This is a genomic window from Micromonospora cathayae (genome assembly GCF_028993575.1).
In the GTDB taxonomy this organism is placed as follows: domain Bacteria; phylum Actinomycetota; class Actinomycetes; order Mycobacteriales; family Micromonosporaceae; genus Micromonospora; species Micromonospora cathayae.
Map to the genome: position 1 here is coordinate 4,222,721 of NZ_CP118615.1, position 230,686 is coordinate 4,453,406.

A 230,686-nucleotide genomic window follows, 5' to 3' on the forward strand; every position below is an offset into this window, starting at 1 on the left:
CGACCGTCGCGGCGAACTACCGCATCGAGCGGCTGACCACCACCAACCAGGCGGGACAGCTCGACCAGATCGGTGAGCCGCACGGCCTCACCATCGCCGCCGACGGCACCGTCTTCTACATCGGCAAGGCCGCCTGCCCGAGCGGCCCGGTCGTGAGCTGGGACGACCCGAAGGTCGGCCTGGGCTGCGGCACCATCCACCAGTGGAAGCCGGACACCCGGCAGGTCAAGCTGCTCACCACCCTGCCGGTGATGGGCAACCGGGGCAGCGGCAACGAACTGGTCAAGAATGAGGAGGGCCTGGTCGGCATCACCCTCGACCCGACGTTCGCCGAGAACGGCTGGCTGTACGTCTACTGGATGCCGCACGAGTCGATCGACCGGGTCAAGCGGATCGGCAAGCGGACCGTCTCGCGCTTCACCTACGACGCGGCGAAGCAGTCGATCGACCAGGCGACCCGCAAGGACCTGCTGGCCTGGGACACCCAGATCCACAGTTGCTGCCACGCCGGCGGTGGGATGACCTTCGACGAGAGCGGCAACCTGTACGTCGGCACCGGCGACAGCAACTCCTCCGGCGGCTCCAACGGCTACTCCGGCAACAACTGGACCCAGGACTTCCAGGGCGTGTCGTTCCAGGACGCCCGCCGTACCTCGGGCAACACCAACGACCTCAACGGCAAGATCCTGCGGATCCACCCGGAGCCCGACGGGACGTACACCGTCCCCGCGGGCAACCTGTTCACCGGCCGGGAGTCCGGCGGCGGCAAGACCCGTCCGGAGATCTACGTGATGGGGGTCCGCAACATCTCCCGGATCGCCTGGGATCCGGTGAACGACTGGCTGACCGCCGCCTGGGTCGGCCCGGACGCGGGCGCGCCGAGCCCGGAGCTGGGACCGGCCAAGTACGAGACGGCCACCATCATCACCTCGGCCGGAAACCAGGGCTGGCCGTACTGCATGGGTGACCGGCAGCCGTACCGGGACCGCAGCAACACCGACGCCACCGTGCTCACCGGCTGGTACGACTGCGACAACCTGAAGAACACCTCGCCGCACAATACCGGCCTGGTCGACATCCCGCCGGCCCGGGACAACATGATCTGGTACTCGCCGCAGGGTGGCGGCCCGGTCTACCCGGAGCGTGCCGACGGCAGCGGTCTGCCGACGTACCAGCTCGGCGAGGAGACGTTCACCCGGCCGTGGCTCAAGGGCGGCGGGCAGGCCGTGATGAACGGCCCGACGTACCAGCGCGAGACGGTCGACACCGACAGCGGGGTGGCCTGGCCGGCGTACTGGGACGACAAGTGGTTCATCGGGGACCAGTCCAACGCGAACAACCGGGTCGCGGTGACCGTCGACCCGGCGGCCGTCCCGACGCAGGGCCGGCCCGCGTTCGCCGAGGACCTGCGCAGCATCATCCGCTCCGGCAGCGGCGGCACCCAGCTCCAGTCCTGGATGGACGCCAAGTTCGGCCCGGACGGCGCTTTGTACCTGCTCGACTACGCCGGCGGGTTCTTCAGCCTGCACGCCAACCAGAAGCTGATCCGGGTCGCCTACACCGGCGGTCCGGCCACGCCCAGGCCGCAGGACGCCGGGGTGCGGGCGGTCGCGGCGGGCCAGCCGAAGACGATCGCGTTCTCCAGCGCCCGGGTCGGCGGGGTGGCCTGGGAGTGGGACTTCGGTGACGGCAGCGCGCCGTCCCGCGAGGCCGACCCCACCCACACGTACGTCGACTTCGGCACCTACCAGGCGAAACTGACGGTGACCTACGCCGACGGGGAGAAGGCCACCGCCACCCTCGAGGTCGTGGTCGGTTGTACCGCCTCCGACGACCGGCGGACGGTGTGGCTGCTGGACGCCGACACGGGCGTGGCGAACGCCCCGGTCGGTGGCGGGTGCACGGTCAACGACGTGATCGACGACGAGCGGACCTGGGCCAACCACGGCCAGTTCGTCAGCCACGTGAACGACGTGGTCAACGCGCTGCGCGCCGACGGGGTGCTGGACAACCGGGCGGCGGCCACCCTGAACCGGGCGGCGGCCCAGTCGCCGATCGGCAAGGTCGGCGGATACCAGCCGATCTTCGACGGTACGGCGGCGTCGCTGGCGGACTGGCGGCAGGCGCCGACCGGGTCGTTCGCGCTGCGGACCGACGGCTCGCTGCGCAGCTCCGGCGGGCTCGGCCTGCTCTGGTACGCCGGGCAGGAGTTCGGTGACTTCTCGCTGAAGGTGCGGTTCCGGGACGTGTCCGCCGAGGGGGCCAACGGCAACAGCGGGGTGTTCGTCCGGTTCCCCGACCCGCGTACCCCGCTCGACCAGCGCCCCGAGGGAAGCTGCGGGACGCAGGGTTCGGCCCGTACCTCCCCGGCCTGGGTGGCGATCTACTGCGGCCACGAGATCCAGATCTACGACGGCACCGGTGGCGAACCCCAGAAGACCGGCTCGGTCTACAACTTCGACCCGGTCGGGCTGGAGCAGGCCCGCCCGACCCCGAAGGGGGAGTGGAACGACTACGAGGTCCGGGTGGTCGGCCAGCGCTACACGATCATCCGCAACGGCGTGGTGATCAACGAGTTCGACAACACGCCGGGGAAGACGTCGTCGCGTCCCAGTGACCCGCCGACCGACCTGCGTCAGTTCCTCAGCGGCTTCGTCGGGTTGCAGAACCACGGCACCAGCGACCTGGTCGACTTCCGGGACGTCCGGGTCCGCGAGCTGTGACCTGATCCGACGGGGTCGGGCCCCGGGACGACGGCTGAGCCGTCGTCCCGGGGCCTCGCGGTCACGTCAGCGGCTCAGCAGGTAGCTGTACGCGAAACCGCTGGGGTGGCAGACGTTGAGGTTGTTGCTGGACTGGCTGTAGCTGAACCCGGCCGGCACCGAGCAGGCCCACAGCCCGACGACCGGTACCCGGATCCGGTAGGAGTACGCGAAGGAGCTGGGGTTGCAGACGTTGAGGTCGTTGGTCACCCGGTCGTAGGTGAAGCCGGCCGGCACCGAGCAGACGGTGATGCTGTCCGCCGGGGCCCGCAGCCGGTACGTGTACGCCCAGCCGCCGGGGTTGCACCGGTTCAGGTCGTTGGTCACCCGGTCGTACGTGTAGCCCGCCGGTACCGAGCAGGCCCAGGTGTTGTCCAGGTTCTCGGTCACGGCCCAGGAGAACGAGGTGCTGCCGGTCCGGCTGGCGGCGTCCCGGGCGGTGACCGTCACGGTGTAGGTGCTGGCCGTGGTCGGGGTGCCGGAGATCAGACCGGTCGAGGAGTTGATGGACAGCCCGGCGGGCAGCCCGGCCGCCGACCAGGTGTACGGGGCGGTGCCGCCGGACGCCGACATCTGGAGGCTGGTCGCCACGTTCCGCCGTGAGGTCTGGTTCCCGGGGTTGTTCACCTGCACGGTGTCCGGCGTGCCGCCGTTGACGAACAGCAGCCGGTTGGGGGAGCCGCTCCCCGGGTTCGTGATCTTGTTAGGGGTGGCGTTGGTGTACATGGTGCTGGCCACCTGGGCGGGGGTCAGCCCCGGGTTGTCGTTGAGGATCAGGGCTGCGGCACCGGCCACGTGCGGGGCCGCCATGGACGTTCCGCTGATCGTGTTGGCGGCGGTGTCGCCGCTGCTCCACGCGGACGTGATGCCCACGCCGGGGGCGAAGATGTCGGTGCAGGTGCCGTAGTTGGAGAACGAGGCGCGGTTGTCGGCGCTGTCCGAGGCGTTGACCGTGATCGCCTCGGCGACCCGGGCGGGGGTGAAGTTGCAGGCGTCGGAGCTGCTGTTGCCGGAGGCGATGGCGTACACCACGCCGTCGGCGATGGACCGGCGGACCGCGTTCTCGACGGTGGCGTCGCTGCCCGACCCGCCGAGGCTCATGTTCGCCACGGCCGGTCCGGAGACGTGGTGGCCGGTGACCCAGTCGACGCCGGCGGCGACCGCGGCGAAGGACCCGGAGCCGGCGCAGTCGAGCACCTTCACCGCGACCAGGCGGACGCCCTTGGCGACCCCGTAGGACGCGCCGCCGACGGTGCCGGCCACGTGCGTGCCGTGCCCGTTGCAGTCGGTGTTGTTGCCGTCCACGGTGTTGGTGCCCCACACCGCCCGGCCGCCGAAGTCGCTGTGCGTGGTGCGGATGCCGGTGTCGATGATGTACGCGGTCACTGAGGGCGCGGTACTGGGGTAGGTGTAGCTGCTGTCCAGCGGCAGGTTGCGCTGGTCGATCCGGTTCAGACCCCAGGACGGCGGGCTGGGTTGGGTGCCGGTGGCCCGGACGGTGGCGTTCTGCGCCACGTACGCCACTCCCGGCTCGGCGGCGAGCCGGCGGGCGGCCTGCTCGCTGAGCCGGGCGGCGAAGCCGCGCAGGGCGTGCCGGTAGGTGTGTTCGACCTTCGCCCGGTACCGGGCGGCCAGGTTCCTGGTCCGGGTCTGCGCGTCGTCGGCGGTGACCTCGGTGTCGGCGTAGACGACCAGGTAGCTGCCGGGGATGGCGTCGGGATGGTGGGCGTTGCGGATCTCCCCTTCGGCGTACGCCGGGGTGACGACGGTGGCGGTCACGGCCAGCGTCGCCGTCGCTACGGCGGCGACCGCCGCGAGCCAGCGGCCCGGGCGTGGACGAGCCTTGCGCATCGGAGTTCTCCCTCGTGGGGGCGGGTGCCGGCCGCCGGGGTGGCCGGGCGGGCCGGGGGACGGTGCGCCTTGCGCGTCGCCGAGCGGGAACGGTGCGCGAGCGCAGCTGCGACGCTAGGTACTACATAGACGTAAAGCAATGCTTGAAAGGTCGCGGTCTGTCGTCGACAATCGATCACTTGTGGGTCTTGGGGGGCTGATCGCCCCGCCGTCGTGGCCGATATTGATAAGTGCGGCCGACGTCGATACCTTCTCCGGTATGGCCCTCCCCACCGAACCGATCGGCAGCCTGCCCCGTACCCCCGAACTCCTCGCCGGCCTCGCCGACCACGCCGCCGGACGGCTGGACCGGGCCGGCCTCGACGCCCTCCAGGACCAGGCCGTCCGGGACACCATCGCCCGGCTGGAAGCCCTCGGCTCGCCCGTGGTCACCGACGGCGAGCAGCGCAAAGCCAGCTTCGCCACGTACCCGCTCGACGGCCTCGACCAGCTCGCGCCGGACGGCGCGGTCATCCCGTTCGCCGACGGGCACACCCGGCAGCTGCCCCGGCTGACCGGCGGACCGTTCCGGTACGCCCAGCGTGCCGCGGACCATCTCCGGGCGGCGCAGCGGCACGCCACCGTACCGGTCAAGCAGGCGGTGATCGCGCCGTCCGCGCTGAGCCTGCTCTACCCCGCCGACGGCATCCCCGGCTACGACCGGGACGCCTTCCTCGACGACCTGGTCGACGAGGCCGAGGCGGACATCCGGGCCGCCCTCGACGCCGGCGCGCACGTGGTGCAGCTCGACTTCACCGAGGGCCGCCTGGCGGTGAAACTCGACCCGTCCAAGGGGCTGCTGGAGTCGTTCGTGGCGCTCAACAACCGGGTCCTGGACCGGTTCGACCCGGCCGAGCGGGCCCGGATCGGCGTGCACACCTGCCCCGGCGGCGACCAGGACTCCACGCACAGCGCCGACGTCGACTACGCCGAGCTGCTGCCCAGCCTGTTCGCGCTGCACGCCGGAGTGTTCTACCTGCAACTCGCCAGCGAGCCCGACCCGGACCGGGTGCTGCGCACGGTCGCCGCGCACGCCCGCCCCGAGCAGCGGATCTTCGTCGGCGTGACCGACCCGATCGACCCGGTGGTGGAGACCCCGGAACAGGTCCGCGACCGGGTGCTGCGGGCCGCCGAACACCTCCCGCCGGAACGGCTCGGCACCTGCGACGACTGCGGTTTCGCGCCGTTCGGTGACGACCTGTCCACCTCCCGGGAGACCGCCTGGGCCAAGGTGCGGGCCCGCGTCGAGGGCACCGCGCTGGCCGCCGAACGTCTGGGGGTGTGACCGACCCGCCGATAGCGGGGCGGACGCGCGGCCGGTGACCGACCGCCGGTAGCGGGGCGGACGGGTGACCCTGCCGGACGTCCGCCCCGACGGCTCGTATCCTTTCCGTCGACACCACCCGCACGGAAAGGAGTCGGCGTGAGCAACGGGGCCGAGACGCGCGAGTTCCAGGCCGAGGCACGTCAGCTGCTCCAGCTGATGGTCCACTCGATCTATTCCAACAAGGACGTCTTCCTGCGGGAACTCGTCTCGAACGCGTCCGACGCGCTGGATAAGCTCCGGCTGGAGTCGATGGTCGACAAGGATCTCGACGTCGACACCTCCGACCTGCACGTCGAGATCGAGGTCGACCGGGAGAACCGCACCCTCACCGTCCGGGACAACGGCATCGGCATGTCCCGCGACGACGTGGTCGCCCTGATCGGCACGATCGCCAAGTCCGGTACCGCCGAGCTGCTGCGCAAGCTGAAGGAGTCCCAGGACGCCAACGCCTCCCAGGAACTCATCGGCCAGTTCGGCGTCGGGTTCTACGCCACGTTCATGGTCGCCGACCGGGTGGAGCTGCTGACCCGGCGGGCCGGGCAGACCGGCGGCACCCGGTGGGAGTCCACCGGCGAGGGCACGTACACCGTCGAGGCGGTCGACGACGCCCCGCAGGGCACCTCGGTCACCGTGCACCTCAAGCCGGAGGACAGCGAGGACAACCTCTTCGACTACACCGCCGAGTGGAAGATCCGGGAGATCGTCAAGCGGTACTCGGACTTCATCGCCTGGCCGATCCGGATGACGGTGCAGCGGCCCGGCGAGGAGGAGGGCACGACCACCACCGAGGTGCAGACCCTCAACTCGATGAAGGCCCTCTGGGCCCGCCCCCGCAACGAGGTCGACGAGGCCGAGTACAAGGAGTTCTACAAGCACCTCAGCCACGACTGGGTGGACCCGCTGGAGATCATCCACATGCGGGGCGAGGGCACCTTCGAGTACGAGGCCCTGCTGTTCGTGCCCAGCCACGCCCCGTACGACCTGTTCATGCGGGAGGGCAAGCGCGGGGTCCAGCTGTACGTCAAGCGCGTCTTCATCATGGACGACTGCGAGGCGCTCATGCCGGACTACCTGCGCTTCGTCAAGGGTGTGGTGGACGCGCACGACCTGTCGCTGAACATCTCCCGGGAGATCCTCCAGCAGGACCGGCAGATCCGGGTGGTGCGCCGCCGCCTGGTCAAGAAGGTGCTCGCCACCGTCCGGACCATGCAGACCGAGCAGCCCGAGCGGTACCGCACGTTCTGGACCGAGTTCGGCCGGGCCGTCAAGGAAGGACTCATCGACGACACCGAGAACCGGGACACCCTGCTCGAGATCACCTCGCTCGCCTCGACCCACCACGAGACCGAGCTGACCACCCTCGCCGGGTACGTCGAGCGGATGAAGGACGGCCAGTCCGACATCTACTACCTGACCGGCGAGTCCCGGGCGATGATCGAGAACTCGCCGCACATGGAGGCGTTCCGCGCCAAGGGGTACGAGGTGCTGATCCTCACCGACCCGGTGGACGAGGTGTGGGTGGAACGCGTCGGCGAGTTCGACGGCCGGCCGCTGCGCTCGATCGCCAAGGGCCAGGTCGACCTGGACACCGAGGAGGAACGCAAGAGCGCCGAACCGGAGCGGGAGCAGCAGCGCAAGGACTTCGCCCCGCTGCTGACCTGGCTCGGTGAGCAGTTGACGGACGAGGTGCGGGAGGTGCGGCTGTCCAGCCGGTTGACCACCTCGCCGGCCTGCATCGTGGGTGACGCGCACGACCTGACCCCCACCCTGGAGAAGATGTACCGGGCGATGGGGCAGGATCTCCCGCCGGTCAAGCGGATCCTCGAACTGAACCCGACGCACCCGCTGGTCACCGGCCTGCGCAAGGCCCACGAGCAGGGCACCGACACCGAGGCGCTGACCGAGACCGCCGAGCTGCTGCACGGCATGGCGCTGCTCGCCGAGGGCGGGGAACTGGCCGACCCGGCCCGGTTCACCCGGATCCTCGCCGACCGGCTCGCCCGGGCGCTCTGACCGGCCCGTCCGGGTGGGACCGCCCCGGTCCCACCCGGACCCGCCAGGTCAGCGGGGCGTGATCATGGCGGAGTAGTCGGCGACGGTCAGCGGGCCGGTGGACAGGGAACCGTCGGCCCGGGGCACCCCGAGCCGTTCCCCGGCCTGCACGAAGATGACCCGGTCCACGTCGGGTCGGCTGGTCAGCGTGCAGACGATCTGCCCGAAGGCGAGCACCTCGTCGTTGCGCCCGGTGCCGGCCAACCGCTCGCCCACCTCCACGGTGGCCTCCCCACCCGCCACCCGGACGCCGGTGACCACGTTCACCCCGGTCAGGGTGCTGGTCAGTCCCGCGCCGCGTTCCGCGCCGACCGGGCCGTCCAACAGCAGCCGGATCTGCTCGCGCGGCGTCTGCGGGATGCGGACCCGCCGGTCCACCAGGACCAGCCTGTCGTCGCGGACGTAGCACAACTGCTCGACCAGCGCGCCGGTCTCGGTCACCGCCGGGGCGGGGGAGCTGAGCGCCGGAAACGGACCCTGGGGCGGGGTAACCGTCCGGGGTTCGCGTTCCCCGGTGACCCCGCACCCGGCCAGCGCCAGCAGCCCGACCAGCACGAGCAGCCCGGCCGCCGTGCCGACTGCCCTGCCGCCAGCCATGCCGGCCGCCGTCCGCCGCCGGGCCGGAGGGCCGGTCAGCACCGGGGCTCCCGCAGCTCGACCCGGAACCGGGCGCCACCGCCGGGCCGGTCGTCCACCAGCGCCCGCCCGCCGTGGGCGGCGGCGTGCTGCGCCACCAGCGCCAACCCGAGTCCGGTGCCGTCGCTGCCGCCCCGGGCGTTGGCCCCCCGGCCCCGGACGAACCGGTCGAAGATCACGGTCCGGTCCTGCGGGTCGACGCCCGGCCCGTCGTCGTCCACCTCCACCCGGTACGTGCCGTCGCCGGCGCTGAGCCGTACCGCGCAGGGGCCGCCGCCGTAGCGGACCGCGTTGTCCAGCAGGTTGCCCAGGAGCTGCTCGACCCGCCGCCGGTCGACCAGCCAGGTGCCGGGGCCGGTGGCGGTGACCAGGTTCTCCGGTAGGCCCCGCCCCCGGCACACCTGCCGGGCCAGGTCGGCGACGGCCACCGGGGTCCGCTCGGCCGGCTGGTCGCTGCGGGCCAGTTCGAGCAGGTCGTTGACGAGCGCCTGGAACCGGGCGATCTCGTCGGTGATCAGGTCCGTCGCGGTACGGGTCCGGTCGTCGAGGTGCTCCCGCCGCCGGTCCAGCACACTCGCCGCGGCGGCCAGGGTCTGCAACGGCGACCGCAGCTCGTGGCTGACGTCGGCGGCGAACCGGCGGTCCCGCTCCAACCGCCGGGACAACTGGTCGACCATGCTGTTGAACGAGGTGGTCAGCCGGGCCAGGTCCGGCTCGGTGGCCGGGTCCAACCGGGCGGTCAGGTCACCGGCGGTGATCTCCTCGGCGGCGTCGCTGACCGACCGCAGCGGTCGCAGCACGTACCGGGTGACGTGCCAGCCGATCGCCGCGCCGGCCGCGGCGGTGGTGACCGCGACGGCGGTGAGCACCAGGGCCACCGTCCGCAGCGTGTCCTCCAGTTCCTGGAGGTAGTCCACCTCGTAGAACGCGGTGGTGGCCGAGAGCGGCACCCCGACCACCACGGCCGGTTGCCCGTCGACCCGGATCCGCTGCACCGCCGGGGTGCCGTCGGCCACCAGGTCCTGCAAACGGGCGGGAATGCCGGTGGTGACACCGGCGTCCACGTTGCGGGCGTACCAGATGCCGTCGCGGCGCAGCACCGCCCGGCGGTTGCCGCCGGTGTCCAGGGACCGCAGCACCTCGATGACGTCGGGCCGGTCACCGGTCAGCCCGGACTGCACGATGGCGGCGTCGAAGTAGGCCGCCCGGACCGCGGTGCGTTCCCGTTCGGCCAGCAGCGAACTGCGGGTCAACTGGTACGACGCGAGCGCGATCGAGGTGGACAGCGCCAACGCGCCGGCGGCGAAGCCGGCGCTGACCCGGGTACGCAGACCGGCCCGTCGCATCGTCAACGCTGCATCTTGTAGCCGAGCCCGCGCACGGTGACCAGGTGCCGGGGCGCGGCGGTGTCCGGCTCGATCTTCTGCCGCAGCCGGCCCACGTGCACGTCGACCAGCCGCTCGTCACCCACCGTGTAGCCCCAGACCCGTTCCAGCAGCTGCTGCCGGGACAGCACCCGCCCCGGATGTTGGGCCAGCTCGCAGAGCAGCCGGAACTCGGTACGGGTCACCGCGACCGGCGTACCCCCGAGCCGCACCTCACCCCCGTCGGGCCGGATCTCCAGGTCCCCGAAGACCAGCGTCGTCACCGTCGCCGGGTCGGTGCTGGCGGCGCGGGCGCGGCGCTTGAGGGCGCGCAGCCGGGCGGTCAGCTCCTTGATGGCGACCGGTTTGACCAGGTAGTCGTCGGCGCCGGCCTCCAACGCGGCGACGATGTCGTGCGTGTCGTCCCGGGCGCTGACCACGACGATGGGGACGTCGTCGCTGCGGCGGATCTCCCGGATGCACTCGAAGCCGTCGACACCGGGCAGCATCAGGTCCACCAGCACGGTGTCGGCCGGGTCGTCGCGCTGGGTGCGCAGCCCCTCCTCGGCGGTGGCGGCGCCCCGGGCCGCGTACCCCTCGTCCTCCAGCGCGAGCACCAGGGACAGCCGGATCCGGTCGTCGTCCTCGATCACCAGCACTCCCGTCATCCCGCCATCATTGCGCGCCGGACCCGTTCGGCCGCAACCGCCCACCGGCCGCCCCGGCGGCGCGCTGGCTTTGTCACTGATCCGTCACATGTTCGGGGAGAACCCGCCACACCCCTGCGGAAGGCTGGACGCCGGCTGACCCGCGACGACGATCGGGAGGTGCGGCGATGGACGGGAGTGGACGTGGCGACGGCGGTGAGCCGGTGACGGAGTTGGCCGAGATCGTCGTCACCGAACCCCTCGACCTGACCGGGGTACGGGAACTGGGCACGGTCATCGACAGCATCCTGGCGCTGGGCCCGGCCCGGCTGGTGATCGACGTCTCGGCGTGTCCGCACGTCGACGCGGCGGGCATCGGGCTGCTGCTCGACACCCATCGGCGGATGTGGCGGATCGGTGGTCGGCTCGCGCTGCGGAACCCGACCCCCCGGATCCGGCGGCTGCTCCAGGTCGCCCGGGTCGACCAGGTCTTCCACGTGCTCGACGCGCCGTCGTCCCCCGCGCCCGCCGACCCCGTATCGTCCGGCCCCGCGGCCCCGCCGACCGCGCCGCCCGGCCCGGCGTCCGCCGGCCCCGCGCCCGCCGCCCCGGTGACCGCCGGCCCTCCCGCCGGCCCGGCGCTCGCTGGTTCCGGTGGTCCGGCGCTCGGCGGGTCCGGCGGCCGGGCCGGCGACGTTCCGCGCGCGGTGGCGGCGACCCGGGCCGCACGGGGCCGGGCCCGGGTCGTCGTCCCCGTCCACGCGCGGTGAGGCCGCCCACGACGTCGGGCCGCCGGCACCGCGGCCCGACCCCCCAACCGGCGGGTCCGGCATGACCGTGGTACCCGGACTGCGCGCCGACACGGTCAACCTGATCTGCGACCACTGCGGGGACGCCGTGGAGGGGATCCCGGCCGTCCTGCCCGAGCCCGACGTGGTGTGGACCGTGATCGGCGAGCACGGCTGGGACGGCTCGCCCTTCGCGGTCGGACCGCACCGCTGTCCCGGCTGCATCGTGGCCACCCTGGTCACGCCGCCCGCCCCGGACGTCGACCCGGGTTCGCCCCCGCGTCCCGACCCGGACGGCTGGCGGGTGGACGTCGAGGAGATCGCGGGGGTACGCGTGCTCACCCCCGCCGGCGACATCGACGTGCTGGTCGCCGACGTGCTGCGGGAGGCGTTGACCACGGCGGTCACCGCCGACCGGGACGTGGTGCTGGACCTGTCCCGGGTCGGGATGATCGACTCCACCGGGCTGGGTCTGCTGGTCCGCGCCCACCGCGACGCCCGGCAGCGGAACCGTACGTTCTGCCTGGTGGCACCGTCCCGGTTCGTGCTCACCGTGCTCCACACGATGCGCCTGGACTCGGTCTTCCTGGTCTTCGACCACCGGACGCAGGCGCTGACCTGCCTGGCCGCCGAAACCACCCCGCGCGGGTGAGGCCGGGCGCCCTCCGCTAGAAAGGGGCGAGAGGCGGGGTGACACCCCGGCGTCGGCGGAGGAGGCACCGGTGGAGATCACCGCGCGGGAGGCGCTCGCCTGGCGGATGGCGGGCCTGCTGCTCCGCCCCGGGGACGGCCCCCGCCCCGGTGACGTCGCCGGGGTGGTCGAGTGGTTCGGCGCGATGCAGGCCCAGGACGTCGCCAGCGGCCTCTGGTCGCTGGGTGTACGGCTGCCCGGCGCGACGGCCGACGACGTGCGGGAGGCGCTGGAGCGGCGCGAGGCGCTGCGGACCTGGCCGATGCGCGGCACGGTGCACCTGGTGCCGTCGCGGGACGCGCACTGGATGCTGGCGACGCTGGGGGAGCGGGCGCTGGCCGGGGCGGCCCGCCGCCGGGCGGTGCTCGGTCTGGAGGAGGCGACCGCCGACCGGGCGGTGGACGTGCTCGGCGCGGCGCTGGCCGGGGGCGGCCGGTTCACCCGGGACCAGTGCCGGCAGGCGCTCACCGCGGCCGGCGTCGACTGCACCGGCCAGCGCCTGTACCACCTGCTCTGGTACGCCAGCCAGCGCGGCGTGCTGTGCATCGCCCCGCACGTCGGCACCGAGCAGACGTTCGTGCTGCTGGACGAGTGGGTGCCCGACCCGCACCGGCCCGACCGGGAGGAGGCCCTGGGCATCATCGCGCTGCGGTACTTCCGTAGCCACGGCCCCACCACCCGGCAGGACTTCGCCGGTTGGACCGGGCTGACCGCCGCCGACGCCCGCCGGGGCATCGCGGTGGCCGGCGACGCGCTCGGCACGGTACGCGTCGACGGGGTGGACATGATCGTGTCGACGGCTCGTCGGGAGGCCGGGCCGCTGCCGCCGGTCGACGACTGGTGGACCCTGCCCGGCTTCGACGAGTACCTGCTCGGCTTCAAGGACCGTGCGCTGATGGTCGACCCGGCGCACCTGTCGGCGATCATCCCCGGCGGGAACGGGGTGTTCCAGGCGACGGTGGTGCGGGGCGGGCGGGTGGTCGGCACCTGGAAGCGCACCGTCGGACGGAAGCAGACCACGGTCCGGGTCACCCCGCTGGTGGCTCTCGGGGCCGCCGAGCGGTCGCGGACCGAGCAGGCGTTCGGACCGTACGGGGCGTTCGTCGGGCAGCCGCTGCGCGTCGACTGGGCGTGACGTGGCATTCGCTCCGAAAGGGACAGAAGCCGGTAATCGGCTACAGCTTTGTTGTCCGTCAATAGCTTGGTGATGTTACGGGCGACGGCTCAGTCTCTTGAAATGCCTGGTAGAAGTGCAATAGGGGTGGCCGTGCCCGAAGATCTGGGATTCATCCGTTCAGCTATTCCCATCGAAGTCATGATCGGTGTACGGTCAGTGGCGTGTCCGCAACCACATTCACGTACAGTAATCTAAGCCCTGGCGGTTCCGTCGGCGTCCGCAGGTCCGTTCGCAACCGGATCCGGTGCTGAGAGCCGTAGGAAAAGGGTTTCCAGTCCTTCCTGGTAGCTGAGCTACCCCGCCGGTCGGCGCATTCCCCGCATCCGTCGACCGGGTCACCGCGCGTTGTCACCATCCGTCAGGGGCGGCTCGGCACCGGCCGCCACGTCGACATCGACGTCGGCGCTTTCCCCTGGGCGAACGATGGATGTTTCCTGCGCGTTTCCCGCAGATGTGGCCGACGATGCGGCAGCGTGCCTTGGGCTGCTGTCGACATCAATTGTCTGAACTGTTTCCAGGACCTATGAACAGGCAGTTTCATGACGCGTACCCTGTTACTGTTCGACGGTCTCGGTGGGCGGGTCGACACCCTGCTGCCCATGCTCGGCGAGCTGTACCGCAGGCCCGACAATCACCTCTACTTCCACCAGGTCTGCACCGTTCTGGACGCCGTGACGGCGTACGTCGGCGACGAGGCCCGCACCGTACTGCCACCCGGTGGGCTCGCGTTGCGGACCTGGCTGGAATCTCCGCTGGCACCGGAGACCCTGACCAACTCCGTCGTCGCCGGTGTCTGCGTACACGTGCTCCAGGTCTGTCACCTGCAACCCACCCGCGACCTGGTGGGTGACCAGGTGGTCGCGGCGCTGGGCCACAGCATCGGCCTGCAGGCGGCACTCGTCGCCGGCCTACGGCTGCGCCGGATGGACCGGTTCCTCGAGGTGGCGGCGGCTGCCCTGCGGCTGGTCGCGCTCAGCCTCGTCCGGGGCCACCAGGCGACCGACGGCACCACCGTCGGGCCCGAGCAGGCCGGCCGGTACCTGGCGCGGGACCGCCGGGGCGCGCCACCCGGGCCGATGGCCACCGTGACCGGCCTGCACCGGGACGACCTGACCGCCCTGCTGCGCCGCCACCAGGACACCGGCGGCCGGTCGCTGTCACTGTCGCTGGTCAACGCGCCCACCGCCCAGGTGCTCAGCGGCACCCCCGCCGAACTGCTCGACTTCTACTTCGCCCACCAGGACCACTTCGCCCGGTCCGGGGTGGACTGGGCGTTCCTGCCGAACACCATCCCCTTCCACAGCGACCACCTGCTCCCGGCCGTCCGGCGGGTACGGCAGGACCTCGGGTTCGTCGGTCCGCTGCCCGGACCGGAGCAGCTCGTCCTGCCGGTGTACGCCACCGACACCCCCCGCAACCTGCAACACGCCACCGACCTGACCGACGAGTACCTGCACCAGGTACTCGTCCGGCCGGTCGAGTGGGAACGCGCCACCGCGTACGCGATCCGGGACGCCCGGGTGCAGCGGGTCGTGGACTGCGGACCGGGACCGGGCGCCCGCCGGTACGTCCGCGAGTGCCTGACCACCGGCGCGCGCAACCTGCGCTTCGAACCGGTCCACCGGTCGGCGCGACGTCGAGAGGAGAACACCTGATGCACTGCCTACTCTTCCCCGGCCAGGGTGTGCAGCGCCGCGGCATGGGCGCGGAGCTGTTCGCCCGGTACCCGGAGCAGACCGCCCTCGCCGACGCGGTCCTCGGCTACTCGATCGAGGAACTGTGCGTCCGCGACCCGCACCGCCGCCTGCGCGACACCCGGTACGCCCAACCGGCGGTCTTCTTCGTCAACGCGCTGCTCGGGGCGGACCGGCTGGCCGAGTTCCCGGACCGCTACCGGTACCTGGCCGGGCACAGCCTGGGCGAGTACAACGCCCTGCACGCCGCCGGGGTGCTGGACCTGGCCGACGCGCTGCGACTGGTGCGCCGCCGGGCCGAACTGATGGCCGAGGTGACCGGCGGCGGCATGTCCGCGGTGCAGGGGGTGCCGGAGGCGTTCGTCCGGCGGGCGATCACCGAGACCGGCCTGGGCCGGGTGTACGTCGCCAACCTCAACGCCGACACCCAGACCACCATCGCCGGTGACCGTACCGAGGTCGCCGTCGCCGGCAAGGCCATCGCCGTCCTGCCCGGGGCCCGGGTGGTGCCGATCAACGTCAGCGGCCCGTTCCACACCCCGCTGATGGCCCCCGCCGAGCGGGAGTTCCGCGCCGTGCTCGCCGACCAGACGTTCGCCCCGGCCGGCACGCCGGTGGTCTCCAGCGTCACCGGGGAGCTGTTCGACGTCGACCGGGCGGCGGACCTGCTGGCCCGGCAACTGTCCGCGCCCGTCGAGTGGGTCCGCGCCGTCGGCACCCTGCGGGCCGCCGGCGTCACCGGCTTCGACGAGGTCAACGGGCAGACCCTGAGCGCCCTCGTGAACCGCATCGCACAGAGGTGAGGAACCCCATGAACACGGACATCGCCGTCGTCGGTCTCTCGGTGGAGGTTCCCGGCGCCCGGGACCTGGACGCCTTCTGGCAGATCGTCGCCTCCGGCACCAGCCTGACCCGGCCCTTCCCGACCGACCGCCGCAGCAAGCTCGCCGAGTACATCCGCTACCTGCGCGCGGTCAGCGTCGACCCGGTGGAGGACACCGACCTGGAGTACCACAACGGGTCCTTCCTGGACACCGTGGACACCTTTGACTACGCCGCCTTCGGGATGAACCCGCGCCAGGCCACCCTGACCGACCCGCACCACCGGATGGTGCTGCGGGCGATGTTCCTGGCCTTCGAGGACGCCGGCTACTCCCGGGACCGGCTGCGGGGGAGCCGTACCGGGGTGTTCGTCGGGTTCGCGGTCAACCCCGGCTCCACGTACCTGGACTACATCTCCCGAATCGATCCGAGCGTCGGCCAGCAGGCCCTCACCGGCAACATCCCGACCATGCTGGCGAACCGGCTGTCGCACTTCCTGGACCTGCGCGGGCCGAGCCTGGTCGTCGACACCGCCTGCTCGGCGACCCTGGTCGCGGTGCACCAGGCCAAGAACGCGCTGCTGGCCGGGGACTGCGAGATGGCGGTGGTCGGCGGGGCCCGGATCGTGTTCGCGCCGGTGAAGCACCCGCACAGCAACATCGGCATCGAGTCGTCCGACGGGGTCACCCGCACCTTCGACGAGGCCGCCGACGGCACCGGCTTCGGCGAGGGCTCCGGCGCGGTCGTGCTCAAGCGGCTGGACCGGGCGCAGGCCGACGGCGACCAGATCTACGCCGTCATCAAGGGCAGCGCGGTCAACCACGACGGCAACACCGAGGGCATCACCAACCCGGACTCCGACTCGCAGGCCGAACTGCTCCGTACCGCCTGGCGCAACGCCGGGGTGGACCCGCGCAGCATCGGCTACCTGGAGGCGCACGGCACCGCCACCCGGGTCGGCGACCCGATCGAGCACGAGGGCATGAAGCGGGCCTTCGCCACGTACACCGCCGACCGGGGGTTCTGCGCGGTCGGCACGGTCAAGGCCAACGTCGGGCACCTCTTCGAGGGCTCCGGGGTGATCGGGCTGATCAAGGCGATCGCCGTGCTGCGGCAGCGGGCCATCCCGCCGCAGGCCAACTTCCACACCCCCAACCCCAGCCTCGACTTCGCCTCCGGTCCGCTGTACGTGTCGACCAGCCTGCGGCCCTGGGAGTCGCCGGACGGCCCGCGCCGGGCCGGGGTGAGCGCGTTCGGCCTGGGCGGCACCAACGCCCACGTGGTGCTCCAGGAGTACGTCGAGCCGGCGGCCGACCGGCCCGCCGACGACGGTGGCCCGCACCTGTTCACGCTCAGCGCCGCCACCATCCGGTCGCTGACCGCGCTGGCCGACCGGTACGTGCGGTTCCTCGACGAACCCGCCGGCCGGGACCTGCCCATCGCCGACATCTGCCACACCAGCCGGATCTCCCGCAGCTCGCACCGGCACCGGCTCGCCCTGGTCGTCACCGACCACGACGACCTGCGGCACCAGCTCGTCGACGCGCTGGCCGACCGGCTGCCGGCGCTGCCGGACACCCCGCTCGCCGACCACGCCCGGGAGTACCTGCGCGGTGCCCCCGTCGACTGGCGGGCGTTGGCCGGCCCGGTCCCGCCCCGGGTGGTCCGGCTGCCCGGGTACGTCTTCGACGAGAGCCTGGCCTGGGTGGAGTTCCCCGACACCTGGCGGGACCAGCTCTCCCTCGGTGCCGCCGAGGAGCGCCACCCGGTGACCCACGACGTGGAGTTCCAGCCCGCCCCGGCCCCCGCCGAGCTGGCCGCCACCGCGACCGTGCTGGCCCTGGTCGACCCGGACACCGACGCGGAGGCCCTGCTCACCGCCGCCGGCCCGGGTGACCTACGGGTGCTGCGGCTGGGCGCGCCGGTCGAACCGGACGGTCCGGTGTTCACCGCCGGTGACCCGGCCGGGTACGAGCGGATCGCCCGGCTGGTCGCCGACGGCGGCGTCACCCACCTGGTGCACGCGCTGGCCTTCGAGGCGGAACCGGCCACCGACATCCACGAGATCGACCGCCGCGTCGACAAGAACCTGCACAGCCTGTTCCGGCTCTCCCAGGCGCTGATGGCGGCCGGCGTCAAGGTCGACCTGACCGTGCTGACCCGCACCGCGGTCCCCGCCGCCGAGGGCGACCACCCGGCGGTCACCGAGAACGCCGCCCTGGTCGGCTTCGGCAAGGTGATCGGCCGGGAGTACCCGTACATCCGGGTCCGGCACCTGGACGTGGACCCGACGGTGCCACCGGCGGCGGTCCGCGCGGAACTGCTCTCCGGCGAGTACGGCCTGTTCCTGCTGCGCGGTGGGCAGCGGCTGCGGGAGGTGTTCGTGGAGGTCCCGGAGGTCGCCGCCGACGGGCCGCAGACCTACCTGAAGCCCGGCGGCACCTACCTGGTCACCGGTGGTACCGGCGCGCTCGGCCTGGCGGTGGCCCGGTTCTTCGCCGAACGCGAACCGAAGATCAACCTGGTGCTGCTGAGCCGTTCCGGTCTGCCGGCCCGGGACGAGTGGGACGACCTGCTCGCCACCTCCGCCGACAGCGCGGTGGCCGGTCGGGTGCGGGCGGTCCGCGAGATCGAGGAGCTGGGCGCGACGGTGCAGGTCACCCCGGCCGACGCCGGTGACCCGGCGGCGCTGACCGCCGCGGTGACCGCGATCCAACGCGACCACGGCCGGATCGACGGCATCGTGCACGCCGCCGGCCTCCCCGGTGGCAGCACCCTGATGTTCCGGCAGCTCGACGACTTCGACGCGGTGGTACGGGTGAAGCTGCACGCGGCGTTCCTGCTCGACCAGCTCACCCGGGCCGACCGGCCCGACTTCGTCGTGCACTTCTCCTCGGTGGCGTCGGTCTTCCCGGCCCCCGGCCAGGCCGACTACGCGGCCGGCAACTACTACCTGGACGCGGTCGCCCGCGCCCAGGCCGGTCGGGACACCCACGTGGTCGCCCTGGACTGGGTGGCCTGGAAGGAGATCGGCATGGCCGTCGACCACGGCACCGCCGGCGACACCATGTTCAAGGCGCTGCCGACCCGTACCGGTCTGGAGGTGATGGACGCGGCGCTGCGGTCGCGGCGGTCCCGGCTGTTCGGCGGTGAACTGCACTACCGGGGTGAGCTGATCCACCTGCTGCGCTCGTACGACGTGCCGCTGTCGGCCGACATCGAGACCAAGGTGGAACGGGAGATGCGGGCGCTGGACGAGCGGCTGCGCAGGGCGTCGGAGAAGATCCGGGCCAACGTGGCGGCCGTCGACGTGGAGCTGGTCGGCCGGGCCGACGGCGGGTACACCGAGGTCGAACAGTCGGTGGGCCGGTGCCTGGCGCTCGCCTTCGGTTTCCCCGAACTCGACGTCGAGGCCGACTTCTTCGACCTCGGCGGCGACTCCATCATGGCCGCCTCGGTGGCCAGCACCATCGCGGTCTGCCACGACGTGCAGTACGACGTCGCGGACCTGCTCGCCGACCGGACCATCGCCGAGATCGCGTACCACATCGAGGACCTCGTCGAGTTCGCCGACCGCGAGTCGTGAGCCCCCGATGACGGACATGACCAGCGGGCCGGCGGTACGGCGCATCGTCGGCTTCGCGCTGCCGCTCACCGCGGCCAACCTGCTCCAGCAGGGCTACCTGCTGGTCGACAGCATCGTCGTCGGCCGGTACGTCGGGGTGGAGGGGCTGGCCGTGGTGGGTGCCACCGGCCCGCTGTTCTACCTGCTGAACGCGATGTTCATCGGGCTGGGCACCGCGTTCACCATCCGGCTGGCGCACCTGCGCGGCGCCGGACAGCATGAGGACCGGCGGGCCGTCGTCCGCGCGCTGGCCCTCACCACGGTGGTCTGGTCGGTCGGCTGTGTCGCCCTGGCGACCGTGCTGGCCGGCCCGGCCCTGGCGCTGATGGGCATCCACGGCGACCTGGCGGCCGACGCGCAACGGTTCTTCGCGATGCTCTCCCTCGGCTTCCCGGGCATCTTCGGCTCCGCGGCGGTCAGCGCCTACTTCCGGGGCCTCGGCGACTCCCGGGCGGCCATGTGGGTGCAGGGCTTCGGCAGCGTGGTCAACGTGGTGCTGGTCTGGATCCTGGTGGCGGTGCTCGACGCCGGGGTTTCCGGGGCGGCGCTGGCCACCGCGGCGGCGAGCACCCTGGCGCTGGTCGTCGGGCTCGCCCACGCGGCCCGCGTCCACCCGGTCACCGGCGGCCGGTCCACCCCGGCCGTCCGCCGGGAACTGACCGACGCGGTACGCCTCGGACTGCCGCTGGCCAGCCAGCACATCATCCTCGCGGTGGGCATCATGGCGCTGGTCTGGGTGATCCAGCGCTACGGCGAGACGGTGATGGCGGCGTTCACGGTGGTGTCCCGGATCGAACTGTTCACCGGCATGCTGTTCCTGGACCTCTCCGGCGCGGTGACCGCGTTCGTGGCGCAGAACCTCGGCCACGGCGACCGGTCGCGGGCCCGGTACGGGCTGGTCCGCACCCTCGGCCTGACCGTCGGGTTGTCCGTCCTGGTCGGGGCGGCGGTGATGCTGGCCCGGTCACCGATCGCCGCGCTGTTCACCGAGGACCCGGCCGCCCGCGCGCTCACCGAGCGGTACATCCTGATCATCTACCCGTTCCTGGCGCTGTACACGGTGATGGTGGTGGTGCACGGCTACCTCAACGGCGCGCGCCGGACCACCGCCCCGCTGATCTGCACGGTCATCGCGTTCGTGCTGGTGCAGATCCCGGTCGCCTACCTGTTCCACGGCCCGTTCGGCATCGACGCCGTGATGTGGGCCCAGGTGGCCGGCTGGTCGGCCGGACTGGCGTACTCCCTGTTCTGTCTGCGGGACGTGTTGTTCTCCCGCCCCGCGCCGGCACTCGCCCCGGCGCGCTGACCGTGCTCCCGAGAGGCGACCACGCATGATCACCGAGAGCAGTGCCGAGTTCGAGTTCCACGGTGGCCGGGCCCGCAGCGCCCCCCTCGCGTGGGGACAGCAGGGCACCTGGGACGTCATCCGGCACTGGTACCCGGAGACCAAGCCGTTCTTCGTGCTCACCCGCTGGCTGCCGGTGCCGCTGCTGCTCGAACTGGGTGACGTGCTGGAGGAGTTGGCCGAGCTGATGCGCCGGCACGAGGCGCTGCGCACCCTGTACCACGCCAGCGAGCGCGGCGAGGTCACCCAGGAGGTGCTGCCCGGCGGGGTGGTCACCGTGGACCTGTACGACCGCCCCGCCGACGACCCGGTGAGCTTCACCGACATCGTCACCACCTGCGTCGAACGGGGCACCGCCACCGGGTTCGACCACGAGCGGGAGGTGCCGATCCGGTTCGCCGTCGCGCTGCACGAGGGCATCCCGGTGCTGGTGGTGTTCGCGGTGTCCCACCTGTCGGCGGACTACCTCAGCGCCGACCTGCTCGCGGCGGAACTCAACGCCCTGCTGCGGGCCCGGGTGGACCGGGTCCCCGCCCCGCCGGCCCGGCCCGCCGCGCAGCCGGTGGACCTGGCCACCTTCGAACGGTCCCCGCAGGGCCAACTGCTCAACGTGGAGGCGATGCGCCACCTGCGGCAGCACCTCGACCGGATCACCCCCGGCCTGCTGCCGGCGCGGGCCACCCCGGTGACACCCCGGTTCCACCGGGGCGAACTGGAGTCCGACGCCATGCCGGTGGCGTTGCGGGCGGCGGCCCGCCGGCACCGCACCACCACGTCGGTCCTGCTGCTGGCGGTCAGTATGGCGCTGCTGGGCCGGTTCTGCCCCGGGCCGGTCCTGCCGCTGGACATCATGCAGAGCAACCGGTCCACGCCGGAGCTGTTCCACACCGTGTCCAGCCTGAACCAGGCCGTCCGGACCGCCGTGGACCTGCCCGCCGTGACCTTCGCCGACCTGGTGGAGCGGGCGGCGCGGGTGATGGCGCAGGCCCGCGCGTACGCCCGGTACGACGGTCGGGCCGCCCAGCAGGTGATCGCCACGGCGGCCCGGTCGAGGGGCACCGACTTCGAACCGGGCTGCCAGTTCAACGACATGTGGTCCACGCTGCCCCGGCCGGCGGGCCGACCGGTCACGGACCCGGCGGAACTGGACCGGCTCGCCGCCGCGACGACGTTCGGCTGGCCGCAGACGGCCGACGCCGAGGGGATGGTGGTCTTCCTGGACGTCCGGGGCACGGCGGAACGGCTCCAGTTGTCGCTGATGGCCGACACCGCGCTGCTGCCGCCCGACGACATCCGGGCGGTGCTGTTCGCCTTCGAGCGGGTCGCCATCGCCCTGGCGACCGGGGAGGTCACCCTCGCCGGGATGCACGCGATCCTCGACGGGTGCCGCACCGACCCTGCCGGACCGGGGGACCCGGCCCGCGCCGTCAGCGGGTCACCGACGACCCGCTGAATCCGGCAGGTGGCCGGCGTCGTCCGCTGACCTGGGCCCGGGTGGTCGTCGCCGGCTTCACCCGGTCAGTGCGACGAGCGGATCGACCGGGTGAAGGAAGCCCAGCTTCCGGAGATGAAGGTGAGGGCCGGACCAGCCGGGTCCTTGCTGTCGCGTACGGCGACGATGTCAGGGAGGTTGGTCGCGACCTCGACGCAGTCACCCCCGTTGCTGCCGCTGCGGGTGCTCTTGCGCCACTTGGCATCGCTGAGATCAACCACGGTGGACCTCCACATGGATCTTGCTGATCAGGTGCCTTGATTGTGTCTCATCGAGTGCCAGCTCATCGAGGCTCGTCCATGCCTTTTCATGGGCTGCGTACTCTTCCGGCCGGTCCAGGTAGAGGGCCCCCGTCCACGACTCGCAGTAGACCACCGATGGCTCCGGAGTGGTCCGCTTGTCGAGAGGGAAGTCGAGGATGACGAAGGTGCCCGCCTCCACACCCCGATGGAGGCCGGCTGGCAACGGGAGCACCCGCACGGAAACGTTGGGTAGCTCCCCGACATCCAGCAGGTGGCGAAGCTGATCAACCATGATGGCCGCGCTGCCTACCGTGCGGAGCAACGCTGCCTCGGCCAAGATCACTTCGAGCTTGGGCGGCGGCGGCAGCCTGCGGCGGAGAAGGGTCTGCCGTTGCAGGCGCACCTCGACCAGCCGCTCCCGCTCTCCCTCCGTCACCTCCTGCCGGTGCTGGTAGACCGCGAAGGCGTACGCGCGCGAGGTAGGAGTGCCACCAGCCGCTGGCCTTGGTCTGGGCGGCGAGGTTGGTCAGGGCGTCGGAGAGTTCGCGGGTGGCCCCGTACAACTCGCAGATGAAGCGGACGTCGACCGGGCGGACCGGACCGAGGCCGCTCTCGATGCGCCACATCTTCTGCCGGCTGCACCGCAGGGCTTCGGCCGCGGCGTCCAGGGTGATCTGGGCTTCGATGCGCAGGTCCTTGAGGGCGCGCCCGAGTTGTCGTCGGGGGACGGTGGATCCGGGGTCCTCGGCCATGGGGTTCCTCTCGTGTCGATTTTGTTACATCGCGCCGCCACTGGTGGAACGTGGAATCGTCGCCCGGACAGGAGAGGAGGAACGGGCAGTCATGGCGTCGCGGTCGCTGCTTCGGACCTTACTGGAAAGTGCTCGGAGTCGCTATTTCCGTGCAATTCCCATGAGGTGTTACAAAGACTCGGCGCGGTTAGTACAAAAAGCTCGGTGTGGCGGGCGGCTCGGGCCGTCGGGTGCCGGTCCAGCTCGGTACGGACGTCCTCGACCGGGCGGTCCAGCGGCTCGGCACCCCGGGCGTCCGCCGACTCCCGTACCTCGGGGGTGACCTGGCGGGCGGCCAGGCGCTGCGCCGAACCGGTCGGATCACAAGGGGTGACCCGCCGGCCGGCACCTCAGCCTGGCGTGCGCGAGCAGCATCATGTTGACGATGCCCTGAGCAGAATTGCTCGCTTCCCGGTCTGTGCTGCCGGCAGGCTGGCGCAATGGGCGCGGGTTTCAGCGGTGAGGTGGCGACGTACTACGCGAGGCACCGACGCGGTTACCCGCCCGAGGTGCTCGATGCCCTCGTCGGAGCGTTCGGCCTCGGCCCCGGAGACACGGTGGTCGACCTCGGCTGCGGCACCGGTCAGTTGAGCCTCCCGCTCGCCGCCCGGGTGGGGGCCGTCATCGGGGTGGACCCGGAGCCGGACATGCTGGCCCTGGCCCGCCAGGCCGCCCACAACACCGCAAGACCCGACGCTGCAAGACCCGACGCCACGTGGCTGCTCGGTGATGACAGCGACCTGCCCGCATTGGGCCGGCTACTCGGCGACCGGATGATCGGCGCGCTGACCGTTGCCGTCGCCATCCACTTCATGGACCGCGACGCGCTGTTCAGGGCCGTCCGACCGATGCTGCGTCCAGGCGGCGGCATCGCCGTGGTCACCAACGGCGCACCGCTGTGGCTACAGGACGCCGAGTGGTCCCGGGTACTGCGCGAATGCCTGGAACGGCTGATCGGGCACCCGGTCACCGGGACGTGCCAGACCGACGGGGCCGGCCGCCTGCGCAACCGGGACGCCCTCGTCCGCGCCGGCTACCGGTACGCGGAGTCGCTGGTGGAGTACGACGCTCCGCTCACCATCGACGACATGGTCGGCGGCGTCTTCTCCGCCATGTCGGCCGACCGGCTGCCCTCCACGCCGGACCGGGCCACCTTCACCGAAGAGGTCCGCGACGCCCTCGGCGGGCGCGACCGGGTCACCGAGCGGGTCCGCGTCTGGCTACAGTTCGGCACAACCGGGTCTGCCCGGTCAGGTCGGCCGTCTGCCTCAGGGCGGACGCGTCCGGCATGATCGTCGGCGACTCCGCGAAGGGAAGGGCCGTATGACCCCGACGACCGGCAACCCGCCCTCCGGCGACCGCCCCCATCCGGCCCCGGTGCGCCAGCCGCCCGGCCGGCGGTGGGCGGCCCGGCTGGCGGTGGCCGCCCTGGCCGTCTGGGCCACCGTCGACCTGCTCCGCGCCGTCCTCGCCGTCGGGCGGTACGAAGCGCGCATCCTCGTCGTCACCCACGGCGCGCCAGACCTGGGGCTGCCCGTGTTCGCGTACGAGCTGTTCGACTTCCTGCTGCCGATCGGCCTGGAGGTGCCGACGGTGGCCGACCGGGCGTGGCTGCTCGTCACCGCCGGCACGGCGGTGGCCGTCCTCGGCTGGCTGCGGCAGGCCCGGCCCGCCGTCGCCGCGCCGGACGTTCCGGCCCGGCGGTGGCTGGTGAGCCTGCTCGTCGCGGGCGGCCTCCACCTGCTCGTCCGGGTCTACGATGCGCTGATCGCCGTGGGCGGCCCGGCCCACGGCACCGCGCTGGACACCCGCCCGGTCGCCTACCCACTGTGGACGGCCGGCACGGTCTCCGTCGTGGTCGCGGCGGCCCTCGGTGTACGGGTGGTGCGTCGGGCCGGCGGGCTGCCGGCGGTGGACGACAGCCCCGGCGGGCGGCCACCCGTCCGAGCGTGAACGGCGACCGTCAGAGCGCGTCGCGGAGCGCGGCGAGCACACACGTCAGCCCGAACGCGCCCGCCACCAGACCGATCCGCCCCCACGGGACGTCGTCGGTGGGGCGTACTCCGATCGACACCGACACGCCCGTCGAGGCCGCTGCCAGCAGGCACGCGGCGAGGCTCAACGCCCGGTAGGCGACGGCGAACCCCGACTACTCGTACCGGTACCTCAGCGCGTCCGCCTCCGTCCGCTCGATGTCGGCGATGGTCAGCCCTGGGGTCCGCAGCTGGGCGAGTGTCACCTCGGCCGAGGTCGGTTGGGCGTCCGCCGGCAACCACTGCTCCGGCTTCCAGGCCCCGCCGCGCAGCAGCGACTTGGGGCAGTGCGGATAGACCTCGTCGATTCCCAGCACCAGCGCACTGACCGGCGGCTTGCCCACGGCGGTCAGCTGCGACAGCAGCTCGGGGCGGGTGGAGACGCACGCCCGGCCGTTCATTCTGAGCGTGGTGGTGCGCCCCGGGATGACGAACAGCAGCCCGGCCCGTCCGGTGGCGATGACGTTCTGCAGGGTGTCCAGACGCTTGTTGCCGGTGGCGTCCGGGATCGCCACCGTGCGGGCGTCCAGGACGGCGACGAAACCGGCGGGGCCGCCGCGGGGGGAGACGTCGCAGTTGCCCTCGGCGTCCACGCTGGCGACGAAGACCAGCGACGAGCAGGCGATCAACCGTCGGGTCTGCTCGGTCAGTTCGGTCATCTGCTTCCGTACGGCCGCGTCGTTGGGACGTTCGTACACCCGCCGCAGCGCCGCCTGGTCGGGCACGGCGTCGCGGCGCAGCGAGTCGAAGGCGCTGGTGGTGGGGGCCGGCTTCATGCAGCCGACCCTAGTGCTCCGACCGGGCCGACGACCGACCCGGATCGACATGCGTCGAGCGCGCCGGATGATCTCGAACGCTTCGGGCCCATGCCGGGTAGCTGCGCGCGGTGGCTCTGACCGGTCTCCTCCGCCCCCGCGTGGCGGACACCGTCCAGAGCCGGCGGGCCGCAGGTAGGGCCATACTTCGGGTGATGTCATTGTTCCCTTACGCAGTGAAGTCCGTCAATTGACTGGCGATTGGGGCGCGGATATCCTGGCGCGGCGATTCACGTTCTCCACGGTTTCCCACACCAGCATCGGCACGGAAGGGATCACCATGAAGAGAGTCGGCGTAACCCGGCGACGGCGGTTGGTCGGTGCGATCGCGACAGCCGGTATGGCCGCCCTGTTCCTGTCGGCGACCGCGTCCCCGGTGGCCGCGGCGGAGGGTCGGATCCTCGGTGCCGGCAACCCGGATGCCATCCCCAACAGCTACATCGTGGTCTTCAAGGAGAGCAGGGCGGCTGACACCCGGGCGGCGACCCGTCAGCTGGCGGCGAAGTTCGACGTGCGGGTGGAGCACACCTACTCGCACGCGGTGCGCGGGTTCGCCGGCACGATGAGCCCGGCCGACGCCCGCCGGCTCGCGGCCCAGCCCGAGGTGGCGTACGTCGAGCAGAACGCCGAGGTGCGGACCACCGCGACCCAGCCGAACCCGCCGTCCTGGGGGCTCGACCGGATCGACCAGCCGGACCTGCCGCTGAACAGCAGTTACACGTACCCGAACACGGCGGGCAACGTCCGGGCGTACGTGATCGACACCGGCATCCGGACCACGCACACCGACTTCGGCGGCCGGGCGTCCTGGGGTACCAACACCACCGGCGACGGCAACGACTCCGACTGCAACGGCCACGGCACGCACGTGGCGGGCACCATCGGCGGCGCGGCGTACGGGGTGGCCAAGGAGGTGTCGCTGATCGCGGTCAAGGTGCTCAACTGCGCGGGTTCGGGCAGCTGGGCAGGGGTGACCGCCGGGGTGGACTGGGTGACCGCCCACCACGGCCCCGGGGTGCCGGCGGTGGCGAACATGAGTCTCGGCGGCACCGGCAGCAACACCACGCTGGAGAACGCCGTCCGTAACTCGATCGCCGACGGTGTCGTCTACGCGCTCGCCTCGGGCAACAACAACAGCGACGCCTGCAACTTCACCCCGGCCCGGGTGCCCGAGGCGATCACGGTCAACGCCAGCACCCGCACCGACGCGCGCGCGTCGTTCTCCAACTGGGGCACCTGCACCGACATCTTCGCCCCGGGCGAGGGCATCACCTCGGCCTGGCACACCGGCGACACCGCGACCAACACCATCAGCGGCACCTCGATGGCCAGCCCGCACGTGGCCGGCGCCGCCGCCCTGGTGCTCGGTGCCAACCCGGGGCTGAGCCCGGACCAGGTCGCCGGCACCCTCTACGCGAACGCCACCCCGAACAAGATCACCAGCCCGGGTACCGGCTCGCCGAACCGGCTGCTGCACGTTCCCTCCGGCACCGTCACGCCCGGTACGGCCACCCTCTACCGGCACGTGAACGGTCCCGACCACGTCAGCAGCACCAGCGTCTCGATCGGCGGCTACACCCGTGAGGGTCCCCTCGGGAAGGTGCACAACCAGGCCGTCGCGGGCACGAAGCCGATCTACCAGTGCATCGTCGGTGGTTGGGACTACATGACCTCCCTTGACTCGAACTGCGAGGGCCAGGGCCGCGCCGGCCTCATCGGCTACGTGTACGACTCACCGCCGGCCCAGCCGCACCAGGCGTTCTACCGCTGCCTGGTGCGGGGCAACGCCGACCACTTCGACTCGAACGACGCCAACTGTGAGGGCCAGATCGCCGAGGGCCTGACGGGTTACCTGCTCCTCTGAGCCGAGCCTGACCGGTTCCGTTCCGACCCGTCCGACGGGGTCGCGGTGCGCGCGCACCGCGACCCCGTCCCGGGCAACGTCACCGGCGCCCGAAAGACGCCCGCGGGACATAGTCTCTGCACCGGGTGAGAACGGTCCGACAGCGAAACGGGGACGACATGGCGGCCGGTGCGGGCACGACGAGCCAGGACGGGCGGATCCTGCGGTCGCTCGTCGTGCGGACGGGAGTGGGGCTTCAACTCCTGCTCGGGCTCTGCTACTGCGCCGCGCTCGTGCTCTACGTCGTGGCGCGACTGACCATCGGCGGGCATGAGGCGGTCACGGGCGGGAACCACGATCCGAAGGACCTCGCCTCCGGGATCCTCGGTCTCGTCGTGCTGGTCCTGCACGCGTTCGCGGTGATCGGTGCGATCGTCGGCCCCGGGCCGGCGGTCGTGCTGGGGCCGCTGATCCTGGTGGGTGTGCTACTCCTGGCTCCGGCCGCGCGGAGGGACGCCCTGACCCGGCCTCCGGTGGTGCTGGCGCTGGGAGTGTTCGCGGTCGCCGTGATCCTCAGTGGCGTGGATGCCGTCCCGGACGTCCGGCACTGGCTGCTGGACTGAGCTGGGACCGGTCCAGGGGAGTTCCGGCGTGCGCCCCGCGTCGGCGTGCGCGCCGACTTGTCTGACTCCGGTCAGCTAACCTCGGCGGGTGGAGCCTGACCTGATCGAGCGGGTACGCGACTTCAACCGCTTCTACACCGAGCGCCTCGGCCTGCTCACCGATCACTACCTCGGTCTCGACCGCCCCCTCGGGCCGTCCCGGCTGCTCTGGGAGATCGGCGACCGGGCCGCCGTCCGTCACCTACGCGACCGCCTCGGCCTCGACTCCGGCTACCTGAGCCGGCTGCTGCGATCCCTCGAGGAGCAGGGCCTGGTCCGCGTCGCCCCGCACCCCACCGACGGGCGGGCCCGGATCGCCGAACTCACCGACGCCGGCCGACGGGAACGCGAGATCCTCGACGACCGGTCCCGGGCCGGCGCGACCGCCCTGCTCGGCGAACTCGATGCGGGCCAGCAGCAGGAACTGGTGGCCGCCCAGCAGCAGATCCGGCGGCTGCTCCGGTTGGCGACCGTCACGATCACCCCGGTCGCGGCGGACGACCCACGGGCCTGGTGGTGCCTGCGCCGTTACGCGGCCGAGCTGGCCGGACGCTTCCCGGAGGGCTACGACGAGGCGACCTTGACCCCGCCCGAGGAGCTGACCGGAAGCATCCTGCTCGCCTGCGAGGACGGCAGACCCGCCGGGTGCGGGGCGTGGGTCCACCTGGCGCCCGGGGTCGCGGAGATCCGTCACCTGTGGACCGACGTCACCTGTCGGGGCCTCGGCCTGGGCAGACGCCTCATGGAGCGGCTGGAGGCCGACGCCGCCGAGCACGGCGTGGGCACCGTCCGGCTGGGCACGCACCGTGCACTCGCCGAGGCGATCGCGCTGTACCGCAGCAGCGGTTACCACCAGATCGCCGCCTACAGCCCCTCGCCGTACAACCAGCTCTGCTTCGAGAAGTCCCTGTGATCGTGGGGATTCCACCCGGCGGGGTGGGACCTCACCGGTCGGGTTGTCGTCTGCTCGCGAAGGACCCGGAGCACCGGCCGACGACGGACGGGTTCAGCGGCTGCTGTCGTCCGTCGCCGGGCCGGTGCCGGACGGGTACGCGCCGACGTACCCGGACCGGTCTGCCTGCCGGCTAGTCGCAGCGGAACGGGACGACCGCGCTGGCGGTCTCCGCGCCACTGGTGACCGTCACCTGCACCTGGGTCTGGTCGGTCAACGAGCAGTACCCGGTGACCCACTGCCCCTCGGTCTCGTCCAGGTAGGTGAACGGCATCAGCGACTTCCAGGTGTAGAGGTAGTCGCCGGTGCCGCCGCTGGCCGAGGCGTTGCAGGTGAAGTTCTCCCACGGGGTGTTGAACCCGATATCGATTCTGCAGCTACCCTTGACGGTCAGTGTGGTGGCGGCTGCCGGAGCGGCGACCGTCGTGCTGCCCAGCACGGTCGCGGCCACGGCCACGGCGGCTTTGGTGAGCACGTGCATCGGATCTCCCTTCGTCGGTTCACGGTCGGATGGCTGTGCGTCGATCCGGCGGTCAGTCGTGCCGGAGCTCCCCGATGACCTGTTTGATCAGGTCGATGGAGTCGCTCTCGTTGAGGGCCAGCCGGTCCAGCCCCCGCCAGGTGTCCTCGTACGCCTGCACCTCGTCCGGCTTGTCCAGGTAGAGCGCTCCGGTGAGCGACTCGTGGTAGACCACCGACGGTTCGGCGGCGGCCCGACCGCCCCGGGGGGTGGGGAAGTCGAGGATCACGAAGGTGCCCGCCGCCGCGCCCGGTGGCGGCCCGGCGGCCAACGGCAGGACACGGACCGACACGTTGCCCGGTCCGCTCGCGTCGACGAGGTGCTGCAACTGCGCGGTCATCAGGGCGGGCCCGCCGACCGTGCGCCGCAGCACCGCCTCGGAGAGGATCTGCCGGACCCGGGGCGCGGTCGGCGTACGACGGGTCAGCAGGGCCTGCCGGCGCAGCGTGAAAGCGACCGCCCGGTCCCGTTCCGTCTCGCCGGCCCGGGGGTGGTCGAGCCGGTGCAACGCCTGGGCGTACTCCTGGGTCTGCAACAGGCCGGGGACCACCGACTCACCGTGGCCCCGCAGGTGCGCGGCGGCGGACTCCAGGCCGACGTACAGCTCGAACCAGGCCGGCAGCACGTCGGCGTACCCCTGCCACCAGCCCTTCGCCCGGGTCTGTACGGCCAGTGCGCGCATCGACTCGGTCAACTCCGGTGACACCCCGTACAACTCGCACATCGCCCTGACGTCGAGGACGCGGACCGATCCGGTGCCGGACTCGATGCGCCAGATCTTCTGCCGGCTGTACTCCAGCGCCTCGGCGGCGGCGTCGAGCGTGACACCTGCCTCGGTGCGGAACTGGCGCAGCAGCCGACCGAGCTGTCGGCGGGGCACCGTCGATCCGATGTCTTCCGGCATCCGGATACTCCTTGATTTCACGTGGCGACACTGCGTGACGTGCCCTGCAACGTGTATAGGTTCCGGATACGGAAGTCAAGCCGTACGGCCGTGTCCGGCGACGGATCGTCATCCTGGTGCGACGAAGCGTCACCGTGACCGGGCGATCACCTCCTCCGGGCTCAGCGGCGCGGACGGGTGGTGGCTCAGGCACATGGGCGTCCGTACCTTGACCAGTGGGCTGCCCTCCCCGGCGGCGTAGAACTCCCCGCTGCCCAGCAGACCGATGTCCGGCAGCCGGCCGCCCTTGGCCTGCGCCAGCCCCCGGGCCGCCTCGATCTGCGCGGGGGAGTTCAGCAACCCGAAGAACTGGCTGGTCGCGTTACCGGAGATCTGGTTGTGCAGCCCCTTGGGGGCCTGGGTGGCGAAGACCAGCCCCAACCCGTACTTGCGGGCCTGCGAGGCGAGCGCGATCGAGCTGGCCGTGCACGCCGTGTGACCGGTCGACGGGGCGAGCGTCTGCGCCTCGTCCATCACGAACAGACCGCCCAGCGGACGGTCCCCGGCCGGATGCCGCCGGATCCAGGCGAACAACGCCATCTGGAGCTGGTTGACGAAACTCTGCCGCTGCTGGTCGGAGGTCAGCCCGACGAAGCTCACCACCGACACCCGGGCCCGTCGGCCGGGCGTCGGAGTGAGCAGCATGCCCGGGTCGGCGGGAGCGCCGATGCCACCGAAGAGCGGGTCGGTGACCATCGCCGCCTTCAACGTCTCGGCCACCTCGTGGGCCAGCTTCTCCGCGCGGGCCATCCGGCTCACCCCGTCGGGCAGGTCGGCGAGGAACTCGGTGAAGCCGGGCAGGCCGAGCATGCCGCTGCGCGCGTACGCCTGCAACGCCTCGGTGAGCACCGCCCGGCCCTGCTGGGCGAGTTTCGTCGTACCGGCCACCCCGGCCCGGGGCGCGAGCGCCTCCACCGCCGACCGGATCGCCTGGTCGAACTCGTCGGGCGAGTCCCGGACCGGCGTGAAGTCGGGCAGCGGCTGGAAACTCAACGGCCGGCCGGCGGTGACCCGGGGCGTCCAGACCACCACCTCGGTGTGGTCCAGGTAGTCCCGGGCCCGGTCCTCGTCACCGGGCAGCCAACCGGCCGGCGGGCGCGGCCACGGGTCGCCCAACCGGGCCAGGTCGTTGTTCGGGTCCAGCACGATCGCCGAGACGCCCTGCCGGGCGCACTCCTCCACCAACCGCCGGATCAGCACGGTCTTGCCGGAACCCGAGCCGGCGAAGATCACGCTGTGCCGGCGCAGCGAGGCGAGGTCCACCTCGAACGGGCGACCGTCCGTGACGACGTGGCCCAGCCGGATCGTCGGCCGGTGCCCGCCCGGGACCGGCCCGACCACGGCCGGCGACGTGGCCGCGTCCCCGGCCGCCCCGGCCGGGTTCCCGCTGGTCGACGGCGCGACCGGGTGCGCTGCGGGCGGTGGCCCGGCCGAGTCCCGGGTGGTCGGCGAGGAGGCCGGCCGGGCGGCGGTCGGGGCCGACCGGCTGCCGGCCGGGTCACCCAGCACCGCCCGCAGCAGGGTGGTGCGGCTGGCCGGCCGTCGGGCGACCAGCCAGTCCGGGTACGCCGGGTCCGCCTCGGCGGCCAGCGCCCGCAGCGCGGCGAAGACCCGCAGGTCGTCGTCGGTGACGGCGTGCACAGTGCCCCCGGCCGCGTGGAACGCCGTCAGCACCTCGGTGGTCCGCCGACCGCTGGGCCACGGCCCGTTGCGCAGCAGCACCAGCCGCCGCTGCGGCACCTCCCGGTCCAGCCCGGCCATCGTGCAGGCGGCCCGGACCCGGCTCAACACGGCGATCGCGTTGTCGCTGGTGACCGCCCGGAAACACCAGTGCGCCTCGTTCTCGGTGGCCTCGTCGAGCACCTCGACCAGCCGGCCGTGCAGGGCCGGTTTCCGTCCGGGCGGTGGGTCGTGCCGGTACGTCGCACCGGTCGGTGCCTGCTCGCCGATCCACGCGGCCAGGCCCGCCCCGAGCAGTTCCGGCATCCGGACGTCCTCGGTGTCGGGCCGCATCGCGTCGGTGCCCCGGGCCGCCGTGACCAGCTCGGTGAACCGGGCATCGAGCCGGCCCAGCCGGTCCGGTCCGCCGGGTCCGGCCTTCCTGTCCGACCTGGTGGAATCAGCCGGGTCGGCAGCGGCCGGTGGTGGGTCCACGGTCGCCGGGCCCACCTCGATCAGCCGGGTCAGTTCGGTGACCTCGTTCCGCTCCCGGCACGCCGTGACGTGCCGGTCGACCCGGCGCAGCAGCGCCCGCGGCGTGAGGTCCGGGGCGTCGGCGAACGCCCCGGGCGCGATCGGCCAGGTCGGATGGGGTGGGGTGAACCGCAGGTCCCGGTACGCCGCGGTGAACCGCTTCTCCACGATCGCCCGCCCGATCTCCGGGGTGGGGATCCGGTCCGGCAGGACGGCGGTGCGGAACCGGTCGGCGACCGGGGTGGGTGCGCTGCGGGTGAGCAGCGTCCAGGTGTCGGGAAGACAGGAGAGGACGGTCAGTGTCCGGCGGGTGACGTCCCGCAACGTCAGCAGCCCGTCGGCGACCGGCCCGACCGCCCGGGCGGTCGCCTCCTCCAGCCCCTCGTGCCGGTCGAAGAACGCCGTGCTGGTCTGCGCGAAGAGGGTGTCGAGCTGGTCCACCGCGATGATGGTCGGCTCCAGGGTCAGCGCCGCCAGCCGGGAGATGTCCTGCACGATCTGCTGCGGGGACCGCACCGGCCCGGCCAGCCCCCAGAACGTACGGGCCGCCGGATCGCCCGGCTCCGAGATCAGGTGCGCGTACCCGACGTCCTGGGCCTCGTACTCGGCAGAGCCGTGCAGCACCAGCGCCCGCGCGGTGTCCTGCGCGTCCCGGCCGACCTCCCGGTCGTAGCCGCGCAGCGCCCGGACGAAGACGTCCAGGTCGGCCCGGGTGATCGGGGTACGGCCGGCGACCGCGTCCCGCACCGGCGCGGGAACGCCGAACTGGGCCGAGAGCCGGCGCAGCAGGGTGGTGAGCTGGGTGCCCCACCCGATCGCGTCCCGACCCAGGCCCTCCACCAGAGCGAGCGCCACGCTCTCCCAGAACGTCCTCCCGTTGATCAGGTTGACCAGGAAGAAGTAGCCGCCCTTGCGTTGGATCTGGTCGCGTACCGCGCCGAGCAGATGCGTCTTGCCCGAGCCGGCCCGCCCCTGCATCGCCACGCCGAGCGGCTGACCGACGTCGGCCCGACGTGCCCGCCCGACCCCGTGCAGGATGTCGCGGACCACCTGCTCGTGCAGTTCCGGCACGTCGTACGGGGACGGCCGCCAGACGTCGTCGGGGGTGGCCGCCGGGTTGAAGCTGAGCGCCTCCAGCGCGGCGCGTTCGTTCGGCCCGATCATGCCGCCCCGATCGACAGGGCGTGGTTCTCCTCGTCACCGATCCGGACCGCGGCCGCCCGGTCCCGGGCGGTCAGGGACTTGGTGTTGGCGACCGGGATGATCCGGACGTCGGGCTGGCGTACCAGGCCGCGCAGTGCCGCGTCGACCACGTCCCGGTCGACCTCGTCGAGGAGTTCGCGCAGGTCGGCCAGGCCCACCCAGTCCCCGGGGGTGACCGCCAGCTCGCGGTAGGCCGCCCGGACCAGCGCCTGCGGGTCACCGAACGGGTCACCCTCGGGGACCGCTGCGGGGTCGTCGGCCGGTGCCGCACTCCCGGCCCGGGTGGGATCACCGGTCCCCGCCACGCTGACGGCGTTGTCGATGGTGCCAGCGTTGTCGGCCGGCCCGAAGTCCGGTCCGGCGTCCGGCCCGGGGGAGCCCGGCCGGAAGAAGTCGGCGGGGCTGATCTGCCGCCCGGCCAGCGCGCGGTGCACGTTGCCGAGGACGGTCAGCAGCGAGCGGGTGGCCGAGCCGGCCTGGCGCGGCGGCCGCGCGGCGTGCAGGTGCCGCGCGACGTGCCAGCCGCGTTCGGTCAGCTCGTGCGAGAAGGGCCGCTGCGACCGGTCGGTGGTGACCAGGCCGAGCTTCACCAGTTTGGCGTTGTCCGCCCCGGTGAGCGCGAAACCGGCCAGCTCACGCAGCTCGGTGTTGGTCAGCTCGCGCGCCTCGACCATCAGCACGACCAGCGCGTTGATCTGGTTGGGCGTCAGGTTCGGCAGAGCCTCAACGGTCGACATGGTGCCTCGTCCCCTCGTATCGCACGCCGGCCGCGCGTCGTCCGGCCAGCAGGTCCCGGATGGTGCCCACCACCGCGTCCACGTCGGTGAGCACCTGGTCGTTGGTGAACCGGAGCACGTCGTGCCCGAGCAGTTGGAGCTGGGCGTCGCGGTGCCGGTCGTCGGCGTACCGCACCCGCTCCCGGTGCTCCGGGCCGTCCACCTCCACCACCAGGCCCTCGGCGGGCCAGAACAGGTCGAGCCGGTACGGCCGGGCCAGGGTGTGCCAGGTCAGGGTGTGGTTCCAGTGCCGGCCGCCGGCCCACCCGTGCCGGGCGAGCGCCCGTTCCAGGGTCTGCTCGGCGGCACTGTCGGCACGCGGCAGCCCGGAGCGCGGCGGCACCCGCAGGGACGGCGGCTCAGCGGGCCCGGAAGCACCGACCGGTGGCCGGACGGCACCACCGGACGCGTCGACCGCTCCGGGACCCGGCGGTGCCGGTGCCGCACCGACGGTGCCGGCGGCCGGCCGTGCCGGATCGACGCGGGCGGGGGCCGGGGTCGGCGGTGTCGTGTCGAGCGGGGCGGGACCGGGGGCCGGCGGTGCCGGTGTCACGTCGGGCGGGTCGGGCAGGGTGACCGTGTGGAGCCGGTCCACGGTACGCAGCGGTGCCCCGGTGAACCAGACCGCACACCGTCCATGCTGGACGAACCACTCGGCGGCGGCGCTCAGCGCGTACTCGTCGGCCGGGGTGAACCCGTCCGGTACCCGGACCAGCAGGACCACCGACCGGCGGTCGCAGGCTTCGGCGAGAACCCGGACCAGACCGGCGGCGCGTACCTCGGCGGGGAAGCGGGCCCGGTCCGTCCGGCCGGCCCGCCACCGGTCCGTGGTCGTCCCGGACCGGCCGAGGGGCTTCGTCGTCCCGGGCCGGCTCAGGTCGGTCGTCGGCCCAGTTCCGGCGTGGTCCGTCGTCGGCCCGGCTTCGGTGTGGCCGGTCGGCGGCGTGGGGTGGGCGTGGCCGGCTGCCGCGGTACGCAGGGCCCGCTCGGCCAGATCGGCCAGGAACGGGCCGAAGCCACGGGACCGGCTCGCCACCTCGGCGGCCAGCGCGCGTGCCGCCCCGACGCTCAGTGTCCCGGGGCCGTCGAGCCGGTCCGCGCCGGGCAGCCAGTGGGGAAACAGCGCGACGGCGGCCCGGTCCGTCGCGTCGAGGAGCGCGGCCACCTGGCCCGCCGGATGCGGCCCGGCCGGCGGCCGGTACCGCAGCACCGCCGGGGCGTCGGCGGGCAACGGGTCCAGGGCGAGTTCCAGGTGGTCCGGATCCACCCCGGCCAGTTGACAGACCCGGTACGCGGGCAGCGCCGTCCACCATGGAGCGGTTTCCGCGTACGTCACGTCGTGACGATACGTCCGCGCCCGGATGCGTGCGGTGGCACCCCGGTCGGTGGTGTGCGTCGTCGGTGGCGTGCCGGTCGGTGGCGTGCGCCCGGCGGTGGACTGCTCGTGACGTCCACCGCCGGGCGTCTCCCCACCACCAGGCGTGGCGGTCCAGCCAGCCTGGACGGATGAGTACGGTCGGCCCCGGGCCGGTCGGCGGTGCTCCGGTCGGGGTCCGGCCGCCGAAAGTGGCCGATCGGAGCCGGCTGCCGATGGTGCCGGTCGAGGTCGGCTGCCGATGGTTTACCGGTCGGGGTCGGGTCGGGTGGTGGGCTCAGGCCGCCCGGAACGACTGCCGGACCACACCGCCGACGATCGCGCACCAGGTACTGGTGGTGACCTTGCCGTTGGGGGCGAGGCCGTGCAGCCGCTGGATGTCCTTGACGGCGTGCTTGGTGGCCGGGTCGTACGCGCCGGTGACCGTGACGTCGGCGTAGCCCTTGGCGTTGAGGATCTCCTGTACCGCGCTGATCGGCAGGCCGGTGGCGTGCTTGTCCAGTTCGGGGGCGAGGGTTTCCCAGGTCGGGCCGGTGAGGGTGGCGTCGACGTCGACCGGGATGCCGTTGCGCGCCTGCCAGTCCTGGACGGCGGTCACGGTGGCGGCGTCGAAGGCACCGGTGACGGTGACCGGATAGCCGCGGTGGGCGAGCAGGTACTGGGCGACCCGCACCACCGGGCCGCCGACGAAGCGCCAGATGTCCGGCCAGCGCCGGGCCGGTACGTCGGCCAGGTCGGTGCCGAGGGCGGTGAAGACCTTCCGTCGCAGGGCGGGGAACTCCCGGTAGAACATCGCCCCCGGGCACAGGGTGGCGCGGAAGTCCCAGTGCCCGAAGATGTCGTGGGCGTGCAGACCGTACTGGCGGCAGATCGCCGTGCACAGCTTGACCAGGGAGTCGAGCAGCGCCTGCGGCGGCGTCTCGGTGACGTAGGTGCCCTCGTTCTCGATGCCGATGGCCCGCCCGTTCTCGCCCGGACAGTGCGCCGAGACCATCTGCCGTTCGCCGGCCGCGAGCGTGTCCAGGCTGCCGCGCCGGCCCTCGAGGACGTAGCCGCCCCGGCTGACCGTGAAGTGCTGCCCGGTGTCGGACCAGCCGTTGCCGTCCATGTGCAGGTCCTGGCAGCTCTTGGCGAGCCGGATCGCCTGCTCCTGGGAGTAGTCGATGGTGTTGGGGAAGGCCATGTGGTGCACGATGATCTTGTTGGTCGGGATGGTGCTGACCGCCAGCGGGTCCTTCGGCGGTCGGGCCCCCCACTCGTCGCAGCTCAGGATCCAGTCCAGGTCCGTGCCGGGCGCGGCGTGCGCGGCCCGCGGCAGCGCGAACCCGCTCCCGACCACCGCGACCGCCGCCGTGCCGAGACCCGCCCGCAGCAGGGTCCGGCGGTCCAGTTCCGGGTTGTCGAAGATCATGTTCTCTCCTTGGCCAGCCGACGACGGCACGGGACCTGTAAAGGAGCTACAAGTTCCGTACGCGCCATGGAGAATATTGCCGGCTGGGCGGCAGCGCTAGGGGGCAACCGGGACGAGAATCGACCGAACCGGATGAGTAACGTGCCGGTCAGCTCCGTGGGAGCGGTCCGCCGACCCGGTCGGTCGACGACGTCGCCCGCGTGACGAAGCCGCGCAACGCGTCCACGACCCGCCCGGCCGCCCCGGGTGTGAGGTCGAGGAAGAGGGCGGGTTCGATGAGCTCCAACTCGATCAGCAGCGGCCCGTCCGCGCTCTCGACGATGTCCACCCGGGCGTAGGCCGGTGCCGGCACCGGCAGCGCGGCCAGCACCCGCCGGGCGAAGTCGACCAGCGCCGGCTCCGGGGTCGTCGCCACCACCTCCTGGCTGTCCGCCAGCGAGTGGTCGGTGGCCGGCGCGGCGTCCGGGCGCAACAGCCCCCGCTTCCGAACGGCGTGCGTCACGACGCCACCGACCAGGTAGACCCCGGTCTCCCACCGGGTGTCCACGCTCGACAGGTACGGCTGCACCAGCACCGTCTGCCCGGCGTCGAGCAGCACCCGGGTGTGCGCAACGGCGGCGGCCGGATCACTGAACCGTCCCGCCCCCAAGGCGCCGGCGCTCCGGCTGGGCTTCACCACCACGTCCCCGGTCGCGGCGTACCCGGCCACCGCCGACTCGACGGCGGTGGCCGGATCGGCCGCCGTGACGAACCGGGTCGGCAGGATCGGCACGCCCGCCGCCGCCAGCTCGGCCAGATACCGCTTGTCGCAGTTCCACCGAACGATCCCGGCCGGGTTCAGCAGCGTCGTGTGCCGTTCGACCTCGTCGGCCCAACGCAGGAAGGCATCGACGTCCGCCAGGTAGTCCCAGGTCGACCGGATCAGCACCAGGTCGTACTCCGACCAGTCCACCGTCGGGTCGTTCCAGACCACGACGTCCGCGGCCGCGAACGGGGCCAGCGCCGGCACGAGTTCGGCGTCCGGCCCCAGATCCGGTACGGCCGCACAGGTGGCCAGCGCGATCCGGGGACGGGACGGGACACGGTCAGTCACGACGGCTCTCCTCGCTCGTGGGATTGCCCGGACACTCTGCCACCGATGACCAGGACCGGGCCACCGGCCAGGGGAGCAGGTATGGGCCCGGTGCTGTGCAAGGCCGCGCACCCCATGCGCCGGTGGCCCGCGATATACCGGTGGTACCCGACGGAAGGACCCGGTGATGCTCCCTGACCTGCTGCGACGTTCACCCGCCCGAGCGTGCGTAGCGGAGCGCCGCGCCGGGCGGTCGACGGCGGCGTGCGCGCCGACGGGTACCCCGACATGATCGACAGCCATGTCCGGTTCGGGGACGACCTCGGCGTCACCGACGTCGACGCCCTACTACGGCTACTGGACACGCACGGGGTGCGGCGGGCCGTCCTGGGGCCGGTCGGTCGGTGGGTGGCGGTGGACAACCGCGAGGGCAACGAGACGATCGCGGCGGCGGTCCGGCACCACCCCGACCGGCTCGCCGGCTGGGCGGCGGCCAACCCGTGGTACGGCGTCCGGGCGGTGGACGACCTGCGGCGGGCTCTCGACGACGGCCTGGTCGGCCTGAAGCTGGCCCCGGCGCAGCAGGGTTTCCCGCTGCTGTCCCCGCTGGTGGACGGGTTGCTGCACGAGGTGGCGCAGCGCGCGGTACCGGTCTACGTGGTCACCGGGATCCCGGTGGCGGCCGAACCGTTCCAGCTCACCGAGCTGGCCCGCCGCTGGCCGACGGTGCCGTTCGTGATGGGCCGGTCCGGCCGTACCGACTTCGCCCTGGACCTGGTCCCGGCCCTGTCCGGGGCGGCCAACCTGGTCGCGGAGACCGCGTACAACGGCCCGGGACACCTGCGTCGGGTGGCCGAAGCGATCGGCGTCGACCGGATGCTGTTCGCCAGCGACCTGCCCGCCAACGACCTCGGGCTGGAGTTGGCCCGGGTCGACGACGCCGGGTTCGACGAGCCGGCCCGGGCACAGGTGCTGGGCGCGGTGGCGGCCCGACTGTTCGCCGGGCCCGGCTTCGCCGTCGGTGCCACGGCGGGACGGAGGACACCGGCGTGAGCTTCTTCGACATGCACACCCACCTGCCCACGGCGGATTCGGCGGCGGGGCGCGGCTGGCGGCGCGACGACGTCCTCGCCGCGATGGACGAGATGGGCGTGGCCCGGTCGGTGGTGATGACCTTCGACGGCCTGGTCGGTGACCCGCGTCCGGCCAACGACGCGGTCGCGGCGGCCTGCGCGGACTCCGGCGGGCGGCTCGTCCCGTTGGGCAGTGTCCACCCGCGCCGGCCCGACGCCGCCGACGAGGTGCGCCGCTGTGCCGGCGAACTCGGCTGTCGGGCGATCAAGCTGCATCCGTGGTTGCAGGGATTCTCCCCGGTTGAGGAGTGTCTCGACCCGGTGGCCGAGGCCGCGACGGAGACCGGGCTGCCGCTGGTCGTCCACGACGGCACCCCGCCGTACTCGTCACCGTTGCAGATCGCGTACCTGGCCGAGCGGTTCCCCGACCTGACCGTGGTCCTGGCGCACGGCGGGCTGTTCGACCTGTGGCGCGACGCTGTCGCCGCGGTCCTCCGGCACCCCAACCTGCACGTCACGCTGTGCGGCACGGCGCCGCTGGGCATCTTCCGGCAGATCGTCGCGCTCGTCGGCCCGGAGAAGATCAGCCTCGGCACGGACAGCGGCTACGGAGACCCGCACCTGACCCGGCACCGGCTCGCGGTGCACCGGCTGCTCCTCGCCGACCAGGACCCGGCGGCGGCCGCCGCCATGGCACACGGCAACGCCGAGCGACTGTTGAGGACCCGGTGACGACCACATCAGCCTGGATCTTTCCCTGGGACATCGTCGACCACGGGGTGCCGCTGACCGCCGGACTGGTCCGCGCCACCGGCCTCGACGCGGTGAACGTGGCGGTCAGCTACCACAGCTTCTTCGCCACGGTGCCGGACAACCCCCGGCGGCGGATCGTCGAGCTGCCGCGCAGCGCCGTCTACCACCGGCCGGACCGGGCGTGCTGGGCGGACAGCGCCGTCCGGCCGGTCGTGTCGCCCTGGGTGGACGAGATCGGGGACGCGTTGACCGTCGGCCGGCGGTTGGCCACCGCCGCCGACTGCGAGTTGACCGCGTGGACGGTGTGCCTGCACAACGGGCTCGGTCGGCGGTACCCGGAGCTGGCGGTCCGTACCCTGTGGGACGAGCGGGTCGAGGCGGCGCTCTGTGTCGCCGACCCGCTGGTCCGGGCGTACGTCGCCACGCTGGTGCGGGACGTCGGCGCCCGCGCCGACCGGGTGCAACTGGAGTCCGCGTACTGGATGCCGTTGCCGCACCACGGGCACGCCAAACTCACCGGGGCCGACCCCGACACCCTGGCCCGGCTCCTGTCGATCTGCTTCTGCGCGCACTGCCGCCGGGCCGCAGCGGCGGGCGGGGTGGACGTCGACGAGCTGGTCCGCCGGCTACGCGAGCGGTGGGTGCAGGCGTACCGGACACCCGACGGCGAGCCGTTGTCGCAGGTGCCGGGGTTCGTCGCGTACCAGGAGGTGCGCTGCGCGGCCGTCACCTCGCTGGTGGCGGAACTGGTGCGGGTGTGCCCGGTGCCGGTCGAGTTCGTCTCGGTCGGCGACCGGGCCGTGACCGGCGTGCGGCTCGCTGACATCGAACGGACCGGAGCGGCGGTACGGGTGCTCGCATACGGCCCACCGGAGCGGGTGCGGGCGGTGCTTGCCGCCGAGTCGCTCGCCCCGGACCGGCCGGACCGGCTGCACCTCGGTCTCTCCCTGCTGCCCGAGCACGTGCCCGACGAGGCGGTGTTCCGTGCGATGGTCGCCGGGACCCGGACGGCGCCCTCGCTGGCGTTCTACCACCTGGGGCTGGTCGACCAGCGGCGGCGGCGGTGGACGGCGGTCAGCGATGACTGACCGGCCGGTGCGCGCCGTCGTCCTCGGCTGTGGTGACATCGCGGCCACCGGACATCTGCCGGCGGTGGCCCGCAGCGCGGACGTGACCCTGGTCGGGGTGCTCGACAGCTCGGCGGAGCGCCGGCGGGCGGCGTCGGCGGCGTACCGGGTGCCGGAACTGCCCGACCTGGCGGCCGCCGTCCGGGCCGGCGCGGACGTCGCGGTCGTGGCCACCCCGCCGGAGGTCTCCCCGCACCTGACCATGGCGGCGGTGGCCGCCGGACTGGACGTGCTGTGCGAGAAGCCGATGGCGGTGGACCTGGGCACGGCCGAACGGGTCCGGACGGCGGTGGCGGCGACCGACCGGATCGTGCAGATCGGCTTCAAGAACCGGTTCTCCCCGCTGGTCCGGGCGCTCCGCCGGTGGGTGCGGGCGGGCCGGCTCGGCGCGCCGGTCGTCTACACCCTCGGCGGGTTCGACGAGCGGTACGACCCGGCCGACACCGTGCACACCGGGCGGATCGCGCACTTCCTCGCGCACGGGCCGTCCTTCGTGCACGAGGGCGCGCACTTCGCCGACTACCTGGCGTACGTGACCGGGGCGCGGCCGGTCGACGTACGGGCGTCCGGGGTGCGGTCCCGTCCCGACCTGCCGGCGGAGAACTTCGTCTCGGCCCTGGTCCGGTACGACAACGGTGACCTGGCCCGGCTGGAGATCGGTTGGCAGTTCCCGGTGTCGCCGCGGGGGGAGTTCCGGGCCCTCGGCCCGGACGGGGTGGTGCTGCTGGACCGTCCCGGCGGGGTCGCCACGCTGCACACCGCCGACGGCACCGAGCAGGTTCGCCTGGACCGTCCCTGGAACGACCTGTGTTTCGACGCGCAGCTGGCGCACTTCGTCGACTGCGTCCGGCGGCGGGCCACGCCGGAGACCTCCGTGGAGGCGGGTCTGGCGTCGCTGCGGCTGGGGCTGGCGGTCGCCGAGGCGACGGCCACCGGCGCGGTGGTGCCCGGCTGAGGAGGTGCTGACCAGCGGGTTTCAGGACAAGACCGGGTCTCACAGCGCAAGCCGGGTTGTCCGTACGGTCGGTGCGTGGCTGAGGAGCATGACGACTACCGCAATCTGAACGAGCGCCTCTTCGAGTGGCGCCGCGAGATCCTGGGCCGGATGGCCCGGTGGGACGAACTGGCGACGTTGCCCACCTTCCCCCGCGTCGACCTGGCCCGGGAGCCGGGCACCCGGGTACGGGTGGACAGCTTCCTGGGCACGGTCAACACCGACCGGGTCGCCGACGTCTACTTCCCGGTCGTGGACGCGGCGAAGGGGAGGTGCGAGCCCGGGGCGATCCCGTTCGCCACCGAGGCGGTCGACCAGCCGACCCTGGTCGAGCTGCGGGAGCGGTTCCCGCTCGCCGAGGTGGCCGGCACGGGCGACGACGTGTCCCGGGCCGTCCGGCTGCGGGACTGGATCAAGTCTCTCTTCCCGCACCACACGCCGTACCGGATGCCGGAGTGGAACGCCCTGCTGATCCTGGACCGTGGTTCGCGCGGGGTGGAACGCTTCATCTGCGTGCACTACTCCGTCTCGCTGGTGCAGTGCTGCCTGGCGCTGGGCATGCAGGCCCGGATGATCAACCTGCACCGGAGCATCGCGGACAACTACGTGATCGGGGACGAGGCGACCGCCGACCCGCCGGTCGACGAGCACGTGGTGGCCGAGGTGTGGAGCGCCGAACTGGGCAAATGGTTCATGCTCGACGTCGACTTCGACTGCCACTACGAACGCGACGGCGTGCCGCTGTCGGCCTGGGAGCTGCACCAGGCGTACGTGGCCGGCGAACTGGCGTCGGTGCGCTGCCGGCGGGGCCCGTACTCGGCCTCGTTCAACGCGTACGGCGAGACGCTCGACGACGAGGAGGGTTTCTTCGAGCGGACCCTGCCGTCGTACTACGCGCACGTCTCGGTGCTGATGCGCAACGACTTCCTGGCCGATCCGGACGGCCCGGTGACGGTGGCGCACCTGGTCGACGCGGACACCGGGCCGGTCCGCTGGCACCGGGGCTCGGACCTGCGGCTGCAACCGCACCTGCTGGGGCCGGTGGTGGTGGCCGAACCCTACCGCGACGACGTCACGCTGCTCACCGACGGCAACCTGCGCACCGGGTGGGCGTCCGACGAGGACGACGTCGAGCACTGGGTCGAGGTGACCCTGGCCGGGCCGCGGCTGCTCGGCCGGGTCGTCCTGCACTGGCCGGAGTACCGGATGTACTACCGCACGTCGGCCTGCTACCGGATCGAGGCGTGCGTGGCCGGTGCGTGGACCACGCTGGTGTCGGCCGAGCAGCCGGTGGAGGCCCCGTACACGGTGCACGACGTCGACGCCGCCGTGGTGACCGCGGTACGGCTGGTACAGCCGGCCGGCGGCGGCTTCCGGGAGCATCCGCAGCGGCTCTGGCTCAACCAGATCGAGCTGTACGGCCCGCGCTGACGACCGGGCTCGATGGCCCCGTTCTTGCCCTGGACCGGGCGCGGCGTTGCGCTGGCCACGCCGACGCCCGGTTCCGGGAGCCGCCGTGGGGCTAACGTCCCGGTCACCCCGGGCAACCCCTGGCCCGGACGATGGGAGGCATCCCGGATGTCCCGAAGAGTCCTGACCCTGCTCACCGCCGTCGTGACGCTGCTGTTGGCCACGGCGTCCCCGGCCACCGCGTCCGCCACCACGGTGGCGGCCGTCTCGACCACGATCGGCACCACCAACGTGACCCCGATGTGGGGTCCGCAACTGCCCAAGGTCGTCCACGACGCCAACTCCGGCTGGTACTACACCGCGACGATGGACGGCTCCGGCAGCGCCTACCCCTGGCAGGCCCGGATCTGGAAGTCGCCGAACGGCACCTCGTGGACGCTGGCGGCGACCCTCAACCAGTACGTCTACCAGCCCCCGGCGTTGCTGCTCGACTCCGGCAACCGGCTGTGGCTGACCGTCCCCTGCTACACCGGCGGCCAGTGCTACCCGGGTGTCACCCCGCTCGCCGGCGGCGTCAACCAGTACGTCTACCTGGTCCGGTTGCAGTTCACCACCGTGCTCGGCGACGGCTCGCTCAGCCTCACCACCTGGAACGACCACTCGGTGCGGACCACCAGCGCCGAGCGGTACTACGGCGGGATCGCCATCGACGACGACCGCCGCTACGTCTACCACGCGTACAGCCGGTCCAACTGGGACCTGTACGTCGCCCGGTTCGACACCTGGACCAACACCGAGACCGTCACCTACGTCGCCAGTCCGGGCGTCAACGAGGCGTACCTCTATCCCCGGGTGCGGCCCGGGACGGCCAGCGGCGAGGTGTGGCTGTCGTTCAACCAGACCGAGCTGAACACCGGCAGCAGCGCCACCATCCACGGGGTACAGCTCTGGCGCAGCACCGACGGCGGGGCGACCTTCCCGTCCCGGTTCATGGTCGCGTCCTGCCCCTCTCCGGACGGGACGGCCAACTGGTGTGACGCGGTGGACCTGGTCATCGACGGTGCGAACGCCCCGCACGTGCTCTTCTACAAGAAGATCTCCGGCGTCTCGCACCTGTACTACTGGAAGGGCAACGCCGGCTCGGTGACCCTGCCGGGCAGCCCGGTCGACCTGGGCGGCTACGACAACCACGCGCAGATCGTGCTCGGGGCCGCCGGGGAACGGTTCGTCTTCGGCACGCTCGCCGGCGCGCCGGACAACGTGCTGCGGGTGCTGCGCAGCACCACCGGCACGTCCTGGAGCACCGAGACGCACGCGGTCTCCGGTGCCGACCGCACCTACTCGCCGAACCTGATGCGGCGCGAGTCCGGCTCGTTCCACACCAACGGCAGCGAGATCTTCCGGATGCTGCTCTCCAGCAGACCGTCGGGCGGGAGTGTGTACTCCCGCCTCGACTTCCTGACCTACACCGCGACCTGACCCCGCAGCGCCCGCAGGGCGTCCGCGACCACCTCGAGGGTGCGGTCCACATCGTCGTCGGTGTGGGCCGCCGAGAGGAACCACAGGCCGCGTGGCACGACGTTGACCCCCCGGGCGAGCAGCTCCCGGTGCAGCACGCCCATGCCGGCCCGGTCGGTGGCGGCGAAGTCGCGGTAGTCGCGCACCGCCGCCGCCGGGGTCAGGTACGTCTGGAAGACCGGCCCCGGGCCGTCCACCAGCATCGGCACCCCGGCCTGCGCCGCCGCCTCGCGGATGCCGGCCATCAGCCGCCCGCCGAGCCGGTACAGGTGCGGGTAGATCGTGTCCCGGTCCCGTTCGATGGCGGTGAGGTTGCCGACCGCGGCGGCCATGCCGAGCGGATTGCTGTTGAACGTGCCGGCGTGCCCGACCTCGCCCCGGGTGACCACGTCCATCACCTCGCGTCGACCGGCGATGGCCGCGACCGGCAGGCCACCGGCGATCGCCTTGCCGTAGACGGCCAGGTCGGGGGTGACGCCGAGGTACTCCTGCGCCCCACCGGCCGCCAGCCGGAACCCGGTGATCACCTCGTCGAAGATCAACAGGCAGCCGTACGACCGGCACAGCTCCCGTACCGTGTCGAGGAACCCGGGGACCGGGGCGATGCAGCCGGTGTTGCAGAGCACCGGCTCCATGACGATCGCCGCGATCTCCGTCCCGTGCGCGGCCATCAGCGCGGTCAGCGTCTCCGCGTCGTTCCAGGGCGCGATGACCAGGTCACCGGCCGAGCTGCGCTGCTGTCCGCCGGTGCCGGGGACCGGGACCGGACTGTCCACCGGGCCGGCGGCGTCGACGGCCGGGTGCAGACTCCACAGGGCGGCGTCCAACCAGCCGTGGTAGTGCCCCTCGAACTTGAGGATCTTCTGCCGTCCGGTGGCCCCCCGGGCGATCCGCCACGCGCCGATCACCGCCTCGGAGCCGACCGTGTTGAACCGGACCAGGTCCGCCCCGGGCACCAGCCGGCACACCAGCTCGGCCGCCTCGACCTCCAGCGGGTGCTGCGCGGCGTACGCCTGACCCCGGCCGAGCTGCGCGGCCACCGCGTCCACCACGGCCGGGGCGGAGTGCCCGAGCAGCATCGGGCCCTGGGCGAGCACGTAGTCGACGTACTCGGTGCCGTCGACGTCCCACAGGCGCGCGCCGGCCGCCCGGTCCACGTAGAGCGGCACCCCCGGGCCGCGTCGGGCGTCGCTGGACACCCCGCCGGCAAGGACCCGCCCGGCCCGCTCGTACAGCGCGGCACTGCGCTGGCGCACCGGCTTTCCGTTCATCATGGTTACTCTCCGTATCTGGCCGGGTGCGACTCAAAGCCGCCCGGAAGACCGTAGATCAGCCTGCACCGGGCCGGTCAAGAGCTCAGGACCAGCGCCGGAGCACCAGAACAACAACGGGACCGCCAGCACATGAACGGTGGTTGTCGCGCCCGGCACCCCCTGCGTACGGTCATCGCACTACACAGCGAGTGAGGGAGGCCGTACGTGGATCCGTTGATGGTCGGCATCGTCGGAACGGGCATCATGGCGCGGACGCACGCCGCGGTGCTCGCCGCGTACCACCGCAGCGCGATCGGCGGCTGGGCGACCCGGGACGCCTCCCGCGCCACCGACCTGTCGCAGTTCGGGCCCGCCCCGCTCTTCCCGGACGCCGCGACCCTCGCCCGGCACCCCGGGGTGGATGCCGTCCTCGTCGCCACCCCGGACCACCTGCACGCCGAGGCGGCCCTGGCGGCCATCGAGGCGGGCAAACACGTGCTGATCGAGAAGCCGCTGGCCACCACCGCCGCCGACGCCCGCCGGATCCGCGACGCGGCGGCCGCCCAGGACGTGACCGCGATGACCCTGTTCAACCACCGCTGGGTGCCGGCGTACTGGCAGGCCAAGGAGCACACCGCCGACCGGCGGCACGGCCGACCGGTGCTCGCGTACGCGCGCAAGAACGACACCCGGTACGTGCCCACCACGATGATCTCGTGGGCGGCCCGGACCACCCCGTCCTTCTTCCTGTCCAGCCACGACCTCGACCTGCTGCTGTGGTACTTCGACGACCGGGTGGTGGAGGTGTACGCCACCGCCGTGCACGGCGTGCTGCGCGGACTCGGCGTCGACACCCCCGACGCGGTCCAGGCGCAGATCCGGTTCGCCGGCGGCGCGGTCGCGACGCTGGAGGCCTGCTGGACCTATCCCGACACCTTCCCGACCATGACCGACTCGTTCGTCGAACTCGTCTTCGAGGGCGCGGTACTGCATCTCGATCGCAAGCGGGAGCAGTTGGAACTCGCGACCGAGGAGAGCTACAGCTTTCCCCGCAACCAGCTCGCCGGCCGGGTGGGCGGCAGGCCCTCCGGCTCCGTCGCCGCCGCCGTCGCGCACTTCGTCGACGCGGTGCTGGACGGGACTTCCCCCCTCGTGACGCTGGACAGCTCGGTCCACGTGACCGAGGTGCTGGTGGCCATCGACGAGTCGTGGCGCAGTGGTCGGCCGGTAACCGTTGATCAAGAAGGGTGAACACTTATGAAGATCCGCGGAGCGGCACGCCTCGGCGCCGCCCTCGTGGCCGGCGTCATGCTGCTGTCCGGCTGCATGTTCAGCGGTTCCGAACCCGCTGACGACTCCGCCGCAGCCGCCGACCCGGCCAAGCTGACCGGCGAGTTCGAGGTGGTCAGCTTCTATCCGGCCGGTTCGCCCGACTACCAGCGGCTGGAAGGGCTGGCCCGGGAGTTCGAGGGCCGCTACCCCGACGCGAAGGTGAAGCTGGTGTTCGGCGGCGGCCAGGACGTGCCGCAGATCCAGGCCCGCTGGCGGGCCGGCAACCCGCCCGAGGTCAACTTCGGCTTCTTCGGCCGGCTCGCCGGCAACCCGGACGGCATGACCTACGTCGACGCCGGTCAGGTCCAGCCGCTCACCGACGCGATGAACAAGCCGCTGGCCGGCTACGACCAGCCCTGGAAGGACGCCGTCCTGCCGGCCGTCCGTAGCCAGCTGACCGCGCCGGACGGCACCTACTACGCCGCCCCCGACGCCGTCACCACGATCCAGTTCTTCTACAACAAGAAGATCTTCTCCGACCTCGGCGTCCAGCCGCCGACGACCATCGACGAGCTCTTCACCGTCGCCGACAAGGTCAAGGCCGGTGGGGTCGCGCCGTTCGCGGTGACCGGCACCTTCGCCCCCTACCTCCAGCTCTACCTCGACTACCTGCTGCTGCGCCGGGCCGGTGGGCAGAACGTGCTCGACGCGATCGACGGCAAGAAGGACTTCGCGTCGCTGCCGGGCGTCCGGGAGGCCGCCGCCGACCTGGAACGGATGGTCGACAACGGGTACTTCCTGGAGAACTTCCGGTCCACCGACTTCACCGCCGCGCAGCTTGCCTTCTTCCAGGGCAAGTCGGCGATGATCCTGATGGGCTCCTGGCTGATCGGCGAGATGAAGCAGAGCATCCCCCCGGGCTTCGAGGTCGGCACCTTCCCGTTCCCGACGATCCCCGGCGCGGCCGGCGACCAGACCGGCGTCTTCGGCGGGGTCAACCTCCAGACCGTCGCCAAGCAGTCGAAGAACCCGGCGCTCGGCATCGCCTGGCTCCAGTTCCTCGCCGAGAAGGGCAACCAGCAGAAGTTCGTCGAGCAGACCGGCAACATCTCGGCCTACGCCGGGGTGCCCGCGCCCGCCGGCTTCGAGGCCCAGGCGGGACTGCTCAACCAGGAGAACGCCTTCTGGCCGTCGTACTTCGCGGCGCTGAGCCAACCGACGGCGGTCAAGGACGCCTACGGGGTACCGATCACCAGGGTGTTCTTCGGTGAACTGGACGGTGCCGGGCTGGTGACCGAGATCAACGACGGGCTCCGGAAGGCACGGGGCTGACGCGATGGCACGGGTGATGGCACGGCGGCGGGTCGGAATCGTGGAGCGTCAGAAACGGCGGCTCGTCGTCCCGTTCCTGCTGCCGGCCTTCGCCGCGTACGCGTTCTTCATGCTCTACCCGGCGTTCAGCACCTTCTACGTGGCGCTGACCGACTGGAACGGGGTCAGCGCGCCGGACTTCGTCGGGCTGGGCAACCTGACCGAACTCGCCGCCGACGAGACGTTCCGGTCGACCATCGGCAACACCGTGACGTTCGTGGTGATCGGGGCGATGATCCTCTTCCCCGGCGCGTTGTTCTTCGCGTACGTCACCCAGAAGCTCCGGTTCGGCAAGGTCTACCGGTTCTTCATCCTCGCCCCGGTCGTGCTCTCGGTGACCACCGCGGCGCTGCTGTGGAAGTTCCTGCTGAACCCGAACTTCGGCGTGGTCGGCGTGGAACTGCTCGGCCAGCCGTCCACCGCGATGCTGATGGTGGTGCTGGCCACGGTCTGGCACGGCATCGGCATCTGGATGCTGCTGTTCGCGGCGGCGTTCGAGCGGGTGCCGGTCGAACTGCGTGAGGCGGCCACCCTGGACGGCGCGTCGGCGTTCCAGGTCTTCCGGCACGTGGTGTGGCCGCTGATCTGGGACGTGACCCGGACCCTGCTCATCCTCTGGATGATCCAGGGCCTGCAGACCTTCGCCTTCATCATCGCGATGACCGGCGGTGGCCCGCTCCGGTCGACCGAGGTGATCGGCACGTACCTGTACGGCGTCGCCTTCACCGAGGGCCGGTTCGGCTACGCGGCGACCATCGCGGTGGTGCTCTTCGCCGCGATCCTCACCCTGACCCTGTCGGTCAACCGGCTGACCAAACGGGAAAGCGAGCAGTACTGATGAGGGTGCGTCCCGGACGTGTCGCGCTGCACCTGGCGCTCGCGTCGTACTGCCTCACCTCGGTCGGGGCCTTCGTCTGGTGCGTCATGGTGTCGCTGAAGACCAACCCGGAGTTCTTCTCCACCAGCCCCTGGTCACCCCCGGTGTCGCCGCAGTTCGACAACTACGCCCAGGCGTGGAACACCGCCCAGATCAGCCGGTTCTTCGCCAACAGCCTCTACACCACGGTGACCAGCGTGGTACTCGGGCTGCTGATCTCGGTGATGGCGGCGTACGTGCTGGCCCGGGTGGACTTCCCGGGACGCGGCCTGCTGCGGATGGTCTTCCTCAGCGGCCTGATGATGCCCGGCTTCCTGGTCATCGTGCCGCTCTACTTCCTGCTGCGGGACCTGGGGCTGCTCGGCACGCTCAACGGACTCGTCCTGGTCTACGTCGCCTCGCACGTGCCGTTCAGCGTGTTCATCCTGCACAGCTTCTTCGCCTCGCTGCCGAAGGAACTGGAGGAGGCGGCGTACGTCGACGGTGCCTCGCCGAGCCGTACCTTCTTCCGGATCATCCTGCCGCAGGCCATGCCGGCCGTCACCGGGGTGGCCCTGCTCAACACCCTGACGTCCTGGAACGAGTTCTTCTTCGCGCTGGTGTTCCTCACCGACGAGGCCGCGCAGACCATCCCGGTCGGGATCCTGGGCCTCCAGGTCAACGCGCAGTACGCGGCGAACTGGGTGCAGCTGTTCGCCGGCCTCGTCATCACGATGCTCCCGGTGCTCGTCCTGTTCGCGGTCGCCCAGGACCGCATCGCGCGGGGACTGAGCACCGGAGCGCTGAAGGGCTGACATGAGACTGCTGGTGCGCGAGGAGGTCGGCGTCGCCCGCGACGCCGAGGTGGTGGTCTGCGGGGTGCCCCGCCCCGACACACCCGCCGGCACCCCGCTGGTGGTGCGCACACCCGACGGCGGGACGCTGCCGGTCCAGGTGCTGGGCGCGGCCGGCGACTGGACGGCGGTGGCCTTCCCCGCCACCGTCGGCCCGCTCGGCACCGTCGAGTACACGCTGACGGCCGGCACGGCCCAGCCGACGGTCACCGTCCGGGCCGTCCCCGGACCGGACGGCGTCGACGTCGACACCGGCGCGGTGCGCTTCCAGGTCCGCCCCGGTGCCGTCGACCCCCTGGCCGGGCTGCCCGGCCTCCGTTCCGCCCGGATCCACCTGGTCGGGCCCGACGGGGTGCCGCACGTCGCCACCTGCGAGGCCGCCGACGTGACGGTCGTGCACGACGGGCCGTTGCAGGCCACGGTACGGCTGACCGGCCGGTACCGGGCCGCCGCCGTCGGGTCGTGGGCGTTCCAGGCGGACGTGACGGCCACCGCCGGCGCCGGCCACGTCGACCTTGACCTGCGCGTGGTCAACGACACCGACGAACCCGAGTCGGCGGTAGCCGAGTGGCGGGTCGACATCGGCACCGCCGCGGTGACGGCGGCCGAGTGCGGCGTCTTCGACGTGACGCACCGGACGACCGCGCCGTTCACCCTGCGGCACCGGGGCCAGGGGCACGCCCGGGGCATCTTCGCCACCGCCGAGGTCGCCGCCGCCGAGGAGGCCGACGCCGCGACCCGGTGGCAGGACGCCAGCGTGGCCGGCTACCACGACCGCTGGGAGTGGGCCGAGCTGCACGGCCGGCAGGCCACCAACTGGGTGCTCACCGAGACCCCGCAGGGCACCGTCACGGTCGCCGTGCACCGCTTCGGTGAGAACCATCCCGGCGACGTCGCGGTCGGCCCGGACGGGATCACCGTACGGTTCTGGCCCACCGACGCCGGCGAACTGCGGATGACCCAGGGCGCGGCCAAGACCCGCCGGCTCCGGGTCGGCGTCGGCGCCGACCGGCGGGCCGGCCTGCGGCTCGACCATCCCGTGGTGCCGTTCCCGGCCGACGCGCTCGACACCACGGCGGTGCCCCGCATCCTGCCCTACCGGCCCGACCGGTACCCGCACCTGGAGGCGCACATCAGGGAGGAACTGTTCGGCTGGTACCAGTACGGGCAGTCGCGTGGCTTCCACGACCTCGGGGACAGCGTGCAGGGCATCACCGTCGGACCGCGCACCGGATACTCGGCCAACAACGAACACGACGCCCTGTACGCGCTGACCCTGCACTACCTGCGCTCCGGTGAACGCGCCTACCACGACTCGGCCGAGGCGTACGCCGACCACCTGCGGGACATCGACCTGATCCACCACAGCACCCGTAACCCGTACGAGGTCGGCGGGGTGCGGGCGCACGGCCGGGCGCACCTGCACTACGTCCGGGCGCGTACCCCGCACGGCGAGATCTGGACCTCCGTCGACACCGGACACGTCTGGACCGAGGGGCTGGTGCTGTTCGGCCAGGTGTCCGGGGACGGCCGCTACCTCGACGCCGCCCGCCGCATCGGCGACTGCCTCGTCCGGTTGCACGAGATCGGCTGGACCCGGCCGGAACCCGGTCCCCGCAACAGCGGCTGGCCGCTGATCGCGCTCGCCTCCCTGGCCCGCGCCACCGGGGAGGCCCGCTACCTCGACGTGGTCGGGCGGATCGCCCGGCGGGCGGTCGCCGCCCAGCACCCGGACGGCCGCTGGCTGATGCGCCTCGGCCTGCACGACGATTACTGCGCGTGGCAGAACGCGGTCCTGCTCACCGGCCTGGCCCGCACCCTGGAGATCGCCGACGACCCGACCGTACGGGCGGCGTTCCTGGCCGGCTGCCGGGCGCTGGTCGACCTCGGCCGCAACCCGGACGGCACCTTCGTCTTCCTGGGCCGGTTCGACTACCGCTGGGCCAACCGGTCGGCGCTGATCCGGGAGGCGCTCGCCTGCGCGTACGACGCGACCGGCGACGACGGGTACCTGCGGGCCGGGTTGCACGGCGGCGACCGGTGGTACCGGGCGCACGGGGCACCACCGGCCCTGAGCAACGACATCGCCGAGTGGCGGGGACACCTGCCGTTCCTGGCCCGCGCCCACGACGCCGGGCTGCTCACCGACCTCGGGGGTGCCTGATGGCCGTGGACGTCAACGTGACCGTCGGCCCGTGGCCGACCGACGACCACGAGCAGTGGTCGACCGGCGACGTGTCCGCGCACTGCGACCGGTTCGGTCTGGCGGCTGTCGTGGTCCGGCACAGCGTCGCCGTCCGGTACGACCCGGCCGAGGGCAACCGGCGGTTGGCGGCGGAACTGGCCGCCGCCGCCGATCCCCGGCTGCTGCCCGGGTACGTGCTGGGACCGCTCGACAGCGGTGAGCACGGTGCGCCGGCGGACCTGCCGGAGCGGCTGCGCGCCGACGGGGTGCGCGCGGTGTGGCTGTTCCCCCGCAGCCACGGTTGGTCGCTCGCCGGCCCCGAGGCCCGGTCGCTGCTGGGCGCGTTGCGCCGGGCCGGGTTGCCGGTCCTGGTCGAGCTGGACGAGGTCGACTGGTCCGAGGTGGACGAACTGGCCGCCGCCGCACCGGAACTGAACGTGGTGGTCTGCGGGGTGGGCTACCGCAGCCTGCGCCAACTGGTATCCGTGCTCGACCGCCGGCCGTCGGTGCACGTCGACCTGTCGTTCCTGGCCAGTCAGGACGGCCTGGAACTGCTGGTCGGCCGGTACGGCCCCGGCCGCCTGCTGTGGGCCTCCGGTGCGCCGTCGCGGGATCCTGCCGGTGCGGCGTACCTGTGGCGGCACAGCGACCTGGACGGCGCGGCCCGGGCGGCGGTCGCCGGCGGGAACGCCCGCCGGCTGCTGGGGCTCCCGGCCGCCGGAGCACCGCCGTCCGTCGACCCGGGCTGGCCGGCCGGCCCCGGCGGGGACGTCGTCGACGCGCACGGACACATCGGCGCGTGGCCGTCCTGCTGGGTTCCCCGGGAGTCGGCCGACGACCTGGTCGCCGCGATGGACCGGGCCGGGACGACCCAGGCGGTGATCTCGGACCTGCTCGGCATCTGGGCCGATCCGGTCGCCGGCAACGCCCGGATGCTCGCCGCCACGGCCGGCCATCCCGGTCGGCTCTACGGCTACCTGGTGGCCAGCCCGCACCGGCCACAGGACGAGCCTCTGCTGGAGCGGCAACTGCGTGAGCCGGCGGTGCGCGGCTTCAAGGTGCACCCGCACACCCACGAGTGCGCGCTCGACGACCGTCGCTACGAATGGATCTGGGCGCTCGCCCGCCGGCACGGCGTGCCGGTGCTCGGGCACGGCTTCGCCGGTACCTGGCACAGCGACCCGTACCTGTTCGGGGCGGTGGCCGAGCGGCACCCCGACCTGGTGCTGTTGGTGGGACACAGCGGCGCCACCGTGGAGGGCTTCCGGCGCACCATCGAGGTGTGCCGGCGGCACCCGAACGTGTACGCGGAGACCTGCGGCTCCTGGCTCACCGGGCGGTGGCTGGGCCGGCTCGTCGACGCGCTCGGCCCGCAACGGGTGCTGCACGGCACCGACGCCTGCTTCATCGATCAGCGGTACGGCCTCGGACGGGTGCATGGGGCCGCGCTCACCGACCACCAACGCGCCCTCGTTCTCGCCGGCAACGCCCGCCGGTTGTTGCAGCTACCTCTGCCCCCGCAGAGGCTCTTGCCCCAGGGAGGCAACTGATGTTCCTTGCCCGCGTCCGGACCGACGACGACCAGGTGGTCCTCGCCGCCCAGGTCACCCCCGACACGCTGCTGCGCCTCGACGCGCTGGGCGTCGTGGGCGACGATCCGGTGGCCGTGCTCCGTGAGTGGGGTGCCGAACCGCTTGCCGAGAAGGTGCGGCAGGCGGTGGCCGGCGGCGGTGCCGAGGGCGCCGTACTGCCGGTCGGTGCGGTACGGTTCGAGTCACCGGTGCCCCGTCCGCAGAAGATCATCTGTGTCGCGCTGAACTATCTCGCGCACGCCGAGGAGGGCGACCAGGCCGTCCCCGAGGAACCGGTCATCTTCTTCAAGCCGCCGTCGTCCCTGGTCGGTCACGGTGCGACGGTGCACTGCCCGAGCCGGTCGCAGCGTCTCGACTACGAGGTCGAACTCGCGGTCGTCATCGGCTCCACCGCCCGGGACGTGCCGGCTGAGCAGTGGCAGCGGGTGGTGCTCGGCTACACCGTCCTCAACGACGTGACCGCGCGCGACCTGCAACTGGTGGCGATCGACAAGAACCAGCCCTGGGACCACAGCAAGGGCTTCGACACGTTCGCCCCCTGCGGGCCCTACCTGGTCACCGCCGACGAGGTCGCCGATCCGATGACCCTGGACCTGACCCTCACCGTCGGCGACGAGGTGCGCCAGCGGTCCAACACCCGGCACATGGTGTTCGGGATCCCCGAGCTGATCGAGGTCATCTCGCACGGCATCACGCTGGAACCCGGCGACATCATCGCCACCGGCACCCCGTCCGGGATCGGCCCGGTGCCGCACGGCGAGGTGATGACGGCCACCGTCGAGGGTGTCGGCACCCTCGCCAACCCCGTCGTCTACGACCGTCAGCTCGCCCCGGTGGCGGGCTGAACGTCCCTGTCGGACGGCCCCCGGGACCTCGGTCCCGGGGGCCGTCCTGTCGTGCGGGCTCAGCGGAACCGGACGTACAGCAGCGGCTGGAACGCCGACTGGCCGGCCGACTGGCCGGCCATCAGCATCCCGGTGGCGGGACGTCCCGGGGCGTGGTAGCCGGGCGGGGTGCGGCTGCCCGAACGGGCTTGCAGCAGGTTCGGCCACAGGACCGACGCCACTCCCTCGACCGGGTGCCGCGAGATCGTCCAGCGCACGCCGTCATGGCTGTGGGCCACCACCAGCGACGCGCCGGACGAGGTGAACACCATCCGGGTGCCGTCCGGTCGGACCAGCAGCTGGCTGTGGTTGTCCAGCGGACCGACCGCGACCGGGGTGCCGGCCAGGCCACGCTGGTAGTAGAGGGTGCCCACGCCGCGGTCGCGCCGGTAGAACACCGCGTGCACCTCGCCCGCGGCGTCGACGGTGATGTCGGCGGCGTCCACCCAGTTGCCGTCCCCGTCCGGCATGGGATTCTCGGTCAGGTAGGTACGGCTGCCGAAGGTCCGGCCGAAGTCGGTCGAGTGCCACAGTGTCGCCCCGTCGAGGTAGGCGGAGTTCGGTGTGCCGAGGACGTACTGGCTGAACGACAGGTACACCTCGCCCGGGGCGACTCCCGGCTGCACCCGGGGGTAGAGCCAGGCCCGGCCGGGTGGCGGCGAGCCCACCCGGGTGGTGTGCACGTCGGTGCCGGTCCGGGTGTCGAAGACGTTGACGTGCAGGTCCCAGTTGTCCACCGCGTACGCCGTGTAGAGGTAGCGCCCGTCCCGGGACATCGCCAGACCCTGGTAGTAGCGTTCCGGCCCGGCTCCGGCCGGGGTGGCGCTGCGGGCCGTGTGGTCGGTGAACCGGCCGGGGTCGACCGAACCGTCGGCGAGCCGGTCGGCGAAGGTGAGCCGGACGGCGTACACCCCGGCCAGGTCCGCACCCGGGGCCGGCGCGACGCCCGGATAGCAGGCCGCGCCGGTGAAGCAGGCGACCTGGAGGTGGAGGCGTCCGGCACCGTCGACGAGCAGCCCGACCGGCTGGTAGACGTGCCCGGGCAGGGCCACCACCTCGGTCCAGGTCCGCGAGTCCGGGGACTTCCAGACGCGGGCGCTCCACGGGTACTGTGTCCCGTCCCCGTCGAGGGTCGCGGCGTAGAACCAGCGGCCGTCGTACACGACCTTCGGGATCTGTGCCCCCCAGGTGGGCACGACGTTGGTGACGCGGAGGGAATCCGACACCACCGACACCTGTACGGCACCGGTCCGGCCGGTGGGCATCCCGGCGACGGGGTGCGGCGCGGCAGTGGTCGCCACGATCGCGGCCACGGCTGCGGCGGCGACACGGGCGGTAATACGGTTGGCTGACATGGGTCGACGCTAGGGACGGCAGGGCCTGGTCAGGGGGACCGCCCTTGTCATCCTGCGGTGGGAAACTTGCCCTGTCCGCCGTAGTGCCTCCGGTATTCGGTGGGGGTGACGTTGAAGGTGCGCTTGAACAGCACCCGCAGGCGCTTCGGCGAGCAGTAGCCGACCCGGTCGGCGATCGCCTCCACCGGCAGGGACGTCTGGGCCAGCAGCAGCCGGGCGTGGTGCATCCGCACCCCGGTCAGGTAGCGCAGGAAGGTGGTGCCCAGTTCCCGCTGGAACAGGTGACTGATGTAGAAGGGGCTGACGAAGACGGCCTGGGCCACCGTGGACAGCCGGAGGTCCTCGGCGTAGTGGTCCCGGATGTACTGCTCCACGAGGGCGAGCACATGCCGCCCGGGAGCCTGCGGCGTCTGCGTCTCGATGATCCGGTCGAACAGCTGGGACAGCCAGAGCAGCAGGTAGGACCGCTCGTGGATGTCGAACATCGCCAGCAGTTCGTCGAGCGCGAACCGGTCGAAGGCGTCGACCCAGTCGGCTGACCCGTCCGCCAACCGACGCTTGCCGGCGACGTCGAGCGCGTACATCAGCTCCGCGCCGATCCACCGCCGCAGCAGGTCGGGTGTGACCCCGTCGGTGCGGGCCACCCGATCGATCCACCGACCCAACGCCTGTACCGCGCCGGCGGCATCCCCCTCCCGGATCAGCCGGCCCAGGTCGTGCTCCACCCGTTCGGGGAGGGTGGCCGCCGCCGTACCGGACCGCCCCCGGCAGTGGTAGATCCGGTTGCCGCCGTCGACCAGCTTGCGTTCGACGGCGCGGACCGCCTCCCGGGTCGCGGTCTCCAACCGGGCCGGTCCGGCGTGCGGGTTGCTGACGCTGAGCGTCACCGACACCCCGGTCTCGTCGGTGACCCGCCGACGCAACCGGTCCGCGTAGCCGAGCGCGTCGGCCAGCAGGTGGTCGCCGGTCTCGCCGGAGAGGGTCACCACCCACGAGTCCGCCGGGACGAACGCCAGCCGCGGCTGACCGGGCAGCTCCCCGAGCAGCGCCTCGGCGATCTTGTGGGTCTGTGCGACCTGACCGGCCGCCCAGTCGTCACCCTGGGAGATCCGGCCGACCTCGAAGTCGTCGATGTCCGCCACGACGACGACGAGCAGGCCGGACCGGGCGTCGTCGGTCATCGCGACCGGTTGGCCCAGGACGGTGCTGGGACGGAGCATGGTGCCTCCCGACAGCCCCGGCCACCGGCCGGCTGCGCCGGCGTGGCGGCTCAGAAGCGGAAGCTAAGGGTCTTGCCGTTACCCTCGCACCGTCGCCAGCCCACGACCAGGTTCCGGACGCGACGAACTGCGGGACCGGCCGACACCGACCGGTTCGGTGGATCTTCCGCTGGCCGTCCGGACCAGGCGTGCTGAGCTTTTCGTGTGGGCCGCCCGGTCTGTTCACACGTGGGCCGTCGCGGTGAGGACCCGCCACCGGCCCCGTCGACGACCCGTCGGTGGTGTCAGGCGGCGCGCAGCACCGACCCCGGCAGCCGTCGGGGCAGGTGCTCCCCGGCGGTCCCGGCACCGGGCACGAGGTCGTCACCTGCGGCATCACCCGTACGGGCCAGGAGCATCGCCTGCTCCGCCTGGCGCAGGGCCGGGCACGGGCCGGGCTCGTCGGGGCAGGCGAGGTTGCCGCACCGGCCCGACTCGTCAGGCTGGTGGGCGCGGGCCACGTCGAACCCGAGCCGCCACAGCAGCGGATCGGTCACATCGGCGGGCAGGTCCACCTGCTCGCTCGGGCGGTTACGGGAGGCGCTCGGCACGGCTACCCCTTTCCTGGACAGGTACCCCTCAAGGGTTCACCAACTCCGGCCCACGCTAAACCGTCCGCGCACGTGTGCTTGATGACATTCCCGCCGGTCGGGAGCGGTACGATCGCGGGCATGACCTGGCGATGTTGATGCCGATCCGGTGACCACCGTTCCCGTGGGCCGCCGCGTACGCCGTACCTCCGGCGTCCGTGTCGTCCCCTGCGGGAAGGTCCCATGCTGCCCTCTGCGTCGTCTCCCGCCCCCGCCGTCCGTCGGCTGGCGGCCGCCCTCTACGGGTACGCGTTCCTCGGGGAACTCGTCCTGCTCTATCCGTTCTTCGCGCTGCTGTTCCGCGACACCGGGCTGACCGTCGCCCAGATCTCCACCCTGTTCATGATCTGGACGGTTGCCGGCGTCGTGCTGGAGGTGCCGTCCGGCGCGCTGGCCGACACCGTCTCCCGCCGGCTGCTGCTCGTCGTGGCGCCCCTGCTCGCCGCCGCCGGGTTCGTGCTGTGGACCGCCGTCCCCTCGTACCCGGCCTTCGCCGCCGGTTTCGTGCTCTGGGGCGCCGGCGGCGCGCTGGCCTCGGGCACCCTGGAGGCGCTGGTCTGGACGGAACTGGACCGGCTCGGCGCGACCGACCGGTACGCCCGGCTCACCGGCCGGGCCCGCACCGCCGAACTGCTCGGCGTGATGACCGCGGCGGCCCTGGCCGGGCCGGTGCTCACCGCCGGTGGACACCGGGCCGTGGGGGCGGCGAGTGTGCTCGCCTGTCTGCTCGCCGCCGTCGTGGCGACCCGGCTGCCCGAGCACCGCCCCACCCCGACCCCCGGCCCCACCTCGACTGCGGGCCCCACCTCGACCCCCGGCTTCATCCCGACCGGCGTCGTCGACACCAGCGTCACCGGCAGCACCCCGACCGGCTCCGCCCCGACCGGTGCCGCCCCGAGCAGCGCCGTGGCCGCCGGCATCGCCGCCGGTCCGTTGGCCGGGCCGGGCGGCGACCGTCCCGACCTGGGGTGGTGGGGGAGCCTGCGCGCCGGGGTGACCGAGACCCGCACCAACCCCCGGGTACGCGGTGCGGTCCTGCTCGTACCCGCCGTCGGTGCCGTGTGGGGCGCCCTCGACGAGTACACCCCACTGCTGGCGGTGGAGACCGGGGTGGCGGAGGCGACCGTGCCGCTGCTGCTCCTGCTGACCTGGGCCGGGCTGACCCTCGGTGGGCTGCTCGTGCCGGCGGCACACCGCCTCGGCGGGTACGCCCAGCCGGTGCTGCTGACCGTCGCCGCCCTGGCGCTGGCCGGCGGGGCGGCCTCCGGACACCCGGCCGGGATGGCGCTGGTCGGGGTGGCGTTCTGCGCGTTCCAGATCGCCACCGTCCTGGTCGACGAGCGCCTGCAGGCCCGGATCACCGGGCCCAGCCGGGCGACCGTCACCTCGCTGGCCGGGATGGCCGAGAACCTGGCCACCCTGGCCACCTACGCCGGGTACGCGTGGGCGGCCACGGCGTACGGCCACCGGTGGGCGTTCGTCCTGGCCGCCGCGCCGTACCTCGTCCTGGCGGCGGCGCTGCTGTTCCGGGGCCGACGGCGCGACCAGGACTGGCCCGGTACGCAGCGGGTATGCGCCGCCCCGGGAGGCGGACGCCTGCCGGAACCGGAGGGGACATGGGAGCCGTCGTCATCGCAGTGGTCGTCGTCGCGGTGATCCTGACGATCCTGGCGATGCTGAGCGTCCGGCTGGTCCAGCAGTACCAGCGCGGCATCGTGTTCCGGTTCGGCCGGGTACTCGACCGGATCCGGCAGCCCGGCCTGCGCCTGATCGTGCCGATCGCCGACCGGATGGTGCGGGTCAGCATGCAGACGGTCGTGATGGGCGTCCCCGCGCAGGGCGCGATCACCCGGGACAACGTCACGCTCACCGTCGACGCGGTGGTCTACTACCGGGTGGTCGACCCGGTGAAGGCGCTGGTCAACGTGCGGGACTACCCGTCAGCCGTGCTCCAGGTGGCGCAGACCGCGCTCCGGTCGGTGATCGGCCGGGCCGACCTGGACACCGTCCTCGGCGACCGGGAACGGATCAACGCCGAGCTGAAGGCGGTGATCGACGCGCCGACCGAGAAGCCGTGGGGGCTACTGATCGAACGGGTCGAGGTCAAGGACGTGGCGCTGCCCGAGTCGATGAAACGGTCGATGTCGCGGCAGGCCGAGGCGGAACGGGAACGCCGGGCCCGGGTGATCGCGGCGGACGGGGAGTTCCAGGCGTCCCGCCGACTCGCCGACGCGTCCCGGGCGATGGCGGCTACGCCCGGGGCGTACCAGTTGCGGCTGCTCCAGACGGTGGTGGACGTGGCGGCGGAGAAGAACAGCACCCTGGTCATGCCCTTCCCGGTGGAGCTGCTGCGCTTCCTCGACCGGTTCGGTGCGACCGGTGCCGCCGGGACCGCCGGAGCGGCCGGGCCCGGGAGTGCCGCCGGACCGGAGAGCGGCGAACCGGGTGCACCGCGTCCCGACGGCCACCGCCGGCCGCAGGAGCCGGCCCCGCGCGCACGGTGAACGCCCGGTCAGCGGGGCCGGCGGACGGTGCCCTCGTCCCGGACCGGTTCGTCGCTCCCGTGCACCTCTCCGTCCGCCCCGAGGTCGAAAGGGCGCATCAGCCCGACCACCTGGTCGGCGCCGGCTGCTCAGGTCGACGATCGTGGGTCCGAGGGTGGTGCCGCGCCGGGGTGGGTGCGTTCGGCGAGCAGCTCCGCGACGTGCTGTAGCCGGGGGTGGTGGCGCAGGGGGCGGGCGGCGGCGAGGAACTGGTGGGTGCGTTGGTGGACGGATTCGAAGCGGTGGTCGGCGGTGAGGGCGAGTGCTTGCAGCGCGAGTTCGGCCGCGTGGTCGGGGTCGTCGGCGTGCAGGTGGGCGGTGGCCAGGTCGAGGCGGCTGAGCGCTTGCGGGCCGCGTAGTTGTGCGGTGTCGAAGGCGGCGATGGCGGTGGTGAGGTGGCCGGCGACGTTGGTGGTGTGGCCGAGGGCCAGGTATGCGGTGGCCGCGTTGGCGGCGGTCCGGGTGGGGCAGTAGGGGCCGAGGGTGAGGCTGGCGCTGACCTGCCCGGCCGACGGGTACTCGGTCAGCAGGTGGAACGCGCGGTCGACGGCGCGGTCGACGCCGTGCCGGTCGCCGAGGCGGGCGAGCGCCCGCGCCTGGCCGTTGATCGTGAGGCGGATCCGGTGTGGGCCGGTGCCGGCGTGGCGTAGGCCGTCTTCGGCGTAGGCGAGAGCGTCGCGGTGGTTGCCGGTGTAGAAGGCGATCAGGCTCTGGGTGGCGCGGGCCCAGGCCCGGGTGTCGGGTTGCTGGGCGGCGTGGGCGAGGTCGAAGGCTTCGGCCGCGTAGGTGTGCGCGACGCGGAAGACGCGTAGGTCCAGGGTGAGCGCGGCGAGGAGCCCGGACAGGTGCGCGGCGGCGGTGTAGAGCCGGGCGCGTTGCGGTGGGTGTTGCCGGGCGGCCATCAGGTGGTCGACGTAGGCCCGCAGTGGACGCAGCCGGGCCACGAGGGTGGCCGGTGGGCAGCGTTCGTTGTCGGCGATCGCCTGCCGGACCTCGTGTTCCAGGTGGGCCAGCCGCGCGTCGTCGTCGGTGGTGCTGGTCAGCGCCGACCGGCGGGCGGTGATGGTGTCCTCAGGCTCCCACCACACCGGTGTGTTCCCGCCGGTGAGGTTGGTGCTGCGGGGCGCAGCCGCCGGGCGGTGGTGGCGACGGTGATGGTCCAGGTCGGCGATGCGGTCGTATTCGGCGGTCAGCACGCCACCGGTGCGTAGCACCTGGTCGCAGCGGGTCCAGAACGGCCGCTCGGGGTACTGGCGGCCGGTCTCGGTGTTCGCCACCGAGCTGCGCCCGTACTGCACCAGCCGGGCGAGCGCGTGTTGGGTGTGGCCGGCGTTCCTGCGTAGCTGGGCGAGGAGGCGGCCGAGCGCGCGGCGGGCGGTGGTTGTCTCGCCGTGGTCGCCCATCGCTGCCACCCCCGGTCGCTGCGGTCACGATGAGCGAACACCATAGCTGCTGCCGGTGACACTTTCGCCTGTCGGTGACCGCCTTCGCCTTGCCGTCGACAGCGGTCGCGCGGGTCACGGTTGCGGTGTCGGCAGGTCGGGGCGGCGGCGCTGCCGAAGCTGGCCTGGTGTCGGAGTTGGTGTCGGAATCTGCCGACAATGTCGGCGCACGGCGCTGCGGGCGTGTCGCCCCGACCCCGTCCTACGGTCCCTGCATGCCCTCCGAACGCCGCGACGTCACCGCCGAGCTGCCCGGTAAGCGGATGGCCGCCGGGCTGCTGATCACTGACGCGGACGAGCGGGTTCCGCTGGTCGAACCGGTCTGCAAGGCGGAGTGGGAGGTCGGCGGCACTCTCGACGCCGGCGCGACGAAGCGGATCGTGGTGCCGCGGGGAGAGTCGACGGGCTGGGCGTGGGCCGACCCGCTACCGACCGCCCGGCGGTTACCGCCGCTGCTGGCCCGCCGTGTCGCCGAAGCGCTGTGCGCCCGCGCTGACGGGTGCTGCCACCTCGAAGTCGGCGTCCGGGTCACCTGACCGCAGAGCACCCGGGGGCGTCTGCGCGCCCTCGCCGGCCTCCATCGACACACCACCATCCGCCGTAGTTCACCCTGCTCACCTTCGGGAGGTACCGCCATGCCCACAACCGACCCCGACCGTGCACCCGCCCGTCCCGGACCTTCGCAGCGGGATTCGGTGCTGCCGGAGCTGCGGGAGGTGTGGTGGGAGACCGGTGTGCGGGCGCGGGCGCAGGCCGGCCTGTTCGCCGTCTTCTCCGAACTGCCCCGGCTGGTCGGGGCCGCGCTCGTGGTGAGCTGGCGTGCCGACCGGGTCCGGACGTCGGTCGTGGCGGCGACGACGGTGGGCGCGGGGGTGATGTCGGCGTTCGGGCTCCTCGCGGCCCAGCGGGTGCTGGTGGAGTTGTTCGCCGGCGGGCCGACCGCCGACAAGGTGCTGGCCGCGCTGCCCGCCCTGGTCGCGTTGGCGGCGGTGACCGCGTTGCGCGCCGGCATGGCCACCGCGATGGGGTACGCGCAGAACGGCCTGACCCCGAAGGTGGACCGGGAGGTCGAACGGGGTCTGTTCGAGGTGACCACGGCGGTGCGGTTGGAGGCGTTCGACGCCGACGCGTTCGCCGACGACATGGAACGCGCCTCCCGCGGCGCGGACTCCACCACCGGGCTGGTGCAGGCGTCGATGAACCTGCTCGCCGGTCTCGCCGGGGTCCTCGCCGTCGCGGTCGCCGTCGTGGTGATCCACCCACTGCTGCTGCCCGCACTGCTGGTGGCGACCGTGCCGAACGGATGGGCGTCGCTGCGCGCCGGACACCTGCGCTACCAGACGTACGCCGCCGGGTCGGTACGCCGTCGACGGTTGTGGCTGCTGCACCGGTTGATGGCCGAACGTGACTCCGCCCCCGAACTGCGTTCCTACGGGCTGCGTGGGTTCCTGCTCGATCAGTACGACCGGGTCATGGCCGTCGAGACCGGTATCCAACTCGCGCTGGCCCGCAGGGTCACCACGACCACCACCGTGGGCGCGATGATCGGCGGCGTGGCGACCGCCGTGGTCTACGTCCTGCTCGGTCTGCTGCTCATCGACGGTCAGATTCCCCTCGCCGCCGCCGCGACCTGTGTCATCGCCGTGCAAACCGCGCAACGTTCCCTGTCCGTGGTCACCTTCCAGGTCGACCGGGTCTACACCGAGGGGCAGCACTTCCGCGACTACACCGGCTTCATGACCCGCGCCGCCGACTACCTGCCACCGCACACCGGCCCGGCTGCCCAGGCGCCGGCCACGGACCGGCTGGAGGAGATCACCGTCGACGCGGTGAGCCTGCGCTACCCCGACCGTGACACCGCCGCCGTCGACCAGGTCACCCTTACCATCGAGGCGGGACAGACGGTGGCGTTCGTCGGGGAGAACGGCTCCGGCAAGTCCACCCTCGCCACCATGATCGCCACTCTGCGTACCCCCACCGACGGCACCATCCACTACAACGGGCGGCCTTTGCAGGAGTGGGACACCGACGCGCTGCGGGCGCGGATCGGGGTCGTGACGCAGGAGTACCACAAGTGGCCGTTCACCGCCGCCACGAACATCGCCGTCGGCGACATCGCCACCACCGCCGAGCAGACCCGGATCGAGTCCGCCGCCGCCCGCGCCGTCGCCCACGACATGATCGCCGAGCTGCCCCACGGGTACGAGACGCTGCTCGACCGTACGTTCGCCGGCGGGCAGGACCTCTCCGGCGGTCAGTGGCAGCGCATCACCGCCGCCCGCGGTTTCCTCCGCGACGCCGATGTGCTGATCATGGACGAGCCGTCCTCCGCCCTCGACCCGCGCGCCGAGAACGCCCTGTTCCAGGCCATCCGGGACCGGCAGGGGCGTGGCATCACGATCCTGATCACCCACCGGCTGGCCAACGTCCGCCACGCCGACCGCATCTTCGTCCTGCACCACGGCCGTCTCGTCGAGTCCGGTACCCACGACCAGCTCATGAGCGCCGACGGACGGTACGCCGAGCTGTTCACCCTCCAGGCCGCCGGCTACGACACCACCGCGCCTGGCACGACGGTGCCCCGACAGATCGCCACCGCCTGATGGAGCAGGCCATGACGACGTCGAACCCCCCGAAGCCCGTACCTCCGACGCTGGTGGTCATCAGGGGGAACTCCGGCAGCGGAAAGACCACGGCCGCCCGCGAGGCCCGCCGTCGCTTCGGACGCGGTGCGGCTCTGCTGGAGCAGGACTACCTGCGCAGAATCGTGCTCCGGGAACACGACAGCGCCCACATCCAGCCGGTCGCCCCGACGTTCATCACCGCGACCGCGCGCACCGCCCTCGACCTCGGCTACCACGTCATCCTCGAAGGCATCCTGCACACCGGACGCTACGCCACCGTGCTGCACCAGCTCATCGACAACCATCCCGGACCGGCCGCCGTGTTCTACCTGGACGTGTCCTTCGACGAGACCGTCCGCCGCCACCTCGACCGCGACGAGCCGATCCCGGTCACCCCCGACGAGATGCGTACCTGGTACACCCACCGCGACCTGCTCGACATCCCCGGAGAAATCGTCATTGCCGAAACCAGCACCGTCGAGCAGACGGTCTCCACGATCCTGCACGCCAGCGGCCTCACCAACGCCGCAGCGCAGACGCCCTGCCCAGAACGGTGCTCGCAGTGCGCCCGCACAGCCCACCAGACGACCGCCGCAACGGTGGCTCCTTGACACCGCGCATGGGCCGGGACTCCAGCACCTCACAGCTGGCGAGTAGATCGACCATTCGACCGTGGTCAAGGCAGGGCCGTTCGGCTGACTGCGCGGATCCCCGGGCGCCACCCGCACCTCACTGCGCTGTGGTGTCCGCCCGTTCGGCCTGCCGGGGTGCGGTCGGCGACCTCGGTGGCGGCAGGGCGGGACGCGCGGGCCCGGCACATGCCGCCACGACCGGATCCGGTCGCTACCCCGGCAGCCAGGCCCGGAAGTACCAGCCGTTGTACGCGCTGTCAGGCAGGGTGCGGTATTCGCAGTTGCTGCTCACCTCGCCCCAGTAGCTGGCATCGATGCGGTAGAGCTCGCACTCGTCGTAGGTCACGAAGTAGCCGTGCCAATCGAACTGCACGGCGGCGGCCGGGGCCGGCTGGACGGTGAAGCTGACGGTTGCCGCGGTGGCGGCGACCACCGCGAGACGGGTAAGCCGTCGGCGGAGCGGCTGGGGCATGGCGAGTCCCTCCGGTGTGATGGATCTGCCCGAGCATCATAAATCCACGCTTGCCGATCGGTGATCCATCATCCGGGCAGCACGGACCCGCCAACATCGGCGGATGTCACCCGCCGCTGGCACTCTGACGCGCGGCCGTAGCCAGGCCGGTCCCCAGGTGAACGAGTCCGAGCGTCGGCGGCCCCACCGAGCGCTCGGATCCGTGACCGGTCCACAGAGGATCCGGGCACGGAGCGTGGCGGTGTAGGGTCGCCTGCACGAGGGGCGGCATTGTTGTACGGAGGCTTTGGTGGAACGTCGTGGCGAGGATCCTCGCGGAGTCGATCTGCGAACGGACCGGGCGCACGGCGCACGCATCTACGACTACATCCTGGGCGGCAAGGACAACTTCGCCGCTGACCGCGAGGCCGGCGAGGGCTCGTTGCGGATCTGGCCGGCGTTGCGGGTTCACATGCAGGCCAACCGGTCCTTCATGCACCGGGTGGCGCGTTTCCTGGCCGACGAGTGCGGGATCCGGCAGTTCCTCGACATCGGCACCGGGCTGCCGACGTCACCGAATCTCCACGAGATCGTGCAGTCGGTCGACCCGGCCGCACGGGTGGTCTACACCGACAACGATCCGCTCGTGCTCGCGCATGCGCGTGCGTTGATGGTCGGGACGGCGCAGGGACGTACGGCCTACGTGGCGGCGGACATGCGCGACCCGCAGACGATCGTCTCCGCTCCGGAGTTCCTGCGGACCCTCGACCTGAGTCAGCCGGTGGGGCTGTTGCTGATCGCGATCGTGCACTTCATCGAGGACGACGGGGAAGCGCTGCGGGTCGTACGGCAGGTTCTGGACGTGTTGCCGTCGGGCAGCTATCTGGCGATGTCCATCGCGACCGACGAGTTCGACCCGGTTCCGCTGGCCGAGGTCCAGCGGCAGTACAACAGGCTCGGTGAGACCCTCGTCTTCCGTGACCGTGCCACCGCGCTGGGGTTCTTCGACGGTCTGGAGTTGGTCGAGCCGGGGCTGGTCCAGGTCCACAAGTGGCGTCCGGACGGGTCCGAGGCTGCCGGGATCGCGGACAGGGACATCGCCATGTACGGGGCGGTCGCGCGTAAGGCCTGAACCTGGCGACCGGTCGGGATGACGGGCGCGACGGCGAGGAGACTGCCGGCCCGACTCCGCGTCCGGACCCCGCCGGCCGTCTGCTCCTTGCTCGTTCACGACCGACACGTGCCGAGCCGAACGGCGGCGGCGGACGCGGGACAACCGATCTGCCCCGATGGGCCCCTGGCTCCGTAACCGGAAAGGCGATCTACCAGCGGGTACGTGACGCGGCCGACCTCGGGACGATCCGCCGGCTTAACGAAGGCTTCTTAGCGTCCGGGTTGATCAACCCCACACCCGGAGGCCTGATGAGCCAGACCCGCAGGGACTTTCTCCGTCGCGTCGGTATCGCCGGTGGTGCCGGCGTCATGCTGCACAGCATGGGCGCGCTCGGTTTGACCAGCGCGCACGCCGCGGAGACACCACCGTTCACACCACCGAAGAGGAGCGACCTCGGCCGGCACGGCCGCAAGACGGTCATCGTGATGGGCGGTGGCATCGCCGGCCTCACCGCGGCCTACGAACTACTCAAGGGCGGGTACGACGTCACCGTCCTGGAGGGGCGCGGCCGGCCCGGCGGTCGTAACCGGACCGTCCGGGGCGGAGACACCATCACCGACCTCAAGGGGCAGACCCAGCGGGCGACCTTCTCCAAGGGCCAGTACATGAACGCCGGCCCCGGCCGCATCCCGCAGATGCACGTGACGATCGACTACTGCCGGGAACTCGGCGTCCCGATCGAGGTCTTCACCAACCAGAACGCCGACGCCTTCCTCTACCGCGAGAACGTGCCGGGTGCCCTCAACGGCGTCCCGGTCCGGCACCGGGCCGCCAAGGCGGACGCCTACGGGTACACGGCCGAGCTGCTCGCGAAGGCGACCGACCAGGGCTCGCTCGACCAGTACCTCACCGCCGAGGACAAGGAGCGCCTGCTGTCCTACCTGCGCAGCTTCGGTGCCATCGGGCCCCGGGTCGCCGGCGACCCGGCGGCCAGCTTCCGGTACACCGGCGGCGGGCGGCGCGGCTACGCCACGCAGCCGGGAGCCGGCCTGGAGTCGGGCACCACCATCGCGCCGTACGCGATGTCCGACCTTCTCGCCTCGACCGTGGGCAACTACTTCTCGTTCGAGATGGGCTTCGACCAGGCGATGATGATGTACCAGCCGGTCGGCGGGATGGACAGGATCGCCTACGCCTTCGCCGCGGCGATCGGCGCCCGCCGGATGCGCTACAACGCCGAGATCGTCGAGTACCGCAACACGACCTCGGGCGTCGAGGTCGTGTACACCACCCCGGACGGTCCGAAGAAGGCGGTCGCCGACTTCGCGATCAACACCATTCCGCCGCACATCGCCGCGAAGATCAGCTCCAACCTGCCCACGGCGGTCGTCACCGCCCTCGGGTCGGTGAGCGTCACCAACGCCGGCAAGATCGGCATCGAGTACGACCGCCGGTGGTGGGAGCAGGACTTCCGCATCTACGGCGGCATCACGAACGCCAACACCAACCTCGGGAACATGTGGCACCCGTCGTACGGCTACAACGGCGAGCGGGGCACCATGATCGGCTACTACAACACCGGCGGGAACGCGAACTTCTACGGCAACCTGACCCCGGCGGAGCGCCTGGCCGAGGCGGTACGGCAGGGCAAGAAGATCTTCGGCGACGTGTACGGCGAGGGGATCACCGCCTCCTACTCCCGGGACTGGGCCTCCACGCGGTTCTCCGAGGGGGCGTGGGTCGGCTGGCCCGGCGCCGTCGGTGGGCAGACCGGTGCCGCGTACCGCAGTCTCCTGGAGCCGACCGGCAACGTCTACTTCGCCGGCGACCACCTCAGCCACGCCATCGCCTGGCAGCACGGCGCGATGGTCTCCGCCCGCGTCGCCGTCGAGTCCCTGCACGCCCGCGTCACGGCCGCATGAGTACGCCTGCCACCCCCGGCCGCCCCCGCAGAAAGGTCCCCACCGTGCGCCGAAGCGCCATCCTCGTCCCCGTCGCCGCCGTCCTCCTCGCCATCCCCACCGGCGCGGTCGCCGGCGGGCTGTTCCCGCCCCGGCCCGGTACCACCGTCACCCTGCTCCCCGCCGGACAGGACAACCCCTCGATCGCCGACGGCGTGGCCATCGGCAAGGGCACGGCGCTCTACAAGACCAGCGGGCTCGGCCCGGCCGCCCTCAACCCGGCCGCACCGGCCGGGTCGGAGGCGCGTTACATCGACACCGAGGTGTTCCCCGGCGGTGTGCTTCCGCCCGGCGTGACCATCACCGAGGCGCAGGGCATCAACGTGCTGCGCCGGATCGGGGAGAACCTCGCCCGTGCGGGCCTGACCTACCAGGACGTCATCAGCATGCGGGTGTTCCTCCAGAACCCCGCCGGCCAGGAGCGGATGGACTTCAACGGCTGGAACCGGGCGTACCGCCAGTTCTTCGCCAACACCAGCCTGTCGACCGGTAAGCCGGTGCTCGTGCCGCTCGGGTCGGCCGCCCCGGCCCCGCCGATGGTGGTCAACCCCGCCCGGCCGTCGCGGTTCGCGCTGGAGATCGAGAACCTGCCGGTCAACGGCTGGCTGGTCGAGGTGGAGGTGGACGCCGCCTACCCCGCGAAGAACGAGTGACCCAACCCCCGTCACAGACGCGCCGTCGACCCGCCGCCCAGGGCCTCTTCCCGTGGCCCCCGGTGCCGGGTCGGCGGTGCGTCGGCGTCAGCGCCGCTGGACCGGAAGCACCGGCAGCCCGGTGTGCCGTGGCACGGCGTCGCGGTGCTGCTGCGCGGCGATGCTGGCGGTGATCTCGTGGGGCGGCACCGGACGGCCGAAGTGCCAACCCTGTCCGTTGTCGCAACCGGTCGCCGCCAGCCGGTGGGCCTGCTGGGCGGTTTCGATGCCCTCGGCGGTCACGACGAGGCCGAGCTTGTGCCCGAGCGACACGACGGTGCCGAGGAAGTCGTCATCCGTGTCGGGCCGGCGGGCCCCCGGCCACCTGGCCGGCTGCGCCGACGACCGGGTCAGGCTGGCGTCCAGTTTGAGGCCGTGCAGGGGGAGTGAGCGGAGATTGGCCAGGTTCGCATAGCCGATGCCGAAGTCGTCGATGACGATCCGGACGCCGAGTTCCATCAGCGCTGCCAGGGTCTCCGCCACCACACCGGTCAGATCGATCACGGCCTGCTCGGTGACTTCCAGCTGGAGCAGATGCGGCGGCAGGCCCGTCCGGTCGAGGATCTGCGCCACCGCGCCGGCCAGGCCGTTCTGGTGGAGCTGGCGCACCGACACGTTCACGCTCACGTACAGGCCGGGTTGGACCCGCTGCCAACGACTGGTCTGCCGGCACGCCTGCTCCAGCAGTTGGCTGCCGAGCGCCACCACGAGGCCGGTGCGTTCGGCGAGCTCGATGAACCGGGCGGCGGTCAGCAGGCCGAGCTGGGGATGCCGCCAGCGGGCCAGGGCTTCCACCCCGGTCAGCAGCCCGGACCGGAGAGCCACGATGGGCTGGTAGACGGCGGTGAACTCACCCCGCCGCAGCGCCGCCGGCATGGCCGCCGACAGCCGGTAACGCGCGGCGTCGGCGTTGCTGCGGTCCTGGTCGAACTGGCGCAGGGTGGCTTTCCCGTCCGCCTTGGCCCAGTGCAGCGCGATCTCGCTGGCGCGCATCAGGGTCGCGGCGGCACCGTCGGCGACGGTGCCCTCGGCCACTCCCGCGCTCGCCGTCAAGGGCACCTCGGTGCCGTTGACGGAGAACGGGGCGGCGAGCGCGGCGAGCGCCTGATCGGCGATCTTGATGGTGTCCTCGGTGCAGGTGGTGTCGCGGACCAGGATCGCGAACCGGTCGCTGTCCAGCCGCGCCACCAGGTCGATCCGCGGGTCGGTGAGCGCGCCGAGCCGGCCGGCGATCTCGCGGAGCAGCAGGTCACCCACCTGATGCCCGAGGACGTCGTTGACCGCGGCGAAGTCGTCGACGTCGAGGCAGCAGACGCCGACCCGGTCGGTCGGCACACCGGCGGTGGACAGCCGTCCCAACTGCTCGGTGAGCAGTGTCAGGTTGGGGAGCCCGGTCAACTGGTCGTGGGTGGCGAAGCGGCGGAACCTGGCCTCGCTGACCCGTAACGCCTCCTCGGCCTGGGCGCGGGCGGCCAGCGCGGCCAGCCGGACCGTGTCCTGGGCTCGCAGGCTGCGGTCGTGCGCGGCCGCCGCGAAGCCCGCCGCGAGTTCCGCCAGCAGGCCGTTCAGCCGGGCCGTACGGGTGGGGTCGGCGGCGAGACCCAGCTCGCCGAGGAACCGCGAACCGACGACCGCGATCGTCCCACCGAGCGCTTCCGGCGACCCGAAGCCGGCGGCCACCAGATCGGCGCCGATCCGGTGCCCGTCGCCGGGCTCGGCCGGTTCGGCGAGGACCGCGCTCACCAGGCGGTCCGCCAGCCCGGCAACGATGCGACGCCGCTGCCCGGCGCTGATCGGTACGTAGTGGGCCCGGTGCAGGGCAGTGGCCCACGCCGTGACGAACTCCTCGACGCCGGGGTGATGCCGGTCGTCGACTCCGTCGGCGTCGGACCGACCGCTCACCTGCAGCGTCCGACTCCGACGTAGAAACTCATCCGCTCCGGGTGCTCCCCGACATCGGCCGGTGACTCGGGTCGCCACAGCGGGGACCACACCACGCCGGGTTCCACCAGGTCCAGCCCGGCGAAGAGGTCCTCCACCTGAGCGCGGGTACGGGCGGTGACCGGCGTGTTCGTCCGGCCACTGAGCCGGGTGCCCTCGCCCATCTCGTCCGGCCGACTGTCGGTGGTGACATGGCTGATCGCCACGCAGCTGCCCGGAGCCAGCGCCGTCCACAGTCGCCTGATCAGCCCGTGCGGGTCGTCGTGGTCCGGTACCGCGTGCACGACCGAGACGAGCAGCAGGCCGACCGGCCGGTCGAGATCCAGCAGCCGGCGGGTCTCCGGGTGGGCCAGGATGGCCTCCGGATGGCGCAGGTCTTCGAGCAGCGCGACCGCGTTCGGCTGGCCGGCGAGGATGTGCGTGCTGTGCGTCACCGCCACCGGATCGATGTCCACATAGACCACCCGGCTGTCCGGATCCACCTGCTGGGCGATCTCGTGCACGTTGCCCACCGTCGGGATGCCGGACCCGATGTCCAGGAACTGCCGGATCCCCTGATCGAGCATGAACCGCACCGCGCGATGCAGGAACTCGCGGTTCGCCCGTGCGACCAGGCGAAGATCCGGCACCGCCGCCATTGCCTGGCGGGCGAACTCCCGGTCGACCTCGAAGTTGTGCGAGCCGCCGAGCCAGTAATCGTAGGCCCGCGCCACGCTCGGTCGACTGAGATCAACACCTGCTGGCGCCCATTCCGGCCGTTCCATTACCGCCCTTTCCCACCACAATGACGTGACCGCGCCACTATAGTCGGAGAACCTCCCACCGCCGTACCGCGTCGAGATCACGACGCCGGCCCGCAGGCCGACGGCTCAGGCGGGCCGTCGACCGTCCGTCCACCGCAGCCGAAGGAAGCCGAACCGGCAGATCATGGTGCCCTTCGGGCCCTCCCGCCAGGTGAGCGTCTCCGCGGGTGCATGGCCAGTCGATGCGTCCCGGCCACGACCTGGTCGAAACGTCCGATCGGTGCTGCCGGCAGGGGAACCAGCGCGAGTACACGGAGACCAACTGCGCCCAGTCGGCGGCGTGATCCAGGCCGACCCTCGACTGCACGGCCTCGCCGGGAACGCCATCAGCCCCAACAGCGGCCAGCGTCGGTCGCGAGAGCTAGTCAGGAGTGGGGCTTGTCGACGTATCCGATCTCCTCCAGCTTGTCGCCGATGAGCCGGTAGGTGGCCGTGCGTTCGATCACCAACTCGGCCATGGAGGCGTCGTCGGGGCGGGTCAGGTAGACCACCTGCGCCTGGCCGGCGCTGATGGTGATCTTCTGGATCGGGGTGCGGTCGCCGAGGTCGACCGTGCCGACGTAGGCCGGGGTGCCGTCGACGTTGCGCCAGAGCGTGATGGCCCAGAACTTGCCTGTCCCACCGCCGTCGAGCATGCTCGCGCGCAGCGCATCGGCAGCGCCGTCGCCGGTCAGGTCACCGATCGCGCACGGCGGTTGCAGGGTGACCACCACGCCGTCCTCTCCGGCCCAGCGTCCCTCGGTCAGCGGGATCGGGTCGGGGTAGTTGTTGTATCGCACCGTGGCGCTGCCCAGCTCCGATTCGGCCACCTGGTCGCAGGTCAGCGCGGGGACCTTCGCGGGCGGCGCGGCGGTGGGCGAGACGTTGTCGTTGGCGCTGCTGCCGTCGCCGAACGGCGGGTCGGTCACCGGTGAGTCCGACGGCACGGTGGTACCACCGGGGTCCGGCGTGGTGCCGTCGCTGATCTCGATGGTGCAACCGGCCGCCACGAGGACCAGGGAGAGCGCGGCCAGCGGCAGCAGCGTCCTGCGCATGGTTGTTCCTTTCGCTGAAGTCGGCCGCAGCGTAGTGCGCCCCCGCCAGCCCGGACCGGCTCGGCTCGGAGGTGCTCGGCCGCCTCTCGCCGCCGCGGCCCGTCGTCGACGTTTCTCCACGGGTACGTCCCCTGGCGGTGCCCGCCGGTGGGGAGGTGTTCCCGGCCGGGGCAGTGGGTAGAGGCGAAACCACTACTGTGCCCTGTCGACAGAAGGAACAACCGACATGACAGACAACCTCGGTGACGCGGTCGGTGACGCGCTGCGCGCCGTCCTGCTGTTCCTGCCGAAAGCCCTGGCCTTCGTGGCGATCCTGGTCGCCGGTTGGCTGGTCGCCAAGGCGGTGCGCCGGCTGGTCGACCGGGTGCTGGAGCGGGTGGGCTTCGACCGGATGGTGGAGCGCGGTGGCGTCCGCACCGCCCTGGCGCGTTCCCAGTACGACGCCAGCGACATCGTCGCCAAGCTCGCCTACTTCGGGGTCCTGCTGCTCACCCTGTACCTGGCCTTCGGCGTCTGGGGCCCGAACCCCATCTCCGACCTGATCGCCGGGATCATCGCCTGGTTGCCCCGCGCGTTCGTGGCGATCGTCATCGTGGTGGTCGCGGCGGCCATCGCCCGCGCGGTCAAGGACATCATCGGCAGCGCCCTCGGCGGTCTCTCCTACGGCCGGATCCTGGCCAACGTCGCCTCGGTCTTCATCATCGGGCTGGGCGTCATCGCCGCCCTCAACCAGGTCGGGATCGCCACCACCGTCACCACGCCGGTGTTGATCGCCGTCCTGGCGACCATCGGCGGCATCCTCGTGGTCGGGGTCGGTGGCGGCCTGGTGCGTCCGATGCAGAACCGGTGGGAGTCCTGGCTCAGCCGGGCCGAGCAGGAGTCCGGGACCATCGCCGCGCACACCCGCGCCTACCGGGCCGCCCGGTTGGACGTCGAGCGGCAGCTCGCCCGGCCGACGTCGCCCCCGCCGGCTGTCCCGGGCAGCACCGCCCCGGTTCCGTCGGCTGCGACCGGCGGCACCGATCCGCAGGCCCGGGACGCGGAGGCCCGGGACGCCGAGGAGACCTACGCCTTCCCCCGTCAGGACGCCGACGCCACCGCCTTCATCCCACGCCCGGACGCGGACGCGACGACCATGCCGCCCCGACCGGACCCGGACGCGACGACCGCGCTCCCGAGCCAGGACCCGGGTGCGGCGACGACTCTGTCCGGTCAGGATCCGGACGCGACGACGGCCTTCCCCCGCCAGGACGCGGACGCGACGACGGCTTTCCCCCGGCAGGACGCGGACGCGACGGTGCGGATCCCGCCGACGGACGGGAAGTTGCCGCAGCCCCGGCAGGACCCGGAAGCCACCATGGTGATCCGGCCACCGGCCGACGGCGGGACCGCCCGCTGACCCGGTCACCCGCGCACCGGCGCGAGCGGCCGGGCCGCTTCGGCAGGGCCGCAGTGGCCGGGCCGCTTCGGCCGGCTCAGGGGTTCGCCGGGCCACCGGCTCACGCCGGGTCGGTACGTCCGTCCAGGTAGAACCACCGGCCGTCGGTACGGCGGAACCGGCTGCGTTCGTGCAGGGTGCCCACCCGCCCCCGCTCGCGGTAGTGGGCCCGGAACTCCACCGTGCCGGTGGCGTCGAAGAGGCCGCCCCCGCTGGTCGACAGCACCTCCAGGCGGGTCCACCGCGTCCCGGGTTCCAGGTCGAGCGCGACCGGGCGGGTGGTGGCGTCCCAACTCCGCAGCAGGTAGGCGGTGTCCCTGACCGCGAAGGCGGCGAACCGGGCACGCATCAACGACTCGGCCGTGCCGGCGTCGGCCTCGCCCCGGTGCAGCCTCCCGCAGCAGGGCGCGTACCGCTGTCCCGAGCCACACGGGCAGGCCAGCTCGTCGGTCGTGCGCCGGGTCGCGCCACGTTTCGCCACCGGGCCATTCTGGCCGATCCGACCGGCCGGCTTCCGGGCCGGGGTCGCCCGGTGCCGGCGGGTCAGGGGGTGGGCAGCGGTGCGCCAGTCTCCAGCAGGGTCTTCATGCTGGCGAGTAGCTCGGGCCAGCCGCCGCTACCGTCGAGCTGGCCGCTGATCGCCTGGTGCATCCGGCTGCCCGGGTCGAAGTCGTCGTGTACGACGGTGAGCCGGACACCGGAGCCGTACGGTTCCAGCTCGAAGGTCACGCGGGACCGCCGCTCCCGGGCCGCCTCGGCGAACTCCTCGGCCGACCAGCCGAAGAACTCGGCGTGTCCCGGCTGCATGAGGTGCCAGCTGTAGGAGAGCCGGCGGTAGGGCTCGGCTTCGAGCACCCGCTGGCCGAGATCCCGGGGCTCCTCGTCGGGGGCGTCCTGCCAGCGGATCGGTGAGCCGACCCGCCAGTCGGACTCCAGCGCCGCACCGCCCCAGTACCGACGGGTGAAGGCCGGCTCGGTCAGGGCCCGCCAGAGTTGTTCCGGGGTGGTGTTGACGTACGTGGTGTAGACGAAGGTGGGTGCGGCCATGGGTGGTTGCTCCAATGCTCTCCGCAGGTCCGCGAGAGCGCGGGCCTGTTCCCGGTGATAGCGGCCGATCCAGCGGTCGGCGACGGCGTTGATCGGCGCGGCGTTGAGGTGGTGCAGCTTCGCGCGGCCCTGCCGCCGGGTGGTCACCAGGTCGGCGGCCTCCAGGACGGCCAGGTGTTTGCTCACCGCCTGGCGGGTCATCTCCAGCCCGGCGCAGAGTTCACGCAGCGTCTGTCCGTTGCGCTCGTGGAGGCTGTCGAGCAGTCGGCGTCGGCTCGGGTCGGCCAGTGCCCGGAACACCGCGTCCATCCCCACCTCGCACATGCAGCCGTACGGTTGCCTAAGGTTAGGGAACCGTACGGCTGCATGTCAACGCGTGGGCAGGTCACCGGGTCGTGGCACCAGGTCGTCCGTCGCCGGCGACCGCGTCCCGGATCATCACCCGGAGCTGCTCCATCGGGTCCCCGTCGCCGGCCGAGAGCCGGTTCTTCGTGGCGGCGACGGTCAGGCCCAGCTCCGGATAGGCGTACGCGAGACTGCCGCCGACCCCGCCGGTGCCGAACGAGCCGTCGGGATCCACGCCGTACCCGAGCCCCCAGGCGATCTCCAGGCCGAGCGTCCAGTCCACTCCCGCTATCTGGGTGGTGGACAGTTCCGTCAGCCGGCCGGGGGAGACCAGCCGTACCCCGTCGAGCGTGCCGATCAGGGCGGCGTACAGCCTGGCCATGCCCCGCGCGGTGACCGTCCCGACCGCCGGCAGCTCGGCCCGCAGCAGGTCGGCCCGGTTGCCGAACGCGGCGTCCGGGGCGACGGCCGGCGGCACCGCCAGGTCGAAGTGCGGCAGGTGGGCGCGCATCGTCGCCAGCATCGCCGACCAGTTCCCGTCGACCAGCCGGGCCAGCCGACCGAGTTCCGACCCGGGTACGGCGAGGAAGAGTTCCCCGGCCAGGCCGAGCGGCCCGGTCACCTCCTCGGCGAGCACCTGCGAGACGGTACGCCCGGTCACCCGGCGGACCACCTCGCCGACCAGCCACCCGTACGTCCAGACGTGGTAGCCGGTGGCGGTGCCGGGCGCCCACCGCAGCTCGCTGTCGGCGACGATCCGGCACATCCGCTCCCAGTCGGTGAAGTCCGTCGGGGTGACGTCGGCCGGCAGCGCCGGCACGCCCGCCGAGTGGGTCAGCGCGTGCCGCAGTGTCACCCCGTCCTTGCCGTGCCGGCCGAACTCCGGCCACACCCGGGCGATCGGCAGGTCGTGGTCCAGTGCGCCGCGCTCGGCGAGCACGTGCACCACCGTGGAGGTGAGGCCCTTACCCGTGGAGTAGGCGAAGAACGGGGTGTCAGCGGTGACCGGCCGTCCGGTGGCCGGGTCGGCGACACCGGCGCAGGCGTCGACGATCATCCTGCCGTCCAGGTAGGCCGCCACCTGGATCCCGGTCTCCTGCCCGGAGGCGACGAGATCGTCGATCGTCCGCTGCACCCGCGCCTGGAGGCTGTCCTGGCCGGTCACGCCTACCTGGCGGCTGTCCTGGCCGGTCACGCGTACCTGGAGGCTGTCCTGGCCGGTCACCCGGGCCTGGCGGCTGTCCTGGTCCGGTACCCGCGCGGGAAGGCTGTCGTGGTCCGTCATGGGCAACGACCCTGCCAGAACCGCGGTGGCGGCTCCCGACATTTACCGCCGGGCCGGTAGGTTGCCGGCATGGTGGACACGACGACCGGAGCCGGCACGGAGACCACGGGCCGGGTGGTGGAGATCTGGACCGACGGGGCGTGCAGCGGGAATCCCGGCCCCGGTGGCTGGGGCGTCGTCCTGCGTTACGGCGCGCACGAACGGGAACTCAGCGGCGGCGAGCCGACCGCGACCACCAACAACCGGATGGAGTTGATGGCCGCCATCCAGGCCCTGGAGAGCCTGACCCGGCCGGTCGTCGTCCGGCTGCACACCGACAGCACGTACGTGCGTAACGGCATCACCAGTTGGCTCGCCGGGTGGCAGCGCAACGGCTGGTTGACCGCGGCGAAACAGCCGGTCAAGAACGCCGACCTGTGGCAGCGGCTGGCCACTGCCTGCGCCCGGCACCAGGTGAGCTGGCACTGGGTGAAGGGCCACAACGGACACCCGGAGAACGAGCGGGCGGACGCGCTGGCGAACCGGGGCCTGACCGAGGCCCGTTCGGCGTCCCACGCCGGGGCACGCTGAGTCACCCCGTCCCGGTCGGGTCACTCACTCCTCGCGGGACGGGTCCGCGCTGCCCGCGACGTCGTTCACGTCGTACCCGGCGTGGCTGGTGGTGGTCGCCGGTCGTCCCTCGCCGGGAACCGGCCCGTCCTCGAGATCGTCACCGGTGTCCGTGGTGGTGTGCAGCGAGTCGCCGGGCGGACGCAGGGACGCCTCGTACGCGGTGCTGCCGTCCGGCTCGTCGGTGGCGGCGCGGTCCTTCTGCTGATCCATGTTCATGGCCCGGTGGTGCCCACGTCGGCGCGCCGCAAACGTCGCTCGTCGGCGCGCCGCAAACGTCGCTCGTCGGCGCGCCGCAAACGTCGCTCGTCGGCGCGCCACGAAGGTCGGGGCGGCCTCACCGCTCGGTCCGGTCCTCGATCTCCCCTCCGCTCTCGCCCGGGCGGGCGCCGATCGCCTCCTCGGCGGCCTGCCCGTCGGTGGCGGTGTCGCCCAGGTCGAGGTCGCTGCGGGGCAGGTCCTCGACGCCGGTGACCGTGCCGGTGCCGCGCCGGGGGCCGGCCTCGCGGGAGTTGCCGGTACGGCCCGGCCGCACGCCGGTCGCGTCGACCCGGCCTCCGGCGGTCTCACCCGGCAGGTGATCGGCCCGGGACCGGGCCACCCGTCGCACGTCGTCGTCGCTCATCGCCACCCCTCCGTCCGCGTCGGCCGGTACGCGTGCCGCGTCCGGCGGTCGGCGCTTTCCCGCCGGCGGGTGGGCAAAACCTCCGCCGGTACGAGGTGGTTGTCGGCTGGCGGACCTGATTGTCGACCGAACGGCTGACAACCGAATCGGCTCGTTATTGCACGGCGTCGACCGCGAGACCGAATCGTTAGCTATGCATGACAACCGATCTAACCGTTACCGGAACGATTCAATCCGACCGTTGGAACTGTTCTAGCGTCGACTTCGGGAACTCATTCCGTAGTTGACGAAGGGACCCGTCATGAGCGACATGTCCCACCCGCCTGCCCTTTCCGTGGCCGGTGATCCGGTGTCGGAGGGTGTGATGACCTCCGTCGATCCGCCGACCGACGGAAAGGGGCGGCAGGTGGTCGGTCGGTCGCCCGGCCAGCTCGCCTGGATGCGCCTGCGCCGGGACCGTACCGCCATGATCAGCGCCGGGACGCTGATCGCGGCGATGCTGCTCGCCCTCGCCGCGCCGCTGGTGGAGGCGCTGACCGGAATCGATCCCACCGACAAGTTCGCCGACCGGCTCAACAGCTTCGGCATGCCGATCGGTTACGCCGGGGGGATCACCGGCGAGCACTGGCTCGGCCTGGAGCCGGGGACCGGCCGGGACATCCTGATGCAGCTGGTGTACGGCCTGCGTACCTCGCTGTTCATCGCGTTCGCCTCGGCCGTGCTCGCCTCGGCGGTCGGGGTCGGCGTCGGTATCGTCGCCGGCTACGCCCGGGGCTGGCTGGACGGGTTGATCAACTGGTTCATCGACGTGACCCTGGCGTTTCCGTTTCTGATCTTCGCGTTGGCGGTCATCCCCATCCTGGAGGACCGCTTCTACTCCGCCCGGGAGGCCCCGCCGCCGAGCTTCCGGATCGCCCTGATCGTCGCCACGTTCGGCCTGTTCAGCTGGACGTACACCGCCCGACTCGTCCGTGGGCAGGTGATCTCGCTGCGGGAACGTGAATTCGTCGACGCGGCCCGCGCCGCCGGGGCCGGCACCGGTCACATCCTGCTACGGCAACTCCTGCCCAACATCTGGGCGCCCATTCTGGTCACGGTCTCGCTGAACGTTCCGCAGTTCATCGCGATCGAGGCCGCTCTCGCATTCGTCAACATCGGCGTCACCGAGCCCACTCCGGATCTCGGCCGAATGATCTACAACAGCATCGGATACGTCGCCACCGATCCGTACTACACATTGTTCCCCGGTTTGACGATCTTTCTGCTCGTCCTCGCGTTCAACCTCTTCGGTGACGCGTTGCGGGATTCGCTCGACCCCAGGTCGAACCGGTAGTTCCGGCACCCACCAGACGCCCGGCCGCCGGAAGACGGCCGGCGAGAAGGGAGCACACCGTGCGCGCACAATGGCGGACCCTGTCCATCGGCGTCCTGGCCGTGACGCTGGTCGCCACCGGCTGCAGCCCCACCCCCGACGACGGGGGCGGCGGCGAGCAGGAGACCCGCACCCAGACCGGCTCGGTGTCCTACGACCCGGCCGACAACACCGGCCCCGCGCCGGCCGTCGAAGGCGCCCGCCGGGGCGGCACCGTCACCGTGCTGCAGAACGCCGACTTCGAGCACCTCGACCCGGCCCGCACCTACGTCAACCGGGCGCAGATGACCAGCGGGCTCTTCCAACGGTCGCTCACCGGCTACCAGGAGGACGGCAGCGGGGAACTGAAGGTCGTCGGTGACCTCGCCACCGACCCGGGCAAGGACGTCGACGGCGACTGCAAGGTCTGGCAGTACACCCTCCGCGACGGCCTGAAGTACGAGGACGGCTCCCCGGTGACCAGCAAGGACGTCGCCTACGGGGTCGCCCGGTCGTTCGCCCCGAACCTCAACGAGGGCCCGAAGTACATCCAGCAGTGGCTGTACCCGGGCGGCGTCTACAACGCCACCTACCGGGGCCCGTACGACGGGGGGAAGGCGACCCCGGACGGCGTCGAGACGCCCGACGACCGGACCATCCGGTTCACCTTCGCCGAACCGCACTGCGACATGCCGTACGCGGCGGCCCTGGCGACCACCGTGCCGGTGCCCGCGGCGAAGGACACCCGGGAGAACTACGACCTGCGCCCGTTCTCCTCCGGGCCGTACAAGGTCAGGTCGTACCAGCGGGACGTGGCGCTGGAACTGGAGCGCAACCCGCACTGGGACCCGGCCACCGACCCGCTGCGCACCGCCTACCCGGACGCGTACCGGTTCAGCTTCGGTCTGGAGGCCGCCCAGGCCGCCGAGCGGCTGGTCGCCGACGCGCCGGCCGACCAGGCCTCGATCACCTGGGAGGACGTGCCACCGGCGGTGCTGTCCCGGACCACCAGCGGCCCGGTCGCCGAGCGGGTGATCAAGGGCCCCACCCAGTACACCTGGACGCTGACCATCAACACCCAGCGGGTCACCGACCTCAACGTGCGCAAGGCGCTGAACTACGCCGTCGACAAGGACGCCATGCTCAAGGCGATCGGCGGGCAGGCCGCCGGCAGCCCGGCCACCACCCTGATGTCACCGACCACCGCCGGTTGGCGGGCGTACGACGTGTTCGGCGCCCCGGTGACCGGTGACCCGCAGAAGGCGAAGGAACTGCTCGCCGGGAAGACCCCGTCCCTGGTGCTGGCGTACGCCAACACCGAACTGCGGACCCAGCAGGCCGAGGCGATCCGGAAGACCCTCACCGAACGCGGCTTCACCATCACCACCAAGGCGCTCGACTCCAGCAGCTACTACGACGAGATCGGCCGCAAGGACAACCCGTACGACCTGTACCTGAGCGGCTGGGGCGCGGACTGGCCGACCGGCTCGACGGTCATCCCGCCGGTCTACGACGGCCGGGAGATCGCCCCGGAGGGCAACAACAACCTGTCCTACGTCGACGACCCCGGCGTCAGCGCCGAGATCGACCGGATCCGTCGGCTTCCCGCCGCCGAGCAGGACGCGGCCTGGATGGCCCTGGACCAGAAGATCATGCGCGAGCTGGCACCGGTCGTGCCGTGCTACTACGACGCCACCTACGAACTGCGCGGTTCGAAGGTCGGCAACGCGTTCCTCAGCGACGCGTTCGGCGTGATCCAGGTGAACACCCTCTTCGTCAAGCAGTGACCACACCGGTGGGGAGCGGCCCGGCCGCCGCTCCCCACCCGCCGCGCCGGGGAGGTGCCCCATGCTCCGTTTCATCGTCCGGCGGCTGCTGGTAGCGGCCGTCACCCTCACCGTCATCAGCCTGGTCACGTTCGGGCTCTTCTTCGCCGTACCCAGCAGCCCGGCCAAGGTGATGTGCGGCAAGAACTGCACCGCCGCCGACATCGCCCAGGTGGAGGAGCGGCTCGGCCTGCGGGACCCGCTGCCGCAGCAGTACGGCGACTTCGTCCGGGGTGTCGTCGTCGGCCGTACGTACGGGCACGGCGACTTCGCCCGTGAGTGCCCGGCCCCCTGCCTGGGCTACTCGTTCCGGAACAACCAGCCGGTCACCGAGATCATCGTCCAGCGGGCCCCGGTCACCTTCAGCATCGTCGGCGGGGCCGCCGTGGTCTGGATCCTGCTCGGGGTCACCCTCGGCATGGTCTCGGCGTTGCGGCGGGGCACGGTCTTCGACCGGATCGCCATCGGCGTCACCCTCACCGGCGCGTCCATGCAGGTGTACTTCTTCGGGCTGATCCTGCTCTACCTGCTGGTGTATGCCACCGGCCTGCTGCCGTTCCCCAGCTACACGCCGCTGACCGAGAACCCGTTGGCATGGGCGCACGGGCTGCTGCTGCCGTGGATGACCCTCGGCTTCCTCAACTCCGCCCTGTACGCCCGGCTGTCCCGGGCCCAGATGCTGGAGACCCTCTCCGAGGACTTCGTCCGGACCGCCCGCGCCAAGGGTCTGCCCCGGCGGCAGGTCTACACCCGACACGCCCTGCGGGCCGCGATCACCCCCATCGTGACCATCGCCGGCCTGGACATCGGCGTCGCCCTCGGCGGCACCTTCATCACCGAGACGATCTTCGGTCTCCAGGGCCTCGGCAAAGCCACCGTCGAGGCGGTGCAGTTTCTCAACCTGCCGGTCGTGATGGCCACCGTGCTGCTCGCGGCCGTGTTCATCGTGGTCGCCAACATCGTGGTCGACCTGCTCTACGCCGTGATCGACCCCCGGGTCCGACTGAACTGACGGAGTGCGCTGATGACGACGACGAAGGACAGCAGCGGCCCCTACCTGCGGGTGAGCGATCTGCGGGTGCGGTTCGACACCGCTGATGGTGTGGTGCGGGCGGTGGACGGGGTGTCGTTCGCGGTGGAGCGGGGTCGGACGTTGGGGATCGTGGGGGAGTCGGGTTCGGGGAAGAGTGTGACGTCGTTGGCGGTGTTGGGTCTGCACGATCCGCGTCGGGCGACGGTCAGCGGTGAGATCACCCTCGGTGGCCGGCAGATCGTCGGTCTGCCCGAGGAGACGGTCCGCCGGCTGCGCGGACGGGACATGGCGATGGTGTTCCAGGACCCGTTGTCGGCGTTGCATCCGTACTACACCGTGGGGCGGCAGGTCGCGGAGGCGTACCGGGTGCACCACTCCGGGGCGGGGCGCCGGGAGGCCCACGCGCGGGCGGTGGACATGCTCGGCCGGGTCGGTATCCCGCAGCCGGGGCGGCGGTTCGACCAGTACCCGCATGAGTTCTCGGGTGGGATGCGGCAGCGGGTGATGATCGCGATGGCCCTGGTCAACGATCCGGATCTGCTGATCGCGGATGAGCCGACCACGGCTCTTGATGTGACGGTGCAGGCGCAGATTCTGGATCTGTTGGCGGATCTTCAGGCGGAGTTCGGGTCGGCGATCGTGTTGATCACGCATGACCTGGGTGTGGTGTCGCAGGTGGCTGATGAGGTGTTGGTGATGTACGGCGGCCGGGTGGTGGAGCACGGCACGGTGACTGAGGTGCTGCGCTCACCGGGGCATCCGTACACGTGGGGGTTGTTGGGGAGTGTGCCGTCGTTGCGGGGGGACGCGGGCGCGGAGTTGACGCCGATCGCGGGTAATCCGCCGAGTTTGATCGATCTGCCGGTGGGGTGTGCGTTCCATCCGCGGTGCCGGTGGGCGGACCGTACGGGTGATCGGTCCCGGACGGTGGTGCCGGAACTGTCGCCGGTGGGTGGAGGGTCGGCGCACCGGGTGGCCTGCCACCTGCCGGCGTCCGAGCGGGCCCGGATCCGGGCCGAGGAAATCAGCCACCTGGAGGTGACCCGATGAAAAGCCAACTCGACAACACCCCCGTCCCGGCCCGCACCGACTCCGACCCGCTGTTGACGGTCAGTGGTCTGACGAAGCATTTCCCGGTGCGGGACGGGTTCCGGCGTTCGGGTGTGGTGCGGGCGGTCGACGGTGTGGACTTCACGGTCGCGGCGGGGGAGACCCTGGGCCTGGTCGGGGAATCCGGGTGTGGGAAGTCCACCACCGGCCGGTTGCTGGTCCGGTTGCTGACCCCCACCGCCGGCACCGTCACCTTCGCCGGCCGGGACATCACCCGGGCGAGGGGTGGGGAACTGCGGCGGCTGCGGCAGGACCTGCAGATCATCTTCCAGGACCCGTACGCGTCGCTGAACCCCCGACACACGGTGGGACGGATCGTGGCGATGCCGTTGGAGGTCAACGGGATCCGGCCGACCGGTGGGGTGCGTAACCGGGTGCGGGAGTTGCTGGAGCTGGTGGGGTTGAACCCGGAGCACTACAACCGGTATCCGCACGAGTTCTCCGGTGGGCAGCGGCAGCGGATCGGGATCGCGCGGGCTCTGGCGTTGGAGCCGAAGTTGATCGTGGCGGACGAGCCGGTGTCGGCGTTGGACGTCTCGATCCAGGCGCAGGTGATCAACCTGTTGCGGCGGTTGCAGCGGGATCTGGGGTTGGCGTTCGTGTTCGTGGCGCACGATCTGGCGGTGGTGCGGCACGTGTCGCAGCGGGTGGCGGTGATGTACCTGGGACGGATCGTGGAGATCGGTGACCGGGCCGACATCTACCAGCGTCCGCAGCATCCGTACACGCGGGCGTTGTTGTCGGCGGTGCCGGACGTGACCGGGGTGGGTACGGGCGGGCGGATCCGGTTGACCGGGGACGTGCCGACACCCCTGGACCCGCCGTCGGGGTGCCGGTTCCGGACCCGCTGCTGGAAGGCCACCGACCGGTGCGCCACCGAAACCCCCGCCCTGGTGCCCCGCGACGGCGGCAACCAGTCCACCGCCTGCCACTACCCCGAGACCGGGCCACTGACCTCGGCCGGTGACGTGGTGGCCGTACCGAACGGGGTGTCCTGATGAGCCTGTCCCCGGTGGAGGGCGAGGTCCGCGCGGACCTCGACCCGGCCGGCGGCGGATGAGCCCATGCCGGTTGCGGGCCTACCCGCCGCCGGCCCGGCCGGTGCGGCCGCCGCCGACCTCGGTGGTCAGGTAACGGCAACCGAGGTCGGCGAGCCCGCCGATCGTGCTGTCGGCTCCGCCGGCCCACCACTCGGCCGACGACCGGCATCGTCGGAGAGATCGTGACCGAGCGGGACCGGCAGCCCGACACCCACCTGTGTTCCCACTCACGTTTGGCTGCTGCCGGGTCGGGTGGCATCCGTCGACCGTATAGCCTACTTAACCAATAGAGAATGCCGGCTATGGTCGGTGCGCTCCACTGCTGGTCGACGGCTGACACCGAAGATCGCGCGACCCATCCAACACACCGCCCGTACCCCACACGAATGCCGAGGCACAGATCCGTGATCCGCATCGAAGGCCTGCGGAAGACCTTCTACGGCCGGGGCCACCCGGTCACCGCCGTGGACGGCGTCGACCTCACCGTCGCCGAAGGTGAGGTGTTCGGTGTGGTGGGCCGTAGCGGTGCGGGCAAGAGCACCCTGCTGCGCTGCGTCAACATGCTGGAACGTCCGGACGAGGGACGGGTGACGGTCGACGACGTCGAGCTGACCGCACTCCGCGAGGACCGCCTACGACGTGCCCGGCAGGGCATCGGCATGGTCCACCAGCACTTCGCCCTGCTCGCCTCCCGTACCGCGGCCGACAACGTCAGCTTCGCCCTGGAGGTCATGGGCGTCCCGCGCCGGGAACGGGCCGCGCGGGTAGCGGAGCTGCTCGACCTCGTCGGACTCACCGACCGCGCCGGGGCGTACCCGGCGCAACTCTCCGGCGGCCAGAAGCAACGGGTGGGTATCGCCCGGGCGCTGGCCAGCCGTCCCCGGGTGCTGTTGTCCGACGAGGCGACATCGGCCCTCGACCCGGACACCACGAGCGCCATCCTGAACCTGCTGCGCGGACTCACCCAGCAACTCGGCCTGACGATCCTGCTGATCACACACGAGATGGAAGTGGTCAAGCGGCTCTGCGACGCGGTGGCGATCATGCGTGAGGGACGCTTCGTCGAGTCCGGCCGGGTCGACCAACTGCTCAGCCGTCCCGGCTCCCAGCTCGCCCGGGACATCTTTCCGCTGGGGCCGGTACCGACCGTACCCGGCCACCTGCTGTACGACATCACGCTCGCCGGGCCGGTCGGCGACGAGACCTTCCTGTCCGACCTGACCCGCCGGCACGACCTGGACGTGCGGATCGTCGCCGGTGCCGTCGAGCAGCTCGAGGCTGCCCGAGCAGGCCGGCTGCGGATCGCGCTACCCGGGTCCGCACCAGGGCTGGCGGACGGCCTCCGGGAACTGCGCGCGGCCGGGTTCGGCGTGGAGGAGGCCCGATGATCGCCCCGGACCTGGCCGATCTGCTCTGGCAGGGACTCGTCGAGACCGCCTACATGGTCGGCGTCGCTACCCTGCTCTCCGGAATCGGCGGGCTGCTGGTCGGCGTACTGCTGATCGTGACCGACCGCGGCGGGCTGCTGGCCGCGCCCCGGCTCAACCTGCTGCTCGGGCTGGCCGTCAACATCGGGCGGTCGTTGCCGTTCATCATCCTGCTGGTGGCGATCAGCCCGTTCACCCGGTCCGTGGTGGGCACCACGATCGGCACCACGGCCGCCATCGTGCCGCTGACCGTCAGCGCTGTCCCGTTCTACGCCCGGATCGTGGAGGCCGCCTTCCGTGAGGTGGGCCGGGACGTGGTGGACGCGGCCCGCGCGATGGGTGCCTCCCGCTGGCAGATCGTCGGCAAGGTCCTGCTCCGGGAGGCCCGCCCCGGCCTGGTGGCGGGGCTGACCATCACCGTCGTCGCGCTCATCGGCTACTCCGCGATGGCCGGTGTGATCGGTGGCGGTGGCCTCGGTGACCTCGCCCTGCGCTACGGCTACCAGCGGTTCGAGGACGACGTGATGATCGGCACCGTCGTGTTGTTGATCGTGGCCGTCCAGGCCGTCCAGATGCTCGGCGACCGGCTCGCCCGGCGCCTGTCCCACCGATGACGACCACGTGGACACACCCGTGGTGACAGAGAAAGAGAAGGGCAGACTCGTGCGACGTACCATCGCTGCGCTGATCGCCGCCACCGTCGTCCTGGGCCTGGCCGCGTGCGGCTCGGACACCGACGAGACCGGCACCTCGACCCCCGCCGACGCCGCACTGAAAGTCGGGGTCAGCCCCGTACCGCACGGCGAGATCCTCGCGTACGTCCGGGACAACCTTGCGGAGCAGGCCGGCCTGAAGCTGGAGATCGTCGAGTTCACCGACTACGTGCAGCCGAACAGCGCTCTCGCGGACGGGCAACTCGACGCGAACTACTTCCAGCACATCCCGTACCTGGACGAGGAGAAGGCCGCGAAAGGCTACAAGTTCACCGCGCTCGAGCCGGTGCACATCGAGCCGCTCGGTGTGTACTCCAAGAAGGTGACCAACCTCGCCGACCTGCCGGCGAAGGGCGTCGTGGCGATCCCGAACGACCCGTCGAACTCGGGCCGGGCACTCAACCTGCTCGCCCGCAACGGTGTGATCACGTTGCGGGACGGGGCCGGGGTCAAGGCCACCCAGCGGGACATCGTGGACAACCCGAAGCAGCTGGAGTTCCGCGAGCTGGAGGCGGCCCAGCTGCCCCGCAGCCTCGAGGACACGGCGGCATCGATCATCAACGGCAACTACGCCATCGAAACCGGGTTCACCCCCGCCACCGACGCGCTGGCCCTGGAGTCGGGCGAGGACAACCCGTACGCCAACCTCATCGTGGTCCGCGACGGTGGTGAGAGCGACCCTCGGGTGCAGAAGCTGGAAGAGCTGCTGCACTCGGCCGAGGTGAAGAAGTTCGTCGAGGACAAGTACAAGGGTTCCGTCCTGGCAGCCTTCTGACACGTCGGTGACCGGGCCGCGGCGGGCCGCCCTCGGCCGCTCGTGCCTGCTGCCCGGTCGCCGTCACCCGGCCGCGTGCGGTCAGTCGGCGGGCGGGGCGGTGCTCCCGCGGACGGTGAGCGTGGTGGCCAGCTCCAGGCCGATCTGCGGTGTGCGGTCCCCGCGTCCCAACGCCAGCGCCAGCTCGGTGGCGGTCTCGGCCATCTCGGTGAGTGGCTGCCGGATCGTCGTCAGCGGCGGGTCGACCAGGGCGGCCACCGGCAGATCGTCGAAGCCCACCACGCTCAGCTCCCTGGGAACGGTCAACCCGACGGCGCGGGCGGCCTGGTAGACCCCGAGCGCCTGGAGGTCGTTGCTGGCGACGATCGCGGTGGGGCGTCGGGGACGACGCAGCAGGTCCAGCGCGGCGGTGTGGCCGGCCTCCCGGGTGAGGTCGGCCCGCACCACGAGGTCGGACTCCACCGGCAGGCCGGCGGCCTCCAGGGCGGACCGGTAGCCGTCCTGCCGCGCCCGGCAGCAGAGCACGTGTTCCGGGCCGGCGATCATGCCGATGCGGCGGTGCCCCAGCCCGATGAGGTGGCGGGCCGCGGTCCGCCCGCCGGTCCAGTTGGTGGCCCCGACGAACGGCACGTCGTCGGGCAGCTCGACGGTCGGGTCGAAGACCACGAACGGGATACCCCGGGCCCGGAGTTGGTCGCGCTGTTCCGCGCCGAGCTGGGCGACCGTCACCACGCAGGCCGGGCGGCGGGTGAGCGTGTCGTCGATCCAGTACCGGATGGCGTTGCGCTGCGGACCGAACTCGGTCAGCACGACCCCGAGCTGGTGCTCCCGGGCGACCCGCTCCACGCCACGGATGATCTCGACTCCCCACATGTCGTGGAGTTCGTCGAAGACGAGTTCCAGCAGGTTGCTGCGCTGAGCCGGGGCCGGCTTGCGGTAGCCGTACCGCCGGATCAGTGCCTCGACCCGGGCCCGGGTGTCCGCGGCCACGCCGGACCGGCCGTTGATGACCTTGGAGACGGTGGGAACCGACACCCCGGCGGACTCGGCGATGAACGAGATCGTCACCGGCCGGCTGGCCTCATCCACCGGAGACCTCTGCACTGTCGTCCCGGTCCACCGGCCGGTAGTCGAACCAGTCGAACCGGACACTGCCGGTGGCGGCGTACATGCCGACGACCCGGCCGGTGAAGCCGCCGGCGACCTCGGTGGACAGGTACCGGCCGTCCAGTTCGGCGAGCACGTCGACCGTGCCGTCGGGGTGTTCGACGGCGAACCGGAGGACGTCGGGTTCCTTGCCGGGGTGCCAGCCGCCGGGGGCGGGGGCGATCACGTCGAGGCGGAGCCGGACCGGGCCGACCGGGACGGGCCGGGTCGCCACGGTCGCCCGTACCGAACCGATCCGGACCACGACGCGGACCTCGCCGTCACCCACCTCGATCTCGTGGTGGTGCTGCTCGTCGAGGCGTACCGCCAGTCCACCGCGCCCGTCCGCCGGGTCGACCAGGGTGCGGACCAGGCAGGACGGGTGCTGCTGGCGGCGGCCGACGAAGGTGACGTCCCGGTCGTCCAGCGAGGCGCCCCGGGCCCGCAGGGTGAGCCAGCCCGGCCGGTCGGTCAGCGACCAGCTCTCCACCGGGCGGGACCGGACCGAGATCCACTGCGGGTGCAGCGTGTCGGCGTCGAAGTCGTCCCGGGCCGGCGGGGTCGGCAGCGGCTGGGCGGGCCAGGCCGGTGCCGCCATCGCCGGGGCCACCTCGCCGACCACCGGCCAGCCGTCCACCCAGGTCACCGGGGCCAGGAAGGTCTCCCGGCCGAGCACGTGCCAGCCGGGGGTGCCGCCACCGGGGCGTACCCCGAGCAGCACCATCCACCATGTTCCGTCGACCGCCTCGACCAGGTCGGCGTGGCCGGTGTTCTGGATCGGACGGTTGGTACCCCGGTGGGTCAGGACCGGATTGTCGGGACACGGCTCGTACGGTCCGTCGGGCGCGGTCGCGCGGGCGACCGAGACGGCGTGTCCGCGTTCCGTGCCGCCCTCGGCGATCAGCAGGTACCAGTAGCCGTCGATCCGGTACAGGTGCGGTGCCTCGGGGGCCTGCGCGCCCGGTGGGCCGGACCACAGCCGGCGCGGCCGGCCCAGCGTCCGCCCGGTGTACGGGTCGAGACGGACCTGCTCGATCCCGGCGTAGGTGCACCAGCAGCGGCCCTCGTCGTCCCAGGCCAGGTCCGGGTCGATCCCCGGAACGTCGGGCAGCCGGACCGGGTCCGACCACGGGCCGGCCGGATCCTCGGCGGTGACCAGCAGGTTCCCGCCGCCGTCGGCGCAGTTCGTGACGATCAGCCAGAACCGTCCGTCGTGGTGCCGCAACGTCGGCGCGTACACGCCCCCGGACGATGCCGTCGTCGTCGGCAGCACCAGCTGGCTCGGCCGGTCCAGCACGTTGCCGATCTGAGCCCAGTGCACCAGATCACGACTGTGGAGGATCGGCACGCCGGGGAAGTATTCGAAACTGGAGCAGGCCAGGTAGTAGTCGTCGCCGACCCGGCACACGCTCGGGTCCGGATGGAAACCGGCGATGACCGGGTTGCGGAACGTGCCGTCGGCCCAGTCGTCCTCGTCGACCGTACCCGCCACGGTGTCGCGGGTCTGGTCCAGTGTCATCCCGCCGCCTTCCCGGGCTCCTCGGCTCGGAAACTTTCCCGATCGGATCTCGGGTTTTCGGTACCGGAGCGTAGTGAGGATCATCGAACCCGTCAACGGTGGGCGTACCGTCCACTCTGGTGCGGCCCGGTCCGGCCGGTTGGCGTCGCGGCGGCCGGACCGCCCTAGGGTGGGCGTTCGTTGGCCTGCTGCGCTGGAAAGCTCCGACGTCGGGATGGATGCTTTCGGGTTCGTAGCCCCGATAGTTTCCGGGCTGCGGGAGTCGCGCGGCACTCCTGGAGGCACCGGGCACGGTGACGCGGGTTCGTGGCGTGAGCCGACCGGACGGCCCCGGCGGTGGGTGTGCCGGCAGGCGATGGCCGGCCGCGCGGTCAGCTGGTGCCTCCCTCGGCGAGCGCGTTCCGGGGCTCGGTGTCCGCTTCGTGGGAGGCGGCCCAGGAGGCGAGCAGGCGCAGCGCGTCCTCGGAGGGGGAGCCGGGTTCGGCGGTGTAGATGGTGAGGGTGAGGCCGGGCTCGGCGGCCATCTCCAGTCCCTCGTAGGCGAGGGTGAGGTCACCGACGATGTGGTGGTGGTAGTTCTTGGCGCCGGTGCCGTGGTGGCGGACGTTGTGGGCGCCCCAGCGCCGGCGGAACTCGTCGCTGCGGGTGGAGAGTTCACCGACGAGGTCGTGGAGGTCCTTGTCGCGGGGGTCGCGGCCGGCTTCGGTGCGCAGGATGGCGACGCAGATGTCGGCGGCGAGGTCCCACTCCGGGTAGAAGCGGTGGGCGTGGTCGTCGAGGAAGGTGAACCGGGCGATGTTGGCGGGGCGTTGCGGCTGGGCGTACACCTCGGCGTAGAAGGCGCGGGCGAGCCGGTTCGCGGCGAGCAGGTCCATCCGGCCGTTGCGGACGAAGGCGGGCCCGGCGGTGACGGCGTCGAGGGCCCACTGCAGGCTGGGGCGTACCGACCACTGCCTGGTGCTGCGGCGGCGGGGACGCATCAGGGCGGCGGTGCCGTCGGCGGCCTGGGCGAGGTCGAACAGGTGGGCCCGTTCGGCGTCGTCGAGTTGCAGCGCACGGGCCACGGCGTTCAGGACCGACGGGGACACCCCGGCAAGCGCGCCGCGTTCGAGTTTCGAGTAGTACTCGATGCTCACGCCGGCCAGGGTGGCGACCTCGCTGCGGCGCAGGCCGGGGACCCGCCGGTTGCCGCCGGCGGGTAGGCCGGCCTGCGCCGGGCTGATCTTGGCGCGCCGCGAGACGAGGAACTCGCGGACCTCGGTGCGGTTGTCCATGCCCCGACCGTACGTGGCGGATCAGGCCCGAGGGGTGCCCTGTCGGTACACCCTTCCGCAGGAACTCCCTGACCGGGTCCAGCCGGAGTTAGCTGGGCGGCGACGAGCGGCCTGAGTGCCGGTGACGGACGCTGAACGAGGAGACACGAGAATCGTGCTGGGAGCTGTCATGTACGCGGCGGGCGACGTCCGCGTGGAGGAGCGCGAACGCCCCACCGTCGTCAACCCCACCGACGCGGTCATCCGACTCTCCGCGACCTGCGTCTGCGGATCCGACCTGTGGCCGTGGCGGGGGGCCGATCCGGTCACCCGCCCCACCCCGATGGGCCACGAGTACGTCGGCGTCGTCGAGGAGGTCGGCGACGCGGTGCGCAACGTCAAGGTCGGCGACTTCGTCATCGGATCGTTCTTCGCCTCCGACAACACCTGCGAGATCTGCCGCGCCGGTTACCAGACCTCCTGCGTCCACCGGGAGTTCGTCGCCGGCGGGGCCCAGGCGGAGTACCTGCGGGTACCGCTGGCGGACGGCACGCTGGTCGCCACGCCCGGCATGCCCGAGCCGGACCTGGTTCCGTCGTTGCTGGCCGCGTCCGACGTGCTGGGCACCGGCTGGTTCGGTGCGGTGGCCGCGCAGGTCGGGCCGGGCAGGACCGTCGCCGTCGTCGGCGACGGGGCGGTCGGCCTGCTCGGTGTGCTGGCGGCCCGGCAGCTCGGCGCGGCGCGGATCATCGCGATGAGCCGGTACGAGTCGCGGCAGAAGCTCGCCCTGGAGTTCGGCGCGACCGACCTCGTCACCGAGCGCGGCGACGAGGGGGTGGCCCGGATCAGGGAACTCACCGACGGGCTCGGCGCCCACTCGGTGATCGAGGCGGTCGGCACCCAGGAGTCGATGATGCAGGCCATCCGGGCCACCCGCGCCGGTGGTCACGTCGGATTCGTCGGCGTCTCGCACGGTGTGGAGCTGCCCGGGGAGGAGCTGTTCTTCTCGCACGTGCACCTGCACGGCGGCCCGGCCCCGGTGCGCCGGTTCCTGCCCGAGCTGATCCGGCTCGTCTGGGACCGCGAGATCGACCCGGGTCGGGTCTTCGACCTGGAACTGCCGCTCAGCGAGGCCGCCGAGGGGTACCGGGCCATGGACGAGCGTCGCGCGATCAAAGTGCTGCTGCGCCCCTGACGCCTACCGACCCCGTCGTCACCTGGCCGGCGCCCGACGCCCGCTGACCGCGCGCACCCGCACGCAAGGAGGATCATCTGTGACCAAGCCGTTCTCCGTCGTCGGACCCCTGCTGTCGGTGCTGGCCCTGGCAGCCTGCACGACGCCCGGTGGCGGCGGCGCGTCCGCCTCGTCGCCGCCGTCCGACGCGGCACGCAGCGGACCGGCCGGTGGCGCAGACCGGACCACCGGTACGGTCGTCCGGTTCGCCACGTCGACCGCGTCGGTCGACGTGACGATCGGTGCGGACAACCCCGCCGTGCGGGACTTCCTCGGCATGCTGCCGCTGACCGTCGAAGTGGAGGAGTTCGCGGGCAAGGAGAAGATCGTCCGTCTGCCGCGCGAACTGCGGCACGAGGGTGCACCGGGTTCGGATCCCGAGGACGGCGACCTGATCTACTTCGTCCCCTGGGGCAACCTCGGCTTCTACTACGACGCCTCCGGGATCGGCTACTCCGACCAGACGATCCACCTCGGCACCTATCAGGCGACCCGGGCGGAACTGGCCCGGCTCGAGGGACAGCGGGTCACCGTCGCGGTGGTGGACTGAAACCGTCCGCTGAGGGAGACGTAGCGGTCGTCGCCTCACGCCAGGAGGGCGCGCCAGCGTTCGGCCGACTCGACCCCGTCCAGGCTGACCCGCTCCAGGAACGCCCCGGCCCTGGTCAGCCGTTGCCCGACCGGGCTGTCGGGTCCGCACGCCCGGGCAGCCGCCAGCGCGGCCTGCGCCGCGTCGAGGGTCTGCCGTGCGCCGAGCACGACGGAGTGGTACCAGGCCCCGTCGTCGAGCACGTAGACGTCGTGTCGTCGACCCGGCTCGCGTTCACGGCGTACGTACCCGTGCTGGACCAGGTAGTTCACGGCCACGGAGACCGACGCCGGGCTGACCCGCAACCGGCGGGCCAACTCGGCCGCGGTGCGTCTGCCGTCCTCGGACAGCAGCAGGTCGACGTGTACGCGCGCGGTGGTCCTCGGTAGTCCGGTCCGGACCGCCAGCTCGATGATCTCCTCGCCCACGGTGTCCGGCGGGGGACCGGCCACGGCCGGGGCGGTCGGGGCGCCACGTCGGGCGCGCTGGGCGGTCGTCCGGTGTGCGCGCTGGGGCTGGTAGTGGCCGGGGCCGCCGTTGCGGCCGACCTCCCGGCTGATCGTGGAGGTGGGCCGGCCGAGTCGCCGCGCGATCTCGGCGTAGGAGAGCCCGCCGCTGAGTCCGACCGCGATGCGCAGCCGGTCCTGCTGGGTCAACCGTCCTCCTGGCATGCCGTCAGTATTGCCTTCGCTCTCAGTCATTGCAACGCCGTGTTGCATTCGCGGGCAGTGTCATTGCATCAATTAGTGCGCCTTGAGCTGGGCAGATGCCTTTCCCCGGATTGACACCTTTTCCCGAAGCTCCGTAGCGTTCGATGAACACGAAACGCCCTGGGAAGAGGAATGGTCATGGGTGAACCCCCGCACGTGGTGACGACGATGCCGACGACGCGCCGGCCCGGCTGCCCCTTCGACCCGCCGGCGGAGCTGGTCGACGCCCGCCGGCACGGCCCCATCAGCCGCTACCCCTTCCCCGGCGGCGTGCCCGGCTGGTTGATCACCGGATACGACCTGGTCAGGTCGGTACTGGCCGACCCCCGGTTCAGTTCCCGCCGAGAACTCATGCGCCACCCGACGATCGACTACGGAGACATCGAGATCCCGCCGGCACCACCCGGCGAGTTCCTCCTCATGGACGAGCCCCGGCACGGCCGCTACCGGAAACCGCTGATGGGGAAGTTCACCGTACGGCGGATGCGGCTGCTCACCGAACGCGTCGAGCAGATCACCGCCGAGCACCTGGACGCCATGGAGCAGGCCGGACCGCCGACGGACCTGGTGACCGCGTTCGCCAGACCCGTCCCGGCCATCATGATCTGTGAACTGCTCGGGGTGCCCTACCAGGACCGAGGGTCCTTCCAGGAACAGGTCGACTCGTTCATGAACGGCGAGACCAGTGACGAGGATCTGATCGCGGCCTACACCTCGACCCAGGACTATCTGGCGGAGCTGGTGGCCGCCAAGCGCGCGAACCCCACCGACGACGTGCTCAGTGACCTCACCGACAGCGATCTGACCGACGAGGAACTCCGGGGGATCGCCCTCATCCTGCTGGCCGCAGGGCTCGACACCACCGCGAACATGCTCGCCCTGGGCACCTTCGCGTTGCTGCGCCACCCGGAGCAGTTGGCGGCGCTGCGCACCAATCCCACCCTCGCCGACCGGGCCGTGGAGGAACTGCTGCGGTACCTCACCGTCGCCAAGACGTTCCTGCGGACGGCGCTGGAGGACGTCGAGGTGGGCGGCCACACCGTCAGGGCCGGCTCACCGGTGATCCTGTCGTACCACACCGCCAACCGCGACCCCGACCGCTTCGCCGATCCCCACACCCTCGACCTGCGCCGGCAGGACGGCGGACACCTGGCCTTCGGGCACGGCATCCACCAGTGCCTGGGCCAGCAGTTGGCCCGCGTCGAGCTGCGGGTCGCGCTCCCCGCCCTGGTCACCCGGTTCCCGACGCTCCGGCTGGCGGTACCGCCGGAGCAGGTCGCGCTGCGCCCGGAGACCGCGGACATCTACGGGGTGAAGTCCCTCCCGGTCACCTGGGACGGGTGAGCCGTGCGGGTCACCGTGGACGCCCGGCGCTGCATCGGTTCGGGAATGTGCGTGTTGACAGCCGACGAGGTGTTCGACCAGGACGCCGACGGCCGGGCGGTCGTGCTGCGGCCCGAGCCGCCCGCCGCGACCCGGGACGCGGTCCGGGCGGCCGTCGAGCTGTGCCCCGCCGCGGCGATCGGCCTGTCGACCGACCGGTGAACCCGGGACGAGCTGAGGGGAGCGCTCGTCCGTCCGGGTGGCCAGCCGGCGCGGGCGGGTGCGCCCGACGCAGGCGTCGGGCCTGCCGGTGCCGGTGGGCTGCCGGTAGGGACACCCGGCCGGCCGCCGGGAGGTGGTTCTTCGGCGAATCGGCCACCGGGCCGCCGCCCGGCTCACTACCGTGAACCGGGATCGGTGGTGGCCGGAAGGCGGGCGTTGACGCGCGAGGTGGTCGAACTTCGGGTACACGGGGTGTCCGGCACGTCCGCGGAGACGTTGCTCGACCACCCGGTGGTGATCCGGGTGGCCGGCGACGACAACGCCGGCTTCTACCGGCCCCGCCCCGGGTTCGGACCCGGCACCGGCCCGGGCGGGCTGCTGATCGAGGCGTACCGCTGGGGAGCGTTGACGGCGGGTAGCGCGGTGCGGACCCTGTCGCTGCTGTTCCTGCTGCCGTTCATGCTGGTCAACCTGGCCGTGTGGACCCGGCCGCCGACCGGCGGGACCGGTGGGATCATCGGTCCGGTCTGCCGCCTGTTGGCCGCCACCCTGACCGCCGCGTTCGTGCTGTCGATCGTCGGCGTGAGCGTCGACCTGGTCGGTTGGCAGTGCGTGCCCTATCACCCCTGCATCCGCGGCCGTGGCTATCTGAGCTGGCTGGCACACCTGCCGCTGGGGCCGCGGCTGGCGCTGCTCGCGCTCGTGCCGATCGCCGCGCTGCGCCTGCTCTGGTGGCTCGGTGCCCGCTCCTCGCGGGCGTTCGAGGCGTTCCCGGCCGACAGCGGACAGGAACGGACCGGGGGCGGGGAGGACCGGATCGACCGCCCCGGTTTCTGGAACGACGTCCTCGTGGTGCAGCGGCTGCGCGCCATCCACGTCGCGGTCGGCGTCGGTGTGCTCGACGTGATACTGCTCGGCGCGCAGATCCGTCTCCGTCCCACCACGGTCGCGTACGTGCTTCTCGTGTCCGCCTGCGGACTGCTCGCCGCCTGCGTCCTGCTGCTCTGTCTGCCCGCCCGACGGTCGGAGGCCGGGCCGGGCCGTGGACCGGTCGACCTGCGGGGCATCCGGACGCTACGGAGGTACTCGACCACGCTCACCGTGCTGGCTCTCGCCTACACCGTGGTGCCGCTGGAACCGCAACCGCCCCGCGCGCAACTGCCCGGCTACGAGGGCATGGTGGCCGGGCTGATCGCGATGCAGGCCGCGCTGCTGGTCGTGCTCACCGCCACCACCCTGCACCAGCGCAGACGTAGCGCCGACCCGGCCGCCATCTGGCTGGGCGGTCTCGCCTCCCCGGTGCTCGCCGCCGCCGCGGTGGCCGCCGCGTACGGGTTCTCGGCCGCGCTGGTCTACCGGGTCGCCGACTTCCTCGACCGGGCGGAGATCCCCAACCCGGCCCGGCCCAACGTGGCCGGCGCGCCGCCGTTGGAACCGCCGGTCTCCTACCGCTGGGCGGCGCTGACCGGCCTGGTGGCGGTCCTGCTGGTCGCGGTGACCGCGCTCTGGCGGATCGTGGTGACCCGACACCGCCGACGGCGGGCGGCCGAGGAGGTCGTCCGTCGGGACTTCCCCGATCCGCCACCCGAGGCGTTGCCCCGGCTGGCCGCCGTCCGGGAGGTGGTCGCCCGGGCCGCGGTCGCCGAGAAACTCGGCTCGGTTTTCGTGGTGTTCCTGGTGCTGTCGCTGCTCGGCGTGCTCGCGGTCGCCCTGGACCTCTTCGGCATCGGACCGTCGAAGTTGAGCACCATCCTGTCCGGCACCAACGGCTCGGCCAGCAGCGTCCTGGCCGTCGTCACGGATGTCGGAATGTACGTCATCGGGCTGGTCGCGGTCGGGGTGCTGGTGCTCGGACTGTTCTCCTACCGGTCGGAGGACACCCGCCGTACCGTGGCGGTGATCTGGGACCTGGGCACCTTCTGGCCGCGTACGGTGCACCCGTTCGCGCCACCCTGCTACGCCGAGCGCGCGGTGCCGGAACTCGCCAAGCGGGTCGCCGGGCTGACCGGCGGGGGTGGGGTGATCATGTCCGGGCACAGCCACGGCTCGGTTCTGGCTGCCGCGACCCTGCTCCAGTTGCCGGCGGAGGTGCTGTCCAGGGTGGCGCTGCTGACGCACGGCAGCCCGCTGCACCGGATCTACGCCCGGCTCTGCCCGGCCTTCCTCGGTGATTCGGTCCTGTACGAGCTGGGCGACCGGATCGGTTGGCGGTGGGTGAACCTGTGGCGGGACACCGACCCGGTCGGTGGCCCGCTCTTCTCCACCCACCGGCCGGACGAGCCGGCCGCGGTGCCGGGGCCGGCGGGCACCGTCGACCGGCGGCTGCGCGACCCACGGGCGATCGTCGTCGACCCGGAAGACACCGTCCCGCCGCCGATCCAGCAGCACTGGCCCTACCACACGGACGAGGCGTACGCGGCGGCCGTGCGCGAGCTGGCGGCCCGACTCGACCAGCCCGGCCCGGTACCCGGGCACCGGGCCGACGTCCGTGGCGGTTAGCGGTCAGACCCGGTGTCCGGCGACACCCGCGCGTCGTGGGCGCGGGGAGCGACCGCCGCCGCGCCGCCCGGTCCACCCCCACGCCCTACGAGGAGGCCCGCCACGCGTCGCTCCGCCAGTCGACCGACGAGCCTGCGGGCCGCCGGTGGTCGCCGGTCCGGTCGGCCATCCGCGCTGGGTACCATCCTCGTGCCGCCCGGGGCCGCCGGGTGGTCGGCGGTGACCTGGCGGCGCTGCGCGGCCCGCCGCGCGGGACCCGGCAGCTCGTCCGGTACGAGCCGCAGGACGACCGGGTGACCGGGCGACCCGGCGGGCCGCGGAGGAACGGATGGGTGGTGGATGATGCGCGTCGCGCTGTTCGTGACCTGCCTGGCCGACACCATGGTCCCGCAGGCGGCGGTGGCGACGGTGCGGCTGCTGGAGCGCCTCGGCCACGAGGTGGTGTTCCCGGAGGACCAGACGTGCTGCGGGCAGATGCACGTCAACACCGGCTACCCGGACGACGCGCTGCGGCTGGTCCGCCGGCACGTGCGGGTCTTCGCCCCGTACGACGTGGTGGTGGCCCCGTCCGGCTCGTGCGTCGGCTCGGTACGGCACCAGCACGCCATGGTGGCCCGGCGGGCGGGTGACGAACGGTTGGCCGTCCGGGCCGAGGACGTCGCCAGCAGAACGTACGAGCTGTCCGAGTTCCTCGTCGACGTCCTCGGGGTCACCGACGTGGGCGCGTACTACCCGCACCGGGTGACGTACCACCCGACCTGCCACTCGCTGCGCATGCTGCGGGTGGGGGACCGGCCGCTGCGGCTGCTGCGCGCGGTACGCGGCCTGGACCTGGTGGAGCTGCCGGAGGCGGAGCAGTGCTGCGGCTTCGGCGGCACCTTCGCGGTGAAGAACGCCGACACCTCCACGGCGATGCTCGCCGACAAGATGCGCAACGTGCTGACCACCCGGGCCGACGTGTGCACCGCCGGTGACGCGTCCTGCCTGATGCACATCGGCGGCGGGCTGTCCCGGCTGCGGGCCGGCGTGCGGACCGTGCACCTGGCCGAGATCCTGGCCAGCACCGAGGCGGAGCCGGCCGGCGGGGCGGTCGCCACCATGCCCGGCGTACCGTGCCGCCCGGACGCACCGAACCCCGGAGGTACCCGATGACCCGCACGTTCCTCGGCATGCCGGCCACCGCGCCGCCCGGCGTCGGGCACCTGCGCGGTGACGAGCCGTTCCCGGCCGCCGCCCGGCGGGCCCTCTCCGACGCCCAACTGCGCCGCAACCTCGGCCACGCCACCGCCACCATCCGCGCCAGGTCGGGGGCGGTGATCGACGAGGTGCCCGACTGGCCGCAGCTGCGCGCCGCGGCCCGGGCGGTCAAGACCGACACCATGGCCCGGCTGCCCGAGCTGCTGGAGCAGCTGGAGACGGCGGTGACCCGGGCCGGCGGGACGGTGCACTGGGCCGCCGACGCGGTCGAGGCGAACCGGATCGTCACCGACCTGGTCCGGGCCGCCGGCGCGGACCGGGTGATGAAGGTCAAGTCGATGGCCACCCAGGAGATCGGTCTCAACGAGGCCCTGGCCGCCGCCGGGATCGAACCGGTCGAGACCGACCTCGCCGAGCTGATCGTCCAGCTCGGCGACGACCGGCCGAGCCACATCCTGGTGCCGGCGATCCACCGCAACCGGGCCGAGATCCGGGAGATCTTCCTGCGGGCCATGCCGGGCGTCGACCCGACGATCAGTGACGAGCCGGCGGCGCTGGCCGCCGCCGCCCGTCGACACCTGCGGGAGACGTTCCTGAGTACCCGGGTGGCGGTGTCCGGGGCGAACTTCGCCGTCGCCGAGACCGGCGCCCTCGCCGTCGTCGAGTCCGAGGGCAACGGGCGGATGTGCCTCACCCTGCCGGAGACCCTGATCACCGTCATGGGTATCGAGAAGGTCGTCCCGACCTGGCGTGACCTGGAGATCTTCCTGCAACTGCTGCCCCGCGCGTCGACCGGGGAGCGGATGAACCCGTACACGTCGATGTGGACCGGGGTGACGCCGGGCGACGGCCCGCAGGCGTTCCACCTGGTGCTGCTGGACAACGGCCGCAGCGCGGTGCTCGCCGACCCGGTCGGCCGGCAGGCGCTGCACTGCATCCGCTGCTCGGCCTGCCTCAACGTCTGCCCGGTGTACGAGCGCACCGGCGGGCACGCGTACGGGTCCGTCTACCCGGGGCCGATCGGCGCGGTGCTCTCCCCGCAGCTGACCGGGGTGGACGACAACGCCTCCCTGCCGTACGCCTCCACGCTCTGCGGGGCCTGCTACGACGCCTGCCCGGTGATGATCGACATCCCGTCCATCCTGGTGCACCTGCGTGGCCAGGCCCCGCACCCGCGGGCCGAGGCGACGGCGATGGCCGCCGCCGCGTACACGATGGACCATCCGGCGCTGTACGCGGCCGCGCAGCGCGCCGCGAAGCTGAGCCGGCTCGCCGGCCCGCGCGGGCGCGGCCTGCCACCGCCGCTGTCCGGCTGGACGGCCAGCCGGGACCTGCCGGAGCCACCGGCGGAGACGTTCCGGCAGTGGTGGGCCGACCGGTGACCGCCCGCGACCTGGTCCTCGGCCGGCTCCGGGCCGCGCTCGGCGAGCCGCGGCCGACGCCGGCCGAGGTGCCCCGGGAGTACCGTCCCGCCGGTGCCGTCGCCGTCGACCTGGACGTACTGGTGGACCGGCTCACCGACTACCGGGCCACCGTGCACCGGTGCCCGGACGGCGACGTCGCCCGGGTCGTCGGCGAGGTGCTCGGCGGCCGGCGGGTGGTGGTGCCGGCCGGGCTGCCGCCGCACTGGCTGCCGTCCGGCGTCGACGTCGTGGTGGACCATGACCTCGACGTGGCGCAGCTCGCCACGGTCGACGGGGTGGTCACCGGGGCGGCCGTGGCCGTCGCCGAGACCGGCACCATCGTGCTCGACGCGGCCCCGGACCAGGGCCGCCGGATCATCACGCTCCTGCCCGACGTGCACGTGTGCGTGCTGCGGGCCGACCAGGTGGTGGCCACCGTGCCGGACGCCCTCGCCCGCGTCGCCCGGCACCGGCCGTTGACCTGGATCAGCGGTCCCTCCGCCACCAGCGACATCGAACTCGACCGGGTCGAGGGCGTGCACGGCCCCCGCAACCTGCACGTGGTCCTCACGGACTGAGCGCCGCCGGCCCCGGGCCCCGACGGACGGCTCCGGCCCCGCACCGATGGACGGACGGGGCTCCGGCCCGGGACGGACGGCTCGGGGCCCGTTCTGATGGCCGGACGAACGGGTCCGGCCCCGCCCGGACGAACCGGGCGGGGCCGGAGTGCGTCAGCCGACGCTACGCGTCAGCAGCCGGTGGCGGACAGGTTGAAGTCCTCCACCGTCGGGGTGCTGGTGTTGAGCCGCGTCTGGCGGGTCTGCGGCTTCCACCCGTCCTTCGCGACGATCAACGTCAGCGGGTTGTTCCGTCGGTCCATCCAGTAGGCGTACTTGCCCGCCTCGTCGGTCTGGAAGGTGTACGACGACGCCCACGAGTCCACCTGCACGGTCGCACCCGCGATCGGCGCGGTGGCGCCCTGGCAGCTGGTGCCGGTGACCGTACCGGTCAGCTTCGCCCAGGTGGTCGGCGGCTGCACCACCATGGTGACGTCGACCGCGGGGACGGCGTACGGGGTGTTCTCCCCGATGGTGACCGCCGCGGAGTACGTGCCCGGCTGGTCGACGCTCGCGGTCAGCCCGACGGTGACGGTGACCACCTCACCGGGGGCCAGGGTGACCTCCGACTTGTCGACCGTCAGCCAGCTGACGTCGGCGGCTGCCGTGGAGCAGCCCTCGAAACCGGGCAGCGTCTCGCTGTCCGGGGTGGCCGTGAAGCCACCCGAGGAGCCGCCCACCTTGTAGAACCCGCACGCCGCGCCGCCCCGGTAGCGGGCGTTGTTGGCGTTGGGCAGGGCGGACCAGGTGTTGCCGGCCGGGTCGTAGGAGAACCCGGCGTTGGTGATCGCCCCGTTCTGCGAACCACCGACCACCAGCAGCTTGCCGTTCGCGGTCGCGTACGCGCTGGCCCAGCTGGTCGCGGGAGCGTCGGCGATCGCCGTCCAGCCGCCGCTGCCCGGGGTGAGGGCGTAGCCGACCTTCTGCGGGTTCGTGCCGTCGTTGCCGCCGGTGCAGTACACCGTCCCGTCGATGCCGCCGCAGGAGGCGAAGGCGACCGACTTCGGGTAGTCGGGCAGCGCCTCCCAGCGGTCACCCGCCGGGTCGTACGCGACCACGTCGTCGGCCATCGGCGTGCAGCTGGCGGTGGTGCAACCACCGATCGCCAGCAGCTTGCCGCCGACCACCGCCTGACCGGCGGCCGACCGCGGGGCCGGGTTGTTGGCCAGCACCGCCCACGCGTTCGTCGCCGGGTCGTACGACCAGGTGGCGGGGGACGGCCCGGACGGGCCCCAACCGCCGGTGGCGATGATCTTCCCGCCGATGACGCCGACGGTCATGGCGTTGCGTGCCTCGGGCAGGTCGGCGATCGCCGTCCAGGCCTGGGTGGCCGGGTCGTAGACGTGGTTCTTCTTCGACGACGCGGTGCCGTTGCCGCCGCCGATCGAGTACACCTTGCCGCCCAGGGTGACCACCGCGTTGTCCATCACGACGCTCGGGTGGTCGGCGATGTCCGTCCACGGCGCGGCCTGCGGGCCGGCCGCCGCCGGCATCACCCCGGTGCCCATCCGCGAGGCCGCCGCGAACGACGTCGGGGCGGTGAGCCGGACCAGCGGCGCGCCGGTCGACGCCAGGATCTGCTCCTTGGTGATCCGCGACCCGTCGGCGCGCAGCAGCTCGAAGCCCTTGTCCTGCTCACCGAACGTGACGTCGACCGGTGCTCCGCCGGTGTTGGTCACCGTGAAGGACTTGGTGGTCTTGCCGGTGGGCATCCGGAGCGTGGCGGAGACCGAGGCCGGCTTCACCGCCAGCCGGCCCGCGGCCAGCTGGAAGGTCGCGGCGGTCGCCCAGTCGGCCTCGACGTCGACCGACTTGCGCTGGCTGACGTAGCTGGCCGCCTTGGCGGTGAACGGGTGCGGGCCGGTCAGCGACGAGAACATCCAGTAGAAGCCGTCCGCCAGCCCGGTGTCGTCCGGGGTCGCCACGGTGGTGGTCGTCTCCGCCGGACGGTCGTCGCTGGTCACGGTGGCCCCGTTGACGTAACCGTTGGTGTTCTTGTCCTTGACGTGACCGAAGACCAGGCCACCACTGACCGGCTGGCAGACGATCCTGCTGCCGATCAGGACGTTGTCGACCTGCCACCACCAGTCGTAGGAGCCGCCGAAGTAGTGGAACCGCACCTGCACCCGCGACTGGCCGGCGGCCTGCGGGATCGGCACCTCGGTCACCTTCGGTCCCCGGACGTCCGCGGTCTGCTTGAGCACGTTCGTCCAGGTCGCGCCGCCGTCGATGCTGACGTCGACGTCGGCCTGCTCGCCGCCGAGGTGGTTGAAGTCCTGGTTGAACCGGACCACCGGCGCGGTGACGCCGGTCAGGTCGACGATCGGGCTGACCAGCGAGGTGTCCTGCTGCTTGCCGGTGCCGTACTCGTCACTGTCGATGATGGCGAAGCCGCCCGCGCCGCCGGTCAGGTTGCCGCGCGCGCCCGGGTCGTTGAACTGCCAGACGTACCCGCTGTTGATGTTGTCGACCACCGTCCAGCCGGCGGGCGTCGTCGTACCGTCGAAGGTCTCGTACACGCCGTCCGAGCCGTTGCGGTACCCGGGGGCGAGGGAGCAGGAGTCGCTCTTCACCGGCACGTCGACGTTGGCGACCACGTTGCCCGAACCGACCACCACGTCCTTGGTCACGGTCTGGTAGCCCGGGTACTGGGCCTCCACGGTCAGCTTGTACGTCGCCCCGGCCGGCAGGGTGAGGCTGTACCTGCCGTTCGCGGGCGTGGTGTAGTCGGAGACGCCACCGCTGCCGACCACGGTCACCTTGGCGTAGAGCGGCCAACCGTGTCCGGAACCGTCGGCGACCCGGCCACTGACCGTGACCGTGGGCACCGCAGTGAGGGCCACGTTCACCGTCGTCGTCGCGCCGGTGGTCACCGTCGCCGGAACGGTCCGGCTCTGGTAGCCGTACGCCGTCACGACGGCCTGGTACTCGCCGCTGGGCAGCAGCGAGGAGTAGGTGCCGTCGGCGCCGGTGGTCAGGGTGCGGTCCGCCGGACCGGTCAGGGCGACGCTGGCGCCGCCGACCGGCTGCCCGGTGGCCGAGTCGGTGACGGTACCGGCGAGGGTGCCGGTGTCACCGATCGGCGCGGCGGCGAGCAGCGCCAGCGCGTCCAGCCGGCCCTCACCGAACACGTTGTTGTCGTCGTCGGTGCCGCCGCACTGGCTGGCCGGCGAGTCGATCGCCGAGCCGTCGAGCAGCGCCCGGGTCGCCGGGATGTCGCCGACCAGGGACGGTGCCGCCGACCAGAGCAGGGCGATCACGCCCGCCAGGTGCGGTGCGGCCATCGAGGTGCCGTTGTAGCTGGCGTAGCTGTTGCCCGGGATGCTCGACCGGACGTTGACGCCGGGGGCCGCGATGTTCGGCTTGATCTCGCCGCCCTGGCCGGCGCCCCGGCTGGAGAAGCTGGCGATGGCGTTGTTCACGTCGTACGCGCCGACGGAGTAGTTGGCGGTCCGGCTACCCGGCGATCCGCTGGTCTGGCAGGCCGAGCCGCTGTTGCCGTTGGACCAGGTGCCGAAGATGCCCGACGCGGCCCAGGCCAGCGTCACGTCCTCCATGAACGGGTCGTTCGAGGGCAGCCGGGTGCCCCAGGAGTTGTTGATGATGTTCGGCCGCTTGCTGGCGTCCGGGTTCTGGCCGTTGAGGTCGGTTGGTTCGAGCATCCACTGGCCCGACTCGACGAGCGCCGCGTCGCTGGGGCAGCAGCCGTTCGCCGCGATCCAGGTGACCTCGGGCGCGACGCCGATCTGGTTGGCACCGGCCTGACCGGCCATCGTGCCCATGGTGTGCGTGCCGTGGCCGTCGGTGTCGCAGGGGGCGGTGGCGCACTCGCCGGCCGCGTCGAACCAGTTGTAGTTGTGGTCGAACGTGCCGTCGCCGTTGTTGCCCCGGTAGGAGCCCACCAGCGCCGGGTGGTCGAACTGCACGCCGGTGTCGATGTTGGCGACCGTGATGCCGGCGCCCTTGACCCCGTACTCGGTCCAGACGTCGTCGGCGTTGATGTTGGCGATGCCCCACTCGACCGCGTTGACGGCCTTCTGGTCGGCACCGTCGGTGACCTTGGGCACCTCGTAGGCGACCGGGGCGTACAGCCCCTCGACCTCACCGTGCGCGGCGATGTCGGCGGCCATGGTCGAGGAGCCGCTGTTGACCTTGATGGCGTTGCTCGCCCAGAAGGTCTCGTACTTGACGCCGGCCTTGTCGAGCTTGGCGCGGACCTTCGCCTGGCTCTCCTCGGCGGTCTTGCGCAGCGCCGCGGCGACCGCGGTGCCGCGCTCGGTCCAGTCCTTGATCGCGCTGGCCTTGGACAGGTCCGCGCGGGGTCCGAAACGGATCCAGAAGTCCGTTTCCGCCTTGGCCTCGAACCGCTTGGTGAGCTCGGCCCGGACCTTCCCCTCCACTGCGGACGGGTCGCCGGGTGCGGCCGTCGCGCCGGAGGCGGTCGCGGCCAGTCCCGACACGGTGAGCATCAGCGCCGCACCGGCGCTGACCAGTGATCGCCCGAGGCGACCTGGTGTTACACGTCTTGACATGCGTGCTTTCTCCTAGAGAAACGATCCTGAGTTGATCGAGCCATGGTGGAGAGAGCAAAGAGGGTCTTTGTCCCTGGGTGTGCGCAGGGTGGACGGACCTCCGTGCCCGGGCACCCTGCGGGTCTACGCCAGCGGCCCGAGTCGACCCTAGGAGCAAGATGATCGCCGATCAATATGATGCCTGGCGAAACCTTAGGAAATCATTAAGGACATTGATCGCTGTCCGGAGCAAATGCGCCCAAGTGTGGGTCGCCCACGGCTGTCCGGGTGCCCGCCGCCGCCCCCGCGACCGTGAACCCGGTCGATCTGCCGGGAATCGGCCGGGGCTTCTCCCGCCTGCGTGCGGCGGGGCGGGCCGGACGGCAGTGTCGGGCATCGGGTAACCCCGGTCGCCGATACATCGGACGTGTTCCGGGCGGGTTGTCGGGCGGTGGCACGTCGACGCACACACCTTCGGCGGCAGGCGGCCCCGGGTCCGGGTCCCCGCCTGCCGGGGGCGTGCCGGCATCGACGGCCGCCGTCGGACCCGTTCCGGCCGCCGGGAACCGGATCCGGATGGCTGGCCCGGACGGGCTGCGCGGCGGGCGGAACGGTGGGTCGCTCCGACGTCCCGGTCCGCCGGATTCGCGACGGTGCTACGGGTTGCGACGCGGGATAGGGTGTAATACATCCGATGTTCGGGGCGGGAGGCGTGGTGCCGGTCACTGACGAGGCAATCGAGAAGATCAAGGCGATGATCGTCCGGGGTGAACTGGCCCCCGGCGCGCGGCTGCCCAGGGAAGCCGACCTCGCCGAGCGGCTCGGGCTGTCCCGCAACTCCCTCCGGGAGGCGGTGCGGGCGCTGTCGCTGATCCGGGTGCTCGACGTCCGCCAGGGCGACGGCACGTACGTGACCAGTCTCGCCCCCGACCTGCTGTTGGACGCGATCAGGTTCGTCGTCGACTTTCACCAGGGCGACGCGGTGCTGCAGTTCCTCGAGGTGCGCCGGGTCCTCGAACCCGCCGCGACCGAGCTGGCCGCGACCCGGATGACCGACGAGGAGATCGCGGGGCTCCGTCGGATCCTCGCCGAGCTGGGCGACTCCCCGAGTGTCGAGGCGCTGGTGGCGAACGACCTGCGGTTCCACAGTCACATCGCCGCGGGGTCGGGCAACCAGGTGTTGTGCTCGTTGATCGACGGCCTGGCCGGTCCGACCACCCGGGCCCGGATCTGGCGGGGTCTGACGCAGGAGGGGGCGTTACGCCGCACCCGGGAGCAGCACGAGGCGATCTGTGCGGCGATCGAGGCGCGGCAACCCGGCCTGGCGCGCGCCTGGGCGACCGTACACATCGCCGGGGTCGAGGAGTGGCTCCGCAACACGCTCGGCGAACCCGAATCCGAGCCCGGCAGCTGACCTGAAGCTGATCGACTCGTGTGATCATCCGATCTATTTCGGCCCGCATCCCGGGCATCTCTTGCGAACAGCCGCCCACTGCACTATAAAACCAGGCAACAGATCCGATGTCTGGGCCGGAGGGGCGTGGAGTGAAGTTACTTCGAGTGGGGGCCGCCGGCCAGGAGCGTCCAGCGGCGCTGGACGCGGACGGTCGCCTCGTGGACCTCTCCGGCCTGGTGGCCGAGATCGACGGGGACTTCCTGGCCGGCGCCGGGGTGTCGACGGTGCGCGCCGCGCTCGCCAGCGGGGACCTGCCGCCGCTGCCCGACCCGGCCGTGCGCGTCGGGCCCCCGATCGCCCGACCCGGCAAGATCGTCTGCGTCGGCGTCAACTACTCCGAACACGCATCGGAGACCGTTGCCGAGCTGCCGACCGAGCCGATCCTGTTCATGAAGGCGTCGAACACCGTGGTCGGCCCGGACGACCAGGTGCTGATCCCCCGGGGCAGCAGCAAGACCGACTGGGAGGTCGAACTCGCCGTCGTCATCGGACGCCCCGCCCGCTACCTGGAGACCGACTCCGCCGCGCTGGCCTGTGTCGCCGGCTACACCATCTCCAACGACGTGTCCGAACGGGAGTTCCAGCTCGAACGCGGCGGCCAGTGGGACAAGGGCAAGTCCTGCGAGACCTTCAACCCGCTCGGGCCCTGGCTGGTGACCGCCGACGAGGTGCCCGACCCGCAGCGGCTGGGTCTGCGGCTGAGCGTCAACGGCCAGCTCCGCCAGGACGGCAGCACCAGGAACATGGTCTTCGGCGTCGCCGAGATCGTCCGGTACGTCAGCCAGTTCATGGTGCTCGAACCCGGCGATGTGATCAATACGGGCACCCCCGGCGGTGTCGCCCTCGGGCTGCCCGAACCCAAGCCGTACCTGCGCGCCGGGGACGTGATCGAGGTCGAGATCGACGGTCTCGGCCGCCAGCGGCAGACGGTGGGTCAGGCGTGACGACCACCCGGCGCGCCGACCTCCGCGTGGAGGCCCGGTGACCAGGGAGTTCAGCGGCCTGTCCGCAGTGGTCACCGGCGGTGGCTCGGGCATCGGCCTGGCCGCCGCCCGGCTGCTCGCCGACCGCGGGGCGAGCGTCGCCTGCCTGGACCTGGACCCTGCCGGTGTGCCGGCGGACCTGCTGGGGCTGCGCTGCGACGTCACCGACGCGGTCTCGGTGACCGAGGCCGTCGCCACCGCCGCCGACCGGCTGGGTGGACTGGACATCCTGGTCAACAACGCCGGCACCGGCGCGCAGGGCACCATCGAGGCGAACCCCGACGACGAGTGGCACCGGGTGCTCGACGTCAACGTGCTCGGCGTCGTCCGGGTCAGCCGGGCGGCACTGCCCCACCTGCGGGCCTCGTCCGCCGCGGCGATCGTCAACACCTGCTCGATCGTGGCCACCACCGGCCTACCCAACCGAGCCCTGTACAGCGCGACGAAGGGCGCCGTCCAGGCGCTGACCCTCGCCATGGCCGCCGACCACGTCGACGAGGGCATCCGGGTCAACTGCGTCAACCCGGGAACCGTCGACACGCCGTGGGTACGCCGGCTGCTCGACTCCGCTGACGACCCGGCCGGCGAACTCGCGGCGCTGCGGGCCCGGCAACCCATCCGACGGCTGGTCTCCGCCGCCGAGGTCGCCGCCGCCATCGCCTACCTGGCCAGCCCGCTGGCCGCGGCCACCACCGGGACCGTGCTCGCCGTCGACGGCGGAATGCACGGACTGCGGCTGCCCCCGGCCGGTCCGGGACCGGGTCGGCGCGATGGCTGATCCGCTGCGGACGCTCGGCCGCTCCCGGGTACGGGTGAGCCGCCTCGGGTTCGGTGCCGCCAGCATCGGCAACCTGTACCGGGCCGTGGACGACGACACGGCGTACCAGGCGGTCGACGCCGCCTGGGCGGCGGGCGTGCGCTACTACGACACCGCGCCGCACTACGGTCTGGGCCTGTCCGAACGGCGGCTGGGCGGCGCGCTGGCCGGGCGGCCCCGGGACGCGTTCACCGTCTCCACGAAGGTCGGCCGGCTGCTGGTCCCCTCGCCCGGGACCGCGCACCTGCGCGACGACGCCGGTGGCTTCGACGTCCCCGCCGACCGGGTCCGCCGGTGGGACTTCAGCGCGGACGGGGTGCGCCGGTCGCTGGAGTCCAGCCTGGAACGCCTGGGACTCGACCGGGTCGACGTCGTGCTGCTGCACGATCCGGACGACCACTGGCGGGAGGCGGTCGAGCAGGCGTACCCGGCCCTGCACGCGCTGCGCGACCAGGGCGTGGTGGGTGCGATCGGCGTCGGCATGAACCAGTGGCAGATGTTGGAACGGTTCGTCACCGAGACCGACGTCGACACCGTCATGCTCGCCGGCCGGTACACCCTGCTGGACCAGTCGGCCGGGGAACGGCTGCTGCCCCGGTGCCGGGAACGCGGGGTGTCCGTCCTCGCCGCCGGGGTCTTCAACAGCGGCGTGCTCGCCACCGAACGACCGGGCCGGTTGTACGACTACCGCCCGGCCTCGCCCGAGGTACACGACCGGGCGACCCGGATCGCCGAGGTGTGCCGCCGGCACGGGGTGACGCTGCCGCAGGCGGCGGTGGCCTTCGTGGCCCGGGAACCCGCCGTCGCGTCGGTCGTCGTCGGCATGCGCGACGCCGCGCAGGTCACCCGCAACGCGGCGCTGCTCGCCGCGCCGGTACCCGACGCGCTCTGGGACGACCTGCTGACCGAGGGACTGACCCGGCCGTAGCGGTCTTCGTTCATTCGGACGGCCGGTACCCGTCAGCCGTCGGGTCGACCAGGGCGACCCCGAGCCGGGTACGCCAGTAGAGCACCTCACGTCCCGACCGCCGTTTGGTCACCACCCCGGCGTCCAGCAGCACCCGCAGGTGGTCGCCGACCGACCCCAGCGGCAGCCCGGTGAGCGCGGCCAGGTGTGAGGTGCTCACCGGGCTGTCCAGGTGCCGCAGCAGGGTCGCCCGGTTCGGGCCGATCAGCCGGTCCAACGGGCCCGGCGCCGGCGGGACGACATCGGCCAGGATGCCCCGGGCCGGATAGACCATGCCGAACCGGGTGGGCCGGTCCCACACCACCCAGCCCCGGACGCAGTGCGCCGGCACGAACACCAGGTGTTCCGCCCGGTCGAGCGGCAGCGGCGGGGCGGGGTAGTCGTTGACCCGGAGGCGGCCCTCGCCGAGCCACCGCATGGTGCCCGCCAGGTCGGGGAAGACGCCCGCCCAGCCGTCGGCGCTGAGCCGGGAGGTACGCGCCACCACGTCGGCCCGCAGCCGCTGCTCCCGTACCGGCCACTCCGGGCGCACGGTGTGCGTCCAGACCCAGTCGAGCAGGTACACCACCTCACCGGTGAGCCCGTCGGCGGCCAACACGTCGTCGAGCCGCCCCAGCCCGGTCGCGAGCAGGTCGGCGCGGATCTGCTCGTCCGGGCGCGTGGCGACGACCGCCAGCTCCTCGGCGAACGTCGGGGCGGCCGACGCGGGGGCCAGGGTGAGGAAGTCGGCCGTCCACCGGGGCGCGATCGCCGCCGCCAGCAACGCCCGCACGACCGGCCGCCGGGCCAGCATGTCCTGATACGCGGCCAGGTGCGGTCGTCGCCAGTCGTGCTGCCACGGGTGACGTGGACGGTGCAGGGCGCGCAGCGCGGCGACCGTGTCCGTCATCGGCGAGATGGTGAACCGGCTGCGCGCCAGCAGATCCACCGGAACCTGCCAGACGGACATGTTTCGCCTCCAGCCGTAACTCTACGCACCCGGTCCGTCGGATCTGAGGATCATCGGCGTGAGAACGTACACCCAGCTGTTCGCCGTCGGCGAGTTCCGCAACCTCTTCCTGGCCAACTGCGCGGGCATCGCCGCCCACACCAGCTCCGCGCTGGCCCTCGGTTCGCTGACCTACGCGGTGACCGGGTCGGCGGCCCTGACCGCGCTGAGCATGTTCGGAGCGCCGCTGGCCGCCGTGCTCGGCAGCGTGACCCTGCTGTCGGCCGCGGACAGCCTGCCGCCGCGCCGGGCGTTGACCCTCGGCGCGTCGGTCGCCCTGGCCGGCACGGCGGTCCAGGCCGTGCCGGGGCTGCCCATCGTGGTCCGGTTCGCCGTCATCCTGCTCGTCGCGTACCTCGGGTCGATCGTCGGTGGTGCCCGCTGGGCGCTACTCAACGACATCCTGCCGGCCGGCGCGTACGTGCTGGCCCGGTCCACGATGAACGCCAGCGTCGGCGTGATGCAGATCGCCGGCTTCGGGGCGGGTGGTCTGTTGCTGACCTGGCTCACCCCGTACCAGGTGTTCCTGGTCGCGACCGCGCTGCGGGCGGTGGCCCTGGCGTTGACCTGGTTCGGCCTTCGGGAACGGCCGGCCCGCACCGACGCGCGGGCCTCGACGGCCCGGACCCTGCGCGTCAACCGGGAACTGTGGTCCGACCGTGGTCGGCGTGCGCTCCTGCTCAACCTGTGGCTGCCCAACGGTCTGGTCGTCGGCTGCGAGGCGCTGTTCCTGCCGTACGCGGGAGACCGGGCCGGCTTCCTCTTCGCCGCGGGCGCGCTCGGCATGCTGACCGGCGACGTGGTGGTGGGACGGTTCCTGTCCCCGGCGGCACGTCGGCGGTGCGTTCTGCCGCTGCGGCTGCTGCTGCCCCTGCCGTACCTCGCCTTCCTGCTGCAACCGAACCTGCCGGTGGCGATGCTGCTCGCGCTGGTCGCGTCGGTCGGCTTCGCGGCGTCGCTGCCGTTGCAGGAGTGGTTGATCGACCGGTCGCCGCCGCAGGTGCACGGTCAGGTGCTCGGCCTGCACCAGAACGGGATGCTGGTCGGGCAGGCGGTCTTCGCGGTGTTCGCCGGAGCGGTCGCCGACGTGGCCCCGACGCATCTGGCGGTGGCGTTGCTGGCCGGTCTGTCGCTGGTCACGACGCTGCTGCTGACCCGGGGGCTGCGCCGGGCCGGGCCGGTGCCGCCGCCGGCCGTGGTGGCCGTCCCGGTGCCCGCCGACAGCTGACCCCGGCACCGCCCGGTCGCGCCCGCTGCCGGGCAGTGCCGGGTACCGCCGCGGTGGGGGACGCGATGGCCGGGTCACCGTCCCGCCCTCACCACGGTCGACTGGTGGGGCCGGTCGCCCTGACCACCGGCCGGCTGGCGGGGCCGGTCGCGCTGACCACCCGGCGGGCTGGTGCGGTCGGTCAGCCGGACCCGGGGACCAGCAGGGCGGCGACGCCGGCGGTGGTGGCCAGGACGGCGAGCACGGCGCTGGTGGCCACGAACCGGCCCAGCGGGATGGCGACCCCGGCGGCCCGGCAGCGCTCGTACCAGATCAACGTGGCCAGCGACGCCCACGGGGTGGCGAGCGCGCCGACGTTGGTCCCCACCAGCAGGGCCAACAGCTGGGTGTGGTGGCCGGCGGCGATGACCGCCTCGCCGGCCACGTACGCGGGCAGGTTGTTGACCACGTTGGCGACCAGCGCGCCGACGGCGCCGGCCCGCAGCGCCCCCTCGGCGCCCGGGTCGGTGCCGATCAACGTGCCCGTCACGGTGTCCAGCCCGTGCCGGCCGATGGTCTGCACCACCAGGAACAACCCGGTGACGAAGACCAGCAGCCGCCACGGGACCAGCCGGAGTCCCAGGCTGCGCCGGGCGCGGACCACGAACCCGGCGACCAGGATCGCGGCGGCCACCGCGGAGGCGAGCCCGATCTCGACCCCGGCGAGGATCCCGGCGACGAACAGCAGGCAGGCGACGAGCGCGGTGCGGTAGAGGACGGGATCTGCCGGCACGTGCGGCGGCGGTGGCACGAACGGATCGGCGACGGCCCGCGCCGGCCGCCAGTACCACCACCAGAGCAACACCATGGTGACCGCGATGGCGACCAGCTGCGGCCACCACATCCGGGCCGCCCACGGCACCGGGGCCAGCCCGATCCGGTCGCTGGCCAGGATGTTGGTCAGGTTCGACACGGGCAGCAGCAGGCTCGCCGTGTTGGCCAGCCACACCGTGGTCATCGCCAGCGGGGCCGGCGGCACGCCGAGCCTGCCGGCCAGGGCGATCATGACCGGGGTGAGCAGGACGGCGGTGGTGTCCAGGTTGAGCACGATCGTGGTCACCGAGGCGAACCCGACGCAGAGCCAGAACAGCGCGCGGAGGTTGCCCCGGGCGGTGATCGCCACCCGTGCGGCGAGCGCGTCGAACACCCCGGCCACCGCGGTCAGTTCGGCCAGCACCACCACCGTGCCGAGGAAGACCAGGATCGGCAGGATCCGGCGTACGGTGGCCTCGGCGTCGGCGCGGGGGAGGAGCCCGGTGAGGACGCAGAGCACACCGCCGGCGAGCAGCCCGACCGCGACCCAGTCCAGTACGTGCAGCCGGCCCCAGCGGGAGCGGTCGGGGGCGCCCGACGGCGGCACACCGGTGCTTTCCACAGGGCCGAACGCTACCCGCACCCCGGGTACCGGAAGCGGGAACGGCCGGCCGCGCCGGCGACGAACCGCCCGGCCACCCGGACGCCGTCCCCGCATCCGACGGACCAGCCGGGCCGGTCCCGGCGCGGAGCCTCCGCCCGCCGTCCCGCCCGACGGGGCGGCGGGACGCGGGCGCGACGGTTACGGGACCACGGTCAGCGAAGCTTCCGGAAGAACCGGCGGACGTCCTCGACGAGCAGGTCGGGTGCCTCCATGGCGAGGAAGTGCCCACCCCGGTCCAGTTCCGTCCAGTGCACGACGTGGTGGTCGCGTTCGGCCCAGCGGCGGACGGTGACGTCGTGGGTGGACACCAGGACCCCGGTGGGCACGCCCCGGCCGGTCGCCCGGTCCCGGTCGTCGCCCCCGCCCCATGCCCCGTCGCCAGCGGACGTCTCCGCGTCGCCGGCCCAGGCCCCACCGGCGTCGGCGGACATCTCCTCGTAGTAGACCTGGGCGGCGGAGGCGGCGGTGCCGGTCAGCCAGTAGATCGACACCTCGGTGAGGATGCGGTCGCGGTCGATGCTGTCCTCGGGCAGACCGTGCGGCGGGTCGGTGAGCTCCTTGAACTTCTCGACCATCCAGGCGAGCTGGCCGACCGGTGAGTCGTGCAGCCCGTACGCCACGGTCTGCGGGCGTTTGGCGTTGCACTGCAGGTAGCCGTCGTTGAAGTCCTGCATCGCCTGCCAGCGCCGCTGCTCGACCTCGCTGAGGCCGTCCAGTTCGCCGTCCGCGCCGACCGGGAACGTGACCATCGCGTTGACGTGTACGCCGATGACCTGCTCCGGAGCCTGCCTGCCCAGCTCCGGCGCGACCCACGAGCCGGTGTCGTACCCCTGGACGCCGTACCGTTCGTAGCCGAGCCGGGCCATCAGCTGCCGCAGCACGCCGGCCATCCGGGCCGCGTCCATTCCCGGCCCGGCCAGCGGGGTGGAGAACCCGAAGCCGGGCAGCGACGGGATCACCAGGTGGAAGGCGTCGGTGGGGTCGCCCCCGTGGCCGCGCGGGTCCGACAGCGGCCCGGTCACGTCGAGGAAGTCCACCACCCCGCCGGGCCAGCCGTGCAGCAGGACCAGCGGTACGGCGTCCGGCTCGGGCGAGGGTACGTGCAGGAAGTGCAGATGCTGGCCGTCGACGACCGTCGTGTACTGCGGGTGCCGGTTGAGGGCCGCCTCGTGCGCCCGCCAGTCGTAGCGGGTACGCCAGTACTCGGCGATCTCCTTCAGGTACGCCACCGGAACGCCGCGACTCCAGCCGACGCCCGGCAGCTCGTCGGGCCAGCGGGTGTTGCCCAGCCGGGCGACCAGGTCGTCGAGTTGGGTCTGCGGGACGGCGATGCGGAACGGGCGGACGCCCGGGTGCGGCTCGGTCATGTCCGGGACGCTACGACCCGGTTAGGGCGGGTACGGTCCTAAGCTGCTGGCATCCTCGGGAGCATGCGGGAAACCTCGGCGCGGCTGCTCCGGCTGCTCGCGCTGCTCCAGACACCTCGGGACTGGTCCGGCGCGGAACTGGCCGGCCGGCTCGGGGTCACGCCCCGCACGGTGCGCCGGGACGTGGAGCGGCTCCGTGAGCTCGGCTACCCGGTCCACGCCGTGCGCGGCATCGCCGGGTACCGGCTCGGGGCCGGGGCGGCCCTGCCACCGCTGCTGCTCGACGACGACGAGGCGGTCGCCGTCGTGGTCGGTCTGCGCACGGCGGCGGGCGGCCCGGTCGCCGGGATCGGGGAGACGTCCCTGCGCGCGCTGGCCAAACTCGAACAGGTGCTGCCGGCCCGGCTGCGGCACCGGGTGGACACGTTGAACGCCGTTCTGGTCCACACCGGCGCGCCGCCGTGCCCGCAGGTGTCGGGCCGTACGCTGATGGCCGTCGCCGACGCCTGCCGGCGACACGAGCGGCTGCGGTTCGACTACACCAGCACCCGGAGCGGGACGGCCGTGCGGACGGTGGAACCGCACCACCTGGTCAGCTTCGGCCGCAGGTGGTATCTGATCGCCTTCGACACCGACCGCCAGGACTGGCGTACCTTCCGGGTGGACCGGCTGGTGCCCCGCGCCCCCACCGGACCGCGTTTCCCGCCCCGGCGGCTGCCGCACGGCGACCCCGCCACCTATCTGGCGTACCAGCTGTCCGCCCGGGCCTGGCCCTGCCAGGCGACGGTCACCCTGCACGAGCCGGCCGAGGCGGTCGCCGACCGGCTCTGGCCGGGCATGGGCGTACTGGAACCCGTCGACGACGGTAGTTGTCTGCTGCACCTCGGGGCGGACACGCCCACCGACCTGGCCTGGATGATCACGTCGATGAACGTCGACTTCACCCTCGGCCACGGTCCACCACCCGGGCTCGCCGAGGCTCTCCGCGCCCAGGCCGACCGCTGCCTCCGCGCGCTGGGGTAGCACACCTGGCCGGGTGCGCCGAGGGTGACCGGGACGGGCCGGAAGTCGTTCGGCCGGTGTCGCCGTGCGGTGGCCCCGGGTACGACCGTCCCGGGGCCACCAGCGCCAGGGCGCGGGACGACCGGTCGCGGTGGGCGGTGGATCTGCCCCACCTGGCCGGCTGCCCCGACGGGGGCGGCAACGCACGCTGCCGACAGCTTGCGTGTCCCCCGTTCCGCTCCCGCTCGCCGTTGGCGCTCGTCGCCCGACCGACCGATACGGATTCGACACCTGGCGGCCGCCCGGGACGCTTTGCGCCACTGGCGTCGTCCGCTACGGTGTCACTGCCACAATAGTTGTCGGGCGCGCTCAAGTGAAGCATGGGCCCGCTGGCTTCTGCAACTATTGTGGCCGGCGCGGGCTCGGCTACGGTGGTCGTCGGAGGCTCGATCGGGAAGGGTGGTCATGACCGACGCTGGTGGAGCCGACGGGTCGAGTTCCTTCGCCGCCCGGCTGCGGCACCTGTTCGACACGCACCGCAAACCGGGCACGGGCAAGCCGTTCTCGCCGGACGAGGTCGCCAGGGCGACCGGCCTGTCCACCAGTTACCTCAACTACCTCCTCAGAGGAGAGCGGGACAACCCCTCCCGGTCCGCCATCCAGCAACTGGCAAACTTCTTCCGGGTCGAGCCGAACTTCTTCTTCGATCCCGTCGCCGACACCGAGGCCGTCAATGACCCGGACCTGGAGACGATCACCGTGCTTGCCCGTCGGATGCCCCCGGGCGCACCACGGGCGAGCCTCCGCGCGATCGTCGAGCAGGTCGCCGCGCTGGAGGCGCAGAGCAAGGCGCGCCGGGACCGCTCGGACCCGTAGGTCGCCGCGGCGTCACCGCAGCACCAGGAACGTCGGGATCGCCACGAGCAGACCCACCACGGTGCCGGCGGTCACCTGGGCCACGGTGTGGTCCCGCAGGCGCACCCGCGACCAGCCGACGAGCGCCACCACGGGCGCCGTGACGAGCAGCGCCGGCCCGAACGTGATCACGAGCACCGCGGCCGAGCCCGCGGCCACCGCGGCGTGGATGCTGAGCTTCCACACGAGGTTCGCCGCCGTCACCGCCACGCCGAGAACGAACATCACGACCACCATCGCGGTGACCGGACGCGGGGCGCCGAGGCCGATCATCAGCGACAACCCGACCAGGACGGACAGCAGGCCGTACGCCAGCGGCCTTCTGCGCTGTTCGCGTACCCGGATGTGGTGGTCGGTCAGCCGGCCCCGGCGTACGCCCCACCAGATCAACGTGTTGGGGACGACGGAACAGAACAGCGCGCCGACCAACGCCCATCCCAGGCCGTTGCCGACGGGCGACACGCTGGCCACCCCGATGACGATGGGCATGACCGCGGCCAGCAGTGCCGGCGCGAACACCTCCGTCACCGCGCGGGCCACCCGGAGGGTCGGCCGGTGGCCCCGGTCGTCCATGACATCCTGCACGCCCCGCATTCTGCCCGCACCGGGCCGCCGGTCCACCGCCGGACGGGACCGACCCCCCGCCCGGGTGGTTCGGCGTCGGTGCCGCGCGCCCGGGTCCGCCACTATCGTGGTCGGGCGCGGAGCCCGCCGACCGCCATCGGATCCGGGCAGGCCAGGTCAGGCGGTGGGCACGGGAAGGTCGCGGTCGGGGCTCGTACGGGAGGACCAGCAGACGATGTGGCAGCAGCGGCGTCAGGTGCAGAAACTCATCCGTCAACTCGATGTCGGCCTGCCGGCGCCGTTGACCCTGCACGGGCTGCTGTCCTCCCTGGAGGCCGCGCGGGGCCGGCGCATCCAGATCGTCGCCATGACCATCGACGAGCACACCGGGCCGTGCGGGCTGTGGGTGGCGACCGCGGAGACCGACTACGTGCTGTACAACCGGGATTCCTCCCCGGTGCTGCGGACCAGACGATCCTGCACGAGCTGATGCACATCGCGTTGCGGCACACCGGGAAGGCGGTGCTGTCGGGGGTGGCCGGGCTCGCGGACTCGCTCGGCCCGGCGGCGGCCGACGTGCTGCTCGCCCGTACCCGGTCGACCTTCCACGAACGGCAGGAACACGACGCCGAGCTGCTGGCGACCTACCTCGGCGCCCGGCTGGACACCGGCGACCAGGTCGGGGGCTTCGACGACCTCACCGACGAGACGGCCGCGGTGATGTACCGGATCGCCGCGACGTTGGCCGACTAGGCGGGGCAGACGCATGCTGGTGACGGTGGGACATGTCGCGGCGATGGTGGTCGCCGCGGTGGCGTTCGTCGTCAAGCTGGGAGCGTTGCGGCGTGACCCGTCGAACCCGAAGATCCAGGCGAGTCTGGGGATCTGCCTGGGCTGCGGGTTCGCCGTCACCGCGGGCTGGGCCCCGGTGCACAGCCTGATCGACGGGGTGTCCGGGGTGCCGAACCTGGCCAAGCCCGTCGAGCACGGTTCGGCGCTGATCACGGCAACCGCGATCCAGTTCCTCTTCCTGCACCTGGGGGATCCGCACCGGGCACGCCGGTTGATGCGGCGGCGGCTGGTGTTCTTCGCCGTCGTCCTCACCGTGATGATCACGATGTTCCTGGCCGCCGGCTTCACCGAGTCGGAACCGCTGCACTTCGCCGAGCGGTACGGCGACATGCCGCAGGTCATCGTCTACATGCTCGCCTTCCTGGCGTATCTCGGTACCTCCGTGCTGGACATCCTGCGGATGTCGCTCGGCTACGCGCGGTACGCCGGCACCCGGCTCAAGATCGTCATGCGGCTGCTGAGCGCGGGCGCGGTGTTCGGTGCGGCGTTCGTGGCGCACAAGGCGCTGTTCCTCGCCCTGAAGCTGGCCGGGGTGGCACCTCCCTGGCCCGAACCGGTCGTGACGCAGGGGCTGATCACGATGTCGGTCGGGCTGATCTGCTCGAGTTTCGTCCTGGCGACCGTCTGGCGGACCGTGGACGGTGTCCGCGCCTGGCCCCGCCGCCGGGCGATGTACCGCGACCTGCATCCGCTGTGGTACCTGCTGTACCGGGCGGTTCCCAGCATCGCGCTGCACGCGCCCCGCCGACCGCGGCGGAACCCCTGGTGGGTGTGGGGCGTCGGACCACGGCTGTACCGCCGGTGCGTGGAGATCGGCGACGGCCTGCAGGCGTTGGGGCCGCGGGACGCGCGGGTGGCGGCCGTGGCGCGTCGTCGGGCGGTCGAGGCCGGTTGGGACGACGTCCGCGCGACCGCCGCCGGCGAGGCCGCCGCGATCCTGGCCGCCGTGCGCCGGCTCGAGCAGGGCCGGGTCACCGCTCAGGAGGTCGAGCCCGGTCTGGAGCCGTTGTCGGGCAGGCTGGCGCATGCCGACGTGGACGCCGATGCCCGCCGGCTCGCGTCGATATCCACCGCACTGCGGGAGGACCTGGTCCGTGACGCGGTCGCCGGGGGACTCGGGAACCCGTCCGGGACGGGTGGTCGGCGTACCGCTGCCGGGTGACGCCGCCCGGGGCAGCGGCGTATCCAGGTCCGGACGGCGCCCGCCGTCAAGCGGTCGGGCGGCCCCCGGCACGGCGGCCGACGCCGGGGTTTCCCGGACCAGGCTACCGGCCGGTATGGGATATCCTGACGGCAGGCGCTGCCCGTCCCCCCGTGCGGGCAGCGCCTCTTTGCTCCGCTCCGCCGGGAGTCCGCCGGGGGCCGCCGCCGGGGCCCGGTTTCCGGTGCCGGCGCGCGCACGCACCGCTGACCCGCCCCGGCCCGGACGTGTCACCGCCACGCGTTACGCTGCCCGCCATGTACGGTGCCGACGACAGTGAGCAGGTCGTCGCGTCACTCGCGCGTCAACTCGACGGCTTGACCTTCCGGGACGCCACGACCGACCAGGTCACCAAGCTGATCATCGACTCGGTGGTCGGTTGGGGCCGGGCCGCCGGTTGGCGGGTCTACCGCCGGGCGGCCAGCGTCGTGCCGTTGCCACCGCCGCTGTCCGGGCAGTACTCCGTCCTCGACGTGGCCTGTGCCCGGCCGGCGGGTCCGCCGGTCGTCGTCGAAGTGGACCACACCGACCGGCGTCGCACCGTGGAGAAGCTGCTGGCGGAGGCGGCGGCGGGCCGCGTCGCGATCTGGGTGCGGTGGGGTACGGGCCGGTTCGTCGCGCCACCTCCGCCGGTTCTCCTGGTCACCTGCCCGGTGACCCGGCTGCCGGGCCCGGCGGGGCAGGGCCGCCGATACTCGCGGCTGCCGGCCGACGACCGGCCGCCACCGGCCCACTCCGCCACCGGGATCGGCAGCGTCGACCCGGTCGCGTTGCCGATTCCGCTGGACGACGACCACCCCCGCTGAGGTCGGCGGGCCGCGTGGCGGAGCCGCCGCCTCGGGGCCCGATGGCGGGCCGGGTGGTCGCGGTGGTGTCCCGTACCGGTGGGTGGGACAGGACCCGGCACGTCGGTCCAATGGGGCGACACGCGGATCAGACCGAGTTTTCGGCGTCCCGCCACAACTCGACGCAAATCGATGCGTAACCGAATTGCGGAAAGCACTCGCCTTGTCAGTGGAGACTTTTGCTGTTAGCGTTTGTCTCCCGCAAAGATCCCCTCACCGCGCTGATTCGGCATTGTTGTGTGCCGACTTGTTCGCTGCGCTGAACCGGTCCGCCTGCGTACCGTAAATGGGAGCTGACGTGCGATCGACGCGACCAGGAAGATGACGACGACATCGGCCCGCCGGGCGCCGTCGGGCAGTGTTTCCGGCAGGGCCCGCGACTTCCGGCTGTACTGGGTGGCCGGCGGTGTCAACCTGCTCGGCTCCCAGGCCTCCGGTCTGGTGCTGCCGCTGGTGGCGCTGGCCGTCAGCGGGTCCCCAGCCGCCGCCGGTCTGGTGGGCGGCCTGGGCCTGACCGGCCGGCTGGTGACGGCACCGGTGGCGGGCGTGCTGGCCGACCGGTTGCCCCGCAAGGCCATGATGGTCACCGCGTTGCTGGTCGCAGCGGCAGCGATGACCGTGGTCGCCGGCGTGCTGGCGGCCGGCGCGGCAACCTTCGGCGTGCTGGCCGGTGCCGCCTTCGTGCAGGGGGTCGCCCAGGCCGGCTACGAGTCGGCCGGCGCGGGAGCCATCCGCCGGGTGCTTCCCGCCGACGACCAGCGCGCGCTGGCCCGGCTCGAGGCACGCAACCACGCGATGCAGATCGCCGGGCCGATGATCGGTGGTTCGCTCTACCAGTTGGCCCGCTGGGCGCCTTTCCTGGCCGACGTCGTCTCCTATGTCGTCGCCGCCGCCTGTGTCGCCGCGATTCGGACGGATCTGAGCCCGCAACGTGCCGAACGTCCCTCTTTTCTGGCTGATCTGCGGACCGGCCTGCGCTTTGTATGGACCCATCCCTTTCTGCGATTCGTGACCTTCTGGGCGGCCGGTGTCAATTTCGTCTTCGGCGCGCTCATCTATCACACGATTCTGGTCACCGGCCGACGTGGTGATCTTCCGGTGTCGATCGGGCTCATCCTCGCGATCGCCAGCGTCGGTGGTCTGGTCGGTGCGCTGGCCGCCCCGAAGGTGCTGCAACGGGTCCGCCCGGTGGTGGCCATCCCGGTCGCGTCCTGGGTGACGGTGGGTCTGGTCGCGGCCCTGCCGGTCGCCCGGCAGCCGTGGAGCTACGGACTGCTGTTCGGGCTGGTCTTCCTGCTCACCCCGATGGTGGCCATCGTCTTCCAGGCCCGCGCCATCACCGTCACCCCCGATCACCTCCAGGGCCGGGTGGCGACGGTGATCGGCACGACCGGAGAGGCGCTGCGCGTGCTCGCGCCGGTGCTCGCCGGTGTCCTGGTCGCCCGGTACGCACCGGGCGTCGCGGCTCTGATCTTCGCGCTGCTGCTGGCCGTGCTCGCCGCGTACGCGACGGCCAACGTCCGGAAGCTGCGTGCCACCGTGCCGGCTGTCGAGGAGGACTGAGCATGGCCCGCGCCTTCCGGGTCTACTACCCGGCGCTGCCCCTGGTGGCCGAGCACGCCCCGCACCGGTCCGTCTACGTGGGCGACGCCGACGGTCGCTGCCAGGTCTTCGCCTGGGACCGCGCGGCCGGTACCGCCCGCCAGGTCACCGACCGCGCGGCCGGCACCACCCGGGCGGCCGTCGACCCCGGCGGCACCGTGGTCTGGTGGTTCGACGACGACCTCACCGGGATCGGCACGTGGCAGGTCAGCGACTTCGACCAGCCCGAACACCCCCGGCCGGCGCTGCCGGGACTCGGCCCGGCCCGGCCCGCCGGGCTCGCCATGGCCGCCGACGGCACCGCCCTGGTCGGACTCGCCGACGCCGACGGCGTGGCGCTGTACCGGCGCGCCGCCAGCGGTGGGGTCGAGCCGGTGGCCCGGATGTCCGGCTACGCCCACCTGGTCGACGTGGACCCGACCGGCCAGCTGCTCGTGGTCGGCCGGGACGCCGCGTCACCGGAGGCGGTCACCGTGCTCACCACCGGCGGTGACCCGGTGGCGGTGCTGCCGGCGGGCCCGGACCGGCGACTCTGGCCGCTGGGTTTCGCCCCCGTCCCCGACCCCGCCCACCTGCTGCTGGTCGTCGAGGAGAGCGGCGAGTACGGGCTCGCCAGCTGGACCCGCGCCGACGGGCTGACCCGGCATCCGGGGCGGTTCGACACCGAGATCACCGCCGGCTGGTACCCGGACGGGACCCGGGTCCTGGTCCGTCAGGACCGGCACGCCGGCAGCCACCTGCACCGCGTCGACCTCGCCACCGGTACGCGTACCGCGGTGCCCACCCCGGCCGGCAGCATCCTGGACGCCGCGGTCTGGCCGGACGGTGACATCGCCTACGTGTGGACCGACTCGGCCACCCCGCCGCAGATCCGGTCGGTGGCCGGGGTGGAACTGCCGGCCGGCCCGGACGACGGCCCGGCCGACGGGGCGGTGTCACTGGCCGAGTACTGCCGGCGGACCGAGGTCTGGGTGCCGGGGCCGGCCGGCGACATCCATGCGCTGGTGGCCGCGCCCGCCGACCGGGCCGGCCCGCTACCGGCGGTGTTCCTGGTCCACGGTGGCCCGTTCCAGCACGCCCGGGACGCCTACGACCCGCTGGTCGAGGTGCTGGTGCGTACCGGCTGCGCGGTGGTGCGGGTCAACTACCGGGGCTCCAGCGGCTACGGGGCCGCCTGGCGCAACGACTTCCGGGCCGGAGTCGGTCTCACCCAACTGGAGGACCTGGCGGCGGTCCGCGCCCACCTGTGCGAACAGGGCGTGATCGCCGAGCGCCGGGTGGCGCTGTGGGGCAGTTCCTGGGGCGGCTACCTGACCCTGCTGGCCCTCGGCCGGCAGCCGGACCTGTGGCGGCTCGGGGTGGCGGTCAACCCGGTCGCGGACTACGTCGCGGCCTTCGCGGCGGCCACCCCGGCGATCCGCGCGCTGGACACCACCCTGTTCGGCGGCACCCCGGACGAGGTCCCGCAGCGGTACGCCGAAGCGTCCCCGGTCAGCTACGTCGACCAGGTGTCCGTACCGGTCTTCCTGGCGGTGGCCACCGACGACGTCCGCTGCCCGCCGGCACCGGTGGAACGGTACGCCGGGGCGCTGCTGCGTCGCCGGATCCCGGTGAAGCTGCTGCGGACGCGGGCCGGGCACGAGGACTTCGACGCCCGGGGGCACATCGCCCTGATGCAGGCGGTGCTGCTGTTCATGCAGCAGCACTTCGACGGCGTACGGGACGAGGGAACGTCGGTCGCGCTCGCCATGGCGCGACCGGCGGACTGACGGACCGGACGACGGCCTGACGGTCCACCCACGATGGAGGGAGGTGAAAGGTATGCGCAAGAGCATCATCGAGAACGACCCGATCAGCGGCAACCGCGACCAGGTCCGTTCCGACGTCGCCGTTTCGGTGAGCGTCACGGTCAAGTTCTGATCCACCCCGCGTGGGGTGGGACCGCCGGTCCCGGACCTGGGCCGACGCCCGGCGGTCCCACTCCACGGCCACCCTCGTCCGGCCCGGGGCATCGTGAGCAAGGAGAGACGACGTGCGCATTCTGCTGGTCAACATGCCGTGGGCGTCCATCGACGTGCCGTCCCTGGCGCTGGGGATCCTCACCACCAGCGTCCGGCGCAGATACCCCGAGGCCGAGGTGGAGGTCCTGCACGCCAACCTCGACTACGTCGACTGGGTGGTCGACCGCAGCGAGTTCACCCTGCACGACTACCAGTACTACTCGCTGCTCACCTACTTCGCCGGGTGCGGTGACTGGGTGTTCTCCTCCGCCCTCTACGACGACCCGGAGTGGCGGCTGGAAGAGTTCACCAGTCGGGTCCGGGACCAGATGTCCGAGCGGGAACTCGCGCTCAACGTCGAGCTGCACCGGTCCGCCCCGGAGTTCGTCGGTGACCTGGCGGCCCGGATCGTCGCGTGGGGACCGGACCTGGTCGGCTTCACCTCCACCTTCCAGCAGAACACCGCCGCGCTGGCGGCGGCCAAACACGTCAAGCGGCTCGATCCGTCGATCCGTACCGTCTTCGGCGGGGCCAACTGCGACGGTGAGCAGGGCGCGGCCCTGCACCGCAACTTCCCCTTCGTCGACCTGGTGGTACGGGGTGAGGGCGAGGCGGCCTTCCCGGCCCTGCTGGCGGCGCTGACCGACGGTGACGGCCGGACGCTGACCGACGGTGACCGTCCGGCGCTGGCCGACGTCGAGGGGCTGTGCTGGACGACCCCGGACGGCCGGGCGACCGCGAACCCGATGAGCACCAGGCCGCTGCCGCCCGCCGAGATCGTCAGCCCCGACTACGACGGCTACTTCGAACGGCTCGCCGCGTCCCGGGCCCGCAACTGGGTGGAGCCGAAACTGGTCGTGGAGGGCGCCCGGGGCTGCTGGTGGGGGGAGAAGCACCACTGCACCTTCTGCGGGCTGAACGGCTCGTTCATGGAGTTCCGCAGCAAGCGTCCCGGCGCGTTCTACGAGGAGATCATCGCGCTCGCCGAGCGGCACCAGGTGCTCGACATGTTCGTCGTCGACAACATCCTCGACATGGGCTACGTGACGACGCTGCTGCCCCGGCTCGCCGAGTCCGGCTACGACCTGCGGTTGCAGTACGAGATCAAGTCCAACATGCGGGGCGCGCAGGTGCAGGCCCTGGCCGACGCGGGCCTGGTGAGCGTGCAGCCCGGCATCGAGAACCTCAGCGCGCGGGTGCTCAAGATCATGCAGAAGGGCGTGACCGGCTGCCTGAACGCGCGGATGCTGCGCGACGCCGAGACCAGCGGCATCACCGTCGCCTGGAACTACCTCTACGGCTTCCCCGGCGAGACCGACGAGGACTACGACGGCATTCTGGCGCAGTTCCCGGCGCTGTGGCACCTGTCCCCGCCCGGTGGCAGCAGCCGCATCGCCATCGAACGGTTCAGCCCGTACTTCAACCGCCCCGAGCTGGGCTTCGGCGACCTGAAGCCGGCCGGGCAGTACCTGCTCAACTACGACCTGCCCGAGTCCGAGCTGATGGACCTGGCGTACATCTTCGACGTGCCCGAGCGGGGCATCGGCGCGGAACCCGCCGCCCGGCTCGACGCCGCGGTCACCGAATGGCAGCACGAGTACGCCCGCAGCCGCCTCACCCACCACGACCTCGGCCACGAGATCGTGCTGGTCAGCCGCCGCCGCCACTTCGACTGGCGGGTCCTGCGGCTGACCGACGCGACCGAGGTGGCCGCCTTCCGGCTGCTCGACCAGCCGCACACCGTCGGTTCGCTGGCCCGCCGGCTGTCCCGGCCCGAACCGGAGCTGACCGCCCTGCTGGACCGCTGGCGGGAACGGGGCGTCGTGTTCACCGACGGCGGGCAGTACGTCCACGTCGCGCCCCGGTCGATGAACCAGGACCTGCTGCGGATCGACCACCTGCACCCGGAACGCGTCGGCGCGCAGCCGGAGACCGACCAGCCCGACGTCCGGCCGGCCGAGCCCGCCGCCCTGACCACCGTCTGAGGGAGACCACCGTGGCCGTCGCTGGACCCGCCCTGGAGCCCGTTCTCGTCCGTCTCGCCCACGACCACGATCCGGTGGTGACCGCCGTGCCCGGCATCGACCTCGGCACCGTCGAGCTGCGGGAGCCGCCCGCCGAGGCCGCCGCCCGCTGGTTCGACGAGGGCATCCGCCACGTCACCCTGACCGAGCCGGTGAGCCTGGCCGTCGACGGCGGCGGAACCAACGCCGGCACCCGGGCCGACACCGGCACCCGGGCCGACGTCGCCGCCGCGTCCCGGGACGCGGTCCGCCGCCTGGTGCTGGTACGGGAGCTGACCAGCCACGGCATCGCGGTGGACTGGCGGCTGCTGCTGCCGGCCGGCGGCGGGGCGGACTGGCGGGTCTTCTGCCACCTCTACCCGCCCACCGGGTTGTCGGCCGTCGCCGAGGGCGACGAGGACCCGCTCGACACGTGGCGACGCTCCTACTACATCGACAAGTGCACCTTCCGGCGCGGCCCGGGTTTCGTGCAGGTCCGCGACCGGCGGTCCAGCCGCCTCAACCTGCTGACCGTGGACGACCCGGCGTACCTGGCGGTGCTGGCGCAGGTCATGGACGGCGCGCCGGTGTCCGACGTGGATCTGGACGTAGCCCGGGACTTCGCCGCCGAAGGGCTGGTCGTGCAGGTGGGCACCATGCTGGTCTGGCTGCCGTACCGGCTGCGCCGCTGGCCGCTGCCCTCCATGATCATCTAGGCGCCGTGAAGAAGCGGACGATGTCCTCGGCCGCGGTCGGGGACAACATCATCGCGTGCACCCGGGCGGACATCTCGGCGATCGGACCGATCCTGGCGAACATCCCCCGTTCATACGCCCGGATCGCGGCGTGCGGGTCGGCCGGATCGGCGGCCAGTTCGCGGGCGAGCTCCGCGGCGTCGAGCATGGCCTGGTTGGCGCCCTCGCCGACCGGCGGCATCAGGTGCGCGGCGTCCCCGATCAGCGTGACACCCGGCCGGCCGGCCCAACGGGTGCCGGTCGGCAGGGCCTCGATCCGGCGCGGCCACACCCTCCCGTCGCCGGCTTCGATGAGCGCGGTCAGCCTCGGCTCCCAGCCGTGGAACATGTCCAGCAGGGCGCGCTTGTTGCCGATGTGGTGGTCGTCCGCCGGGAGGGACGCCGCGATCCGCAGGCTGCCGTCGCCGCTGCGTTGCGCCGCCAGGAGCCGGCTCACCCCGAGGCACCACAGGTTCCCGGGACCGACCAGCTCGGCGAGGTCCGGGTAGCGCCGGTCGACGTCGCTGATGTTCAGCTCCGCCAGGGTGGCCACGTAGTCCGGTTCCGCGTCGGTCAGCAGCGACCGGACCGTCGACCGCGCGCCGTCCGCGCCGACGAGGAGGTCGCAGTCCGCCCGGTGGCCGTCCGCGAACTCCAGCCGGAAGCCCCCGTCCGGTCCCGGTGCCACCGCGACGAGGCGGTGCCCCCACACGACCGTGCCGTGGGGGAGTGCATCGAGCAGAAGATCACGTAGTGCGCTCCGGTCGATCTCGGGTCGCCCGGAGAACGAGCCGGGTTGCGGCCGGTGGTGCAGCAGGGTCCGGCCGGCCGGGTCGAGGATGCGTAGCTCCTCGCCCTCGGGTCGCGCTGCGGAGCGGAACCGGCCGGTGAGGCCCGCCTCCGCCAGGGCGAGTTGCCCGGACTCGGGGTGCAGGTCGAGCGAGCCGCCCTGCGACCGGGCGGCTCGGCTCGCCTCACGCTCGTACACCACCGCGTCGATGCCGTTCCGGTGCAGGATCCGGGCCAGGGTCAACCCGCCGAGACCCGCACCGGCGATCGCCATCCGCATCATCAAGGTCCTTAACGTACGCTGTATCTTATGAGTACACCGTACCCTAACGCGGTGGAGCCCGTCTGGGAGCGACCCGAACCCCGGGCGCGGGCCGCGCCGGTGCCGTTGAGCCGCAGCAAGATCGCCGCCACCGCCATCCGGGTGGCCGACGAGCACGGCCTCGACGGGCTGTCGATCCGTAAGGTCGCCAAGGAACTGGGCGTCGGCCCGATGCGCCTCTACCACTACGTGGTCAACCGGTCCGAACTGCTCGATCTGATGGTCGACGCCGTCTACGCCCGGATCGCCGAAGCCGACCGGCAGCCCGACCGGCAGCCCGACTGGCGGGCCACCGTGCTGGCCATCGCCCACCTGACCCGGGTCGCCGCCCTCGACCACGAGTGGTTCGCCGACCTGCTCGGCGGAAGGCCGCACCTGGGTCCGAACGCGCTCGCCGTCGGCGAAGCCACCGCGGCGGCACTCAGCCACGCCCCGGGCGTGCGTGACCTCGCCGACCTGCAACGGGCCGTGGGCACCCTCAGCACCTTCATCGTCGGCGCGCTGCGCCGGGAGGTCACCGAGCGGCGTACCGCCCGATCCACCGGCACCGACGAGTCCGCCTGGCAGGTCAGCCTCGGCCCCTACCTGACCCGTCAACTGGCGACCGGCAGGTACCCCACCATCGCCCGGCTCGTCATCGACGGCGCCCACCTCGACCCTGAGGAGAACTTCCACCGCAACCTGACCACCATCCTGGACGGCCTCGCCAGCCGTCCCGCCAGGTGACCTCTGCTCGCGGTCCGCTCCGGTTCGAGGGCCGGCCGGTCGGGGTCAGGTTGGCCGGTGCCGCGCCGCGTGCCGGCCGTCCGGCACCCCGCCGGACCGGTAGCGGAGCACACCGTCCGGTGTCGTAGTCTGCGCTGGTGACGTGGGACCGGCCGGCTGGCACGATGCGCGGCTCCCGTGGTGTCGCGGTGGCCGTCGTCGTCGCGGCCCTCCTGTTCCTGCACGCGTTGCAGTGCGCCACGGGCAGGGACACGGTGGTGGCTCCGCTGGCCGCGACCGCCCCGGCTGCCGTCGTCGCCAGCTACGACGACCTGACGTCGGTGGCCCTCACCCAGCTCACCGCCATCGTCGCCCCGGCCGACGGCACGACCGCCGACGGGCACCACCCGCCGGCCGACGGTGGGATGGTGGCGACGGCCTGCGTGCTGTTGCTGGTGATCGGTGCCACCGTCGTGCTGTGGCTGCTCCGGCGTTGGCCGGGCCAGGTGACCGTCGGTGGCGGGGTGCCGGGCCGACCGGTCGGCCCGGTGGTCACCGTCCGGCTGTTGTCCCTGCTGTGCGTGTCCCGGCGATAGGACCGGACGCCGTGGTGCGTCCCCAGCGGTGGCACGTGTCCCGGTCGGGTCGCCAGCCCGTCTGACACCGCTCTGTCCGGTCCGGTGGCGGGCTCGATCGTGCCCTCGCCGGCTTCGCCGATGCGGCTCGCGCACCGGAGCAGATCAGCGTCCGACCGCCCACCCCTCCCCGGGCCGGATCACCGCGCCCCGCCCGCCCACCCTGCTCCGGGCGGATCACCGCGACCCGACCGCCCATCCCGTCCTGGGCCGGACCACCGCGACCCGACCGACAGCCCGGAACCGACCCCTCCCGCCCGGCGGCTGACCGCCGGCCCTCCGACCGACGAGGACCATCGATGACGAAGAACACCCGACTGACCCTGGCGGCCGTGGTCGCGCTCATGCTCCTGCTCGGCATACCACTGCTGGTCAAGCGTTCCGACGAACCGCGACCCGCGCAACAGACCGGCGGCATCGTCGACGCGGCGGTACTGGTGCGCGAGGACAGCCACCGACTGTCCACCGCCGCCGCCGGCAGGGTCACCCTGGTCGAGTTCCTCGACTTCGAATGCGAGTCCTGCGCCGCCGCCTACCCGGCGGTCAGCGAACTCCTGACCACCTACGGCGACCGGATCACGTTCGTCGTCCGGTACTTCCCCATCCCCAGCCACCCGAACGCCGAACTGGCCGCCCGGGTCGCGCAGGCCGCCGCCAACCAGGGCCGCTTCGCCGACATGTACGCGAAGCTGTTCGAGAACCAGACAGACTGGAGCCACCGCGACGATCCCCAGACCGCGACGTTCCTCGGCTACGCCCGCGCGCTCGGGCTGGACATGACGCGGTTCCAGCGGGACCTCGACGACCCGGCGACCGCCGCCCGGGTGGCGAAGGACAGGACCGACGGGCTGGCCGCCGGGGTGACCGGCACCCCCACGTTCTTCCTCAACGGCCGGCACCTGAGCGAGGTACGCACCCAGCAGGACCTTACCGACGCCATCGACGCGGCCCTGGGATGAGCGCCGTCGCCACCGACCGCCGTACCACGGCCGCCGAGCGGAACGGGGAGTTCCTCAGCCGGGTCACCGCCTGGATCTGCACGCTCGGCGGCCTGACCGGTCTGCTCGCCGCAGCCGTGCTCACCGTCGAGCGGCTCCACCTCGCCGTCGACCCCGGCTACGTGCCGACCTGCAGCATCAACCCGGTCCTGGCCTGCGGATCGGTGATGACCAGCGAGCAGGCACAGGCGTTCGGCATCCCGAACACCCTGATCGGGGTGGCCGGGTTCGCCGTGGTGTCCACCATCGGTGTCGCCCTGCTAGCCCGGGTGCCGTTGCCGCGATGGTTCTGGTTCGGTCTGCAGGCCGGTGCCACGTTCGGGGTGATCTTCGTGCACTGGCTCGTCTACCAGAGCCTGTACGTCATCGGTGCCCTCTGCCCCTACTGCATGCTGGTCTGGGCCGCCACCATCCCGATCTTCCTGTACGTGACGGCGCACAACCTGCACACCAACGCCGGCGTCCTCCCCGGGCCACTGCGCCCGCCCCTCGCCGCCGTGGTCCGCTACCACAGTCTGCTTCTCGTGCTGTGGTACGCCGCCATCGTCGCCGCGATCCTGCACCGCTTCCGGGCGTACTGGACCACCTTCGGCTGAGCCCGCCACCTGCCCGGCATCCCGGGTCACGGACACCGGTCCTAGCTGTCCGGAGTCAGGCCGTGGCGGGTGGCGTAGCTCGCGGCCTCGGTACGGTTCCGGGCACCGATCTTGGCGAACGCGTTGTTGACGTGGGTCTTCACCGTCGTCTCGGCGACGTAGAGCACCGCCGCGATCTCCGCGTTGGTCCGTCCCCCGGCGAGCTGGCCGAGCACCTCCGCCTCCCGTGGGGTGAGCCCGTCCGGCAGCCGCCCGGGTCGCCGCCCGACGGTGGCCCGGCGGCTCATCGCCTCGGCGAGCCGGGCCGCCACCAGCGGGTCGAACAACGCGTGACCGCCGGCCGCCGCCCGCAGCGCCATGGCGATCTCGGCACGTCCCGCGTCCTTGGTCAGGTAGCCCCGGGCGCCGGCCGCGAGCGCGCCCGCGATCGACTCGTCGTCGGCGTAGGTGGTCAGCACCACCACCGCCACCTCCGGGAAGTGTTCCCGGACCCGGGCGGTGGCGGTGACCCCGTCGAGCACCGGCATCCGGAGATCCATCAACACGACGTCCGGCCGGTGGTCGGCGACCAGCTCCAGCGCCCGCGCACCGTCACCGGCGGAACCGACGACGGTCACGCCGTCGGTCAGTTCCAGCAGCGCGGTCAACCCCTCCCGGACCAGTTGCTGGTCGTCGACGACGAGCACCCGCAGCGGCCGCTCGCTCATCCTGGCACCTCCGCGGTGACTCGCCACCCGCCGTCCACGACACCCGCCTCCAATGTTCCACCCACCAGCGCGATCCGTTCCCGTACCCCGGTCAGGCCGAAACCGCCGCCCGCCGCCGTGGCCGCCGGTACCCGGTTCTCCACGGTCAGGCGGACCGACGACCCCGCGTACTCCAGGGTGAGCGTGACCGGAGTGCCGGGCGCGTGCCGGGCCGCGTTGGTCAGCGCCTCCCGGGCCGTTCCCAGCAGCGACACCTCGGCACCGGACGGCAGGCCACGCGGTCCGCCCACGGTGCGCAGCGTGACCGGCGTCGCGTGGTCGACCCGGTGCCCGGCCGCCAGGTCGTCCAACGCCCTGGGCAGGGGCGGCACGTCGGCCCGTAGCGCCTCTACCGCCGACCGGGCCTCGACCAGACCGTCGGCGGCCAATCGGCGGGCCCGCCGGACGCGTTCGGCGGCACCCGCCACGTCACCCCGCTCGGTGAGCTGCGCCTCGGCGACCTCGAGCTGGACCCCGAGCGCACCCAACGAGTGGGCCAGCACGTCGTGCAGCTCACGCGCGATCCGGGTCCGCTCGTCCAGTGCCGCCGCCTGGGCGAGCGCCTCCTGGGTCCGCAGCGTCTCCTCCGTCCGGAGCCGGTGCTCCCGTCGGTGCAGGCTGAACAGCACCAGGATGACGATCATCGCGGGTTGGGTGAGCATCGCGGTCGCGCCGTGACCGGCGAGCCACAGCCCGGTCAGCAGCACCGCGATGACCGCGCCGGTCAATGACAGGATCGCCCACAGCGGCATCCGGGGCAGCAGCACGAACGTGAACAGGCTGCTGTAGAGGAACAACAGCACCGACCCGTTGTGCGGCAGCGGTGTGACGGCCGCCGGCAGCAGGGCGGCCACCGCGAGCGCGATCCGGGCGGCCCGAGGGAACCGGGTGTCCGCACCCACGAAGAACAGCCATCCGGTGAAACTCGCGACGAGCGCCGGCCGCACGAACCCGCTCATGCCGGGATAGAACAGCAGCGAACACACCAGCAGTACGGTCAGCACGATCCGCACCAGCCAACCCGTCTCGGGATCGTCGGCCCGGATCAGCCGCAGCCCCTGGGTGGCCAGGCGGCGCATCGTCGCGAGCAGGGGTCAGTCCCGTTCCCGGAGCACGGTGAGGATCAGGTCCAGCACGAGCAGACGGTAGGCGACGAACGCGAGGCCCACCACCCCGAGGACCACCAGCACCGCCACCACCATCCGACCGGTCACCCTGCCACCCTCCTGCTCCAGGACCCTACCGAGCACCGCGCCCACGACCCGGGTGGTACGACTGCCACGCCGGTCACCGCCGATCAGCTGGCTCGCGACCCGTACGACGCTCCTACCTCGGGAGTTCCGTTCGTCCATGCCCCGAACGCTACGAACCAGTCCCGCTCAACCGGCACCCCCACACGATGGAGACCAGGGTGGAGAAACCTCCCCCTTTCACCTCCCCCTCCCACCCTTCCCCGCCCCGTCATCGGGGCGGGGGAAGCGGTGGGGGAGGTGGGGGGAGAGGGTGCGGGTTGGGGGTGGGTGAACGTTGTGGGGGCGTGGAATGCGGCTCGTCGGGCTGCCCTGCGTAGCGCGGCGAGCACCGCCGGGCCGGCGAGGAGCACCGCCACGGCGGTGGTGACCGCCCGGCCGGTGTCCCAGCCGAAGGTGGAGGTCACGGCGGTGAACACCGCGAAGCGGTGCAGGTTCTCCAGGACCGGCGCACCGGCCACGTAGGACAGCTGGGTGTCCGCGCCGGCGCTGAACGGCCAGAACCACAGGTTCATCAGCAGCCCGTAGCCGTAGGCGGCGAGCGCGCCGTAGCCGGCCAGTACGACGATCTCGACGCGACCCCGTAGCCGCCCCGGCAGCAGGCCGGCACCGAGACCGATCCAGGACGCGGCCAGCATCTGGAACGGCAGCCACGGCCCGACCCCGGCAGTGAGCAGCGCGGAGGCGAACAACGACGTCGAGCCGAGCAGGAACCCGAACCCCGGTCCGAAGACCCGGCCGGCGAGCACCAGGAGGAAGAACACGGTCTCGATGCCGGCGGTGCCGGCCCCGAGCGGACGCAGCGCGGCGTTGACGGCGGCGAGCACCCCGAGCATCGCCAGGGCCTTGCTGTCGATGCCGCCCGAGGTGAGTTCGGCCAGTACGAGCGCCACCAGCACCGGCAGCATCACGACGAAGACCAGTGGGGCCTCGCCGGCCCGGGCGGTGCTCTCCGGAGACGCCGGCACGAACAACGGCCAGGTGAAGGTGGCCAGCGCGGCGGCCGACGCGAGCGCCAGCACCACGGCGGTACGCGGCGCTACCCGCAGCACGCTCGTGTCGGCTCGCCGGCGGGTCCGTGGCGTGCTCGTGTCGGCTCGCCGGCGGGTCCGTGGCGTGCTCATGTCGGCTCTCCGGCCGGCCCGAGCGCGGCGGCGACCTGCTCGACCGTCAACCACGGGGCCGGGGCGAGCACCTTGGCCACCTGCGGGGCGAACGCCGGTGAGGCGAGCATGACCTCGGCCGTGGTGCCGTCGGCCACGATCTCTCCCTCGGCCATCACGATCACCCGGTCGGCCAGCGCCGCGACGAGTTCGACGTCGTGCGTCGCCACCACGATGCTGCGGCCACCGGCGGCCAGCCCCCGTACCAGGGCCACGAACCGGCGCTTGGCGAGATAGTCCAGTCCACGGGTCGGCTCGTCGAGCAGCACCACCGGTGGGGCGGCGGTGAGCTGGACGGCGAGCGCGAGCGCCAACCGCTGTCCCTCGGACAGGTCCCGGGGGTGCCGGTCGCCGGGCAGGTCGGGGGCGAGCCGGTCCAGCAGGGCCCGGCAGGTGCCGCCCGGGACCCCGGACTCCCGGTCGGCCTGGTGGCATTCGGCGTCCACCGTCTCCAGGTACAGCAGGTCGCCGGGCGTCTGCGGTACCAGGCCGACGTGGCGGCGGGCCTGACCGGCCGGCAGCGCCTTCGGGTCCACACCGCCCGCCGGGCCGGTTCCGGCCGGACCGTCACCTTGAGGTCCGGCGACGGCATCGCCCCGGGGGGCGGCGTCGACACCGGCCGGTGGGGCGCCGGCATCGCCCTGGGGGGCGACGACGATGCCGGCCGGTGGGGCGCCGGCACCGCCCCGGGGGGCGGGGACTGTACCGGTCAGTGGGGCTACGGCACCGGCCCGGAGGGCGGGGACGGTCACGGTGCCGGCCTGCCGGGGGCCGCTGCCCTGCACCGCCCACAGCAGGCTGGACTTGCCGGAGCCGTTGCGGCCCATCAGCGCCACCACCCGGCCACGGTGCAGGTCGAGGTCGACGCCGGCCACGGCGACCGTGCCCGGGTACCGGACGACGATCCCCCGGGCGGTCAATGCCACTCCGGTGTCCGTAGCCGGGGCCGGGCCGGGCGGGTTCCGCTCCGGGAGCCGTCCGCGCAGGTCAGCGGCCCGGCGGCGGGCGTCCCGCACCGACAGCGGCAGCGGTGTCCAACCGGCCAGGCGGCCCAGCTCGACGAGCGGCGGGGCCAGGTCCACGGCGGACAGCACCGCCGCCGGCGCACCGTCGAGCACGTGACCGTCACCCGGCAGGTAGAGCAGCCGGTCGGCGTACTGCACGACGCGCTCCAGCCGGTGCTCGGCCAGCACCACGGTCACCCCGAGGTCGTGCACCAGCCGGGTGACGGCGGCGAGCACGTCCTCGGCGGCGGTGGGGTCCAGCGCGGAGGTGGGTTCGTCGAGCACCAGCACCCGGGGATGACTGGTGAGCACCGCCCCGATGGCGACCCGCTGCTGCTGCCCGCCGGAGAGCGTCCGCAGCGGACGGTGGCGCAGCTCGGCGATGCCGAGCAGGTCCAGCGTCTCCTCGACCCGCTTGCGCATCACCGTCGACGGTAGGGCCAACTGCTCCATGCCGTACGCCAGCTCCTCCTCGACGGTGTCGGTGACGAACCCGGCCAGCGGGTCCTGACCGACCACCCCGACCACGTCGGCGAGGTCACGGGGCGGGTGCCGGCGGGTGTCCCGGCCGTCCACGGTGACGGTGCCGTACAGGGTGCCCCCGGTGAAGTGCGGCACCAGCCCGTTGACCGCCCGCAGCAGCGTCGACTTGCCGGCCCCGGTACGCCCGGCGACCAGGCACAGCTCGCCCTCCTCGACCCGCAGCGTGACGTCGCGCAGCGGCGGCGGGCCGCCCTCGGCGTACCGGACGGTCACCCGGTCGAACGTGATCATGTGTGGCCTCCCGGCACCGGGGCCGGCGGCCGGGCGGCGCGGACCGGTTCCGTCGGGGTCGCTGTCGTGGGGCGGCTGCTCCGCGCCAGGGGTGGTGGCGGTGCCAGCCAGGCCGGGGCCGCCGCCACCGCCACGGCGAGCAGCATCGGCACCGTCAACTCGGGCCAGGTGAGCGGGCTGACCGGCGGGTAGAGCAGCTCCGGGTCGACCGCCCCGGCCAGCACCGTCAGGCCGGCCGCGGCCACCCCGCAGCCGGCCACCAGCAGCTCGGCCGGCCGCCAGCGGTCCGGTCGGTACCGGCTGCGGCGAACCCGCCGGCCGGCCAGCAGCATGCCGATCACGGCGGTGACCAGCCCGGCGAGGAGCATCGGCAGGCCCAAATAGCCGGGGCCGGCGGTGTCCAGCAGCCCGTACGTGCCGGCGCAGACCCCGACCAGGCCGCCGAGTACCAGCGTCCCGGTGACGGCCCGCTGTCCGGCCGGCACCGCCGCGGTCCGGCCGTAGCCGCGCGAGTCCATCGCCGCCGCCAGCGCCAGCGACCGGTCCAGGGCATCGGCCAGCACCGGAAGGACGATCCCGCGCAACGCCCGCAGCCCCCGCCCCGACCCGCCGCGCAGCCGCCGCGCCCGGCGTACCCGCAGCACGCTCTCCACCAGCTGCGGAGCGACCGACAGCGCGACCACCACGGCGGTGCCGACCGCGTACAACGCCCCCGGTACGGCCTTGAGGAGCCGTTTCGGGTTGGCCAGGGCGTTCGCCGCCCCGAGACAGATCAGCATGGTCGCCAACCGCAGCCCGTCGTAGAAACCACCGAGCACCTGCTCGGCGGCGACCGGCCCGAACAGCCGGATCCCCGCCGCCCACTCCGGCAACGGGATCTCCGGCAGCCGGACCAGCACGTGCTCGCCCTGGCCGCCACCGAACACGATCCGGAACACCACCCGCATCACCACGACCACCACGCCGAGCCAGACGTACATCCGGAAGGCCAGCGCCCACGGGGCGTCCCCGCGCCGCCGGACGACCACCAGCGCGGCGACCGCGACCAGCAGGGCCAGCGCCAGCGGGTTGGTGGTGTAGCTGGCCGCGGTGGCCAACCCGAGCGCCCACGACCACCATGCGCCCGGGTGCAGGCCCCGGGGCAGCCGTACCGCCGGCCAGCGGCCGCGCCACCGACCAGCGTCAGCGGCCGGCGCACGGCCGACCGTGGCGTCAGCCATCCGGGTCGACGGCGTGCCGGCGGCGGGCGGCGACCAGCCCACCGGCGGCGAGCGCGGTCAGCAGCAGTACCCCGGCGACCGTGCCCCACGGCGGACCGTCGTCGTCGTGGGACGCGGCGACCCCGGTCACCCCGGGCTCCCGCGACGAGCCCCCGCTGGGGGCAGCGTCCGGGGTGGCGTCCGCTGCCGGTCCACCGGCGTTCGGTGCCGGCCCGCTGGACGTGCCGACCGGCGGAGACGTGCCGGCCGAGGCGGGTGGCCCGGACGAGCGTCCCGGCGGCCCGGACGGAACGGGCGCGGCACCCCCACCCGACGGCGGGGCCCCGGTCCCTCCTCCCGGTGGCGGAACCGTCACCCCACCCCCTGTCGGTGGCGGCGCAACCGGTGCGGGCGGGGGCGGTGGGGGTGGCGCGGGCCGCTTCGGGGCCACCCCCGGGCGGGGGGCGTCGTCGGCGGTGCGGTCGAGCGAGAACGACCAGCCCTCGAAACTGCCGGCCGGCGGCTTGCGGTTGGCCACCCCCTTGTCGCTGTACGTCCAGCTGCCGCCGTTCGGGGCGTGCCAGTACGACCAGTAGGCGTCGGCCGGTGGGGTGTCCACGCACTTCTCGGCCGCCGCCGACGGCTTGCCCTCGATCCGGCAGACGAAACCCTCACCCCAGCGCAGCGTGCCGGTGACCGCGAATCCCGCGTTCTTCAGCGCCGCCAGGCCGGTGGCCTGGTCGCCCGGCGCGCAGCGCACCACCGTCCCGCCGCCGAGCTGGTGGAAGTCCACCACGACGGTGACCCCGGAGGCGTCCGGGCAGAAGCCGGCCGACCCTGCGGCCGTCGCCGGACCGCCCGGCGCGGCCACCGAACCGGCGACGGCCAGCGCGACGACCGGTCCTGCGCGGGAGCCCCGCCGGGTCATGCCGTCCGCCGGCGGCCGAGCACGAGCAGCACCACACCGGCACCCACCAGCAGCAACGCGACCAGCACGTAGCTGGTGATCGCCGCGCCGGTGGTCGGCAGGCCACCCGACCCCGGGCCGGCGGGCGTCGTGCCCGGCACCCCGCCGGGGGAGGGTGTCGTCCCGGGCGGGCTGGTCACGGTGGCGCTCGGCGTCGGACCGGTCGGGGTGGTGCCCGTCGGGGTGGGTGTGGCGGTGGGGGTGGGCGGAGCCGTGCCGGTCGGAGTGGACGACGGTGAGGTGGGTGACGCTGACGTGGGCGGCGCTGACGTGGGCGGCGGATCGAGGCCGATCCGACCCAGCGGCACCCGGGCGAGCCCGAGCAGGGCCTGGGCGGTGGCCCGACGCCACTGGTCCCGGTCGGTGTCGGTGATCCCGGCCGCCACGGCGGCGGTGAACCCGGCGGTGTCGTACGCGACGGCACCCGCCTCGGCGGCGGCCGCACCGCCGTTCGCCCCGGTGAGCTGCCACCCGGCCAGGGCCTGCGCGGCCCGATCGGCCTCGGGGTGTCGTCCCGCGGCGGTGAGGGCCTGTCCGGCCAGGCCGGTGCTGTTCGCGTTCGCGCCGGTGGTCGGTCCTGAACCGCCGAACGACCCGTCGGCGCGCTGCCGGGCCACCAGCCAGTCCGCGCCCCTGCGGGCCGCGTTGGCCGCGCCGTCGGCACCGTCCCCGGCGGCGGCCAGCAGCGCCTGCACGGCCATCGCGGTCGAGTCGACGTCGAGGACGGCGTCCGGCTGTTCGTCGCAGGACGGTGAGGGCCCCTGCCCGGTGTCCGGGTAGAGCCGGAAGCCGCCGGCCGCGCACTGCTGCCGGATCAGGAAGTCCACCGTGTCCTGCGGGACGTCGCCGCTGCGGGCCAGCCCCAGCACGGCGAACGACTGGTCGAAGGTGTTGCTGGCGTCCGGTCCACTGTCGGCGGTGGTACGGCTGGTGACCCGGCCCCGCTGGTGTCCAGCACCGGCTCCGGCGATCAACGACAGGGTTTCCGCCCGCAGGTCGTAGCCGCCGAAGTCGGTGGGGTCCGCGCCGGCGGCCGACGCGGCGTAGAGCAGCTTCGCGGTGGCGCCGCCGTCGGTGAAGCCCGGGATGCCCCAGTCGTCGTAGCTGTTGTAGGCGCGTACGTGCGCGGCGACCTGGGCGGTCGCCGCCTGCCGGGTCGGCGCGTCGACCCCGGTGGCGGACAACGCGACGATGCCGTCGATGGTCAGACCCCAGTCCGGGCCGCCGAACGGGCCGGGCAGCGACCCGTCGGTGAACTCACCGGCGAGCCAGGACGCGGCGTCGCGGGCGGCGGCGTCGGGCGGTACGGGTGCCGCCGCCACGGTCAGCGGGACGGCGACGAGAACGGTCGCCGTGGCCGTGGCGAGGCCGGTGGCGAGACGCCGGGACAGAGGCATCAGGGGTGCCTTTCGCAGAGCGGCCGGGGGGATACTCCGGAGGGCCGGCACCCGGTGCGGCGAGGCGCACCGGGTGCCGGCGGGGGTCAGGGAGCGGCGATGCCGGGCGGGGCGCCCGCGCCGAAGGCCCAGCCCTCGACGCTGCCCGGCGCGGGGTTGTAGCTGCTCGCGCCGGAGGTGCTGTACGACCAGGCGCCGCCGCTGGGGGCATGCCAGTACGACCAGTACGCGGTGACCGGTGGGGTGTTGACGCACGGCTCGGTCGCGGCGGTGGGCTGGCCGTTGATCCGGCAGACGAACGCCAGCCCCCACCGGCTGGTACCGGTGACGGTGAAGCCGGCACCCTGTAGGGCGGCCAGTCCGGTGGCCGGGTCGCCCGGGGCGCAGGCGACCTGGACGGTGCCACCGAGGGCGGTGAAGTCGACCACCACGGTGACGCCCGAGGTGCCGACGCAGGCGGCGGCGTGCGCCGCCCGGGGCGCGGGTTCGACGACGGTCAGGGCTACGGCGGCGACCGCGGCGACCAGCAGACCGGCGAGCCGGACGCGCGCGGCGGATCGGTGACGGAACACGATTCCTCCTGGGAACGGGCGGACGGTGGGACGGCTCACGGGCAGGCGGGCAGCGGTGCGCCCGGCGTGGCGTCGGCGGCGGACAGCCGGGCGTACCCGATGCCGGTCAGACCGAGGACGGCCTGCGTGGTGCCCCGTACGGCGGTGTCCGGGTCGAACGCGCCACCGTCGAAGTCGACCGCGCCCCGGTCGGCCGGCGCGCCCGAGCAGCCGACCTGGAGTCCGACCAGGAACGCGCGGGCCCGCGCCCACGCCAGCGGGTGGCGGCCGGCCCGCAGCGCCTGCGCGGCGAGCCCGGTGCTGTTGGCGTTCACGGTGCCGGCCGCGTTGGCGAAGCCGCCGTCGGCGCGTTGCACGGACAGCAGCCACCCGAGCCCGGCGGCGGCGTCGGCCGGCCGGTCGGCGGCCTGCAACGCCTGCACCGCGAGCGCGGTGGCGTCCACGTCGGAGGTGCAGGTCGGCTGCGCCGGCACCACCGGGTAACCGCCGTCGGCGCACCGGGTGCCGGCCAGCCAGCCCGCCGCCGCCGGCGGCGCGCCCGGCGCGGTCCGGTCCAGGGCGAGGATCGCCAGGGACTGGCTGAACGCGTTGCTGTAGTCGCCGTACGCGGACCGGTCGGTGAACCGTCCGTCGGGTTGTTGCAGTGCGCGCAGCCGGGCGATCAGGTCCAGCCCGCCGACGTCGGTCGGGTCGCCACCGCGTACCTGCACGGCGAGGGCGAGTTTGGCGGTCGCGCCCGCGTACGCCTCGGTGCCGCCGTCGCCGAGGTAGCCGTCGCGGATGTCCGGCCGGGTGACCCAGGCCAGCGCCCGCGCGCCGGAGTCGTCGGCGACCCCGGCGGCGGCGAAGGCGAACACCCCGTCCAGGGTGAGCCCCTGGTCCGGGTAGGCGACGCCGCCGAAGACCACCTCGAAGCGTTCCCCGTCGACGAGTTGACGGGCCAACCAGCCGGCGGCGGCCTCCGGGCGGGTCACGACGGCCCGCCCGGAAACGGCGGCGGCCGGGGTGGCCCGCTCGGGAACGGCGGTAGTAGGGGTGGCCCGCTCGGCAACGGCGGTAGCCGAGGTGGGCCGCTCGGGAGCGGCGGTGGCCGGGGTGGTGAGAATGAGTGCGGCGAGTAGGCCGCAGAACGGGGCGAGCAGGTGGTGCCGGCTCAGGCGGACGACCATCGGAAGCGCCTTTCCGGCCCGGCGGTCGTCAGAAACCCGGCCGAACGCCGCCACGCGGAGCCGACCGGGACTCCGACCCGTGGGCCACGACGGGTGGGGGAGCGGACTCGCACGTACGACGGGTATTCGGGCTCGCCGCCAGGTGTCTGCCACCTCGACGGCCTACCGTTGCGGGCCAGCGCCGGACTTCGACCGGACTTCCCCCGCACGTACACGCGTTGATGCAGTTGTGGGCACAGTCTGTCCGGGCCGCCGGTTGCCTGTCAACGCGTCGTGCGTCGCAGCCCGTCGGCGGTCCGGTCGTGCGTCGACGGTGCCCGGGACCCGGCCGCGGGTCGACGGTGCCCCAGGGCCAGCAGCAGGCCGACGGCGGCCCCGGCGGCCCCGACCCCGGCGGCGTACCCGGGCAGGCCGGTCGGGATGCCCAGGTGGACGGTGATGCCGAGGATGCGGGACAGTCCCCACGGCAGCAGCGCCAGCTGGTCGTTCCACACCGTCAACGCACGCTCCGGCCCGATCACCGCGACCAGGCCGGACAGCACGCCGAGCGGTACGCCGGCAGCGGTCAGCGTCCACCCGACGGCGCTCCGGCGGCGCAGACCGTACCGGTCCCGCAGGATCAGGCCGGTGGCCACGAACAGCCAGCCGAACGCGGCGAACGCCACGGTGACGTACGCCGCCCGTGGGGTCGGCGCGGTCCAGAAGACGAACCAGTACCGGCCCGGTCCGCGCCCGGCCAGCGCCGCCAGCAGCAGCACACTGCGCAGCACGGCGACCCCGCCGACCACGGCCCACAGGTGGAACGGGTCCCGCCGACCGACGGCGAGCCGGACGACCAGGGCGAACAGCGCCCACCCGCCGAGGGTCACCAGCAGGTGCGCCGGGGCGGCGAACCAGGTGAACACGAGCCGGCTCGCCACCAGCAGCACCGCCGGGACCAGCCACACCAGCACCCGGTCCACCCGGGACACCGGTGCCGGCAGCGCGCTGACCCGCCACGGCCGGACCGCACCCCGCAGCAACCCCCGCGCGGCGGCCGCACCGGGTCCACGGCCCCGCAGGCCGTACAGGGCCAGCAGCAGGATCGACCCCAGCAGCAGCCGGGCCGCCCAGGCCATCGCCGGGTCCCGGTCCGCGCGCGCCGCGCCGAGGTCGGCGGCGGTGAAGTGGTACGCGGGCAGGTCGACGTCGCCGCCGTAGCGTTGCCGGTGCAGGTCACGGGCCTGGTGGTACGCCGTGGCGGCCCGCCGCCAGTCCCGGTGGGCGGCCGGGGAGCCGGTGTCCAGCCACTGCACGTGCCGCAGCACCATGGTCCGGTACGCGCCCAGCGTCTCGAACAGGTTCACCTGGTAGTCCAGCGTCCGGGTGAACTGCGCGTACAGTCCGGCGTCCCGCCAGGTCCCCGGGTCGGTGGCGGCGACCAGGTCGCGCATCCGGCGGGCCAGCGCGACGGCCCGTCCGCCCTCGGCGACCGCCTCGTCGACCCGGCCGTCGAGCACGGCGTAGATGCTGTCGAGCGCGGCGGAGTCACCGGTCGGAATGTCCCACTCGAAGATCCACATCATGGGTGGGGGTTCCAGCCCGAGCGCCCGTACCGACCGCTGCGCGTACGGCCCGATGTACAGGCCGGTGCGGATGGCCTCCCGGGACAGCGCCATGGCCTGACCGATGGCGGCCACGGTGGCCGGGTCGGCGGAGAACGTGCGGTACGCCCAGTCCGCGGTGACCTGCGCCGGGTCGGTGTCCGGATCCCAGGCCAGCCGGCCCGTGCCGTACGTGTTGAGGTCGGCCAGCTGCCAGAACCCGGCGCGCAGGTGCAGCGTCCGGGGCCCGGCGTACAGCGGACCGCCGTCCTGGGTCCAGTTCCAGACGCCCTCGATCCTCGGGTTGGCGGCGAGGAACTCGCGCAGCGCCCGGCGGTGCAGCGGGTTGAGGTCGTTGGGGAGCGCGCCGAACCCCTCGAACTCGCGCCGGGCCTGGAACTCCACGATCCGGCGGTGCCCACCGGTCAGCAGGGTGGTGTTCAGCGGCAGGTGACTGTAGAAGTCGCCGAGGGTGTACTTGGTGGACACGATCAGGTGCGGGTCGTCGAGCCCGCCCAGCACCCGCGCGTACGACTCCGGGTTGGTGTGCAGGTCCCCGACCGCGCCGACGCCCACCGTCCAGGTGCGGAACACGATGTCCCGGCCGGCCGTGCCGGCGGTGTCCAGCAGGGCACGCAGCATCGCGCGGACACCGGCTTCGGTGGTGACCGCAAGTTTCGACGAGTAGTCCCAGCCGTCCGCGGCGTATGCCTCGCCGCCCTCGCCGACCCGGACCATCAGCCCGTCGACGAACGGCATGCTGTCGAACAGCTCGGCCAGCCCGGCCTGGTAGACCGCCCACAGTCGCGGGTCGGTCACGTCCAGACCGCCGACGGTGCGGGTCAGGTACGCCTCCAGCGGCGGTGACACGGCGAGCATGTCGGTGAGCAGGTAGACCCGCATGCCCAGCTGCTCGGCGTACCGGAAGACCGGGCCGAACGCGGCGACCATCGCGCGGGCCCGGTCGACGTGCGGGTCACCGGGCGGGTAGACCGCGTGCCCGTCACCGACCCGGGCGAAGGTGACGTACTCCAGGAAGCCCGGCACGACGATCCCGTTGTAGCCCTGCGCCACCGAGTGGTCGACGAACTGCCGGAACTGCCCGTCGATGCGGGCCACCGCGCCGGGGTCCACCCAGGGCGCCTCCGGCAGCAGCGCCGCCCGGACCAGGTCGGTGTTCAGGTTGTAGTCGTCGCCGGCGGCGAAGGCGGCCGGGTCGGACCTGCGGCCCACCGCGCCCGCGTCGGTCAACCGCAGGCCGAGCCGGGGCGTGACCACCCGGCCCGCGTCGGCGGCGGGGAGCGCCTCGACACCGGAGCGGATCCGGTCGGCGAGCCGGTACAGCCCGGCCGTGGTGCCGGCGACGTCCCGTCCCTCGACGGTCAACTCGGTGCCGCGCACGTCGAGCCGGTACGACTCCGCCGCCCCGGCCAGCGTGGGCAGGACGGTGGCCCGCAGGGTACGGACCGCCGGGGCGTCGGTTCCCGGTCGGGGAGAGTCTCCGGCGCGAGGAGTCCCGTCGACCCGCCGGGGTCCCGGGGAAGGCCCGGCTGCCGGCGTACCCGGTGCGGCAAGCGTGACCACCGGGCGGGGCAGACCCCGGAAGACGAGCGCGTCCGCGACGGCGGTCGCGGCCGTGCCGATGCGCGGTTCGTCCGGTACGACGAGCGACGCCAACCGTGGTGGTGGGGCGGTGACCCGGGGTGGCGCGGCGGTGGGTGCCTCGGACGGCACGGCGGCGGGGGTGTGGCCCAGCGTCAGCGTGTCGCCGACCACCCAGGCGAGGGTCGCGCCGAGCGCCACCAGGACGACGGCGGCGACCAGCAGCGGGTACGGCCTGCGGACTCGGGCAACGTGAGCCACGTTCGGATCCTAGTCGGATCGTCGGTGGTGCGTGGTCCGGCGGACACGCCACCCGGCGCGGAATCCGGCCGGGGTCGAAAAGGTTTCGAAGTCGTCGACATTCTCAAGACATTGAGGTGCGTCGTTTCTGATTCCGGATTCGGTGCGGGATGGACAGAGCAGCAGGTCTCGGTGTTGTCGATCAGGAAAGACGCCGGCGTTGGCTCGATGGACAGCTTGCCGAAAAGCTTTCCGTCCGGCATGGTGCTTTCAGGCATTGAGGTGGGTCACTTGAAGGATTGGGCGGGGCAGGCGTCGTCCGTCCGGTCGACGCCACCGGCGGCCAGTCGCCGGCCCGGGGACCGGTGCCGCGCGGTCACCCTCCGGCCCGCCTGCTGCGGCGTGGGCAGCCGCGGCGCTCCTCCGGAGAAGCGGCGTGGGCAGCCGCAGCTTCCGCTCGGAACGGCTCCGGGTCGGACGGGCACCGACCTGACCGCATTCACCGAGGAAACCGACAGTCAACCGAACACCGTGAAAGGAGAGAGGATGACCTGGCACCGACGGGCCGCGACGGCGATCGCGGCCCTGGCCCTGTTCACCTCCTATCTGCTGGTCGCCGGCACGGCACAGGCCGCGCCCGGTGACAATCTCGCCTGGACGGCCACCGCCACGGCCTCCTACACCTCGTCGTGGGAGAGCGTGACGGCGGTCAACGACGGGATCGACCCGCCCCGCTCGAACGACACCACCAACCCCCGGTGGGGCACCTGGCCGCAGACCGGCACCCACTGGGTCGAGCTGACCTGGCCCACCGCCCAGACCATCCGGGCGGTGGACGCCTACTTCTTCGACGACCAGGGGGGAGTCCGCCTACCGTCCACCTGGCGGGTGCAGTCCTGGTCCGGTAGCGCCTTCGCCGACGTCCCGGGCGCCAGCGGCTACCCGGTGGCCGCCGACCGGTACAACCGGGTGACGTTCACCGCCGTCACCACCACCCGCCTGCGGGTGCAGTTGACCTCCAACGGCACCGCCTCGGTCGGGCTGCTGGAGGTCAAGGCGCACACCGACCCGCCCACCACGAACCCGCCGCCGACCAGCGGGTGGAACCCGCCGGCCAACCTGGTGCAGCCGCTGGGCGAGGTGTGGCAGCACGTGGAGCAGACGTACAACAACGGCAACCTGTACGGGTTCCGCAACTACGGCTGGGACCAGGTGATGGCCAACCGGGGTTACCTGAACTTCTGTGTCCGATGGGACTCGTCGGCGTCGGTGACCGCGGCGCAGCGGGACCAGATCCACGCCGCGCTGGCCCGGCAGTACAAGAAGTGGTTCGACACCCTGGCCGGGCACAACGCGTGGCCGTACACCGAGGTGCCGGTGCGGGTCGTCGGGTGGGCGGTCCGGGACCGGGCCCAGTTGCAGTGGTCGGACACCTCCGTGGACATCTACGTGGGCGACATCCGGGAGAACGCGCCGCAGTGCTCCGAGCCGTGCGGGCGGTTCTTCAACCAGAACGGGCAGTACCCGAACTGTCCCGGCGGGGTCGCCCGGCACTACGACCAGTCGCTGTGGCTGACCGACGGCTTCGCCGGCGGCGCGGGTGGTGACTGGGGCCAGCGGGTGGGCCGCGAGTACTTCATGAACAACATCAACGCCGCCAACATGCACATCCTGCTGCACGAGATGGGCCACACCTTCGGCCTCGACGACTTCTACGACTGGACCCCCACCGGCGTCGGCGGGTTCCTGATGAAGGCCGGCAGCGCCAGCCAGATCACCGAGTTCGACACCTGGATGTTCCGCGACTGGTGGCGGCACCTGAAGAGCCGCTACGGCTACTGACCACCGCCGGGGCCGTCGGCCGGCTCACCACCGGCCGGCGGCCCGCCGGTCCCGCGACACCGGTGCCCGTCCCCCTCCCACCCCGACAGGAGACACCGTGCGACGACGTCCCCTCCTCCGCGGCCTGGCCGCCGGCTGCGCGGCGGTGCTCGCCGCGAGCCTGGCGCCCGTGCCACCCGCCTCCGCCGCCAACCCCGTCATCACCACCGTCTACACCGCCGACCCCGCCCCCCTCGTGGTCGGCAACACGATGTACGTCTACGCCGGCCGGGACGAGGCCCCCACCGGCGGCACCAACTTCGTCATGCGCGAGTGGCACGTGCTGTCGACCACCGACGCGGCGAACTGGACCCACCACGGCGCGCGGGCCACCATCGGCACCTTCCCGTGGGCCGGGGCGGACGCCTGGGCCAGCGAGGTGGAGTACCGCAACGGCAGGTACTACTGGTACACCTCGGTCAACGGCAACGGTCCCGGCTGGATGAACATCGGCGTCGCCGTCGCCGACAGCCCGCTCGGCCCGTTCACCGACGCCAAGGGTGGCCCGCTGATCAGCGACAGCACCCCGAACTCCTCGCCGCTGAACATTGATCCGACGGTCTTCGTCGACGACGACGGTCAGGCGTACCTCTACTGGGGCGGCTACTGGGGACCCCGGGCGGTCCGGCTGGCCGCCAACATGATCGACACGGTCGGTCCGGTGACCACCCCGCAGGGACTCAGCAACTTCTGGGAAGCGCCGTTCATGTTCAAACGCAACGGCCTCTACTACATGATCTACGCGGCGAACGACACCCAGGGCTGCGTCACCTCGTCCAGCTACGCCTGCCAGCGGTACGCCACCGCGACCAACCCGATGGGCCCGTGGACCCACCGGGGCGTGGTGCTCGGTCAGGTCTCCTCGACCACCAACCACGCCGGCGTGGCGCAGCTCAACGGCCAGTGGTACATGGTCTACCACAACGCCGACGCCCCCGGCGGCGGCAACTTCCGCCGGTCGGTCGCCGTCGACCGGATGTACTTCAACGCCGACGGCAGCATCGTGCCGGTGGTGCAGACCCGCACCGGTCCGCCACCCAACCCCGGCGGCGGCCAACCACCGGCCGGCACCAACCTGGCGACGTCGGCCACCGCCAGCACCTCGTACGTGTCCCCCTGGGAGAACCTGGCCGCGGTCAACGACGGCGCGCAGCCGGCCAGCTCCGCCGACCGCGGCAACCCGGTCTACGGCAACTGGCCCGAGCAGGGCACCCAGTGGATCGAGTACCGGTGGCCCACCGCGCAGACCATCGACCGCACCGCCACCTACTGGTTCGACGACGACCAGGGCATCGACCTGCCCGCCTCCTGCCGGGTGCAGTACTGGAACGGCAGCGCCTACGTCGACGTGCCCGGCCAGTCGGCCTGCGGGGTCGCCGGGAACAGCTACAACGTCACCACGTTCGGCCCGGTGACCACCTCCCGGCTGCGGCTGTCCATCACCGCGCGGACCGGCTCCTCCACCGGGGTCCTCGAGTGGATGGCGTTGCAGCCATGAACCGGATCCCACGGCTGCGGCCGGCCCTGGCCGCGTTCGTCACCACCACCCTGCTGGCCGGCACCCTCGCCGTCACCACCGGCGGCCCGGCGCACGCCGCGCAGACCATCGGCTACCCCACCTTCTCCGGGCCGGCCGTGCCGGCCCCACCGGTCGGCTACTCCACCGGCAACACCATGCAGGCCATCTACGACGCCGAGCGCGGCGGCACCGACTTCTGGCTGGACCGGCTGCTGGCCCGGCCGGGCAACGACCCCGCCGGCCCCTGGCTGATGACCCGGGGCCGGGGCCTGTTCATGTACACCCACGACCCGGCGGTGATCGGCTTCGGCGGCAACACCGCCTACTGGGACAACATCTCCAGCCAGCACGCGTACGCCGTCACCGTCGGCACGGGCACGCTGACCGAGCAGGTGGCCCAGCGCTGGCAGGCGCCCAGCCACTGGCGCAGCATCCACACCGGCGGGAACCTGCGGGTGGCCGTCACGAAGTTCATCACCGCGCAGAACGTGGCGGTGACCAACCTGACCGTCACCAACACCGGCACCACCGGCAGCACCGTCGCCCTGCGGGTCACCTCGCCGTACGCCACCGGCGGCAGTGGCAGCGAGCTGACCGGCAGCCGGCAGGTGAAGAACGGCCTGACCACCATCCGACCGCGGCTGTCCGGGGACGGGTTCACCGTCAGCGGCGGCGGCCTGAGCCGCTCGGTCACCCTGGCCGCCGGCCAGAGCGTCACCACGAAGGTGCAGCTGGGCGTCGTCACCGACGAGATCCCCGAGTCGGCCACCGAGTACGCCAGCTACCGTGACGCCACCCCGGCGGACGCCTTCGCCACCCACGTGCGGGCGTACCACCGCTGGTGGGCCGAGAACGTGCCCTACCTCGACGTGCCCGACCCGGCCATCAAGAAGAACATCTACTACCGCTGGTGGCTGATGCGCTTCAACCACCTGGACGTCGACATCCCCGGCCAGGACTTCCAGTTCCCCACCTCGATCGAGGGGGTGACCGGGTACAACAACGCCATCGTGCTCACCCAGCCGATGCACGTCGACGACCTGAAGTACCTGCGCGACCCGGTCTACTCGTACGGGCCGTGGCTGTCGGTCGGGCAGTCGTCGGCCAACGGCCGGTACATGGACAACCCCGGTGACCCGGAGAACTGGTCCAACAGCTACACCCAGTACCTCTCCGAGGCGGCCTGGCGGGCGTACCAGCTGCACGGCGGGCAGCCGGCGATGCTGCGCAACCTCGCCCGCTACGCCGAGAGCGACGTCAAGGGCCAGCTCGCCACCTACGACACCGACGGCAACGGGGTGATCGAGTACGACTGGGGGGCGATGACCGGCAACGACGCCGACGCGGTGTCGTTCGACTGGCGGGCCGGCAGGCTGGACCGCGCCGAAGGGGCGTACGTCTACAGCAACGCCCTGGCCGCCGCGCAGGCGTACGCGGTGTTGGGCGACACGGCCAAGGCCGACGAGCTGCGGGCCCTGGCGAACCGGGTCCGCGACGGCATCGTCGGCGTGCTGTGGAACCCGAGCCGGCGGCTGCTGGAGCACCGGCACGTCGCCACCGACACCCACGTACCGTGGAAGGAGATCAACAACTACTACCCGTACGCCGTCGGGCTGATGCCGAACACCGCCACCTACCGCGAGGCGCTGCGGCTGTTCGACGACCCGGCCGAGTACCCGATCTTCCCCTTCTACACCGCCAACCAGCGGGACAAGGCCGCCGCTGCCGCCGCCGGCCACCCCGGCAGCAACAACTTCTCCACCATCAACTCGACGGTCCAGTTCCGGCTCTACTCGTCGGTGCTGCGCAACTACCCGAACCAGTGGATGACCGCCGAGCACTACAAGAAGCTGCTCTACTGGAACACCTGGGCGCAGTACGTCGACGGCAACACCCAGTGGCCGGACGCCAACGAGTTCTGGTCCAACTGGAACGGCTCGTCGATCACCTACCGGTCCTGGATCCACCACAACATCCTCGGCAGCAGTAACTGGACGGTGATCGAGGACGTCGCCGGCCTGCGGCCACGCACCGACAACACCATCGAGCTGCACCCGATCGACATCGGCTGGTCCCACTTCGCGGTCAACAACCTGCGCTACCGCAACGCCGACCTGAGCGTGGTCTGGGACGACCCGGCGGACGGGGTCACCCGGTACCCGGGCGTCCCGCAGGGCTACTCGATCTATCTGAACGGCAACCGGGTCGCCACCGTGGACCGGCTCACCCAGGTCCGCTACGACCCGGCCACCGGCACGGTCACCCTGCCCGCCGGCGGCACCACCACGTTCAGCGCCGCCTTCGCCGGCCTGCAACTGCCACAGCAGGTCGGCCACACCAGCGCCCGGATGGTGGACATGTTCGCCAAGGCCGGGGTCGACCTGACCTCCACCACGCCGAACCTGGCCCAGGGCGCGACGACCTCGGCGTCGTACACCGCCGCCGGCACCGCCACCGGCGCGGCGGTCGACGGGTTCCCCACCAACGCGCCGATCTGGGGCAGCGCCGGCTCGCCGAACGCCACCGACTGGTACGAGGTCGACCTCGGCCAGAACCGGACCGTCGACGACGCCTGGGTCCACTTCCGGGACGACCGGGCCGGCAACCGCTACCGGGCACCGGCGTCGTACACCGTGCAGTACTGGAACGGCACCGCCTGGGCGGCCGTCGCGAACCAGGTGAGAACGCCGGCGACGCCGCGGGCGAACCACAACCGGGTCCGCTTCACCCCGGTCACCGCCCGACGCCTGCGGGTGCAGGTGACCCACGCGTCGGGCTTCCGTACCGGCCTGACCGAGGTCAAGCTGTACGGCCGGGGCGGCGCACCGCCGCCGTCGCCGGGGAACCTGGCCGGTGCGGCGAGCCCCTCGGCGTCGTACACCTCGCCCTGGGAGACGGTGGCCGCGCTCAACGACGGCGTCGATCCGCCGTCGTCGAACGACACCACCAATCCCCGCTGGGGCACCTGGCCGGAGACCGGCCCGCAGTGGGCGGAGCTGACCTGGCCGACGGCCCAGACGCTGCGCTCGGCCGAGGTGTACTTCTTCGACGACACCGGTGGCGTGCGGCTACCGTCGTCCTGGCGGTTGCAGTACTGGACCGGTACGTCCTACGTCGACGTGCCGGGGGCCAGCGGCTATCCCACCCTGCCGCACCGGTACAACCGGGTCACCTTCCCGGCGGTGAGCACCTCTCGGCTGCGGGTGGCCCTGGAACACGGCACGAGTTCGGTCGGCCTGTTGGAGATCAGGGCGACCGGCTGACCCCGGCGACCGGTGGTGGGCGGGCCCTCCGCCCGCCCACCACCGGCGTGCCCTGCTGGCGGCAAACGTTTGCCGGGGGTGTTGCGGATCTGTCGGTAATCACCTGGACATCTTGCCGAAACCCTTTTCGGGGACCATCCTCAATGCCTGGGCATGTTCGTCGGGGTCGAGCAGAGCGGGGTGTGGTCGAGGTGCACGGTCACCAGGTGTTGGACAGCCCACGGTCGGACAGGTCCGCCCGACGGTCCGGCCGCGCCATCATGCGCGACGTCGCCGAACTGGCCGGAGTGTCCACCCAGACGGTGTCCCGGGTCGTCAACCAGCACCCGTACGTCAACGACGACACCCGCCGACGGGTGCTGATGGCGATGCGGGAACTGGACTACCACCCGAACCCGGCGGCGCGGGCACTGGTCACCCGACGCTCCGGCACGCTGGGCGTGATCGGCTACGACAGCGCGCTCTTCGGGCCGATCTCCATGCTGTACGCGATCGAGGACGCGGCCCGCACCGCCGGGTACGTGGTGAGCGTCGCCAGCGTCCGTCACCTGGACCGCCGGTCGGTGCTCGACGCGATCGACTGGCTACGCCAACAGTCGGTCGACGGGATCATCGCCATCGCCCCCAAACCGGCGCTGGCCGGCGCGCTGGCCGAGGCCCCGTCCGGGCTGGCCTGCGTGACCGTGGGCGGCGGCAGCACCGACGCGGTGCCGAGTGCGCGGATCGACAACGCCGAGGGCGCGCGGCTGGCCACCCGGCACCTGCTCGACCTGGGGCACGCCACCGTGCACCACGTGGCCGGCCCGGACGACTGGCCGGAGGCGACCGAGCGGATCCGCGGCTGGCGCGAGGCGTTGCAGGCCGCCGGCCGACCGGTCCCTGCGGTGGTACCCGGTGACTGGAGCGCGCGGTCGGGTTTCGCGCAGGGCGGGCGGCTGTCGGCCGACCCGGGCGTCACGGCCGTCTTCTGCGCCAGCGACCAACAGGCCCTCGGGGTGCTCCGGGCGCTGCACGAGGCCGGTCGGCGGGTCCCCGAGGACGTCAGCGTGGTGGGTTTCGACGGCACCCTCGACAGTGCCCAGTTCCTGCCGCCGCTGACCACGGTGCGCCAGGACTTCACCGAACTCGGCCGGGCCAGTCTGGAACTCCTGCTGGCGCAACTCGACCGGGTCGAGGGCAGCCCGGTGCCGCGGCGGGAGCTGTCCCCGCCCGAGCTGGTGATCCGGGCCAGCACCGCGCCGGCACCCGGCACGCCCGACGTGGCCGGGACGCCCCGCCTGGCCGGTCGCGCCCGCCCCGCCTGACCGGCACCGCCGGCGACCGGGCGGTCAGGCGGGCTGACGGGGGAGCGCCGGGCCGGTGGACTCCCGGACGACGAGCCGGCCGTGCTGGCGGATCACCCCGGAGTTGGCGTGGCCGTCGAGGGCGGCCAGCAGATGGTTGACCGCGGTGGCGCCGAGTTGTTCGAGGTTGAGGTCGACGGTGGTCAACGGGGGCCGGCACTCCGCCGCGAAGTCCTCCCAGTTGTCGTAGCCGACGATCGCCACGTCCTCGGGGATCCGTCGACCCAGGTCCCGGAGGGCGTCGGCGACCCCGGCGGCGACCTGGTCGTTGCCGCAGAAGATCGCGTCCACATCGGGGCAGGCGGTCACCAGCAGCCGGGCCGCGTGCCGGCCCCACCGCTGCGACCACTCACCGAACAGCGGGTCGTGCGCCGGGGCGAGTCCCGCCTCGTGCAGGACCGTCCGGAGCCCGGCCGCCCGGTCCCGGGCCGCGCGGTAGCTGTCCGGTCCGGTGATGTGCCCGATCCGGCGTCGACCGTGCAGTACCAGGTACTCGGCGGCGAGCCGGGCCCCGCCCTCGTCGTCGGCGATGATCGACAGGTCGCGGGGGTCGGCCGACTCGGCGTAGGCGTAGACCACCGGGACGGGGATCTCCCGGGTCAGCGACGGGCTCAGGTCGTTGCTGTCGCCGACCACGATGAACCCGTCGACCTGGCGCGCCAGCAGGGTACGGATGTAGTGCTGGCGACGGATGGCGTCGCCGCGGGCGTCGCACAGCAGGACGGACATCTGTCCGTTGCCGAGGGCGTTCTCGGCGCCGAGCAGGATCGGCATCGAGAAGCGCCCGCCGAGTTCGTCGGTGAGCAGCCCGACCGTCCGGGTCCGGCCGGAGATCAGGCCGGACGCCAGCACGTTGGGCTGGAAACGGAGGTCGGCGGCCGCGCGCAGCACCCGTTCCCGGGTGTCGGCGGCGACCTCGGCCCGGCCGTTCAGCGCCTTCGACGCGGTGGCGACGGAGACACCGGCGCGGTTCGCCACGTCGCTCAGCGTCACGGACTGTGATCGTCGTCGCCCCACCGAAAGCCTTTCGCAAGGTTTCGGGGTCCTCCGCTGTGGGTGGTCCCCGCTCATGTTGCGGCTAAGAGTAGAGCCCAGACCGGTTTCGGGGAAGCGGAAACAGCTACCGAGGCATCCTCAGGATTTACCCGTCCGACATCTTGCCGAAACCGTTTTCGTGCGACACGCTAGCGGCGCGAAGTGACACGCAGCACTCGATCGCCGCGATGCCGACTCCGGCGTACGAACTGTGCCGGTCCCGGCGGAAGGCGGAGACGCGATGGCAAGACCACGAGGCATCCCGCACCACCCGCACCGGCGACCGTCCGCTGCCGTCCCACCCGCCAGGCGAACGAACGGCACACCCGCGCCGAGCCCTGGCGCACAGGGCCGCGCGACGGCTCCCACCGCACGACGACCCCTAGGGAGAAGAACATGAGAAGAGCTCTGGGCAGGCGAACTGCCCTACGTTCGCTGGCCGGAGCGCTCGTGGCGACGCTGACTCTCGGCGTCGCCGCCTGCGCCGGCGACGAACCGGCCGGTCCGAGCGCCGCCGACGCCGGCCCCAACGGCGTGGACGACGGCACCGAACTCACCATGTGGACCCGCGCGCCCCTGGAGAAGCAGGCCAAACTCCTCGTCGACGCGTACAACGCCAGCCACCAGAACACGGTGAAACTGACCGTCGTCCCCAACGACGACTACGTCGCCAAGGTCGGCGCGGCCGCCGGTTCGGGCTCCCTTCCGGACCTCTTCGCCGCCGACATCGTCTACGTGCCCAACTGGGTGAAGCAGGGCCTGTTCCAGGACATCAGCGGCAACATCAACGGCCTGGCCTTCAAGGACTCGATCAACAAGGGACACCTGTCCGCCGGCAAGCTCGACGGCAAGGAACACGTGCTGCCCTTCGTCCTGGACCTGTCGATGCTGTTCTGGAACAAGCAGCTCTTCCGGGACGCCGGGCTGGACCCGGAGAAGGCCCCGGCGACCCTGGAGGAGTACGCCGCCGCCGCCAAGGCGATCCAGGCGACCAAGAAGGCCGGCGTGTACGGCACGGCGGCCGGCCTGAACTGCGGCGGCTGCCTGGTCTTCACCTGGTTCCCGTCCATCTGGGCCGGTGGCGGCCAGGTGCTGGGCGCCGACGGCACCGAGTCCAAGCTCGCCGACGACACCGCCCAGCAGGTCTACCGGACCTGGCAGGACCTGTGGAAGTCCGGCGCGGTGCTGCCCGCCTCGGCGGGGGAGACCGGTCCGACCTGGACCGCCGCGTTCACCGAGGGCAAGGTCGGCCTGATGTTCTACCCGGCGACGCTGCTGTCGTCGACCCCGTTCGACGTCGGCGTGGCCGGCATCCCCGGACCCGGCGGCGGCGCGTCCACCTTCGTCGGCGGCGACGGCATCGGCGTCTCCAAGGACTCGAAGAAGGCCCCCCAGGCGTGGAACTTCCTGAGCTGGATGATGTCCGAGGACGCCCAGGTCGAGGTGCTGGCGAAGAACAAGGACGTGGTGTCGCGGGCCGACCTCGCCAACAACAGGTACGCCGTCCAGGACCCCCGGCTGGTCACCATCAACGACGTGGCCGGCAAGGGCGACACCCCGGTCGCGTTGAACTTCCAGCAGGCGTTCAACGCGCCGAACAGCCCGTGGCTGACCCTGGTGCGCAACCAGGTGCTCAACGGCAGCGGCGACCCGCAGAAGGACAACGCCGAGATCACCGCCGTGCTCCGGCAGTAGCCGGCCCCACCGCCGGGTGCCGACCGACCACGTCCCCGGCCGGCACCCGCCCGCGGCCCGACCCCACCGGCCGCACCCGCCCGCAGCGCGACCCACCCCACCGGCCCGCACCAGAAGGAACGAGAGGCTTCGATGAGTATCACCGCACCCTCCCGCCCGCCCGATCCGGTGGTGCGCGGCCGGGCCCGTCCACGCGGCGTCCAGGCCCTGCTCGGCTGGCTCTACGCCACCCCGACCGCGGTCTTCGTCACGCTGCTGTTCGCCGCGCCGCTACTGCTGGTCGTCAAGATGTCGGTGTCGCGCTGGCCGCTGCTCACCGGCGACCAGGGGATCAACGCGCCGGACAACTTCGTCAAGGCGGTCAACCACCGCTTCTTCACCGACTCGGTGGTGTTCACCGTCAAGTACACGGTGCTGGCGACCGTGCTGCTGCTGGCGCTCGGCCTGGGCCTGGCCCTGCTCGTGCAGGAGTCGAGCCGGTGGAACAACCTGGTCCGGTCCTCGTTCCTCATCCCCAGCGCACTCGGGCTGGCCTCGGCGTCGCTGCTGTTCTACGTGCTCTACTCGCCGTACGCCAGCCCGCTGGCACCGGTGATGGACCGGCTGGGCTTCACGTTCCTCGGCTCACCGAACGCCGCCCTGGTGTCGACGACGTTCCTCGTCGTCTGGCGCTACGCCGGCTTCTACATGGTGCTCATGCTGGTCGGCCTGCAGGGCATCCCCGCCGACGTGTACGAGGCCGCCCGCTCGGACGGTGCCACCCGCTGGCAGACCTTCCGCAAGGTCACCCTGCCGCTGCTGCGCCCCACGTTGGCCCTGACCACCGTGCTCTGCGTCACCGGCTCGCTGCTCGCCTTCGAGCAGTTCTACATCCTGACCAAGGGCGGCCCGGACAACAGCACCATCACCGTCGTCCAACTCATCTACCAGGTGGCCTTCCAGGGGCAGAACGACCTCGGCGTGGCGGCGGCCATCTCCGTCATCGTGCTGCTGGCCCTGATCCTCGTCAACGCGCTGCAACTACGCGCCTTCCGGTCCGAGGAGAGCTGAGCCCGATGACCGTCCTCTCCCGATCCCACCCGACCACGGTCGCCGAACCGCCGCCGTCGACCCCCACCGCACCGCCCGGCCGGTCCCGGCCACCCGGCGTGACCATCGCCGGCATCGCCCTGCGGACGCCGTACTGGGTGTTCACCGCCGCGCTGGCGCTGATCTTCCTGGCCCCGCTGGTCTGGACCGCGGTGGCGTCGGTCTCCCCGCAGCCCGGCACCAACCAGGTGGACGGCTGGGGCTTCGGCAACTACCAGACGCTCGCCACCTACCAGGCCGGAATCTGGCGCTACCTCGGCAACTCGGTGTTCGTCTCGCTGCTCACCGTCGCGCTGACCCTGCTCACCTCGCTGCTCGGCGGGTACGCGTTCGCCCGGTTCCGCTTCCCGGGCCGCAACATCCTGTTCCTGCTCACCCTCGCCATCCTGATGGTGCCGTACGCGACGCTGCTGATCCCGCTCTACGTGCTGCTCAACCAGGTGGGCCTGCAGAACTCCCTGGTCGGGGTGGCCCTGGTGCTGACCATGTTCCAGCTTCCGTTCTCCACCTTCCTGATGCGCATCTCCTTCGAGGCGGTACCGCGGGAACTGGACGAGGCCGCCATGGTGGACGGCTGCTCGTCGTTCAGCGTGCTGTGGCGGGTGCTGCTGCCGGCGGTCAAGCCCGGCCTGATCACCGTCGGGCTGTTCGCGTTCCTCGCCGCCTGGAACGACTTCATGGCACCGCTGATCCTGATCAACGACACCGAACGGATGACCCTGCCGCTCGCGGTGTCGAACCTGCGCGGCCAGGTCCAGGGCGTCGTCGACTACGGGGCGACCGAAGCCGGCGTCGTCGTGCTCGCCCTGCCGTGCATCGTCCTGTTCCTGCTGCTCCAACGACACTACGTGCAGGGCTTCATGTCCGGCGCGCTGAAGGGATGAGAATGAGCGGCATCGGGCCCACCGCCGCCCCTGTCCTGCCGATCCGTGGACGGCTCCGGCCGCTCGGGTTGACCGAGGTCCGCGCCACCGGCGGATTCTGGGCCGAGCGTCAGTCGATCAACGCCGCCGCCACCCTGCCGCACATCGCGCACTGGCTCGAACGGGAGGGCTGGCTCCGCAACTTCGACCTCGCCGCCCACGGCGACCTCGCCCGCGACCGCCGGGGCCGCGAGTTCTCCGACTCCGAGGTCTACAAGTTCCTGGAGGCGGCGGCCTGGGAGATCGGCCGTAACGGCGACCCGGACCTGGAGGCCCTGTTCCGCGCCGTGGTGCGCCGGGTCGCCGCGGCCCAGCACCCCGACGGCTACCTGAACACCAGGTTCGGCCGGCCCGGACAGCAACCCCGCTGGTCCGACCTGGAATGGGGACACGAACTCTACTGCGTCGGGCACCTGCTCCAGGCCGCGGTCGCCCGGGTCCGCACCCGACCCGACGCCGACGACGGGCTGCTCGACGTGGCCCGCCGCGCGGCCGACCAGGTGTGCGACACGTTCGGCCCGGACGGCCTGGACGGCCTGTGCGGGCACCCGGAGATCGAGACCGCGCTGGTCGAGTTCGCCCGCGCCACCGGCGACGACCGGTACCTCGCGCAGGCCGCGCTCTTCGTCGACCGACGGGGCCACGGCCGGCTCGCCGACGTCGAGTTCGGCCGGGAGTACTTCCAGGACGAGCTTCCCGTCCGGCAGGCGACGGTGCTGCGGGGGCACGCGGTCCGGGCGAACTACCTCGCCGCCGGGGCCGTCGACGTCGCGGTGGAACTGAAGGAGACCAGCCTGCTGGACGCGGTACGCACCCAGTGGGAGAACACCGTGGCCCGGCGCACCTACCTCACCGGCGGGCAGGGTTCCCGCCACCAGGACGAGGCGTTCGGCGGGGACTGGGTGCTGCCGCCGGACCGTGCGTACTCCGAGACCTGCGGCGGGGTCGGCTCGGTGATGCTGGCCTGGCGGCTGCTGCTCGCCGACGGTGACCCGCGCTACGCCGACCTGATCGAGCGGACCCTGTTCAACGTGGTCTCCACCTCGCCGTCGGCCGACGGGCGCAGCTTCTTCTACACCAACACCCTGCACCGCCGGGAGGTCGGCAGCCTGCCGGACGCCGACCGGCCCAGCCTGCGCGCGGCGGCCTCGCTGCGGGCACCCTGGTTCGAGGTCTCCTGCTGCCCGACCAACGTGGCCCGCACCCTGGCCAGCCTGACCGCGTACGTGGCCACCGTGGACGACGAGGGGCTGCAACTGCACCAGTACCTGCCGGGGACCGTCACCCACCGCCGCGCGGACGGGCGTGCGCTGTCCGTCACCGTCACCACCGACTACCCGTACGACGGGCGGATCCGGGTGCGGATCGACACCGACGACGACCGGCCGTGGTCGCTGTCGGTGCGGGTGCCCGGCTGGGCGGACCGGGGGGCGACGCTGACCGTCGGCGGGGACACCCGGCCGGTCGGCCCGGGGGCCGTCACCGAGCGCCGGATCTGGCGGCGCGGCGACGAGCTGCTGCTGACCCTGCCGATGGCACCCCGGTTCACCTACCCCGACGACCGGATCGACGCGGTGCGCGGGTGTGTGGCCGTGGAGCGCGGTCCGTTGGTGTTCGCCCTGGAGTCGGTGGACGTCCCGGGCGTCGGCAGCGTCGACGAACTGCGGGTCGACCTCGGCCGGCCACCCCGCCTGGTCGACGGGCGGGTCGTGGTGTGCTGCCGGCGGGTGCGGGCCCGCGACCACGACTGGCCGTACCGGGCCGACGGGGCCGGCTCCGCGCCGCCGGCCGGCGACAGGTCCGACGAGGTGGTGCCGGTGACCCCTGACGGGGTGACGCCGGTGACCGGTCCCGGATTCGACGAGGTGGCGCTGGTCGAGTACCACGCCTGGGCCAATCGGGGGCCCTCGACGATGCGGGTCTGGCTTCCCACGGTCGCCGGTTGACCTGGACGGCTACCCGCACACCCGTCGTGTTAGCGCTAACAATGCGGCATTCCCTGACCACTCTCCGCCAAACCCCACCACCGGTGCTGCGCTCCGGCACGCCTCACCCACCGGCAGCACCGACCAGCAAGGAGGACCGAACATGACCCGTGGACGCGCGCGGAGGGCACCCCTGTGGGTGGCCCTCGCCGCGCTGGTGGCGACCGGGACGGTCGTACCGTCACCGGCCCACGCCGCCAGCCCGATCCTGCCCGGCAACGAGGGCGACGTCGGGGTTTACACCAACGGACAGAACCACGCCATGGACATCGGCGACCCGGTCTACGGCAACCTCGGCGACGTCGCCGACCAGCTCAGGCCCGGCGTGCCGTTCACCGCGGCGAACATGCACCAGTCCATCTTCGACAAGGACCTCGCCGCCGGCGGCACCGACTACTACCTCGACCGGGTCCTGGGCGTGCCCGGCACCCTCGGCTCGGCGGTCCTGATGACCCGGGGCCGCACCCTGTACATGCGGGGGGCGAGCAACACCAACTTCACCGTGATGGGCTTCGCCGGCAGCGCGCACGTCGGCGGCCCCAACAACCTCGGCAACCTGTACACCGTCACGGTGCCCGGCCAGACCGTCACCGAGGTCGCCGCCAACCGGTTCAACGCGCCGAGTCACGCCCGCAGCCGCTACACCATCGGCGGCACCGGGGTCACCGCCAACCTGACCAAGTTCATCACCTACGACAACGTGGCGGTCACCGCCATCGACCTCAGCAACCCCGGCGACACGGCGGCCACCCTCACCGTCCGGGCCGCCTCCCCGCTGGCCACCCGGGCCGGTACCGGCACCGCCTCGCTCACCGGCACCCGCACCATCACCAGCGGCGCCAACAACGGGCTGGTCGACACCCCCTGGGACACGATCCGGGTCGACCTGACCGGGGCCGGCTTCACCCGTACCGGCACCAACCTGGACCGCGAGGTCACCGTGCCGGCCGGCGGCACGGTGTCGCTGTCGGTCGTCGGCGCGGTCTCCTCGGCCACGCTGCCCGCCACGGTGCCGCAGTTCCGGGAGTACGCCGAGCGGGCCCCGGCCGAGGCCGTCCGCACCGGCATCACCGAGTTCCACCGCCGCTGGGCGCAGGACGTCCCCTACATCAACGTGCCCGACCCGGCGCTGGAGAAGGCCATCGTCTACCGCTGGTGGGGCGAGCGGTACAACACCCTCGACGCCAACGCCGCCGGCCACGTCTACCAGTACCCGACGACGATCGAGGGGGTGCACCTCTACCAGAACTCGGTGGCGCTCACCCAGCCGATGCACCTACAGGACACCAAGTGGCTGCGCACGCCGTACCTGCCGTACGGGCAGATCCTCAACATCGGCGAACTCTCCGGCTCGTCGGCCTTCCTGGACAGCCCGGGGCACACCAGCTGGAACAACCACTACTCGCAGTACCTGGGCACCGCCGGCCTCGAGGCGTACAACGTGCACGGCGGCGGCCCGGAGATCGCCCGGAAGTTCGCCCGGTACTTCGAGGGTGACGGCGTCGGTCAGCTCGAACACTACGACGGCAACGGCGACAAGCTGATCGCCTACGACACCAACTACATGCCGGGCAACGACGCCGACGCGATCACCTTCGGCTACCCGAGGACCAACGCCGGCGCCCCCGGCGCGCGGACCATCGAACGCCCCGAGTCGGCGTACGTGTGGGGCGCGTTCGACGCCGCCCGGCAGCTGTACCAGCTCGCCGGCGCGGACCAGGCCAAGGTCGACCAGATGGGGGCCAGCGCCGACCAGATCCGCGACGCGATCCTGGGCCGGCTGTGGAGCCCGGACATGCGGATGTTCCTGGCCGGCACCTCGCACGGCGCGACCAGCGCGGCCAGCTCCAACGGCCGGGCCAACCCGCTGCCCGAGTCGGCCCGCACGCTGATCCCGGCCAAGGAGTCGAACCTCTACGACATCTACGCCGAGAACCTCATCCCGACCGACCAGTGGCAGAAGTACGTCGACGGGTTCCGCTTCCTCACCTACGGCGACAACTTCCCGATCTTCCCGTTCTACACCGCCAACCAGTACGACCGGGCGGCCTACGGGATCGGCGGCTCCAACAACTTCTCCAACATCAACTTCACGGTGCAGTACCGGGGCGTCCGCGCCGCGCTGCGGCACTACGACCCGGAGCAGAAGTACGTCACCCCGGCCTACGCCAAGCGGCTGCTGGACTGGATGGCCTGGAGCATCTACCCCAACGCGGACCTGCGGGTCGCCAACCAGGCGGAGTACTACTCCAACTGGAACCCGACCACGAAGACCTACAACCGCAACAACCCGAACCACATCATGCTCGGCAACATGAACTACATCTTCGTCGAGGACATGGCGGGCATCCAGCCGCGCTCCGACGACAAGATCGAGCTGTGGCCGATCGACTTCGGCTACCCGCACTTCATGGTCAACAACCTGCGCTACCACGGTCAGGACGTCACCATCGTCTGGGACCCCGACGGCAGCCGGTACGGCCTGGGCGCCGGCTACAGCCTGTTCATCAACGGCGCGAAGAAGGTCACCACCGACAAGCTCGGCAAGCTCACCTACGACCCGAACACCAACCAGGTCCAGGCCGGGCCGGGCCTGACCGTCACGTTCACCGCGGCCACCGGGGCCGACCTGCCCAGCGCGGTGGACACCCCGATCACCGACGACCGCGTCGTCGGGTACCTGAAGACCGCCGGCATCGACCTCACCGAGGACGCGCCGAACCTGGCCGCCGGAGCCGCCCTCAGCTCGTCGTACACCCAGCAGGGCGTCCGGCCCACGCCGTGGCGGCAGTTCCACACCCCCGGCTGGAGCAGCACCTCGATGAACCACACCCCCGGGGCCATCTCCACCACCGAACGGCCGGTGACGCTGAACGCGGTGACCGACGGCGTCACCGCCAACGAACCGTACTGGGGCAACTACGGCACCACCGACCGGAACGGCCACGTGGAGCTGAACCTGGGCGCGGCGAAGTCCTTCGACAACGTCAAGGTGTTCTTCGTCAGCGACCGGCAGGCCGGCGGCTACCGGGAACCCGCCCGCTGGTGGGTCCAGGTGCCCGACGGCAACGGCGGCTGGAAGGAGGTACCGGGCCAGTTCAAGAACCCGACCGTACCGTCGGCGAAGTTCAACGAGGCGCTGTTCGACACCGTCACCACGGACAAGGTCCGCATCACCTTCACCAACGCCCCGACCCACTTCACCGCGATCTCCGAGGTCCAGGTGTTCGCCTCCGGTCGGGACGTACCGGAGGTCACCAACCAGGCCCCGGTGGTCACCGCCGCCCGCGACGCCGCCGGGGACGGCAACCTGTCCACCCGGCTGGTCGCCACCGCCACCGACGACGGCGTCCCCTACGACAGCGAACTCCGCTTCGGCTGGGAGACCGTCTCCGCCCCGCCGGGCGCGGGCGTCATCCTCGCCGACCCGACGGCACTGACCACCCGGGTCACCGGCACCGTCGCCGGCGACTACGTGCTGCGGTTCTTCGCCGACGACGGCGAGAAGCGGTCGGTGGCGACCGTGGCGGTCACCCTCGCCAAACGGGATGTCAGCGCCGAGTTCGGCGCGTCGGCGACCATCAGCACCAGCGGCACCGCGTCCTGGGAGAACCACTCCCGGGTCACCGAGGCCACCACCCCGACCAGCTCGAACCCGGGGGCCGGCAACGGGTGGGGCAACTGGGGCCAGACCCAGAACGGCACCAGCGTCGAACGGGAGGCGTGGATCCAGTACCGCTGGGCCGCACCCGTCCGCCTGTCGTCGACCGACATCTACTGGTACGACGACAACGGCGGCACCCGCCGCCCCACCGCCAGCACGTACGTGGTGGAAAGCTCCACCGACGGCACCACCTGGACCCCGGTCACCCTCACCAACGGGTCCACGTACGCCGGGGCGCTGGCCACCAACACCTACAACCGTCTCGAGTTCGCCCCGGTCAGCGCCAGCCACGTGCGGATCCGGATCTGGGGTCTGATGAGCGGCGGGGCCGGCACCGGCGTGCTGCGCTGGCGGGCCAACGGCGAGACCGTCGACTCGGTGCGCTCGCCGGTGCTGATCCGTACCGGGGTCGGCCTGGTGCCCACCCTGCCGGCCACCCTCGACGCGGTCTACGCCAGCGGCGCGCGGGGCACCGTCGCGTTCACCTGGCAGCCGATCACCGCCGAGCAGGTCGCCGAGGCCAACGTGGACCCGTTCGTGGTGTACGGCACCAACGACGCGTACGGCCTGATCGCCGAGGCGCGGATCTACGTGCGGCCGGAGATGTCCGACGACGGCATCTCCATCCAGGGCGCGGAGACCTTCGAACAGGCCGTCGAGGTGGGCGAACAGCCCCACCTGCCGACCAGGGTGGCGGTCTCCTACAACGACGGTTCCCGGGACAACCAGGCCGTCGGCGTCGACTGGGACTTCGACCCGGCCGTCGTGAACACCCCCGGCCGCTACACCATCGTCGGTGACCTGATCCTGCCCTCGTACGTCAGCGAGGCCGGTGCCACCCGCACCACGCTGACCCTGACCGTCGGCGACCCGCCGGACACCACCGCCTGGGACGTCGAGGTGCAGGCCCGCACCCAGTGCACCGGCAACAAGGTGTACGTCGCGGTCACCGCGCGCAACGCCGACGACGTGCCGCTCACCATCGAGCTGGTCACCCCGTACGGGTCCCGCACGGTGGCGAACGTCGCCCCCGGCAGGTCCGCCTTCCAGGCGTTCAACTCCCGCCTGACGTCGGTGCCGGCCGGCACCGCCACGGTGAAGGTCACCGGCACGGTCGACGGCCAGCCGGTCAGCACCGTGATCCCGGCCCCGTTCGGGGCGCTCACCTGCGGTTAGTCCTCTTCGGTGGCGGCACCGGCCCCCATCGGTGCCGCCACCACCCCCTCAGCGAGGAGATCGATACCGTGAACACCACCGTGGGGCGCGCCGCCGCCCCACCGTCCACCCGGCCGGCGGGCCGCCTCCGCCGGGCGGTCGCCGCGACCGCCGTCGCCGGCCTCGTCGCCGGTGGCCTGGTCGGGGTCGCCGGCCCGGCGTACGCCGCCGAGCCCCCCTCGAACACCTTCACCAACAGCGTCAACCCGATCCTCGGCGACGGCAGCTACTACTCGGCCGACCCGGCACCGGTCGTGGTGCCGGCCGGCGCGCCCGGCAACGACAGCGGCTCCGACCAGCTCTACGTCTACACCGGCCACGACCAGGCCGGACCGTCCACCAACGACTTCATCATGAACGAGTGGGGCGCGTTCCGCACCACCGACGTCGAGACGGGGGAGTGGACTTACTTCCCGTCGCTGATGCGCCCCGAACAGGTCTTCGCCTGGGCCACCCCCGGCCGGGCGTACGCCGGCCAGGTGGTCCGGGGCGTCGACGGCCGCTACTACTGGTACGTCCCGATCCACGAGCGGGACAGCCCGGCCTCCGACAAGTTCGCCATCGGCGTGGCCGTCTCGGACACCCCGACCGGGCCGTGGACCGACCACGCCGGCGGGCCGATCATCTCCCAGCGGGTACCCACCGCCAACACCATCCACAACATCGACCCGACCGTCCTGATCGACGGCGAGGCCCCCAACCAGCGGGTGTACGTCTGGTGGGGTTCGTTCAGCCAGCTCCGCATGCTCGAGTTCCGGCAGGACATGAAGACACCGATCGGCACGCCGCGTACCGTCACCGGACTGACCGGCTTCTTCGAGGGCGCCTGGGCGTTCAAGCGCAACGGCACCTACTACCTGGCGTACGCCGGCAACAACGCCGGCCCGACCTCGGCGTGCACCCCGGCGAACTACCACGCCTGCCTCGCCTACGGCACGGCATCGTCGCCGGAGGGCCCGTGGACGTACCGGGGGACCTTCCTGCGGCCGGTCTCCTCCACCACCAGCCACCCCGGAATGCTGGAGTTCGACGGCCGGTGGTACCTGGCGTACCACACCGCCGACGCGGTGGGCGGCGGCCACTTCCGCCGCTCGGTGGCGATCGACCCCGTCGAGTGGGACGACACCCAGACCCCGCCCCGGATCAAGCTGGTCACGCCGACGCCGGTACGGGGACCGGACCTCACCCCCCGACCGAACATCGCCCAGGCGGCCCGGGTCACCGTCTCCAACGACCCGGTACCCACCCAGTACTGGGTGAAGGCGCTCAACGACGAGATCGTCCGGTCGAACCCGCTGCCGCCGGACATGTGGGGCACCTGGACCGGCAGCAACCCGCCGCAGCAGTGGGTGCAGTACACCTGGGACCAGCCGATGCGGATCTCCGGTTCGCAGATCGAGTTCTGGAACGACCAGCCCCAGGGCACCGGCACCGGCGTCGCCGCCCCGGCCCGCTGGCGCATCCAGTACTGGAACACCGCCGCCGGCCAGTGGGCCGACGTGCCCGACCCGAGCGGCTACCCGACCGGCACCCAGGGCTTCCAGCACACCACCTTCGACCCGGTCACCACCACCCAGGTCCGCGCCGTGTTCGACGCCTCCACCAACGGCAGCACCTACTCGGCCGTCGCCGTCGAGGAGTGGAAGGTGCTCGCCGCCCAGCCGGACACCGCCGTCACCGCCCCGGCCGTCACGGTCGAGGTGGGGGAGACCGACCTGCCGGACACCGTGGCGGTGACGTTCGGCACCGAGACCCTGCGGGTGCCGGTCCACTGGGACCCGGTGCCGGCGGACCAGGTCGCCGCGCCCGGCACGTTCACCGTCGCCGGCACCGTGCTCGGCTACGCCGCCGGACGGGTCACCGCGCAGGTCACCGTGATCTCCCCGGACGACACCGAGGGCGACACGACCGCGCCGACGCTCACCCTCACCCCCGCCGGCAGCGCCGGCAGTGCCGGCTGGTTCCGGTCCGCGGTCCGGGTGCGGGCCGCCGGGGTGGACGACCGGGGCGGACGCCTGAGCATCACCACCCGGGTCGACGACGCCGAGCCGGTCGTCACACCCGACGTCCGGTCGGTCGACGTCACCGTCACCGGCGACGGCCGGCACACCGTCACCGCGACCGCGACCGACCGCGCCGGCAACGTCTCGGCCCCGGCGGACCTCGCGGTACGCGTCGACGCCACCGCCCCGGTCAGCGCGGCCACCGTGTCCGCCACCACCCGGGCGGTCACGGTGACCGCCAGCGACGCGACCTCCGGCGTCGCCCGGATCGAGTACGCCGTCGGCACCGGCGCGTGGACCACCTACACCGGTCCCGTCCCGGCACCCGACGCGAACCGGCACACCGTGTCGTTCCGGGCGCTCGACGCCGCCGGCAACGTGGAGACCGCCCGGACCGTCACCGTCCCGGCGGACCTGTCCGGGCCGCTGACCGGCAACATCGGGCCCATCGGCACCCCCACCGCCTCCTACACGGCCGGTTGGAACAGCGTCGGCGCGCTCAACGACAACGCCGACCCGGCCAGCCCCAGCCAGGCGCAGCTGTGGGGCACCTGGTCCGGTACCCGCCCGGCCACCCAGTGGATCCAGTACGACTGGGCCCGCCCGGTCCGGATCACCGGCACCGAGCTGAAGTTCTGGCGGGACGCCAACCAGGGCACCGGCGAGGGCGTCGCCGCGCCCGACGGGTGGGTGCTGCAGTACTGGGACGAGACCGGCGCGGTGTGGCGGGACGTGACCGGGGCGTCCGGCTACGGCACCAGCACCACCGCGTTCAACACGGTCACCTTCGACCCGGTCAGCACGCCCCGGGTCCGGGCCACCATCCGGGCCAACGGCAACGGCACCAGCTACTCGGCGGTCGCGGTCACCGAGTGGCGGGTCCACGCCGACGACCCCGGCGTCCAGGCGCAACTGCCCGTCACGGTCACCGTGCAGACCCGCTGCCTGGCCGGCCGGGCGTACGTGGCGGTGCAGGCCCGCAACGACCACGACACCCCGGTGGACCTCACCCTGACCACCGGGTACGGCGAACGCACGTTCGCGAAGGTGGCCCCGGGCGCGAACGCGTACCAGTCGTTCGCCACCCGGACCGCCTCGGTACCGGCCGGGCAGGTGACGGTCCGCGCCACCGGGACCCTCGCCGGCACGGACGTGACCAGCACGGCCACCGCCGCCCAACCCGGCGTCGACTGCGCCGGTGACCCCCGGCAAGCCCGGTAAACGACAACCCGTAAACGGAGCATCGAGATGAAGACATGGAATCGTAGGCGGCTGCTCGCGGCGGGTGCCGCCGGTGCCCTGGTGGTCGCGGCGGCGGTGCAGTCGCCGGCGCTCGCCGAGCCCGGTGCCGACGCCGACGTGACGGTGACCGTGGAGATCGAGGAGATCGACGAGCCGGGCGTGCTGGCCCTGTCGGTCGCCGGGAACTCGGTCGCGCTGTCCGAGGACGGCTCCACCCTGCTGGTACGCCAGTTCGTCGGCACCCTGCCGACGGTGACGGTCACCGACACCCGTACCGCGGACGAGGTGCCCGCCGACGCCGGCTGGGCGGTGCTGGGCAGCGCCACCGACTTCGTCGGCGCGGCCGGGCAGGCCCCGATCAGCGCCGGGCACCTCGGCTGGAAGCCGCGGCTGCTCGACGGCGGCGACACCGGGCTGATCAGCGAGGGTGAGGAGGTGGTGACCGTCCTCGACGAGCCCACCCAGCCGGGCAACAACGTCGGTCTGGTCGACCAGGAACTGCTGGTGTCGACGTTCGACTCCGGGGCGGTCGCCGGCGACGCGTACACCGTCGACGCCGACCTGTTCCTGCGGACCCCGGCGGACGTCGCCGCCGGCTCGTACACCTCGACCCTGACCCTGTCGCTGTTCGAGTGACGGCCGTGGGGGTCGCCGCACCGGCGGCCCCCACCTCCGTTCTTTCTCGTGGAAGGACCGGACGATGATCCGAACCGGGTCGTGGGTCTCCCCGTCGAGGCTGCTGCCCCGGCTGCTGGCCGGGCTGACCGTGCTGGTCGTCGTGGGGTCGCCCGCGCCGGCCGCCGGGACGACCGCACCGACCGCACCGACGGTCACCTGGGCGGTGCAACCGGCCGACCCGTCCGGCCCGGACGGGCGTCGGTGGATCGAGGCCACCCTCGACCCGGGGCAGGTGACGACCGAACACCTGGCGGTCCGCAACTTCAGCGACACACCAGTGGTGTTCGCGTTGAAGGCGGCCGACGGCTACCTCACCGACCGGGGCCGGTTCACCATGCTGTCGTCCGACCGGGAGTCGGTCGACGGCGGCACCTGGATCCGGGTACGGGAGCGGGTGCGGGTCGCGGCCCGGTCGACCACGGTGGTGCCGTTCACCATCAGCGCACCCGCCGACGCCACCCCCGGGGACCACCCGGCCGGTATCGCGGCGACGCTGACCAGCAGCGGAGGCACCGTCGCGGTGGAGAGCCGGGTCGGCTTCCGGGTCATGCTGCGGGCCAGCGGCACGGTCACGGCGGCCCTGGCGGTCACCGACCTCACCACCGAGTACCGGCGGTCGTGGAATCCCTTCTCGGCCGGCACCGTCCTGGTCACGTACACCGGGACGAACCGGGGGAACGTGGCGGTGACCGGCCGCGGCCGGGTGACGACCGGGCACCTGTTCGGTCTGACCGACCGGGGCACCGCCGCCCCGGCGGCGGAACTGCTGCCGGGCGGCCGCCGGCAGGTGACGACCCGGCTCGCCGGCGTCTGGGGGATCGGGCCGCTGCGGACGACGGTCGACGTGACCCCCGCCGTCCGGGGCGGCGACCCGACCGGTGCGGTGATCCGGCCGACCACGGCCGCCGTCACGCTCTGGGTGCTGCCCTGGCCGCAGCTCGCCCTCGCGGCGCTGGTCGCCGGGCTGCTCCTGGCGTACCGGATCACCGCCCGGAAGCGCCGCCGACGACTGGCCCGGCTGCTCGCCCGCGCCCGGGACGAGGGGCGCGCCGAGGCCCGGACGTCCGCTTCCGCCGCCGGCTGACCCCGGCCGCGCCCACCCCACCCCCCACCTCCTCCGGAAGGACGGTCCTCTCGTGGTCCACTCCCACCCGCACCAGGTCAGCCGACGGCAGGTCCTCCAGGCGTCCGCGATCGGCGCCGCCACGGTGGTCACCGCCGGCGCGCTGCCGGCCAGCGCCGCGACCGCCGCGCCCACCGCCGGCCCGACCGCCCCCGTCGTCGGTGCCGCCGATCCGGGCCCCGGCGGCACCGCCCCGGTACGACCGTTCCGGCTGCGGGACGTGACGCTCGGCGACGGCCTGTTCCAGGAGAAGCGCGACCGCATGAAGGACTACCTGCGGCAGCTCGACGAACGGCGCTTCCTGGTGTTGTTCAACAACCAGGCCGGCCGGCCGAACCCGCCCGGGGTGACCGTACCCGGGGGCTGGGAGGACGGCGGGCTGCTCAGCGGCCACTGGGCCGGCCACGTCATGACGGCCCTGGCGCAGGGGTACGCCGACCTCGGCGAGCCGGTCTTCAAGCGCAAACTCGACTGGATGGTCGACGAACTCGCCGCCTGCCAGGCCGCGATCACCGCCCGGATCGGCCAGGACGACGGCGGTGGCGAGGACCCGGCCGAACCGCCCGTCGGCCGGGTGCCGGGCCGCTTCGGAAGCGGACTGCGGTTCAACGGCCCGAGCGCGGCACAGTACGCGACCCTGCCCCAGGAGGCGATCAGCCAGCTCACCGAGTTCACCATCGCCGCCTGGGTGAACCTCGCCACCACCCAGAGCTGGACCCGGTTGTTCGACTTCGGTCAGAACAGCACCGTCAACATGTTCCTGACCCCGCGCGCCGGGGTGACCGGCAACGTGCCGAGGTTCGCCATCACCGTCGCCGGCAGCGGCGGGGAACAGCGCATCGACGGCACCGTGGCGCTACCGACCAACCAGTGGGTGCACCTGGCCGTCACCCTGACCCAGCGCACCGGCACCCTCTACGTCAACGGTCAGCCGGCCGGCCAGAACCCGGCCGTCACCCTCACCCCGGCCAGCCTCGGCAACCCGGGCAACCGGTGGATCGGACGGTCCCAGTACGGCGACCCGTACCTGGACGCCACCGTCGACGAGTTCCACATCTTCGACCGGGCGTTGAGCGGGCCGGAGGTCCGGTCGCTGCTCGACTCGGCGGCCGGCACCACCGGCGGCGGGTCGATCGCCTGGTACCGGTTCGAGGAACCGGACGGTACGACGATCGTCGACGCCTCGCCCAACGGCCGGGACGGCGGCATCGTGGTCGGCGCCAGCGGCGGCGGCCCGCTCTGGACCCCGACCCATCCCGGCTACCTGGGGGCCATCCCGGAGGACGCGGTGCTGCGCCTCGGCCCACCCCGGTGGGCCGTCTACGGCAGCAACGCCGACACCAACACCTGGGCGCCGTGGTACACCCAGCACAAGATCATGCGAGGGCTGCTCGACGCGTACTACCACACCGACAACCCGACGGCCCTCGACGTGGTCGTCAAGATGGCGAACTGGGCCCACCTCGCGCTGACCGTCGGCGACAAGAACCATCCCGACTACGCCGGCCCGATCACCCGGGACGACCTGAACTACATGTGGGACCTCTACATCGCCGGCGAGACCGGGGGCGCGAACGAGGTGTTCCCCGAGATCTACGCGCTCACCGGTGACCGCCGGCACCTGGACACCGCGAAATGCTTCGACAACCGCGAATCCCTCTTCGGGGCCTGCGTCGAGAACCGTGACATCCTGGTGGTGACCCCGCAGAACAACCCCGGCCGCCGCCGCCCCGACCGGCTGCACGCCAACTCGCACGTGCCGCAGTTCGTCGGCTACCTGCGGATCTACGAGCACAGCGGGGAGGACGACTACCTGGCCGCCGCCCGGAACTTCTTCGGCATGGTCGTCCCGCACCGGATGTACGCCAACGGCGGCACCGGCGGCAACTACCCCGGCTCCAACAACAACATCGAGCTGTTCCAGAACCGGGGCAACATCGCGAACTCGATCGCCCAGGGCGGCGCCGAGACCTGCACCACGTACAACCTGATGAAGCTGGCCCGCAACCTGTTCCTGCACGAGCACGACCCGGCGTACCTGGACTACTACGAGCGGGCCCTGCTCAACCAGATCCTCGGCTCCCGCGCCGACACCACCGACGTCAGCAACCCGCAGGTCACCTACTTCCAGCCGTTGACCCCGGGTGCCACCCGCAGCTACGGCAACATCGGCACCTGCTGCGGCGGCACCGGCGTGGAGAACCACACCAAGTACCAGGAGACGATCTACCTCAGGTCGGCCGACGGCGGGACGCTCTGGGTCAACCTGTACGCGGCCTCCACCCTGACCTGGGCCGAGCGGGGTTTCACCGTCGTCCAGGAGACCACCTACCCCCGGACGGACCACACCAGGCTCACCGTGCACGGCAGCGGCCCGCTCGACCTCAAGCTGCGGGTACCCGGCTGGGTGCGCAGGGGCTTCCACGTCACCGTCAATGGCACCGCGCAGGACGTCGAGGCCCGGCCGGGCAGCTACCTGACGCTGGGCCGGACCTGGACGCCGGGCGACACCGTCGAGATCCGGATGCCGTTCAGCATCCGGATCGAGCGGGCCCCGGACCGCCCGGACACCCAGTCGGTCTTCTGGGGGCCGCTCCTCCTGCAGATCCTCGGCAACCCGGGCGTCGGCAACTACCGCGAACTGTCCCTGTACCGCCACCTGCGGCGGGACGGGGACTACTCCCGCTCGGCGATCACCCCGGCCGGTACCACGGCCGCCGGCGACGTCCTGTTCACCACGCACGGCTTCACCCTGCGTCCGTACCACGTCGGCGACACGCAGGCCGCCTCCTCGTACTTCCGGCGGGTCGAACCGACGGTCGTGTTCGGCTCCGTCGACACCGGGGTACCCAACCGGAAACGCGACGACGGCCTGCCCCGCTACGACGTCCCGGTGACCGGCGTCCCCACCCCCGGCACCGACGGGCCGACCTTCCTCGACCTGGTGTGGGACCAGGCCCCCTTCGCCACACACGACGCGTTCGTGGCGACGGTGACCCGGGTCGCCGAGGCGTTCGTCGCGGCCGGCGTGTTCACCCCGGCGGAGCAGGACCGCGTCGTCGACCACGCCACCCGGGCGGGGACGGAACTCGAACCGGACCGTCGATGGGCCGTCGAGGTCCGGGCCCGCACCCAGTACACCGGCGACAACGTCCACCTCGCCGTCACTGCCCGTAACGACGACACCGTGCCGCTCACCATCGAGCTGATCACCGCCTACGGCTCGCGGACGGTGCCCGACGTCCTGCCGGGGAAGGCCGCCTACCAGGCGTTCAACACCCGCACCTCGGCGGTACCGGCCGGCACCGCCACCGTCCGGATCACCGGAACGGTCGACGGCGCCACCGTGACCACCCAGCTCGAGACCGGGTACGCCGCGGCCAGCCGCTAGCCACGGCCCGGGGGGCCGCCCCGGGTGCCTGACAGGTCCGCCAGACCGCCCCTCCGGGCCGCCGACACCCCTTTCAAGGTGTTTCGGCAGTCGGGTGGGGCGGTGCTCCTTCCGGGAGCAGGACGCACGACGGCTCCGTGTACTGTTCGACCCAGGTAGTGGGGACGGGGGATAATCCACCGGGCGGCCAGGGCAGCGAAACGCCGCCGAAAACGCTTGCGGGATGTACTCGTCCCGGAGGTGTTCGTCGCCGCCACCTCCGGGGCGGCCCGTCGCCGCGCGCCACACCCGTGCCGGTCGCTGGGAGGAGCACCACATGACCACCGAGCCCGAGATCCCCGCCAACCGCACACCCACGCTCACCGACGTCGCCAAGCTCGCCGGCGTGTCGGTGGCGACCGCGTCCAAGGCCATCAACGGGCGGGGCGAGGTCAGGGCGACCACCAGGGTCCGGGTGCTGGAGGCGGCGGAGTTGCTGTCCTTCGCGCCGAACGCCCTGGCCCGTGGCCTGCTCAGTGGCCGGACCGGCACCGTCGGCCTGCTGACCAGTGACCTGGAGGGGCGCTTCTCGATCCCGATCCTGATGGGCGCGGAGGACGCCTTCGGCGCGGGGCAGGTCTCGGTGTTCCTGTGTGACGCGCGCGGCGACGCGATCAGGGAGCAGCACCACGTACGGGCGCTGCTGTCCCGACGCGTGGACGGACTGATCGTGGTCGGTTCCCGGACCGACCCCCGTCCACCGCTGGTCGGCAACATCCCGGTGCCGGTCGTCTACGTCTACGCCCCCTCCGCGAACCCGAACGACGTCTCGATCACGGTCGACAACGTGGGCGGGGGGCGACTCGCCGTCGAGCACCTGCTGGCCTGCGGGCGGCGCAGCATCGCGCACATCACCGGTGAGGTCGGCTTCCAGGCGGCCCGGGACCGGGCCGAGGGGGCGGCGGCGGCCCTCGCCGACGCGGGCCTGACCCTGGTCGGTGACCGGCCGTACTTCGGGTCGTGGGACGAGTCCTGGGGCCGGGCCGCCGCGCACATGGTCGTCGAGCGGCACAGCGACGTCGACGCGATCTTCTGCGGCAGCGACCAGATCGCCCGGGGCGTCCTGGACGCGCTCCGTGACCTGGGCCGGGACGTGCCGGGAGCGATCTCGGTGATCGGCTTCGACAACTGGGAGGCCATCTCCGCCGATTCCCGGCCCCGGCTGACCAGCATCGACATGAACCTCAAGCGCCTCGGCGCGGTGGCCGGCCAGCGGCTCTTCGAGGCCATCGACGGGTCGGTGTCCCGGTCGGAGGAGTTTCCCGGCCGGCTCGTGATGCGCGAGTCGACCCTGCCACTCGGCTGACACCCCGGCCCGACGGCGCGCCGACGGGCCGGGCGGCGGGGCCGTCCCGAGCTGCGACCCGTACGCCGATCCACTATGGTCAGCTGCATTTGTCGGCAGTGGAGGGAACGTCACGTGCGTAACATCGTCTACACCTGTTTCATGTCACTCGACGGTGTCGTGGACTCCCCGGGCGGCGGCCCGGGTGAGGACCACCGCAACGCCGGTTGGGCCGTCAACGACATCGAGTTCGTGCCCGAGGCGTTCGCCCTGAAGGGCGAGGAGCTCGCGGACACCACGGCGCTGCTGTTCGGCCGGCACAGCTACCAGGCGTTCGCGCCGGTCTGGTGCGGCTCGGAGGACCACGCCGACTACCAGGACCTGCCCAAGTACGTCCTGTCGAGCACGCTGTCCGAGGACGACCTGGTGAAGGACTGGGGGCCGACGACGATCCTGCGTTCCATCGACGACATCGTCGAGCTCAAGAAGGGCGAGGGCGGCGCGATCTTCATCCACGGCAGCGCGGAGCTGGCCCGCAGCCTGTCCGACGCCGGTCTGATCGACCGGTACCACCTCCTGGTCTTCCCGGTGCTGCTCGGCGGCGGCAAGAGCCTGTTCAGCGAGGCGGACAAGAACAGGCAGCTGCTGAGCCTGCGGGAGTCCGAGTCCTACTCGAACGGCATCGTCAAGCTGGTCTACGACGTCGTCGGCTGACCCCGGCGGCCCCTGCCGTCCGACAACCGGCGGCAGGGGCCCCGCCGGACGGTCATCCGGCCCGCCGTCAGCCACTCCTGGACGGCATCGGCGTGCGGCGACAGCCGTCGGCCGTGACCGCGATCCGGGGACCGTTTTCATAACGCTGTGGCCTGCCGTCCCGCTACCCACCGTGGTCGCGGCTACTCCCACCTGCGCGTTCCGGCCGGGCGTCGGCGGCCCTGCGCGCCATCGGCACCGGTCCGGGGGATTGTCTACCGAGATCAGCTCTGACATCCTCCACCTCGGACGCTGCCAGTGACGGCCGCCAATCCGGCGTCGAACTGTGGCGGCAGGAGGGACCCTCGTGAAGCGCAGACGTCGCCACCTACTCGCAGGACTAGCGGTAGGCGCCCTCGTGGCCACGACCGGCTTCGCCGGCATCCACTTCGCCGGGGCCGAGGTCGCACCCGCCGCCGCCCCCGGCGGCGGCGAGATGCCGGGCCGGCTCGGCGCCCACCTCCAGCAGCTGCACCAGGCGGTGCCCGGCAACTCCGGCATGTCGCCGGAAGGGCCGGGCAACGCCGCCCAGCAGGAGTTCCTGGAACGCGCCTACCCGGCCGACTCGATCAGCATCGCCCAGATGGACCGCTCGAAGGACGCCTTCGCCAAGGCCGAGCAGCGCAGCGGCAACGCCGCGGCCCGGGGGACGTCGGCCAACCAGTGGACGAACGTCGGCCCGAGCGAGGCGCTGTACCCGTTCACCGAGCTGCGCAACGCCTACAACTACGTGCCCAACGAGTACGTCGCCGGTGGTCGGGTCACCTCGATCGACATCGCCCCGGACTGCAAGCCGCTGCTCTGCCGGGCGTACGTCACCCCGGCCGGCGGCGGCGTGTGGGGCACCCTCAACATCCTCGCCCCGCAGCCCAACTGGATCTACCTCGGCGGGCCGCTCGGCATCAACGCCGCCGGCGCGGTGGTCATCGACCGTAACGACCCGACCGGGCTGACCGTCTACGTCGGCACCGGCGAGGCGAACACCTGCGCCTCCGGCTGCGTCGCCGGCGTCGGCCTCTACAAGTCCACCAACGGTGGCCTGACCTGGCAGGGCCCGCTCGGCAAGGACTCCCTCGCCGGCAAGGGCATCGGCGAGATCACCATCAAGCCGGGCGACCCGAAGACCCTCTACGTCGCCACCACCACCGCGCTGCGGGGCATGTCCAGCTCCTGCTGCACCGGCGTGACCCGCCCGGTTCCGGACGCCGCCAAGTGGGGACTCTACAAGTCCACCGACGGCGGCAAGCGGTGGTCGTTCGTGCACAACGGCTCGGCCAACGCCACCGAGTGCACCGGCAGCGCCGCCGAGTGGAACAACACCGCCGCCTGCTCGCCGCGCGGCGTCCGCTACGTCAAGCTCGACCCCAGCAACCCCGAGATCGTGTACGCCGCCTCGTACGCCCGGGGCGTCTGGCGCTCGCCGGACGGCGGCACCACCTGGACCCAGATCAAGGACTCGCTGAACCGGGCCGTGTTCCAGACCCGGCCGGCCATCGACGTCACCAGGCTGCCCAACGGCAAGACCCGGATGTACGTCTACGAGGGCAACATCGGCAACCCGTACTCGCGGCTGTTCCGCAGTGACGACGTGGCCACCGGCGCGCCCACCTTCACCGACCTGTCCAGCTCGAACCCGGCCGACCCGGGCTACGCCACCTACAACCAGTGCACCGGGCAGTGCTGGTACGACGTGTTCGTGCACACCCCGAAGGGGCACCCGGACATCGTCTACACCGGTGGGTCGTACGTCTACGGTGAGACCATCGCCCACAAGCGGGCCGTGGTGCTCTCCACCGACGCCGGGGTCAGCGGCACCGACATGACCTACGACGGCACCGACGAGCTGCACCCCAACGGCCTGCACCCGGACCAGCACGCGCTGGTCACCCGACCGGGCAACCCGTACCAGTTCTTCGAGGCCAGCGACGGCGGCGTGATGCGCTCCAACGGCCGGTTCGTGGACCGGTCGGCCTGGTGCGACAACCCGGACCGGGGGCTGACCACGCAGGCCCAGAAGGACCGCTGCAAGCAGATGCTGTCCCGGATCCCGGAGAAGCTCGACGGCATCAACAAGGGCATGTCGACGTTGCAGTACATCAGCCTCTCGGTGAGCCCGCACGACCACACCCTGCTCCAGGGCGGCACCCAGGACAACGGCACCTGGGAGAACAAGGGCCAGCGCAAGCGCTGGGTCAACACGATGATCGGTGACGGCGGCCAGTCCGGCTTCGACGTGGGCCGGCCGGAGTTCCGGTTCCACACCTTCTTCGACGCCACCCCCGAGGTGAACTTCAACAACGGGGACGTCGCCGACTGGATCACCGTCTCCGACCCGATCTTCGGGCACCCGGGCACGCTGTTCTACGCCCCGCACATCAGCGACCCGAAGGTCAGCGGCACCATGTTCGCCGGCACCGGCCGCACCGTCTACCGGACCAAGACGTTCGGGCTGGGGGACCGGTCGATCGAGGAGGCCAACCGGATCTGCAACTCCTGGAACGGCACCTACGAGGACGTCTGCGGTGACTGGGAGGAGTTGGGTGCCACCCGGCTCACCGACGCCGCCTGGGGTGACCGGGCCGGCGGCGCGGTGTCGGTGGTCGAGCGGGTCGCCACCGACTCGTCGACCGCGTACGCGGCCACCAGCACCGGCCGGGTCTTCGTCAGTCACAACGTGGACGCCGAGCCGGCGTCGGCGGTGACCTGGACCCGGATCGACACGCCGACCACGCCGAACCGGTTCGTCACCGGCATCCACGTCGACCCGGCCAACCCGAACCGGATGTGGATCTCGTACAGCGGCTTCAACTCGAACACCCCGACCACGCTGGGGCACGCGTTCGAGGTGACCGTGGCCGGTGCCGGCGCGACCTGGGTGAACCGGTCGTACGACTTCGGTGACCAGCCGATCACCGACCTGGTCCGCGACGACGTCACCGGTGACCTGTACGCGGCCACCGACTTCGGCGTGCTGAAGCTGCGCAAGGGGTCGACGACCTGGGTGAAGGCGGCCGGCGGCATGCCGAACGTCGAGGTCGCCGGCCTGACCATCGTGCCGGGCAAGCGGATCCTCTACGCCGCCTCGCACGGGCTGTCCGCCTGGCAGCTCACCCTCGGCTAGGCGGTAGACGATCATCGGTAGCAACCGGGTGGGGGGCCGCGCGAGCGGCCCCCCACCGCTGCCCGGGGGCGCGCTGCGGGTGTGGCGCACCCTCGGCGCGGTCTTCGTCCTGCTGGTCTTCGTGCCGCCGCTGGTGCTGCTGGTCTCCGGTTCGCTCACCGAGCCGGGCCTGCCGCCGTCACCGACACCGCAGCTCGTGCCGGACCCGGTCTCCACCGTCGGCTACCGGCAGGCGGTGGAGCTGGGTGGGCTGCTGCGCGCCTCGCTGAACTCGGTGCTGGTCGCGGTGCTCGCCGTGCCGTTGAGCGTGCTGGTCGCCTCGCTGGCCGGGTTCGCCATGGCCCGGCTCGCGCCGCGTACCACCGCCACCGTGGTCGCCGCGTCCCTGGTGGCGCTGATGGTGCCGGCCACCGCGCTGCTGGTGCCCCGGTTCGCGATCTTCCGGATGCTCGGGCTGACCGATACCCTGGTGCCGTTGATCGCCCCGGCGCTGGTCGGCACCTCCCCGCTGTACGTCCTGGTGTACTACCTGGCGTTCCGGGCGCTGCCGGCCGAGCTGTACGACGCCTGCCTGGTGGAGGACCTGAGCCCGATGCGGACCTGGTGGCGGATGGCGCTGCCGATGGTCCGCCCGGTCACCGCCGGCCTCACGGCGCTGACCTTCGTGCTGACCTGGTCGAACTTCCTCGACCCGCTGGTCTACGTGTACGACCGTGACCTGTTCACCCTGCCGCTGGCGCTGCGCTCGCTGTCGGTGCTGGACCCGACGAACTTCCCGGTGTTCCTGGCCGGGGCGGTGGTCGCCACGGTGCCGGCGCTGGTGGTGTTCGTCCTCGCCCAGCGGCGTTTCCTGCACCACCACGACCCCGACCGGAACGGACGATGATGCGACCGAAGGCGCTGCTCGCCCTGCTGCTGTCCACCGTGCTGCTCGCCACCGGCTGCGGCGGCGGCTCCGGCTCGTCCGATGCCGGGCCGGTGCGGCTGCTGGTCTTCGGCGCGCCGGAGGAACTGGCCGCCTACCGCACCCTGATCGACGCGTACCAGAAGAAACACCCGGACGCCCGGGTGCAGCTCATCGAGGCCAGCGACCGCAAGGACCTGCTGGCCCGGCTCTCCACCTCGGTCGCCGGGGGCGCCCCGCCGGACCTGTTCCTGATGAACTACCGCTTCTACGGCCAGTTCGCCGCCAAGGACGTGATCGAACCGCTCGACGACCGGATCGCCGGGTCGGAGGCGCTCGACCCGGCCGACTACTACCCGGTGGCGATGGACGCGTTCAAGTGGAACGACCGGCAGCTCTGCCTGCCGCAGAACGTCTCCAGCCTGGCCGTCTACTACAACCGCACGCTGTTCGCGAAGTACGGCGTGCCGGAGCCGAAGGCCGACTGGACCTGGAACGACATGGTGCAGACCGCCACCATGATGACCCGCGCCGCCAACGGGGCCGTGGTCAAGGCCACCGAGAGTGAGGGGGCCGTGCTGCGGCCGGCGGTGCACGGGCTCGGCGTGGAACCGTCGATCATCCGGCTCGCCCCGTTCGTCTGGTCCAACGGCGGCGAGATCGTCGACGACCCGGCGAAGCCGACCCGGCTGGCGCTGGAGAGTCCGGCCGCCCGGGAGGCGCTGAAGAACCTGGTCGACCTGCGTCAGGCGTACGGTGTGATCCCCACCGACGAGGAGGTGGAGGCCGAGGACGACGAGTCCCGGTTCGCCAACGGCCGGCTCGCCATGCTGATGACGTCCCGCCGGGCCACCACCAACTTCCGGACCATCACCGGATTCGAGTGGGACGTCGCCCCGTTGCCGGTCTACCGGCAGCCGGTCGGGGTGCTGCACTCCGACGCGTACTGCATGCCGAAGGGCGCGAAGAACAAGACCGCCGCCTGGCGGTTCCTGGAGTACGCCATCGCCGAGGAGGGCCAGAAGATCATCGCCGCGACCGGCCGTACCGTGCCCTCGCACGTCGCGGTGGCGAACTCCCCGGCGTTCCTCGACCCGAACCGGCCGCCCCGCAACGCGAAGGTCTTCCTCGACGCCGTACCCACCGTCCGGGCGCTGCCCACCGTGTCGACCTGGCCGGAGATCGAGGACGTCAGCTACGGCATCCTGGAGAACGCGATCTTCCGCGGCGACCGGCTCGACGACGTGATCCGCCAGCTCGACACCGACACCCGGCCGATCTTCGCCCGGGGCGAGCAGGGGTGAGCGCCGGTCTCGCCCTGGCCGGCGTGTCGGCCGCGTACCGGGGCACCGAGGTGCTGCACGACGTCGACCTGACGGTGGCGCGCGGGGAACTGCTGGTGGTGCTCGGGCCGTCCGGGGCCGGCAAGTCCACCGTGCTGCGGGTGGTGGCCGGGCTGGAACCGGTCACCGCCGGCCGGGTGTCCATCGCCGGCCGGGACGTCACCGACCTGCGCCCCGGCCGGCGCAACGTGTCCATGGTCTTCCAGTCGTACGCGCTGTTCCCGCACCTGAGCGTGGCCGAGAACATCGCCTTCGGCCTGGAGGTGCGGGACGTGCCCCGGTCGGCGGCCCGGGACCGGGCCCGCGCCGCCGCCGAGGCGGTGGGCTGCGCCGAGCTGCTCGGCCGTCGCCCCGGGCAGCTCTCCGGCGGGGAACGGCAGCGGGTCGCGCTGGCACGCGCGCTGGTCCGCGAACCGGACGTGTTCCTGCTCGACGAGCCACTGTCCAACCTGGACCAGGCGCTGCGGGTGGGGATGCGCGCCGAGCTGCGCGCCCTGCACGACCGGCTCGGCGCGACCATGGTGCACGTCACCCACGACCAGACCGAGGCGCTGGTGCTGGCCGACCGGATCGCGGTGCTCCGCGACGGCCGGGTCGAGCAGGTCGGCACGCCGGAGCAGATCTGGCGTACCCCGGCCAGCGTGTTCGTGGCCCGGTTCGTCGGTTCCCCGGCGATGAACCTGCTCCCGGCCGACGCGTTCACCCCCGACGGCGACCCGCCGCCGCAGCCGGACGGGCAGCTCGGCTTCCGGCCCGAGGCGGTCACCCTCGCCGACGCCACCACCGACGGCGGCACCCCGGCCACCGTCGACCGGGTCGAGGTGGTCGGCGAGGACGCCTACGCGTACCTCACCCTCGACGGGGGGCACCCGGTGGTCGCCCGCGTCCCGGCCGCCCGTCGGCCCGCCGCCGGTTCGGCCGTCCGGGTCACCGTACGCTGGCCGGACGTGCACGTCTTCGACGCCGGCACCGGTCGACGGCGTACCCCGGCATGAGGCCCGACACCCGGTCCCGGCGGCAGCTGCGGTGGATGCTGACGCCGTACCTGGTCGGCCTGGTCGGCCTGGTGCTGCTCCCGGCGGCGGTCACGCTGGTGCTGGCGTTCACCGAGTACGACCTGCTGCGCCCGCCGACCTTCGTCGGCTGGGACAACGTCCGGGAGCTGTTCGCCGACCCGGTGTTCCGGGTGTCGCTGACCAACTCGCTGGTGTTCGCCCTGGTGGCGGTGCCGCTGCGGCTGCTGCTGGCGCTCGGGTTGGCGCTGCTGCTGCACCGGCGCGGCCCGGCCGTCGGGTCCGCCCGTACCGCCGCGGTGCTGCCCACGGCGGTGCCGGAGATCGCGTACGGGCTGCTCTGGCTGTGGCTGCTCAACCCGCTGTACGGGCCGGTCAACCAGGTGCTGCGGGTCGGCGGCGAGAACGGGCTGACGGTGTTCGGCCGGACCCCGCCGCAGTGGCTCACCGACCCGACCGACGCCCGCGCCGCGATCATCCTGATGAGCCTGTTCACCATCGGCGAGACCGTCGTGGTGCTGCTGGCCGCCCGGCGGGCGCTGCCGGCCGACGTGTACGAGCTGGCCGCCGTCGAGGACGCCACCGGGTGGGACGTTTTCCGCCGGATCACGCTGCCGCTGATGACCCCGGTGCTGGGGCTGCTGTTCGTCCGGGACGCCATCGCCAGCCTCCAGTTCTCCTTCGTGCCGGCCTTCGTGGTCACCGACGGCGGCCCGCCCCCGTACGCCACCACCTACCTGTCGCTGTTCGTCTACCGCAACGCCTTCGAGTACCTGCGGTACGGCTACGCGGCGGCGGCGACCCTGGTGATGATCGCGCTGACCGTGGCCGCGGTGCTGCTCCAGTGGCGGCTGATCCGGCGCTACCGGGGCTTCTACGGTGTCTGACCAGGGGACGCCGTGGTCCCGCCGGGTCGGTATCCTCTGAGGACTGTCGATCGGTTGGTCCATCCTGGATCGACGGCACCGTCTCGTGACATCGTCCGCTCTGCGAGGGGTAATCCATTGTCTGATCTTGTGCTCACCGAGAAGAGTGGCCTGACGTCCGGCCCGGAAGCGGTCGGCGGGGCGCTCCAGCGCCAGCGGGCGAACTTCGTCGGCCTCCTCACGAAGCTCGCCCCGGACGACTGGGCCGCCACGTCCCGCTGTTCCGAATGGTCGGTGCACGACGTGGTCCGGCACGTGGTCAACGTCGCGGAGCTGCACGTCGCCCTGCTCAGCGGCAGCCCGGAGGTGGAGCGGTTCCTGCGGCACGGCCCCTTCCAGCCGGCCAGTACCCCGGCGCTGTGGCTGGCCGACTCGCCGGCGCAGACCCCGGAGGAGACCCTCCAGACGCTGGCCGGACTGGTGGAGCGGGAGCGGGACCTGTTCCGGGTCCGGGCCGCCGGTCCGGCGGGGCCGCTGATGCCCGCGCCGAGCGGCCGGCAGTTGCACTGGTCGACGCTCTCCCTGCACATGCTCTGGGACGCCTGGATCCACGAGCGGGACGTGGCGCTGGGGCTCGGTCTGGAGCCGGAGTCGCGGGTCGAGCACTTCCCCGAGGTCACCATGTACGGTCTGCTGCTGGCCGGGGGTGTCGGCGTGATCGCCGGCCACCCGCCGGCCGCCACCCTCGCGCTGCGGGACGCCGCCGAGTGGCGGTACGAGATCGGTGTCGCCGAGGACGACGTGTTCGTGGTGGCGGGCAGTGACCGGGAGGCGCAGGGCCACGGGGTGACGGACGAGGTGCTGGACGCCCTCACCGGCCGCGAACCGGATCTGGGCCAGGCGCTGACCGCGCCCGAGCCGGTGCTGGCGTCGCTGGGGGTGCTCCGGCACGTGATGTGACCGGATTCCCGGGTGCGGCGTCCCGGCGGGTCGACCAGGATGGCCGGATGAGGGACGTGGAGGAGCCGCTGCCGGGCAACGTCACCACCGGGGTGGTGCGGGTCGGTGCCACGGTCCGGCGTCCGGTCGGGCCGTGGACCGGCACGGTCGACGCGGTGCTGGCGCACCTGCACGCGGTGGGGTTCACCGGGGCGCCCCGCCCGCTCGGCCGCGACGGTCAGGGCCGGCAGGTCCTGGAGTACGTCCCGGGGGAGCTGGGGGACCCGCGCGGCACGTACCCGACGGCGGACCTGGTCGGCATCGGCCGGCTGCTCGCCGATCTGCACACCGCGTTGGCCGGTTTCGTGCCCCCGGCCGACGCGGTGTGGCAGCGGGTGATCCCGCCGGACCGGGAGGAGTTGGTCTGCCACCACGACGTGGCCCCGTGGAACCTGGTCCGCGCGGACCGGGGCTGGGTGCTCATCGACTGGGACGGGGTCGGGCCGGGTTCCCGGCTCTGGGAGGTCGCGTACGCCGCGCAGAGCATGGCGGGCCTGCGGGCCGACCGGCCGGTGGCCGAGTCCGCCGCCCGGTTGCGGGCGTTCGTCGACGGCTACGGCCTGGACGGGGCGTCCCGGCCGGCGCTGGCGGCCATGCTCGGTCGGCGCAGTCGGGCCATGTACGAGCTGCTGCGGGACGGGGCCCGGCGGCAGGTGCAGCCGTGGGCCCGGATCTGGACCGAGGACGGGCCGTACTGGTCGGCCACCACGGACTATCTGCTCACCCACCGGGCGGTGTGGGCGGCCGCCCTGGCCTGATCGCCGTTCCGGACCCGCACCCTCCGGGTAAATTGCCCGAATAGGGCGATTGACGCGGTTCCGGGGGTGGGGATGTCGACGCGGCGTGCGATGGCGACCCTCCTCGTCCTGCTCGCCCTGTGCTGGGGCGGGACCGGGTACGCCGCCACCCGGCCCACCGACGCCCACGACTACCGCCGGGCCGCGATCGAGGCGGCCCGGTCGGCGTACGACGTCACCGTCACCGTCCGGCTCGTCGGATCGGCCCGGGCGGCCGGCCGGCTCCCGCTGCCGTACACCGTGGCGACCCTGAACGACGGTCGGTCCGCGCTGGCCGGCGCGGCGCAGCGCCTCGTCGTCGCCCGCCCGGTCGACGACGCCACCGCGCGGATCCGCGACCGGCTCGGCCCCCTGCTGCTCGCCGCCGCCGCCGGCCTGGACGACCTGCGGCGGGCCGTCCGCGCCCCCGACCTGGCGGCCCTGACCGGCGCGGTCGCCGCGCTCGCGCCGGTCGGCACCGCACTGGCGGCCTTCCTGGCGGAGTACGGGTGAGCCGACGTGACGGTGCCCGGTGAGGAGGCTGTTCGCCGTCACCCTCGGTGTGCTCTCCGCGATCGGCGGCTTCGTCGACATCGGCGACATCGTCTCCGCCTCCCAGGCGGGCAGCCGCTTCGGGCTCGCCCACACCTGGGTGCTGCTGGTCGGGGTGGTCGGCATCTGCGTCTACGCGGAGATGGCCGGCCGGGTCACCGCGATCAGCAACCGGCCGGTGTTCGACCTGGTCCGGGAGCGGCTCGGCCCCCGGGTGGCGATGCTGAACCTGGTCAGCTCGTACCTGGTCACCCTGCTCACCCTGGCCGCCGAGATCGGTGGTGTCGCGCTGGCGTTGCACCTGCTCAGCGGGGCACCGTACCTGCTGTGGGCGCCGCTGGTGGCGCTGCTGCTCTGGCTGGCGCTGTGGCGGGTCCGGTTCGAGAGCCTGGAACGGATCTTCGGCTTCGCCGGCCTGGCCCTGGTGGTGCTGCTGCTGGCCGCCCTCGACCTCGTGCCGGACGCGGGCGGGCTGGCCCGGGAGGCGGTCACCACCGGCCTGCCGGCCACCGAGACCTGGCCCACCTACTGGTACTTCGCGGTGGCGATCTTCGCCTCGGCGATGACCCCGTACGAGATGTTCTTCTTCTCCTCCGGCGGGGTGGAGGAACGCTGGGGGCCGCAGGACCTGGCGCTGGCCCGGGCCAACGTGTTCTTCGGCTTCCCGCTCGGCGGGCTGCTCGCGTTCGGGCTGCTCGCCGGCGCGGCGGTGGTGTTCGCGCCCCGGGGCGTCGCGGTGGACACCGTCGGCCAGGCGGTGCTGCCCGCCGGACTCGCCTTCGGTCAGGTCGGCCTCGCCCTGGCCATCATCGGGGTGTTCGCGGCGACCTTCGGCGCGGCGATGGAGACCAGCCTGTCCGCCGGTTACACGGTGGCCCAGTACTTCGGCTGGTCGTGGGGGAAGTACCTGCGTCCCCGGCAGGCGGCCCGATTCCACACCGTGCTGCTGGTCGGCATCCTGCTCGCGGTGGCCGCGCTGTTCACCACGATCGACCCGGTGCAGCTCACCGAGTACATGCTGATCCTCAACGCGGTGATCCTGCCGCTGACGTACCTGCCGGTGCTGGTCGTCGCCAACGACCGGGGCTACCTCGGCGACCGGGTCAACGGTCCGCTGGCCAACACGATGGGGCTGATCTACCTGGTGGTCGTGGTGGTGGCGGCGGTCGCGGCGATACCCCTGCTGGTCGTCACCGGGGCGGGCCGGTGACCGGATGAGCGAGCTGCTGTTGAACTTCAACCTGCTCGACCGGCAGATCCTCGACCGGGACGGCATCCCGGTCGGCAAGGTCGACGACCTGGAGCTGCGCCACACCGACGACGGCGCGTACGTGGCGGCGCTGCTGACCGGGCAGCGGGCGCTGGGCGCGCGGTTCGGTGGGGTCGTCGGGCGGTGGATCACCGGGGTCGCCGAGCGGTTGGACGACCGTGACCAGGGGCTGCGCCGCATCCCGTACCACCTGGTGGCGCGGGTGGACGCGGCGGTGCGGCTGCGGGTGAGCCGCGACCTGCTCGCCGCGCCGGCGCTGGAGGGCTGGCTCGACGCGTACCTGATCGGGCGCATCCCGGGGTCCGGTCGTGCCGGCTGAGGTGACCCGGGTCAGCGACCTGCTCGGCGTCCCGGTGACCGGACCGGACGGCCGGGAGCTGGGGCGGATCGTCGACGTGGTGGCCGAACCGGACGACCGGGGCCGGTTGCGGCTGACCGCCGTCCTGGTCGCCCGGGGGCCGTGGGGCCGGCTGCTCGGCTACGAACGCGACCAGGTGAGCGGCCCGTGGTTGATAGAGGTGGCCGCCCGGTGGATCGTCCGTCGGCGGGTCAGCCGGGTGGCCTGGTCGGACCTGCCGCCGACGGTCCGTCGGCTCGCCCGCTGAGGCCCGGGAGGGGCCCGTCGCCAGCGCCGCGCGGGCCGGTGGCGGACGATCCGACCGGCCCGCCCATTGATCTTCGTTGATCGAAAGATGTATATCTTCTGTGTGTCGCCGCCACGAGCCGGCGACTCTGCCCCCAGAGGAGATCCCGTGCCCCCTCGTACCCTCCGCCGCGCGGTGTCGGTCGGACTCGCGACCGCACTCCTGACGGCCACCGTCGCCTCGCCCGCCCACGCCCGTCCCGAGGACCGCCCCGTCACCGCCGCGGCCACCGCCGCCGTCTTCCCGATCGCCGACGACCTGGCCCGACAGCTCGCCGTCTCCCTCGCCGACCCGGCCACCCGCCGGGCGCTCGTCGCGGCCACCGCCACCGGCCCCGCCGACCTGCTCGGCGTCCGGTTCCCCGCCGCCGGTCCGGCCGGTCTGCGGGACGCCAACCAGCGCATCCTGGCGGCCAAGGGGCTGCCGGCCGCCACCGGCTCCGTGCTGCGGGTACGGCTGGCCCACCCGGACATGCGGGCCGCCCTCGCCCGGGGCGTCGCGCCGGTGGTGGCGGCCACCCCCACCGACGACGCCCCGACCACCGTCACCGGGTACGACCGGACCGGCGCGACCGTCCGCTTCGACCCGGCCCGGGTGCCCACCCGGCCGGTCCTGCTGGTGGAGGTGGACACCCGCCGGGCGCTGACGGCCGGCCTCACGCTGATGCGGTCCGAACTGGCCCGCCGGGGCATCACCGACAGCGCCACCGCCGCGCGGAACGCGGTGACCGCCACCGCCGGTTACTGGGCCACGAAGATCAACGCCGTCCGGCTCAACGACGACATGGAACCGTGGATCAAGGGCGACGCGGAGATCTACAGCCTGGTGGCCGGCTTCGGGCCCGACGGCAAGGCCACCGTCGACCTGGTGCAGATGCCGTACCTGAACAACGACGGCACCAGCTACTACCCGAACCAGCTCCTGGTGCACTTCAACGGGTACAAGTACAACCTCGCCGACGTGGTGATGATGGAGGACGACGGCGACACCAACTACCAGGCGCTGGTCCAGGCCATCGTCGGCGCGTTGCTGGTCATCGTGGACGGTGGCGTGTACCAGCCGCTGGTGAGCGCCATCCTGGACGCCATCCCGTCGTCCTGGTACACCGACGACCCGGACTACGTGGACTCCTGGTACACCCTCTCCACCGCCAGCAGCGGCCGGCTCAACGGTGCGGCCGGCAACGGCTGGCTGGACGTGTCGCCGTACTTCGTGCAGCCGCTCTGACCCTGTCCTGCCGGCCGGTCCTCCCGGGGGCCGGCCGGCTGACGGATATCGGACCGGGCACGGCACCCACCGGACGATCCGCCAGGGTTACCCTGAGCGTTGCTCGGATTCCGTACCGTGATCGAGGTGTCGGTGGTGACTCGGCGTGCCTGAAGCGGCCTGGTTGAAGCTGATCGGGGTGCTGCCCGGCCTGCTCTGGGTGGTCTTCGCCACCGTCGTCTTCTTCACCCTCCGCTCCGGGCTGGTCGGTCAGCTGGACCGGCTGACCGCCCTGCGCACCCCGTTCGGGGAAGCCGACTTCGCCGCCGGCCTGGCGTTGCTCGAGGAGGCCGAGCAGCGCGCCGGCACCAGCGCGCCGCTGTCGCCCCAGCAACGCCGGGCCGTGGTCAACCGGCTCGACCACGCGGCGGCCTGCCTCAAGGACGGCCGACTGCTCTGGGTGGACGACAACCCCGCGTTCAACCAGCCGATCGTGCGGCTGCTGGAACGCTCCGGCATGACCGTCGACCTGGCCCGCAGCACCGAGGAGGCGCTGACCAGGATCGACCGGCACGGGTACGACCTGCTGATCACCGACGTCCGGCGGGGCGACGACGACCAGGCGGGCATCCGGCTGGTGACCGAGGTGGCCCGGCGGCGGCCGGCCCTGCCCATCGTGATCTTCACCGCCGGCTTCGATCCCCGACGCGGCGTCGACCCGGCGGTCTTCGCGTACACCACCGACGTGGACGAGGTCGTGCACTACGTCATCGACATCATGGAACGGCTCCGGTTCGGCAGCCGGTTCAGCCGGGCCTCCTGACCGCCCGTCCACCCGGAACCTGGAGAGGGCCGCCATGCCACGCGTCCGGTCGTACACCCGCCGGGACGGCGTCCGGGTCCGGGCCCACCAGCGCCGGGCCCGCGGACGGTCCACCCGGCGGCGGTCGGCCGGCGGAGGGCAGACCGGGCCGGTGCTCGCCGGGCTCGGTGGCCTGGTCGCGCTGGTGATAGTCGTCGACCTGGTCCGGCGGCATCCGTACCGGGCGGCGGCGGTGGCGGCGTTGCTGGTCGCCGGGGCGGTGGCGGTCGCCGTGGCGCTGTCGCGGCGGCAGGCCCGGCGGCGTGCCGAGCAGGCCGAACGGGACCGGCTCGTCGCGGTCACCGACCCGATGACCGGCGCGGAGTTCGAACGGTGGTTCGCCCGGCTGCTGGCCGGCTCCGGGTTCACCGACGTCCGGGTCTGCGGTGGGGCCGGTGACCGGGGCGCCGACGTGCTCGCCACCGCCCCGGACGGTCGGCGGGTGGTGGTGCAGTGCAAGCGGCGGCACCCCGGCAACCGGGTGGACAGCGCGGCGATCCAGCGGTTCGCCGGCACCTGCCGGACGGTGCACCGGGGTGAGCTGTGCCTGATCGTCACGAACGGCTTCTTCACCAACGGCGACGGTCGCCGGTTCGCCCGGCAGGTCGGCATCGTCCTGGTCGACCGGGACGCGCTCGAGACGTGGGCGTACACCGCCGTTCCGCCGGCCGACCTGCTCCGGCCCTGACCGGTCCGCTCCCCGAGCCGACCCGGCCGTGGCGGTCGGCCGCCCGGGTGCCGTCAGGGGCGGCGTCGGCACCGTGGGTGTTCCTAGACTGGCCCGATGCGGAGTCGCGCGACGGTGGCACTGTGGTCGGTGTTCGGCGTGGTGGCGATCGTCTCGTCGGTGCTCGTGCTGCGCCGGCCCGCCGGCGACCGCCTGTCGGACCTGCACATCTACCACGGCGCGGTACGTCACCTCCAGGCCGGCGGTGAGCTGTACGCGTACGTCGCCGAGAACGGCGGCCCGTTCACGTACCCGCCGTTCGCGGCGCTGCTGTTCTGGCCGCTCGGCCTGCTGCCCGAGGGGGTGGTCCAGCCGTTCTGGCTCGCCGGCACCTGCGCGGCGGTCGTGGCGATCGCGGCGGCGCTCGGGTGGGCGAGGGTCCTTCCGGTCGAGCGACGCCAGGTGGCCGTGGCCGTCACCGCCTGCGTGCTGATGCTCTCCGCGCCGGTGCAGAGTAACCTGCGCTTCGGCCAGGTGAGCATCGTGATCGTGCTGCTGGCGCTGGTGGACGGGTTGGGGCTCACCCCGGCCCGGTTCCGGGGAGCGCTGGTCGGGCTCGCCGCCGCCGTCAAGCTGACCCCGCTGCTGTTCGTGGTCTACCTGCTGGCCGTCGGCCGGTACCGGGACGCCGGCCGGGCGGTCGTCGCCTTCGTCGGCGGTGCGCTGGTCGCCGCCGTGGTCCTGCCCGCCGAGAGCTGGACGTTCTGGGCCGGCACGATGCTCGACACGGCCCGGATCGGTGACCTCGCCTCGCTGGGCAACCAGTCCGTGCACGGCATGCTGCTGCGGGTGGGGGTGCCCGCGGGGACGCTGCCGCTGCTGTGGGCGGCACTCGTGGCGGTCATCTGTGCGGTGGCCCTGCTGCGGGCCCGGCACCTGCACCTCGACGGCCGGCCGGGGCACGCGGTGGTCCTGGTCGGCTGTGCGACGGTGGCCGCGTCGCCGGTGTCCTGGACCCACCACCAGATCTGGCCGGTGCTGGCGGCGATGCTGCTGGTCGGCGCGCGGGGCGTGACGCAGCGGGTCGCGGGCGGGGCGCTGCTCACCGTCCTGGTGCTCTCGCTGGGGGTGCTGCTGAGCCGGGTCGCACCGACCCCGGGTGTGCAGTTCCTCCTGGAGAACGCCCGGACGCTCGGTACCGTCGCCCTCTGCCTGGCCGGGTTCGGCGGGGTGGCGGTCGCGGCGGCCCGCCCGGCGGCCCGGGTGTGGTCGCGGGTGGCCGTGGCCGGGGCGGTAGCGCTGGCGTTCTTCGCGGTGCAGCCGCTGCCCGCCGGGGCCGACCCGACGTTCAAGGCGTACACCAGGGCGGACGTGGACAACCCCCGGTACTTCTTCGTCTGCCGCAGTCAACGCCAGTGCGGCGAACTGGCGGCGTCCGGCCGGCCGATCACCTTCGGCCTCGCCACCGAGCGGACGAAGGTACGGGTCAACGGGGTGGTGGACCCGACGGTGGGCCGGCTGGAGTACCGTTCCGCGCCCGGTGGCCGGCCCCGGTCCATCCCGCTGGTCGAGGCGTACCCGGGGCAGTGGATGTTCTCGTTCCGCAGCGCGAACCTCGCGCACGGTCGGCTGGTCGCCTACGGCGTGGACGGCGCGCTGATCGCCACGTACACCGAGTTCCGGTCCGGCTAGGGCCGCGTGTCGACGTCCCCGGTCGGCCGGGCGGGATCGGCTGACCCGGCGCCGGGGCCGGTCAGCCCGCTCAGCCCTTCAGCCAGATCGAGGCCCGCTTGAGGTACGCGAGTTGCGCGGCGAAGGCGACCAGGACGACCGCCACACCGAGCGCGATCGCCAGCGGGACGGATCCGGTGACCGTTCCGGCCAGCAGGGTCGCGCCCAGGCCGATCAGCAGCGCGTTGACCGCGCCCACCATGGCCGCCGTGGTCAGCAGCAGTTGCCAGCGGGACGTGCGGCCACCCACCGCCGCCGCCATCGTCCGGGTGTCGTCTCCGCTGGCCACCGCGTCGGCGAAGAAGTCGTGCCCGTCGGTGAACTGGCGGTGGTAGTAGGCGCGGATCCGTTGGATGCGCCTGAGGTCGAGCGAGTTCTCCACCATGTTCTCCGCCAGTCGGGCGAAGGTGAACAGGCCGGTGATCACCAGGGCCGGCAGCACCGCGCCGAGGTACGGCTTGATCAGCTGGCTGCTGCTGGAGACGAAGCCCAACCCGATCAGCGCGGCGGACAGCAGGGACAGGAACACCGTCGCCCGCCCGACGGACTCGGTGATCGTGGCGCTGCGCGAGGTCTGGAGCACGAAGTGCTCGGTGGTCAGGGCGGTGAGCAGCCCCTGCTCGCGTGCGTCCTGGTCCATGTGACCGTCCCTCCGGTGCCGACCGCCCTCCCATCGTCGGAGACGGGGAGCCGGACCGGCGGGACATCGCGGAAACTGCGGCGGCGGGCCACGGCCGGGCGCTAACAGTAAAGTTTATGAACAGAACGTGTTACAGTCACTCTCATCGATGGGGGTCGCCTGTCGTCGGCCGCCGCATCCCGGGAAGGAGTGACCACATGTCAAGACTGCGCGCCCTGGTCGCGCTCGCGGCACTGGTTGTCGCCGGTGGACTCGTGGCGATCGTCCCGTCGACCCCCGCGTCCGCGGCCACCTGCGCGGCCTCGTGGCAGGCGTCGGCCGTGTACTGGCAGGGTGACCAGGTCTCCCACCACGGACGCAACTACCAGGCGAAGTGGTGGACCCAGAACGAGGCGCCGCCGGGCACCACCGGCGTCTGGCAGGACCTCGGCGCGTGCGGCGGCAGCACCCCGCCGCCCGGCGGGACCTGCACCCACCCCAACTGGGTCGCCGGCACCTGGTACCCGGCCGGCAGCATCGTGCGCTACACCAACGGCCTGTACTACATCGCCGAGCACGACAACCCGGGCTACGACCCGGTCATCAGCACCTGGTACTGGGAGCCGTACACCTGCAGCGGCCAGCCGCCCACCACCCCACCCGCCAACCCCGGCGGTTTCGTGGTCACCGAGGCGCAGTTCCAGCAGATGTTCCCGAGCCGGAACCCCTTCTACACCTACGCCGGTCTCGTCGCCGCCCTCAGCGCCTACCCCGCGTTCACCACGACCGGCAGCGCCACCACCCAGCGGCAGGAGGCGGCGGCCTTCCTGGCGAACGTGTACCACGAGACCGGCGGGCTCGTGCACATCGTGGAGCAGAACACCGCCAACTACCCGCACTACTGCGACGCCGGCCAGCCCTACGGCTGCCCCGCCGGGCAGGCCGCCTACTACGGGCGCGGGCCGATCCAGTTGAGCTGGAACTTCAACTACAACGCCGCCGGCAACGCCCTCGGGCTGCCCCTGCTGACCAACCCCTGGCTGGTGCAGAACGACGCGGCGGTGGCCTGGAAGACCGCCGTCTGGTACTGGATGACCCAGAACGGGCCCGGCACCATGACCGCCCACCAGGCGATGGTCACCGGGGCCGGTTTCGGCGAGACCATCCGCAGCATCAACGGCTCGATCGAGTGCAACGGTGGGAACCCCGCCCAGGTGCAGAGCCGGGTCACCAGGTACCAGCAGTTCGTCGGCGTCCTCGGCGTACCGGCCGGGCCCAACCTGTACTGCTGATCCGCGGCCGGGCCCCGGTGTCGCCGCAGCGGCGACGCCGGGGCCGGACCTGACGGGTCGGTATCGTCGCCCTCTGCCTGGCCGGGTTCGGCGGGCTGGCGGTCGTGGCGGCCCGCCCGGCCCGTCGGAGAACCGGCGGTCAGGTCCGGCGGTGGTGACCTGTGCGGGCCCGGCCAGATCCCGTACCATGCGCCTCAATCATCGTTGCGCATCGATGTCTTTGTCGCGGGCTTCCGGTCCGGACCTGCCGTCGTGCCCATGCCGAAGGAGGCGTACCCGGATGGCCCAGTTCCGCCGAAGGGTGCTCGGGAATCCCCTGCCCGACCGGCGTCCCGGCCCGCGCCGGCGACCGGTCCGGCTGATGTCCAGCCTGGTCGGTGCCGCGCTGGTGGTCGCCGCCCTGCCCCTGCTGATCGTCCCCGAGCAGGCGCACACCGACCCGCAGCAGGCGGCGGCCGCCCTGGCCGGCGAGCCCTGCACCCGCACCATCGAGGGGACCGAGTGGACCTTCGACCCGTGCATCCCCGAGGGCGAGCCGCTCCCCGACGACGTACTCGCCGATCTCGAACTGGTCCGCCGGGAGCGCTGTGGCGGCCTCACCCCCACACCCAGCCCCAGCCCCAGTCCCACGTCCACGTCCGGCGTCGGCCCGACGGGGCTGCCGGTCCCGACGACCGTTCAGCCGTTCTCCACCGGCCCGGTCAGCCCGTCACCGACCTGGTCGGCGACCCCGATCCCGACGGAAAGCCCGCTGCCGTCGGGTAGTCCGCTGCCGTCGGGTAGTCCGTTCCCGACGGGGAGTCCGGTGCCGTCGTCGACCGGATCATCGTCGGCCAGCCCGTGTCCGACCGGTTGGCCGACCCCGCCGCCCACCACCACGCCGACGCCGACCCCCACCGGTGGGCCGACGACCACGCCGACCCCGACCGGCGTGCCCACCACCACGCCCACCGGCGTCCCGACGGCCAGCCCGACCGCGTCGCCCACCACCGCCTGCCCGCCGGTCGTCGGCCCCGGGGCGACGGAGGGCACCCTGAAGGAGGCGGGACAGGACCGCGTCGACTGCCGTGACCCCAAGGAGATCAAGGAGCCGGTGGTCCTGGTGGCGACCGGTGACTCCCTCACCTCCGCGCACCACCAGTTCGGTTTCGGCGGCATGTGCCATAACACGTCCTTCGACGACGTCCGCAGGCTGGTCGGCAACAACGGCGTGTTCAGCTACGCCGGCCGGTACACCAGGGACCTCAACGCGAACGTGGTGGAGTACTACAACTTCGCCCGCACCGGATTCGGCACCGGCGACATGCTCGCCCCGCCGGCCGGCAAGACCGACTCCTGCGGCAACCCGTGGGCGCGGGCGGCCAGCCCGGTCGGCCTGTCCGACGCGGTGGTCCGCAAGGCCAAGGCGGCCGGGCACAAGGCGTACTACGTGACGACCGGAGGGGTGAACAACACCAACTGGACGAAGGTGCTGGAGGGGCTGATCACCTGCCGGGCCATCGAGTTCCTCCAGAACGCCGTCCCGCGCAGCACGTTCAGTTGGAACTCGGTCAACGGCCGGGCCGGCATCGTCACCGACGGGGGCGGCTGCACCCTGCGGGTCCGCAACCCCAACCCGTTCGGCGCGGACTTCTTCTGGCGGACCGGGGTGCCGAAGTACGACGGGCCGGCGCAGTACCCGGGGATCACCAAGGACGTGGCGAAGGTGGTGGACACCCTGGTCCGGGCCGGCGCGGACAAGGTCGTCTGGATGCTGTACTACGACATCAACCCGGCGAACGTCGACGTGGCGAACTACGGGTGGAAGGTGCTGCGCGGGGCCGCCCCGCAGTGGATCGTCGACCTGGCCCCGCCGGTCGTCACCCCGAACCTGCAACCGGTGGTCGATCCGCTGTGGGTCGGCGCGGTCCGTACCGTCACCACCGACCTGAACAAGGCGATCACGGCCGGCATCCCGGCCAACGCCCGGGTCCGGGCCGAGCCGGCTCCGGCGCTGGCCGCCGCCGACATCCAGAGCACCGCGAAGGGCGGCTCCCCGCACCCGTCGGCGGACGGGCAGACCAAACTCGCCAAGAGCCTCGACGGGGCGTTCAAGGCGTTGCCCTGACCGGCGGCCGCAGACCGGTGGTACCCGACGGGTGGCCCGACCGCAGGTCGCCGGCCCGGGCACCCGTCGGCGGCGATGATGGGGGGCATGACCGAGGACCTGCGGGGGCGTACCGCGAGTGAGGTGCTCGACGACCATCTGCGGCTGGCCGCCGAGCACCGGTACGCCGAGGACATCGCGCGCAACGTCGCCCCGGACTGTGTGGTGTTGGAACGGCGGGGGGTGTTCCGGGGGCCGGAGGGGGCCTCGACGCTGGCCCGCTGGCTGGGCGAGGAACTGCCGGGGGCCCGGTTCACGTACACGAACGTGCTGGCGGACGGGCGGATCGGGTTGCTGGAGTGGACGGCCGACGCCGACGGCGCCCGGGTCCGTGACGGGGTGGACTCCTACGTGATCGAGAACGGCTGGATCGTCGCCCAGACCATCCACTACACGGTGGAGTCGACGCGCTGAGCCCTTCTCACAACTGTCTCACAACTGTCTCATAATCGTCTCGAAATCTCAGCCGTCCAGGTGCCGGTAGACGGTGGCCCGGGAGACGCCGAGCCGGGTCGCGATCTGCTCCACCGAATGCGATCCGGCGGCGTGCATCCGCCGGGCGGCGGCGATCTGGTCGCCGCTCATCGCACGTGGCCGACCGGCCCGCCGGGGCGTCGGCGCGGACTCGACGGCGGCCGGACCGTCGAACAGCCGACGTATCCCGTCGAGGATGTCCGCCCGGAGCACCTCGTCCGACACGTCCTGGAAGAACACCACCGGATCGGAGCACATGGCGATCGCCTGGCTGGCCCGTACCTGCCCGCGCCGGTCGGCGTCCGGCCCGGCGACGACCTCGTTCGCGTGCAGCGCGATCCGGATCAACCGTTGGTACGTCGGCCCTCGGGAGATCATCCGGAGGTCGTGGAACAGCATGCCCAGCGGCCGGCGGTGGGTGAGCAGGACGTCCACCCAGCCGGCCAGCACCGCCCACCGGGCGCGGTCCGGCGGCAGCTGCCCGGCGTCGGCCAGCAGCCCCTCCAGCCCGGCCAGCATCGGCTCGACCAGGTCCTCCAGCAGGTGCTGCTTGGTGGGGAAGTGGTACAGGATCGCCGCCTTGGTCAGCCGCAGCCGGTCGGCGATCTGGCGCAGGCTGGTGCGCTGGTAACCGTGCTCGGCGAACAGGTCCAGAGCGGCCCGCAGGATCCTGGTCCGGGTGTCGTCGGTCGGTTGCGCGTCCACCGGGGAAGGATAGCCGGCCGGCTGACCGGTGATCGGGAATCCGGGAGCGGATCACTTACCATCGGTCAGTACAGTGACATCCGTCGGCACACCCGAAGCCCACAGGAGGCGTCATGGCCGTCATCTCGGTCGGCGACCTGGTCAAGACCTTCGGCAGCACCCGGGCCCTGGACGGGCTCGACCTGCGCGTCGAGGCGGGGGAGGTGCACGGGTTCCTCGGCCCGAACGGCTCCGGCAAGTCCACCACCATCCGGGTGCTGCTCGGGCTGCTCCGCTGGGACTCCGGGACCGTCCGGCTGTTCGACGCCGACCCGTGGCGCGACGCGGTGACCCTGCACCGCCGGCTCGCGTACGTGCCCGGCGACGTCAACCTCTGGCCGAACCTCTCCGGCGGCGAGGCCATCGACCTGCTCGGCAGCCTGCGCGGCGGGCTGGACCGGCGTCGCCGCGACGAGCTGCTCGACCGTTTCGACCTCGACCCGACCAAGAAGTGCCGCACCTACTCCAAGGGCAACCGGCAGAAGGTGGCGATCGTCGCGGCCCTCGCCTCGGACGTCGCGCTGCACATCCTCGACGAGCCGACCTCCGGTCTCGACCCGCTGATGGAGGCGGTGTTCCAGGACGAGATCCGACGGATCAAGGCGGCCGGCGGCACGGTGCTGCTCTCCAGTCACGTGCTCGCCGAGGTCGAGGCGCTCTGCGACCGGGTCAGCATCATCCGCGCGGGACGCACCGTCGAGTCCGGCACCCTCGCGCAACTGCGCCACCTCACCCGGACGGCGGTCACCGTCGAGACCGAACGCCCGGTCACCGGCCTGGACACCCTCGCCGGGGTGGACCAGGTCCGGCAGGTCGACGGTCGGCTCCACCTGGAGGCCGACCCCGCGCACCTCGACGCCGTGCTCGGCCACCTGATCCGGTTCGGCGTGCGGTCGCTGACCAGTGCCCCACCCACCCTGGAAGAGCTGTTCCTGCGCCACTACGGCGACCACGCCGGCACCGCGCCCGTCCCGGCGGGCCGGCGGTGAACGCCCGCACCGGCACCGGCCGGCTGGTCCACCTGGTGCTGCGCCGCGACCGGGTCCGGATCGCCGTCTGGGTGCTCGGCACCCCCGTCCTGGCCGCCGCGCTCGCCGGCAGCGTCACCGGCCTGTACCGCAGCGAACAGGACCGGGTCACGTACGCCGGCACCGCCGCCGCCAGCCTGGTCGCCCGGGCGTTCAACGGGCCGGTCGCCGGGCCGAGCACCGGCTCGGTGGTCTTCGCCGAGTCGTACCTCACCCTGGCCGTCCTCACCGCGCTGCTGAGCACCTTCGCGGTGGTGCGGCACACCCGGCAGAACGAGGAGACCGGGCGGGCCGAGCTGCTCGGTGCCGCCGTCGTCGGCCGGTACGCGCTGCTCACCGCCGCGCTCGGCGTGACCGTCGCGGTCAACCTGGTCACCGCGGCGCTGCTCGCCCTGGCCCTGGTCGGCGGTGGGCTCCCGGTCGCCGGGTCGGTCGCCACCGGTGCCGCCGTCGCCACGGTCGGCGTCTCCTTCGCGGCCGTCGCGGCGGTGGCCGCCCAGCTCTCCGGCACCTCCCGGGGCGCCAACGCGCTCGCCGCGGCGGCCGTCGGGGTGTCCTTCGTGCTGCGCGCCGCCGGAGACGTGTCCGGTGACACCACCCCGGACGGGCTCCGGGTGGTCAGCGCCTGGCCGTCCTGGCTGTCCCCGCTCGGCTGGGCCACCCTGATCCGCCCGTACGGCGGCGAGCGGTGGTGGGTCCTGCTGCTTCCGCTGGCCCTGCTGGTCACGGCGGTGCTGGCGGCGTACCGGCTGACCGGGCGACGGGACCTCGGTGCGGGCCTGTTCGCCACCCGGCGCGGCCCGGCCCGGGCGTCCCGGCGGCTGCTCAGCCCGTTCGGGCTGGCCTGGCGGCTGCAACGCCCCGCCCTGCTCGGCTGGGCGGTCGGCGTGGCGGTGCTCGGCTTCGGCATGGGACTCGCCGCCGACGAGGTGGAGAACATGGTGGGGGAGAACGCGGCGGCGGCCGAGGTGATCGCGCAGCTCGGCGGCGGGGCGAACCTGGTCGACGCGTACCTGACCGCGATGCTGGGGATCTTCGCGCTGACCATCGGCGGGTACGTCGTCCAGGCGATGCTGCGGACCCGTACCGAGGAGACCGACGGCACCCTGGAGGCGCTGCTCGCCACCGCCGTGGGCCGGTCCCGCTGGCTGGCCGGTCACCTGTCCACCGCCCTGGTCGGCGCGCTGCTGCTGATCGTGCTGGCCGGGGTGTCCACCGGGCTCGGCTACGCCATGGTCGCCGGGGACCCGGCCGGCCGGGTGGGTGAGCTGGCCGGGGCGGCGCTGGTCCGGTTCCCGGCGCTGCTGGTGCTCGCCGGGGTGGTCGTGCTGCTGTTCGGGCTGCTGCCGCGCTGGGCGGTACCGCTGTCCTGGGGCGCGCTGATCGTGTTCCTGCTGCTCGGCCAGCTCGGCGCGGTACTGGACCTGCCGCAGGCGCTGCTGGACGTCTCCCCGTACACGCACGTTCCGGCGCTGCCCTCGGCGGAGGTCGCGGTGCTGCCGCTGGCCGTGCTGACTGCCGTGGCGGTGGCGCTGCTGGCCGCCGGCCTGACCGGCTTCCGCCGCCGCGACCTGACCCCCTGACCCGGAGCTGCCCGCCGGCCCCACCCTCACCGGTGCCGACCGGGGGCTACGGTGGGCGGGTGGCAGGCAGCGACGACGTACCCGTGCTGGCGGACGAGGATCCGGTGGCCGTCGCCGTGGTGCGGGCGATCCGCACCGGCGACCTCGCCACGCTGCGGCGACTGCTGGCAGCGGATCCGGACCTGGTCCACGCCCGGATCGGTGTTCCCGACGGTCGCCCCGGCAGTGCGGTGTCCAGGACCCTGCTGCACGTGGCGGCCGACTGGCCGGGGCACTACCCGAACGGGGCGGCCACCGTCGCCGTGCTGGTGGCGGCCGGTGCCGACGTCGACGCGCGGGCCGTCGGCGCGCACACCGAGACACCACTGCACTGGGCCGCCAGCAGCGGCGACGTCGAGGTGCTCGACGCGCTGCTGGACGCCGGCGCGGACATCGACGCGGCGGGCGCGGTCGTCGGCGGAGGTACCCCGTTGGACGACGCGACCGCGTTCGCGCAGTGGCGAACGGCGCATCGCCTGGTCGAGCGTGGCGCGCACCCGACGTTGTGGCACGCGGCGACGCTCGGTCTCCTCGACCGCCTGCGCGCTGACCTCGCCCGGCCCCACCCGCCGGATCCCGCCGAGGTCAGCGCAGCGTTGTGGGGGGCCTGCCACGGCGGTCAGCAGCGGGCCGCCGGGTACCTGCTCGACCACGGCGCGGACCTGAACTGGATTCCGGCCTGGGAACCGCTGACGCCGCTGGACGCCGCGACCCGCAGCGGTGCCGTCGCCCTCGCCGACTGGCTGCGGGCCCGCGGGGCCAGGTCCGCCGCCGGGTCGACGCCGTAGGGCCGTCAGGAAGGAGCGGCGCCCTGCCCGTCGAGGATCGCGTGGAAGCGTTCCTCGGCCAGGTCGAGCTGGGCGAAGATGTGCTCCTTGACGGGTGCGGAGAGCGGGGTGTCCGGCCGGGCGATAAGCTCGCGCAGCACCGGGACCAGCGGCCGGTACTTGCGGGCCGACGAGGTGACCTTCGGGCCCACGGTGTGGATCACGCCGACGCCGTTGTCGGTGAAGTCGGAGATCTTGATGACCCGGGCCCAGGGTTCGGCGTCCAGGCTGGCCGCGACGTGTTCCCGGTACTGCGTGTGCCGGTCGCGGTCCGGGTCCCAGCGCGGGTTGGTGACCGCCGCGACGAGCCGGGCCACCCGTGCCCCGAACCGTCCGGCGAGCACGTCGAGGGCGGCGCGCACCGGGTCGACGCCGTCCGGGACGTCGCCGGCCAACTCGGCTGGGTGGTCCTCCACCGCGTCGTGCAGCAACCCGGCCACGATCACGTCCACGTCGCGTACCTGGTAGTGGTGCATCATCCGGATCGCCACCCGCAGCAGGTGGTTCAGGTAGGGCTCGCGGACCCGCCGGTCGTCGCGGTGCAGGTCGGCGGCGAGGTCGAGGGCCTCGGTCAGCCGGCGCTGCGCCGCCGGCTCGAAGGTGAGCGTCTCCAGCCGGAAGCGTTCCAGCAGGCCGGGCTCGCCGTGGATCTCCGTGATCGCGTGCATCGGCATGCTGCCCAGGTACGGGGGGAAATCCATGGGTCACTTATATCGGATCGGGTGCGGCGGCCCGGCCGGGGCTCGCCGTCGCCCTGTTGACGGACGGGGCCGGTGGTGACCCTGACGGATCACCACCGGCCCCGGCGCGGTGGGACGGGGGACGGGAGACACCGCCCCACCGGGGGAAGGGTCAGACGGTGATCCGGCCCGCGCCCGCACCCGCGGTCACCGACGCCTTCACGGCGGTGGCGGCCTCCAGGGTGTACGGGTACGGGATGGCGGCCACGTCGCCGGCGCTCTCCGGGGTGCCGGAGTTGACGAAGTGGTTGTTGCGCTGGACCAGGTCGCCCGGGTCCGACTCGGCGTAGCCGACCGCGGTCGGCCGGGTCACGTTCTCGAAGTAGTTCCCCTCGACCAGCACGCCCGCGCCCATGGTGGAGGCGACGCCGTAGTCCGCGCCGAAGTAGTAGTTGTTGAACACGTGCACCGGGTCACCGAAGCGCACCCGGGGGTGGCGCTCCTTGCTGCCGTCGAACCAGTTGTGGTGGTAGGTGACCCGCAGGTGCCCGATGTCGGCGGTGTGCCCGTCGTCGTGGCCGAGCAGCATGCTCTTGGTGTGGTTCATGACCCGGTTCCACGAGACGGTGACGAAGTCGGACTCCCGCTTCACGTCGACCGCGCCGTCGTAGCCGCCGTCGAAGGTGTTGTGGTCGACCCAGACGTTCGTCGAGCCCTGCACGTTGATCGCGTCGTCGTCCCAGCCCCGGAAGGTGAGGTTGCGGATGATGACGTTGCGCGCGCCGCTGACGTTCAGCCCGTTGTCCAGGGTGGCGTTACCGCCCACCCCGAGCACGGTCTTGTTGGACCGGACGTCGTTCATCTTGTCCGGCATGGTCAGCGAGCCCTGCACCCGGATGGTCAGCGGCGCGTCCTCCTCGAGGGCGTCGGCGAGGGCCTGGCCGTCGGTGACGGTCACGGTCGCGCCGCCGGCCCCGCCGGTGGTACCGCCGTTCTGGGTGGCCCAGCCGACCGGGCCGGTGGCCGGCGGGGTGGTCGGCGGCGGCGTGGTGGCCGGGGGAGTGGTCGGCGGCGGGGTGCTGGCCGGCGGGGTGGTGGGCCCGCCGGGCAGCCCGACCTTGCCGACGCCGGCCTGTGCGGTGACCACCGCCTTGGTGTCGCAGGCGGTGCCGATGCTGTACGGGTACGGCGGGTTGGCGACGCTGCCGCCGGTCTGGCCGGCGCCGGAGTTGACCAGGCAGTTGTTCCGGGCCACCAGTCGCCCGTCACCCGAGGAGCCCTCGCCCAGGTGGTACGGGTCGTCGACGTTCTCGAAGTAGTTGCCCTCGACGATGACCCCGGCGTCCTCGGTGGAGGCGACCCCGTAGTTGCCGGTGTTCAGGTAGTAGTTGCTGTATACGTGCACCTGGTCGCCGAAGCGGACCCGCGGGTTGCGCTGGTTGGTGTCGTCGAAGAAGTTGTGGTGGTAGCTGACCTTGAGCCGGCCGACGTCCTGGGCGGCGTTGCCGTCGTCGTGGCCGAGCAGCATGTTCTTGTCGGTGCCGTCGGCGTGGTTGAAGGAGACCGTCACGTACGACGAGCCGCGCTTGATGTCGACGCCGCCATCGTTGCCGGTGGTCCAGGTGTTGTGGTCGATCCAGACGTGGTGGGAGAACATCTGCACGTTGATCGCGTCGTCGGCCCAGTTCCGGAAGTTCAGGTTCCGGATGATCACGTTGTGCACGGCGTTGGCCGGCGGGCTGGTGATCGCGTCGCTGAGCGGCAGACCGATGTTGAGGCCGCCGCCGGTGAAACCGGAGTTCGCGCCGAGGCCAACGATGGTCTTGTCCGAGGTGACCTCGTGCATCGGGCCGGGCAGCGCGATCATGCCGCTGACCTGGATGACCTTCGGTCCGGCCGAGGCGGCTTCGGTGACGAACTGACTGGCGGTGGTGACGGTGACGGTCGGGCCGCCCGCGCCGCCGGTGGTGCCGGCCTGGCCCCAGGCGTCCACCGAGGCCCAGCCGTCGGCGACGTTCGGGCCCGGGTTGCCGGTGGGCGTCGGGCCGGGCGTGGTCGGGCCCGGGGTGGTGGGCGTCGGGGTGACCCCGCCGCCGGAGGTGACCTGTACGGTGTCGAACTCGGCGCTGGCGTTGAAGGTCGCCACGCCGATCCGGCCGGTGGCGTACCGGGTGTCGGTCGCCTCGGTGAGCAGGGTGCCGTCGACGTACCCCCTGAGGGAGTTGCCGGCGACGTCCAGCCGGACCGTGTAGGTGGTGCCGGTGGCGACCGTCAGCGGAGCGCTGTCCAGCGTGGTGGAGGAACCGCCGGCCAGGCTCTTGAGTTCGACGGTGTTGTTGCTGCGCAGGGCCAGGTAGTAGTAGCTGGTGTTGCTCTGGGCGCGGGCCAGTAGCGCGACGAACCGGTTGCTGCCGTTGAAGGCGGTCGGTTTGACGGTGGCCTGCACCGAGTAGTCGGTCCAGCCCGCCGTGCCGGCGAGGGACCGGGCGTCGCTGCTGGTGCCGGTCTGCCGGTAGGTCTGGGCGGCCACCGACCAGCTTCCGCCGGACGGGGTCCAGCCGGTGGAGTTGCCGTCGGCGAAGTCGTCGGAGAACAGGGTGTCGGCGTAGGCGGTGGCGCCCATGCCGAGGGCGAGGGTGACCGCGGTGAGCGCGGCCCCGATCGCGACGAGCAGGCCCCGGCGGTGTCGGCGCCAGGTGGTGTTCCGGTTCACGGAACCTCCTCGGGGTGGTGTTTGCCCTGGTGGGGCGACTGCATGACCAAGGCATCGACGAAGATCGATGTCCTGGGCCCGGGTCGGCCCGGGGACGCGGGCCGACCCGGGGGTCCTAGAAGCCGATCTTCCCGGTGCCGGCGCCGGCGGTGACGACCGCCTTCACGCTGGCCGGGTCGGTCAGCTGGTACGGGTAGAACGTGCTCGGCTCGGTGACCGTGCCACCGGCGTCACCGGGCTCGCTGGTGCCGACCAGCACGTTGTTCCGGGCGACCATCCGCCCCCGGCTGCCGGAGTAGCTGACCGTCCACGGCACCTCGACGTCCTCGAAGTAGTTGCCCTCGACCACGCAGCCCGAGTTGAGCTGGCAGGCCACCCCGGCGTCGGTGTTGTAGACGTAGTAGTTGTTGAACACGTGCACCGGGTCGCCGAACCGTACCCGCGGATTGCGCTGCGGGGTCCGGTCGAACCAGTTGTGGTGGTACGTCACCCGCAGGTACCCGGTGTCCTGCGCGGCGTTGCTGTCGTCGTGCCCGAGCAGCATGTTCTTGGTGTGGTGGTGGGTGTGGTTCCACGACACCGTCACGTACGACGAGCCACGCTTGATGTCGATCAGCCCGTCGTAGCCGGCGGACAGGTCGTTGTGGTCGATCCACACGTGGTGCGAGAACATCTGCACGTTGATCGCGTCGTCCGGGGTGTTCCGGAAGTTCAGGTTCCGGATGATCACGTTGTGCACCGCGTCGGCCGGCGGGCTGGTCACGTTGCTCACCGGCAGGCCGACGTTGAAGCCGCCGCCGGTGACCCCGGAGGACGCGCCGACACCGACGATGGTCTTGTCCGAGCTGACGTCGTGCATCGGCCCCGGCAGGGCGATCATCCCGCTCACCTTCACGGTCAGCGGACCGGGCGTGGCGATCGCGGTGAGCAGCTCGGCCGCGGTGTCCACGGTGACCGTCGGGCCGCCCGCCCCGCCGGTGGTGCCGTTCTGGCCGAGCGCGTTCACCGACGCGAACCCGATCGGCTTGCCCGGGTCGGTGGGCGGCTCCGTCGGCGGCAGCGACGGCGTCGGGGTCGGGCCGCCGGTCGGGGTACCGGTCGGCGGGGCGCCGCTGGCGGTGGCGACCGCCACGTCGTCGAAGGTGGCGCTGGCGTACGAGGTGGCCAGCCCGGCCCGCCCGGCGGCGAACGCGCTGTCGGTGGCCTGCACCACCAGTGCGCCGTTGAGGTAGCCGCGCAGCGAACTGCCGACCGCCTCCAGCTTGAGCGTGGACCAGGTGCCGACGACCACGCCACCCGCGGCGGAGCCGAGCACCACCGGGTCACCGCCCGATCGCCGGACCAGTTGCACCCCGCCGCCGGCGGTGGCGACCAGCGCGTAGTAGCTGCTGCTGCTCTGCGCCCGGGCGATCACGCCGACGTGCCGGTTCGCGGCGGCGTAGGCGGTGGGCTTCACCCGGGCCTGTACGGCGTAGTCCGTCCAGGTGGACTGGCCGGCCAGGGCGCGGGCGTCGCTGCTGGTGCCGGACTGCCGGTAGGCCGGTGATCCGTCGGTCACCACCGACCAGCTTCCCCCGGACTTCGCCCAACCGGTCGCGTCCCCGTCGTCGAAGGTGTCGGTGAACAGGGTGTCGGCGTACGCCGTCGTGGTGCCGAACAGCACCGCGCCCGCGGCGAGCGCGCCGGCGGCCAGGACGGCGGCGACGCCTCTCGTCGGGCGGCCACGGATCGGACGTCGGTCCATCGCATCCTCCAGGTGGTGGGAAGGGGTGGGGTGGGTGGGCCGCCGCGCGGAGCGCGGGCGCGACGGCCCACCCGACGGGCGGGCACGTGCTGGGGGCGGCCCGCCCGGCTCGGAGGTGTTACAGCGGGAGCCGGTCGGCTCCGGCGAGCGCCCCGACCACGACCGGCACCAGCGGGGCCGGCAACGGCCGACCGGTTCGCAGCGTCGGCGTCCAGCCGGCGTCCGTGCCCAGGTCGGGGTCGTGGGCGGCGTTGTACGCGGCCACCAGGTCGACCTGGCGGGGCAGCGCGCCGTCGGCCCGGACCCAGTTGCCCCGGGTGGTCGCCGCGGTGCCGCCCCAGTCGTAGAGCAGGTCCCCGGCGGTGACCCCGGCGTCGAGGGAGAAGTAGTTGTTCTCCGCGTACACCGCCGACTGGACCCCGACGCCGATGGCGTACTCGAAGCCGTCGCCGCCGAGCCGGTACCAGTTGTTGTAGATGTCGACCTGGCCGAAGCGGACCCGGGGCAGCCGCTGGAGCACCTGGTCGAACATGTTGTGGTGCAGGGTCACCTTGAGCCGTCCGACGTCCGGGCCGACCGTGTTGGACGAGCCGATCAGCATCAGCTTGTCCCGGCCGGTGAACCGGTTGTACGAGGCGGTGACCAGGCTGGCGGTGTGGGTGATGTCCAGCGACCCGTCGTGCACCTGGTACGGCCGGCCGAAGTGCACCGGCTGGGCGCTGTCCGGGTTGTCGCCGTCGGTGAAGGTGTTGTGGTCGATCCAGACGTGCTCGCTGCGGCGTACCGAGATCTGGTCGTACTGCGAGTTCCAGTTGCCGGCGCTGCCGTCCGTGGGCGACCAGGCCGGGAAGCAGTCCCGGGCGTCGTCGAAGGTCAGGTTCCGGACGATCACGTTGCTGGCCGTGTCGATCATCAGGGTCAGCCCGGTCAGCGTGGCCCCGCGCAGGCCGACGATGGTGGTGTTCGGGCCGACGTTGATCTGGGTGTGCTTGGTCTGGTTGGCCACCGAACGCACCCGGGCCGCCTCCAGCGGGCCGGTCGGCGGCACCATGCCCCACACCGCCGGGTCGTACGCGGCCAGGTAGGCCGGCAGCGAGTACTCCGGGTCGGCCAGGTCGGCGCAGTCGAGCAGGCTGCCGTCGGCGGCCTCGAACCCGTCGACCACCCCGTCGACCACGATGACCTTCGGGGTGGCGTTGGTGCGGTTGGTGGCGTTGTCACCGCCCAGGGCCCGGACCAGGTCGGCCCGGCTGCGGACCAGGTGCACCTGGTCGGCGCTGGCGGCCGAGCCGCCGGTGGTGCCGGTGCCGTCGGCGGCCCAGCCGTCACCGGTGGGCAGGGTCTGGCGGGCGAAGCGTTCGACGTGCCGGGGGACCGGCCCGTCGGTGCCGCCGCCGCCCGGGGCGGCGGACACCGCCGCACCCGGGACGAGGAGCAGGGACAGGGCGACCAGGGCCGCCCCCGGTAGACGTGCGCGCATGGGGACTCTCCGAAGTGGTCTGTCGTGCCGGCGGACTTCGTAACAGGTACGAAATGCCGATGCCTCGACAGTAAGGAAAATCACTAAAGAGAGTCAATGCATAATGTATGCAGCTATTTTGCACTTAATGGCGGCAAGGGGAATTCGCCCGACCGATTCCGGCCGAGAACGCGGTGGTTACGCCCGTTTTACCGAAGCGGAGAACCGCCCGTCTTTTGCAGTGCGTTTCCGTGGGCCCGGAGCCCGCCGCGTCAGCCCTCCTCCTTCTCCACCAGCTCGAACCGCGCCGGCGGCACCGCCCACGGCACCGCCAGCTCCGACAACAGCGCGCCCGCCTCCGCCGCCCGCCGCAGGTTCCCGTTCACCCCGCGTACCGTCACCACCCGGTCCGGACCGGTACCCGACCCGGTCACCAGGTCACCGTCGAGCAGCGTCGGCTCGGGCGCCTGCTGGATCACCTCCAGCACCGTCGTGAACGGCGCGGTCCGGGCCAACGGCGCGATCAGCGGCACCCCGTCGGCCCGGTGTTCGAGCAGGTTCTCCAGCAGCCCGACCCGGCCGGGCACGCTGCGTGGCCCGTCGTCCCCGGGCAGCAGCAACCGGTCCGTCGGGTACTCCAGCACCGCCCGTCCGGCGGTACCGTCCACGATCACCTCACCCCGGACGAAGTCCTCCCCGGCCAGCGTCACCGCCGCCACGATCGGCGGCCCCGACCGGCAGGTCACCCGCATCGCCGCGGTGTCGTCCACCTCGATCGGGCGGACCCGGTACCGTTCCAACTCCACCACGGTCGGGGAGACCGGACGGCCGACGATCGCCTCGGCCACCGCCAGGCACTGCATCCAGGCGTGCGCGAGCGGGTTGGCCAGCACCCCGTCCAGCACCGGCCGCCCGTCCAGCTCCCGCCGGCCGGCCCAGGGCGCCCGCGCGTAGTAGCCGTCCGTGCGCTGCCAGGCGGCGACCGTGCCGATGCTCACCACCCGGCCCAGCCGGCCCTCCGCCACCGCCGCGACCAGCCGGGTCAGCGCGGCCGAGCCGAGCGCCTGGAACCCGACCTGGCAGACCCGACCGGACCCGGCCAGCGCCGCCGACAACTCCTCGTGCTCGGCCGTCGACAGCACCGGCGGCTTCTCCAGCAGCAGATCCGCCCCGGCGACCAGCACGTCCCGGGCGATCGGCAGGTGGGTGTGCGGTGGCGTGCACACCACCACCACGTCCGGCCGGGTCGCGCGCAGCATCTCCCGGTGGTCGGTGAACAGCCCCGTACCGGCCGGCACCGGCGCGTCCGGGTCCGGCTCCACCGGCCGTACGTCGACCAGCGCGACCAGCTCCAGCCGGCCCGCCGCGTGCAGCGGCGCGATCACCCGACGGTGCCAGATACCGTGCCCGTTCGCCCCGACCACCGCCACCCGGGGGGTCACCGGATCTCCTTCGTTCGCGACTGCGGGGCTCGCAAACCCGGCTCACTCCTCGCGCTCACCGGATCTCCTTCGTTCGCGGCTGCGGGGCTCGCAGGCCCGGCTCACTCCTCGCGCTCACGGGGCCACCTTCGTTCGCGGCTGCGGGGCTCGCAGGCCCGGCTCACTCCTCGCGCTCACAGGCTCACCTTCGTTCGCGGCTGTGGGGCTCGCAGGACCGGCTCACTCCTCGCGCTCACGGGGCAGCACCCGCCAGGGTCGCCGGGACGCCGTGCCGGTCCAGGTCGGTCAACCAGCCGGTCACCGCCGCCCGCACCTCCTCGTCGGCGCTCAGCTCGGCCGGGAACACCTCGGTCAGCCCGAACAACGCGTCCACCAGCCCGGCCGGGGTGTCCGGATGCGCCGCCAGGGCCGCCCGGATCCGGTCGGCGAGCGGGTCGTCCAACGGCAGCACCGTACCGTCGTCGGCCCGGCCCCGGACGAACCGCATCCAGGCGGCCACCACCAGCGCAGCCCAACGTGCCTCCCGACCGGCCGCCCGCAGGTCGGCGATGGTGTGCAGGACCCGCTGCGGCAGCTTCTGCGAACCGTCCATCGCCACCTGGAGGGTGCGGTGCCGGATCGCCGGGTTACCGAACCGGGCCAACGCCTGCTCGCCGTAGTCGACCACCGACACCCCGTCCGGCGGGGTGAAACTGGCCGCCACGTCCTCGGCGATCAGCCGGCGCAGCACCGTCGCCAGGTGCGGCACGGCCAGCGCGTCGGCGATGGTCTCCCGACCGGCCAGCGCGCCCAGGTACGCCGCCGTCGAGTGCACCCCGTTGAGGGCGCGCAGCTTCAGCCGCTCCCAGGCCCCCGCGTCGTCGGTGAGCACCGCCCCGGCCGACGCCCAGTCCGGCCGGCCGCCCGGGAAGTCGTCCTCGATCACCCACTGCATGTACGGCTCGGCCGCCACCGCCGCCCGGTCCACCACGCCGAGCGCCTCCCGCGCCACGGCGAAGGTCTCCTCGGTGCTGGCCGGGACGATCCGGTCCACCATGGTGCCCGGGAACGTGACGCAGGCGGACACCCAGCCGAGCACCCGGTCCGGCACCCGCGCGTACGCCAGCGACTGCTCCACCAGCCCGCGCAGCCGGCGGCCGTTGGCGGGCAGGTTGTCGCAGCTCACCAGGGCCAACGGCCCAGCGTCCGCGGCGGCGCGGGCGAGCAGGCCGCGTACCAGCAGTCCCGGCACGGTGACCGGCGGCCGGTCGGTGGTCAGGTCGGCCACCACCTCCGGGTCCGGCCGCAGCTTCCCGCTGACCGGGTCGAGCTGGTACGCCTTCTCGGTGACGGTCAGCGTGACCACCCGGATCGCCGGGTCGGCGAGCAGGGCCACCACGGCGGCCGGGTCGCTGGCCGCGTGCCGGACCCCGGCGAGCGCCCCCACCACGCGGGTGTGGCTGCCCTCGGCCGAACTGGTGGTCACGCTGAACAGCCCGTCCTGGGCGGCGAGCGTGGTGACCAGCCCGGTGCTGCGTGGCGCGACCCCGACGATGCCCCAGTCGCCACCGGACCGGGCCAGCGCCGCCTCGGTGTAGACCGCCTGGTGCGCCCGGTGGAACGCGCCCAGCCCCAGGTGCACGATGCCGGCCGGCACCGTCCCGGGGCGTACCAGCGGCCGACTGGCCTCGGGCAGCCGGCGCAGCACGCTCACCCCGAGCGTGGCCGCCCCCACGGTCAGCGCCATACCGGGCCGTCCGGGAACCGGAACTCGGCGACCGACTCCGGCTTCATCGTCGCGCTGTAGCCGGGCTCGGTGGGCAGCAGGTACCGCCCGCCCCGGGTCCGTACCGGGTCGACGAAGTGCTCGTGCAGGTGGTCGACGTACTCCACCATCCGTCCCTCCAGGCTGGTGCCGACCCGCAGGAAGTCGAAGACCGCCAGGTGCTGCACGTACTCGCAGAGGCCCACCCCGCCGGAGTGCGGGCAGATCGGCACCCCGAACTTCGCCGCCATCAGGATCTCGGCCAGCACCTCGTTCACCCCGCCGACCCGGCACGAGTCGATCTGCATCACCCCGATCGCCTCGGCCTGGAGCAGCTGCTTGAAGATCACCCGGTTGGCGGCCACCTCGCCGGTGGCGACCCGGCACCGGCCGCCGGTCAGCTCGGTGACCGCGCGGGCGATCCGGGCGTGCCCGAGGATGTCGTCGGCGTGCGTCGGCTCCTCGATCCAGTACGGGTCCACCTCGGCCAGCGCCGCCATGTTGGTGATCGCCTCGTCGACGTCCCACACCTGGTTGGCGTCCATCATCAGCAGCGCGTCCGGACCGATCTCGGACCGGATGATCCGGGCCCGCCGCAGGTCGTCGGCGGGCGGACCGCCGACCTTCATCTTCATCGCCCGCCAGCCGGCCGCGTACGCCTCGCGGGTCAGCGCCCGCACCTTGTCGTCCGGGTAGCCCAGCCAGCCGACCGAGGTGGTGTACGACGGGAAGCCGTCCCGCTCCAGCAGAGCGATCCGGTCGGCCATCCCGTCGCGGCCCTTGTCCAGGATGGTGGCCGCCTCGTCCGGGGTGAGCGCGTCGGTGATGTGGTGGAAGTCGACGCTGGCGACCAGTTCCTCGGTCGACAGTTCGGCCAGGAACCGCCACATCGGCTTGCCGGCCAGCTTGGCCCGCAGGTCCCACACCGCGTTGACCAGCGCGCCGGTCGCCATGTGGATGACGCCCTTCTCCGGCCCCAGCCAGCGCAGCTGCACGTCGGCGCTGAGCGACCGCCAGAACGTCACCTGGTCGGCGGCGATCTCCTCGACCGTCTTCCCCTCGACGTGGTGGGCGAGGGCCCGGACGGCGGCGCAGGTGATCTCGTTGCCCCGGCCGTTGGTGAAGGTGAAGCCGGCCCCGGTGACGCCCGCGTCGGTGCGCAGCTCCACGTAGGTGGCCGAGTAGTCGCCCTTGTTGATCGCGTCCGAGCCGTCGCCGGTCCGGGCGGTGGGGAACCGGACGTCGTGCACCTCGACGCCGGTGATGGTGACCGTCATGCCTTGACCCCGATCTTGAAAACCTTCTTCGGCAGCCGGTACGCCAGGTCGACGATGGTCTCGGCCGCCTCGTCCTCGGCCAGCCGGTGTTCGGCGACCAGCCGGGCCAGGAAGGCCGCGTCGACCCGACGGGCCACGTCGTGGCGTACCGGGATGGAACAGAACGCGCGGGTGTCGTCGACGAACCCGGCGGTGTTGTAGAAGCCGGCCGACTCGGTGACCGACTCACGGAACCGGCGCAGCACCTCGGGGGAGTCCAGGAACCACCAGGGCGCGCCCAGGTAGAGGGCGGCGTACCCGCCGGCGAGCGGGGCCAGCTCCCGGCTGAACGTGTACTCGTCGAGGGTGTAGACCACCAGGGTCAGCCGGGGGTCGTTGCCGTACGCGTCCAGCAGCGGGGTCAGCGCGTGCAGGTACTCGGTGGCCTGCGGGATGTCGCCGCCGACGTCCCGACCGTGGGTGGCGTACAGCCACCGGTTGTGGTTGCGTACCGCGCCCGGGTGCAGCTGCATGACCAGCCCGTCGTCCAGCGACATCCGGGCGAACTCCACCAGCATGTGCGCCCGGAACGCCTCCGCGTCGGCCGCGTCGGCCTGCCCGCGCCGGCCCTTGTCGTACAGCGCCGCCGCCTCCGCCGCGCTCAGGTCCAACGTCAGGGCGGTCAGGTGACCGTGGTCGGAGGAGGTCGCGCCGGCCGCGATGAACGCCTCCCGGCGTCGCCGTAGCGCGCGCAGGAACCCGTCGTACGTGCCGGTGTCCTCGCCGGAGACCTCGGCGAGCTGGTCGACGTTGGCCGACCAGTTCTCGAACTCCATGTCCACCACGTTGTCCGGCCGGAAGGTGGTGATCACCCGGCCGCCGGGGCCGCCCCAGCCGTCGGCGGCCAGCTTGGCGTGCCGGCCCAGGTCGTCCAGGGGCGACTCGGTGGTGGCGAGCACCTCGATGCCGAACCGCTCGAACAGCGCCCGGGGCCGGAACTCCGGCTCGGCCAGCCGGGCGGCGATGGCGTCGTACACCTCGTCGGCGGTGGCCGGCGACAGCGCCGTCGACACCCCGAAGACCTCCCGGAAGGTCTGTTCCAGCCACAACCGGGACGGGGTGCCCCGGAACAGGTGCCAGTGGTCGGCGAACCGTCGCCAGATGGTCCGGCCGTCGGTCTCCACCGGGCTCCCGTCGACCGCCGGCACCCCCAGCTCCGCCGGGCGTACCCCCTGGCTGAGCAGCATCCGGGTGACGTAGTGGTCCGGCACGATCAGCAGCTGCGCCGGGTCGGGGAAGGGCCGGTCCTCGGCCAGCAGCGCCGGGTCGACGTGCCCGTGCGGCGAGATGATCGGCTGCTGCGCCGCGAGGGCGTACAGCTCCCGGGCCAGGGCACGTTGCCCCGGCTCGGCGGGGAAGAGCAGGTCGGTGCGGTTCGCGGTGGGCACGGGTGGGGCTCCTCGGCGGATGGGCGGGTCAGGGCAGGGTCAGCAGGTCGGCGACCCGGACCGGCTGCCCGGTGTCGAAGGACCGGTTGGCGGCCAGCCCGGTGAGCAGGGCCAGCGCGCCGTCGCGGGCGGTCGCGGCCCGGCCCATCGGGTCGGGTTCGCCACCGAACAGCACCTTGGTCATCCGGGCGTCCGCGCCGCCGTGCCCGTGGCGGGTGTACCCCTCGACCGGCACCTGCTGCGGCGGGGTCCAGAACGGTCGCAGCGTGATGGTGGCCGCGCCGGCCTCGGCGGCGGCCTCGGTGCCGTGCAGGGCGGCGCCCTTGAGCGCCCCGGCGGCCTGCGGGCTGACGAAGTCGCTCTCGACGACCTCCAGCTCCAGCCGGCCCCGGCTGCCGTTGACCATCACCCGGTAGCCCTCCCACGGGGCGTACGCGGTCAGGTGGTAGGTCATGGTCGCGCCGGTGTCGTAGCGGGCCAGCACCGCCATGTCGTCCTCGATGGTGACGCCGGGGGCGAAGACGTTCTGGTCGCGGTGGTAGCCGTCGGCGACCTCGGCGTCCAGGTACAGCTCCTTCAGGCGGGGGTGTTCGGCCAGCCGCAGGGCGAACGGGTCGTCGGCCGCGGCGGGGGCGGCGTGCGCCCGGTCGTAGTCGCGGGCGTAGCCGTGCCGCCGGCCGTGCTCGCCGTAGAAGAACAGCCGCCCGGCCGCGTACACCTCGACCGGGGTGGCGTCCAGCCACCAGTTGACCAGGTCGAAGTGGTGGCTGGCCTTGTGCACCATCAGCCCGCCGGAGTTGGCCCGGTCCCGGTGCCAGCGGCGGAAGTAGTCCGCGCCGTGCCGGACGTCGAGCAGCCACTCGAAGTGCACCGACCCGATCTCGCCGACCGCGCCGTCGGCGAGCAGCTGCCGGACCTTCTCGTGCAACGGGTTGTAGCGGTAGTTGAACGCCACCCTTACCTGCCGGCCGGTGGCCGCCACCGCGTCGAGGATCCGCTGGCAGCGGGGCGCGTCGACGGTCATCGGCTTCTCGGTGACCACGTCGCAGCCGGCGTGCAGGGCGGCGACGATGTACTCGTCGTGGGTGACGTCGGTGCTGGTCACCAGCACCACGTCCACCCGCTCCTTGGCCAGCATGGCGGCGAACTCGTCGGCGGGGTACGTCGGCACCGGCGGGTGGCCCAGCTCGGTCAGCCAGCGGTTGTGCGCGTCCATCCGCACCTGGTTGACGTCGGCGAAGGCGACCAGCTCGGCGGTGTCGGCGTGGTCGAGCACCAGCGCCCGCACGAACATCTCGGCGCGGGCCCCGGTTCCCACCAGGGCGTGCCGGACCCGCGTTCCGGTTCCGGATGACATCGTGATCGCCTCCCGGCGGCTGCAAAGGTTTGCAGCGAAGGAACCACGTCGGTTACGTCCACGTCAACGGTCGATGCCAAAGCGGCGGAGAACATCCCGTTTTGGTGGGGTATCAGTGGGCGGAACGGTGCCCGCCGAAACGGAATCGACATCAAAGAACCCGTTGACAGCAACACAACCGTTTGCATTAATTGGCGACACCCACGTGACCACAGCCACACCCGCAACCGAGGGGTCGCCGTGCCAGCCACCATCCGAGACGTCGCGCGGGCCTCCGGCGTGCACATCTCCACGGTCTCCCGCACGTTCTCGGCCCCGCACCTGGTCAACCCCGAGACCCGGGTCCGGGTCCTCGCCTGCGCCGAGGAACTCGGCTACCGCCCGAACCGGGCCGCCCGGGCGCTGATCACCGGCCGGACCCACAACATCGGCCTGATCATCGCCGACATCGCCAACCCCTTCTTCCCGCCCCTGATCAAGGCGGCGGAGAGCCAGGCCCGCCACCGCGACTACCACGTCTTCGTCGCCGACACCAACGAGGACCCGGTCGCCGAGGAGGAACTGGTCCACGCCATGGCCAAGCAGGTCGACGGGGTGCTGCTGTGCAGCCCCCGGATGAGCAACAGCCTGATCGAGCAGCTCAGCCGGGAAGTCCCGCTGGTGGTGATAAACCGCCAGGTGACCGGGCTGCCGTGCGTGATGATGGACGTCGCCCAGGGCGCCCGGCTGGCCATCGAACACCTGCTCGACCTCGGGCACCGGAAACTGGCCCTGCTCAGCGGTCCCCGGGGCTCGTGGACCAGCCGGGAACTACGCCGGTCCGCCGTCGCGGCGGCCCGCAGCGGCGGTGCCGAACTGACCGTGCTCGGCCCCAACCCACCCACCGAGACCGGCGGCGCCGGCCTGGCCGACCAGGTCCGTCGCGCCGAGGTCACTGCGGTGCTCGCCTACAACGACCTGATGGCGATCGGGCTCATCGAAGGGCTCGACGCGCTCGGGATCCGGGTGCCGCAGGACGTGAGCGTCGTCGGGATCGACGACATCGCGCTCAGCCGGCTCACCCGACCCAAGTTGACGACGGTGGCCACGCCTACCGCGGCCGCCGGCCGGACGGCCGTCGACATGCTGCTGCAACACGACACCGGGGTCCGTGCCCGGGGCGTCCGCAACGGCACGTCCGACGACCGTCGCACCACCGCACAGGTAATGCTCCAGACCGAACTGGTCATCCGCGACTCGACCGCACCCGCACCCCTGGACGGTCGGAACCGTCCCGGTGCCGCCTGCACCGACCCGGACCCGGACCCGCACTGCACTGCGGGCCCGGGTCACCCGGCGACGGCGACCACCGGTGACGTCGTCGCCTCCTAACGCCAAGGAGTGAGCGCACATGCACCCCGCAACCACCACCACTGCCGGCCCGCCCTCCGGGCCTTCCCACCGTACCCCCCGCCGGAGGCTGCTCCGTGGGCTGCTCGCCACGGTCGTCGCCCTGCCGCTGGTGCTCGGCGCCGCGGCCTGCGGTGACGACGAGGCGGCCAGCTCCGACCCGGACGCCCCGGTCAAGCTCTCCATCTTCTGGTGGGGTGGCGAGGCCCGGGCGAAGCTGACGGAGGAGGCGCTGGCCCTCTACACCGCGAAGCACCCGAACGTCACGTTCGAGAAGACCTGGCAGGCCAACCAGGGCTACTTCGACAAGCTGGCGACGCTGACCGCCGGTGGCAACCCGCCGGACATCTTCCAGATCGACGACAACTACCTGTCCGAGTACGCCTCCCGCAACACCACGCTCGACCTGAACAGCTACAAGGACGACGGCAAGCTCGACGTGTCGAAGTTCCCGGAGAGCCTCTGGCAGTACGGCGTGGTGGACGGCAAGCTCGCCGGCATGGCCGCCGGGGAGAACACCCAGGGCCTGGTCTACAACAAGACCCTGCTGCAGAAGAACGGCCTCCCCGAGCCGACCACCGGCCAGAGCTGGGAGGAGCACATCGCCTGGGCCGAGCAGGTCGCGAAGAAGACCAAGCTGGGCACCCAGGACCCGAGCGCCGACTACAAGGCGTTCTGGGTGTGGCTGCGCCAGCAGGGCAAGGACCTGTACAACGGCAACGACCTCGGCTTCACCGAGGAGGACGTGACCAGGTGGTTCGAGCTGTGGAAGGGCGCCCGGGACCGCAAGGCCACCCCCACCCCGGACGTCATCCACGAGGGCAACGCCACCGACATCACCAAGCAGCTCGTGGTCACCGGCAAGGCGGCCACCTCCTGGGTGTGGGTCAACCAGATGCCCGAGCTGAAGAAGAACACCAAGGACGAACTGGGCGTCATCGCCTACCCGGGTGACCCGAGCGCGCAGTGGGCGCGGGCCTCGATGTACTGGTCGGTGTTCCGGGGCAGCAAGCACAAGGACGTCGCGGTCGACGTGCTCAACTTCCTCGCCAACGACCCGGAGGCGGTCAAGATCCTCGGCACCGACCGGGGCCTGCCCAGCAACCTCGACCTGCGCAAGCAGGTCAGCGACGCGGTCGCCGACCCGGCCATGAAGCAGTCCATCCAGGTGGAGTCGGACCTCGCGGCGAAGTTCGGCCAGGCCCCGCAGGTGCCGATCAAGGGCCACAGCAAGGTCCGCTCCGAGCTGATCAAGGCCGCCGAGGAGGCTCAGTACGGGCGGTCCACCCCGGCCGAGGCCGCGAAGCAGTTCGTGGCCGCCAGCAAGTCCGCCATCGCCTGACCTGACGACGCTCGGAGAGGAGTCGGTCCTGTGGCCCTGACCACCGCGCCCGACCCGACCCGCCGCGGCACCGGATCCGTCCGGCCCCACGCCAAGCGTGGGGCCGGCGGGTTCCGGAACAGCGAAGGTCTGGCGGGTTACGTCTTCCTGTCGCCCTGGCTCATCGGCCTGATGGCCGTCACGGCGATCCCCATGCTGCTCTCGCTCTACCTGAGCTTCACCAACTACGACATCCTGACCCCCTGGTCGGAGGTCGAGTGGGTGGGCTTCGCGAACTACGAGAAGATGTTCACCAACGACCCGTCCTACTGGCACGCGGTCCAGGTGACGCTCAAGTTCGCCCTGATCGCGGTGCCGCTGAAGCTGGCCGCCGCGCTCGGGGTGGCCCTGCTGCTCAACCGCGCGTTCCGCGGCGTCGGGCTGTTCCGGGGCCTGTTCTACCTGCCGTCGCTGCTCGGCGGCAGCGTCGCGCTCGCCATCGTCTGGGTCAACATGTTCAACCGGGACGGGGCGTTCAACTCGCTGCTCGGCCTGTTCGGCATCGAGGGCAAACCCTGGGTCAACGACCCGGACTGGGCGCTGGAGACCCTGATGGTGCTGGCCATCTGGCAGTTCGGCGCGCCCATGGTGATCTTCCTGGCCGGGCTGAAGCAGGTGCCGACCGAGCTGTACGAGGCCGCCTCGGTCGACGGGGCCAACAGGTGGCGGCAGTTCCGCGCCGTCACCCTGCCGATGCTCTCCCCGGTCATCTTCTTCAACCTGGTGCTGGAGACCATCAACGGCTTCCAGGGCTTCACCGCCGCGTTCGTGCTCAGCAACGGCACCGGCGGCCCGGTGGACTCCACCCTGATGTACACGCTCAACCTGTACATCGCCGGGTTCACCGACCTGAACATGGGCTACGCCTCGGCGATGGCCTGGGTGTTCCTCATCGCCATCGCGGTCATCACGGTGGTCTTCTTCAGCACCGGACGCTTCTGGGTGCACTACTCCGACGGGGAGGACCGGTGACCGCGCTCGCAACTCCGGCGGTGGCCCGCCGCCCGCGCCGCGACGGAGGCCGCCGCGCCGTACGCGTGCTCGTGCTGGTCGCGATCCTGGCGATCGTGCTGTACCCGCTGTTCTGGATGCTCGGCACCTCGGTGAAGTCGCAGCAGGAGATCGTCAACAACATCGGCCTGCTGCCGGAGGTCTTCACCCCCGGCAACTACGCCGACGGGTGGACCAACTTCGACGTCAGCTTCGGCCGGTTCTTCTTCAACAGCGCGATGGTCAGCCTGCTGTCCGTGGTCGGCAACGCGGTCTCCTGCCTGCTGGCCGCGTACGCCTTCGCCCGGCTGCGGTTCAAGCTGCGGGGCGTCTGGTTCGCCGTGATGATCGGGACGCTGCTGCTGCCCGGACACGTGCTGATCGTGCCGCAGTACATCCTCTTCCGGAGCATGGGCATGGTCGGCGGCGACTGGCCGTACCTGCCGCTGCTGGTGCCGCAGTTCCTGGCCACCGAGGCGTTCTTCGTCTTCCTGATGGTGCAGTTCATGCGGGGCATCCCGAAGGAACTCGACGAGGCTGCCAAGATCGACGGGGCCAACTCGTTCGGCATCTTCCGGCACGTCATCCTGCCGCTGAGCCGGCCGGCGCTGGTCACCACCGCGATCTTCTCGTTCATCTGGACCTGGAACGACTTCTTCCGGCAACTGGTGTTCCTGTCCGAACTGACGGACTACACCGTCCCGGTGGCGCTGACCCTGTTCATCGACTCCACCAGCCAGAGCGCGGTCGGACCGATGTTCGCCATGTCGGTGCTGTCCCTGCTGCCGGTGTTCCTGTTCTTCGTCGCGTTCCAGCGGATGCTCGTCGAGGGCATCAACACCAGCGGTCTGAAGGGGTGAGCCGGTGAGCGTCGACGCCCCCGCCCGGCGGGACTGGCGGGACACCGCCCGCGACGCCAGTGACCTGGCGGTGCTCGGCTTCGCGCTGCTGCTGGGCGCGCTGCCGGTGCTCACCGCCGGGGCGTCCGTCGCCACCGCCAGCGCGGCGGTGCACGACTGGCTGACCACGGGCACCTGGCCGTCGGCGCGGGACAACCTCCGCCGGTACCGTCGGGCGCTGCTGCCCGGCGTGCCGGTGTCCCTGCTCGGGCTGGTGGTGGCCGCGCTGGTGGTGCTGGACCTGACCGCGCTGGCCCGGGGCCACGTGCCGGGTGGGGCGCCGATGCTGGTGGTCACCGTGCTGGCGGTGGCCGCCGCCCTCGGCTACGCGGCGCTGACCGTGGTCGGGATCGGACGTACCGGCGGCCGGGGCTGGCGGTCGGCGGCCCGGTCCGCCGGCCGGGCCGGCCTGGACCGGCCGCTGCTGTGGGCCGGCACCGGCGCGGTGGCCGGCATCGCCACCCTGCTCGCGGTCATGGTCCACCCGGTGGCGGTGCCGATCCTCGCCGGGTACGCGCTGGCCGCCCTGCACGCCGTGAGCCGTCGCCTGCCGGCGACCCGATGGGAGCACCCGTGACCGACGACGATCCACGCCTGCTGGTGGCCGACCGGGAGGTCGCCCGGTACGTGCTCGACCCGGACCTGGACGCGAAGCACGGGCCGCGCCCCTACCTGCACCCGGTGCGGACCCTCGCCGGCACGCCGGTCACCGACACGTTGCCGGAGGACCACGTCTGGCATCTCGGGGCTTCCCTGGCCGTGCAGGACGTCGACGGCACCAACCTGTGGGGCGGGCGGACCTACGTCCGGGACACCGGCTACACCTGGCGCGACGACCACGGCCGGATCAGCCACGACGGGTGGTTCCACCGGGAAGCCGACCGGCTGGAGCACCGGCTGCGCTGGTGCGACCGGGACGGCGGGCTGCTGCTCACCGAGCGCCGCCGGCTGGCCGCCCGACCGGTCGACGACCGGGCCTGGACGCTGGAGGTCGACTACACCCTGACCGCCCCGGACCGACGGGACGTGACGCTCGGCAGCCCGGCCACCAACGGTCGCCCCGGCGGGGCCGGGTACGGCGGCTTCTTCTGGCGGGCGGCGGCCGGGCCCACCCCGCCCCGGGTGCTCACCGCCAAGACGGACGGGGAGGAACAGGTCAACGGCAGCGCCGAACCGTGGGTGGCGATGCTCGGCACGAACCCCGACGGGGTGGCGTGGACGTTGCTCTTCGTCGGGCTGCCCGAGGGGGACCGCTGGTTCGTGCGCGCCAGCATGTACCCCGGGGTCTGCTCGGCGTTCGCGTTCGACGAGCCCCGGGTGATCCCGGCCGGGACGTCCCGGCCGGGCCGGCACCGGATCGCGGTGGTCGACGGCCACCTCGACCGGGACGCGCTCGGCGCGCTCGCCGAGCGGCTGGACCGGCCGTGACGGGGCCGGTCACACCCCGGGCGGCGGACGGGGTGCGACCGGCGTCGACCGGGGCTCCCGGGCCGGGGCCGGCCCGGTGGTCGGGTCGGGACCGCCGGCCCGGCGTGCCGCGCAGGCCGCAGGCCCGGCGCTGACCGGTCGGCGGGCTGGTCAGGCCGGGACGGGGGCGGTGCTGTCCCGGCGGACCAGTTCGGCGTCGAGCACCTCGACCCGGTCGCCGTCGACCCCGGGTTCCAGCGCCAGGGTCATCGCCCGGGCCCCCATCTCGACCAGCGGCAACCGGACCGTGGTCAGGGTCGGGGTGACGTCCCGGGCGATCGGCATGTCGTCGAAGCCGGCCACCGACACCTGGCCGGGCACCGCCACCCCCCGGGTGCGCAGCAGGGACAGCGCGCCGACGGCCATCGAGTCGTTGAGCGCCACGATCGCGGTCAGGCCGGGCACCTCGTCGAGCAGCGCGGCGGTGGCCTGCGCCCCGCTGTCCCGGTCGAACTCGGCGTAACGGATGTGCGTCTCGTCCAGGGTCAGGTCGACCTCGGCGAGCGCGCGGCGCAGCCCGGCCAGCCGGTCGGTGGTCGTGGTGAGCAGCCGGGGACCGGCCACCACCCCGATCCGCCGGTGGCCCAGGGCGAGCAGTTCCCGGGTGAGTAGCAGGGCGCCGTTCTCGTTGGCCGGCATCACCGCGTCCCCGGCGTGCTCGTGGCGACCGATCACGGCGACCCGGCCGCCGGTGGCCTCGTACGCGGCGAGCTGCTCGTTGAGCCGGGTGGTGAAGGCGTCGTCGTGGTAGCCGGAGCCGGCCAGGATCATCGCCGCGACCTGCTGGCCGCGTAGCAGGTCGACGTACTCGAGTTCCCGTTCCGGGTCCCGGTAGCTGTTGCAGATGATCAGCAGTTTGCCGCGGGCGGTCGCCACCCGTTGCAGCCCCCGGGTGATCTCGGCGAAGTACGGGTCGGAGACGTCGTGCACGATCACGCCCACCACGCTGCGCTGGGGCCGGGCGAGCAGCTGGGCATGGGCGTTGGGCACGTACCGCAGGTCGGCCACGGCCCGGAGCACCCGGTCGCGCAGCTCCTCGGTGACCGTCTTGCTGCTGCCGTTGATCACCCGCGACGCGGTCGCGGGGGAGACCCCGGCCCGCCGGGCGACGTCGGCCAACGTCGCCATGGCCACCCCCGAGTCGATCTTGTTGATGTGGTCGCCCGTCGGGCGCGGCCTCAGGTTACCGCAGCGCGCAGAGCGGTCCCAGTCTCGGTGAGGTCCGGCACGCCGCCGGTCCCGGAGGGGCGGGGGCCTTGCCCGGCGGGTCGGCGCCCCATACGCTGCTGAGGAAAGCGCTTGCCTGAGGTGGAAGGAAGATCATGACCCGCAGGCCGATCGGCATCATTCTCAACGGCGTCACCGGCCGAATGGGGTACCGGCAGCACCTCGTCCGGTCCCTGCTCGCCATCCGTGAGCAGGGCGGCGTCCGGCTGGACGACGGCACCACCATCTGGCCGGAACCCGTCCTCGTGGGCCGCAGCGAGACGCGGCTCCGGGAGATCGCGGAGCGCCACGGGCTGGCTGACTGGACCACCGACCTGAGCGCGGCGCTGGCCCGCGACGACGTCAAGATCTACTTCGACGCGCAGGTGACCCAGCAGCGGGAGAAGGCGATCCGGCAGGCCATCGAGGCCGGCAAACACATCTACACCGAGAAGCCCCTCGCCGAGACCAGCTCCGGCGCGCTGGAACTGGCCCGCGCGGCCAGCGCGGCCGGGCTGCGCACCGGCGTGGTGCAGGACAAGCTCTTCCTGCCCGGCCTGCGCAAGCTCAAGCGGCTCATCGACGGCGGCTTCTTCGGCCAGATCCTCTCCGTCCGCGGCGAGTTCGGCTACTGGGTCTTCGAAGGCGACTGGCAGCCCGCCCAGCGTCCCTCGTGGAACTACCGCGCCGAGGACGGCGGCGGCATCGTCGTCGACATGTTCCCGCACTGGCAGTACGTCCTCGAAGAACTGTTCGGGGAGGTCAAGGCGGTCACCGCGGTCATCGCCACGCACATCCCGCGCCGGGTCGACGAGTCCGGCAACGCCTACCCGGCCACCGCCGACGACGCCGCGTACGGCATCTTCGAACTGGCCGGCGGGATCGTCGCCCAACTCAACTCCTCCTGGTGCGTCCGGGTGCACCGCGACGAACTGGTCGAGTTCCAGGTCGACGGCACCGAGGGCAGCGCCGTCGCCGGGCTGCGCGGCTGCAAGATCCAGCACCGTGCGGTCACCCCCAAGCCGGTCTGGAACCCGGACCTGCCGGTCACCGAGAACTTCCGGTCCCAGTGGACCGAGGTGCCGGACAACGAGGAGTTCGACAACGGCTTCAAGGTGCAGTGGGAGGCGTACCTGCGGCACGTGGTCGCCGGTGAGCCGTTCCGGTGGGACTTCCTCGCCGGGGCCCGGGGCGTGCAACTGGCCGAGCTGGGCCTGCTCTCCGCCCGCGAGGGCTGCCGCGTCGAGGTGCCGGAGCTGGACCGGTGAGCGCCCACGTGCGCCTGACCGGCGGCGAGACGTACCGGCTGGCCGGCGGGGCCGGATTCGCCCGGCCCGCCGGCCCACCCAGCTCCCGGATCGCGTACGCCGCCGCGCACGTGGTCGCCGACCCGACCGCCGAGAACGTCCCCGGCGCGCCGGCCGTGCTGGATTGGGACACCACCCTGGCCTTCCGGCACCACCTGTGGTCGCACGGCTTCGGCGTCGCCGAGGCGATGGACACCGCCCAGCGCGGCATGGGGCTCGACCACACCGCCACCCGCGAACTGATCCGACGCAGCGCCGCCGAGGCCCGCTCGGTCGGCGGGCGGATCGTCGCCGGGGTCAACACCGACCACCTGCCGCCGGGGGCGTACCCGGTGGCCGAGCTGACCGCCGCGTACCGCACCCAGCTGGAGGAGGTGCTGACCGCCGGGGCCCGCCCGGTGCTGATGTGCAGCCGGCACCTCGCGGCGGCGGCCACCGGCCCCGACGACTACCTCACCGTCTACGCCGAGCTGCTGGCCGCCAGCGACGAACCGGTGGTGCTGCACTGGCTCGGCGACATGTTCGACCCGGCGCTGCACGGCTACTGGGGCAGCGCCGACCTGGACCTGGCCGCCGACACGGTGGTGCAGCTCGTCAAGGACCACGCCGACAAGGTCGACGGCATCAAGATCTCGCTGCTCGACGCGGACCGGGAGATCGCCCTGCGCCGCCGGCTCCCCGCCGGGGTGCGCCTCTACACCGGCGACGACTTCCACTACCCGGAACTCATCCTCGGTGACGAGCAGGGCCACTCCGACGCGCTGCTGGGCATCTTCGCCGCCATCGCCCCGGCCGCCGGGGCGGCGCTGGCCGCCCTCGACGCCGGCGACGTCGACACGTACCAGCGGATCATGGCCCCGACGGTGCCGCTGGCCCGGCACCTGTTCGGGACCCCCACCTGGCACTACAAGACCGGGATCGTCTTCCTGGCCTGGCTGACCGGCCACCAGGACCACTTCACCATGGTCGCCGGTCAGCAGGCCGGCCGGTCCCCGGCGCACCTGGCCCGGCTGCTCGTCCTGGCCGACGCCGCCGGGCTGCTGCCCGACGCCGAGCTGGCCGCCGCCCGGGCCCGCGCCTTCTTCACCGTCGCCGGGGTGGCCCAGTGACCGCCCCGCAGGTCGTGCCGGCGGTGCCCGTGCCGGCCGGGCTGGAACGGTTCTCCTTCAACCAGGCCACCGCCCAGCACTGGCCGCTGGAAGAGGTCGTCGCCGGCTGCGCCGGCGCGGGGGTGCCCGGCATCGGACTGTGGCGGGAACCGGTCGGCGAGTACGGCGTACAGCGGGCCGCCCGCCTGGTCCGGGCCGCCGGACTCACCGTCACCTCGCTGTGCCGTGGCGGGTTCTTCACCACCGACGACTGGCGGACGGAGAACCTGCGGGCCATCGAGGAGGCCGCCACCCTCGACTGCCCGGTGCTGGTGCTGGTCGCCGGGGGCCTGCCGGCCGGCAGCCGGGACCTCGACGGGGCCCGGAACCGGGTGGCCGACGCGATCGCCGAGCTGGCCCCGCACGCCGCGGCGGCCGGGGTGACCCTGGCCATCGAGCCGCTGCACCCGATGTTCTGCTCGGACCGGTGCGTGATCGCCACCCTCGGCCAGGCCCTCGACATCGCCGAACGGTTCGACCCGGGCACGGTCGGGGTGGTGGTGGACGCCTACCACGTCTGGTGGGACGACACGGTGTACCACCAGATCGCCCGCGCCGGGGACCGGATCGCCGCCTTCCAGGTCTGCGACTGGATCACCCCGCTGCCCGAGGGGGTGCTGCTCGGCCGGGGCCTGCCGGGGGAGGGCTGCATCGACCTGCGCCGGCTCCGCACGGCGGTGGACGCCGCCGGCTACACCGGTCCGATCGAGGTGGAGGTGTTCCACGCCGGCACCTGGGCCCGCCCCGGCCCCGAGGTGCTGGCCGACTCGGTACACGGCTACCTGGAACACGTGCTCTGACCGAACGCCGTCCACCGCCGCCCGGCCCCGCCACCGGGCGGCGGTGGCGAGGGCCGGACTAGGCTTGCCTGCCGTGTCCGCGGAGAAGCCACCGACCGCCGCGTCCGACCCCGCCGAGCTGCGGGCCGACTGCGGACGCTGCTTCGCGCTCTGCTGCGTGGCACCGGCCTTCGCCGCGTCGGCGGACTTCGCCCTCGACAAGCCCGCCGGCACCCCCTGCCCGAACCTGGCGACCGACTTCCGCTGCGGCATCCACGACCGGCTGCGCGAGCGCGGCTTCCCCGGCTGCACCGTGTTCGACTGCTTCGGGGCCGGGCAGCAGGTCGCCCAGGTCACCTTCGCCGGGCGGGACTGGCGCAGCCACCCGGAGCTGGCCGAGCCGATGCTGGCGGTGTTCCCGGTCATGCGGTCGCTGCACGAACTGCTCTGGTACGTCACCGCCGCCCGCGCCCTGCGCCCCGGTGACCCGCTCGACGGCGAACTGGACCGGGCCCGGGACCGCCTCGTCGCGCTGACCGAGAGCACCCCCGGGCAGCTGCGCACGCTGGACGTGGACGCGCTGCGCCGGGAGGTCAACCCGACGCTGTCCCGCACCGGCGACCTGGTCCGCTCCCGGGGCGGTCGGGCCGGTGTGGACCGGCGGGGAGCCGACCTGGTCGGCGCCGACCTGCGCCGGGTGGACCTGCGGGCGGCGAACCTGCGCGGGGCGTACCTGATCGGGGCGGACCTGCGGGGCGCGGACCTGCACCTGGCCGACCTGACCGGGGCCGACCTGCGGGGCGCGGACCTGCGCGGGGCCGACCTGACCGGCAGCCTGTTCCTCACCCGGGCCCAGCTCGACGCCGCCCGGGGCGACCGCACCACCCGGGTACCGGCGACGCTCGGCCGCCCGGTTCACTGGACGCACCTGCCGCTCACCCCGGTCACCGGGCCGGGCGGGGGCCGCCGGCCGGCCGCCGGAACCCGCCGGCCGGGTCGCCGGCGGGGTTGACCGACGGGGAGGGACAACGCGTGGAGCAGGTCAAGGACACCGGGACAGGCGCGGCCCCGCCGTCGTACGTGTTCGCCGCCCGTAACGCGGTGGCGGTCGTCTTCGCGCTCAACGGGCTCGCCGTGGCGTCGTGGTTCTCCCGGGTGCCGGCGGTCCGGGCGGCGCTCGGCCTCAGCGCCGGCGAACTCGGCCTCGTCCTGCTCGCCATGTCCAGCGGCGCGCTGCTCGCCCTGACCACCGCCGGCCTGGTGACCCACCGGCTCGGCGCGGCCCGCACCGTGGTCGCGGCGCACCTGCTGATCGCGTTCGGGTTGTTCGGCGGTGGGCTCGCCGCCGAGGTGGTCGGCACGGTCCCGGGCGTCGCGGTCGGGCTGTTCGCCGCCGGGCTCGGGGCCGGCACCTCCGAGGTCGCCTTCAACGTCGAGGCGGCCACCGTGGAGCGGCGGCTCGGCCGGACCATCATGCCCCGCTTCCACGCCGCGTGGAGCATCGGCTCGGTGACCGGCGCGGGCCTGGGCGCGGGGGCGGCCAGCCTCGGCCTGTCGCTGGTCGCGCACCTCGGCGTGGTCGCGGCGCTGGTGGTGGCCGGTACGCTGCCCGCGGTCCGCCGGTTCCTGCCGGCCGCCGCGCACGCTTCCGGCGCCGGCCGGCGGACCGGTCGGCTCCGGGACGCCTGGCGCGAGCCGCGTACCCTCCTCGTCGGCCTGCTGGTGCTGGTGCTGGCCTTCACCGAGGGCTCGGCCAACGACTGGCTGGCGGTCGCCTTCGTCGACGGGCACGACTTCGGCGAGGCGGCCGGGGCGGCGGTGTTCGGCCTGTTCGTGGTCGGCATGACGGTGGGACGGCTCGCCGGCACCCCGCTGCTGGACCGGTGGGGTCGGGTGCCGGTGCTGCTCGCCACGATCGGCGTGGCGATCGTCGGTTCGCTCACCGCCGTGCTCGCCTCCGGTCCGCTGGCCGTGGCCGGGGCGGTGCTGTGGGGGCTCGGCGCGTCGCTGGGCTTCCCGGTCGGCATGAGCGCCGCCGCCGACGAGGAGGAGCACGCCGCCGCCCGGGTCAGCGTGGTCGCGGCGATCGGGTACACCTCGTTCCTGGCCGGCCCACCGCTGATCGGGCTGCTCGGCGACCACGTCGGCACGCTACGGGCGCTGCTGGTCGTACCGCTGTTGCTGCTGCCCACGCTGGCCCTGGTGCCGGCGACCCGCCCGCCGGCCGCCCGTCCGTCGGCCCGCCCGACGCCGGCCAAGACCGGCTGACCCGCCGGCTCACGGGGTGCCCGCCACGGCCCCGTCGTCCGCCGGGCGCACGACGTGTCCGGCGGGGTCCGGCCGGCCGGGCAGCAGGCTGCTGCCCGCCAGGATGACGAGCACGCAGGCCAGGATCCACCAGTACCCGTACCGGAACCCGCGCGCCGGGTCGGCGTCCCCGGCGAGGTCGACGACGAGCGCGACCACGGCGATGCCGACCGCCGCGCCCAGCTGGTTGAGCATGTAGAGCACCGAACTGCCCTGGGGCACCTGGTGGCGGGGGAGGGTGCGGTACAGCGAGCCCATGGTGGGCGCGCCCACCGCGCCGAGCCCCGCCCCGACGACGAACGCCCACAGCGCCGGCCACGCCCCGCCGGCGTCGACCCGGGTGAGCGCCGCCGCCCCGAGCGCCGCCCCGAGCGCCGCCACGAACGCGCCGGTCAGGGCCGGGCGGCGGGCACCGAGGCGGTCACTGAGCCGGCCGGCGACCGGCATGGCCAGGACGGAACCCGCCCCGCGGACCTCGTCGAGCAGCAGTTGGCGATCATCGGCCGGCTCGCCGACCCCGGGGACGATCTCCGTGCCGCCCTGCTCGCGGTCGGTGGTGACCTGGCCCGGGTCGACTGCGGCGAACGGGCCCGCGCGTTACGGCGGCTGCTGCACGCCGAGGCCACCCGGTTCCCCGAACTCCTCGACGCCGCGCCCGGTCGCGGCGCGGAACGCCTCACCGAGGCGCTGGCCGACCGCCTCGCCCGGCTCGCCCTGAGCGGCCGGCTGCGGATCACCGACCCGGCCCTGGCCGCCGAGCAGTTCCTCGCCCTCGTCACCGGGCCGCTGCAGAGCCGGTCGCGGTACGGCAACCGGGTGGTCCCGGTCCAGGAGCAGCGGGCCGTCACCGTTGCCGCCGTGGACATGTTCCTGCTGGCCGTCGGGTAGCGCCCCGGCCCGTCCGGACGATGCTCTTGACAGTGGCCGAGGTGAATACCATACGATCTCGATCTATCGAAGATCCTCGCTTGGGTCGGGCCTCGGGACGCCACCACGACCGGCCCCGTCGTCGGCGGGAGCGACCCGGCTATCCCTCGGAGCGGCAGTGGCAGACGGACGGTCGTACCGGGGCATCGACCGGCGGCACCTGCTCGGCGTGATCACCGCCGCGCTGGCGGCCGGCGTCGTCCCGGAAGCCTGGCTCGCGGAAGCCGCGTACGGCGCCACCCCCCGGTGGAACCGCCCCTTCGACAAGTGGGTGCCGATCACGTCCCCGTTCGGTCCCCGGACCGACCCGATCACCGGCGAGACCCGGCAGCACAACGGCACCGACTACAGCTCCTCCGGCATCCTCGGCTATCCGGTCCGGTCCATCGCGGCGGGCACCGTGACCGGCGTCAGCCACAGCGCCGACGGATTCGGCCACCACGCCACCGTCACCCACGCCGACGGCTGGCGCAGTCTCTACGCCCACCTACGCGAGACTCCCGTGGTGCGGGTCGGTACGCAGGTCGCGGGCGGACAACACCTCGGCAACGTCGGCTCGACCGGCCGGTCCACCGGCCCGCACCTGCACCTCGAGGTGACCCAGCCGAACGGCCAGCGGGTGAACCCCGAATCGGTCCTCGCGGGCGCACCGTACGCCGGGGCACCCGGATCCCCTCCCACGATTCTCACCAAGGACGGGCTGATGTACCTCATCTGGAGCACCGGCGGCACGGGTTACCTGGTCACCCCGAACCGGGTCATCGGGCTACGGTCGATGGCCCACTACAACCTCTTCAAGCGGATCATCAACTCCAACCAGGCCGCCGACCAGCCGGAGGTCTTCAACCAACTGGAGATCGACCAGATCAACGCGTACCTCAACGGGCACGTGCCGGCCTGACCGGCCCAGCCCGGCCCGTTTCCCGAGTCTGGCATGGCTAGTCTCGGCGGATGCAGCAGCCCCCTGACGTCCCCGTGTTGTTATCGAACAGGTTCGCCGATGCCACCCCGCCGGAGACCGGCGGGCCGAGCCGCGACCGCTGCGCCTGCGTCGGCTACTCGGCCGAGACCCGTCCGGAGACCGTCCACTTCCACCCCGAGCGGCAGGACACCACCGCACCGGGCTGGCTGCGGCTGCTCCACCTGATCGACGAGGCCGCGGCGGACGGTCGTGAGTCGTTCACACCCTTCGTGGAGATGACCTCGGAGCAGCGGCGGCAGGTCGTCACGCTGCCCCCGTCGATCGGGACGTTGACCGCAGTCAGGCACCTCGTGCTCTACGGCACCAACCTGGTACGGATCCCGCCCGAGATCGGGGCGATGTCCAGCCTGGAGGTGTTCGAGCCCTACACGTCGCACCGGCTGCACTGGTACCCCTACGAGTTGACCCGCTGCACCCGCCTGCGCGACAGCACCGTCAGCACCCGCGTGCTGTACGGGAACGTCAAGCATCGCCCTCCCTTTCCGGCGCTGCGGCCGGTGACCGCCGCCGCCGAGGCCACCTTCGGCACGCTCGATCCCGGTGTCTGGGGCACCGAGGCGGTCCGTACGTGCAGCGTCTGCGACCAGCCCATCGGCCAGCAGTTGCACCAGGTCTGGATCTCCCTGCGCGTCGGCACCGACGTGCTGCCCTTCCTCGTCAACGCGTGCTCGCCCGGATGCATCGACGCCCTGCCCCAGCCGGCCCGCGACCATGTGCAGACCGCACACACCGGTGGTCCCGGCGTCGTGCAGCCGCCCGACTACCGCACCCTGTGGCGACAGCGGCAGGACGCACCTGACAGCGGGTCGGGCACCACCTGACCCCCTGTCGGGCCGACGGCTCCCCGCCGTGCCGGTCGACCGACTCTGCCGGCGCGTCCGGAGCGCGGTCTCACCCCAGTCCGAGGGTGACGGCGAGCTGGGTGACCGTGGTCGGGGCGTACGGGTCACGGGCGATCCGGGCGA

General features: G+C 72.5%; 186 protein-coding genes, 4 pseudogenes and 1 riboswitch (2 of these 191 cut by a window edge). Of the genes and pseudogenes, 124 read left to right on the forward strand and 66 right to left on the reverse strand.

Annotation, left to right across the window (positions count from 1 at the left end; all coding sequences use genetic code 11):
- Nucleotides 1–2,723, forward strand: the 3' portion of a protein-coding gene (locus PVK37_RS19320; RefSeq protein WP_275028894.1) for a ThuA domain-containing protein. The gene continues 1,312 nt to the left of window position 1, outside the view; 2,723 of the gene's 4,035 nt are visible here — the last part of the coding sequence; the start codon falls outside the window, past its left edge; its stop codon occupies nucleotides 2,721–2,723.
- A gap of 66 nt (nucleotides 2,724–2,789) precedes the next feature.
- Here the strand turns inward: PVK37_RS19320 and PVK37_RS19325 are convergent, their stop codons facing one another.
- The gene (locus tag PVK37_RS19325; RefSeq protein WP_275028895.1) at nucleotides 2,790–4,613 is read right to left on the reverse strand and encodes a S8 family peptidase; all 1,824 of its coding nucleotides are present in this window, start codon (nucleotides 4,611–4,613) and stop codon (nucleotides 2,790–2,792) included.
- Nucleotides 4,614–4,872: 259 nt separating this feature from the next.
- Here PVK37_RS19325 and PVK37_RS19330 point away from each other — a divergent pair, with 259 nt between their 5' ends.
- Both PVK37_RS19330 and htpG read left to right on the forward strand, forming a co-directional pair.
- Nucleotides 4,873–5,937 carry a cobalamin-independent methionine synthase II family protein gene (locus tag PVK37_RS19330; protein WP_275028896.1) on the forward strand — a complete coding sequence of 355 codons (1,065 nt, stop codon included), beginning with the start codon at nucleotides 4,873–4,875 and terminating at the stop codon, nucleotides 5,935–5,937.
- 138 nt (nucleotides 5,938–6,075) lie between these two features.
- Nucleotides 6,076–7,992 carry a molecular chaperone HtpG gene (gene htpG / locus PVK37_RS19335; protein ID WP_275028897.1) on the forward strand — a complete coding sequence of 639 codons (1,917 nt, stop codon included), beginning with the start codon at nucleotides 6,076–6,078 and terminating at the stop codon, nucleotides 7,990–7,992.
- A gap of 48 nt (nucleotides 7,993–8,040) precedes the next feature.
- Here htpG and PVK37_RS19340 read toward each other — a convergent pair whose 3' ends face one another.
- The 3 genes from PVK37_RS19340 to PVK37_RS19350 are packed head-to-tail and all read right to left on the reverse strand — an operon-like array spanning nucleotide 8,041 to nucleotide 10,699.
- Nucleotides 8,041–8,628: a GerMN domain-containing protein gene (locus PVK37_RS19340; protein ID WP_275028898.1), complete on the reverse strand. Its 588-nt coding sequence runs from the start codon at nucleotides 8,626–8,628 to the stop codon at nucleotides 8,041–8,043.
- Nucleotides 8,629–8,663: 35 nt separating this feature from the next.
- Nucleotides 8,664–10,013: a sensor histidine kinase gene (locus PVK37_RS19345; protein WP_275035178.1), complete on the reverse strand. Its 1,350-nt coding sequence runs from the start codon at nucleotides 10,011–10,013 to the stop codon at nucleotides 8,664–8,666.
- Nucleotides 10,014–10,015: 2 nt separating this feature from the next.
- Complete coding sequence (locus tag PVK37_RS19350) at nucleotides 10,016–10,699, reverse strand: response regulator transcription factor (protein ID WP_275028899.1); 684 nt, start codon at nucleotides 10,697–10,699, stop codon at nucleotides 10,016–10,018.
- Between the two features lie 167 nt (nucleotides 10,700–10,866).
- Between PVK37_RS19350 and PVK37_RS19355 the strand changes: the two genes are divergently transcribed.
- The 8 genes from PVK37_RS19355 to PVK37_RS19390 all read left to right on the forward strand — a co-directional run bounded on the left by PVK37_RS19355 (nucleotide 10,867) and on the right by PVK37_RS19390 (nucleotide 22,273).
- A complete protein-coding gene (locus PVK37_RS19355) occupies nucleotides 10,867–11,448 on the forward strand; it encodes an STAS domain-containing protein (RefSeq protein WP_275028900.1) in 582 nt (193 codons plus the stop codon).
- A gap of 61 nt (nucleotides 11,449–11,509) precedes the next feature.
- Nucleotides 11,510–12,118 (forward strand): STAS domain-containing protein, encoded by a 609-nt coding sequence (locus PVK37_RS19360; RefSeq protein WP_275028901.1) that lies wholly within the window; start codon nucleotides 11,510–11,512, stop codon nucleotides 12,116–12,118.
- Nucleotides 12,119–12,194: 76 nt separating this feature from the next.
- On the forward strand, nucleotides 12,195–13,292 hold the full coding sequence (locus tag PVK37_RS19365) for a winged helix DNA-binding domain-containing protein (protein ID WP_423791091.1): 1,098 nt from the start codon (nucleotides 12,195–12,197) through the stop codon (nucleotides 13,290–13,292).
- 581 nt (nucleotides 13,293–13,873) lie between these two features.
- The gene (locus PVK37_RS19370) at nucleotides 13,874–14,989 is read left to right on the forward strand and encodes a hypothetical protein (RefSeq protein ID WP_275028902.1); all 1,116 of its coding nucleotides are present in this window, start codon (nucleotides 13,874–13,876) and stop codon (nucleotides 14,987–14,989) included.
- Nucleotides 14,989–15,831 carry an ACP S-malonyltransferase gene (locus PVK37_RS19375; protein WP_275028903.1) on the forward strand — a complete coding sequence of 281 codons (843 nt, stop codon included), beginning with the start codon at nucleotides 14,989–14,991 and terminating at the stop codon, nucleotides 15,829–15,831. The genes PVK37_RS19370 and PVK37_RS19375 overlap by 1 nt, the downstream gene beginning before the upstream one ends.
- Before the next feature lie 8 nt (nucleotides 15,832–15,839).
- On the forward strand, nucleotides 15,840–19,436 hold the full coding sequence (locus PVK37_RS19380) for a type I polyketide synthase (RefSeq protein WP_275028904.1): 3,597 nt from the start codon (nucleotides 15,840–15,842) through the stop codon (nucleotides 19,434–19,436).
- A gap of 16 nt (nucleotides 19,437–19,452) precedes the next feature.
- Nucleotides 19,453–20,781: an MATE family efflux transporter gene (locus tag PVK37_RS19385; RefSeq protein WP_275028906.1), complete on the forward strand. Its 1,329-nt coding sequence runs from the start codon at nucleotides 19,453–19,455 to the stop codon at nucleotides 20,779–20,781.
- A gap of 25 nt (nucleotides 20,782–20,806) precedes the next feature.
- Entirely contained in the window at nucleotides 20,807–22,273 is a 1,467-nt protein-coding gene (locus tag PVK37_RS19390; RefSeq protein ID WP_275028908.1) for a condensation domain-containing protein, read from the forward strand.
- Between the two features lie 65 nt (nucleotides 22,274–22,338).
- Here the strand turns inward: PVK37_RS19390 and PVK37_RS19395 are convergent, their stop codons facing one another.
- From PVK37_RS19395 to PVK37_RS19405, 3 genes and pseudogenes are all read right to left on the reverse strand, one after another.
- Entirely contained in the window at nucleotides 22,339–22,533 is a 195-nt protein-coding gene (locus PVK37_RS19395; RefSeq protein WP_275028910.1) for a DUF397 domain-containing protein, read from the reverse strand.
- Nucleotides 22,526–22,990: a DUF5753 domain-containing protein gene (locus PVK37_RS19400; protein ID WP_275028912.1), complete on the reverse strand. Its 465-nt coding sequence runs from the start codon at nucleotides 22,988–22,990 to the stop codon at nucleotides 22,526–22,528. The genes PVK37_RS19395 and PVK37_RS19400 overlap by 8 nt, the downstream gene beginning before the upstream one ends.
- Before the next feature lie 151 nt (nucleotides 22,991–23,141).
- Nucleotides 23,142–23,306 (reverse strand): annotated as a pseudogene (locus tag PVK37_RS19405) (helix-turn-helix domain-containing protein); the annotation flags it as partial.
- Nucleotides 23,307–23,785: 479 nt separating this feature from the next.
- Here PVK37_RS19405 and PVK37_RS19410 point away from each other — a divergent pair.
- Together PVK37_RS19410 and PVK37_RS19415 are read left to right on the forward strand one after the other, a co-directional pair.
- The gene (locus tag PVK37_RS19410) at nucleotides 23,786–24,637 is read left to right on the forward strand and encodes a class I SAM-dependent methyltransferase (RefSeq protein WP_275028913.1); all 852 of its coding nucleotides are present in this window, start codon (nucleotides 23,786–23,788) and stop codon (nucleotides 24,635–24,637) included.
- Nucleotides 24,638–24,668: 31 nt separating this feature from the next.
- Entirely contained in the window at nucleotides 24,669–25,298 is a 630-nt protein-coding gene (locus PVK37_RS19415; RefSeq protein WP_275028914.1) for a hypothetical protein, read from the forward strand.
- A gap of 10 nt (nucleotides 25,299–25,308) precedes the next feature.
- Here the strand turns inward: PVK37_RS19415 and PVK37_RS19420 are convergent, their stop codons facing one another.
- Nucleotides 25,309–25,467, reverse strand: a complete 159-nt coding sequence (locus PVK37_RS19420) for a hypothetical protein (RefSeq protein WP_275028915.1) — start codon at nucleotides 25,465–25,467, stop codon at nucleotides 25,309–25,311.
- A gap of 27 nt (nucleotides 25,468–25,494) precedes the next feature.
- Nucleotides 25,495–26,154 (reverse strand): MSMEG_1061 family FMN-dependent PPOX-type flavoprotein, encoded by a 660-nt coding sequence (locus tag PVK37_RS19425; protein ID WP_275028916.1) that lies wholly within the window; start codon nucleotides 26,152–26,154, stop codon nucleotides 25,495–25,497.
- A gap of 319 nt (nucleotides 26,155–26,473) precedes the next feature.
- Between PVK37_RS19425 and PVK37_RS19430 the strand changes: the two genes are divergently transcribed.
- The 3 genes from PVK37_RS19430 (at nucleotide 26,474) to PVK37_RS19440 (ending at nucleotide 29,611) form a co-directional block, all read left to right on the forward strand.
- Complete coding sequence (locus PVK37_RS19430; protein WP_275028919.1) at nucleotides 26,474–28,057, forward strand: S8 family peptidase; 1,584 nt, start codon at nucleotides 26,474–26,476, stop codon at nucleotides 28,055–28,057.
- A gap of 158 nt (nucleotides 28,058–28,215) precedes the next feature.
- Nucleotides 28,216–28,659, forward strand: a complete 444-nt coding sequence (locus PVK37_RS19435; protein ID WP_275028920.1) for a hypothetical protein — start codon at nucleotides 28,216–28,218, stop codon at nucleotides 28,657–28,659.
- A gap of 88 nt (nucleotides 28,660–28,747) precedes the next feature.
- On the forward strand, nucleotides 28,748–29,611 hold the full coding sequence (locus PVK37_RS19440; protein WP_275028922.1) for a helix-turn-helix domain-containing GNAT family N-acetyltransferase: 864 nt from the start codon (nucleotides 28,748–28,750) through the stop codon (nucleotides 29,609–29,611).
- 172 nt (nucleotides 29,612–29,783) lie between these two features.
- Here the strand turns inward: PVK37_RS19440 and PVK37_RS19445 are convergent, their stop codons facing one another.
- The 7 genes from PVK37_RS19445 to PVK37_RS19475 form a co-directional block, all read right to left on the reverse strand.
- Complete coding sequence (locus PVK37_RS19445) at nucleotides 29,784–30,131, reverse strand: hypothetical protein (protein WP_275028924.1); 348 nt, start codon at nucleotides 30,129–30,131, stop codon at nucleotides 29,784–29,786.
- 52 nt (nucleotides 30,132–30,183) lie between these two features.
- The gene (locus PVK37_RS19450; RefSeq protein ID WP_275028925.1) at nucleotides 30,184–31,074 is read right to left on the reverse strand and encodes a helix-turn-helix domain-containing protein; all 891 of its coding nucleotides are present in this window, start codon (nucleotides 31,072–31,074) and stop codon (nucleotides 30,184–30,186) included.
- A gap of 129 nt (nucleotides 31,075–31,203) precedes the next feature.
- Complete coding sequence (locus PVK37_RS19455) at nucleotides 31,204–34,470, reverse strand: helicase HerA domain-containing protein (RefSeq protein WP_275028926.1); 3,267 nt, start codon at nucleotides 34,468–34,470, stop codon at nucleotides 31,204–31,206.
- On the reverse strand, nucleotides 34,467–35,246 hold the full coding sequence (locus PVK37_RS19460) for a hypothetical protein (protein WP_275028928.1): 780 nt from the start codon (nucleotides 35,244–35,246) through the stop codon (nucleotides 34,467–34,469). The genes PVK37_RS19455 and PVK37_RS19460 overlap by 4 nt, the downstream gene beginning before the upstream one ends.
- Complete coding sequence (locus tag PVK37_RS19465; protein ID WP_275028930.1) at nucleotides 35,233–36,621, reverse strand: endonuclease domain-containing protein; 1,389 nt, start codon at nucleotides 36,619–36,621, stop codon at nucleotides 35,233–35,235. The genes PVK37_RS19460 and PVK37_RS19465 overlap by 14 nt, the downstream gene beginning before the upstream one ends.
- Before the next feature lie 316 nt (nucleotides 36,622–36,937).
- Entirely contained in the window at nucleotides 36,938–38,071 is a 1,134-nt protein-coding gene (locus PVK37_RS19470) for a peptidoglycan recognition protein family protein (RefSeq protein ID WP_275028932.1), read from the reverse strand.
- A 148-nt stretch (nucleotides 38,072–38,219) separates the two neighbouring features.
- Nucleotides 38,220–39,164 (reverse strand): ATP-grasp domain-containing protein, encoded by a 945-nt coding sequence (locus tag PVK37_RS19475; protein WP_275028933.1) that lies wholly within the window; start codon nucleotides 39,162–39,164, stop codon nucleotides 38,220–38,222.
- A gap of 204 nt (nucleotides 39,165–39,368) precedes the next feature.
- Here PVK37_RS19475 and PVK37_RS19480 point away from each other — a divergent pair, with 204 nt between their 5' ends.
- From PVK37_RS19480 to PVK37_RS19505, 6 genes are all read left to right on the forward strand, one after another.
- Nucleotides 39,369–40,196, forward strand: a complete 828-nt coding sequence (locus PVK37_RS19480; protein ID WP_275028935.1) for an amidohydrolase family protein — start codon at nucleotides 39,369–39,371, stop codon at nucleotides 40,194–40,196.
- Complete coding sequence (locus PVK37_RS19485) at nucleotides 40,193–40,948, forward strand: amidohydrolase family protein (RefSeq protein WP_275028936.1); 756 nt, start codon at nucleotides 40,193–40,195, stop codon at nucleotides 40,946–40,948. Before PVK37_RS19480 ends, PVK37_RS19485 begins: the two co-directional genes overlap by 4 nt.
- On the forward strand, nucleotides 40,945–42,057 hold the full coding sequence (locus tag PVK37_RS19490) for a hypothetical protein (protein WP_275028938.1): 1,113 nt from the start codon (nucleotides 40,945–40,947) through the stop codon (nucleotides 42,055–42,057). Before PVK37_RS19485 ends, PVK37_RS19490 begins: the two co-directional genes overlap by 4 nt.
- A complete protein-coding gene (locus tag PVK37_RS19495) occupies nucleotides 42,050–43,051 on the forward strand; it encodes a Gfo/Idh/MocA family protein (RefSeq protein ID WP_275028939.1) in 1,002 nt (333 codons plus the stop codon). Before PVK37_RS19490 ends, PVK37_RS19495 begins: the two co-directional genes overlap by 8 nt.
- A 75-nt stretch (nucleotides 43,052–43,126) precedes the next feature.
- Nucleotides 43,127–44,521 (forward strand): galactose-binding domain-containing protein, encoded by a 1,395-nt coding sequence (locus PVK37_RS19500; RefSeq protein ID WP_275028941.1) that lies wholly within the window; start codon nucleotides 43,127–43,129, stop codon nucleotides 44,519–44,521.
- 147 nt (nucleotides 44,522–44,668) lie between these two features.
- Nucleotides 44,669–45,979 (forward strand): hypothetical protein, encoded by a 1,311-nt coding sequence (locus PVK37_RS19505; protein ID WP_275028942.1) that lies wholly within the window; start codon nucleotides 44,669–44,671, stop codon nucleotides 45,977–45,979.
- Here the strand turns inward: PVK37_RS19505 and PVK37_RS19510 are convergent.
- Nucleotides 45,964–47,292, reverse strand: coding sequence for an aspartate aminotransferase family protein (locus PVK37_RS19510; RefSeq protein ID WP_275028943.1), 1,329 nt, complete (start codon nucleotides 47,290–47,292; stop codon nucleotides 45,964–45,966). The genes PVK37_RS19505 and PVK37_RS19510 overlap by 16 nt on opposite strands.
- Nucleotides 47,293–47,496: 204 nt before the next feature.
- Here PVK37_RS19510 and PVK37_RS19515 point away from each other — a divergent pair, with 204 nt between their 5' ends.
- Genes PVK37_RS19515 through PVK37_RS19545 form a run of 7 tightly spaced genes read left to right on the forward strand, consistent with a single transcriptional unit; the run spans nucleotide 47,497 to nucleotide 56,246 of the window.
- Nucleotides 47,497–48,522 carry a Gfo/Idh/MocA family protein gene (locus PVK37_RS19515; protein WP_275028945.1) on the forward strand — a complete coding sequence of 342 codons (1,026 nt, stop codon included), beginning with the start codon at nucleotides 47,497–47,499 and terminating at the stop codon, nucleotides 48,520–48,522.
- A 6-nt stretch (nucleotides 48,523–48,528) separates the two neighbouring features.
- Nucleotides 48,529–49,875 carry an ABC transporter substrate-binding protein gene (locus PVK37_RS19520; protein ID WP_275028946.1) on the forward strand — a complete coding sequence of 449 codons (1,347 nt, stop codon included), beginning with the start codon at nucleotides 48,529–48,531 and terminating at the stop codon, nucleotides 49,873–49,875.
- Between the two features lie 40 nt (nucleotides 49,876–49,915).
- A complete protein-coding gene (locus tag PVK37_RS19525; RefSeq protein ID WP_275028947.1) occupies nucleotides 49,916–50,752 on the forward strand; it encodes a carbohydrate ABC transporter permease in 837 nt (278 codons plus the stop codon).
- Nucleotides 50,752–51,585: a carbohydrate ABC transporter permease gene (locus tag PVK37_RS19530; protein WP_275028949.1), complete on the forward strand. Its 834-nt coding sequence runs from the start codon at nucleotides 50,752–50,754 to the stop codon at nucleotides 51,583–51,585. Before PVK37_RS19525 ends, PVK37_RS19530 begins: the two co-directional genes overlap by 1 nt.
- A gap of 1 nt (nucleotide 51,586) precedes the next feature.
- Nucleotides 51,587–53,788 carry a hypothetical protein gene (locus PVK37_RS19535; protein ID WP_275028950.1) on the forward strand — a complete coding sequence of 734 codons (2,202 nt, stop codon included), beginning with the start codon at nucleotides 51,587–51,589 and terminating at the stop codon, nucleotides 53,786–53,788.
- Nucleotides 53,788–55,359 (forward strand): amidohydrolase family protein, encoded by a 1,572-nt coding sequence (locus PVK37_RS19540; RefSeq protein ID WP_275028951.1) that lies wholly within the window; start codon nucleotides 53,788–53,790, stop codon nucleotides 55,357–55,359. The genes PVK37_RS19535 and PVK37_RS19540 overlap by 1 nt, the downstream gene beginning before the upstream one ends.
- A complete protein-coding gene (locus PVK37_RS19545) occupies nucleotides 55,359–56,246 on the forward strand; it encodes a fumarylacetoacetate hydrolase family protein (protein WP_275028953.1) in 888 nt (295 codons plus the stop codon). The genes PVK37_RS19540 and PVK37_RS19545 overlap by 1 nt, the downstream gene beginning before the upstream one ends.
- A gap of 59 nt (nucleotides 56,247–56,305) precedes the next feature.
- On the opposite strand, the gene PVK37_RS19550 is transcribed toward PVK37_RS19545, so the two are convergent.
- From PVK37_RS19550 to PVK37_RS19560, 3 genes are all read right to left on the reverse strand, one after another.
- The gene (locus PVK37_RS19550; protein ID WP_275028954.1) at nucleotides 56,306–57,640 is read right to left on the reverse strand and encodes a hypothetical protein; all 1,335 of its coding nucleotides are present in this window, start codon (nucleotides 57,638–57,640) and stop codon (nucleotides 56,306–56,308) included.
- Nucleotides 57,641–57,687: 47 nt separating this feature from the next.
- Nucleotides 57,688–58,860: an AraC family transcriptional regulator gene (locus PVK37_RS19555; RefSeq protein ID WP_275028955.1), complete on the reverse strand. Its 1,173-nt coding sequence runs from the start codon at nucleotides 58,858–58,860 to the stop codon at nucleotides 57,688–57,690.
- A 284-nt stretch (nucleotides 58,861–59,144) separates the two neighbouring features.
- A complete protein-coding gene (locus PVK37_RS19560; protein ID WP_275028956.1) occupies nucleotides 59,145–59,450 on the reverse strand; it encodes a hypothetical protein in 306 nt (101 codons plus the stop codon).
- A 222-nt stretch (nucleotides 59,451–59,672) separates the two neighbouring features.
- On the opposite strand from PVK37_RS19560, the gene PVK37_RS19565 reads away from it, so the two are divergent.
- Together PVK37_RS19565 and PVK37_RS19570 are read left to right on the forward strand one after the other, a co-directional pair.
- A complete protein-coding gene (locus PVK37_RS19565; protein ID WP_275028957.1) occupies nucleotides 59,673–61,145 on the forward strand; it encodes an MFS transporter in 1,473 nt (490 codons plus the stop codon).
- Entirely contained in the window at nucleotides 61,106–61,993 is an 888-nt protein-coding gene (locus PVK37_RS19570) for an SPFH domain-containing protein (RefSeq protein ID WP_275028958.1), read from the forward strand. The genes PVK37_RS19565 and PVK37_RS19570 overlap by 40 nt, the downstream gene beginning before the upstream one ends.
- Before the next feature lie 128 nt (nucleotides 61,994–62,121).
- On the opposite strand, the gene PVK37_RS19575 is transcribed toward PVK37_RS19570, so the two are convergent.
- Nucleotides 62,122–63,435 (reverse strand): helix-turn-helix domain-containing protein, encoded by a 1,314-nt coding sequence (locus PVK37_RS19575; RefSeq protein WP_275028960.1) that lies wholly within the window; start codon nucleotides 63,433–63,435, stop codon nucleotides 62,122–62,124.
- A gap of 254 nt (nucleotides 63,436–63,689) precedes the next feature.
- Between PVK37_RS19575 and PVK37_RS19580 the strand changes: the two genes are divergently transcribed.
- The 3 genes from PVK37_RS19580 (at nucleotide 63,690) to PVK37_RS19590 (ending at nucleotide 66,709) form a co-directional block, all read left to right on the forward strand.
- A complete protein-coding gene (locus PVK37_RS19580) occupies nucleotides 63,690–64,010 on the forward strand; it encodes an NUDIX hydrolase (protein ID WP_275028961.1) in 321 nt (106 codons plus the stop codon).
- A 99-nt stretch (nucleotides 64,011–64,109) separates the two neighbouring features.
- A complete protein-coding gene (locus PVK37_RS19585) occupies nucleotides 64,110–66,077 on the forward strand; it encodes an ABC transporter ATP-binding protein (protein WP_275028962.1) in 1,968 nt (655 codons plus the stop codon).
- 11 nt (nucleotides 66,078–66,088) lie between these two features.
- Nucleotides 66,089–66,709: an AAA family ATPase gene (locus PVK37_RS19590; protein ID WP_275028963.1), complete on the forward strand. Its 621-nt coding sequence runs from the start codon at nucleotides 66,089–66,091 to the stop codon at nucleotides 66,707–66,709.
- 232 nt (nucleotides 66,710–66,941) lie between these two features.
- Here PVK37_RS19590 and PVK37_RS19595 read toward each other — a convergent pair whose 3' ends face one another.
- The gene (locus tag PVK37_RS19595; RefSeq protein WP_275028965.1) at nucleotides 66,942–67,202 is read right to left on the reverse strand and encodes a hypothetical protein; all 261 of its coding nucleotides are present in this window, start codon (nucleotides 67,200–67,202) and stop codon (nucleotides 66,942–66,944) included.
- Nucleotides 67,203–67,491: 289 nt separating this feature from the next.
- Between PVK37_RS19595 and PVK37_RS19600 the strand changes: the two genes are divergently transcribed.
- The 3 genes from PVK37_RS19600 (at nucleotide 67,492) to PVK37_RS19610 (ending at nucleotide 70,909) form a co-directional block, all read left to right on the forward strand.
- Nucleotides 67,492–68,313: an SAM-dependent methyltransferase gene (locus PVK37_RS19600; protein WP_275028967.1), complete on the forward strand. Its 822-nt coding sequence runs from the start codon at nucleotides 67,492–67,494 to the stop codon at nucleotides 68,311–68,313.
- A 290-nt stretch (nucleotides 68,314–68,603) separates the two neighbouring features.
- Nucleotides 68,604–70,217 carry a flavin monoamine oxidase family protein gene (locus PVK37_RS19605; protein WP_275028969.1) on the forward strand — a complete coding sequence of 538 codons (1,614 nt, stop codon included), beginning with the start codon at nucleotides 68,604–68,606 and terminating at the stop codon, nucleotides 70,215–70,217.
- Between the two features lie 44 nt (nucleotides 70,218–70,261).
- Nucleotides 70,262–70,909: a Rid family hydrolase gene (locus PVK37_RS19610; RefSeq protein ID WP_275028971.1), complete on the forward strand. Its 648-nt coding sequence runs from the start codon at nucleotides 70,262–70,264 to the stop codon at nucleotides 70,907–70,909.
- An 87-nt stretch (nucleotides 70,910–70,996) separates the two neighbouring features.
- Here PVK37_RS19610 and PVK37_RS19615 read toward each other — a convergent pair whose 3' ends face one another.
- The 3 genes from PVK37_RS19615 to PVK37_RS19625 all read right to left on the reverse strand — a co-directional run bounded on the left by PVK37_RS19615 (nucleotide 70,997) and on the right by PVK37_RS19625 (nucleotide 74,726).
- Nucleotides 70,997–72,850, reverse strand: a complete 1,854-nt coding sequence (locus tag PVK37_RS19615; protein ID WP_275028973.1) for a putative bifunctional diguanylate cyclase/phosphodiesterase — start codon at nucleotides 72,848–72,850, stop codon at nucleotides 70,997–70,999.
- Nucleotides 72,847–73,653 carry an SAM-dependent methyltransferase gene (locus PVK37_RS19620; RefSeq protein ID WP_275035180.1) on the reverse strand — a complete coding sequence of 269 codons (807 nt, stop codon included), beginning with the start codon at nucleotides 73,651–73,653 and terminating at the stop codon, nucleotides 72,847–72,849. Before PVK37_RS19620 ends, PVK37_RS19615 begins: the two co-directional genes overlap by 4 nt.
- A 404-nt stretch (nucleotides 73,654–74,057) precedes the next feature.
- Nucleotides 74,058–74,726 carry a hypothetical protein gene (locus PVK37_RS19625; protein WP_275028975.1) on the reverse strand — a complete coding sequence of 223 codons (669 nt, stop codon included), beginning with the start codon at nucleotides 74,724–74,726 and terminating at the stop codon, nucleotides 74,058–74,060.
- A 226-nt stretch (nucleotides 74,727–74,952) separates the two neighbouring features.
- On the opposite strand from PVK37_RS19625, the pseudogene PVK37_RS19630 reads away from it, so the two are divergent.
- Nucleotides 74,953–75,679 (forward strand): annotated as a pseudogene (locus PVK37_RS19630) (membrane protein); the annotation flags it as partial.
- 546 nt (nucleotides 75,680–76,225) lie between these two features.
- Here the strand turns inward: PVK37_RS19630 and PVK37_RS19635 are convergent.
- The 3 genes from PVK37_RS19635 to PVK37_RS19645 all read right to left on the reverse strand — a co-directional run bounded on the left by PVK37_RS19635 (nucleotide 76,226) and on the right by PVK37_RS19645 (nucleotide 78,841).
- A complete protein-coding gene (locus PVK37_RS19635; protein ID WP_275028976.1) occupies nucleotides 76,226–76,645 on the reverse strand; it encodes a YchJ family protein in 420 nt (139 codons plus the stop codon).
- A gap of 62 nt (nucleotides 76,646–76,707) precedes the next feature.
- Nucleotides 76,708–77,535, reverse strand: a complete 828-nt coding sequence (locus PVK37_RS19640) for an ArsR/SmtB family transcription factor (RefSeq protein ID WP_275028977.1) — start codon at nucleotides 77,533–77,535, stop codon at nucleotides 76,708–76,710.
- Between the two features lie 61 nt (nucleotides 77,536–77,596).
- Nucleotides 77,597–78,841 (reverse strand): serine hydrolase domain-containing protein, encoded by a 1,245-nt coding sequence (locus tag PVK37_RS19645; protein ID WP_275028979.1) that lies wholly within the window; start codon nucleotides 78,839–78,841, stop codon nucleotides 77,597–77,599.
- Between the two features lie 69 nt (nucleotides 78,842–78,910).
- On the opposite strand from PVK37_RS19645, the gene rnhA reads away from it, so the two are divergent.
- Nucleotides 78,911–79,411, forward strand: a complete 501-nt coding sequence (gene rnhA, locus PVK37_RS19650) for a ribonuclease HI (protein ID WP_275028981.1) — start codon at nucleotides 78,911–78,913, stop codon at nucleotides 79,409–79,411.
- A 24-nt stretch (nucleotides 79,412–79,435) separates the two neighbouring features.
- Here rnhA and PVK37_RS19655 read toward each other — a convergent pair whose 3' ends face one another.
- Nucleotides 79,436–79,669 (reverse strand): hypothetical protein, encoded by a 234-nt coding sequence (locus tag PVK37_RS19655; protein WP_275028983.1) that lies wholly within the window; start codon nucleotides 79,667–79,669, stop codon nucleotides 79,436–79,438.
- A gap of 118 nt (nucleotides 79,670–79,787) precedes the next feature.
- Entirely contained in the window at nucleotides 79,788–80,075 is a 288-nt protein-coding gene (locus PVK37_RS19660) for a hypothetical protein (RefSeq protein ID WP_275035342.1), read from the reverse strand.
- Between the two features lie 301 nt (nucleotides 80,076–80,376).
- Here PVK37_RS19660 and PVK37_RS19665 point away from each other — a divergent pair, with 301 nt between their 5' ends.
- The 8 genes from PVK37_RS19665 (at nucleotide 80,377) to PVK37_RS19700 (ending at nucleotide 89,350) form a co-directional block, all read left to right on the forward strand.
- The gene (locus PVK37_RS19665; RefSeq protein ID WP_275028985.1) at nucleotides 80,377–81,408 is read left to right on the forward strand and encodes an ABC transporter permease; all 1,032 of its coding nucleotides are present in this window, start codon (nucleotides 80,377–80,379) and stop codon (nucleotides 81,406–81,408) included.
- A gap of 59 nt (nucleotides 81,409–81,467) precedes the next feature.
- Nucleotides 81,468–83,213 (forward strand): ABC transporter substrate-binding protein, encoded by a 1,746-nt coding sequence (locus PVK37_RS19670; protein WP_275028987.1) that lies wholly within the window; start codon nucleotides 81,468–81,470, stop codon nucleotides 83,211–83,213.
- Between the two features lie 61 nt (nucleotides 83,214–83,274).
- On the forward strand, nucleotides 83,275–84,264 hold the full coding sequence (locus PVK37_RS19675) for an ABC transporter permease (RefSeq protein WP_275028988.1): 990 nt from the start codon (nucleotides 83,275–83,277) through the stop codon (nucleotides 84,262–84,264).
- A 12-nt stretch (nucleotides 84,265–84,276) separates the two neighbouring features.
- Entirely contained in the window at nucleotides 84,277–85,335 is a 1,059-nt protein-coding gene (locus PVK37_RS19680; RefSeq protein WP_275028989.1) for an ABC transporter ATP-binding protein, read from the forward strand.
- The gene (locus tag PVK37_RS19685; protein ID WP_275028990.1) at nucleotides 85,332–86,393 is read left to right on the forward strand and encodes an ABC transporter ATP-binding protein; all 1,062 of its coding nucleotides are present in this window, start codon (nucleotides 85,332–85,334) and stop codon (nucleotides 86,391–86,393) included. The genes PVK37_RS19680 and PVK37_RS19685 overlap by 4 nt, the downstream gene beginning before the upstream one ends.
- Nucleotides 86,394–86,839: 446 nt before the next feature.
- Nucleotides 86,840–87,823: a methionine ABC transporter ATP-binding protein gene (locus PVK37_RS19690; protein ID WP_275028991.1), complete on the forward strand. Its 984-nt coding sequence runs from the start codon at nucleotides 86,840–86,842 to the stop codon at nucleotides 87,821–87,823.
- A complete protein-coding gene (locus PVK37_RS19695; RefSeq protein ID WP_275028992.1) occupies nucleotides 87,820–88,476 on the forward strand; it encodes a methionine ABC transporter permease in 657 nt (218 codons plus the stop codon). The genes PVK37_RS19690 and PVK37_RS19695 overlap by 4 nt, the downstream gene beginning before the upstream one ends.
- Before the next feature lie 49 nt (nucleotides 88,477–88,525).
- Nucleotides 88,526–89,350: a MetQ/NlpA family ABC transporter substrate-binding protein gene (locus PVK37_RS19700; RefSeq protein ID WP_275028994.1), complete on the forward strand. Its 825-nt coding sequence runs from the start codon at nucleotides 88,526–88,528 to the stop codon at nucleotides 89,348–89,350.
- Nucleotides 89,351–89,431: 81 nt separating this feature from the next.
- On the opposite strand, the gene PVK37_RS19705 is transcribed toward PVK37_RS19700, so the two are convergent.
- From PVK37_RS19705 to PVK37_RS19715, 3 genes are all read right to left on the reverse strand, one after another.
- Nucleotides 89,432–90,439, reverse strand: coding sequence for a LacI family DNA-binding transcriptional regulator (locus PVK37_RS19705; protein WP_275028996.1), 1,008 nt, complete (start codon nucleotides 90,437–90,439; stop codon nucleotides 89,432–89,434).
- A complete protein-coding gene (locus PVK37_RS19710) occupies nucleotides 90,432–92,015 on the reverse strand; it encodes a glycoside hydrolase family 43 protein (protein WP_275028998.1) in 1,584 nt (527 codons plus the stop codon). The genes PVK37_RS19705 and PVK37_RS19710 overlap by 8 nt, the downstream gene beginning before the upstream one ends.
- 371 nt (nucleotides 92,016–92,386) lie before the next feature.
- Nucleotides 92,387–93,289 carry a helix-turn-helix transcriptional regulator gene (locus PVK37_RS19715; RefSeq protein WP_275029000.1) on the reverse strand — a complete coding sequence of 301 codons (903 nt, stop codon included), beginning with the start codon at nucleotides 93,287–93,289 and terminating at the stop codon, nucleotides 92,387–92,389.
- 154 nt (nucleotides 93,290–93,443) lie between these two features.
- On the opposite strand from PVK37_RS19715, the gene PVK37_RS19720 reads away from it, so the two are divergent.
- The gene (locus PVK37_RS19720; protein WP_275029002.1) at nucleotides 93,444–94,463 is read left to right on the forward strand and encodes a zinc-dependent alcohol dehydrogenase family protein; all 1,020 of its coding nucleotides are present in this window, start codon (nucleotides 93,444–93,446) and stop codon (nucleotides 94,461–94,463) included.
- A 79-nt stretch (nucleotides 94,464–94,542) separates the two neighbouring features.
- On the forward strand, nucleotides 94,543–95,052 hold the full coding sequence (locus PVK37_RS19725) for a cyclophilin-like fold protein (RefSeq protein WP_275029003.1): 510 nt from the start codon (nucleotides 94,543–94,545) through the stop codon (nucleotides 95,050–95,052).
- A gap of 35 nt (nucleotides 95,053–95,087) precedes the next feature.
- On the opposite strand, the gene PVK37_RS19730 is transcribed toward PVK37_RS19725, so the two are convergent.
- On the reverse strand, nucleotides 95,088–95,762 hold the full coding sequence (locus PVK37_RS19730; RefSeq protein ID WP_275029004.1) for a GbsR/MarR family transcriptional regulator: 675 nt from the start codon (nucleotides 95,760–95,762) through the stop codon (nucleotides 95,088–95,090).
- A 177-nt stretch (nucleotides 95,763–95,939) separates the two neighbouring features.
- On the opposite strand from PVK37_RS19730, the gene PVK37_RS19735 reads away from it, so the two are divergent.
- The 6 genes from PVK37_RS19735 to PVK37_RS19760 all read left to right on the forward strand — a co-directional run bounded on the left by PVK37_RS19735 (nucleotide 95,940) and on the right by PVK37_RS19760 (nucleotide 103,023).
- Nucleotides 95,940–97,145 carry a cytochrome P450 gene (locus PVK37_RS19735; protein ID WP_275029006.1) on the forward strand — a complete coding sequence of 402 codons (1,206 nt, stop codon included), beginning with the start codon at nucleotides 95,940–95,942 and terminating at the stop codon, nucleotides 97,143–97,145.
- Nucleotides 97,146–97,160: 15 nt separating this feature from the next.
- Nucleotides 97,161–97,346 (forward strand): ferredoxin, encoded by a 186-nt coding sequence (locus tag PVK37_RS19740; protein ID WP_275035181.1) that lies wholly within the window; start codon nucleotides 97,161–97,163, stop codon nucleotides 97,344–97,346.
- 252 nt (nucleotides 97,347–97,598) lie between these two features.
- Nucleotides 97,599–99,845 (forward strand): hypothetical protein, encoded by a 2,247-nt coding sequence (locus PVK37_RS19745; RefSeq protein WP_275029007.1) that lies wholly within the window; start codon nucleotides 97,599–97,601, stop codon nucleotides 99,843–99,845.
- Between the two features lie 342 nt (nucleotides 99,846–100,187).
- Entirely contained in the window at nucleotides 100,188–100,997 is an 810-nt protein-coding gene (locus tag PVK37_RS19750) for a (Fe-S)-binding protein (RefSeq protein ID WP_275035182.1), read from the forward strand.
- The gene (locus tag PVK37_RS19755) at nucleotides 100,994–102,424 is read left to right on the forward strand and encodes a lactate utilization protein B (protein WP_275029009.1); all 1,431 of its coding nucleotides are present in this window, start codon (nucleotides 100,994–100,996) and stop codon (nucleotides 102,422–102,424) included. Before PVK37_RS19750 ends, PVK37_RS19755 begins: the two co-directional genes overlap by 4 nt.
- Nucleotides 102,421–103,023 carry a LutC/YkgG family protein gene (locus tag PVK37_RS19760; protein WP_275029011.1) on the forward strand — a complete coding sequence of 201 codons (603 nt, stop codon included), beginning with the start codon at nucleotides 102,421–102,423 and terminating at the stop codon, nucleotides 103,021–103,023. The genes PVK37_RS19755 and PVK37_RS19760 overlap by 4 nt, the downstream gene beginning before the upstream one ends.
- Nucleotides 103,024–103,193: 170 nt before the next feature.
- Here PVK37_RS19760 and PVK37_RS19765 read toward each other — a convergent pair whose 3' ends face one another.
- On the reverse strand, nucleotides 103,194–107,594 hold the full coding sequence (locus PVK37_RS19765) for a S8 family serine peptidase (protein ID WP_275029012.1): 4,401 nt from the start codon (nucleotides 107,592–107,594) through the stop codon (nucleotides 103,194–103,196).
- Nucleotides 107,595–108,267: 673 nt separating this feature from the next.
- Here PVK37_RS19765 and PVK37_RS19770 point away from each other — a divergent pair.
- The 4 genes from PVK37_RS19770 (at nucleotide 108,268) to PVK37_RS19785 (ending at nucleotide 111,757) form a co-directional block, all read left to right on the forward strand.
- Nucleotides 108,268–108,987 (forward strand): FadR/GntR family transcriptional regulator, encoded by a 720-nt coding sequence (locus tag PVK37_RS19770; protein WP_275029013.1) that lies wholly within the window; start codon nucleotides 108,268–108,270, stop codon nucleotides 108,985–108,987.
- A gap of 131 nt (nucleotides 108,988–109,118) precedes the next feature.
- Nucleotides 109,119–109,973: a fumarylacetoacetate hydrolase family protein gene (locus tag PVK37_RS19775; protein ID WP_275029014.1), complete on the forward strand. Its 855-nt coding sequence runs from the start codon at nucleotides 109,119–109,121 to the stop codon at nucleotides 109,971–109,973.
- A gap of 37 nt (nucleotides 109,974–110,010) precedes the next feature.
- Complete coding sequence (locus tag PVK37_RS19780) at nucleotides 110,011–110,790, forward strand: SDR family NAD(P)-dependent oxidoreductase (RefSeq protein ID WP_275029015.1); 780 nt, start codon at nucleotides 110,011–110,013, stop codon at nucleotides 110,788–110,790.
- Nucleotides 110,783–111,757, forward strand: a complete 975-nt coding sequence (locus PVK37_RS19785; RefSeq protein ID WP_275029016.1) for an aldo/keto reductase — start codon at nucleotides 110,783–110,785, stop codon at nucleotides 111,755–111,757. Before PVK37_RS19780 ends, PVK37_RS19785 begins: the two co-directional genes overlap by 8 nt.
- 10 nt (nucleotides 111,758–111,767) lie before the next feature.
- On the opposite strand, the gene PVK37_RS19790 is transcribed toward PVK37_RS19785, so the two are convergent.
- Entirely contained in the window at nucleotides 111,768–112,745 is a 978-nt protein-coding gene (locus PVK37_RS19790) for a helix-turn-helix domain-containing protein (RefSeq protein WP_275029017.1), read from the reverse strand.
- 58 nt (nucleotides 112,746–112,803) lie between these two features.
- On the opposite strand from PVK37_RS19790, the gene PVK37_RS19795 reads away from it, so the two are divergent.
- Nucleotides 112,804–114,012: an MFS transporter gene (locus tag PVK37_RS19795; protein WP_275029018.1), complete on the forward strand. Its 1,209-nt coding sequence runs from the start codon at nucleotides 112,804–112,806 to the stop codon at nucleotides 114,010–114,012.
- A gap of 181 nt (nucleotides 114,013–114,193) precedes the next feature.
- On the opposite strand, the gene PVK37_RS19800 is transcribed toward PVK37_RS19795, so the two are convergent.
- Nucleotides 114,194–115,426: an SLC13 family permease gene (locus PVK37_RS19800; RefSeq protein ID WP_275029019.1), complete on the reverse strand. Its 1,233-nt coding sequence runs from the start codon at nucleotides 115,424–115,426 to the stop codon at nucleotides 114,194–114,196.
- A 194-nt stretch (nucleotides 115,427–115,620) separates the two neighbouring features.
- Nucleotides 115,621–116,835 (reverse strand): epoxide hydrolase family protein, encoded by a 1,215-nt coding sequence (locus tag PVK37_RS19805; RefSeq protein WP_275029020.1) that lies wholly within the window; start codon nucleotides 116,833–116,835, stop codon nucleotides 115,621–115,623.
- A gap of 63 nt (nucleotides 116,836–116,898) precedes the next feature.
- Here PVK37_RS19805 and PVK37_RS19810 point away from each other — a divergent pair, with 63 nt between their 5' ends.
- Complete coding sequence (locus tag PVK37_RS19810; RefSeq protein ID WP_275029021.1) at nucleotides 116,899–117,858, forward strand: helix-turn-helix transcriptional regulator; 960 nt, start codon at nucleotides 116,899–116,901, stop codon at nucleotides 117,856–117,858.
- Between the two features lie 444 nt (nucleotides 117,859–118,302).
- Nucleotides 118,303–118,713 (forward strand): helix-turn-helix domain-containing protein, encoded by a 411-nt coding sequence (locus PVK37_RS19815; RefSeq protein WP_275029023.1) that lies wholly within the window; start codon nucleotides 118,303–118,305, stop codon nucleotides 118,711–118,713.
- Between the two features lie 12 nt (nucleotides 118,714–118,725).
- On the opposite strand, the gene PVK37_RS19820 is transcribed toward PVK37_RS19815, so the two are convergent.
- Nucleotides 118,726–119,325 (reverse strand): phosphatase PAP2 family protein, encoded by a 600-nt coding sequence (locus PVK37_RS19820; RefSeq protein ID WP_423791092.1) that lies wholly within the window; start codon nucleotides 119,323–119,325, stop codon nucleotides 118,726–118,728.
- Nucleotides 119,326–119,551: 226 nt separating this feature from the next.
- Between PVK37_RS19820 and PVK37_RS19825 the strand changes: the two genes are divergently transcribed.
- The 8 genes from PVK37_RS19825 (at nucleotide 119,552) to PVK37_RS19860 (ending at nucleotide 128,535) form a co-directional block, all read left to right on the forward strand.
- Entirely contained in the window at nucleotides 119,552–119,806 is a 255-nt protein-coding gene (locus tag PVK37_RS19825) for a hypothetical protein (RefSeq protein WP_275029025.1), read from the forward strand.
- Complete coding sequence (locus PVK37_RS19830) at nucleotides 119,806–120,069, forward strand: hypothetical protein (protein WP_275029026.1); 264 nt, start codon at nucleotides 119,806–119,808, stop codon at nucleotides 120,067–120,069. The genes PVK37_RS19825 and PVK37_RS19830 overlap by 1 nt, the downstream gene beginning before the upstream one ends.
- A gap of 25 nt (nucleotides 120,070–120,094) precedes the next feature.
- The gene (locus tag PVK37_RS19835) at nucleotides 120,095–121,330 is read left to right on the forward strand and encodes an MAB_1171c family putative transporter (protein ID WP_275029027.1); all 1,236 of its coding nucleotides are present in this window, start codon (nucleotides 120,095–120,097) and stop codon (nucleotides 121,328–121,330) included.
- Nucleotides 121,331–121,626: 296 nt separating this feature from the next.
- Complete coding sequence (locus PVK37_RS19840) at nucleotides 121,627–122,175, forward strand: hypothetical protein (RefSeq protein WP_275029028.1); 549 nt, start codon at nucleotides 121,627–121,629, stop codon at nucleotides 122,173–122,175.
- A gap of 360 nt (nucleotides 122,176–122,535) precedes the next feature.
- Nucleotides 122,536–123,777: an MFS transporter gene (locus PVK37_RS19845; RefSeq protein WP_275029029.1), complete on the forward strand. Its 1,242-nt coding sequence runs from the start codon at nucleotides 122,536–122,538 to the stop codon at nucleotides 123,775–123,777.
- A 2-nt stretch (nucleotides 123,778–123,779) separates the two neighbouring features.
- Entirely contained in the window at nucleotides 123,780–125,585 is a 1,806-nt protein-coding gene (locus PVK37_RS19850) for a S9 family peptidase (RefSeq protein WP_275029030.1), read from the forward strand.
- Nucleotides 125,586–125,848: 263 nt separating this feature from the next.
- Nucleotides 125,849–127,801, forward strand: a complete 1,953-nt coding sequence (locus PVK37_RS19855) for a RiPP maturation radical SAM C-methyltransferase (RefSeq protein WP_275029032.1) — start codon at nucleotides 125,849–125,851, stop codon at nucleotides 127,799–127,801.
- Between the two features lie 11 nt (nucleotides 127,802–127,812).
- Nucleotides 127,813–128,535, forward strand: coding sequence for a DUF5825 family protein (locus PVK37_RS19860; RefSeq protein ID WP_275029034.1), 723 nt, complete (start codon nucleotides 127,813–127,815; stop codon nucleotides 128,533–128,535).
- On the opposite strand, the gene PVK37_RS19865 is transcribed toward PVK37_RS19860, so the two are convergent.
- Nucleotides 128,528–129,622, reverse strand: a complete 1,095-nt coding sequence (locus PVK37_RS19865) for an FAD-dependent oxidoreductase (protein WP_275029035.1) — start codon at nucleotides 129,620–129,622, stop codon at nucleotides 128,528–128,530. The two genes, PVK37_RS19860 and PVK37_RS19865, sit on opposite strands and share 8 nt — an antisense overlap.
- Nucleotides 129,623–129,676: 54 nt before the next feature.
- Between PVK37_RS19865 and PVK37_RS19870 the strand changes: the two genes are divergently transcribed.
- The 4 genes from PVK37_RS19870 to PVK37_RS19885 all read left to right on the forward strand — a co-directional run bounded on the left by PVK37_RS19870 (nucleotide 129,677) and on the right by PVK37_RS19885 (nucleotide 132,598).
- Nucleotides 129,677–130,390, forward strand: coding sequence for a TetR/AcrR family transcriptional regulator (locus PVK37_RS19870; protein ID WP_275029036.1), 714 nt, complete (start codon nucleotides 129,677–129,679; stop codon nucleotides 130,388–130,390).
- 137 nt (nucleotides 130,391–130,527) lie between these two features.
- Entirely contained in the window at nucleotides 130,528–130,965 is a 438-nt protein-coding gene (locus PVK37_RS19875; protein WP_275029037.1) for a hypothetical protein, read from the forward strand.
- 338 nt (nucleotides 130,966–131,303) lie between these two features.
- A complete protein-coding gene (locus PVK37_RS19880; protein ID WP_275029038.1) occupies nucleotides 131,304–131,963 on the forward strand; it encodes a DsbA family protein in 660 nt (219 codons plus the stop codon).
- On the forward strand, nucleotides 131,960–132,598 hold the full coding sequence (locus PVK37_RS19885) for a vitamin K epoxide reductase family protein (protein WP_275029039.1): 639 nt from the start codon (nucleotides 131,960–131,962) through the stop codon (nucleotides 132,596–132,598). The genes PVK37_RS19880 and PVK37_RS19885 overlap by 4 nt, the downstream gene beginning before the upstream one ends.
- Before the next feature lie 41 nt (nucleotides 132,599–132,639).
- Here PVK37_RS19885 and PVK37_RS19890 read toward each other — a convergent pair whose 3' ends face one another.
- From PVK37_RS19890 to PVK37_RS19935, 11 genes and pseudogenes are all read right to left on the reverse strand, one after another.
- Nucleotides 132,640–133,305: a response regulator transcription factor gene (locus tag PVK37_RS19890; protein WP_275029041.1), complete on the reverse strand. Its 666-nt coding sequence runs from the start codon at nucleotides 133,303–133,305 to the stop codon at nucleotides 132,640–132,642.
- On the reverse strand, nucleotides 133,302–134,423 hold the full coding sequence (locus PVK37_RS19895) for a sensor histidine kinase (protein WP_275029042.1): 1,122 nt from the start codon (nucleotides 134,421–134,423) through the stop codon (nucleotides 133,302–133,304). Before PVK37_RS19895 ends, PVK37_RS19890 begins: the two co-directional genes overlap by 4 nt.
- Before the next feature lie 218 nt (nucleotides 134,424–134,641).
- Nucleotides 134,642–135,646, reverse strand: coding sequence for an ECF transporter S component (locus PVK37_RS19900; protein WP_275029044.1), 1,005 nt, complete (start codon nucleotides 135,644–135,646; stop codon nucleotides 134,642–134,644).
- A gap of 68 nt (nucleotides 135,647–135,714) precedes the next feature.
- Nucleotides 135,715–136,341: pseudogene (locus PVK37_RS31710) on the reverse strand (AAA family ATPase); the annotation flags it as partial.
- A gap of 159 nt (nucleotides 136,342–136,500) precedes the next feature.
- Nucleotides 136,501–137,535, reverse strand: a pseudogene (locus PVK37_RS31715) (ATP-binding cassette domain-containing protein); the annotation flags it as partial.
- Nucleotides 137,532–138,755, reverse strand: a complete 1,224-nt coding sequence (locus PVK37_RS19910; RefSeq protein ID WP_275029046.1) for a CbiQ family ECF transporter T component — start codon at nucleotides 138,753–138,755, stop codon at nucleotides 137,532–137,534. The gene PVK37_RS19910 and the pseudogene PVK37_RS31715, both read right to left, overlap by 4 nt.
- Nucleotides 138,748–139,662 carry a hypothetical protein gene (locus PVK37_RS19915; RefSeq protein WP_275029047.1) on the reverse strand — a complete coding sequence of 305 codons (915 nt, stop codon included), beginning with the start codon at nucleotides 139,660–139,662 and terminating at the stop codon, nucleotides 138,748–138,750. Before PVK37_RS19915 ends, PVK37_RS19910 begins: the two co-directional genes overlap by 8 nt.
- Nucleotides 139,659–141,098: a prenyltransferase/squalene oxidase repeat-containing protein gene (locus PVK37_RS19920; RefSeq protein WP_275029048.1), complete on the reverse strand. Its 1,440-nt coding sequence runs from the start codon at nucleotides 141,096–141,098 to the stop codon at nucleotides 139,659–139,661. The genes PVK37_RS19915 and PVK37_RS19920 overlap by 4 nt, the downstream gene beginning before the upstream one ends.
- 86 nt (nucleotides 141,099–141,184) lie before the next feature.
- The gene (locus PVK37_RS19925; RefSeq protein ID WP_341483452.1) at nucleotides 141,185–141,673 is read right to left on the reverse strand and encodes a hypothetical protein; all 489 of its coding nucleotides are present in this window, start codon (nucleotides 141,671–141,673) and stop codon (nucleotides 141,185–141,187) included.
- 32 nt (nucleotides 141,674–141,705) lie between these two features.
- Nucleotides 141,706–142,839 carry a peptidase gene (locus PVK37_RS19930; RefSeq protein ID WP_275029050.1) on the reverse strand — a complete coding sequence of 378 codons (1,134 nt, stop codon included), beginning with the start codon at nucleotides 142,837–142,839 and terminating at the stop codon, nucleotides 141,706–141,708.
- 100 nt (nucleotides 142,840–142,939) lie between these two features.
- Nucleotides 142,940–143,066, reverse strand: a riboswitch (cobalamin riboswitch).
- A 36-nt stretch (nucleotides 143,067–143,102) separates the two neighbouring features.
- Nucleotides 143,103–146,285 (reverse strand): hypothetical protein, encoded by a 3,183-nt coding sequence (locus PVK37_RS19935; RefSeq protein WP_275029052.1) that lies wholly within the window; start codon nucleotides 146,283–146,285, stop codon nucleotides 143,103–143,105.
- 525 nt (nucleotides 146,286–146,810) lie between these two features.
- Between PVK37_RS19935 and PVK37_RS19940 the strand changes: the two genes are divergently transcribed.
- The 4 genes from PVK37_RS19940 to PVK37_RS19955 all read left to right on the forward strand — a co-directional run bounded on the left by PVK37_RS19940 (nucleotide 146,811) and on the right by PVK37_RS19955 (nucleotide 154,231).
- Nucleotides 146,811–148,106 carry a metallopeptidase domain-containing protein gene (locus PVK37_RS19940; RefSeq protein WP_275029054.1) on the forward strand — a complete coding sequence of 432 codons (1,296 nt, stop codon included), beginning with the start codon at nucleotides 146,811–146,813 and terminating at the stop codon, nucleotides 148,104–148,106.
- Nucleotides 148,107–148,203: 97 nt separating this feature from the next.
- Complete coding sequence (locus PVK37_RS19945) at nucleotides 148,204–149,643, forward strand: glycoside hydrolase family 43 protein (protein WP_275029055.1); 1,440 nt, start codon at nucleotides 148,204–148,206, stop codon at nucleotides 149,641–149,643.
- Entirely contained in the window at nucleotides 149,640–152,927 is a 3,288-nt protein-coding gene (locus PVK37_RS19950) for a discoidin domain-containing protein (protein ID WP_275029056.1), read from the forward strand. Before PVK37_RS19945 ends, PVK37_RS19950 begins: the two co-directional genes overlap by 4 nt.
- Before the next feature lie 260 nt (nucleotides 152,928–153,187).
- Complete coding sequence (locus PVK37_RS19955; protein WP_275029057.1) at nucleotides 153,188–154,231, forward strand: LacI family DNA-binding transcriptional regulator; 1,044 nt, start codon at nucleotides 153,188–153,190, stop codon at nucleotides 154,229–154,231.
- Nucleotides 154,232–154,255: 24 nt separating this feature from the next.
- On the opposite strand, the gene PVK37_RS19960 is transcribed toward PVK37_RS19955, so the two are convergent.
- Entirely contained in the window at nucleotides 154,256–155,263 is a 1,008-nt protein-coding gene (locus PVK37_RS19960) for a LacI family DNA-binding transcriptional regulator (protein ID WP_275029059.1), read from the reverse strand.
- Between the two features lie 492 nt (nucleotides 155,264–155,755).
- Between PVK37_RS19960 and PVK37_RS19965 the strand changes: the two genes are divergently transcribed.
- The 26 genes from PVK37_RS19965 to PVK37_RS20090 all read left to right on the forward strand — a co-directional run bounded on the left by PVK37_RS19965 (nucleotide 155,756) and on the right by PVK37_RS20090 (nucleotide 192,305).
- Entirely contained in the window at nucleotides 155,756–157,000 is a 1,245-nt protein-coding gene (locus PVK37_RS19965; RefSeq protein ID WP_275029060.1) for an ABC transporter substrate-binding protein, read from the forward strand.
- 132 nt (nucleotides 157,001–157,132) lie between these two features.
- A complete protein-coding gene (locus PVK37_RS19970) occupies nucleotides 157,133–158,050 on the forward strand; it encodes a carbohydrate ABC transporter permease (RefSeq protein WP_275029063.1) in 918 nt (305 codons plus the stop codon).
- A 5-nt stretch (nucleotides 158,051–158,055) separates the two neighbouring features.
- A complete protein-coding gene (locus PVK37_RS19975) occupies nucleotides 158,056–158,973 on the forward strand; it encodes a carbohydrate ABC transporter permease (protein ID WP_275029064.1) in 918 nt (305 codons plus the stop codon).
- 2 nt (nucleotides 158,974–158,975) lie between these two features.
- A complete protein-coding gene (locus tag PVK37_RS19980; protein ID WP_275029066.1) occupies nucleotides 158,976–160,958 on the forward strand; it encodes a glycoside hydrolase family 127 protein in 1,983 nt (660 codons plus the stop codon).
- A gap of 142 nt (nucleotides 160,959–161,100) precedes the next feature.
- The gene (locus PVK37_RS19985) at nucleotides 161,101–165,837 is read left to right on the forward strand and encodes an Ig-like domain-containing protein (protein ID WP_275029068.1); all 4,737 of its coding nucleotides are present in this window, start codon (nucleotides 161,101–161,103) and stop codon (nucleotides 165,835–165,837) included.
- A gap of 68 nt (nucleotides 165,838–165,905) precedes the next feature.
- Nucleotides 165,906–169,100 (forward strand): OmpL47-type beta-barrel domain-containing protein, encoded by a 3,195-nt coding sequence (locus PVK37_RS19990; protein WP_341483391.1) that lies wholly within the window; start codon nucleotides 165,906–165,908, stop codon nucleotides 169,098–169,100.
- A 27-nt stretch (nucleotides 169,101–169,127) separates the two neighbouring features.
- Complete coding sequence (locus PVK37_RS19995; RefSeq protein WP_275029069.1) at nucleotides 169,128–169,757, forward strand: hypothetical protein; 630 nt, start codon at nucleotides 169,128–169,130, stop codon at nucleotides 169,755–169,757.
- A gap of 64 nt (nucleotides 169,758–169,821) precedes the next feature.
- On the forward strand, nucleotides 169,822–170,883 hold the full coding sequence (locus tag PVK37_RS20000; protein WP_275029070.1) for a hypothetical protein: 1,062 nt from the start codon (nucleotides 169,822–169,824) through the stop codon (nucleotides 170,881–170,883).
- 52 nt (nucleotides 170,884–170,935) lie between these two features.
- On the forward strand, nucleotides 170,936–174,313 hold the full coding sequence (locus tag PVK37_RS20005) for a beta-L-arabinofuranosidase domain-containing protein (protein ID WP_275029071.1): 3,378 nt from the start codon (nucleotides 170,936–170,938) through the stop codon (nucleotides 174,311–174,313).
- A 316-nt stretch (nucleotides 174,314–174,629) separates the two neighbouring features.
- Nucleotides 174,630–175,658 carry a LacI family DNA-binding transcriptional regulator gene (locus PVK37_RS20010; RefSeq protein ID WP_275029072.1) on the forward strand — a complete coding sequence of 343 codons (1,029 nt, stop codon included), beginning with the start codon at nucleotides 174,630–174,632 and terminating at the stop codon, nucleotides 175,656–175,658.
- Nucleotides 175,659–175,772: 114 nt separating this feature from the next.
- Nucleotides 175,773–176,351 carry a dihydrofolate reductase family protein gene (locus PVK37_RS20015; RefSeq protein ID WP_275029074.1) on the forward strand — a complete coding sequence of 193 codons (579 nt, stop codon included), beginning with the start codon at nucleotides 175,773–175,775 and terminating at the stop codon, nucleotides 176,349–176,351.
- Between the two features lie 346 nt (nucleotides 176,352–176,697).
- Nucleotides 176,698–179,511, forward strand: coding sequence for a beta propeller repeat protein (locus tag PVK37_RS20020; RefSeq protein WP_275029076.1), 2,814 nt, complete (start codon nucleotides 176,698–176,700; stop codon nucleotides 179,509–179,511).
- 28 nt (nucleotides 179,512–179,539) lie between these two features.
- The gene (locus PVK37_RS20025) at nucleotides 179,540–180,397 is read left to right on the forward strand and encodes a carbohydrate ABC transporter permease (protein ID WP_275029077.1); all 858 of its coding nucleotides are present in this window, start codon (nucleotides 179,540–179,542) and stop codon (nucleotides 180,395–180,397) included.
- Nucleotides 180,394–181,719 (forward strand): ABC transporter substrate-binding protein, encoded by a 1,326-nt coding sequence (locus PVK37_RS20030; protein ID WP_275029078.1) that lies wholly within the window; start codon nucleotides 180,394–180,396, stop codon nucleotides 181,717–181,719. The genes PVK37_RS20025 and PVK37_RS20030 overlap by 4 nt, the downstream gene beginning before the upstream one ends.
- Nucleotides 181,716–182,753 carry an ABC transporter ATP-binding protein gene (locus tag PVK37_RS20035; RefSeq protein ID WP_275029079.1) on the forward strand — a complete coding sequence of 346 codons (1,038 nt, stop codon included), beginning with the start codon at nucleotides 181,716–181,718 and terminating at the stop codon, nucleotides 182,751–182,753. The genes PVK37_RS20030 and PVK37_RS20035 overlap by 4 nt, the downstream gene beginning before the upstream one ends.
- Before the next feature lie 35 nt (nucleotides 182,754–182,788).
- Complete coding sequence (locus PVK37_RS20040) at nucleotides 182,789–183,658, forward strand: carbohydrate ABC transporter permease (protein WP_275029080.1); 870 nt, start codon at nucleotides 182,789–182,791, stop codon at nucleotides 183,656–183,658.
- Nucleotides 183,659–183,775: 117 nt separating this feature from the next.
- Nucleotides 183,776–184,597: a maleylpyruvate isomerase family mycothiol-dependent enzyme gene (locus tag PVK37_RS20045; RefSeq protein WP_275029082.1), complete on the forward strand. Its 822-nt coding sequence runs from the start codon at nucleotides 183,776–183,778 to the stop codon at nucleotides 184,595–184,597.
- A 47-nt stretch (nucleotides 184,598–184,644) separates the two neighbouring features.
- The gene (locus PVK37_RS20050; protein WP_275029083.1) at nucleotides 184,645–185,394 is read left to right on the forward strand and encodes a phosphotransferase; all 750 of its coding nucleotides are present in this window, start codon (nucleotides 184,645–184,647) and stop codon (nucleotides 185,392–185,394) included.
- Nucleotides 185,395–185,466: 72 nt separating this feature from the next.
- Complete coding sequence (locus PVK37_RS20055) at nucleotides 185,467–185,925, forward strand: hypothetical protein (protein WP_275029085.1); 459 nt, start codon at nucleotides 185,467–185,469, stop codon at nucleotides 185,923–185,925.
- A gap of 19 nt (nucleotides 185,926–185,944) precedes the next feature.
- Nucleotides 185,945–187,174, forward strand: a complete 1,230-nt coding sequence (locus tag PVK37_RS20060) for an NRAMP family divalent metal transporter (RefSeq protein WP_275029086.1) — start codon at nucleotides 185,945–185,947, stop codon at nucleotides 187,172–187,174.
- Between the two features lie 4 nt (nucleotides 187,175–187,178).
- A complete protein-coding gene (locus PVK37_RS20065) occupies nucleotides 187,179–187,553 on the forward strand; it encodes a hypothetical protein (protein ID WP_275029087.1) in 375 nt (124 codons plus the stop codon).
- Nucleotides 187,543–187,839 carry a PRC-barrel domain-containing protein gene (locus PVK37_RS20070; protein ID WP_275029089.1) on the forward strand — a complete coding sequence of 99 codons (297 nt, stop codon included), beginning with the start codon at nucleotides 187,543–187,545 and terminating at the stop codon, nucleotides 187,837–187,839. Before PVK37_RS20065 ends, PVK37_RS20070 begins: the two co-directional genes overlap by 11 nt.
- A gap of 147 nt (nucleotides 187,840–187,986) precedes the next feature.
- Nucleotides 187,987–189,105, forward strand: coding sequence for a DUF3103 family protein (locus PVK37_RS20075; protein ID WP_275029090.1), 1,119 nt, complete (start codon nucleotides 187,987–187,989; stop codon nucleotides 189,103–189,105).
- 145 nt (nucleotides 189,106–189,250) lie between these two features.
- Complete coding sequence (locus tag PVK37_RS20080) at nucleotides 189,251–189,907, forward strand: response regulator (RefSeq protein WP_275029091.1); 657 nt, start codon at nucleotides 189,251–189,253, stop codon at nucleotides 189,905–189,907.
- A gap of 34 nt (nucleotides 189,908–189,941) precedes the next feature.
- Nucleotides 189,942–190,634 (forward strand): restriction endonuclease, encoded by a 693-nt coding sequence (locus PVK37_RS20085; RefSeq protein ID WP_275029092.1) that lies wholly within the window; start codon nucleotides 189,942–189,944, stop codon nucleotides 190,632–190,634.
- Nucleotides 190,635–190,730: 96 nt separating this feature from the next.
- Nucleotides 190,731–192,305 (forward strand): glycosyltransferase 87 family protein, encoded by a 1,575-nt coding sequence (locus PVK37_RS20090; protein WP_275029093.1) that lies wholly within the window; start codon nucleotides 190,731–190,733, stop codon nucleotides 192,303–192,305.
- A gap of 70 nt (nucleotides 192,306–192,375) precedes the next feature.
- On the opposite strand, the gene PVK37_RS20095 is transcribed toward PVK37_RS20090, so the two are convergent.
- The gene (locus tag PVK37_RS20095; protein ID WP_275029094.1) at nucleotides 192,376–192,984 is read right to left on the reverse strand and encodes a hypothetical protein; all 609 of its coding nucleotides are present in this window, start codon (nucleotides 192,982–192,984) and stop codon (nucleotides 192,376–192,378) included.
- A 197-nt stretch (nucleotides 192,985–193,181) separates the two neighbouring features.
- Here PVK37_RS20095 and PVK37_RS20100 point away from each other — a divergent pair, with 197 nt between their 5' ends.
- The 3 genes from PVK37_RS20100 (at nucleotide 193,182) to PVK37_RS20110 (ending at nucleotide 196,815) form a co-directional block, all read left to right on the forward strand.
- Nucleotides 193,182–194,255: a glycoside hydrolase family 19 protein gene (locus tag PVK37_RS20100; protein WP_275029096.1), complete on the forward strand. Its 1,074-nt coding sequence runs from the start codon at nucleotides 193,182–193,184 to the stop codon at nucleotides 194,253–194,255.
- A 280-nt stretch (nucleotides 194,256–194,535) separates the two neighbouring features.
- The gene (locus PVK37_RS20105; RefSeq protein ID WP_275029097.1) at nucleotides 194,536–196,362 is read left to right on the forward strand and encodes a YdgH/BhsA/McbA family protein; all 1,827 of its coding nucleotides are present in this window, start codon (nucleotides 194,536–194,538) and stop codon (nucleotides 196,360–196,362) included.
- An 87-nt stretch (nucleotides 196,363–196,449) separates the two neighbouring features.
- Nucleotides 196,450–196,815 (forward strand): nuclear transport factor 2 family protein, encoded by a 366-nt coding sequence (locus PVK37_RS20110; protein ID WP_275029098.1) that lies wholly within the window; start codon nucleotides 196,450–196,452, stop codon nucleotides 196,813–196,815.
- A gap of 48 nt (nucleotides 196,816–196,863) precedes the next feature.
- Here the strand turns inward: PVK37_RS20110 and PVK37_RS20115 are convergent, their stop codons facing one another.
- Nucleotides 196,864–197,580: a TetR family transcriptional regulator gene (locus PVK37_RS20115; RefSeq protein WP_275029099.1), complete on the reverse strand. Its 717-nt coding sequence runs from the start codon at nucleotides 197,578–197,580 to the stop codon at nucleotides 196,864–196,866.
- A gap of 113 nt (nucleotides 197,581–197,693) precedes the next feature.
- Between PVK37_RS20115 and PVK37_RS20120 the strand changes: the two genes are divergently transcribed.
- The 3 genes from PVK37_RS20120 to PVK37_RS20130 are packed head-to-tail and all read left to right on the forward strand — an operon-like array spanning nucleotide 197,694 to nucleotide 201,057.
- Nucleotides 197,694–198,608, forward strand: coding sequence for an ABC transporter ATP-binding protein (locus PVK37_RS20120; protein WP_275029100.1), 915 nt, complete (start codon nucleotides 197,694–197,696; stop codon nucleotides 198,606–198,608).
- Entirely contained in the window at nucleotides 198,605–200,230 is a 1,626-nt protein-coding gene (locus PVK37_RS20125) for an ABC transporter permease (protein ID WP_275029101.1), read from the forward strand. The genes PVK37_RS20120 and PVK37_RS20125 overlap by 4 nt, the downstream gene beginning before the upstream one ends.
- A gap of 59 nt (nucleotides 200,231–200,289) precedes the next feature.
- The gene (locus PVK37_RS20130; RefSeq protein ID WP_275029102.1) at nucleotides 200,290–201,057 is read left to right on the forward strand and encodes an ankyrin repeat domain-containing protein; all 768 of its coding nucleotides are present in this window, start codon (nucleotides 200,290–200,292) and stop codon (nucleotides 201,055–201,057) included.
- A gap of 5 nt (nucleotides 201,058–201,062) precedes the next feature.
- Here the strand turns inward: PVK37_RS20130 and PVK37_RS20135 are convergent, their stop codons facing one another.
- The 9 genes from PVK37_RS20135 to PVK37_RS20175 form a co-directional block, all read right to left on the reverse strand.
- A complete protein-coding gene (locus PVK37_RS20135; protein ID WP_275029103.1) occupies nucleotides 201,063–201,797 on the reverse strand; it encodes an HD domain-containing protein in 735 nt (244 codons plus the stop codon).
- Nucleotides 201,798–201,948: 151 nt separating this feature from the next.
- Nucleotides 201,949–204,489 (reverse strand): pectate lyase family protein, encoded by a 2,541-nt coding sequence (locus PVK37_RS20140; protein ID WP_275029105.1) that lies wholly within the window; start codon nucleotides 204,487–204,489, stop codon nucleotides 201,949–201,951.
- 115 nt (nucleotides 204,490–204,604) lie between these two features.
- Entirely contained in the window at nucleotides 204,605–206,233 is a 1,629-nt protein-coding gene (locus tag PVK37_RS20145; RefSeq protein WP_275029106.1) for a pectate lyase family protein, read from the reverse strand.
- A 118-nt stretch (nucleotides 206,234–206,351) separates the two neighbouring features.
- Nucleotides 206,352–207,713, reverse strand: coding sequence for a pectate lyase family protein (locus PVK37_RS20150; RefSeq protein ID WP_275029107.1), 1,362 nt, complete (start codon nucleotides 207,711–207,713; stop codon nucleotides 206,352–206,354).
- A 251-nt stretch (nucleotides 207,714–207,964) separates the two neighbouring features.
- Complete coding sequence (locus tag PVK37_RS20155) at nucleotides 207,965–209,134, reverse strand: Gfo/Idh/MocA family protein (protein WP_275029108.1); 1,170 nt, start codon at nucleotides 209,132–209,134, stop codon at nucleotides 207,965–207,967.
- 232 nt (nucleotides 209,135–209,366) lie between these two features.
- Nucleotides 209,367–210,860: a mannitol dehydrogenase family protein gene (locus tag PVK37_RS20160; RefSeq protein WP_275029109.1), complete on the reverse strand. Its 1,494-nt coding sequence runs from the start codon at nucleotides 210,858–210,860 to the stop codon at nucleotides 209,367–209,369.
- Nucleotides 210,851–212,155, reverse strand: a complete 1,305-nt coding sequence (locus PVK37_RS20165; RefSeq protein WP_275029110.1) for an enolase C-terminal domain-like protein — start codon at nucleotides 212,153–212,155, stop codon at nucleotides 210,851–210,853. Before PVK37_RS20165 ends, PVK37_RS20160 begins: the two co-directional genes overlap by 10 nt.
- Nucleotides 212,152–213,582: a glucuronate isomerase gene (uxaC, locus tag PVK37_RS20170; protein WP_275029111.1), complete on the reverse strand. Its 1,431-nt coding sequence runs from the start codon at nucleotides 213,580–213,582 to the stop codon at nucleotides 212,152–212,154. Before uxaC ends, PVK37_RS20165 begins: the two co-directional genes overlap by 4 nt.
- 28 nt (nucleotides 213,583–213,610) lie before the next feature.
- On the reverse strand, nucleotides 213,611–214,939 hold the full coding sequence (locus PVK37_RS20175) for a Gfo/Idh/MocA family protein (RefSeq protein ID WP_275029112.1): 1,329 nt from the start codon (nucleotides 214,937–214,939) through the stop codon (nucleotides 213,611–213,613).
- Between the two features lie 240 nt (nucleotides 214,940–215,179).
- Between PVK37_RS20175 and PVK37_RS20180 the strand changes: the two genes are divergently transcribed.
- The 6 genes from PVK37_RS20180 to PVK37_RS20205 all read left to right on the forward strand — a co-directional run bounded on the left by PVK37_RS20180 (nucleotide 215,180) and on the right by PVK37_RS20205 (nucleotide 221,026).
- On the forward strand, nucleotides 215,180–216,310 hold the full coding sequence (locus tag PVK37_RS20180; protein WP_275029114.1) for a LacI family DNA-binding transcriptional regulator: 1,131 nt from the start codon (nucleotides 215,180–215,182) through the stop codon (nucleotides 216,308–216,310).
- 19 nt (nucleotides 216,311–216,329) lie between these two features.
- Entirely contained in the window at nucleotides 216,330–217,670 is a 1,341-nt protein-coding gene (locus tag PVK37_RS20185; RefSeq protein WP_275029115.1) for an ABC transporter substrate-binding protein, read from the forward strand.
- Nucleotides 217,671–217,700: 30 nt separating this feature from the next.
- Nucleotides 217,701–218,681, forward strand: a complete 981-nt coding sequence (locus PVK37_RS20190; RefSeq protein ID WP_275029116.1) for a carbohydrate ABC transporter permease — start codon at nucleotides 217,701–217,703, stop codon at nucleotides 218,679–218,681.
- Between the two features lie 116 nt (nucleotides 218,682–218,797).
- Nucleotides 218,798–219,559 carry a carbohydrate ABC transporter permease gene (locus PVK37_RS20195; protein ID WP_423791093.1) on the forward strand — a complete coding sequence of 254 codons (762 nt, stop codon included), beginning with the start codon at nucleotides 218,798–218,800 and terminating at the stop codon, nucleotides 219,557–219,559.
- A 4-nt stretch (nucleotides 219,560–219,563) separates the two neighbouring features.
- On the forward strand, nucleotides 219,564–220,175 hold the full coding sequence (locus tag PVK37_RS20200) for a hypothetical protein (RefSeq protein WP_275029119.1): 612 nt from the start codon (nucleotides 219,564–219,566) through the stop codon (nucleotides 220,173–220,175).
- Nucleotides 220,172–221,026, forward strand: coding sequence for a DUF6807 domain-containing protein (locus tag PVK37_RS20205; RefSeq protein WP_275029120.1), 855 nt, complete (start codon nucleotides 220,172–220,174; stop codon nucleotides 221,024–221,026). Before PVK37_RS20200 ends, PVK37_RS20205 begins: the two co-directional genes overlap by 4 nt.
- A 150-nt stretch (nucleotides 221,027–221,176) precedes the next feature.
- Here the strand turns inward: PVK37_RS20205 and PVK37_RS20210 are convergent, their stop codons facing one another.
- Nucleotides 221,177–222,193 (reverse strand): LacI family DNA-binding transcriptional regulator, encoded by a 1,017-nt coding sequence (locus tag PVK37_RS20210; protein WP_275029121.1) that lies wholly within the window; start codon nucleotides 222,191–222,193, stop codon nucleotides 221,177–221,179.
- A gap of 194 nt (nucleotides 222,194–222,387) precedes the next feature.
- Between PVK37_RS20210 and PVK37_RS20215 the strand changes: the two genes are divergently transcribed.
- From PVK37_RS20215 to PVK37_RS20235, 5 genes are all read left to right on the forward strand, one after another.
- Nucleotides 222,388–223,539 (forward strand): Gfo/Idh/MocA family protein, encoded by a 1,152-nt coding sequence (locus PVK37_RS20215; RefSeq protein ID WP_275029122.1) that lies wholly within the window; start codon nucleotides 222,388–222,390, stop codon nucleotides 223,537–223,539.
- Nucleotides 223,536–224,687: a dihydrodipicolinate synthase family protein gene (locus tag PVK37_RS20220; RefSeq protein ID WP_275029123.1), complete on the forward strand. Its 1,152-nt coding sequence runs from the start codon at nucleotides 223,536–223,538 to the stop codon at nucleotides 224,685–224,687. The genes PVK37_RS20215 and PVK37_RS20220 overlap by 4 nt, the downstream gene beginning before the upstream one ends.
- Nucleotides 224,684–225,526, forward strand: a complete 843-nt coding sequence (locus tag PVK37_RS20225) for a sugar phosphate isomerase/epimerase family protein (protein ID WP_275029125.1) — start codon at nucleotides 224,684–224,686, stop codon at nucleotides 225,524–225,526. Before PVK37_RS20220 ends, PVK37_RS20225 begins: the two co-directional genes overlap by 4 nt.
- Nucleotides 225,527–225,599: 73 nt before the next feature.
- On the forward strand, nucleotides 225,600–226,517 hold the full coding sequence (locus PVK37_RS20230; protein WP_275029126.1) for a pentapeptide repeat-containing protein: 918 nt from the start codon (nucleotides 225,600–225,602) through the stop codon (nucleotides 226,515–226,517).
- A gap of 20 nt (nucleotides 226,518–226,537) precedes the next feature.
- On the forward strand, nucleotides 226,538–227,773 hold the full coding sequence (locus tag PVK37_RS20235) for an MFS transporter (RefSeq protein WP_275029128.1): 1,236 nt from the start codon (nucleotides 226,538–226,540) through the stop codon (nucleotides 227,771–227,773).
- Nucleotides 227,774–227,782: 9 nt separating this feature from the next.
- On the opposite strand, the gene PVK37_RS20240 is transcribed toward PVK37_RS20235, so the two are convergent.
- Nucleotides 227,783–228,340, reverse strand: coding sequence for an MFS transporter (locus tag PVK37_RS20240; protein ID WP_341483453.1), 558 nt, complete (start codon nucleotides 228,338–228,340; stop codon nucleotides 227,783–227,785).
- Between PVK37_RS20240 and PVK37_RS20245 the strand changes: the two genes are divergently transcribed.
- The 3 genes from PVK37_RS20245 to PVK37_RS20255 all read left to right on the forward strand — a co-directional run bounded on the left by PVK37_RS20245 (nucleotide 228,302) and on the right by PVK37_RS20255 (nucleotide 230,542).
- Entirely contained in the window at nucleotides 228,302–228,700 is a 399-nt protein-coding gene (locus PVK37_RS20245) for a TetR/AcrR family transcriptional regulator C-terminal domain-containing protein (RefSeq protein ID WP_275029129.1), read from the forward strand. The two genes, PVK37_RS20240 and PVK37_RS20245, sit on opposite strands and share 39 nt — an antisense overlap.
- A 157-nt stretch (nucleotides 228,701–228,857) precedes the next feature.
- Nucleotides 228,858–229,640 carry a M23 family metallopeptidase gene (locus PVK37_RS20250; RefSeq protein ID WP_275029131.1) on the forward strand — a complete coding sequence of 261 codons (783 nt, stop codon included), beginning with the start codon at nucleotides 228,858–228,860 and terminating at the stop codon, nucleotides 229,638–229,640.
- Between the two features lie 50 nt (nucleotides 229,641–229,690).
- Entirely contained in the window at nucleotides 229,691–230,542 is an 852-nt protein-coding gene (locus tag PVK37_RS20255; RefSeq protein WP_275029132.1) for a leucine-rich repeat domain-containing protein, read from the forward strand.
- Nucleotides 230,543–230,612: 70 nt separating this feature from the next.
- On the opposite strand, the gene PVK37_RS20260 is transcribed toward PVK37_RS20255, so the two are convergent.
- Nucleotides 230,613–230,686 carry the 3' end of a helix-turn-helix domain-containing protein gene (locus PVK37_RS20260; RefSeq protein ID WP_275029134.1) on the reverse strand. 1,129 nt of this gene lie beyond the right edge of the window, so 74 of the gene's 1,203 nt are visible here — the last part of the coding sequence; the start codon falls outside the window, past its right edge; the stop codon is at nucleotides 230,613–230,615.

Excerpts from the sequence above, each read along its gene's own strand:
- PVK37_RS19325 (WP_275028895.1), bottom strand. The coding sequence starts at position 4,613 with ATGCGCAAGGCTCGTCCACGCCCGGGCCGCTGGCTCGCGGCGGTCGCC.
- PVK37_RS19330 (WP_275028896.1), top strand. The coding sequence starts at position 4,873 with ATGGCCCTCCCCACCGAACCGATCGGCAGCCTGCCCCGTACCCCCGAA.
- PVK37_RS19340 (WP_275028898.1), bottom strand. The coding sequence starts at position 8,628 with ATGGCTGGCGGCAGGGCAGTCGGCACGGCGGCCGGGCTGCTCGTGCTG.
- PVK37_RS19345 (WP_275035178.1), bottom strand. The coding sequence starts at position 10,013 with ATGCGACGGGCCGGTCTGCGTACCCGGGTCAGCGCCGGCTTCGCCGCC.
- PVK37_RS19350 (WP_275028899.1), bottom strand. The coding sequence starts at position 10,699 with ATGACGGGAGTGCTGGTGATCGAGGACGACGACCGGATCCGGCTGTCC.
- PVK37_RS19355 (WP_275028900.1), top strand. The coding sequence starts at position 10,867 with ATGGACGGGAGTGGACGTGGCGACGGCGGTGAGCCGGTGACGGAGTTG.
- PVK37_RS19360 (WP_275028901.1), top strand. The coding sequence starts at position 11,510 with ATGACCGTGGTACCCGGACTGCGCGCCGACACGGTCAACCTGATCTGC.
- PVK37_RS19370 (WP_275028902.1), top strand. The coding sequence starts at position 13,874 with ATGACGCGTACCCTGTTACTGTTCGACGGTCTCGGTGGGCGGGTCGAC.
- PVK37_RS19375 (WP_275028903.1), top strand. The coding sequence starts at position 14,989 with ATGCACTGCCTACTCTTCCCCGGCCAGGGTGTGCAGCGCCGCGGCATG.
- PVK37_RS19380 (WP_275028904.1), top strand. The coding sequence starts at position 15,840 with ATGAACACGGACATCGCCGTCGTCGGTCTCTCGGTGGAGGTTCCCGGC.
- PVK37_RS19385 (WP_275028906.1), top strand. The coding sequence starts at position 19,453 with ATGACCAGCGGGCCGGCGGTACGGCGCATCGTCGGCTTCGCGCTGCCG.
- PVK37_RS19390 (WP_275028908.1), top strand. The coding sequence starts at position 20,807 with ATGATCACCGAGAGCAGTGCCGAGTTCGAGTTCCACGGTGGCCGGGCC.
- PVK37_RS19410 (WP_275028913.1), top strand. The coding sequence starts at position 23,786 with ATGGGCGCGGGTTTCAGCGGTGAGGTGGCGACGTACTACGCGAGGCAC.
- PVK37_RS19415 (WP_275028914.1), top strand. The coding sequence starts at position 24,669 with ATGACCCCGACGACCGGCAACCCGCCCTCCGGCGACCGCCCCCATCCG.
- PVK37_RS19425 (WP_275028916.1), bottom strand. The coding sequence starts at position 26,154 with ATGAAGCCGGCCCCCACCACCAGCGCCTTCGACTCGCTGCGCCGCGAC.
- PVK37_RS19430 (WP_275028919.1), top strand. The coding sequence starts at position 26,474 with ATGAAGAGAGTCGGCGTAACCCGGCGACGGCGGTTGGTCGGTGCGATC.
- PVK37_RS19435 (WP_275028920.1), top strand. The coding sequence starts at position 28,216 with ATGGCGGCCGGTGCGGGCACGACGAGCCAGGACGGGCGGATCCTGCGG.
- PVK37_RS19445 (WP_275028924.1), bottom strand. The coding sequence starts at position 30,131 with ATGCACGTGCTCACCAAAGCCGCCGTGGCCGTGGCCGCGACCGTGCTG.
- PVK37_RS19450 (WP_275028925.1), bottom strand. The coding sequence starts at position 31,074 with ATGCCGGAAGACATCGGATCGACGGTGCCCCGCCGACAGCTCGGTCGG.
- PVK37_RS19455 (WP_275028926.1), bottom strand. The coding sequence starts at position 34,470 with ATGATCGGGCCGAACGAACGCGCCGCGCTGGAGGCGCTCAGCTTCAAC.
- PVK37_RS19460 (WP_275028928.1), bottom strand. The coding sequence starts at position 35,246 with ATGTCGACCGTTGAGGCTCTGCCGAACCTGACGCCCAACCAGATCAAC.
- PVK37_RS19470 (WP_275028932.1), bottom strand. The coding sequence starts at position 38,071 with ATGATCTTCGACAACCCGGAACTGGACCGCCGGACCCTGCTGCGGGCG.
- PVK37_RS19495 (WP_275028939.1), top strand. The coding sequence starts at position 42,050 with ATGACTGACCGGCCGGTGCGCGCCGTCGTCCTCGGCTGTGGTGACATC.
- PVK37_RS19505 (WP_275028942.1), top strand. The coding sequence starts at position 44,669 with ATGTCCCGAAGAGTCCTGACCCTGCTCACCGCCGTCGTGACGCTGCTG.
- PVK37_RS19510 (WP_275028943.1), bottom strand. The coding sequence starts at position 47,292 with ATGATGAACGGAAAGCCGGTGCGCCAGCGCAGTGCCGCGCTGTACGAG.
- PVK37_RS19520 (WP_275028946.1), top strand. The coding sequence starts at position 48,529 with ATGAAGATCCGCGGAGCGGCACGCCTCGGCGCCGCCCTCGTGGCCGGC.
- PVK37_RS19530 (WP_275028949.1), top strand. The coding sequence starts at position 50,752 with ATGAGGGTGCGTCCCGGACGTGTCGCGCTGCACCTGGCGCTCGCGTCG.
- PVK37_RS19535 (WP_275028950.1), top strand. The coding sequence starts at position 51,587 with ATGAGACTGCTGGTGCGCGAGGAGGTCGGCGTCGCCCGCGACGCCGAG.
- PVK37_RS19540 (WP_275028951.1), top strand. The coding sequence starts at position 53,788 with ATGGCCGTGGACGTCAACGTGACCGTCGGCCCGTGGCCGACCGACGAC.
- PVK37_RS19545 (WP_275028953.1), top strand. The coding sequence starts at position 55,359 with ATGTTCCTTGCCCGCGTCCGGACCGACGACGACCAGGTGGTCCTCGCC.
- PVK37_RS19550 (WP_275028954.1), bottom strand. The coding sequence starts at position 57,640 with ATGTCAGCCAACCGTATTACCGCCCGTGTCGCCGCCGCAGCCGTGGCC.
- PVK37_RS19555 (WP_275028955.1), bottom strand. The coding sequence starts at position 58,860 with ATGCTCCGTCCCAGCACCGTCCTGGGCCAACCGGTCGCGATGACCGAC.
- PVK37_RS19565 (WP_275028957.1), top strand. The coding sequence starts at position 59,673 with ATGCTGCCCTCTGCGTCGTCTCCCGCCCCCGCCGTCCGTCGGCTGGCG.
- PVK37_RS19570 (WP_275028958.1), top strand. The coding sequence starts at position 61,106 with ATGGGAGCCGTCGTCATCGCAGTGGTCGTCGTCGCGGTGATCCTGACG.
- PVK37_RS19575 (WP_275028960.1), bottom strand. The coding sequence starts at position 63,435 with ATGGGCGACCACGGCGAGACAACCACCGCCCGCCGCGCGCTCGGCCGC.
- PVK37_RS19580 (WP_275028961.1), top strand. The coding sequence starts at position 63,690 with ATGCCCTCCGAACGCCGCGACGTCACCGCCGAGCTGCCCGGTAAGCGG.
- PVK37_RS19585 (WP_275028962.1), top strand. The coding sequence starts at position 64,110 with ATGCCCACAACCGACCCCGACCGTGCACCCGCCCGTCCCGGACCTTCG.
- PVK37_RS19590 (WP_275028963.1), top strand. The coding sequence starts at position 66,089 with ATGACGACGTCGAACCCCCCGAAGCCCGTACCTCCGACGCTGGTGGTC.
- PVK37_RS19595 (WP_275028965.1), bottom strand. The coding sequence starts at position 67,202 with ATGCCCCAGCCGCTCCGCCGACGGCTTACCCGTCTCGCGGTGGTCGCC.
- PVK37_RS19605 (WP_275028969.1), top strand. The coding sequence starts at position 68,604 with ATGAGCCAGACCCGCAGGGACTTTCTCCGTCGCGTCGGTATCGCCGGT.
- PVK37_RS19620 (WP_275035180.1), bottom strand. The coding sequence starts at position 73,653 with ATGGAACGGCCGGAATGGGCGCCAGCAGGTGTTGATCTCAGTCGACCG.
- PVK37_RS19625 (WP_275028975.1), bottom strand. The coding sequence starts at position 74,726 with ATGCGCAGGACGCTGCTGCCGCTGGCCGCGCTCTCCCTGGTCCTCGTG.
- PVK37_RS19640 (WP_275028977.1), bottom strand. The coding sequence starts at position 77,535 with ATGTGCGAGGTGGGGATGGACGCGGTGTTCCGGGCACTGGCCGACCCG.
- PVK37_RS19645 (WP_275028979.1), bottom strand. The coding sequence starts at position 78,841 with ATGACGGACCACGACAGCCTTCCCGCGCGGGTACCGGACCAGGACAGC.
- rnhA (WP_275028981.1), top strand. The coding sequence starts at position 78,911 with ATGGTGGACACGACGACCGGAGCCGGCACGGAGACCACGGGCCGGGTG.
- PVK37_RS19655 (WP_275028983.1), bottom strand. The coding sequence starts at position 79,669 with ATGAACATGGATCAGCAGAAGGACCGCGCCGCCACCGACGAGCCGGAC.
- PVK37_RS19660 (WP_275035342.1), bottom strand. The coding sequence starts at position 80,075 with ATGAGCGACGACGACGTGCGACGGGTGGCCCGGTCCCGGGCCGATCAC.
- PVK37_RS19665 (WP_275028985.1), top strand. The coding sequence starts at position 80,377 with ATGAGCGACATGTCCCACCCGCCTGCCCTTTCCGTGGCCGGTGATCCG.
- PVK37_RS19675 (WP_275028988.1), top strand. The coding sequence starts at position 83,275 with ATGCTCCGTTTCATCGTCCGGCGGCTGCTGGTAGCGGCCGTCACCCTC.
- PVK37_RS19680 (WP_275028989.1), top strand. The coding sequence starts at position 84,277 with ATGACGACGACGAAGGACAGCAGCGGCCCCTACCTGCGGGTGAGCGAT.
- PVK37_RS19685 (WP_275028990.1), top strand. The coding sequence starts at position 85,332 with ATGAAAAGCCAACTCGACAACACCCCCGTCCCGGCCCGCACCGACTCC.
- PVK37_RS19695 (WP_275028992.1), top strand. The coding sequence starts at position 87,820 with ATGATCGCCCCGGACCTGGCCGATCTGCTCTGGCAGGGACTCGTCGAG.
- PVK37_RS19710 (WP_275028998.1), bottom strand. The coding sequence starts at position 92,015 with ATGACACTGGACCAGACCCGCGACACCGTGGCGGGTACGGTCGACGAG.
- PVK37_RS19715 (WP_275029000.1), bottom strand. The coding sequence starts at position 93,289 with ATGGACAACCGCACCGAGGTCCGCGAGTTCCTCGTCTCGCGGCGCGCC.
- PVK37_RS19730 (WP_275029004.1), bottom strand. The coding sequence starts at position 95,762 with ATGCCAGGAGGACGGTTGACCCAGCAGGACCGGCTGCGCATCGCGGTC.
- PVK37_RS19735 (WP_275029006.1), top strand. The coding sequence starts at position 95,940 with ATGGGTGAACCCCCGCACGTGGTGACGACGATGCCGACGACGCGCCGG.
- PVK37_RS19750 (WP_275035182.1), top strand. The coding sequence starts at position 100,188 with ATGCGCGTCGCGCTGTTCGTGACCTGCCTGGCCGACACCATGGTCCCG.
- PVK37_RS19755 (WP_275029009.1), top strand. The coding sequence starts at position 100,994 with ATGACCCGCACGTTCCTCGGCATGCCGGCCACCGCGCCGCCCGGCGTC.
- PVK37_RS19765 (WP_275029012.1), bottom strand. The coding sequence starts at position 107,594 with ATGTCAAGACGTGTAACACCAGGTCGCCTCGGGCGATCACTGGTCAGC.
- PVK37_RS19770 (WP_275029013.1), top strand. The coding sequence starts at position 108,268 with ATGTTCGGGGCGGGAGGCGTGGTGCCGGTCACTGACGAGGCAATCGAG.
- PVK37_RS19785 (WP_275029016.1), top strand. The coding sequence starts at position 110,783 with ATGGCTGATCCGCTGCGGACGCTCGGCCGCTCCCGGGTACGGGTGAGC.
- PVK37_RS19790 (WP_275029017.1), bottom strand. The coding sequence starts at position 112,745 with ATGTCCGTCTGGCAGGTTCCGGTGGATCTGCTGGCGCGCAGCCGGTTC.
- PVK37_RS19805 (WP_275029020.1), bottom strand. The coding sequence starts at position 116,835 with ATGACCGAGCCGCACCCGGGCGTCCGCCCGTTCCGCATCGCCGTCCCG.
- PVK37_RS19810 (WP_275029021.1), top strand. The coding sequence starts at position 116,899 with ATGCGGGAAACCTCGGCGCGGCTGCTCCGGCTGCTCGCGCTGCTCCAG.
- PVK37_RS19815 (WP_275029023.1), top strand. The coding sequence starts at position 118,303 with ATGACCGACGCTGGTGGAGCCGACGGGTCGAGTTCCTTCGCCGCCCGG.
- PVK37_RS19820 (WP_423791092.1), bottom strand. The coding sequence starts at position 119,325 with ATGGACGACCGGGGCCACCGGCCGACCCTCCGGGTGGCCCGCGCGGTG.
- PVK37_RS19825 (WP_275029025.1), top strand. The coding sequence starts at position 119,552 with ATGTGGCAGCAGCGGCGTCAGGTGCAGAAACTCATCCGTCAACTCGAT.
- PVK37_RS19830 (WP_275029026.1), top strand. The coding sequence starts at position 119,806 with ATGCACATCGCGTTGCGGCACACCGGGAAGGCGGTGCTGTCGGGGGTG.
- PVK37_RS19840 (WP_275029028.1), top strand. The coding sequence starts at position 121,627 with ATGTACGGTGCCGACGACAGTGAGCAGGTCGTCGCGTCACTCGCGCGT.
- PVK37_RS19845 (WP_275029029.1), top strand. The coding sequence starts at position 122,536 with ATGACGACGACATCGGCCCGCCGGGCGCCGTCGGGCAGTGTTTCCGGC.
- PVK37_RS19850 (WP_275029030.1), top strand. The coding sequence starts at position 123,780 with ATGGCCCGCGCCTTCCGGGTCTACTACCCGGCGCTGCCCCTGGTGGCC.
- PVK37_RS19865 (WP_275029035.1), bottom strand. The coding sequence starts at position 129,622 with ATGCGGATGGCGATCGCCGGTGCGGGTCTCGGCGGGTTGACCCTGGCC.
- PVK37_RS19880 (WP_275029038.1), top strand. The coding sequence starts at position 131,304 with ATGACGAAGAACACCCGACTGACCCTGGCGGCCGTGGTCGCGCTCATG.
- PVK37_RS19885 (WP_275029039.1), top strand. The coding sequence starts at position 131,960 with ATGAGCGCCGTCGCCACCGACCGCCGTACCACGGCCGCCGAGCGGAAC.
- PVK37_RS19890 (WP_275029041.1), bottom strand. The coding sequence starts at position 133,305 with ATGAGCGAGCGGCCGCTGCGGGTGCTCGTCGTCGACGACCAGCAACTG.
- PVK37_RS19895 (WP_275029042.1), bottom strand. The coding sequence starts at position 134,423 with ATGCGCCGCCTGGCCACCCAGGGGCTGCGGCTGATCCGGGCCGACGAT.
- PVK37_RS19910 (WP_275029046.1), bottom strand. The coding sequence starts at position 138,755 with ATGGCTGACGCCACGGTCGGCCGTGCGCCGGCCGCTGACGCTGGTCGG.
- PVK37_RS19915 (WP_275029047.1), bottom strand. The coding sequence starts at position 139,662 with ATGACCCGGCGGGGCTCCCGCGCAGGACCGGTCGTCGCGCTGGCCGTC.
- PVK37_RS19920 (WP_275029048.1), bottom strand. The coding sequence starts at position 141,098 with ATGCCTCTGTCCCGGCGTCTCGCCACCGGCCTCGCCACGGCCACGGCG.
- PVK37_RS19930 (WP_275029050.1), bottom strand. The coding sequence starts at position 142,839 with ATGGTCGTCCGCCTGAGCCGGCACCACCTGCTCGCCCCGTTCTGCGGC.
- PVK37_RS19940 (WP_275029054.1), top strand. The coding sequence starts at position 146,811 with ATGACCTGGCACCGACGGGCCGCGACGGCGATCGCGGCCCTGGCCCTG.
- PVK37_RS19950 (WP_275029056.1), top strand. The coding sequence starts at position 149,640 with ATGAACCGGATCCCACGGCTGCGGCCGGCCCTGGCCGCGTTCGTCACC.
- PVK37_RS19955 (WP_275029057.1), top strand. The coding sequence starts at position 153,188 with ATGCGCGACGTCGCCGAACTGGCCGGAGTGTCCACCCAGACGGTGTCC.
- PVK37_RS19970 (WP_275029063.1), top strand. The coding sequence starts at position 157,133 with ATGAGTATCACCGCACCCTCCCGCCCGCCCGATCCGGTGGTGCGCGGC.
- PVK37_RS19975 (WP_275029064.1), top strand. The coding sequence starts at position 158,056 with ATGACCGTCCTCTCCCGATCCCACCCGACCACGGTCGCCGAACCGCCG.
- PVK37_RS19980 (WP_275029066.1), top strand. The coding sequence starts at position 158,976 with ATGAGCGGCATCGGGCCCACCGCCGCCCCTGTCCTGCCGATCCGTGGA.
- PVK37_RS19985 (WP_275029068.1), top strand. The coding sequence starts at position 161,101 with ATGACCCGTGGACGCGCGCGGAGGGCACCCCTGTGGGTGGCCCTCGCC.
- PVK37_RS19995 (WP_275029069.1), top strand. The coding sequence starts at position 169,128 with ATGAAGACATGGAATCGTAGGCGGCTGCTCGCGGCGGGTGCCGCCGGT.
- PVK37_RS20000 (WP_275029070.1), top strand. The coding sequence starts at position 169,822 with ATGATCCGAACCGGGTCGTGGGTCTCCCCGTCGAGGCTGCTGCCCCGG.
- PVK37_RS20010 (WP_275029072.1), top strand. The coding sequence starts at position 174,630 with ATGACCACCGAGCCCGAGATCCCCGCCAACCGCACACCCACGCTCACC.
- PVK37_RS20030 (WP_275029078.1), top strand. The coding sequence starts at position 180,394 with ATGATGCGACCGAAGGCGCTGCTCGCCCTGCTGCTGTCCACCGTGCTG.
- PVK37_RS20040 (WP_275029080.1), top strand. The coding sequence starts at position 182,789 with ATGCTGACGCCGTACCTGGTCGGCCTGGTCGGCCTGGTGCTGCTCCCG.
- PVK37_RS20050 (WP_275029083.1), top strand. The coding sequence starts at position 184,645 with ATGAGGGACGTGGAGGAGCCGCTGCCGGGCAACGTCACCACCGGGGTG.
- PVK37_RS20055 (WP_275029085.1), top strand. The coding sequence starts at position 185,467 with ATGTCGACGCGGCGTGCGATGGCGACCCTCCTCGTCCTGCTCGCCCTG.
- PVK37_RS20065 (WP_275029087.1), top strand. The coding sequence starts at position 187,179 with ATGAGCGAGCTGCTGTTGAACTTCAACCTGCTCGACCGGCAGATCCTC.
- PVK37_RS20085 (WP_275029092.1), top strand. The coding sequence starts at position 189,942 with ATGCCACGCGTCCGGTCGTACACCCGCCGGGACGGCGTCCGGGTCCGG.
- PVK37_RS20090 (WP_275029093.1), top strand. The coding sequence starts at position 190,731 with ATGCGGAGTCGCGCGACGGTGGCACTGTGGTCGGTGTTCGGCGTGGTG.
- PVK37_RS20095 (WP_275029094.1), bottom strand. The coding sequence starts at position 192,984 with ATGGACCAGGACGCACGCGAGCAGGGGCTGCTCACCGCCCTGACCACC.
- PVK37_RS20100 (WP_275029096.1), top strand. The coding sequence starts at position 193,182 with ATGTCAAGACTGCGCGCCCTGGTCGCGCTCGCGGCACTGGTTGTCGCC.
- PVK37_RS20105 (WP_275029097.1), top strand. The coding sequence starts at position 194,536 with ATGGCCCAGTTCCGCCGAAGGGTGCTCGGGAATCCCCTGCCCGACCGG.
- PVK37_RS20110 (WP_275029098.1), top strand. The coding sequence starts at position 196,450 with ATGACCGAGGACCTGCGGGGGCGTACCGCGAGTGAGGTGCTCGACGAC.
- PVK37_RS20120 (WP_275029100.1), top strand. The coding sequence starts at position 197,694 with ATGGCCGTCATCTCGGTCGGCGACCTGGTCAAGACCTTCGGCAGCACC.
- PVK37_RS20135 (WP_275029103.1), bottom strand. The coding sequence starts at position 201,797 with ATGGATTTCCCCCCGTACCTGGGCAGCATGCCGATGCACGCGATCACG.
- PVK37_RS20145 (WP_275029106.1), bottom strand. The coding sequence starts at position 206,233 with ATGGACCGACGTCCGATCCGTGGCCGCCCGACGAGAGGCGTCGCCGCC.
- PVK37_RS20150 (WP_275029107.1), bottom strand. The coding sequence starts at position 207,713 with ATGCGCGCACGTCTACCGGGGGCGGCCCTGGTCGCCCTGTCCCTGCTC.
- PVK37_RS20160 (WP_275029109.1), bottom strand. The coding sequence starts at position 210,860 with ATGGCGCTGACCGTGGGGGCGGCCACGCTCGGGGTGAGCGTGCTGCGC.
- PVK37_RS20165 (WP_275029110.1), bottom strand. The coding sequence starts at position 212,155 with ATGACGGTCACCATCACCGGCGTCGAGGTGCACGACGTCCGGTTCCCC.
- PVK37_RS20175 (WP_275029112.1), bottom strand. The coding sequence starts at position 214,939 with ATGTCATCCGGAACCGGAACGCGGGTCCGGCACGCCCTGGTGGGAACC.
- PVK37_RS20185 (WP_275029115.1), top strand. The coding sequence starts at position 216,330 with ATGCACCCCGCAACCACCACCACTGCCGGCCCGCCCTCCGGGCCTTCC.
- PVK37_RS20195 (WP_423791093.1), top strand. The coding sequence starts at position 218,798 with ATGCTCGGCACCTCGGTGAAGTCGCAGCAGGAGATCGTCAACAACATC.
- PVK37_RS20210 (WP_275029121.1), bottom strand. The coding sequence starts at position 222,193 with ATGGCGACGTTGGCCGACGTCGCCCGGCGGGCCGGGGTCTCCCCCGCG.
- PVK37_RS20215 (WP_275029122.1), top strand. The coding sequence starts at position 222,388 with ATGACCCGCAGGCCGATCGGCATCATTCTCAACGGCGTCACCGGCCGA.
- PVK37_RS20255 (WP_275029132.1), top strand. The coding sequence starts at position 229,691 with ATGCAGCAGCCCCCTGACGTCCCCGTGTTGTTATCGAACAGGTTCGCC.